Below are 223,695 nucleotides of genomic sequence, written 5' to 3'. Positions count from 1 at the left end.
ATTTCCTTGATCCGCGCACCGCCTTTGCCCAGCACGATCGCGCGCTGGGTCGGGCGCGCGACGAGGATCTGCTGATGGATCTCGACCGACCCGTCGGCGCGCTCGTCGAATTTCTCGGTTTCGACCACCGACGCGTAGGGCAATTCGGCGTGGAGCTGGAGGTAGAGTTGCTCGCGCGTCACTTCGGCGGCCAGCGCCCTCTCGGTCGCGTCGCTGACCTGATCCTCCGGGAAGTGCCACGGGCCCGCGGGCATGGTGCCGGCGAACGCGCGCTTCAGCTCGGGGAGGCCGTCGCCGGTCGCCGCGGAGACGAAGAACGTCTCGTCGAACGCCACCGCCGCGTTGAGCCGCTCGGCATGGACCAGCAGCTTGGCCTTGTCGGCGAGGTCGACCTTGTTGAGCACCAGGAACTTGCGCTCGGGGCGCCCCGCGATACTCTCGGCGATCGGCATCACCTTGGGGCCGAGCCCGCCCTTGGCGTCGACCACCAGCGCGATCACGTCGGCGCCGTCGGTCCCGCCCCACGCCGCCGCCACCATCGCGCGGTCGAGCCGGCGCTGCGCGTCGAAGATGCCGGGCGTGTCGACCAGCAGGATCTGCGTCTCGCCCTCCATCGCCACGCCGAGCAACCGCGTGCGCGTGGTCTGCGCCTTGGGGCTGACGATCGCGACCTTCTGTCCCACGAGCGCGTTGACCAGCGTCGACTTGCCCGCATTGGGCGCGCCGAGGACGGCGACGAGGCCACAATGCTCGCTCACGCCTGCACCTGCGCCAGCAACGCCGCCGCCGCCGCGGTCTCCGCCTCCTGCTTGCTCGTCCCGCTCGCCTCGGCGTCGGCGAACGTCCCCAAGCTGACGCGCACGGTGAAGCGCGGGGCGTGTTGCGGGCCCGAGCGGTCGGTGACTTCGTAGTGCGGCGTCTTGCGGTTGTGCGCGGCGGCCCATTCCTGGAGCGCCGACTTGGGGTGCTGCGGCGCGCGCGCGTCGGCGTGGACGCGGGGCGCCCACGCGGCCCGCACGAACGCTTGCGCCGGGGCATAGCCACCGTCGAGGTAGAGAGCGCCGATCAGCGCCTCCATCACGTCGCCGAGCACGTTGTCGCTGTCGCTCGCGCCGTCGTCGCGCGCTTGCTTGCCGAGCCGCAGGTGCGCCTGCACGCCGATCGCGCGCGCGACATCGGCGCACACCGCGCCCGTCACCAGCGCGTTGAGCCGCTTCGACAGATTGCCTTCGGGCTCGTGCGCGAAGGTCTCGAACAGCCACTCCGCCATCGCCAGTCCGAGCACGCGGTCGCCGAGGAACTCGAGGCGCTCGTAATTGTCCACCGCCTGACTGCCATGCGTCAGCGCGCGCTCGAACAGCGCCAGGTCGCGTGGCCGGTGATCGAACGTCTCGCCAAGCCAATCGGCGAGGATCGCGTCCATCAGAAGGTCTGCCCCATCCGGCTCCAGCGCGCGGCGGTAAACCAGGTCCACGGCAACAACCATTGCGCGCTGCCGTCGGTCGACCAGAAGGTGATGACGGCCTTGCCCTCGACCGTTTCGAGCGGGACGTAGCCCATGCCCTCCGGCACTGGGAAGCGGCTGTCGCCGCTGTCGTCGCGATTGTCGCCCATCACGAAGATGTGACCGGCGGGGACCGAATAGAGGTCGGTATCGTCGGCGCCGGGTTGCTGCCCGCGATCGAGCACGTTGTAGCTCACCGCCGGCCGGCCATCGGCCGCCGGGAGCGTTTCGCGAAACTGCTTGTAGCGACAGATCGTCTGCGCGGGATCGCGGAATTGCTGTGGGCAACCGTCGTCGTTGGGGCGCGGGTCGCGGTAATTGGGCGACAGCGGGATGACGAAATCGGCGACCGGCACCTTGGGGATCGCCTGGCCGTTGAGGATCAGCTGGCCGCCGCGCATCTGGATCGTGTCGCCGGGCAGCCCGATGACGCGCTTGATCACGTCCTCGCCCGATCCGGTCGGGCTCTTGAACACGACGACGTCGCCGCGCGCCGGGGTGCCCGGGAAGATTCGCCCCGGGATCAGCGGCAGGCTCCACGGCAGCGAGTGCCGCGAATAGCCGTAATTCCATTTCGAAATGAACAGATAGTCGCCGATGTAGAGCCGCGGCAGCATCGATTGCGACGGGATCGAGAAGGGCGAGAACAGGAAGCTGCGGAAGATGAACACCACCACCGCGAGCTTCAGCAGGAACTTGAGCGTGTCGCGCCAATCCTCCTTCTTCACCGGCTTGGCCGCGACGGTCGCGGGCGCCGGGTCGGTGGGCGTGGGTTCGGGGGCCGCGATGGGCGCCTCTGGCGTGTCGGTCATGGCGTGCGGGTTTGCGCATGGTGTGTGGCTAGGTCAAGGCGGAGGTGTTTTTGGTCGCTTGCAGCGACGGAGCGGGCCGGTACCGCGCGTTCGGCGCAGCCGAACCAAAAATCGTCGGCCATGCGTTCCTTGAACCCAAGCGGTCGAACGCCCATTGAGGCCGCGTGAGTCGAAAGGAACGTTTGCATGGCCGACTGGAGCGAGATCGAAGCCCTCAAGCGGACGCCGCTGACCGAGCTGTTCGCGGCCGATCCGAACCGCCTCGCCAAGTATAGCGCCGACATCGCGGGCATCCATTTCGACTGGTCGAAGACACACCTGACCGACGACGGCATCAAGGCGTTCGAGCGGCTGGCCAAGGCGTGCGACCTGGCCGGGCGGCGCGAGGCTTTGTTCGCCGGAAAGGTGATCAACACGACCGAGGACCGCGCGGTGACGCACACCGCCGAGCGCGGCGAGGGCACGAAGACCGACGTCGCCACCGCGCAAGGCTTCCATGCCCGGATGCGCGGGCTGATCGACGCGATCGAGGCGGGGGCATTCGGGCCGATCCGCAATATCCTCCACGTCGGGATCGGCGGGTCGGCGCTCGGGCCTGATCTGCTGTGCGACGCGCTCGGCCGTGACGAGAACCGCTACGAGGTCGCGATCATCAGCAACGTCGACGGCGTCGCGCTGGAGGACGTGTTCAAGCGCTTCGACCCGACCGCGACTCTCCTCGCGGTGGCATCGAAGACCTTCACCACCACCGAGACGATGATGAACGCCGAAAGCGTGATCGAGTGGATGCAAGCGGGCGGGGTCGAGGACCCGTACGGCCGCGTCGTCGCGCTGACCGCCGAGCCCGACAAGGCGATCGCCTGGGGCGTCGACGAAACGCGCGTGCTGCCGTTCGCGGACACGGTCGGCGGGCGCTATTCCTTGTGGTCGTCGATCGGATTCCCGGCAGCGATCGCGCTCGGCTGGGACGCGTTCAGCGACCTGCTCGAAGGTGCTGCCGAGATGGATCGCCATTTCCGGCTGACCGCGCTCCACGAGAACGTCCCCGCGCTCGCGGCGTTTTCGGACCTGCTCTACACCCAGGCGTTCGGCTGCGAGACGCGCGGCGTGTTCTGTTACGACGAGCGGCTGCGGCTACTCCCCTCCTACCTCCAGCAGCTCGAGATGGAATCGAACGGCAAGGGCGTGACGCTGGAGGGCAAGCCGGTCGGCCGCCCGACCGCGGCGATCACCTGGGGCGGGGTCGGCACCGACGCGCAGCACGCGGTGTTCCAGCTGCTCCACCAGGGCACGCACCTCGTCCCGCTCGAGTTCATCGGGATGATCGAGCCGGGCGATACGCTGGCCGAGGATCACCACAAGGCGCTGCTCAACAACATGTTCGCGCAGGGCGCCGCGCTGATGAAGGGCAAGCCCAACCCGGACGACCCCGCGCGCGCCTATCCCGGCGACCGGCCGTCGACCACGCTGCTGCTCGACGATCTCGATGCGCGGACGCTGGGCGCGCTGATCGCGTATCACGAACATCGTGTGTTCGTGAACGGCGTGCTGTTGGGCATCAATTCGTTCGACCAGTTCGGGGTCGAGCTCGGCAAAGAAATGGCCAAGGCGGCGCAGAAGGGCGAGGGCGATTTCGACGTGTCGACCACCGACCTGATCAAGCGCGCATTTGGTTGAACCCTTCCGCCGTTCGTGCTGAGCCTGTCGAAGCACGTGGTCTGGACACGCCCTTCGACGAGCTCAGGGCGAACGGAGTTTGAGAATGGCTGACTACGACTACGACCTGTTCGTCATCGGCGCGGGATCGGGGGGCACGCGTGCGTCGCGGGTCGCGGCGGCGCACGGCGCGAAGGTGGCGGTGGCGGAGGAGTATCGCGTCGGCGGTACCTGTGTGATCCGCGGCTGCGTGCCCAAGAAATTGCTCGTCTATGGCGCGCATTTCGCCGAGGATTTGCAGGACGCCAAGCGTTTCGGCTGGAACGTGCCCGCCAAATGCGAATTCGACTGGAAGACGCTGACCGCCAACGTGTTCGAGGAAGTCGACCGGATCAACCAGGCGTACACCAGCACGCTCGAAAGCCACGACGTCGAGATCATCAATGAACGCGCCGAACTGACCGGCCCGAACAATATCCGCCTCGCGTCGGGCCGCGAAGTCACTGCGAAATACATCCTGATCGCGACCGGCGCGCGGCCGCACATCCCGACATGTCCCGGGCACGAATTCGGCATCACCTCGAACGAGGCGTTCCACCTGCCCGATATCCCCAAGCGCATCCTGATCGCCGGCGCGGGGTATATCGCCAACGAGTTCGCCGGGATCTTCCACGAATTCGGCGCGAAGGTGACGCTGATCAATCGCACCGACCAGATCCTGCGCGGCTATGACGAATCCTGCCGCGACCGGTTGCTCCAGATTTCGATGATGAAGGGCATCGATTTTCGCTTCAACGCGAAGTTCCAGGGGATCGAGCAGCAGCCCGACGGCAGCCTCAAGGTCTCCATGTCCAACCACGAGCCGATCCATGTCGATTGCGTGATGTTCGCGACCGGCCGGGTGCCCAACACCGAAAACCTCGGGCTCGAGGCCGCCGGGGTCGAGCTCAACGAAAAGGGCGCGGTCAAGGTCGACGAGGACAATCGCAGCACGGTCCCGAGCATATACGCGGTCGGCGACGTGACCGATCGGGTCCAGCTGACGCCGGTCGCGATCCGCGAGGGGCAGGCGTTTGCCGACAGCGTGTTCGGCGGGAAGCCGACGCGCGTCGATTACCACTGCATCCCGTCGGCGGTGTTCAGCCACCCGCAAATGGCGGGCGTCGGCATGACCGAGAGCCAGGCCAAGATGAAGGTCGGGTCGGTCAAGGTCTATACGAGCGACTTCCGCCCGATGAAGAACGTGCTCGCGGGCCGCAACGAACGCGCGCTGTACAAGATGATCTGCGAAGGCACGACGGGGAAGATCCTCGGTATCCACATGATCGGCCCCGAGGCGGCGGAAATCCTGCAAGCCGCCGCGGTCGCGGTGAAGGCAGGGCTGACCAAGGACGATTTCGACGCGACGGTCGCGCTGCATCCGACAATGGCCGAGGAACTCGTCTTAATGAAGTAACCGTGCTCCGGCGTAGGCCGAGCTTTGGCCTCAATCGGATCGCGAGCCTCCAGCGCTCCGGCCTTCGCCGGAGCACCGAGCGCTAGTTGAGGGGAACGCCCGAAATCGTGATCCGGTGCATCAGCCGCCGGTGCCCGTGATAATCGTTCATCGCGCAATGCCAGGTCGAGCGGTTGTCCCACACGGCGAGGCTGCCCGGCGCCCATTGCAGGCGGCACTGGAATTCGGGGCGCATCGCGACCGAATAGAGGTAGGCGAGCAGCGGCATGCTTTCCTCGCGCGTCCAGCCTTCGAAGTGGAGCGTGAAGGCCGGGTTGACGTAGAGGATCTTGCGCCCCGTCACCGGGTGGCGGATCACCACGGGGTGGACGGCGTTGGCGCTGATGTCGTGGCCCTTCAGGTCGGGGCCCTGGTCGGTCTTCGAATAGATTCCGTCCTCGCCATAGATATGATCGGCCGAATGAACCGCGCGCAGGCCCTCTAGCGTCGCCTTCAGCCCGTCGGACAGCGAATCGTATGCCGCACCCAAGCTCGCAAACAGCGTATCGCCGCCGGTCGGCGGCGTCTCGCGCGCGAGCAGGATCGATCCCATCGCGGGGATCTGGTCGTACGAATGATCGGTGTGCCACCCGCCGCCGATATTGGTGGTCTGTGCCTCGGCTTTGCGGACCTCGGCGATCTCGGGATGGCCGCCGTTCGCGGGGAAATAATTGTTGATGTCGATGTTTCCCCAGCGCCGCGCGAAGGCGATATGGTCCTCCGGCGTCAGGTCCTGGTCTCGCACGAACAGCACGCCGCGCTCGGCGACGGCGGCCTTGAGCGCATCGATCCCCGCGTCGTCGAGCGTCTTGAGATCGATCCCGCTGGCTTCGGCGCCGCAATGATCGGCGATCGGCTGGATGTGCATGTGTCCCTATCCTTTGAAGGCATTCCTAGCGAGTCGCTTGCGGCACGAATGCTACGATCGTAACATTCGAACATGGACGTGATGACCGCCCTGATGCGCGGCCGGTGGTTCGCCGGGCTCGATCCCAAGCTGGCCGAAGCGCTGGTCGCGGCGGGACGGGTGCGCGCGCTCGACGAGGGGCAATGGATCTACAGCGAGGGCGACGAGGAGCCCGGCCTGTGCCTCGTCATCGACGGCGTGCTGCGGCTCGAGGCGAGCGCGGGGTCCGAGCGCGGCGTGCTGATCGGGCTGGTCGGGGCCGGGCAGGCGATCGGCCAGTCGCGGCGGTTCGGCGGCGGGCGGCGGATCGTCACGGCGCGGGCGCAACGCGCGAGCCACGTGCTGCTGGTGCCCGACATCGCATTGCCCGGCATCGCCGATCGCGCGCCGGGCGCCTGGGCGGCGGTGATCGCGTTGCTCTACGACCAGCTCGACGCCGCGGTCCACGCCGCAGCGCTCAACCTGTGCCTGACCCCGCGCCAGCGCGTTGCGGCGCGGCTCGCGCAGCTAGCGGATGCGGAAGGAGTGGTGGCCGCGACGCAAGCCGACGTCGCCGAGATGTGCGGATTGAGTCGCAAGTCGGCGAGCGGCCATATCCTCGCGCTCGCGGCGAACGATTGGGTGGTGCCGCTGTATCGCTCGCTGCTGGTGGTCGACCCCGCTGCGCTCAGGGCATTTGCGGGTATCTAGGGCTCGATCACGATCTTCCCGACCATCCGGCTGTCGCGCATTGCCTCGAACGCCGCGCGCCAGTCGGCGAGCGGGTAGCGCGAATCGAGGCGGGGGCGGAGGCGGCCCTCCGCCGCCATCGCCCAGATCACGTCCTGGTTCTCGCGGCCCTTGTCGGGGAAGCGCCGGCCATATTCGCCCGCGCGAACGCCGATCACCGAGAAGCCCTTGATCAGCGGGATGTTGGTCGCGACGCTCGCGATCCGGCCCGAGGTGAAGCCGACTACCAGCAAGCGCCCACCGAAGCCGATGCAGCGCGTCGATTCGTCGAACACGTCGCCGCCCACCGGATCGTAGATCACGTCCGCGCCGCCTCCGGTCAGCTCCTTCACCGCCTCGCGGAACCCCGGCGCGGGTAATGTCGCATCGGGCGCGTAGTCGGCGGCGACTACCGCCAGTTTCTCCGCCGAGCGCGAAGTCGCGATCACGCGGCATCCGAGCGCCTTGGCGAGATCCACCGCCGCGAGCCCGACACCGCCGGTCGCGCCATGGACGACGACCCACTCGCCGGGCTGGACGTTCGCCAGCCGGACCAGCGCGACATAGGCGGTATTGTACGCCGCGCCGACGCTCGCGGCATGCGCGAAATCGAGGTTGGCGGGCTTGGCGCGGACGCTCCGCGCGTCGACCGCGACCAGCTCGGCGAACCCGCCGAGCCGCGTCCCCGCGACCACCGCGTCACCCGGCACGAAGCCGCTGTCCGCATCCGCCGCGACGGCCTCGCCTGCGACTTCCATGCCTGGCACGAACGGCACGTCCGGCTTCAGCTGATACTTGCCCTCGGCCATCAGCAGGTCGGGGAAGTTGAGCGCCGCCGCGCGGACACGGATCAGGACCTCGCCGGGCGCTCGAACCGGGTCGGGCACGTCCGCCAGCGTACAGCCGGCGAAATCGGAGGCCAGCGCGGAGATGACGAGCGCCTTCATGCGTGCGGCGTGTCAGGGGCGAGCGAAGCGGTCAACAGAAAGGGCGCTCGCGATCCGCTCGCGAACGCCCCTTCCATTTCACGCCGTCGGATGAGCAAGGCAAGCTGGCTCGCTGCCCGCCGTGGGCTTCCCATGAAAGTATTACTTTCATGGGGGCCCGTGACGAGTCCTGGATTTGCTTCGCGCAAATCCAGGCCGTCCGCGTCACCAAATATGCACACGCTTCTCGGGCGCGAGATACAGCGCGTCGCCCGGCTGGATGTTGAATGCCTTGTACCACGGGTCGAAGTTGCGAACGACGCCGTTGACGCGGAACTTCGCCGGCGAATGCGGGTCGGTCAGCACTTGCTGCCGCGTCCGGTCGTCGCGCGACTTGGACTGCCACGCCTGGGCATAGGCGAGGAAGAAGCGCTGGTCGCCGGTCAGCCCGCCGATCACCTTCGCCTTGCCGTGCTTGGCCTGGTACAGCTGATACGCCTCATAGGCGTTCTCGATCCCGCTCAGGTCGCCGATATTCTCGCCAAGCGTCAGCTTGCCGTTGACCTTGACGCCGGGAACCGGCTCGTACGTGTCGTACTGCGCGGCGAGCGCGGCGGTGTGCTCCGAATAGGCTTTCTTCGCCTCGGGGCTCCACCAATTCTCGAACTTGCCGGTCGGGCCGAACTGGCTCCCCTGATCGTCGAAGCCGTGGCCCATTTCGTGACCGATGATCGCGCCGATCGCGCCATAGTTCACCGCCGGGTCGGCGTTCGGGTCGAAATAGGGCGGCTGCAGGATCGCCGCCGGGAAGGTGATCTGGTTGGCGAGCGGGTTGTAATAGGCGTTCACCGTCTGCGGCGTCATGCCCCATAAGGTGCGGTCGACCGGCTTCGCGAAGCGCGACAGTTCGAGCTGATGCTGGAACTCGCCCGAGCGCATCACATTGCCCAACAGGTCATTGCGATCGACCCGCAGCGACGAATAATCGATGTACTTGTCGGGGTGACCGATGCGCGGCTCGAACGCGGCGAGCTTGACCAGCGCCGCCTTGCGCGTCGCGTCGTCCATCCACGCCGCGCTCGAAATGCGCTCGTGGTACGCGGTGCGCAGATTCTCGATCAGCTCGGCCATCTTGGCCTGGCTCGCGGCGGGGTAGTAGCGCTTGACGTAGAGCTGGCCGACCGCCTCGCCGAGCGCGCCGTTCATCAGCTGAACGCCGCGCTTCCAGCGGTCGCGCTGGACCTGCACGCCGCCCAGCGTCTTCGAATAGAAACCGAACTGCGCGTCGTCGAACGCCTTGGGCAGGAAGCCGGCATGGTCGCTGACGAAGTGGAACGCGAGATAGTCCTTCCACGTCTGGAGCGGGGTCGCGACCATGATCTTGCCCATCGCGGTCAGCGCGGTGTTGTTGGCCATCAGCACGGTCGGCACATTGTCGAACCCGGCGGTCTTGAGCATCAGCGCCCAGTCGACGTCGGGCGCCTTGGCCTTGAGCCCCGCCAGCGTTTCGGGATCATTGAGCTTGGCGATATCGCGGCTCTGTTCGGGCGACCATTGCTCCTTGGCCATCGCGGTTTCGAGCGCGAAGATCGCATCCGCCTTGGCACCCGCGTCGGGGATGCCGGCCAGTTCCTGCATCTGCTTGATGTAGGCTTTGTACGCCGTGCGGAAGCCGTCGTACTTTGCGCCTTCGAGCAGGTAATAGTCGCGCGGCATGCCGAGACCACTCTGCCCGACGACGGCCGTGTAATGCGTCGGGTCGGCCAGGTTGGGAATGATCCCGACGTCGATCGGCGAGGCGTAACCGGTGGTCGCGAACAGCGTCTGCAGGCCCGTCAGGTCGTTCACCGCGGCGATCCGCGCGAGATAGGGCTTGAGCGGCGCGGTACCCTTGGCCTCGATCGCGGCCTGGTCCATCCAGCTCGCGTAATAGTCGCCGACTTGCTTGCCGGTCGCGCCATACGCCGCGGGGTTGGCCGCCATATCGGTCAGGATCGTGCGGACGTTGGCCTCGGCCTCGTCCGACAGGATGTTGCCGTAACCGACGCCGCCCTTGTCGGCCGGGATCGCGGTGCGCTTCGCCCACGAACCGTTGGCATAGGTCCAGAAATCGTCGCCCGGCTTGACGCTCTTGTCGGCCGCGGTCAGGTCGATGCCGAACGCGCCGTAGCGCGCCTTGGCCACCGCAACCTTCGCGGGCGCCTTCTTCACGACGCCGGCGATCACCGGAATCGTCGGCACCGCAATCGCCAGTGCGCCGGCGCCGAGCATCAGACGAGTCAAAGCCTTGGTTTTCATCGAAATTCTCTCCACCCACCGTGTATTAGCGCGCTATAGCGCCGCGTTTCGACGCGCGCAATCGACAGAAATCAACATTCGTGCGACGGGGGCGGCGATGTCGGTCGCACGCAAAATCTGGACGTTGGGAACCGCCGGCTGGCGCCGCCAGGCGCTGGTCGCGGAGGCGTGCGCCGCGATGCTCGCCGCGCGAGTCACGCTGGCGCTTCACCCGTTTTCGCACGTCTCGCGCTCGCTCGGCGAGTTCACCCGGCCCGACGATCCGCGCGCCGCCGGCCAGGCCGCGCCGACCACCGACGAGGACGCCGCGACCGCGCGCGCGGTGCGCTGGGCGATCCGCGCGTCTGCCCCGTTCCTCCCGTTCCGCACGGTCTGCCTGCAGCAGGCGATGGCGGCGCGGAGGATGCTGAAGCGGCGCGGGATCGCCTCCGTAATGCATTTCGGCGCGCCGGCGGAAGGCGAGCGCCCGATCGACGCGCACGCCTGGCTCGACGCCGCGGGGATCAAGGTGACGGGCTACCCGCTGCCCGACGGCATGCGCGAGATCGCGTGCTTCGTCGCGCCGCCAGGCTGACGCATCGCCCTTTATTGCCGCAGAATTTCCTGGATGCGGCCCGCCAACAGATCCACCTGAAACGGCTTCGACAATAGGAACATTCCCTTGTCGAGCCGCCCGCCGCCGACAACCGCGTTTTCGGCATAGCCGGTGATGAACAGCACCTTGAGGTCGGGCCGAGTCACGCGCGCCGCGTCGGCGACTTGCCGCCCGTTCATCCCGCCCGGCAATCCCACGTCGGTGATCAGCAGGTCGATCTTCGTGTTGGATTCGAGGATGCGGAGGCCGATCGGCCCGTCGGGCGCCTCGATCACCGCATAGCCTGCTTCGGTCAGGACTTCGGCGACGAGCATCCGGATCGACGGTTCGTCGTCGATCAGCAGCACGACCTCCCCCTCGCCGACCGGCTCGAGCGATGTCGACGAAAACGCGACCTCCTCCGACGGCGCATCCTCGTCGTGGCGCGGCAGATAGATGCACATCGTGGTGCCCTGACCCACTTCCGAATAGATTCGGACATGCCCGCCCGACTGGCGCGCGAAACCGTAGATCATCGACAGGCCGAGCCCAGTCCCCTGGCCCAGCGGCTTGGTCGTGAAGAACGGCTCGAACGCCTTGGCAACGATGTCGGGGGCCATCCCGGTGCCCGTATCGGTCACGCAGATCGAGACATATTGGCCGACAGGCAGATCGTGCTGGCGCGCGGCGCGATCGTCGAGCCATTTGTTCGCGGTCTCGATCGTCAATTTGCCGCCCTCGGGCATCGCATCGCGGGCATTGATGCAAAGGTTGAGGATGGCGTTTTCGAGCTGGTTGGGATCGACCAGCGTCGTCCACAGCCCGCTTGCGCCCACCACCTCGACGTCCACGCCGGGGCCGACGGTCCGCCGCACCAGGTCCTCGAGGTCGTTGAGCAGCCGATTGACGTTGGTCGGCTGCGGATCGAGCGTCTGGCGCCGGGAAAAGGCGAGCAGGCGATGCGTCAGCGACGCCGCGCGCTTGACCGCGCCCTGCGCCGCCAGAAGGTAGCGGTCGATGTCGCCGGTGCGGCCCTGCGCCATCCGCACCTGCATCATCTCGAGACTGCCGCCGATCCCGGTCAGCAGATTGTTGAAGTCGTGCGCGATGCCGCCGGTCAGCTGGCCGACCGCCTCCATCTTCTGCGACTGGCGCAGCTGTTCCTCGATCTCGCGCTTCTCGGTCAGGTCGCGAGTCACCTTGGCGAAGCCGATCAGCTCGCCGCTGTCGTTACGGATCGGGTCGATGACGACGCTCGCCCAGAACCGCGTACCGTCCTTGCGCACGCGCCAGCCTTCGGCCTCGAACCGCCCTTCGCGCCGCGCGGTCTCGAGCGCGATGCGCGGGATCTCCTTGGCGCGATCCTCTTCGGTGTAGAAGCGCGAAAAATGCTGCCCCATGATCTCGTCGGCGGTATAGCCCTTGAAGCGCGCGGCGCCGGCGTTCCAGCTGCTCACATGCCCCTCGGGGTCGAGGACGTAGATCGCATAGTCGGTCACGCTCTGGACGAGCAGGCGGAAGCGTTCCTCGCTCGCGCGAAGTTCCTGTTCGGCCGCGCGCCGCTCGGTCAGGTCGCGCGTGACCTTGGCGTATCCGACGAGCTTGCCCGACGGGTTGCGGACCGGATCGATCACCACGTTCGCCCAGAACCGGCTGCCGTCCTTGCGCACGCGCCAGCCTTCGGCCTCGAAGCGGCCTTCGCGCTCGGCGGTTTTGAGCGCGATTCGCGGGATTTCTTTGGCGCGCTCCTCCTCGGTGTAAAAGCGCGAGAAATGCTCGCCGATGATCTCTTCGGGCTCATACCCCTTGAAGCGGCGCGCACCCGCGTTCCAGCTCGACACGCGGCCCTGCAGGTCGAGCATGTAGATCGCGTAATCGGTGACGCTTTGGACGAGCAATTCGAATTTGTTGACGTCGCTCTGGGGCTCTTCCGATTCCGCCATAGCCCCCTTTTCCACCTTATGTGCTTTCACTGCTAACCAACGGACAGGCTCGCTGTTCCCTCGGGCGAAGGCGCGCGGTCGTCCTGCACGCGTTCGGGTCGCGGGCTATCCGACGCGGTTCTCGACCAGATCGTCGACCACCGCGGAGTCGGCGAGCGTCGAGGTATCGCCGAGCGAGGACACATCGCCTTCTGCGATCTTGCGCAGGATGCGGCGCATGATCTTGCCGCTCCGCGTCTTGGGCAGGCCGGCCGCGAACTGAATCGCGTCGGGCGCGGCGATCGGGCCGATTTCCTTCCTGACCCAGCCGACCAGTTCCTTGCGCAGATCGTCCGACGCCGCCTCGCCCGCGTTGAGCGTCACGTACGCGTAGATGCCCTGTCCCTTGATGTCGTGCGGGAAGCCGACCACCGCGGCCTCCGCCACCTTGGGGTGGAGCACGAGCGCGCTCTCGACCTCTGCCGTCCCCATGCGGTGGCCCGACACATTGATCACGTCATCGACGCGCCCGGTGATCCAGTAATAGCCGTCCGCGTCGCGGCGGCACCCGTCGCCGGTGAAATATTTGCCCTTGTAGGTGGTGAAATAGGTCTGGAAGAAGCGGTCGTGGTCGCCCCACACGGTGCGCATCTGCCCCGGCCAGCTGCGCGCGATGACGAGGTTGCCTTCGCACGCACCGATCTGGACGACGCCCTCGCTGTCGACGATCTGCGGATCGACGCCGGGGAAGGGGAAGGTCGCGCTGCCGGGCTTGAGGTCGGTCGCACCCGGCAAGGGCGTGATCATGTGCCCGCCGGTTTCGGTCTGCCACCAGGTATCGACCACCGGGCAGCGGCCTTCGCCGACGACATCGTGATACCAGCGCCACGCCTCGGGGTTGATCGGCTCGCCGACGGTGCCGAGCAGCTTGAGGCTCGCGCGGCTGGTCGCGGCGACGAAGTGGTCGCCCTCCTTCATCAGCGCGCGCAAAGCGGTCGGCGCGGTGTAGAGGATCTCGACGCCATGCCGGTCGCACACTTGCCAGATGCGGCTGGCGTCGGGCCAGTTGGGGACGCCTTCGAACATCACCGACGTCGTGCCGTTCGCGAGCGGGCCGTAGAGGATGTAGCTGTGCCCGGTGACCCAGCCGATATCGGCGGCGCACCAATAGACCTGCCCCGGGCGGTAATCGAAGGTCAGTTCGTGGCTGAGGCTGACCCAGACGAGATAGCCGCCGGTGGTGTGGAGCACGCCCTTGGGCTTACCCGTCGACCCCGACGTGTAGAGGATGAACAACGGGTCCTCGGCCGACATCGGCTCGGGCCGACAATCGGGCACGGCGGCATCGAGCAGGTCGTGATACCAATGGTCGCCGTCGCCCATCGGCACATCGCCGCCGGTCGCCTTGACGACGATCACCGTGTCTAGCCCCGGCGCGAGCTTGCGAGCAGCGTCGACATTGGCCTTGAGCGGCACCTTCTTGCCCCCGCGTCGCCCTTCGTCCGCGGTGATCACGACGGTCGATCCGCAATCCTCTATCCGTCCCGCCAGCGCCTCGGGCGAGAAGCCGCCGAACACCACCGAATGGATCGCGCCGATCCGTGCGCAGGCGAGCAACGCGACCGCGGCTTCGGGGATCATCGGCAAATAGATCGTGACTCGGTCGCCCTTTTGGACGCCGCGATCCTTGAGCGCGTTGGCGAACTTGCACACTTGCGCGTGGAGCTCGCGATAGGTGATCCGCCGCGGCGCCTCAGCGGGATCGTCGGGCTCCCAGATCAGCGCGACTGCGTCGCCGTTTTTGGCGAGGTGCCGGTCGAGGCAATTGGCCGACGCGTTGAGCACGCCGTCCGAAAACCAGCTGATATGGAAATCGGCCTTGTCGAACGACCAGTCGCCGGCGATCTCCGGCCGCTTGATCCAGTCGAGCCGCCGCGCCTGTTCGAGCCAGAAGCTGCCGGGGTCGGCGAGGCTGCGGCCATAGAGTTTCTCGTACCCGGCGCGGTTGACCTTGGCGCGCTTCGCCCATTCGGCGGGGACCGGATAGAGCGACTGGTCGGACATCATCGTCTCCTGTGTGCGAAGATGATGATGGCGGGTGATGCGGGCGCTTGGCAAGCGGCGTCGCGACGGGCAGCATGGCGGCAAGGGGGATTGGCATGAGCGACGCGGAAACCGATCGGCCGATGCATCACGGCGCACCGGCGCATGCGCTTGAGCGGCTGGTGTTCTTTTCCGACGCGGTGTTCGCGATTTCGATCACGCTGCTCGTCATCGAGCTCAAATTCCCGCATTTGCCGTACCGCACGAGCAACGAAGCGTTCCTGCAGGCACTGGTCGACATGATCCCGCAGTTCATGGGCTTCCTGATCTCGTTCTTCGTGGTCGGCGCGTTCTGGCACGGGCATCACCGCGCGTTCGATTGCGCGCGGCACTGGTCCCCCAAGCTCGTGATGCCCAACCTCTTCCTGCTGCTGGCGGTGGCCGCGATGCCGTTCTTCACCGCGCTGGTCAGCGATTATTACGGCAAGCTGGTGCCGTCGGCGGCCTATTGCGTGTGGTTGCTGTTCGTCGCTTTCTGCAACCTGTGGAACAACAGCATGGCGGTAGCGGCGCCGGTCGCGGCCGACGACCTAGACCCCGAATATGCCGCGCTGATCCGGCGGCGCGGCTGGGCGGTGCTGCTCGGCACGGTGACCGCGCTCGCGCTCTGCTTCGTCAATCCGTGGCTGGGCCAGCCGGGCCTCATGTCGATGCCGCTATGGCGCAAGGTGCTCGACGCGCTCCACCGCAAGGGCGTGATTCAGCGCGTCTAGGCGAAGCGTTCGCGCAGTCCGAGCATCGCCAGCGCTGCCTTGGCCGCGCCACCGCCTTTGTCGGCCTGCTTCGGATCGGCGCGGTAGATCGCCTGCGCTTCGTTCTCGACCGTCAGGATGCCGTTGCCGATCGCGATGCCGTCCATCGTCAGCGCCATGATCCCGCGCGCGCTTTCGTTCGAGACGATCTCGAAATGATAGGTCTCGCCGCGGATCACCACGCCGAGCGCGACGAACGCGTCGTACCGCCCGGTTTCCACCGCGAGCGCGATCGCGCCGGGCGCTTCGAGCGCACCGGGGACGGCCACGGTCTCGTGCTCATGCCCCGCCGCCTCGATCGCCGCGCGCGCGCCCGCCAGCAGCATGTCGTTGAGATGGTCGTAGAACCGCGCTTCGACGATCAATATCCGCGCCATCTAATCCTCCGGTAACCCCTGCGCGGCCAGCGCGCCGCCCTGATAGCGCGGATCGTCGGTGACTTCACGCCCGGCCCAACCGGGCGGCACGAGCGCGTCGAGCGTCGCGCGATCCTCGGCCTCGACCTCGATCAGCTCCAACCCTGCGAACGCGCCCTCGAACAGATCAACGCTCCACCATCGCCCGTCCCAGCGCACGTGATGGCGCCGCTTGGCGAGCGGCCGCGCCGGCAAAACGCACAGCAGGTCGTACTCCTGTTCGGTGAGATACGCGGTCACGATCGGCCGTGCACGGGCCTCTGCGCACTCATATTTCTTGGTCAGCTTCCACTTGGTCTCGCCGAGGTCGGGCCGGTACATCCGCCGCAAGCGCAGCCGCGTGCCGTCGATGTAGCGGTCGTTGATGATCGTGACACAAGCGTCGTTGAGCGGCGGGCGCACGGCCGGATCGATCCGCCAGCGCCGTTCGAGCTCGACCCGCGCATATTTGGGCTCGCCGGTTTCCTCGTCGATGCCGCGATCGACGGTCACACCGGTTCGATCCGCCGCTCGCCGACGATCGACAGGCCATAGCCGTCGAGCGCGACCAGCGTGTGGTGTGTGTTGGTCAGCAGGATCATGTCCTCGACCCCGAGCTCGGTCAGGATCTGTGCGCCGACGCCATAGTCGCGCAATTCGTCGCCACCGCCCGACGCGGCGCCGGCCTTGCGCTCGAGCGCCCGGGTGAACCCGCCCGGCCCGGTCTGCGACAGCAGCACGACCACCCCCGACCCCGCCTCGCCGATCAACTCCATCGAGCGGCCGAGCAGCCCGCCGCGCCCGCCTTCCTCGCCGAACATGTCGGCGAACACGTTCATCGCGTGCATCCGCACCAGCGTCGGCTTGTCGGGATCGATCCGTCCCTTGATCAGCGCGATCTGCTCGGTGCCCGTCGCCTTGTTGTAGAAGGTCGTGGCAAGCCACTCGCCGCCCCAGCGGCTGGTGAAGCGCGCCTCGGCGCGGCGCTCGACCAGATGGTCGTGCTGGCGTCGATACGCGATCAGGTCGCGGATCGTGCCGATCTTGAGCCGGTGCGTGTCGGCGAACGCGACGAGGTCGTCCATCCGCGCCATCGTCCCGTCCTCGTTCATGATCTCGCAGATCACGCCGGAGGGATTGAGCCCGGCGAGCCGCGCGACGTCGACCGCCGCCTCGGTATGTCCGGCGCGGACCAGCACGCCGCCGTCGCGGGCGACCAGCGGGAAGACGTGGCCTGGCGTGACGATGTCCTGGCGGTGCTTCGTCGCGTCGATCGCGACCGAGACGGTACGCGCGCGGTCGTGCGCGGAGATGCCGGTGGTGACGCCCTCGCGCGCCTCGATCGACACGGTGAACGCGGTCTCGTGCCGCGTGCCGTTGTGGCGGCTCATCAGTTCGAGCCCGAGCGCGTCGATCCGCTCGCGCGTCATCGCGAGGCAGACGAGCCCGCGGCCGTACTTCGCCATGAAGTTGATCGCGTCGGGAGTCGCCATCTGCGCGGGGATGACGAGATCGCCCTCGTTCTCGCGGTCCTCGTCGTCGACGAGGATGAACATCCGACCGTTGCGCGCCTCCTCGATGATCTCCTCGATCGGGACGAGCGCGGGGCGCTTCTCGCGCTGGGTGAGATACGTTTCGAGTTTCCTGAGCGTGTCGGCGGTGGGGTTCCACTCCTGCTCGTCGAGGCTGCGCAACGAGTTGGCGTGGAGCCCCGCGGCGCGGGCGAGGCCGGAGCGGGAAATCCCGCCCGACGCGACGAGATCGCGAACGCGATCGATCAGCATCGTGCTCATGACCGGGCGATTATCACACTACAATGTGATCGACCAAGTGCAAAATCACATCGCTTGACGGGAGCGACCGGTGAATGTTCCCAATGTTCGCAGTGACCACGCTGATTTCGCCGCGAACTAGGCACTTGCAGCACCCTGTGATGTGATAAGACTGGCTCGCGCCCTGATCCATCGGACGACGATCTCAAACCAACTCCAACATTGCCAGCATTTTATCCGCCCCCTGGCGGGAAGGACTATCTTTGCCCGGCGAGCGACTGCATCCGCTGAAGATAGCGCGCGAGCACGTCGATCTCGATATTGACCGCCTGCCCCACGGCAAGCGCGCCGAGCGTGGTCACCGCCTGCGTGTGCGGGATCAAATTGACCGCGAAGGTCGTCCCGCCGGCGCCGTCAGCCACCGTGTTGACCGTCAGCGACACGCCGTCGACCGTCACCGACCCCTTGGCCGCGACGAACGGCGCGAGGTCGCCCGGCAACCGGAACGTCACCACGCGCGAATCGCCGACCGCTTCGACTGCGGCCACTTCGGCGACGCCATCGACATGTCCCGTGACGATATGCCCGCCGAGCTCGTCGCCCAGCTTCATCGCGCGTTCGAGGTTGAGCTGTCGCCCCTCGCTCCATTGCCCGTGCGCGGTGCGCGACGCGGTTTCACCTGACACGTCGACGGTGAACCAACCGGGGCCTTTATCGATGACGGTCAGGCACACGCCCGAGCATGCGATCGACGCGCCGAGATCGACGGTCGCGGTATCGTAGGCGGTCGCGACGCGCACGCGCAGGTCGCCGCGCTGCTCGACGCGCTCGATCGTGCCGATATCGGTGATGATGCCGGTGAACATGGTTCAGCGCACTCGCTCGAATTCTTCGAACGTGTCGATGCCCAACATCCGCCGGTCGCGCAACCGCCAGCGGCCATGCGCGCTCGCGAGGTCGGTCAGGCCGATCTCGCCGAGCGCCGACGTGCCGCCGCCGATCAGGATCGGCGCGCGGTAGAGGAGCAGGCGGTCGACCAGGTCGGCGGCGAGGAACGCGGCAGCCGTCTGCGCGCCCCCTTCGACGAGGAGATGGTCGACATTTTCGAGTTGCGCGATGGCTTGGGGCGATGTGATCCATCCCCAGCCACCCTCACCCTTCCCACGACGCTGCGCGTCGTGGGCCCCTTCCCTCTCCCATCGGGAGAGGGAGGAAGGCGCGTCAGCGCCGGAAGGGTGAGGGTGACGGGAGGAGAGGATCAGGCGGCGCGGGCTGCGATTCGCCAGCCCGTCCAGCCGCACGTCGAGCGTCGGTCTGTCCGCCTCATACGTCCCGCGCCCGACCAGGATCGCCTCGTGCCGCGAGCGTTCGACGTGCGCGTGCGCGCGCGCCGGGGCGCCGGTGATCCACTGGCTCTCGCCGCTCGCCAGCGCGATGCAGCCATCGAGCGACGTCGCGAGCTTGAGCGTGACGTGCGGGCGGCCGAGCGCTCGCCGCGTCAGGAACCCCGCCATCGAGCGCCGCGCCTCGGCGGCATTCGCCCCGACCTCCACCGCGATCCCGGCTTCGCGCAGCCGCTCGTGCCCCTTGCCGTCGGTGCGTGGGTCGGGGTCGCCCAGCGCCGCGACCACGCGCGCCACGCCCGCCTCGACCAGCAAGTCGCTGCACGCCGGGCCGCGTGGGCTGGCATGCGCGCACGGCTCGAGCGTCGTGTAAACGGTCGCGCCACGTGCCGCCGCGCCCGCTTCGGCCAGTGCCATCGCCTCGGCGTGCGGTCGCCCGCCCGGTTGCGTCCAACCGCGCCCGACGACTCGCCCGTCGTTGACGATAACGCACCCGACAGTGGGGTTGGGCGCGGTGCGTCCCTTGCCACGCTCCGCGAGCGCCAGCGCGGCGCCCATCCAGCGCGGGTCCGGGGTCAGATGCCCCATTTCTTCAGGGCGTCGCTCGCACGCTTGAACTCGGCGCGCTTCTCGGCCTCGAACTGCGCTTCCTTGGCGTCCTGGATCTTCTTCTTTTCCATGTCGATCTTCTGCTGCGCGACGATCTCCGCATCGGTGCGGTCGGCGCGCCACGACTGGACGTAGATGATGTCGGGCGGCCGGTACGGTTTCTCGACGTTCGATGCGATCGCGAACCCGCCGAGGATCAGCGTGCAAAGGATCAGCGCCGCGAACAGGAAGATGATTTCATGCCGCCCGCGCGAGGCGAGGAAGCGGCGCAAGTCGCCGAACGCGCGCAAGGGATTGAATCGAGTCATGACGGCCATGCGGCCAAGATAGGGGCGGGGCCGGCGCGAGACCAGCCCGAGTCTTTCGATTGGGCGATCAGCCTCCGCCCAATCGCTGCGGTGCCGGCCCACTCCCCCACCCGACCGCCCACAGCGTATCCTGAAATGGGTGGTCGGGTGGGGAGCGGGCCGGCACCGCTCACGCGCCGTGAAGCGCGCAAGGATGACTCCACCTTATTCCTGATCCTGCAATTCGAAGCGCAGGCCCATCACCTTCCATTGCTCGATCGGCATTCCGTCGCTGGTCGCCGGCTTGAAGCGCCACTTGGTCAACGCCTGCTTCTCCGCTGCGGCGAAGAAGGCATCGCTGGCGGCGGACACGCGCTCGACCTGGCGCACGCGCCCGTCGGTGCCGATCAGCACGCGGATCACCACGCGTCCGCTATTGCCGCTGCGGATTTCGGACGCCGGATAGGGCGGCTGGAGCACGTTCGCGAAGCGCGGGTCGTACGCCGCGCCGACGATCACGGGCTTGGCGATCGGGGGTGGCGGCTGCGTGATGACGGTGCCCGTGCCCGGCGGGGTCGGCGGCGGCGGGTCGGGGAAGGTCGGGGTGGTGATGACGTGATTTTCGCTGAGCGGCGGCAGGTCGATCGGGGGCGTATAGACCTTCTGGTCGATCGGCTTGTCGGCCTTGGGGTGCGGCTGCGGGTCGGGCGGCGGATCCTTGGGCAGCGGGATGTTCTTGACCTCGATCGGCGGGTCGAACACCGCGATGATCTTGTCCGCATGGGTCGACACGATCAGCCCCGCGATCGGCAGCACGGTCATCGCCAGCGCCAGCGTCATGCTGCCCGGTTTCAAACCGCGATCGGCAGCGAATTGGTTCGCATACATACGCCGTATCCTCTCTCCTTACCCCGGCGTTGGTCGCCGAGTCTGTGTAATGATACAACGTTACATTAAGTTCCGCAACAAATGATGATCAAGGGGTAGCAAGACGCTCCAAGGCGCGGTCGCGCCCGATCAGCGGGAGCAGCGCGGCCATGTCCGGCCCATGATCGCGCCCGGTCAGCGCGCGGCGCAAGGGCAGGAACAGTGGCTTGCCCTTGCGTCCGGTCTCGTCCTTGAGCGCGGCGGTCAGCGCGTGCCACGGGTCGGCCGCCCAGTCGATTTCGCCAGCGATGCGGTGCGCGGCGGCGAGGAAGCCGCGGTCTTCCGGATCGACCGATGCGGCGACCGGCCCCTCGACCACGTGCCACCAGTCGGCGGCGTCGGCGACGGTCGACAGGTTGGGCCGGATCGCTTCCCACCCCGCCGCGTCCATCCCCGCCGGCAGCCGGTCGGCCACAGCCGCATAATCGAGCTGGTGGACGATCCGCGCGTTGACCTGCGCGAGCTCGGCTTCGTCGAACCGCGCCGGCGCGCGGCCGAAACGCGAGAAATCGAACGCGGCGATCAGGGGGGCGGGGTTGGCGAAGGCTTCGACCGGGTCGCTCGTCCCGATCCGCGCGAGCAGCGATACGATCGCCTGCGGCTCGATCCCTTCCTCGCGGAAATGCTCGGCGCCGAGCGACCCGAGCCGCTTCGACAATTTCCCTTCCGCCCCCGTCAGCAACGCGGCGTGCGCGAAGGCGGGCACGGGCGCGCCCATCGCGGCGAACATCTGGATCTGGAGCGCGGTGTTCGACACGTGATCCTCGCCGCGCACGACATGGCTGATGCCGAGGTCGACATCGTCGATCGCCGACGGGAGCATGTAGAGCCACGACCCGTCGGCGCGGCGGATCACCGGGTCGCTCATCGTCGCGGCGTCGAAACGCTGGTGCCCGCGGATCAAATCGTCCCATTCGATCACGCCGGGCGAGAGCTTGAAGCGCCAGTGCGGGCGGACGCCCCCGGCCTCCAGTTTCACGCGATCGGTGTCGCTCAGCGCGAGCGCGGCGCGGTCGTAGATCGGCGGCAACCCACGCCCCAATTGCACCTTGCGCTTGAGGTCGAGTTCCTGTGCGGTCTCGTACGCCGGATAGACGCGGCCCGCGGCGCGCAGCTCGTCGAAGCGCCGCTGGTAGAGATCGAATCGCTGCGACTGGCGCACCTCGGCGTCCGGGGTCAGCCCGAGCCACGCCAGATCGGCGCGGATCGACTCGACGAACCGCTCTTCGCTGCGCTCGCGATCGGTATCGTCGATCCGCAGCACGAACCGCCCGCCGACGTGCCGCGCGCACATCCAGCTGAGGATCGCGGTGCGGATGTTGCCGACATGGAGGTGGCCGGTCGGGCTGGGGGCGAAACGCGTGGCGGTCATCGCGTTTCCTTAGGGTCCGGGCCGACCACCGGCAACGCTTGCCGCGCACCGTGCGTTGGGCGAAGCTGCGACCCGAGGAGCCGTGCCGCATGAAACCGACGATCACCGCCTTCAGGGATTCGCCCGACCGGGGCCGCGGCCTCGCGCGCGACATGCGCGTGCGCTGGGCGCTCGAGGAGGTCGGCCAGCCCTATGACGTCCGCCTCGTCACCTTCGCCGAGATGAAGGAGCCGTCGCACCTCGCGCGGCATCCGTTCGGGCAGATCCCGACCTGGGAGGAAGGCGGCCTGACGATCTTCGAGACCGGCGCGATCGTCCTCCATATCGCCGAGACGCATCCCGGCCTGCTCCCGGCCGATCCCGACGCCCGCACCCGCGCGGTCACCTGGATGATCGCCGCGCTCAGCACGGTCGAGCCGGTGGTGATCGAGCGCGAAGCCTTTCTGCTGCTCGAACGCGACAAGCCGTGGTTCGCCGACCGCTTGCCGATCCTCGACGTGCGCGTCGGCAACCGCCTGCGCCAATTATCCGAGCGGCTGGGCGATGCCCAATGGCTCGACGGCGATTTCAGCGCGGGCGACCTGATGATGGTCGAGGTGCTGCTCCGCCCCGCCGCGTTCGCGCTGCTCGACGGTTATCCCAACCTCGCCGGCTATGTCGCCCGCGCGCAGGAGCGGCCGGCGTTCGAGCGCGCGTTCGCCGCGCAGTTCGCGGTGTTCGAAGCGAGCCAGGCGGCCGGCCGTTGACCCAACCCGCCTATCTCAACGCCATCGGCACCGCCGTGCCGCCGCACGATGCGCACCATGCGTTCATCGACTGGGCGACGCCGAAGATCGCCGATCCGCGGCTCGCCAAAGTGTTCGGGCGGATGGTCGCGCGGTCGGGGATCGAGCATCGCTGGACCGTGCTTCCGCAAGCGTCCGGCGGCGGATCGCCGGTCGCGCCGGGCGGGTTCTACGAGCATGGCTTCATGCCGGGGACAGGCGCGCGGATGGCGGTCTATGCCGAGGAGGCGCCCAAGCTGAGCATCGCGGCGACCGCGGCGCTGGGCGAGCAGGTCGAGTTGGATGGGATCACGCACCTGGTGGTGGCGAGTTGCACCGGGTTCGTCGCACCCGGGATCGACCAGATCGTCGCGGCGCGACTGGGGATCGCGCCGAGCGTCGAGCGTCTGCTGGTCGGGTTCATGGGGTGCTACGCCGCGGTCGCCGCGCTCCGCAGCGCGCGACACATCGTGCGGTCGGAGCCGGATGCGCGCGTGCTCGTCGTCTGCGTCGAGCTGTGCTCGCTCCATCTGCAGGACACCGCCGAGATCGAGCCATTGCTCGCGATGCTCCAGTTCGGCGATGGCGCCGCGGCGGCGCTGGTGACGAGCGACCCTGTCGGCTTCGCGCTCGACGCGCCGTTCGCGACGACGCTGCCCGATTCGGCGGGGCTGATCCGCTGGGACATCACCGACCGGGGGTTTGCGATGCATCTGTCGGGCGAGGTGCCGGGACGGATCGCGGCGGGGCTCGCCGATCCGGATTTTGCCAAAGCCGCGCTCGGCGGGCGGGCGCCCGAGGAGATCGACGGCTGGGCGGTGCACGCCGGCGGGCGCTCGATCCTCGACGCAGTCGAGGCGGCGTATCATCTCCCGCAAGGCGCGCTATGGGCGTCGCGCGAAACGCTTGCCGACAATGGCAACATGTCGTCGGCGACGCTGATGTTCACGCTGGCGAAGATGTTGGGGAGCCGCCCGGTCGAGCACGGCGTCGCGCTGGCATTCGGGCCGGGGCTGGCGGCGGAAGGCTTCGGGTTCCGGAGCGCCGCGTGACATTGCGCGAGCGCGCCATCGCCGACGAGCTGATGGACGCCGACGATCTGGATGCGGCGACCTATGCGGACGTGGTCGGCGATCTCGCCAAGGTGAATGTCGTGACGATGGCGGCGCGGCCGACGTTGAGCCTCGTGCGGCGCGCATTGGGGGAGCGAAAGCGCTTTAAGCTGCTCGACGTCGGGTTTGGCGACGGCGACATGCTCCGCACCATCGCGCGCTGGGCGGCAAAGCGCGGTGTGGAAGCCGAGTTGGTGGGGGTCGATCTCAACCCGCGCAGCGAGCTGGCGGCGCGCGAGCACACCCCGCCGGGTCTGCCGATTCGCTGGATCACCGGCGATTACGCAGATCTTGCCGGACAAGGCTGGGACATAGTGATTTCCAGCCTGGTCGCGCATCACATGAGCCACGACCAGCTCGTCGCGTTCATACGCTTCATGGAAGTCGAGAGCGCGATGGGGTGGCTGGTCAACGATCTTCACCGCCACGGGTTCGCGCATCGGGGCTTCCCGATCCTCGCGCGCACGTTCGGCTGGCACCGCATCGTGCGGCTCGACGGCACGCTGTCGATCGCGCGGTCGTATCGGCCGGCCGAGTGGCCGCCGATCCTCGCCGAGGCCGGGGTGCCTGACGCGCGCGTGTACCGCGCTTTTCCGTTCCGGCTGTGCGTCGAACGCCTGCGCTGATCGTTGGCGGCGGGCCGGCGGGCGCGGCGGCGGCGTTGCTGCTCGCGCGGGCGCGGGCGCCGCACCTGCTGATCGAGCGCAGCCGGGAGACCGGCGATGCGCTGTGCGGCGGGTTCCTGAGCTGGCGGACGCTGGAGACACTCGAACGGATCGGCATCCGCCGCGGTGCGCTCAACCGCGACGACATCCGGCGGCTGCGGCTGTTCGCGGGGCGGCACAAGGCCGAGGCGTGGCTCCCCCGCCCCGCGCTCGCGGTATCGCGCTGGCGGCTCGACACGCTCTTGCTGGGGCACGCGATCAGTGCCGGCGCGGCGGTCGAGCGCGGGGTCGCGGTGCGCAGCGCCGAGGACAGGATTGTCCGGCTCGCGGACGAGGGGGAGATCGCGGCGGATGCGCTGTTCCTCGCCACCGGCAAGCACGACCTGCGCGGCCTCGCGCGCCCTGTCGCGCTGACCGACGACCCGATGCTGGGGCTGCGCGTCCGGCTCGGGCCATCCGAGGCGCTCGACCGGCTGGTCGGCGGGACGATCGAACTGCACCTCTTCGACCGCGGCTATGCCGGACTCGCGCGGCAGGAGGACGGGACGGTCAATTGCTGCATGGCGGTGCATCGCTCGCGGTTGAGCGAGACGGGATCGCCCGATGCGTTGCTCGATGTGCTCGGGCGGGAATCGCCGCGATTGGGCGAGCGGCTCGCCTGGCGCGCACGCGGCGCGACGATCGATGCCGTCGCCAACGTCCCGTACGGCTGGCGCGCCGCCGACACGTCGCCCGGGCTGTTCCGGCTCGGCGACCAGAGCGCCTGCATCCCGAGCCTCGCCGGCGAGGGCATGGGGATCGCGATCGAAAGCGGGCTACGCGCCGCGACTGCCTATCTGCGCGGCGGGCCGGACGCGTCGATCGCGTACCAGCAGCGCCTCACCGCCGATCTCGTCCGCCCCTTCGCCGTCGCCGGCGCGATCCGCCGCGCCGCCGAGACGCCGGCCTGGGCGAGTGTGCTGGCCTGGGCGGTCCGCCTCGCCCCGTCACTCGCCGGAATCGCCGCGCACCTGACCAGGATCAGGCACATGCCGCTTGACGCGTGATGCTGGCGTCACGATTTCTCGGGTATGGAACACCTCACGCTCTCCGAGTCCGAATGGCGCCAGCGCTTGACCCCCGAACAATATCACGTGCTGCGCGAAGCCGGCACCGAGCGCGCGTTCGGCGGCATCTACAACGACAATAAGGCGGATGGCATTTATCACTGCGCCGCGTGCGGGCTCGACCTGTTCGATAGCGCCGACAAATACGATTCGGGATCGGGCTGGCCGAGCTTCACCCAGCCGATCGCCGAGGATCATGTCACCAACCACAGCGACACCAGCCACGGCATGACGCGAACCGAAACCCGTTGCGCGCGCTGCGACAGCCACTTGGGCCACGTCTTCCCCGACGGCCCGCCGCCGACCGGGCTGCGGTACTGCATGAATTCGGTCAGCCTGGATTTTACACCGAGAGCCGCTGGCTAACGTTCGCTTGTAGCCGCGACTCTAGTCCGTTATCTCCCCGCCCGTGGCGAGTAAGACCATTCGTGCCGTGCCGAAGTGGGGCCGCTGGCTGATGCTGGCGCTCAAGGTGACTGGCATCGCCTTCGTCCTCGCGTTTCTCGCGCTCGTCATCGCGGTCTATGTGACGCGCGGGCAGCTTCCCAGCTTCGACGAGCTGAAATCCTCGCCCAACGGCCAGATGATCCGCGTGCTCGCCGCCGACGGGACGCCGATCGTCAACCTGGGCCCGAGTTATGGCGAGTGGCTGACCTACGACCAGATTCCGCAAGTGATGAAGGACGCGATGGTCGCGGTCGAGGATCGCCGGTTCCGGGAGCATTGGGGGGTCGACCCGATCGGCGTCGCGCGCTCGTTCGAAGTGCGCATCAAGGAAGGCCATTGGGCGCAGGGCGGGTCGACCATCACGCAGCAGCTCGCGCGCAACATCTTCCTGTCGTCGGCCAAGCAGTTCGGCCGCAAGTTCCGCGAGGGCATCCTGGCGCTCGCGCTCGAGCGCAAGTTCACCAAGGACCAGGTGCTCGAGCTATATCTCAACAAGGTCTATTTCGGCGGCGGCGCGTACGGGATCGACGCCGCGGCGCGCAAATTCTTCGGCCACGGCGCCGATCATCTGACGCTCAGCGAAGCCGCAATCATCGCGGGGCTGGTCAAGGCACCGTCGCATTATTCGCCGACCGCCGACGCCGAAGCCGCGGTCGGCCGCGCCGGTGTCGTGATCGGGCTGATGAAGGAAACCGGCAAGATTTCGCCCGCGGAAGCCGCCTCGGCCGATCCGCACGCGGTCAAGCTCGCTGCCGAACCCAATCAGAACAGCGTTCGTTATTTTACCGACTGGGCGCTGCCGCAGCTCGAGAATCTGATCGACGAGCCGAGCCGTCCGCTCGAAGTGTACACGACGATCGACATCAAGATGCAGGCGGCGGGCGATGCGGCGATCCGCGCCAACGCGCCAGGCAATGCGCAGGGCGCCCTCATCAGCCTCGACCGCGACGGCGCGGTGCGCGCGATGGTCGGCGGCAAGGATTACGTGACGTCGAACTACAACCGATCGATCACTGCACTGCGTCAGCCGGGGTCGGCGTTCAAGCTGTTCGTCTATCTGGCCGCGCTCGAGGCGGGCAAGCGCCCGAGCGACCAGGTCGTCGACCAGCCGGTGACGATCCAGGGCTGGAGCCCGCGCAACTCGTCGGGACGCAACGCCGGCGCGATGGATCTGCGTACCGCCTTCGCTTACTCGGTCAACACCGTCGCGGCGCAGCTGGGCGAAGAGGTAGGCTTCTCGACGATCGCCGACATGGCGCGGCGCTTCGGCATCTCGACCCCGATCCAGGTCGTGCCGTCGATGGTGCTCGGGTCGAACGACGTCCGCGTGATCGACATGACTCGCGCCTTCGCCAGCGTCTACAACAAGGGCGTGGCGGTGACGCCGTACGGCATCACCAAGGTCACCTCGATGGGCGAGACGATCTACCAGCACGAGGTCGACCGCAGCCATGTGCTGGTCGCGCCCTATGTCGCGCAGGAAATGACCGACCTCCTGCAAACGGCCGTCAACACCGGCACCGGCCGCGCCGCGCAGATCGGTCGCCCGGTCGCGGGCAAGACCGGCACGACCACGTCGAACAAGGACGGCTGGTTTCTCGGTTTCTCGTCCGGGCTGACCACTGGCGTGTGGATGGGGCGCGACGACGCCAAGACCGTGCCGGGGCTGCAGGGCGGCACCGCGCCCGCGCGCGCGTTCGCCGCGTTCATGAAGGTCGCGACCGCCGGGCGCCCGATCGAGCAGTTCGACACCGCCGTCACGCTTCCCGATCTCGCCCTCGACAACGAGGAAGGGTTCGGCGCGCCCGACAATGGCGTGTTCGTCGATCCCGACGGCAACCCGATCCCACAGGACCAGATCGCGCCCGATTCGCCAATCGGCGGTGGCGATGCGGGGATGCCGCCGAGTTCCGAAGACGACGCGCCGCAGACCGCGCCCGACGGCCCGCCCAAACAGGGCGACCGGCTCGACAAGAAATGGCTCGACCGCGTGACCGGTGGCGATTCGAGCGGCGGCAAGACGCCGTCGCGCCCCGACCGTTCACAACCCGCCGACCGCCCGCGTCCCGTTCAGGAATCCCGCCCGAGCCAGTGAAGGCTCGCGCCGTGGCGCTTGAGCCACGCGCGCGCCGGGGCCGGATCGGCAGCGTACAGCTCGCGTAGCGCCGCGTAGAAGGCCGGCGAATGATCCATGTGCAGCCGGTGCGCGACTTCGTGCGCGACGGTCGCGCGGCGGACGTGCGGCGGGGCGCAGATCAGCCGCCAATTGTAGCGGATCGCGCCCGTAGACGCGCAACTGCCCCAGCGCGCCTTCGCATCGGCGACCGACACGCGCGTAATCGTGACGCCGGCCTTGGCGGCATATTCGGCGGTCTCGTCGGACAGCAGCGCGAGCGCGCGGCGCTTGAGCCACGATTCGATGCGCCGCGACAACCCTTCGATCGGGCCGCCGCAGATCAGCCGCCCGGTCTCGATGCGGATTGCGCGCGACCGCTCGGGCGACCAGTCGATCGCGACCTCCTCGCCCTCGACCGGGATCGTCGCGCCCGGCGCGAACGGCCGCGCCTCGGGCAGGCGCACGCGCTGCGCCTCGATCCAGCCGCGATGCTCGTCGGCCCATGCCATTGCGCGCTTCAATGACGCGCGCGGCGGCAGCGTGAGGCGCACGCGCCCGCTCGCCGCGTCGACCGACAGCCGCATCCGCCGCGAGCGCGCGTTGCGCACGATATCGATATCGAGGTTCACAGCGCGCGGTCGACCAAATGGAATTCGAGGTCGCCGGCATCGTCCTCGCTGACCGTCCAGCCGCGCGTCGATTCGCCCGCACGGTGCACCGCCTCACGGTCGCCGCTCACCAGATAGTGCCATTCGGGGAGCGGCTTGCCGTTTGCGCGCAGCCGGTACGCGCAGGTCGAGGGCAGCCAGTCGGTTGTGAACACGTTCCCCGCGTCGAGCCGCACGCAATCGGGCACGAAGCTGCGCCGGTTCCCGTAATCCTTGCACTGCGCGGTTCGGCGATCGAGCAATTTGCACGCGACGTTGGTCGGGTAGAGCTCACCCGTCGTGTCATCCTCGAGCTTGTGGAGGCAGCATTTGCCGCAGCCGTCGCACAGCGCCTCCCACTGGCCGCGGTCGAGCTCGGCCAGCGTCTTCGTTTCCCAGAATCGATCGGCGGTCATTTGACCCAGCGCTTGATCTCGTCGGCGGTCGCGGCAGGCCCCTGATCGGTCGGGAGCAGCGCGATCGGCTTGTTGTCGGGGTCCATCAGATAGGCGGCGTTCGAATGTTCGACCAGACCGGGGTGTTTGGGGTCGGGCGCCGCGAACACGCCATACGCCTTTTCGGTGGCGGCGATCGCGTCGGCGCTACCGGTCAGCCCGACGAAGCGCGGGTAGAAGGCGCGGACGAATTGCTTGAGCACCACCGGCGTGTCGCGCGCCGGGTCGACCGTCACGAACACCGGCACGACCTTCGCCGACACCGCGGGATCGCTCTTGTCGAGACTCCGCAGCGCCGCGCCGATTGCCTGCGCCGTGGTCGGGCACACGTCGGGACAATAGGTGTAGCCGAAATACATGATGCGGTATTGGCCCGCGAAGCTCCGGTCGGTGACCGCCTTGCCGTCCTGGTCGGTCAGCGCGAACGGCCCGCCGATCTTCGCGCCGGCGAGCGGCGGCGGGGTGGCGGGGGTGGCGGAACAAGCGGCCAGCGCCAGCGCCGAAACGATCGCAAGTCGGGAGAAATTCATCGCGGAGCCAGCCTTGATCGTTTAGGCGCGGCGGCGCAAGTTCGTCCCAGCATAGACAGGTACCGCAACCATGGCCGCTCCCCTGCTCCGCTTCGCGCTCGCCGGCGCGCTCCTCGCCGCGCCGCTGCCCGCCGCCGCCCAGCTCTCGGGGTCGCCGGGCTACACCTTCCTCCAGGCGGTGCGCGACGACAAGGGCGACGATGTCGACAAGATCCTCGCCAAGCCCGGCACGCGGATCATCGACACGCAGGACGTCACCTCGGGCGAAACCGCGCTGCACATCGTCGCAAAGCGCAACGATTCGCGCTACACTGCCTATCTGCTCGCCAAGGGTGCCAACCCGAACCTCAAGGACCGGAACGGCAATACGCCGCTGTTGATCGCGATCGACCGTGGGTTCATCGGGCTGATCCCGATCCTGCTCAAGGGCAAGGCCAATCCCAATTTCGTCGGCGAGGGCGGGCAGACGCCGCTGATCAAGGCGGTGCTGCGGCGCGACCAGGACATGGTCCAGCTGCTGATCGACGCCGGTGCCGATCCCGACCGCAAGGACTACCTCGCCGGCAAGTCGGCGCGCGACTACGCCAACGAGGACACGCGCACCTCCGCGATCGCCAAAATGTTCGCGGCGATGCCGGTCAAGACCCGCCGCGCGGTGTCGGGGCCGACGCTGTAATCACACCGGTCTCTTTCCCCGTTCGTTTCGAGCGAAGTCGAGAAACGGCCGCGAGCGGTCGGCAAACGTGTCTCAACTTCGCTCGACACGAACGGATGGATTAGACCGCCAGCGGCTCCGCACCGGGCAGCTTCTGGAACAGCGTGCGGTCCTCGGGCTTGAACGACCAGCGCCACACGACGAACAGGAACCCCGCGACCAGCGCCGGCTCACCGGCGACCAGCTCGACCCATTCGAAGCGCTTGGGCAACAGCGTGAAGAGCGTGCCGACCGCGACCGACGCGACGATCGCCGCCAGGAACGACCAGCGCCACGCCATCACCGGCGCGCCGAGCATCCGGCGCAGCACGCTCGCCTTGATCAGCGAGGTCAGCGTCAGCGACAACATCAGCGCGATCGCGGGGCCCGCCGCCTGGTAATTGTCGGGAAAGCCGGCCCAGCGGATCGTGTAGATCAGCGCGAAGCTCAGCGCGATCTGGAACGCGAGCATCGCCACCGAAATCGCCAGGTTGCGATGCCGCGCCATATAGACGAGCGCGGCCTCGCTTACCGCGCCCTGCGTCGCCAGCACTTCGCCCCACAACAGGAACCCGAGCGCCGCGGTGCCGTAGACGAATTGCGGTCCGATCAGCCCCATCACCGCCTCGCCCGGGATCGACCCCATCAGCGCGACGATCGCCTGCGCCGACATGATCCAGAACCCGACCTGGCGCACCTGCTGGGCGATCGCGACGCGGTCGTTCTTGGCGAGGCTCTGCGTGATCACGGGGCCGAGGATCGGGTCGAAACTCGACTTCAACTTCTGCGGGATCGAGCTGATCTGCTGCGCCATGTAATAGATGCCGACGAGCTTGGGCTCGAACATTATCCCCAGGATGAAGCGGTCGACGTTGCGCGTGCCCCATTCGATCGTCTCGGCCCCCGCGAGCGGCGCGTTCCTGCGCGCCATCGCCGCGACCCGGCCGAGATGCGGGCGCCAGCCGCGCGGCCGTCCGTAGCTGCGCATCATCGGGATGAGCGAGGCGACCATCGCCGCGGTCAGCGCGGTCATATAGGCGAGCGTCAGCCCGTCGTCGCGCGCGATATAGTAATAGAGCAACACGGCGGCGGAGATCGTCCACGGCTCGACGATCGCGCGCGCGGTCACCGACGCCTTGATGTTGCGGCGATAGGCGAGCGCGGCGAGCGCGACGTCCGACAGCGCGATCGGGATGATGGTCAGCGCGAACCAGCGATCGAAACCGTCGGTAACCCCGTCCGGAAACATGATCTGCGGCACGGCGAACAGCAGCCCGCCGATCGCCAGCGCCGCGACCAATGCGAGCAACAGCGCGTCCCAAACGATGCAGACGTCCTCGCGCCCCTCGGGCGCCTCGGCCAGCGCCAGCGCGAGCCCGCGCTTGAGCCCGAGCGTCGCGATCAGCGCGCCGAGCTCGATCACCACCACCGCCAGCGCATAGCGCCCCACCGCATCGGGTCCGTACAGCCGGCCGGCGACGAACAGGAACGGCATCCGCGCGACCAGCCGTATCGCGAACCCGCCGATGTTGGTCCGCCCACCCTTGGCGAGCGTGCCGATGTCGGAGGGGGCTGAAGGGACGTTAGTCGTCAACCGAGGTTCCCGCTTCCAGATCGACGGCAGTGACGTTGAAATCGGCCGGAGGATCGACCCGCGAAGCGTCGGTATGGATCGTCAGCCCTACTTCCTCGGTTTCATTTCCTTCGCGCGACTTGGCCCAAGTCGCGGAAACGCACCACGCCACATTGTCGGCACAGCGTTCGACGCGTATACCCGCCATCCTGCGGACCGGAATTTCTCTTATTGCTCCTGCCGGGTTCGCACAAACAGGCCACTTGGGATCATAGCTTTTGCACTTTATCGCATCGCGCAACGCAGGAGCTGCAATTTGCGCTTTGGCCAGCGCGCGCATGGCGAAATAGGCATCGACTGCTTTGTCGCTCTGCACGACGAAGAAGAAAACGGGATCGGTGCGATCCGCGACTGGCCCCAGTGCCGCGCATTTTCGCTCCTGCTGCTCATCGCCGCCATCGTCGATACGCGTGTCCGTTGGTTGCAGCATCGCAAAGCGCGTCATCTTCCAGAAGTCCGTCACGCGGTGCGGTGGATCGCCCGGGGTGTCATAACGCGATGTCGAGAATTCGATATGGACGCCCTCAACCTGGCACAGGCCAGCGAATCCCGCCGACTTCGGTCGTTCGTAAAGGTCGATCGAGTTGAGTCCCGGCGCGCCGATCATGATCCCGCCATTGCCGGATATACTCGCCTCGACATATTCCCGACTCGCGCCCGCTTCGCCGAGCAATCTTTGAGCAAGCTGTTGGGGCGATAATTTTCTCGCCTCAGCCAGCGTCATGGAACGAGATACGAAGGCCGCCGGGGCGGCAGCAGCAAGAAACGCGAGCATTAAAACGGCTGGCTTTATCAATGCGCCGCGCCCCAGCTCGGGCCGGTGCCGATCTCGATCGCGAGCGGGACGTCGAGCTTCACCGCGGGCTCGGCGGCGGTGGCCATGACGTGCTCGATCACCGGCTTCGCCGCCGCAACCTCCGCCTCGGGCACTTCGAACACGAGTTCGTCGTGCACCTGGAGCAGCATCCGCGTGCCGGTCAGCCCCGCCGTCTCCAACGCGGGCCCCATCCGAGCCATCGCGCGTTTGATGATGTCGGCGCTCGTCCCCTGAATCGGCGCGTTGATCGCGGCGCGCTCCGCCCCTTGGCGCACGTGCTGGATCGGGGCGCGGATTTGCGGGAACCATGTTTTCCGGCCGAACAGCGTCTGGGTATAGCCGCGCTGGCGGACGCCCTCGAGCGTTTCGTTGATGTACGCCGAGATGCCGGGGAAGCGCTCGAAGTAACGCGCGATCATCGCCTGCGCCTCTTCCGGGTCGATCTCCAGCCGCTGCGCCAGCCCCCAGCGCGAAATGCCGTAGAGGATCGCGAAATTGATCGTCTTGGCGCGGCCGCGCGTGTCGCGATTGACCTCGCCGAACAATTCGTTCGCGGTCGCCGCGTGGATGTCCTCGCCGCGCAGGAACGCGTCGCGCAAGGCGGGAACGTCGGCCATGTGCGCCGCCAGCCGCAGCTCGATCTGCGAATAGTCGGCGGCCAGGATCACATTGCCCGGCTCGGCGACGAACGCGTCGCGGATCTGCCGCCCGGCCTCGGTGCGGATCGGGATGTTCTGCAAATTGGGGTCGGTCGAGGCGAGCCGTCCGGTCTGCGCCCCGGTCAGCGAATAGCTGGTGTGGACGCGGCCGGTGTTGCGGTCGATCTGTTGCTGGAGCGCGTCGGTATAGGTCGATTTGAGTTTCGCCACCTGGCGCCAGTCGAGCACGAGGCCCGCGATCGCGACGCCTTCCGCCTTCATCTTTTCGAGCACGGTGACGTCGGTCGAATAGGCGCCCGACTTGCCTTTCTTGCCGCCCTTCAGCCCCATCTTGTCGAACAGGATCGCGCCCAATTGCTGGGTCGATCCGATCTGGAACGGCTGCCCGGCCTCGGCCTGGATTGCTTCCTCCAGCCGCGCCATTTCCTGCGCGAACTGGCTGGAGAGGCGCGAGAGCTGGTCGCGGTCGACCTTGATCCCCGCGCGCTCCATCGCGGCCACGACCGGGATGATCGGCCGGTCGACCATTTCGTACACGCGCGTCGCGCCTTCGTAGGCGAGCCGCGGCTTGAACCGAGTCCACAACCGCCACGTCACGTCGGCGTCCTCGCCGCCGTACTGCGTCGCCTGGGGAAGCGGCACTTGCGCGAAGCTGATCGCCTTCTTGCCCGTCCCCGTCACGTCCTTGAACGCGATGCAGCTATGTTCGAGCACCGCGTGCGCGACCTCGTCCATGCCGTGCCCGGCGAGGCTCTGCCCGGCGTCGAGGTCGAAGCTCATCACCATCGTGTCGTCGATCGGCGCGACGGGGAGGCCGTGGCGGATCAGCACGTTGAGGTCGTATTTGATGTTGTGCCCGATCTTGAGCACGCCGGGATCGACGAACAGCGGACCGAGCAACCGCACGACCTCGCCGAGCGACAATTGCGGCGGGACCTCGCCGAACATGTCGTCGCTGCTCTTGTGCCCGATCGGGATGTAGCAGGCGCGTCCCGGCTTCGTCGCGAGGCAGATGCCGACCAGGTTCGCCGCGACGCTGTCGAGCGAGTCCGTCTCGGTGTCGATCGCGATCGTGCCGCTGGCATGGCTCTCGGCGACCCATGCCGCGAGCTGATCGACGGTGGTCACGGTCTCGTAGCCGTTGCAGTCGATCGGCGGCAGATCGACGAAATCGGGCGTCTCGTTCCCCGCCAGCGCGACCGCCGCGGCGACCGGATCGGCGGTCTCCCGCCCCGGCGCGTGCGCGGCCATGCGCGAGAGGAGCGTCTTGAAGCCCTGATCCTCGAGGAAATTGCGCAGCGGCTCGGGCGGGATGCCGTCGAGCTTGAGCTCGTCGAGGCTGTGCGGGACCGCGGTGTCGCAATGCAACTCGACCAGCTTGCGCGAGAGCAGCGCCATCTCGCGATGCTCGATCAGATTGTCGCGCATCTTCGATGGCTTCATGTTCGGCGCTGCGTCGAGCACGCGCTGAAGCGTCTCGAACTCGCAGATCAGCTTCGCCGCGGTCTTGGGCCCGATCCCCGGCACACCGGGGACGTTATCGACGGTATCGCCCATCAGCGCGAGCACATCGCCGAGCTGGTCGGGGCGCACGCCGAACTTGTCCTGGACGTACCCCGGCCCGCGCCGCTCGTTCTTCATCGTGTCGAGCATGTCGACGGTCGGCCCACCGTCCTTCGACAGGGCAATAAGCTGCGCCAAATCCTTGTCCGAGCTGACGATCGTCACGTCCCATCCCGCCTCGACCGCGCGGCAGGTGTAAGTCGCGATGATGTCGTCGGCCTCGAACCCTTCCTCCTCGATACACGGCAACGAGAAGGCGCGCGTCGCTTCGCGGATCAGCGGGAATTGCGGGATCAAATCCTCGGGCGGCGGCGGGCGCTGCGCCTTGTACTTGTCGTAGAGGTCGTTGCGGAAGGTGTGGCTGCCCTTGTCGAGCACCACCGCGAGGTGCGTCGGCCCATCCGCCTTGTCGAGCGCGTCGGCGAGCTTCCACAGCATCGCGGTATAGCCATAGACCGCGCCCGCCGGTACCCCATGCCGGTTGGTCAGCGGCGGCAGCTGGTGATAGGCGCGGAAGATGTAGCCGGAGCCGTCGACGAGGTAGAGATGGGGCATCGTGCGAGCGGAGATAGCCCAGCCGACGCCCGTGACAAAGCCCGCGATTGTCGCAAATGGCGGCAGCCAGCCGCCGGCCCGGCTACCAGCGGTAGTTGGTCACCACGCCGAGCACGACCGCCTGCATGAGCGCCTGACGCTCGGCGATCGTCTTGTCGGTGTCGCCGATCATCACCGCGATCGTGAACGCCTTGCCGTTCGGAGCGATCAGGAAGCCGACGTCGTTATATCCCGCGGTCCGCCCGCCGAAATTCTGCCCGGTCCCGGTCTTGTGCCCGAACGTCCAGCCCTCGGGCACCGCGCCGCGCATGCGTTGCTTGCCGGTGCGCGACGATTCCATCGTGCCGATCAGATATTGCGTCGAGGACGGCGACAGCAGTTCGCCGCGCTTCAGCCGGGCGAGCGCGGTCGCGATCGCGCGCGGCGCGGCGCCGTCGACCGGATCGGCGATGTAGCGCTCGAACGCGTCCATCCGGGTCGAGGCCGGAATGCGCGAGCGTGCCAGTTCGAACGCATTGCCGCGCGAATATTCGGGCTTCCAATCGAGTCCCGCGGTCAGGCTTTGCAACGCGCGCTCGCCGGGGCCGAAGCGGATGTCGGCGATCGCCTTCTTCGCCAGGAACGCGCGCACCGCGGTCGGCCCGCCGACAAATTGCAGCAACCGGTCGTTGGCGGTGTTGTCGCTTTGCGTCAGCGCGCGCTGGAGCAGTTCGCCCACCGTCGTGGTATAGCCGGCATCCTTGACCAGCGCCGCGATCGGCTGGTGGAACAGCGTCAGATCTTCGCGTCTGACCGTGATCGGGTCGTCGAGCGTGAGCTTGCCCTGGTCGCGCGCGTCGAGCACGGTCATCGCCACCCAAAGCTTCGACACGCTTTGTTGCGGCAGCTTGAGGTCGCCGTTCGAAGTCGCCATCCAGTCGTCGTCGAGGCTCTTGACCGCGATCCCGACCTTGCCACCGAAATCGCGCGTCAGCGACTGGACCAGCGCGACCAAAGCTTCGGGCGCCGCGACGTTGCGCACCGGCGGCAGCGGCTGGACGATCGGGCGCGGCGCAGCGTAGACGACCGGCGGCGGCGCGACACGCGCGACGCGGCTCGACCGGCTGTCCGATGCGCAACCCGCGATCGCCAATCCGGCCATCGCGCCCGACATGATCGTTCCGATACGCTGCACTGGCATACTCACTGCGCCCCCGACCGCTTGACCGCGCAACACTGTATCGCCCGGCGTGGTTGAGGAATCCCCAATTTACGCGCGCGCGATGAACCGCGCCTGAAAAGCGGCGGAACGAGCAACCCAACCATCTGGAAAGGTTAACCGATTCAGGGAACGAGGATCGTGTCGACCGCGACCGGCAGCGTTTCGGGGTAATCGAGCGTGTAGTGCAGCCCGCGCGACTCGTGACGGTGGAGCGCGGAGCGGACGATCAGATCGGCGGTCTGAAGCAGGTTCCTGAGCTCGATCAGGTCGGGCGTCACGCGGAAATGGCCGTAATAATCGCCGACCTCACCGGTCAGCATCTTGATGCGGTGCGCGGCGCGTTCGAGCCGTTTGGTGGTGCGGACGATCCCGACGTAATTCCACATGAAGCGGCGGATCTCGGTCCAGTTCTGCTGGATCACCACTTCCTCGTCCGAATCGGTCACGCGGCTTTCGTCCCACGGCCGGATCGGCGGCGGCGGTGGCAGGTCGTCCCAATGCGCGTTGATGTGCCGTGCGCAGGCTTCGCCGAAGACGAAGCATTCGAGCAGCGAGTTCGACGCCAGCCGGTTGGCACCATGCAGCCCCGACTGCGTGCACTCGCCGGCCGCGTAGAGCCCCGGCAAATCGGTCCGCCCGTCGAGATCGATCACGATGCCGCCGCAGGTGTAATGCTGCGCCGGCACCACCGGGATCGGCTCCTTGGTCATGTCGATCCCGAGCCCGAGCAATTTCTCGTGGATCGTCGGAAAATGGTGCGCGACGAACTCCGCGCCCATGTGGCTGATGTCGAGATGGACGTAATCGAGCCCGTCACGCTTGATCTCCGCGTCGATCGCGCGCGCGACGATATCGCGCGGGGCGAGCTCGGCCCGCTCATCGTAATCGGGCATGAAGCGGTGCCCGGTCTTGGGGTTGATCAGCCGTCCGCCCTCACCGCGCACGGCTTCCGTGATCAGGAAGTTCTTGACCGTCAGGTTGTAGAGGCAGGTCGGGTGGAACTGCATGAACTCCATGTTGGAGATGCGGCACCCCGCGCGCCACGCCATCGCGATCCCGTCCCCCGTCGCGCCGCGCGGTGCTGTCGAGAACTGGTACGTCCGCCCCGCCCCGCCCGTCGCCAGGATCGTCGCGTTGGCGGTGAACAGCTCCACGCGGCCCGTGGCGCGGTTGACCGCGTACACGCCCCACACGTTGCCCGCACCCGAATAGCGTTGCTCGTGCTTCGACGTGGCGAGGTCGACCACGACATGATCGGGCACCAACGTGATGTTGGCGTGCGCGCGCGCCGCGCCGAGCAGCGCTTCCTGCACCGCCCAGCCGGTCGCGTCGTTGACATGGACGATCCGCCGGTGGCTGTGCCCGCCCTCACGCGTCAGATGCAGGTCGCCCGCCTCCTTGTTGAACGGCACGCCGAGTTCGATCAGCCGCTCGATCGCGCGCGGCGCCCCTTCGACCACGAATTCGACGGTGCGACGGTCGTTCAAGCCCGCCCCGGCGATCATCGTGTCCTCGATATGGCTTTCGAACGTGTCGCCCGGTTCGAGCACCGCCGCGATTCCGCCCTGCGCGTGAGCCGTCGACCCCTCGGCGAGGCCGCCCTTGGCGAGCACCGTCACCTTGAACCGCTCGGCGAGGTTGAGCGCGGCGGTGAGCCCGGCGGCGCCCGAGCCGATGATCAGAATGTCGGAGGTATGAGCCATGCGCCGCTAGTAGCCATAGCTTTCGGGGTTAGTGAGGATCAAATCGACGCAGAATTCGGGATTCTCGGCCTCGGCGGCACGGTAGATCGCAATCATCGCATCGCGGTCACGTGCCCGCGCGGCTCGATCAAAAGCTTCGAGTAGGCCAAGTGCGGAGAAACGCTCGTTAGCCGTCATTCCGGTAAGCTCGGCGGAAGACTGCCTAGCCATTAGACGCCCGCGTCAAATTGAGAAACACGTCCTCCAGGTCGGGTTCCTTGGTCGACACGTCGACGATGCCGTAGCCGTCGCGCTGGACCGCATCGAGCACCTGCCCCGCGTTCGCCTGATCCTTGCGATAGGTGATTTCGAGCACGCGCTCGCCCTTCAGCTCGACCTTCTGGAAACAGCTCGCCGACGGCACCGCAGCCATGTCGCGGTCGACGGTGATCGCGACGACCTTTTCCTGCGCCATCCCGACGAGCTCGCGGGTCGGCTCGTTGGCGATCACGCGGCCGTGGTTGATGATCGCGATGCGGTCGCAGAGTTGCTCGGCTTCTTCGAGATAGTGCGTCGTCAGCACCACCGTCACGCCCTGATCGTTGAGTTGGCGCACATAGGCCCAGAGTTGCTGGCGCAGCTCGATATCGACGCCGGCGGTCGGCTCGTCGAGCACCAGCACGGGCGGCGAATGGACCATCGCCTTCGCCACCATCAGCCGGCGTTTCATGCCCCCCGACAGGGTGCGCGCATAGGCCGTCGCCTTGTCCTCCAAATGCACCGCGCGGAGCAATTCCATCGAGCGGCGCCTAGCCTTGGGCACGCCGTAGAGGCCGGCCTGGATCTCGAGCGTCTCGACCGGCGTGAAGAACGGGTCGAACAGGATTTCCTGATTGACGATGCCGATCGACGCCTTGGCGTTCCTGGGATGGTCGTCGATGTCGAAGCCCCAGATCGAGGCGTGCCCGCTGGTCTTGTTGACCAACCCCGCAAGGATGTTGATCAGCGTCGACTTGCCCGCGCCGTTCGGGCCGAGCAGCCCGAAGATGCTGCCGCGCGGCACCTCGAACGACACGTTATCGAGCGCGACCTTGCCGCCCTGATAGGTCTTGCACAACTGGTCGATCGAGATCGCGGCGTCGGTCATGGCTGCGGACTTAGGCGCGCGCGCGAGCGACGCAAGTCACTTCGCGGGCGGCTCGGCCGGCGTGGATGGCGCGGGATCGGCCGGGGCCGGGGTCGCGGGGTCGGACGCGGCCGGGTAAGGCTTCGCGGCTTTGGCCGGCGCGGTAGCTTTGGCCGGCGCGATTGTCAGCGTCTGTTCAGTGGTGAGCGTTACCCCGGCGACTCGGTCGGTGACGGTCGCGACGACGCGATACTCGCCGAACGGTCCCTCGTCGTCGACGCCGTACCCCAGTGCGCCGTCACCGATATAGGGCTTCTTCGGGTCGCTCGGTGCGGCCTTGTTCCACACCGTCACCCCCTTGTTCTCGTCGTTGATCGTGCCGTCGGGGCGGTGGATCACGAAATCGGCGACGACATCGCAATTACCCTCCGCGTTCGCCTTGCACCCGCGAAAGATCAGGAAGGTGAAGAGCGGCCTGTCGGCGATCGTCCTGGTCGTCGCACTCTTGCCGCCTGCCCCCAGCTTCCAGTCGGCGATGAACCTGGTGGCGTCGGGTACCGCGGTCTGGAGCACGCTGAACCCGTCCTTCTCGGCATGGCTGAGCGGCTGAATGTCGATCGGCGCGGGCTTTGGCTTGGGCTTGGCGGCAGCCGGCTTGGCGGCGGGCGCCGTTTTCGCCGGCGGCTTTTTGGCGGGCGCCTTGGCCGACGTCTGCGCGAGAGCGGGACTGGCGGCGATCAGGGCCGCGGCGGCGATACGAAACGCGATCATGCAGCGCGGTGTGCGATGTCGCTCGGTCGTTGGCAAGCGCCGCGCCGCTTGCTATCGCCCCCGGCCATGCTGCCCCCGCCCGAACTCGTCCGCGTTTCCCAGCCCCGCGTCGCCTGTGACGGGGCCACCGACATTCCCGGCGGCGCGGCGCTCGGCCACCCGCGCGTGTTCCTGCAGATCGACGAAGCGGGCTATGTCGATTGCGGCTATTGCGACCGGCGCTTCGTGCTGATCGGTGGTGCGGCGGATGGGGCGGACCAGAGCCAGTTGCCCGATCATCCGGCTGGCGCGAGCGTCTGAACCGCCTATATCGGCGGGCATGACCAGCCCGACCGATCCCCGCCAGTTCCTCTACCGCGACCAGCTCTCGCCGGACGAGGCGCAGGCGCTGACCGCCGCCGCACTCGGCAAGGCCGATGACGGCGAGCTGTACCTGCAATATGCGCGCTCCGAAGCGTTCGGATTCGACGACGGGCGGCTGAAGACCGCGAGCTACGACACGCATTCGGGGTTCGGGCTGCGCGCGGTGTCGGGCGAGACGACGGCGTTCGCGCATGCCAACGAGATCAGCGCCCACGCGATCAAGCGCGCTGCCGAGACGATGGCGCTGATCGACCCCGCTACGGGTCCCAAGGCGGCGCCCCCCGCGCGCACCAACCGGCACCTCTACACCGATACCGACCCGCTCGACCTGGTGCCGTTCGCCGACAAGGTGAACCTGTGCCAGACGATCGACGCCGCCGCGCGCGCCCGCGATCCACGCGTCGCGCAGGTGTCGGTGAGTCTGTCGGGCAGCTGGAACGTCGTCGAGATCGTCCGCCCCGACGGCTTCGTCGCGACCGACGTGCGGCCGCTGGTGCGGCTCAATGTCTCGATCGTGGTCGAGAGCAATGGACGCCGCGAGACCGGCAATTTCGGGCTCGGCGGGCGCTACCTCTATGGCTCGCTGTTCGAGGAAGCGACGTGGAACCGCGCGATCGACGAGGCGCTGGCGCAAGCCTTGGTCAACCTCGACTCGGTCGCCGCCCCCGCGGGCGAGATGACCGTGCTGCTCGGCAACGGCTGGCCCGGCATCCTGCTGCACGAGGCAATCGGACACGGGCTCGAGGGCGATTTCAACCGCAAGGGCACGTCGGCTTTCTCGGGCCGGATCGGCGAGCGAGTCGCCGCGCCCGGCGTGACGGTGGTGGACGACGGATCGATCGCCGACCGCCGCGGGTCGCTGTCGATCGACGACGAGGGCACGCCGACCGCCGAGACGGTGCTGATCGAGGATGGCATCCTCAAAGGGTATATGCAGGACCGCTTGAACGCGCGGCTGATGGGGGTCGCGCCGACCGGCAACGGCCGACGCGAATCGTTCGCGCACGCGCCGATGCCGCGCATGACCAACACCTTCATGAAGGGCGGCAAGGACGACCCCGCCGAGCTGATGGCGCGCGTGAAGCGCGGCATCTTCGCCAAGTCGTTCGGCGGCGGGCAGGTCGACATCGTCAGCGGCAAGTTCGTGTTCAGCTGCACCGAGGCCTATCTGATCGAGGACGGCCAGCTCGGCGCGCCGATCAAGGGCGCGACGCTGATCGGCGACGGGCCGACCAGCCTCACCAAGGTCACGGGCATCGGCAACGACTTCGCGCTCGACGAAGGCGTCGGCATGTGCGGCAAGGGCGGGCAGAGCGTCCCGGCGGGCGTGGGCCAGCCGACCTTGCTGCTCGAAGGGCTGACCGTCGGCGGCACGGCGGTCTGATTCGCATGGCGACAGTCGAAATCGGCCAGTTCGACCTTATGCTCGCCGACATCATCATCGGCCGGTTACAGGCGGACGGCATCGCCGCGTTTCCGTTGCCGTTTGGCGGCGCCATGGGGGGACGGCGGATGGCCGGTATCCTGGTGGAAGAGGAAGACGCCGACGCCGCCAGAAAGATCATCGCCGCCAGCGACGCGGATTTCCCACACCCGGCCTGACGGTGCCGTAACGAAACGCCCTGAAATCAAGCCATTGGATTCCACCGCGCGTACCGCTATGGGGCGTGCCGGTTTTGGGGTAGAGCGTCACGATGGCACGGCTGGGCAACCGGAAGGATTCGGAAATCCTCGTCGCGCTCGGGCGACTGCGCGGAGGGCTGGGCGGCATCGTCGCGCTCTCGGCGATGGTAAACCTGCTGACGATCGCCGGATCGCTCTATTTGATGATGGTGTACGACCGCGTGCTGCCGTCGCAGAGCCTGTCGACGCTGTTCAGCATCTTCGCGATGATCGCGGTCGCCTATATCTTTTACGGCCTGTTCGACGTGATGCGGTCGAAGATGCTGGCCGATGTCGCCTCGTCGCTCGACCGCTCGCTGTCGGGGCGCGTGCAGATGATCGAGGCGCGAATCGCGCTCGAACGCCCCGAGGCGCGCGAACAGATCAGCCCGACCCGCGACCTCGACCAGTTGCGCTCGTTCCTCGCCAGCCCCGGCCCGCCGGCACTGATCGACCTGCCGTGGATCTTCTTCTTTCTCCTGATCCTGACGCTGGTGCACTATTGGCTCGGCGTGGTGACGCTGGTCGGGATGATCGCGCTCGCCGCGCTGACCTGGGTCGCCGAGCGCGTGAGCGCGAAGCACGTCGCCAAGGTCAATAGCGCCGCCGCGCAGCGCCGCGTGCTCGGCGACCGGCAATGGCGCCATGCCGAGGTGATCACCGCGCTCGGCATGCGCGACCGGCTGATGCTGCAATGGCGCCGCGTCCATCACCAGTATCTCGACCAGCAGGCGACGCTGTCGGACACGATTGCGACCTTGGGCGGGATCAGCAAGGTGTCGCGGATGTTCCTGCAGTCGCTGGTGCTGACCGTCGGCGCGATCCTGGTGATCGACGGCAAGGCCACCGCGGGGATCATCTTCGCGAGCTCGATCCTGTCGGGCCGCGCGATGGCGCCGGTCGATTCGGCGATCGCCAACTGGAAGAATTTCGTCGCGGCGCGGCAGAGCTGGGGCCGGCTCGACAATCTGTTCCGGCAAGTCCCGATGGTCGACCCCGACCGTACCGAACTGCCCGCGCCCGAGCGCGTCCTGTCGGTCGAGCAGCTCTCGCTCGCGCCTCCCGGCGCGCAACGCAACACGATCGCCGGGGTCGCGTTCCAGGTCGAGGCCGGGAAAGTCGTCGGCATCATCGGCGCGAGCGCATCGGGCAAGTCGTCGCTGGTGCGCGGCGTGGTCGGCGTATGGAAGCCGTCGGCAGGCGGGGTCCGGCTCGACGGCGCGTCGATCCAGCAATGGGATCCGGAAACGCTCGGCCGCTATCTCGGCTATCTGCCGCAATCGGTCGAGCTGTTCGCGGGCACGATCGCAGAGAATATCGCGCGGTTCGAAGTCGGCGCGACGTCGGAAGCCGTCATCGCCGCCGCCAAGGCCGCGGGCGCGCACGATATCATCGTCGCGCTGCCCGGAGGGTACGATTACGCCGTCGGCGAGGACGGATCGACGCTGTCGGCCGGGCAACGCCAGCGCATCGCGCTCGCCCGCGCGCTCTACGGCGACCCGTTCCTGGTCGTGCTCGACGAGCCCAATTCGAACCTCGATCCCGAAGGCGAAGCGGCGCTGGCGCGCGCGGTGATGGGGGTGAAGCAGCGCGGCGGGATCGTCCTGCTGGTCGCGCACCGCCGCGAGATCCTGGGCGTCGCCGACCTGTTGCTGGTGATGCGCGGCGGCCAGATGCAGGCGTTCGGCCCGCGCGACGAAGTGCTGGCCAAGCTCGCCCCGCCGGGCGGACAGGGTAACATGACTCCGATCAAGCGAGCCGGCGCATGAACGCGCACACGCCCCTCCACAGCTACTGGCCCGACGCCGAGCCCGATCCCGGTGCCGAGCGGCTGCGCCTCCGCACGCGCCGCGCGTTCATCCTGATCGGGGTGCTGGTGTTCGGCTTCTTCGGATTGGCCGCGTTGTTCCAGATCGGCGGCGCGGTCGTCGGGTCGGGCGAGGTCGCGGTCGAATCGAGCGTCAAGACGATCGCGCACCCGACCGGCGGCACCCTGACGGCGATGCTGGTGCGCGACGGCGACCATGTCGCCAAGGGCCAGGTGCTGATGAAGTTCGACGTCGGCGTGGCGTCGGTCGCCACCGAATCGGCCGCGCTGGGCCTCGAGCAATTGCGCGCGCGGCGGGCCCGGCTCGAGGCCGAGCGCGACGGCGCGCCGTCGATTCTGTTCCCGCCTGAACTGACCCGCAGCACCGACGCCACCGCGCGCGACGCGATGCTGCGCGAACAGCGCCTGTTCGCATTGCGCCAGCACGAGCGCACCGGCACGGTCGCGCTGCTCAACCAGCGCGTGCGGCAATATCAGGACCAGATCGGGTCGTACAACGCGCAGATCGCCGCGCTCGACCAGCAGATGGTGCTGGTCGAGCCCGAGCTCGCGGGCCTACGCAAGCTCCACGACAAGCAGCTCGTCACGATCAACCGGCTCAACGAAATGGAGCGCACCGCGGTGCAGATGCGCGGAAGCAAAGCCGCGCTCCAATCGAACATCGCCGAGGCGCGCGCGCGCATTTCGGAAGCCGAGGAGCAGATCCTCAACGTCGACAAGCAGATGCGCAGCGATGCGGCGACTCAGCTCGCCGAAGTGGTCGGCCTGCTCAACGACCAGCAGGTCCGCGTCGCGACGACCAGCGACACGTTCGACCGCAGCGTGATCCGCGCGCCGCAATCGGGGACCATCGACAAGGTCGCATTCCTGACCGTCGGCAGCGCGGTGCCGCCCAACCAGCCGATCATGCAGATCGTCCCCGACCGCGACAACCTGATCGTCGACGCGCGCGTGCGCCCGCAGGACATCGACCAGGTCCGCAACGGCCAGGCGGCGCGGATCACCTTCTCCGGGCTCAACCGCCAGACCACGCCCGATTTCCCGGGCACGCTGATCTTCGTCTCGCCCGATCTCGCCACCGACCAGAAGAGCGGCGCGAGCTTCTACCGGATCAAGGTGCGGATCGACGCGCAGGCGCTGGCGAAGGCGCCGCAGGTCGTGCTCAAGGCGGGCATGCCGGCCGAAGTGTTCGTCCAGACCAACGACCGCTCGATCCTGTCGTATTTGTTCAAGCCGTTGCTCGACCAGATCCGCTACGCGATGCGCGGCGAGGGTTAGGATCGACACGCCGCGCGCCCGATCCTATCGTCGGGCCATGTCGATCAAAGCGCTGCTGGCGGGGTTTGCCGCGATCGGGCTCGGCTTCGCGGGCACCCCAGCGGAGGGGATGATGGAGGGTTACCAGCGACCGCCGCAAACGCAGGTGCGCTGTCGGGCGACGGGCGCGAAACTGTTCGTGCCGGCGATGACGCCCGAGGCGATCTGCGCGCGTTTCTCCGCCGCCGTCGCCGCGGGCCTCGCTTCGGGCGAGTCGGTGTCGGTCGACCTCAAATTCCTGCCCAACGGCGTCGCCACCGCAGTCGTCACGCGAACGCGCGCCGGCAAGGCGAGCGCGCCGGTCGAAGTCAACCTGGCGGTGTCGGACCGCGGCTTCGGCGTGCGCGATGTCGACAGGCTGGCCGCCAACGTCGCTACGGCGTTGCGCAAGGGCCCGTGAAGCAATTGCCGCACTACCCGATTTGTGGCTAACTCGCCCGGCCGCGCCGCGAGTCCATTGCGTTGCGTTTTGAAGGGGATAGCTGATGCTGGGCACCGGACGCGCTTTCGACCTGCATTCCTTCGAGGATAACGACCCGTCCAACGTCGCGGTGGTCGCGGACGAGAGCCAGGGCTTCGGCAAGGCCATGCAATATCAGCCGATCGAGAAACCGGACGCGAACGTCGCCCCGGTCGACCCGACCCAGGCCGATACCGTGCCCGGCGGCACGTCGACCACCGCGACGATCGCGATGGGATCGAGCGTGGATGTCGTCATCGACACGCTCGGCGATCACGACTGGTACGGCGTCACGCTGACCGCGGGCACGACCTATACGATCCACACCTCGTCGTACAACGCGACCGGCGTCGACACGTATCTCAACTTGCGCGACGCGAGCGGCACGCTGCTCACGTCCGACGACGATTCGGGCGACGGCTCCTTCTCGCTGATCAGCTACACGCCGAGCACCACCGGCACCTTTTACGTTGATGCCGGAACGTACAACGACGAGTCGACCGGGACCTTTCACCTGTCGATCGCGCCGGTTCTGCCGGCCGGTGCCGATTCGGTCGCCGGGTCCACCGCGACCACCGCGACGCTAGCGCTCAACGGCAGCATCGACGGCAATATCAACACCAGCGGCGATCACGACTGGTACCGCATCAACCTGACCGCCGGGCAGACCTATATCTTCCGCACCGGCGGGACGACCGCGGCGACCACGACCGACACGATCCTGACGTTGCGCGACGCGAGCGGGACGCAGATCGTCAGCAACGACGATGCCGGCGAAGCGTCGTTCTCGGCGGTCCGCTACACCGCGACGACTACCGGCACCTATTATCTCGACGTCTCGGCCTACAACACCGGGACCGGCGCGTTCAACCTGACCGCGTTCACCACGCCGACCCCCACCCTCTATACGTACGACCAGATCGCGAACCAGCTGACCAACGGTTACTGGGGCGGGCCGAGCCACCATTTCGCGGTATCGCCCGGCGGCTCGATCACCTTCAACGTCCAGGCGCTGACAGCGGCGGGGCAGACGCTGGCGCGCGCCGCGCTGTCCGAATGGACCGACGTGACTGGGATCAATTTCACCGAAGTCACTACCGGTGGCCAGATCGTGTACGACGATAATCAGGACGGCGCCTTCGCCACCGCCTCCTATTCGAACGGGATCACCACATCCGCGAACGTCAACGTCTCGACCCAATGGCTGACCGATTACGGTACCGGGCTCAACACCTATTCGTTCCAGACCTACATCCACGAGACGGGCCACGCGCTCGGGGCTCGGCCATGCCGGCAACTACAACGGCAATGCGAGCTACGCGTCGGACTCGCTCTACCTCAACGATGCCTGGGCGACGACGGTGATGTCGTATTTCAGCCAGACCGATAACACCTATTTCCAGCAACAGGGCTTCACGCAGGAATTCGTGCTGACCCCGATGGTCGCCGACGGGATCGCAATCGCCAACCTCTATGGCACCGCAACCACCACGCGCACCGGCGACACGACCTATGGGTTCAACAACACCTCCGGCCAGGCGGTCTACGACGCGACGCAGTTCCCCACCGACAGCTATACGGTCTACGACAATGGCGGGAACGACACGCTCGATTATTCGGGGTTCAGCCAGAACCAGGTGATCAACCTCAACCCCGAAACCTTCTCCAACATCGGCAGCCGTGTCGGCAACGTGTCGATCGCGCGCGGAACGGTGATCGAGAATGCGATCGGCGGGAGTGGGGCGGACACGATCGTCGGCAACAGCGCGGACAATCATCTGACCGGCAACGGCGGCGCCGACCTGCTCTACGGCTACGACGGCAACGACATATTGTTCGCGCAGGTCGGCGACGCGGTGCTCGACGGCGGCACGGGCGTGGATATTCTGGCGTTCGGCGCCTCGGGCACGGTCACCTCGACGATGACGGGGTTCGAGGCACTGCAACTCAGCGGCGGCGCAGCGGTCGCCATGTCCGAAACGCAGTTCAACGGCGCCTTCGCCCCGACCAGCACGCTTAGCGGCACCGGCGCGCTCACCATCAACATGGGCGCGAGCGACAGCGAATTGTACCTGCAGCAACTCGTCACGGGCGGCGGGTCGAGCGTGGGGGTGACGGTCAACACCGCCGCCGTCTCGGACATCGTCAAAGGGGTGCTCGGGTCGGTCAACACGATCAACGGCGGCAATGGCTCGGACCAGATTCGCGGCGGGCAGATGGCCGATTTCATCAACGGCGGCGGCGGCGACGACAAGATATCGGGCGGCGCGGGGGCGGACATGCTGACCGGCGGCGCCGGCGCCGACACGTTCCGCTATCAGGCGGTCGCCAACTCCGGGCTGGGCGCAGCCGCCGACCGGATCACCGATTTCGTCAGCGGGACCGACAAGCTCGGGTTCCTCTCGTTCGATACCGATCCCACCACGCCGGGCATCCAGGGCTTCAGCTATATCGACACCCAGGCGTTCCATCACACCGGCGCGGCGGAAATCCGGTACGAAACCGCGGGCGCCGACCTGATGGTGCAGGTCGACGTCAACGGCGACGGCGTGGCCGACATGGCGATCTATCTGCTCGGGCTGGGCGGGACGTCGTTGCAGAGCGGGGATTTCAGCATCTAGCGACGCGACGAGGCAGCTAGTCGACGATCCGCATGTCGCCCTCCGCGGCGAGCCGGGCGAGGAAATCCTTCATCTCCCGCAGCCGTTCGGGCGAATGCCCCTCCCATTCCGCGACTTCGCCGGTGATGCGCAGCGGCGCGCGCGAGCGATAGGCCCGGGTCGGGTTGCCGGGGAATTTCTGGTCGGTGAGGTTGGGGTCGTCCTCGAACGCGCCGGTCGGCTCGATGATATAGATACGCTCGCGCCCCACGCCTTGCGCCAGTTCAGCGCCCCAGATCGCCGCGTCCAGCCCACCCGAAAAGTAGATCCACGACAGCGCCCGCTCCTGATAATTCGACGCGAAGCCGGCCACGAGCAGGTCCCCGACGGCCAGATCGGCGCGCGTGCCGTGATAGAACGGCGGAACCGCGTCGCGGGCATAGGTCATCGTGGTCATGCCTCCGTTGTGCGCAACGGCCAGCGGCCGTGCACGATATGCGTCGCCTTGCCGACCTGGCTTTCGACCAGCAGGATTTCGTCGACCGTCCAGCCGACCGGTGGCGTCTTCGCGCCGCGCAGGCGGTCGCCGGCGTAGTTGATCGTCAGATGCGGCTCTGGCGTGGTGCCGAGCATCATCGGCGCGCGGTGCTCGACGAGGTGGCGGACGAGGCTCGCCTGGAACGCGCGCGCCTCCGCCAGCGGGTCGCGCGTGCGCAGCGTCACCGCCTTGCGGTTCTCGATCCGGTCGAAGCGGAGCGGGAACGCGACGCCCTCGAAGCGGTCGAGCGCGGCGATCACTTGCGGCAGCCAGTCGGGTGGTGCCCGGTACAGGTCGAACAGCTTCATCAGCGTGACGTGGAGCAATTCCGGCCCGCGCCCGGAATCGTTGCGCGGCAACGCAGCGACCCGTGCAGCCACGTCGGGCGGCGGCTTGGCCATGACATAGAGCGGGTTGCGGGCACGCATCGCCGCTTGGTAGCAGAGGCGTGGCAGACACGGGAGACGCGAGCATGGCGGACACATCGGACCCGGCGGACGTCGCGGCGATGGACGACTATGTCGCCGCGATCGGCGGCTGGCGCGGCGAGACGCTGGCGCACATCCGCGCGCTGATCCGCGCAGCGCTCCCCGATGTGGTCGAGACGATGAAGTGGAAGAAGCCGTCGCAGCCCGGCGGCGTGCCGGTGTGGGAGCGCGCGGGCGGCGGCATCCTGTGCACCGGCGGCGCGCTGAAGGACAAGGTTAAGATCACCTTCGGGCGCGGCGCGAAGCTCGACGATCCCGGCCACGTGTTCAACAATGGCTTCGCCGGCAATTCCTTCCGCGCGATCGACCTGAAGGAAGGCGAGAGCGTCGACGCCGCCGCGTTCAAGGCGCTGGTCAGGGCAGCGGCGGCCGACCAGGCGGCACAGCGCGCGGGGAAATAGCGCCGCTAGGCGCCCGCTGCGGCGGAGTGGCCGGGCGCGAATTCGACCAGGTCCCAGAGGTTACCGTACAGGTCCTTCCACACCGCGACCGTGCCGTAGTCGTAGGTCGCGGGCGGACGGACCCATTCGACCCCGGCGGCGGTGAAGGCGGCATGGTCGCGCGCGAAATCCTGGGTCGCGAGGAACAGGAACACGCGGCCGCCGGCCTGATCACCGATGTACTTCGCCTGATGTTCGGTCGAGGCGCGGGCGAGGAGGATGGTAGTGGCGGTGGCAGGCGCACCGGGCGGGCGGATCACGACCCAGCGCTTGTCCTGCGCGGGTTGATAGCTGTCCTCGACCAACTCGAAGCCGAGCTTGCCGACGTAGAAGGCGAGCGCTTCGTCGTAATCGCGGACGACCAGGGCGATGTGGGCGAGGTGGGGCATCAGCGGAGCCGTCCACACAGGACGGCGCAGCGGCGAATGTTCCCAATGTTCGCACTGACCATGAGGATCACTCTATCCGCTTGATCGGGGAAAGGGGAGTTATCCGATGGCCGCCATCGCGGCCCCGACTGGCCCGGTATCGGCGAGCGTCTCGATGAAGCGCCGCTGCTTCTCCTCGGTCCACCCGTCGAACCGCGGACGGCGACGGACGGGCACCCAGCGATAGTCGGCGGGGTCGTATTCGGACGGTGCGAGGTCGGCGTCGTCGGTGACGGCGAGCGCCTGGCTCGGGGCGGGTTGGCCGAGGGGCACGCGTTCGAAGGGAGAGCCCGGGGACAAGGGCTCGGGCTGGCGGGGATCGGATGAGTCGGTCATCCGACAGGGTAAGTCAGATGAAATCCTACATTAAAACAGTTTTCTTGCTTTCAAAAATTCAAAAGGCCTTTGGATTCAACATAACGATTCCCCGTCGGCGACAGGTTCACGACGTCTGTGGTTGAATTAAAATCAATCAGGGCATCATCGGAAAGACCTTTGAGCACGCTGGATCTGAACCTGCTCAAATTAGCGTAGTTAGACCAGCTACAAATTTCTCTTGCAGTTGCACCTTCCGGTGACGCGTAAGCTAGTACTAACGTCTTATCTTTTGTTGATAAGTCAGGGTTGAGAACCTTCTTCCTACCTTCATTATCCCAAACCACAGGAAGAATCTTTTCTGTAACGGTTTCGACAAGCGCTAATGCACTAGCTGTATCAGAAGAAGTGTAAACTCGGATTAATTCAGCGATCATCCATTTACACGAACGCATGAAAAATTCCGCATCCATGTGATTGGGATTTATATCACCGCTAACGTGGCCAATGGCCCTATTATTGCGAAGCTCGTAAGTAGCAATAATTATTCTAGGTATTTGAATGCGTACCGCTCGGCTAAAACTTTGACCCGCGGATTCAAGGGCGGTGCAAGCGGTTACCATATTCTGTGGCTTGGCTGGTGCAGATGGGTAGCTCCCGCTAGTCAGGCCCTTGAGTATGCTATAAATAATCTCGCATAATTTTCCGGCCTTGAGTCCGACCTTTTCCCAATCTCCAGCCCCATATTCACTCAGAAGCTGTCCGAATTCGCTGAGAAGTGGGCTTCGTAAACCAGGTGGGATGTCAGAAAGGGCAGCCGCCATCGCGTCCGACATCAATCGCGATCCCAATAGTAGGAGAAACCGCTACCATCGTTCGTGCGCTGGATTTCGCCACGATTAAACATCGGGGTGAGCGCCGCACCCACTTGATTACTTTTATGGGTCCAACCCTTCTTTGCCAGTCCGGCAACTATATCGCCCGTTGTACGGTGGGATTTGAAGAATCCATCTGACTTTAGCGCCAGGATACGATCTCTCGCACTCGCACCGGCCGGAGGCTTCCGAACTGCTTTCCGAGCTTTCTTCGGCTTGTCCGCGGCGCCCGGATCATCAGCTGGATTGGGAACAATCGGCTCGTCGGTAGTCGCGTCATTAGATTTAGATTTGGGCTGTGATTTGTGAGCGCCGAATCCAGCTGCCTCGACAAGATGGACTACTTTATCAAAAAAAGATGCCACGAAGGTCGCGTCACCTTCGAGTTCAATCAGTCCGGCGCTAACGTCGATCTTTACTTTGCAAGTCATGACCCTACCCCCTTCACCTAGGCTGTCACCTAGACACGGATCGAGTCAAGACCGACGTAGTGCTAGCTAATTGCCCCGCCACCGATGCGGTCAATCATGCTCCCTTCCGCCCGCGCCCATGTAAAGCTCGCGGCCGGTCGCCTCGTATAGCTCGCTCATCGCCGCCATCCCGGCCTCGGCGTCCTCGGCCGCAATAAACGTCTCCGCCCCCGCATTCTGCTTCGCCGCGAAGTCGCGCACCTCCTGCGTGATCTTCATCGAACAAAACTTAGGCCCGCACATCGAGCAGAAATGCGCGGTCTTGGCGCCTTCCGCGGGGAGCGTCTGGTCGTGGTATTGTTCCGCCGTGTCGGGGTCGAGCGACAGGTTGAACTGGTCGCGCCAGCGGAACTCGAACCTTGCGCGGCTGAGCGCGTCGTCGCGCAGCTTCGCCGCCGGGTGGCCCTTCGCCAGGTCGGCGGCGTGGGCGGCCAGTTTGTACGTCACCACGCCGGTCTTCACGTCGTCGCGGTCGGGGAGGCCGAGATGCTCCTTGGGCGTCACGTAACAGAGCATCGCGGTGCCGTACCAGCCGATCATCGCCGCGCCGATGCCGCTGGTGATATGGTCGTAGCCCGGCGCGATGTCGGTGGTGAGCGGGCCTAACGTATAAAAGGGCGCCTCGCCGCACGCCGCGAGCTGCTTGTCCATATTCTCCTTGATCTTGTGCATCGGCACGTGGCCGGGGCCTTCGATCATCACCTGCACGTCCTGGTCCCAGGCGCGCCTGGTCAGCTCGCCCAGCGTGTAGAGCTCGGCGAACTGCGCCTCGTCATTGGCGTCGGCGATGCTGCCGGGGCGCAGACCGTCGCCGAGCGAATAGGCGATGTCGTAGGCCTTCATGATCTCGGTGATCTCGTCGAAGCGTTCGTACAAGAAACTCTCCTTGTGGTGGGAGAGGCACCATTTCGCCATGATCGAGCCGCCGCGGCTGACGATGCCCGTCACGCGCTTGGCGGTGAGTGGGACGTAGGGCAGCCGGACGCCGGCGTGGATGGTGAAGTAATCGACGCCCTGCTCGGCCTGTTCGATCAGCGTGTCGCGGAAGATCTCCCACGTCAGGTCCTCGGCGATGCCGCCGACCTTCTCCAGCGCCTGATAGATCGGGACGGTGCCGATCGGCACGGGCGAGTTGCGGATGATCCATTCGCGGGTGTCGTGGATGTTGCGGCCGGTCGACAGGTCCATGACGGTGTCGGCGCCCCAGCGGATCGCCCAGACCATCTTGTCCACTTCGCTCGCGACGTTGCTGGCGACCGCGGAATTGCCGATATTGGCGTTGATCTTGACCAGGAAGTTGCGGCCGATCGCCATCGGCTCGGATTCGGGGTGGTTGATGTTGTTGGGGATGATCGCGCGACCGCGCGCGACCTCGTCGCGGACGAATTCGGGGGTGACGTAGTCGGGGATGGCGGCGCCGAAGCTCTCGCCGTCGCGGACGTATTCCGCCAGCATCTCGCGGCCGAGATTCTCGCGGGTGGCGACATATTCCATCTCGGGGGTGATGATGCCGCGCCGCGCGTAGTGCATCTGGCTGACGTTCATGCCGGGCTTGGCGCGCAGGGGCCGCTTCACGACGTTGGGGAAGCGCGGTACCCCGCCCGAGCGGTCGGGGCCGAGCTGGCCGTTATCCTCGGGCCGGATTTCGCGGGCGTCGTAGCTTTCGACGTCACCGCGCGCCTCGATCCATTGGCGGCGCAAATTGGGGAGGCCCGCCTGGATATCGATCCGGGCATTGGGGTCGGTGTAGGGGCCGCTGGTGTCGTAGACGTTGAGCGGCGGCTCGCCCGACGACGGCTCGAGGTCGATCGCGCGCATCTTCACGCCCAATGGGCCGACGCTGATCTTGCGACTCCCGCGGATCGGTCCGGTGGTGACGCCGATTTCGGTGCGGGCGGGGATGTCGGCCATTCGTCTCTACTCCATCTGCGGGAGGGACGGTGCTCTGACGAGGCCTGCCCTCCCTACGCCCGCGCTAACGGGATCAGGTTCAGCGGGTCGAGCGGTGCTAACCGCCCCTCTCAGCCAAGCGGCTCCCCGGGGATGGCGCGATGCTAGGCGCTTGGGCGGACAAAGAAAAGGCCGCGCGAAATGTCCCGCGCGGCCCGATCTTGCGTGAATGCCCCGGCGTCAGGGTTGCGCGGTGCTCGTCTTGAGGTTGCCGTTCAGTCCGGCCGGGAAGAAACCGCCCGCCGACACCGCCGCCTTCGTCTGATACGCGATGTTGAGCACCGCGCCCGTCGTGCGGCTGTATGCGATGCTGTTGGCGTCGGCGGGGGTGATGTTCGACGTGGTCGCATCGCCGCTGATGCCCTGATCGTCGTCGCTCGACCCGTCGAGGCTGTCGCGCCAATCGCTGAACTTGCCGGCGTTGGTGCGCAGCGCCGGGTTCGCGAGGCCCTTGGCGTAGAGCACGGTGCGGATCAGCCCGGCGTGGTACGATTCCGCGGCCAGCGCGCCCGCCGCCGCGGTCAGATAGGCGTTGCTGGTGATGAGCGGCGTCGCGCCCTTGTACGCGGTGACCCCGACATCCTCGAAGATGAACGCGGCGAGCAGGAAATTCTCGTCGCTGGCGTAGGGATCGAACGTGCCGCCCGCCGCGACCACGCCCGCCGCCACCGCCGCGGTGGTGAACGCCCCGCCCGCGCCGCCGTCGATGTTGATGCCGGGCATCGCCACCGCCGCCGCGCCGAGCGCGGTGCGCAGGTAATTGACGTGCGCCGCCTTGTCCTGCGCGATCTCGCGGGCATATTGCGCGACCAGCGGGTCGGTAAAGGTCACCGCGCGGCCGCCCGTCACGGTGCCGAGCGTGCCGGTGCCGCTGGTCTGCGATCCCGGAAGACCCGCGCCATAGACCGCGTACAAATAGAATTGCGCTTCGAGATATTCGAGGTTGAGCGCGAAGTTGAGGATGTCGATGTCGGCCTGTGCCGATGTCGACGACGCGGTCGGGGTCGGGGTCGGCGTGGGCGTCGGGGTGGCCGTGCTGTTGCCCGACTTGCCGCACGCGCTGAGCAGGCCGAGCCCGCCGATCGTGGCGGCGCCGCTGGTCGCGAGCGTCAGGAAACGGCGGCGCTCCGCGCGGCGGCGGTCGGTCGCGTCGAGGACGGCGAGCGCGGTGTCGTTATCGGTCATGGGTTTGCTCCTTTCGCTCGCTATCAGTTGGCGGCCGAGGTTTTGATGTTGCCGTTGACCCCGGCCGGGAAGAACCCGCCCATCGAGACCGCGGTATTGGTGAGGTAGACGATATTGAGCACTTGTCCCGTGCTGCGCGCGTAGGCGAGCCCGTCGGCGTCGAGCGGCGCGACGTTGGAGGCGGTGCCGCCGTTGATCGTCACCGGCGAAATGCCCTGGTCGTCGTCGGTGACGGTGCCGTCGAGGCTGTCGCGCGCGTCGGAGATCGCATCGGCCGAGGTGCGCAGGCTGGGGGTCGCCACCCCCTTGGCGTAGAGCGCGGTGCGAACCATCGCGGCGTGGTACGCCTCGACCGCCATGATTCCGGAGGTGGCCTCGACATAGGTCTTGCTGGCAAGCAGCGGGACCAAGCCCTTGTACGCGGTCACCCCGACATCCTCGAAGATGAACGCGCCGAGCAGGAAATTCTCGGGCGACGAATAAGGGTCGAACGTCGCGGGCAGGCCGGCGGCTACCGCCGCCTTGCCGAACGCGCTCGTCGCGCCCGTGCTGATGTCGATCGCCGGCTGCACGATCGCCGAGGTGCCGAGCTGCGCGCGCAGGAAGGTGACGTGCGCTACCTCGTCGGCGGCGATCTCGCGCGCGTAATCGCGCACCAGCGGATCCGAATCGAGGTTGTCGACGCGGCGCGCATTGGTCGCGGTCACCGCCCCCGGACTGGTGCCCAGCAGCGTCGACGAAAGCCCCGCGCCGGTCGCCGCATAGGAATAGAATTGCGCTTCGAGATATTCGAGGTTGAGCGCGAAGTTGAGGAAATCGGCATCGATCAGGGTCTGCGCGAACGCTTCCTGGCTGACCAGCAAGGTGGTCGCCCCGACCGCCGCGGCGCCGATCGCCGCCTTGAAGAATTCGCGCCGTTCCGACCGCCGCTTTACGCGCGAATCGAACGCCTCGATCAACTGGAGGTCGTCGGCCATCGTGTCATTCCTCTCTGCAATCCGGGGGGCAGGTCGCTCTCCGCCGCCGGCGCAAACCGGCATCGGAGGATGTTCCTGCTAGTCGCTCGCCTAGTCGCGGGGCAACCGTATATTTTGTCGCAAAGCGTCGGCGGCGCGAAATGTCAGAAAGTGTAGGCGAGCCCCAAGACCCCCATCCACTGGCTGCGGTCGCCCGCGATGCTGACGAGCGGCGAACGCGCGAAATCGTTGAGCAGCCGCGTGTACGTGCCCCCGCCGACCAGCTTGAAGCCGTGGAGCAGGTCGCCGGTCAGCGCGACCGTGCCGAGCAGGGCGAGCGAATAATCCTTCCACCCTTCGCGCGTCGTGAACACCGGCAGCCCGCTCGCCGCGCTCTGCGCCGCGTCGACGTCGAAATAGGCCTTGCCGTACCCGCGCTCGGCGTAATCGGCCGAGGCCGACAGCCCGACCCCGGCCTTGGTGCTGAGCGGGGTGAAATAGGTGAACGTCGGCGTGATGATCCCCGCGCGGTGCGCGCCGCTGATGCCCTTCCTGTAGCTGACCGAAAGCGAGATCCGGTCGTAGTCGCTGGTGATCACTCCGGTCTTGCCGATCCCGACGAACCCGCCGAGCTCGATCGCGGTCGACCGCTTGCCGAGCGCACGGATGCGCGGGTCGGAGATGTCCTTGAGGACCGAGCGGTTGAAATTGACCAGCGCCACCGGCCCGGCCTGGATGTCCCAGGTCGGCCCCGGCTTGTTGGGGATCAGGTCGACCGACGCGCGGTTGCCGGCGAGGGTGAAGGCGAACCCGCCGATCGATCCGATCGCGCCGGGGGCGGGGCGGAACACATAATGGTCCGATCCCTCGTAATCGGGGAGGTAGACGCCGCCCGCGCCGATCGTGATGCTGTCGCCGTCCGCTGCGGGGGCGGCGGGCGGAGCGGCGGGCGCCTCCTGTGCGAGCGCTGGCGCCGCGGCCAGCGCGATGGTCAAAGCGGTCAGGCAGAGGGCGAGGCGCACCGGCAAAACTCCGTCGGGAGAGGATGTTACGGGCACGCAACGCCCGTCTTGTCGATTAAGGTCCCTTCAGAACATATAACGCATCGTCACCTGTTGCGTTTGGGCAACGGCGCCGACCGCGAATTCGGCGGCCGAAAAGCGCGGCGGGCCGAAGCCGATGCGCGGATTGCGCGAGAACCCGAACCCTTCGCGCGGAATACCGGCAAACGTGTCGAGCTTCGCGTTCGAATTCTCGTCGTGGATCAGCGACGCGGTATAGGTGCCGGGTGCGATCCCGGCGAAGCGGATGTCGCGCTGCGTCGCGGGGACCGAGCGCGTGATCGCGTGCCGGTCGTCGACGCAGCCGGGGAAGTTGGCCGGATCGGTCGTCAGGCAGACGCGGATCATTCCCTTGTCCGAGCGCAAGCCCGTCACCCGAATGTCTAGGTTAGTCGCCTGCGCCGACGCTGCCGGCAGCGTCAGCGCGAGCAACGCCGCGGCCGCGAGCCGCCGCAGGCCCGAACCCGCCGATCCCGCGATCGGTGCCGCAAACCCGGTCCCAGAAACGGAAATAGAGCCCATAATTGCACCTGTACTCGGCATGATGCCGCTGATGATGGCTGGCGGTGATCACCCACTCGCCCACTGCCCCACGCCACAGGAAGCGCGGGAATATTTCCCACCCCATATGGTTGGTGACACCCATAACCGTCATGATTCCAAGGACAAAGCCCAAAGCGGCGACATGGATGGGAAGGACGAACACCAGCGCCGGAATGACTACCGCCCCGGTCAGCGCTTCCAATGGATGGAACGCCATCGCTGCCCAGGCAGTCGGCGGTCGGCTGGCATGATGGACGGCGTGCGCGATCCGGAACGGGCGCGGGCGATGCATCCAGCGGTGCGTCCAGTAGAACCAGGTGTCGTGCGCGAAGAGGTAGAGGAACACCGACAGCGGCAGGTACCACAGCGGATAGGCGTGGAGGTCGGTGTAGATCAAAGTCCAGCCCCGGTTCTGCCACCCCCAGGCGACGACGCCCGCGGGCACGCCGTAGATCGCGGCGGAGGCAAGGCTCCACGCGATCTCGCGGCGGATTTGACGATCGAGGCCGGTGTAGAGGCCAGGACGGACGGCGCGGGTGGCCAAGGCGAAAGCGCCGCTGCTCGCGAGGTAACGCAGCCCGACGATCAGCGTCATCGCGAGTGCTGAGAGCAGGATGGCGAACGTCGCGGTCATTCTGCTGCCCGTCGTGCCAGCTTTTCAAGAACGCCGGGTTGAAAGCTCCAGCGGCCATCGATGCGCTTGCCCGTGATCGTTATCACGTAGCGCCCGCGCTTTTGCCCCAATTCACTCGCCGATAGATGGCTCACTGTCACGCGATGGTCCGCGATGATTTTTCCATCTGGAATTGGGATCGCGACAACCTCCGGACTTAGACGTCGGCCGTTCATCGAGCGTCCGATCCACGCGAACACTCGGCGAATATCGTCCGGCCAGTCGTCGAGTGTATCGGGCATGAGTTCACGCACCCCCAGCCTGCCACACCCGGATCGCGTCGATCGGGTGGACCAGCATCAGCACGTTGAGCGTCAGATTGTCGCGGATCACCGCGAGCGCGAGCAGCTCGAAGAACAGCGCGAGGCCGATCGTCGCCCACACGGGGATGCGCCGCGCGACCGCGAAGCCGATCACCATCATCCCGATGTCGCTCATCGAATTGAGGATCGAATCGCCCGAATAGCCGACCGCCGCGGTCGCCGCGCGGTAACGGTCGATGATGATCGGCGAGTTCTCGAGCAATTCCCAGCTGCCCTCGATCAATACCGCGAGCGGCAGCGCCCACAATCGCGCCCGCCCCGGCAGCACGAGCCATGCCGCGCCGTAGAACAGGAAGCCGTGGATGATGTGGCTCAACGAATACCAGTCGCTGATCTGCTGGCTGTTCTCCGCCGACCATACTGCGCCGGTCCATAATTTGATCGTGCCGCACGGGCAGATGAGCGGGCGGTGCCACGACAGCTCGACCGCGAAATAGACGAGGACGATGAGGATCGCGGCGAGCGTCGCGCGGCGATCGACGGTGAGCGGGGCGCGGGTCACAGGATACCAGTCACGAACCGGTCGATCCACGTGCCACGGCGGTAGACTTGGCGAACGACCAGCGCCGCGATCAGCGCCGTCGCCGCGCCGCCGATCGTGTCGCCGACATAATGGATGCCGATGAACACGCGCGACAGCGCGATGACGCACGCTGCCACGAGGAACGCGCCGCCGCGCCGGGTCGCGCCGTGGAGCAGGAACGCCACGGCGATCGCGACCGCGGCGGTCGCGTGATCGGACGGGAACGACGGGTCGGCGCTCGGCGCGACGGTCAGGTGGGTGACCCCCGCGTCGTACGGCCGCACGCGGTGGACGAGCAGCAGGATCAGCTGGTTGATGCCGAGCCCGAGTAGGAACGACAGCCCGGCGGCGACTAGGATGTGGCGGTCGGCGGCGCGGTCGGCGCTGCGCCGCCACCATTGCACCGCGACGAGCAGCACGAGGAGCGGCACGCCCCACGTTGCCACCGCGATCATCGTTGCGTCGAGCAGCGGCGAGTGCCCGGCCGCCGCGTTGATCCAGTGCGTCAGCGAAGCATCGATCCCCTGCATGCCGCCGGGCTAGCGCCCGTCCCACCGTCGCGCCAGCGGGAAAAGGAGCCAAGGGTTTGCGCTTACGCCACATTGGCGTAGCGGGAGCCCATGCCCTCGATCATCCAGTGCGACGTGGCGATCGTCGGCGGCGGGCTCGCCGGCGGGCTGATCGCGCTCGCGCTCCGGACGAAGCGCCCCGACGTCGACATCCGCCTGATCGAGCCCGGCGCGATCGGCGGCGCGCATGTCTGGTCGTTCTTTTCGAGCGACGTGACCGATGCCGACCGCTGGCTCCCCGCGCCGCTCGTCAGCCACGGCTGGCGCGGGTACGAGGTCGCCTTCCCGGCGTACCGCCGCGCGCTGAAGGCGGGCTATTATTCGATCGAGTCCGAGCGGTTCGCGCGCGTCGTCGGCACGAGCCTCGCCCCCGGCCAGTTGCTCGCCGAACGTGCGATCGGGGTCGGCGCGGGCGCCGTCGTGCTGGCCAGCGGTGACCGGGTCGAGGCGCGCGGGGTGATCGATGCGCGCGGCGTCGCCGACATGTCGATGCTCGATCTCGGCTGGCAGAAATTCGTGGGGCGTGAACTGGTTCTGACCAAGGCCCATGGCGTCGAACGGCCGACGGTGATGGATGCGACGGTCGAGCAGATCGACGGCTATCGCTTCGTCTATTGCTTGCCGTTCGGCGAGAAGCGGATGTTCGTCGAGGACACCTATTACAGCGACACGCCCGATATCGACCGCGCCGCGCTGACCGAGCGGATCGATGCGTACGCCGCCGCCAAGGGATGGCAAGTCGAGAGCATCGCGCGCGAGGAAGCCGGCGCGCTCCCCGTCGCGATCGGCGGCGATTTCGATGCGTTCTGGCGCGGCGGCGGGGCGAAGACGCCCAAGGCGGGCTTGCGCGCCGGGCTGTTCCACCCGACCACCGGCTATTCGCTGCCCGACGCGATCCGGCTCGCGGTGGCGGTGTCGCGCGCGGGCGACCTGTCCACGCCCGCCTTGCTCGACCTGACTCACGGCATGGCCAAGCGTGCCTGGGCCGAGCGGGGCTTCTACCGCATGCTCGACGCGATGCTGTTCCGCGCCGCCGAGCCGGACGAGCGCTATCGCATCCTCGAACGCTTTTATCGGCTCAACCCCGGGCTTATAGGCCGCTTCTATGCCGGGCGATCGACGATGATGGACAAGGCGCGAATCCTGAGCGGGCGCCCGCCGGTCCCCGTCGGCCGCGCATTGGCCGCGATCCGGGGCCGCGCATGAAGTCGGCCATCGTCGTCGGTGCCGGGTTCGGCGGGCTCGCGCTCGGCATCCGGCTGCAATCGGCCGGGGTCGCGACGACCATCGTCGAGGCGCGCGACAAGCCCGGCGGGCGGGCGTATTTTTGGGAGAAGGACGGCTTCACCTTCGACGCCGGGCCGACCGTCATCACCGATCCGAACGCGCTCAACGAATTGTGGAAGCTGACCGGACGCGACATTTCGGAGGACGTCGAGCTGATGCCGGTGATGCCGTTCTACCGGCTCAACTGGCGCGACGGGACCAACTTCGATTACTCGAACGACGAGGCGCAATTGCGCGCCGAGATCGCGCGGCTCAGCACCGACGATGTCGCGGGGTATCAGCGGTTCCTGGAATATTCCGCCGGGGTCTATCACGAGGGGTACGAGAAGCTCGGCACCATCGCGTTCCTCGATTTCGGGCAAATGGTGAAGGCCGCCCCCGCGCTGATGCGATACCAGGCGTGGCGCTCGGTCTATTCGATCGTGTCGAGTTACGTGAAGAACGAGAAACTGCGTCAGGCGCTCTCGTTCCACACGCTCCTCGTCGGCGGCAATCCGTTCACGACAAGCTCGATCTACGCGCTGATCCACAAGCTCGAAAAGGACGGCGGGGTGTGGTTCGCGCGAGGAGGCACCAACCGGCTGGTCGCGGGGATGGTCGCGCTGTTCGAGCGGCTCGGGGGAACGCTCCGGCTCGGCGATCCGGTCGCGAGCATCGAAACGCTCGGCGACCGCGTGACCGGCGTGACGACGCAAAGCGGCTGGCGCGGCGAGGCGGAGGCGGTCGCGTCGAACGGCGACGTGATGCACACGTACCGCGACTTGCTCAAGACCTCGCGCAGCGCGCAGCGCACCGTGCGCGGCCTCGAAAAGAAGAGCTGGTCGCCCTCGCTGTTCCTCGTCCATTTCGGGGTCAAGGGCACGTGGCCGGGGATCCCGCACCACATGATCCTGTTCGGCCCGCGCTATAAGGAATTGCTCGCCGACATCTACGACCACGGCGTGCTGGCGGAGGATTTCTCGCTCTACCTCCATCACCCCACCGTTACCGATCCGTCGATGGCGCCCGAGGGGCATTCGACCTTCTACGCGCTCGCGCCGGTGCCGCACATGGGCAAGTTCCCGGTCGAGTGGGACGAAGTCGCGCCGGTGCTGGAGAAGCGCATCCTCGACGAGATCGGGCACCGCTTGATCCCCGACATCCACGAACGGATCGTCACCAAGTTCAGCTACGCCCCCACCGATTTCGCGCACGACCTGAACGCGCATCTGGGGAGCGCGTTCAGCCTCGAGCCGACGTTGCTGCAATCGGCCTATTTTCGCGTTCACAACCGCGACCCGCACATTCCGAACCTGTATTTCACCGGCGCGGGGACGCATCCGGGGGCCGGGATCCCGGGCGTGGTCGGGAGCGCCAAGGCGACCGCCAGATTGATGTTGGAGGGAAAATGATGGTGCTGCTGAAATCCTCCCCGTTTACGGGGAGGTGGCGCGCGCAGCGCGACGAAGGGGGTTCTCCACAAGCGATTTCGTTCGCGGCCCGCTCCCTCCACCAAGCCGCTGCGCGCCTTGGTCCCCCTCCCCGTCCCGGGGAGGATTTATGAACCGTATCGCCGTCTATTGCGGCTCGGCCAGCCCGAGCGACCCGCGTTATGTCGAGAACGCCCGCCACGTCGGCGCGACGCTCGCGCGGCGCGGGATCGGGGTCGTCTATGGCGGCGGGCGACTCGGGCTGATGGGGGCGATCGCCGACAGCGCGCTGGCCGCTGGGGGCGAGGTGATCGGGATCATCCCCGAAGCTTTGGTCGCCGCCGAGGTCGCGCATCGTGGGCTGACCGAGCTCCACGTCGTCGGCACGATGCATCAGCGCAAGCAGGCGTTCACCGATCTGTCGGACGGCTTCGTCACCTTGCCCGGCGGGACCGGCACGATGGACGAATTGTGGGAAGCGCTGAGCTGGGCGCAGATCGGCTATCACGCCAAGCCGGTCGGGCTCCTAAACCTCGACGGCTATTACGACGGGCTGATCGAATTCTGGGGCAAGATGGCCGAAGTCGGGTTCGTCCGGCCGCAGCATGTCGGGCTGCTGATCGTGGCGGATACGCTGGAGGATCTGCTCGACAGGATGGCCGCGTTCGAGCCGGCCACGACGATCGGGCAGATCGGCGCGAAGGACCTTTGATCGCGTCGGCCAACGCTGTGCTCCTGCGAAAGCAGGAGCCTAGAGCCAAGAGCAGTGTCGCTGATGACCTGGGGCTCCTGCTTCCGCAGGAGCACGCGGGGTGAGTGGTATGGACTTACCCAGCCGCGCCGCGATCGTCGCGACGGCGCGCGAGTCGATCGCGCGCGGGTCGAAGAGCTTTTCCGCCGCCTCGCGCCTGTTCGGTCGCACGACGCGCGAGCGGGCGTGGCTGCTCTACGCCTGGTGCCGGCGGTGCGACGACCTCGCCGACGGCCAGGACCACGGGCACGCGCTGAGCGTCGTTGCCGACCCGGCGGATCGTTTGGCGCGGATCAGGGCGATGACCGACGCGGCGCTCGCTGGCGAGACGGTCGGCGATCCGGCGTTCGACGCGCTCAGGATCGTCGCGGCGGAGACCGCCCTGCCCGCCAAATTCGCGCACGATCTGGTCGAGGGGTTCCGGCTCGACCTGGAGGACTGGCGCCCGCGCTCCGAAGCCGATCTCTACCGTTATTGCTATCATGTCGCGGGCGTCGTCGGGTGCATGATGGCGGTGGTGATGGGAGTCGATCCGCAAGACGACGCCACGCTCGACCGCGCGTGCGACCTCGGCATGGCGTTCCAGCTGGCGAATATCGCGCGCGATATCGAAGAGGACGATCGCGGCGGGCGCTGTTACCTCCCCGACGAATGGCTGGTCGAGATGGACGTGCCGCCCGGCCAGCACATGAAGCCGCCGTTCCGCCACCGCCTCGCGGTGCTCGCGCAGCGCCTCACGACGCAAGCCGCGGCGTTCGAGGACAGCGCGCGGGCCGGCACGCCCAAGCTGCCGTTCCGCGCGAGCTGGGCGGTGCTGGCGGCGGCGGGAATCTACGGCGATATCGGACGCGCGGTGGCGGCGCGCGGCGAGCATGCCTGGGACCACCGTGTCACCACCTCGCGCCGCGCCAAGCTCGGCTGGATCGCGCGGGCGGGCGGACAGGCGTTGCGGCGCAAGAAGCTCTATCCCCCGCTCCCGCGTGATCCCGATCTGTGGACGCGTCCACGCGGTTAACATGGTCTAAGCCATCTTTTGTGAGGAACCCGCAACATCGCGGGCGCATTACGCAGGGCATGACAATGCTTTCCCTCAAATTGTCGCGCGCCGTATCGGGGGGACGCGCCGAACCGTCACCGCCGCCCGACCGCGCGCAATTGCTGGTCACGCTCCTCAGGAAACGCGCCGCCGCGCACAATGTCGGGGCCGACGAGTTGGAGGCGATGCTGCGCGATCAGATCCGCTGGGCCTTGCCGATGGCGAAGGCCGAGGACGCTACATTACCCGACTGAAAAGATCAGCTGCGGCGGTCCTTGACCACGCGGTCGGCCATCGAAGTCCCGATCTGGCGGCACGCGGCGGTGATCGTCGGGAAATCGATATCGGTGTTGCGCATCAGTGCCGCGGGCATCGCCGCCTGGCATTGTGCCGCGCTTTGATACCGCACCGTCTCGATCCGCTGTTGCGAGCATTGCGTCTGACCGTCGCCGCAGCCCATGATCGCGATGACGTAGAATACCGAACCCATTACGCGTCTCCCGTCGCGGCATAAATCCGCGAGGAGCGGCGGTGGTTCCCTGAAGCCGGCCGCGCCCCTACATGAGGGGCCGATGCCGCCCGCCGAAATCCCCACGACCCCCGATCGCCCGCTGATCCCGACGCTGCGGCGGTTCCTGCCGTATCTGTGGCCCAAGGGCGAGCCGGCGCTGAAGGCGCGGATCGTCGGCGCGATGCTGCTCGTCGTCGCGTCGAAGGTGGTGCAGGTTTATGGCGCGGCGTACGCGCTCAAATATGCCGTCGATGCGCTCGCCGGGCATGCGCCGCTGGGCGTGACGAACATCTCGACCTTCGTGATCCTGATGGTGCTGGGCTATGCCGCCGCGCGACTGTCAACCACCGCGTTCGACAATATCAGGAACGTCGTGTTCGAGCGCGTCGGGCAGGAAGCGACGCGGCGGCTGGCGGCGTCGGTGTTCCGGCACCTCCACCAACTGAGTCTCCGCTTCCACCTCGAGCGCCGCACCGGCGCGGTCACCAAGGTGGTCGAGCGCGGGACCAAGAGCATCGACACGATGCTGTACTTCATGCTGTTCAACATCGCGCCGACCTTGCTCGAGCTCGTCCTCGTCATGCAGATCTTCTGGTCGAGCTTCGGCGGGTGGCTGGTTGCAGCGACGCTGGTGATGATCGTCGTGTACATCGCCTTCACGCGGATGGTGACCGACTGGCGCAACGCGCTCAGGACGCGGATGAACGACCTCGACACGGGCGCGGTAAGCCATGCGGTCGACTCGCTGCTCAATTTCGAGACGGTCAAATATTTCGGCGCGGAGGAGCGCGAGGCGCGGCGCTACGAAAAAGCCGTGCGCGCCTATGCCGACGCCGCGGTCAGATCCGAGAACAGCCTGGCGTGGCTCAACATCGGCCAGGCGCTGACCACCAATTTGATGCTCGGCGGGGGGATGGCGTATGTCGCGTGGCTGTGGAGCCAGGGCCAGTCGACCCCGGGTGACGTGGTGTTCGTCTCCACCCTGCTCAGCCAACTCTTCCGCCCGCTCGATTTGCTCGGCATGGTCTATCGCACGATCCGCCAGGGCGTGGTCGACATGGCCGCGATGTTCGACCTGGTCGACACGCCGAGCGAGGTGGTCGACGCGGCGGATGCGCGGCCGCTCAACGTGATCGACGGGCACGTCCGGTTCGAGGACGTCCACTTCGGCTACGACCCCGGCATGCCGATCCTCAAGGGAATCGACCTCGACCTGCGGCCGGGGCAGACGCTCGCCGTCGTGGGTCCGTCGGGCGCGGGCAAGTCGACCTTGGCTCGCCTCATGTACCGTTTCTACGATCTGACCGGCGGGCGGATCGCGATCGACGGACAGGATATCGCGCACGTTACGCAAGCGAGCTTGCGCGCCGCGATCGGCATCGTCCCGCAGGACACGGTGCTGTTCAACGACACGATCGGCTACAACATCGCCTATGGCCGCGAGGGCGCGTTGGACGAGGATATCGTCCGCGCGGCGAAGGGCGCGGCGATCGCCGGGTTCATCGAACGCCAGCCCGACGGGTACGAGACGCGCGTCGGCGAGCGCGGGCTCAAGCTGTCGGGCGGCGAGAAGCAGCGCGTCGCAATCGCGCGGACCTTGCTCAAGGACCCGCCGATCCTGATCCTCGACGAAGCGACCAGCGCACTCGACAGCCGCACCGAGAGCGAGATCATGGAAACATTGGAAGCGATCGAGCGCGGCCGCACCACCATCGTCATCGCGCACCGCCTGTCGACCGTGGTCCACGCCGACCAGATCGTCGTGCTCGACGCGGGCCGCGTGGCAGAGCGCGGTACCCATGCCGAACTGTTGCGCAAGCGCGGGCTCTATGCCGATATGTGGGCGCGCCAGGCGCAGGAACGCGAAGAGGCGCTGGCGGCGGAATAGCTAGGCGAGCAAATCCCGATACTCCGCATGCCGCTCGATATACGCCTTCACGAACGGGCATTGCGGGACGACCTTCAGCCCGCGGTCGCGCGCGGCGTCGAGCGCGGCGCGGATCAGTTTCGAGCCGATCCCGCGCCCTTCGAGCTTCTTCGGCACCAGCGTGTGGGTGAAGACGATCGTGTCGCCCTCGAGCTGATACGCGGCGATCGCGCGGTAGCCGTCGACCTCGAGTTCGAATTCGTGCTCGGCGCGGTTGTCGGTGACCTGTTCCATGCCCGGTCATTTGGCGATAGCGTCGCCGCATGCAAGCCAGCCGCCGGGAAATCGTCGCGGGTCTCGCCGCGCTGCCGTTGATCGGTGCGGCGCCGAGGCCGGGCGTGCGTGTGGTGCTGCTCGGCACCAAGGGCGGGCCAACGCCCTCGCCCTATCGCGCCGCGCCCGCGACGTTGATCCAAGTGGGCGGCAAGGCGTGGGTGGTCGATTGCGGCAACGGCGTCGCCAACCAGCTCGCCAAGGCGGGCGTAGCGCTCGACACCCTGTCGCGCCTCTTCGTCACGCACAACCATAGCGATCACATCGCCGACGTGGGCACGCTGATCGAACTGGCGTGGAGCTCGGGACTGAAGACGCCGGTAACGGTCCACGGCCCGCCGCCGATCAAGGCGATTGTCCGCGATCAGCTCGCGGCGCTGTCGTACGATGTTGCGGCGCGGATCCGCGAGGAAGGGCGCATCCCGCTCGCGCCGCTCGTCGATGTCGAGGAGCGCGCGACCGGCGGCGTGGTGGTGCGCGACGGCGGCACGACCGTCACCTCGTGCCTGGTCGACCACGAAAGCGTGAAACCAGCCTTCGCCTACCGCTTCGACACGCCGGGCCGGTCGATCGTGATCTCCGGCGACACGCATTATTCGGAAAACCTCGTCGCGCTGGCGAAGGGCGCCGACCTCCTCATCCACGAAGCGATCTACGCCCCCGCGATCCCGCAAATGGCGGGCGAGAACGCGTCCACGCTCGTCAACCACCTCCGCCGCAGCCACACCAGCGCCGAGGACGCCGGGCGGGTCGCGGCGCGCGCGGGGGTGAAGAAGCTCGTCCTGTCGCACCTCGTTCCCGGCGGCCCGCAGGTGACCGACGCGATGTGGCTGGCGGCGGTGCGCACGACGTTTGCGGGCGAGGTCGTGATCGGCCGTGATTTGATGGAGGTATGATGCTCGGACTGATCGCCGCGTTGCTGCTCGTCGTCCCGGCGAGCGCCTACGCGCAGACCCAACCGGCTGCCGCGCCCGCCTACACCACCAATGCCGAGATGACCGCGATCTTCACCGCCGACCAGGGCGACCGCGATGCGGGCCCGCGGATCGACTGGGCCGCCGTCCGCCCGCGCGACGCGGCGCGGCGAGCGCGCACCAGGGCGCTGCTCGACAGCGGCGCGTTGCAGAGCGGCGACGATTTCTACCACGCGGCGTTCGTCTTCCAGCATGGTGATGCGGCGGACGACTGCCTGCTCGCCCACACGCTGGCGGTCGTCGCGATCGCGCGCGGGCGGCGGGATGCGACGTGGATCGCGACCGCGACGCTCGACCGCTATCTGCAACGGATCGGGCAGAAACAGGTATTCGGGACGCAATATACGCGCGCGCCCGACCAGCCGTGGACGCAGGAGCCGTATGATCGCGCGCTGATTTCGGACCGGCTGCGCGCGGCGCTGGGCGTGCCCGACCAGGCGGCGCAGGATCGCAAGCGGCAGGCGATGGACGCCGAGTACAAGGCTGCCGGAAAGTGACGGCGGGTCGCAAGGGAGGAAGACGATGATCAGGACGGCGATAGTGATGGCGGCGCTGATGCTGCCGATGAACGCGATGGCGCAGACGGTGACGGTCAATCGCGGCGAAGCAGTGACGTTCACGATCGACGAGGACGGCAAGGCGGCGCCGCGCGTCGTCGATCGCAAGCCCGCGACCGACATGACCGAATTCGAAAAGGCGACGTCGGCGAAGTTCGTGAGCGGCGCGTTCGACAATGCGACGGGCAACAATCCCCAGCCGATGACCGACGCGCAGATGGGAATGGTCTCGCCCAAGGCCGCGCCAAACACGGTCGACCTGCATTTCGTGCGCACGGCGGGCAAGGACGCGTCGCTGCTGGTCGTGATCAACGGTTATGACCGGGGCATGATCTATCGCGCGACGATGCGGCGCGGCGACAAGGCCGAGCCGACCGACGTGTGCCTCGTGATGCCGGGCAAGATCGGCAACGAATATTGGCCGTATCCGCTCGATTCGATCGAACTGTCCGATATCCGGCTGGTGCCGTGGAAGCCGGCGGACGGCGTTCCCTGTGCCTGACCGCGCGGCCGGGAAGCGGTGGCGTTGGTCGCGGACATCGTTATGTCGCGCGGGGTGACCGACCCGCTCGACATCCTCCATTCGACCTTCGGCTTCCCGGCGTTTCGCGGGGTGCAGGAGGCGGTGGTGTCGCGCGTGCTGGCGGGCGAGCGGACGCTGGCAGTGATGCCGACCGGGGCGGGCAAATCGCTGTGCTATCAATTTCCGGCGGTGATGCTGGCGGGAACGTGTGTCGTGGTCAGCCCGCTGATCGCGCTGATGCACGACCAGTTGCGCGCCGCCGAGGCGGTCGGGATTCGCGCCGCCACCCTGACCAGTGTGGACGAGAACCGGGCGGAAACGCGCGGGCGATTTCTCGATGGCGAGCTCGACCTGCTCTACGTCGCGCCCGAGCGCGCGTCGGGGTCGGACTTCAAGGAATTGCTCGAGCGCGGGAGCCTCAGCCTATTCGCGATCGACGAGGCGCATTGCGTCAGCGAATGGGGGCACGATTTCCGCCCCGATTACCGCCTGCTCCGCCCGCTGCTCGACCGTTTCCCGGACGTGCCCCGGCTCGCGCTGACCGCGACCGCCGACGCGCACACGCGCGCCGACATCCTCGACCAGCTCGGCATTCCCCGCGATGGCCTGATCGTCGCCGGGTTCGACCGGCCGAACATCCGCTATGCGATCAGTCCGAAGGACAACACCGCGCGCCAGATCGCAGACCTGATCGCCGAGCAGCCGGGGCCGGGGATCGTCTATGCCCAGACGCGCGTGGCGACCGAGAAGCTCGCCGAGGCGCTCGCCAGGACAGGCCGCCCGACGCGCGCTTATCACGCTGGGCTCGAACCGCCGGTTCGCGCGAAGAATCAGGCCGATTTCGTCGCATCCGAGGACATGGTGATCGTCGCGACGGTCGCGTTCGGGATGGGGATCGACAAGCCCGACGTGCGGTTCGTGGCCCATGCCGGGCTGCCCAAGTCGATCGAGGCCTATTACCAGGAAACCGGCCGCGCGGGGCGCGACGGCGACCCGGCGGTGGCGCATCTGTTCTGGGGCGCGGAGGATTTCGCCAGGGCGCGCCAGCGGATCGGCGAGGTCGAGCCGGGGCGGCAGGCGGGCGAGCGCGCGCGGCTCAACGCATTGGGCGCGCTGGTCGAGACCGCGGGATGCCGCCGCAAGCTCCTCCTCGCGCATTTCGGCGACGAAGCGCCCGACAATTGCGGCAATTGCGACAATTGCCTCGCCCCGCCCTCGGCGACCGACGCGACCGAGGTGGCGCGCAAGTTCCTCTCCGCCGTGTTCCGCACCGGGCAAAGCTTCGGTGTCGGCTATATCGAGAGCGTCCTGACCGGCCAGTCGAGCGAGCGCAGCCTGATGAACGGCCACGAGGCGCTGTCGGTGTTCGGGATCGTCGACGGCGCGGAAGAAGCCGCGCTGATCAAGCCCGTCGCGCGCGCCCTGCTGCTCAAGGATGCTTTGCGCGCCAACGATTTCGGCGGGCTGGAGTTCGGGCCGGCGGCAAAGGCACTGCTCAAGGGCGAGGCCGAATTGTCGCTGATCGTCCCGCCCAAACGCGTACGGCGGCGCAGAGGTACCGGCGGCGCCAACCCGATCGGCGACCCGCTGTTCGAAGCGCTGCGCGAGAAGCGCCGCGAACTCGCCAAGGAAAGCAGCGTGCCGCCGTACGTCATCTTCCACGATTCGGTGCTGCGCGACATGGCGGCGATGAAGCCCGATAGCCTGTCCGCGCTCGGCACGATTTCGGGGGTCGGCGAACGCAAGCTGGAGGCCTATGGTGACGCGTTTTTGCAAGTGATCCGGGAGGCGGCATGATCCGCAAGGTCGACGACAGCATTTCGGTGGCGCCGCAAATCCAGCCCGCCGACATCGCCGTGATAAAGGCGGCGGGATTTGTCGCTGTGGTCAACAATCGCCCCGACGACGAGCAGGAGGGGCAGCCGGCGGGAGACGAGATTCGCGCGGCGGCGCTCGCGGCGGGGCTGACGTACGCGGCGATCCCTGTCGGCGGCGGCGGTTTCAGCCACCGCCAAGTCGCCGCGATGGTCGACGTGCTGGAGAGCGCCGAGGGGCCGGTGCTCGCCTTCTGCCGCTCGGGCACGCGGTCGTGCAATCTGTGGGCGCTGGCGCGCGCGCGGATGGGCGATACGCCCGACGAACTGATCGCCAAGGGCGCGGGCGCGGGATACGACCTCGACGGGTTGCGGCCGTTGCTCGATCAATTGGCGGCGCAGGCATGAGCCACGACCAGATCGTCCAGCTCGTCGGATCGGTGATCGCGATCTTCGCGCTCGCCGGGGTCGCGCGGATGCTCAAGCTCGGGCAGAGCCGCATCGCGAACGAGGACGATGCGCGGCGCTTCGCCGAGGAAGCCTTGGCCGGTTTCGAGGGCGGGCGCGCGCTCGTGTCGGGTGATGGCGGCGCGGCGCTGGTCGCGGGGCGCGGCGCGATCGCGGTGTTGAAGCGCCACGGCGCGCAAGTCGCGGTGCGGCGGCTCGTGCCACCCTTGCGGATCTACGAAGCGGTCGAGGGTGCGACGGTGCAGACCGGCGAAAAGCTGTTCGGGCCAGTCGTCCTGTTCGGGATCACCGCCGATGAAGTGCGCGGGCTGGAAGCGCCACTGACACTGGTGTAAGCAGCGGCCCCATGGACCTGCACTTCCTCGCCGACATGCACCCGGTCGACATCGCCGTGCCGGGCTTTGTGCTGCTCGTGCTGATCGAGATCATCGTCGCGCGAATCCGCGACCGCCGCCGCTACGAGCCCAACGACACGCTCACCAGCCTGGCGCTGGGGCTCGGCAGCACGATCGCCGGCATCCTGACCGGCGGGCTGTTCCTCGCGATCGCATTGTTCTTCTACCAATACCGCCTGTTCGACATCGGCTACACCTGGTGGGCGTTCGTGCTCGCGTTCGTGCTCGACGACCTCGGCTATTACTGGATCCACCGCGCGGGGCACCGCATCCGCTGGGCGTGGGCGGCGCATGTCGTCCACCATTCGAGCCAGCACTATAACCTCTCGACCGCGCTGCGGCAGACCTGGACCGGGTTCTTCGGGCTGACCTTCATCATCAAGCTGCCGCTGTTCCTGGTCGGCTTTCCGCCCGCGATGCTGGCGTTCGTCGGCGGCATCAATTTGATCTATCAGTTCTGGATCCACACCGAGGTGATCGGCCGGATGCCGCGCTGGTTCGAGGCCGTCATGAACACGCCGAGCCACCACCGCGTCCACCACGCGACCAACCCGCGCTACCTCGACATGAATTACGCCGGCGTGTTCATCGTGTGGGACAAGATGTTCGGCACGTTCACGCCCGAGCTCGACGAAGAGAAACCGCGCTACGGCATCGTCAAGAATCTGGGGACGTTCAATGTGGTGTGGTCGGCGTTCCACGAATGGATCGGGATCGCCAAGGACGTGTGGGCGGCGCCGACGCTGAAGGCCAAGTGGAATTACATGGTCAAGCCGCCGGGGTGGAGCCATGACGGCAGCCGCGAGACGAGCGAGAGCATCAAGGCGCTGTGGGAGCAGCGCGAGCGGGAGAAGGATGCGTGGAACAAGCCGACATCGTCGTCGTCGGGGGCGGATCGGGCGGCGCGGCCGCGGCGGGACGGCTCAGCGAGGACGGCCGCCACTCGGTAGCCTTGCTCGAGGCGGGCGGGCGCAACACCGGGCTGATCACCCGCGTCCCCGGCTTCATGGGCAAGCAGACGCCCAAGACCAATTGGGCGTACGAGACCGTGCCGCAAAAGGGGTTGAACGGGCGGCGCGGGTATCAGCCGCGCGGGCGCGGGCTCGGCGGGTCGAGCGCGATCAACGCGATGCTCTACATCCGGGGTGCCGCCTGGGATTACGACAATTGGGCGGCACTGGGATGCGACGGCTGGAGCTATGCCGACGTACTTCCGGTGTTCAAGCGCGCCGAGGCGAATGAGCGCGGGGCGGACGAATTTCACGGCGGCGACGGTCCGCTGACCGTCAGCGACCAGCATTGGGCGCATGCCGGCAGCAAGGAGTTCGTCGAGGCGGCGGCGAGCCTCCAAATCCCGCGCAACGACGACTTCAACGGCGCGCGGCAGGAAGGCGTCGGGCTGTATCAAGTGACGCAGAAGGGTGGCGAACGCTGGACCGCCGGGCGCGCCTATGTCGAGCCCGCTTTGTCGCGGCCCAATTTCTCGATCGTCACCGACGCGACAGCCGAACGTGTGCTGTTAGAGGACGGCAAGGTGTGGGGCGTCGCCTATCTGCGCGGCCGCGAGCAGAAGGTGGTCCGCGCGAAGAAGGTCGTGCTCGCGGGCGGGGTGTTCGGCACCGCGCAATTGCTGATGCTGTCGGGGATCGGCCCCGCGGCGCACCTCGCCGAGCATGGCGTCAAGCCGCTCGTCGATCGCGCGCAAGTCGGCGCGAACCTGCAGGATCACGTCGATTACGTCGCGGCGTTCGAGGTGCCGGGGCGCTATTTCTTGGGGCAGTCGTTCGTCGGCAACCTCACGATGCTGAAGGAATTGGTGCGCTGGCTGCGCAAGCGCGAGGGCGTGATGACGTCGCCCTTCGCCGAGGCGGGCGGGTTCCTGACCTTGCTCCCCGGCAGTCCTGCGCCCGACGTCCAGTTCCATTTCGTGCCCGTGGTGCTCGAGGATCACGGCCGCACCGCGGTGAAGGCGCACGGCTTTTCGTGCCACGTCTGCGTGCTGCGGCCCGAAAGCCACGGCACCGTGCGGCTGGCGTCGGCCGACGTGCGCGACGCGCCGCTGATCGACCCCGCCTTCCTGACCGACGAGCGCGACATGGCGGTGATGAAGGCGGGCGTGCGCGCGATGTACCGCATCCTCGCCAGCCCGCCGCTCGCGCGCCACGGCGCGAAGGACCGGTACCCGATCGATCTCGACGACGACGACGCGCTCGACCGCCTGATCCGCGCGCGGGCGGACACGGTCTATCACCCGGTCGGCACCGCGCGGATGGGGAGCGACGCGGACGCGGTGTGCGACCCGCAACTGCGCGTGCGCGGAGTCGAGGGGCTGTACGTCGCCGACGCCTCGGTCATGCCCAAGCTGGTCAGCGGCAACACCAACGCGCCGTCGATCATGATCGGCGAACGCTGCGCCGATTTCGTGAAGGCCGACCTTTAACCCTCTCCCTTTGGGAGAGGGAGGGAGGAGCCGAAGGCGACGGAAGGGTGAGGGCAGCAACGAAGCGGCTCGACCCTACCCTCACCCCTCGCAGCTTCGCTGCTCGACCCTCTCCCAAAGGGAGAGGGTTGAATAAAAAATGGCCGGTGACTTTCGCCACCAGCCAAGTGTGTCCGCAGGAGGAACCTCTTCAGATCAGTTGTACGCGCGCTCGCCGTGTTCGCCGAGGTCGAGGCCTTCGCGCTCGACATCCGCCGAAACCCGCAGGCCGGTGACCAGTTTGGCGGCATAGATCGCGACGACGGTGCCGAGCGCGGCCCAGACGATCGTCGTCCCGACCGTCTCGAACTGCACGACCAACTGGTGCGCCATGTCGAAATCGGGCTTGCCCGGGCCGCCGAGCGTCGGCGCGTAGACCACACCGGTGCCGAGCGCGCCGATCATCCCGCCGATGCCGTGCACCCCGAACGCGTCGAGCGCGTCGTCATAGCCGAGCCGGGGCTTGAGCACCGACACCGCGTAGAAGCAGACTACCGAGGCGACCGCGCCGAGCACGATCGCGCCGAACGGCCCCGAATTGCCCGCCGCCGGCGTCACCGCGACCAGCCCCGCGACGATCCCCGAACAGAAACCCAGCGCCGATCCCTTATGGCCGTTGACCCGCTCCGCCAGCATCCAGAACAGCCCCGCCGACGCCGTCGCGACGAAGGTGTTGATCATCGCGAGCGCGGCCGAACCGTTCGCCTCCAGCGCGGAGCCCGCGTTGAACCCGAACCAGCCGACCCACAGCAAGCCGGTGCCGATCCCGGTCATCGTCAGCGAGTGCGGGACGATCCGCTCGGTCGGGTAGCCGATCCGCTTGCCGAGGATCAGCGCGGCGACCAGCGCCGAGACACCCGCGTTGATGTGCACCACCGTCCCGCCCGCGAAATCGAGCGCGCCCATCTTGAAGAACTTGCCCCCCGACGCCCACACCATGTGCGCGATCGGGAAATAGACGATCGTCAGCCAGATCGCGCCGAACACCATGACGGCGGAGAACTTCATCCGCTCGACCACCGACCCGAGCACCAGCGCCACGGTGATCGCCGCGAAGGTCATCTGGAAACAGATGAAGACATATTCGGGGATCGCGACCCCGGCAGTGAAGGTCGCCGCGGTCGAATCGGGGGTGATGCCCTTGAGGAACGCCTTGCCGAAGCCGGAGATGAACTCGCCCCCGCCGTCGCCGAACGCCATCGTATAGCCCCACATCACCCAGATCAGCATCGCGAGCGCAGCGACCGCGCCGATCTGAGTCATGGTCGACAACATGTTCTTCGCGCGCGTGAGGCCGCCGTAGAACAGCGCCAAACCGGGTACGATCATCATCAGCACGAGCACGGTCGAGGTCATCATCCACGCGGTGTCGCCCTTGTTCACCGTGGGCGCGGGGGCTGCGCCTTGCGCCCAGGCGGGAAGCGCGGCGAACAATGCCACTGCAGCGAGGCCGAGCGCGGCAGTCTTCTTCCTATTCGTCATCAGCTTCCCCCTCACAGCGCGCTGTCGTCGGTTTCGCCGGTGCGGATGCGCACCGCCTGGCCCACGTCGAGCACGAAAATCTTGCCGTCGCCGATCGCGCCGGTGTTGGCCGACGCCTGGATCGCCTCGACCACGCCGCCGACCAGGTCGGAGCCGCAGACGATCTCGATCTTGATCTTGGGCACCATGTTCGTGCTGTATTCGGCCCCGCGGTAGATTTCGGTCTGGCCCTTCTGCCGGCCGAACCCCTTGACCTCAGTCACGGTCATCCCCGCGACGCCGACGCCCGACAGCGCCTCGCGCACCTCGTCGAGCTTGAACGGTTTGATGATGGCAATGATCAGCTTCACCCGCGCCCCTTCCGGTTTTATCCGGATGTTGCGTCGCAAGGTACGTGCCAGAGTCAAAAAGCCGCGTTTTCAGGCGGAATCGCGTAAGGAAATGTTACGGATGCGTCAAAATTTGTGCACCTGCGAACAGATGCCTATTTGTTAGGCAGCTTCGACCATCACCCGCACAGGGATCAGGAAATAACTCCCGTCGGCGATCGACGCGTTGCCGTCGAAGCTGATCGCGTCGATCCCCTCGCTGTCGAGCCGCCCGATGATGATCATCGCCTCGTTGCGGTTGTAGCGGCCGAGCTCGACTAAACTCATTGCTGTTGCTGCTGCGGCGCCTGGGTTGGGTTGCGCACGGGCAGGCCGTCGATGCTTTGGGTGCGCGCTGCGTATTTGGCGGCACGGACCGCCTCGTCGTGCTGGCGGTGATATTTGCTCAGCGTCTCGCGTTCGCGGTCGAAGCTCATGTGCGGCACGCCCCAGCCGCAGCTGGTCTGGACCTGATCGACGTCGACCACGAAAATCTGGCGCGTCCCCGGCAGCAGGGTGAAATGCGCGGCAAGCTCTCCCCAACCGGCATCCTGCGGCAGCACCGGCGCGCCGCGGCCATAAAGGCGCAGGATCAGCGCGGGATTGTCGAACGCGCAGAACATGATCGTGATGCGCCCGTCGGCGATCAAATGCGCGTTGGTCTCGTTCCCCGATCCGGCGACATCGAGATACGCGACTTGGGATCGCGACAGGACGCGGAAGCAATCCATGCCCTTGGGGCTGAGGTTGATCCGTGTTTCGGCGGCGGCGGTGGCGACGAAGAATACCGGCTGGCGCGCGACGAACGCGACATGCTGGTCGGACAGGGAGTCGAAGAACTCGGCCATGACGCCGCCATAGCCGATTCGGTCACTCGCCGAAACGGATACCGATCCACACGGTGCGAGGGGTGCCGAGATCGATCGACCCCGCCTGGTTGCGCGTCACCACCGCCTCATCGAACAGGTTTTCGGCGCGGGCGATCAACGACAAGCGTCGCCCGATCGGCAGCCGCGCGACGGCATCCACCGTGGTCGCGGCGGGCAGGACGTTGGTCTGCAGATCGTCCTCATACTGAGCGCCGACATAGCGCGCGGTCAGCGACACCAGCGCGCCGGATTTGGGCGACCAAGCGAGCGTCGCGCTGCCGGCATGGCGCGGGCTTTGCGCGGGGACAAGGCGATCGAGCGCGGTGCCGGGGGCAACCACGCGACTGTCGTTGAACGCGTAGGACGCCGACAGCGACACCGCGCCGCGCCGCCACGTCAGGCTCGCCTCGATCCCCTTCGCGGCGATCGCGTCGACATTCTCGCGGCGGCGCAGATTGGGGCCGACCGTGACGTTGGCGATGGCGTCGCCGAGGCGGTTGTAGAAGGCGGTCAGGCTCAGCTTCAGCCCGGGCGCAGGGCGAAGGTCGACCCCGCCCTCGACCCCGCGCAGCCGCTCAGCCGACAGGCCGGCGTTGGCCTGCGTCGTGATCGGGAAGACGACGAACGGGCGGTACAGTTCGTTGAGCGTCGGCAGGCGGAAGCCGGTATAGGCCGCCGCGCGCAGATCGGCCCAGGGCGTGGCGTGGAACAGCAGCCCGCCGCGCCCGGTCGCTTCGGTGCCGGTGCGGTCGGGGAAAACGTTCGCGACGCTGGGCACGCCATTGCCGTCGCGCTCGCGAAAGAAGCCGCCCGCGATGCTCCAGCGATCGACCCGCGCGCCACCGGTCAGCACCAGCCGCCCGATCTTCCAGTCGTCCTCGACGAACAGTCCCGCGACGCTCGTCCGCCCGCCGGCGTTGCGCCGCGCCGTCACGGTGCCCGTCGCGCCATAGGCATCCTCCGCCAGCACGCCCTCGGCCAGCCGCACGTCGCCGCCGATGCGGAGCACCTGGTTCGCCCCGACCGGCGGGCGCAGCTCGATCTTGCCGCCGATCCCGGTCGAGGGCGTGTCGCGCTGGTCGAGCGTCAGCTTGAAGCTGGTTGCGCTGATCACCTTGTTGCTGAAATTGCGCGCCTGGAGATAGGCGAGCGCGTCGACCTGCCAGCGCCCGCGCGCGACCAGCCGGACGCTCGCATCCTCGCCCTCCGAGCTCGAATCCGCGCCCCTGAACCGCAACGTGCGATTGTCGCCGAACACAAGCCCGCGCACCTGCAGCTCGGCCGCGTCGCCGACCGGCATCACTGCGTGCACCCCCGCCGACCAGTCGCGGTAGCGCGCGGGCACGGTGGCGGCGACGCGCTGGTCGGCGGGCGTGGTCTGGAACCCGTCGCCGCGCTCGAATCGGCCTGAGACGCTCATGAATCCGCGCCCGAACGTCGGCGACAGGCTGGCCGACAGATCTTCGGAGTTGCGGCTGCCGTAGAACGCCTCACCCGCGACCGGCGGCAAATTGCTCCGGTCGGCGCTGACCAGTTCGATCGTCCCCGCGACCGCCCCAGACCCGAACGGCCCCGACCCGCCGCCGCGCGTCACGCGAATGCCCGCGAGCCGGTCGGGGGTCAGCGCGTTGAACGGGATATAGCCGAAGAACGGATCGGCGACCGGCACGCCGTCGAGCAGCACCAGTGTCCGGCTCGACGCATTGCCGCCGAGCGCGCGCAAAGTGGCGCCTTGCGCCGAGGGGTTGGCCGATCGGCTGTCCGACCGGCGGAATTGCTGGAACCCCGCGACGTCGCTCAGCACGCCCTCGACCCGCCCTGACGCGTCGTTGGTCAGCCGGTCGCGGTCGATCACCGTCGCGCCATAGGCCGGCGTCCCCGGCGGCAGGTCGAGCCCGCGCCCGAGGATGACGATGTCCGGTTCGGGCGGCGGCGCGGCCGGCGACGTGGATTGCGCCCAGCCGCACGTCGGCCACGTCATCGCCACCAGGAAAAACGCGCGCCGCATCGCCCGCCTCTAGCACCGCTCGACAGCAAGGCCATGGCGTCTATAGCGGCTGGCGATGAAAGCGATCGTCGATCCCGACAACGCGCTGGGCCGCGGCCTCGCCGCGATCCGCACGCAATTCCAGGTGCCCGACTCGTTTCCGCCAGCGGTGCTCGCCGCCGCCGACGAGGCCGCGAAGCGCGCGCCGACCGCGCATGTCGACCGCACCGAGATGCGCTTCGTGACGCTCGACCCGGCGAGCTCGACCGACCTCGATCAGGCGTTCGCGATCGAAGCGGCGGGGAGCGACTTGCTGCTCCATTACGCGATCGCCGACGTCGCGTGGTTCGTCGACGACGGCGGCGCGATCGATACCGAGGCGTGGACGCGTGGCGAAACGCTCTACCTGCCCGACGGCAAGGCGCCGCTCTATCCGCCGGTGCTGAGTCAGGGCGCGGCGAGCCTGCTCCCCGACGGCCCGCGCCCCGCGATTATCTTCACCGTCCGCGTCGCGCCCGACGGCGGCGTGAAGCTCGACGGAGCCGAACGCGCGATCATTCGGAACGCGGACAAGCTGGCGTACGAGACCGTCGCCGACGCCGACCTGCCGCCCGGATTCGTCGATCTCGCGAACCGCATCCAGGCGGCCGAGGACGCGCGCGGCGCGGCGCGGGTCGATCCGCCCGAACAGGAAGTCGATGCGGTCGCGGGCGGCGGGTACGAACTCGTGCTCCAGCCGCAATTGCCGTCCGAACTGCGCAACGCCGCGATGAGCCTCGCGACCAACCTGGCGGTCGCCGACGCGCTCCAGGCGCATCACACCGGGCTGTTCCGCGTGATGGCCGCGCCCGACGACGGCGCGGTGCGCCGGTTGCGCCACACCGCGACCGCGTTCGGGCTGACCTGGCCCGACGCCGAGAGCCTTGACCAGTTCGAGCGCACGCTCGACCCCGCCGACCCCAAGCAAGCCGCGTTCATGCTCGCGGTCCGCCGCGCAGGGCAGGGCGCGTCGTACGTACCGTACCGCGCGGGCGTCGTGCCCTGGCATTCGGCGATGGCGGCGACCTATTCGCACGCTACCGCCCCCTTGCGCCGGCTCGCCGACCGCTATGTCGTGATGGCGGCGCTGGCGATCGCCAATGGCGAACCGGTGCCCGATAGCGTGAACGACGCGTTCGCGAAACTGCCCGCGGTGATGGCCAAGGCCGATTCGCTCGGCGGGCGCATCGACCGCGCGGTGATCGACCTGGCCGAGACGGTATTGCTCAAGGGGCGTGAGGGCGAGCTGTTCGGAGCGGTCGTCACCGACCTCGACGAGCGCGGCGCGCGAATCCAGTTGAGCGACCTGCCCGTGGTCGCGCGGGTCGATGCGAAGAACGTCGAGCCGGGCGACGCGTTACGCGTGCGGCTGGCGTCGATCGACCCGGTGCAGCGCGCGCTGCATTTCGACCGGGTGAATTGACTTTTCCCCTCCCGCAAGCGGGAAGGCAATTAGGCGGTCAGGTCGCGTAGAGTCGCGATCAGCGTGCGGCGGGCGAGGACGATCTTGAAATCGTTGTGGCCATAGCCTCGCGCATCCTTGAGCAGCGCGTGGGCGGCGGCCTCGAATGCGGCAGTGCCAGCGGGCTGACCGACCAGCGCCGCTTCGGCTTCGGCGCTCCGCCACGGCATCGGCGCGAGCCCGCCGAACGCGAGCCGCGCGGTGATCGTGCCGTCCTCGACCGCGACGACGGCCGCGACCGACACGAGTGCGAAGGCATAGGACGCGCGGTCGCGGACCTTGCGGTAGAGCTGGCGCCCGGGCGGCGGCGCGGGGAGGTCGATCGCGGTGATCAGTTCGCCCGGTTCCAGGACGGTCTCGATCTGCGGCGTGTCCCCGGGCAGGCGATAGAGGTCGCCGAGCGCGACCCGCCGCCCCTCGCTGCCCGGCCGCGCCGTCACCACAACCGCGTCGAGCGCGAGCAGCGCCACCGCCATGTCCGACGGATGCGTCGCGATGCAATTGGCCGACCCGCCGAGCACCGCATGGATTCGGTTGAAGCCCCCGATCGCGTCGCACCCGCTGCCGGGTTCGCGCTTGTTGCAGCGTGCGGCGGTCTCGTAGAAATAGTAACAGCGCGTGCGCTGGAGCAGATTGCCGCCGGTCGATGCCTTGTTGCGCAATTGCGCCGACGCGCCGGCGAGCAGCGCGCGCGCCAGGACCGGGTAGCGCGAGCGGATCAGCGGATGCGCGGCGAGGTCGCTGTTCGGCACCAGCGCGCCGATCCGCACGCCGCCGCCTTTCAGCTCTTCGACCGTATCGAGCCCGATCCGCCCGATATCGACCAGCCGCTCGGGCGTCTCGACCTGCAGCTTCATCAGGTCGACCAGGTTGGTCCCGCCCGCGATATAGCGCGCGCCCGCCGCCCCCGCGGCCAGCGCCGCATCGACGCTGTCGGCGCGCAAGAAGTCGAACGGCTTCATGCGTCCGCCACCTCACGGATCGCATCGACGATCGTCGGATAGGCCGAGCAGCGGCAGATGTTGCCGCTCATCCGCTCGCGGATTTCGGCGTCGGTCAGCGTCACGTCGTCGAGATCGCCGCTGACATGGCTCGCCCAGCCCATCGCGACTTCGTCGAGCATCCCCTTCGCCGAACAGATCTGTCCTGGTGTGCAATAACCGCACTGGAACCCATCGTGCCGGACGAACGCGGCCTGCAAGGGGTGGAGATGGTCCGGCGTCCCCAGCCCCTCGATCGTCGTCACCTCATCGCCATCGTGCATCACCGCGAGGCTCAAACACGCATTGATTCGCCGTCCCTCGACCAGCATCGTGCACGCGCCGCACTGCCCGTGGTCGCACCCCTTCTTCGCTCCGGTCAGCCCGAGATGCTCGCGGCACAGGTCGAGCAGCGTCGTGCGGACATCGACCTCGACCTCGTGCGTCGTCCCGTTGACCGTGATCCGCATCGTCCCTCCCCGCACCCGGCCAGAACGGGCACATTTCTGCGACAATTGAGTTATAGGGGATCGTATCCCCGACCAGTAGCGGAAAACAACGTACCAATGCGCCGATCGTTCAGCCTTGCCCTGTTGCTCAGCGGAATCGCGCCCACGGCGCTGCACGCCCAGACCGCACCCGCGCCGACGCCGGCCCCCGCTCCGACGCCGACCCCGTCCGCCGCGCCCCCGCCGCAGGACGATTCGAGCGTCAGCGACGAGCCCGACATCATCATCACCGGCACGGTCAAGCTGCCCGGATCGGTGATCGGCGACATTCCGCCCGAGGTGCAACTCGGCCCCGCCGACATCCGCTCGTACGGCGTCAGCAGCGTCAGCGACCTGCTGACCGAACTCGCGCCGCAGACGCAGAGCGGCGGCGGCGGCCCGCCGGTCATCCTGCTCAACGGCAAGCGCATCTCGAGCTTCGCCGAAATCCGCGACCTGCCCGCCGAAGCGATCGCGCGGGTCGACATCCTGCCCGAGGAAGTCGCGCTCAAATACGGCTATCACGCCGACCAGAAGGTGGTGAATTTCGTGCTGCGCCGGCGCTTCCGCGCGCTGACCGCGGAAGCCGGGATCAAGGCCGCGACCGAGGGCGGGAGCGTGACCCCCGGCGGCGCGCTCGACATCCTCAACATCAATCGCGACAGCCGGTTCACAACTCACATCGGCTATACGCAGACCTCGGCCTTGCTCGAAAGCGAGCGCGACATCGACCCGCCGGCGGCCGGCATGGTCGACCAGCGCCCGTTCCGCACGCTGACGCCGTTCTCGCGCACGTTCAACCTCGGCAGCGTGCTGGCCAAGCCGATCGGCAAGGCTTCGACCACGCTCAACGGCACGTTCGCCTACACCGAATCGGACGGGCTCCAGGGGCTGCCACTGACCAATCCGGGCGCACTCTACGCGCTGGGTCAGCGCAACACCGCGCTGACCTATCATCTCGGCAGCACCACCAACGGCCAGATCGGTACCTGGCAATGGTCGCTGACCGGCAACTACGACCGCGTCGACAGCCAGACCTTCACCGACGCCGGGGCCGTTGGCGTGCCTGCCGCCAATCGCGGCTTCTCGACCTCGAACACCGGCGGGGTCGATGCGCTGTTCAACGGCACGCTGTTCAAGATGCCCGCCGGCGACGTGGTGACCAGCGTCCGGCTGGGCGGGTCGTTGTCGCGGCTCGACAGCCGCTCGTCGCGCTTCGGGGTCAACCAGAGCGGCAGCATCACGCGCAACGTCGGCAATGGCCAGATCAACATCGACGTGCCGATCGCCAAGAAGTCGAAGGACGTGCTCGCGTTCCTCGGCGACCTGTCGATCAACGGCAATTTCGCGCTCGACCAGGTTTCCGATTTCGGCACGCTCAAGACGATCGGCTATGGCGCCAACTGGTCGCCGTTCACCGGCGTGCGGTTGATCGCGTCGGTCACCCACCAGGACGACGCCCCGTCGGCGACCCAGCTCGGCGCGCCGGTCATCGACACGCCCAACGTCCGCATCTTCGACTATACCACCGGCAAGACCGACACCGTGACGAGCCGGCAGGGCGGTAACCCGTTCCTGCTCGCCGACAGCAAGCACACCTTCCGGCTGGGCCTGACGCTCAAGCCGTTCACCAAGACCGACCTGACCTTCACCGCCAATTACAATCAATCGTCGACGCGCAACGCGATCGCGAGCTTCCCGGCGGCGACCGCGCAGATCGAGGCGGCGTTCCCGGGGCGGTTCACGCGCAGCACGATTGCCGATCCCGACGGCACCTTCCCGCTGACCATGATCGACGCGCGACCGGTAAACTTCGCGCGGACCGAGCAATCGCAGCTGCGTTGGGGGATCAATTTCTCGAAGCCGATCAAGTCGAAGCTACAGAAGCAGATCGAAGCGTTCCGCGCGGGCACCGGTCCCGATCCGCGTCCGGCGCTGGCGGGCTTGCGCAGCCTCGCGAACCAGCCGAGCGTTTTCGGCGGGACGCTAGCGCAGGGATTCCGTGGTCAGGGCGGCCAGCGCGGGCAAGGCACTGCGCCGACGTCGCCTGCGGCCGGAACCCCGCCACCGGCGGACGGCGCCCCGCCGCCAGCCAATGCCACTGGCGGCGCACCGGGCGGCCCTGACGGCGGCCGCCCCGGCGGCGGCGGCGGTTTCCGCGGCGGCGGCGGTGGCCGCGGCGGGTTCGGCGGTGGCGGACCGGGCGGGGGCGGCGGCCGACTGCAATTCGCGCTCTATCACACCTGGCACTTCACCGACCGCGTGGAAATCGCGCCGGGCGTGCCGGTCATCGACCTGTTGAACGGCGGCGCGATCGGATCGGGCGGCCAGTCGCGGCACGAGATCGAGGCGCAGGCCGGCTATACCAACAACGGTATCGGCGCGCGGCTGTCGGTCAATTGGCAGAGTGGGACGCGAGTCATCGGCGGCACTGCGCTTGCGCCGACCACGCTCAATTTCTCGAGCCTGGCGACCGCCAACCTGCGGTTGTTCTTCGATCCCACCACGCGGCTCGACCTGATTGCCAAGCACAAGTGGCTGATCGGGACGCGCTTCGTCGTCAGCGTCGACAATCTGTTCGATTCGCGCCAGCGCGTGCGCGACGCGACGGGCATCACGCCGGTGAGCTATCAGCCTGATTATCTCGACCCGCTGGGGCGGACGGTGCGGGTCGGGATCAGGAAGTTGTTCTTCTAAAGCCCGATCTTCTTTTCGAGCCATCGCGCCGCGGCGTCGGGGCTGAGCTTCCCGGTGTCGCGGTCGACCAGGTAATTCGCCTCGCGCATCGCCTCGACCGAGACTCGCCCGATCAGCGGCTTGAGCGCGGCGACCGCGCGCGCGTCGCGCGCGCGCTGCGGCGACAGCGTCAGGATCGCGTCGTAATTGGGAATGGCGTGGCGCGGGTCGGTCAGCACGACGAGCTTGTCGGCGGCGATCCGACCGTCGGAGGTATAGGCGGAGATCACGTCCGCCCGCCCGCTCGCCAGGGCGCGGTACATGAAGGTCGGGCTGTACGCATTGGCCGCGCCGAAGCGCATGCCATAGGCGGCGCGCACCGATTTCCATTCGGGGCGTTCGAGGAATTCGGGGTCGCTGCCGAAGGTCAGGTCGCCCGCGTGCCCCGCCAGATCATCCAGGCTGGCGATGCCCAACGCCTTGGCCCGGTCGCCGCGCATCGCGAAGGCATAGGCATTCTCGAACCCGAGCCGCCCGAGCAGGTCGAGACCCTTTGTCCCTTCCCACTGCGCGATCGCTGCGAGCATTGCGTCGCGCGGCGGATTGTCGGCGCGCTTCATCTCGTTGGTCCAGATCGTGCCGGTGTAATCGACCGCGACGTCGACATCGCCCGACGTCAGCGCGGCGAACATCACGCCCGAGCCGAGCCCGTCCTTGTACCGCACGCGATACCCTGCCGCCTCGAGCCGGCGGCCGATCAGGCGGGCGAGGATATATTGCTCGGAAAATCCTTTGGCGCCGATCGTGACGGTCGGTTCGGCGGCGGGCAGCATGGGGGCCAGCGCGACGACGACCCCCGCCGCGAGCAGCCCACACGCGACCCACACGCGACCGCGCTTGCGCCTGGCGATGCCGTGCTCGATCACGCCGAGCAGCGCATCGACCGCGAGCGCCAGCCCCGCCGCCGCGAAGCACCCGGCGAGCACCAGCGCCCAATTCTGCGTCTGCAGCCCAGCGAAGATCATGTCGCCGAGGCTCGGCTGCCCGACCGTGGTGGAGAGCGTCGCCGCGCCGATCGTCCACACCGCCGCGGTGCGGATCCCCGCCATCAGCACGGGCGCGATGAGCGGCGCTTCGACCAGCCGAAGCTTCTGCCACGCGGTCATCCCGACGCCGTCGGCTGCTTCGATTACGGCGGGGTCGATCCCGGTCAACCCAGTGACGCCGTTCCTGAGGATCGGCAGCAGCGCGTAGAGCGTCAGCGCGAGCAGCGAGGGAAGGAAGCCGAGCGCGGGAATGCCGCCACCGACCAGGGTCGAGAGCGACAGCAGCAGCGGATAGAAGAGCGCGAGCAGCGCGAGGCTGGGGATCGTCTGAACGAGGCTGGCGAACCCCATAGCGATCCTGCCGACCGTCGGCACGCGTGCCGACCACACCGCGAGCGGCAGGCTGAGCACGATCCCGAGCACCAGCGCACTCATCGCCAGCAACAAATGCTGCGCGAGCAGATCGGGCGCACGCGACAGGGCGTCGAGGAAGTCGCTCATAAATCCTCCCCGTTTACGGGGAGGGGGACCGCCGACCGCAGGTCGGTGGTGGAGGGGGTTGGCCGAACACGATTCGATCGTGGCCCGCCCCCTCCGTCAGCCTGCGGCTGCCACCTCCCCGTCCCGGGGAGGATTAGAGCGAAGTCGTTCACACTCCGGCCTCCAGCGCGCCCAGCTGCCGCATTTGCTCGCGCGGCACCGCGACGAGAGCCTGCGCCGCTTCACCGCCCTCGCCCGCCAGCAACGCGCGCGGCGCGGCGTCGGCGACGATCCGGCCCTGGTCCATCACCAGCACGCGGTCGGCGAGGATCAGCGCCTCGGCCATGTCGTGCGTGACCATGATCGTGGTCAGCCCGAGCCGGTCGTGCAATGCGCGGATCGCGCTGCCGAGTGACCCCCGCGTCACCGGGTCGAGCGCGCCGAACGGCTCGTCCATCAGCAGCAGTCTGGGCTCGGTCGCCAGCGCGCGCGCCACCCCGACACGCTGGCGCTGGCCGCCCGACAGCGCGTCGGGCATGCGGCTCGCGAAATCGGCGGGCAGCTCGACCAGCGCGAGCAATTCGGCGACGCGCGCGGCGGGCTTGGCCTGGCCCTCCAGCCGCAAGCCGATCGCGACATTCTCCGCCACGGTCATGTGTGGGAACAGCCCGACATTCTGGAACACGTAGCCGACGCGCCGCCGCAGCCGGAACGGGTCGCCCGCCGTCACGTCCGCGCCGTCGATTGCGACCGACCCGGCGGTCGGCTCGATCAGGCGGTTGATCGTCTTGAGCAATGTCGACTTGCCCGACCCCGAGCTCCCGACCAACGCGACGAAGCTGCCCCCCGCGACTTCGACCGTGACGTTATCGACCGCGATGGTGCCGTCCGCATAGGCCTTGGTCACGCCGTTCAGGGCGACCGAAGGACCGCTGGGTTGCGAAGGCGCTGGCATCCGCGCTCGTGATGCGGGATGAGGGCGCAAACGACAAGGGGAGGCGGCTGTGGCCCAAAAGGCGATCTTCATCACCGGCGGCGGATCGGGCATCGGCCAGGCGGTCGCGCAACGCTTCGCGCGCGAGGGCTGGCGCGTGGGGCTGGCCGACGTCAACGCGAGCGGCCTGCGCGAAACCGCAGGGATGCTGTCCGCGGGGATGGCCGATACCTACACGATGGACGTGCGCGATCGCGGCGCGTGGGTCGTGAGTCTCGACGATTTCACCGCGAAGACCGGCGGGCGGCTCGACGTCCTCTTCAACAATGCCGGGATCGGCACCGGCGGGCCGATCGCCGAAATGAGCTTCGAGGACATGGACCGCGTCGTCGCGATCAACCTGGGCGGCGTGCTCAACGGCGCGAAGATCGGGCATGCCTATTTGAAGAAAACGCCGGGGTCGTGCCTGCTCAACACCGCGAGCGCCTCGGCGATCTACGGGTCGTCGGGGCTCGTCGTCTATTCGGCGACCAAGTTCGGGGTGCGCGCGCTGACCGAAGGGCTCGACGGCGAATGGTTCGGCGACGGGATCAAAGTGCGCGATCTCGTGCCCGCCTTTATCGACACGCCGTTGCTCAAGACGCCGGCCGGCAACAGCAACCGGTCGGTGCGCGATGTCGTGACCGATGCGGGTCTCGAGCTGAGCGCGGTCGAGGATGTCGCCGAGGCGGCATGGCGCGCGGTACACGGCGATGCCGTCCACACCTATGTCGGCAAGACCGCGTTCCGGCTAAAGTTCGCGGCGAAGTGGCTGCCGGGGCGGATCAGGAAACAGATGCGGCGCGGGATCGCCGCTGAATAAATCCTCCCCGTTTACGGGGAGGTGGCGCGCGTAGCGCGACGGAGGGGGCGGGCCGCAGACGCGTCGCTCGCGGCCCGCCCCCTCCACCACCAGCTTCGCCGGCGGTCCCCCTCCCCGTCCCGGGAAGGATTTTTCAGTCAACGAGCGCGTCGATCGCCTCGGCCATCGCCACGTCGCGCGCCGAGAGCCCGCCCGCGTCGTGCGTGGTGAGCGTGATATCGACGCGGTTCCAAACGTTCGACCATTCGGGATGGTGATCGGCCTTCTCCGCGATCAATGCGACGCGAGTCATGAACGCGAACGCCTCCGAAAAATCCTCGAAGGTGAAGCTGCGGCTGATCGCGTCGCGCGATTCGTCGTAGTCCCACTCGTCGAGCTCATCGAGCGCGTCGGCGCGTTCGTCCTCGGTCAATTGGTCGACCATCGCGCGTCTCCCTTGCTTGCCGCGTGCCTGTTGCCCGGCCTATGCCGCTGGCGATGAGCGGGCAAGAGCAGCGCGCGCCGAGCGCGGGGGAGATCGAGGCGATCGCGCGCGCCACGCTCGCGTCGCTGCCGCCCGAATTCGCCGCGCATCTCGGCAATGTCGTGCTGATCGTCGAGGAATATGCCGACGACGAGACGCTCGATTCGCTCGGAATCGAGGATCCGTACGACCTGACCGGCGTTTATCACGGCCGCCCGATCGGCGAAAAATCGTCGATGGAATCGGGGGCGCCGCCCGACCGCATCCACTTGTATCGCCGCGCGATCCTCGACGAATGGGTGGCGGACGGCGAGGATCTGGCGACGCTGGTGCGCCACATCGTGATTCACGAGGTCGGGCACCATTTCGGGCTGTCCGACGACGACATGCACCGGCTGGAGGACGAGGCGTGAGCAGCCTCGCGTTCCACGACCTGACGTGCGTGCGCGGCGGGCGATTGCTGTTCGAGGCGCTGTCGTTCGCGCTGGAGCCGGGTGGCGCGATGCTCGTCACCGGCCCCAACGGCGCCGGCAAATCGAGCCTGATCCGCGTCGCCGCCGGGTTGCTGCGGCCGGCCGCCGGATGGGTCGAAGGCGATGCGGCGTGCGCGCTGCTGACCGAAGCGGCGTCGCTCGACGAGGAACTGCCGCTGGCCAAGGCGCTCGGCTTCTGGGCGCGGCTGGACGATCGCGCGGGCGCGGTTGCCGATGCGCTCGGCCAACTCGCGCTGGCCGATCTGGCCGACGTGCCGGTTCGCTTGCTGTCGACAGGCCAGCGCCGCCGCGCCGCGTTCGCGCGTGTGGCCGCGAGCGGCGCACCGGTGTGGCTGCTCGACGAGCCGGCCAATGGTCTCGACGGTGCCGCGCTTGGCCAGCTGGAGGCAGCCATCGCGCATCACCGCGCAGGCGGCGGCGTAGTATTGGTCGCGAGCCATTCGACCATCGCGCTCCCCGACGCGCAGGTCATCGAGCTCGGTATATGAGCCTCCTCCCGCTCATCGCCCGCGACGTGCGGCGCGCGTGGATCGGCGGCGGCGCATTGCTGCCGGTCGCCTTCTTCCTGCTCGTCGCGATCCTGTTCCCGTTCGCGGTCGGCCCCGATGCGGCGTTGCTCGCGCGGATCGGCGGCGGGGTGTTGTGGGCGGCCGCGTTGCTCGCCGCGCTGATTCCGGTCGAGCGGCTGGTCGCGCCCGATCTGGCGAGCGGCACGATCGACCAGTTGCTCGTGCGTGGCGTGTCGCCGTCCGCCATCGCCTTCGCCAAGCTCGCCGCGCACTGGCTAAGCTTCACCCCGCCGATCCTGCTCGCCGCGCTGCCTGCCGCGGCATTGCTCGACTTGCCGAGCGACACCTTGGTTCGGGTCGAGCTCAGCCTCTTGATCGGCACGCCTGGGCTGGCGGCACTGGCGCTTGCGGTCGGCGCGCTTACCGCCACCTTGCGAGGTGCGGGGGCGATCGCCGGACTGCTGATCCTGCCGCTCGCGGTCCCGCTACTGATCTTCGGCGCGGGCAGCCTCGACGGCGGCACGGGCGCGCTCAAATTACTGGCGGCGGTCAGTCTGTTGCTGGTCGCGGGCGCGCCGCTAGTCGCCGGCGCCGCTATCCGGGCGCCGCTCGACTAACGCGACCACCGCGCCCAGATCGCGGTCGGCAGCAGCAGCCCGCGCGCTTCCTCGCACACCGCTAGCTCTCCTGCCTCGACCCTGCCGGGCAGGTCGGCGAACGCCTGACTCACCAGCTCGCCGATCGCCAGCGCCGACATCCGGACGGCATAGACGGTTAGGAATAGGAACCGCGATTTTTCGTCGAGCAGTTTGCGACAGTCTGCGATCAAGCCGGGCAATCCCTCCTCGAGCCGCCACACTTCGCCCTCCGGCCCGCGGCCGAACTTGGGCGGGTCGAGCAATATGCCGTCGTAGCGCCGCCCGCGCCGCACTTCGCGCGCGGCGAACTTGGTCGCGTCGTCGACCATCCAGCGCACCGGCTTGTCGTCAAGTCCGGCCAACCGCGCGTTCGCCCGCGCGGCCTCGACCGATTTCTTCGAGGCGTCGACATGGACCATCCGCACGCCCTGCGACGCGAGCGCAAGCGTGCCGACGCCGGTATAACCGAACAGATTGAGCGCCTCGGGTTCCGCCACGCCGTCGAGCCGCTCGCGCATCCAGCTCCACACCGGCGCCATGTCGGGGAAGAAGCCGAGGTGGCGGAACGGCGTGGTCTGCGCGGTGAAGGCGACGTCGTCCCATTTCATCGGCCAGCCGTCGCGCGGCACTTGCCCGGTGAATTGCCAGCGGCCGCCGCCTTCCTCGTCGGAGCCGGGGATGAACTCGCCGTCCGCCTGCCAGTCGGCGCTCGCGGGCGCCCACATCGCTTGCGGCTCGGGGCGGATGAAGCGGAAGCGGCCATAGCGTTCGAGCTTTCGCCCGTGCCCGCTGTCGATCAGGCCGTAATCGGCCCAAGGCTCGCCGATCAGCGTGTCGAGCTTCATGACGCGGCGGCCCGACCGATGTAGCCGGCCACCGCATCGAGCGTGCCGGGCAAGGTTTCGTAGCGTTCCTGCCGCTCGAACAAGTCGCCGATCCGCGCCGGCAGAACCGGGCGCACGCCGGTCGCGCGCTCGACCGCGTCGGGGAATTTGGCGGGATGCGCGGTGGCGAGCGCCACCACCGGCACGTCGCCATCGGCCGCACGCGCGGCGCTCAGTCCGATCGCGGTGTGCGGGTCGATCACCTGGCCCGCGCGCTCGCACGCCCAGCGCATCGCCAGCGCCATGTCGTCGAGGTCGACGCGGGCGCTGGAGAACAGCTCGGCCGCGCCCTCGCGCTGCGCATTGCTCAGTCGCATCGCCTTCGACGCTTCGAACCCCGCCATCTGCGCTGCGATCGCCGCGCCGTCGCGGCCGCCGAGGTCGAAGAGCAGCCTCTCGAAGTTCGAACTGACCTGAATGTCCATCGACGGAGTCGGCGTCGCGACCACACCCTTCGCCGAGTAATCACCGCTCGACAGTGCGCGGTGGAGGATATCGTTGACGTTGGTCGCGGCGATAAGCCTGGCGACCGGCAACCCCATCCGCGCCGCGACATAGCCCGCGAACACATCGCCGAAATTGCCCGTCGGGACCGAGAACGCGACCGCGCGTTCCGGCGCGCCCAATCGCACGGCTGCGTAGAAATAATAGACCACTTGCGCCATCAACCGCGCCCAGTTGATCGAATTGACCGCCGACAGCCGGAGGTGCCCGAGCGGCCCCGTCCCCGCGGCGTTGGCGTTGAACATCGCCTTCACCAGCGCCTGCGCGTCGTCGAAACTGCCCTCGATCGCGATATTGTGGACGTTGGGCGCGAGCACTGTGGTCATCTGGAGCCGCTGGACGTCCGACACCCGGCCCTTGGGATGGAGCATGAAGATCTCGACCTGCTCGCGCCCTGCCACCGCGTCGATCGCCGCTGACCCGGTGTCGCCGCTGGTCGCGCCGACCACAGTCAGCGGGCGGTCGCTGCCGGTCAGGAATTTTTCGAACAGCAATCCGAGCAGTTGCAGCGCAACGTCCTTGAACGCGAGCGTCGGGCCGTGGAACAGTTCGAGCAGCCAATACCGGTTGTCGAGCTGGACGAGCGGGGTCACCGCGTCGTGCGCGAAGCGGCCATAGGCTTGCGTGCAGAGCGCGCGCAGCTCGTCCTCGCTCAGCGTATCGCCGACGAACGGCGTCATCACGCGCACCGCGGTCTCGACATACGACAATCCCGCGAGCGCGGCGATCTCGTCGCGCGTCAGGGTCGGCCACGCTTCAGGCAGATACAGCCCGCCGTCATTTGCGAGCCCCGCCAGCGTCACGTCGCGGAAATCGAGCGCGGGTGCCCGCCCCCGCGTGCTGACGTAGCGCATCGCCTAGTCCTTGCGCGCGCGCCGGCGCAGCGCGAGGCCGTAGATCAGCAGCGCCAGCCCCGCGAACACGAACCATTGCACGGCATAGGCGAGGTGGTTGTTGGGGATCGAATCGATGCTCGGCATGGCGTTGGCGGCGAGGCCAGGCGCGGGCTTGTCGGCGATCAGCAACAACGGCCCCGGCACCGTCTTGCCGAACAGCCCGGCGATCAGCGGCGAATGGCTCGGCGCATGGCCGAGCATTCCGCTAACCGGGCCGCCGGTCCAGTTGGGCTTGTAGTCGACGTCGCGCGTCGTGCCGATCTGCACCGCGAACCCCGGGCCTTCGGCACCGGTCTTGCACTGCGCGATGATGCGGTACCCGGCGCTCCCCGCGCCCTCGGTCGCAAAGCTGACGGGCTTGAGGCACAGCGCGCTCGCGTGGCGGAACAGCAGATCGTCGCCGATCGGCGGGATCGGTAGCGCGATCGGCGGTTTGGACCGGTTGGCGGTCAGCGCGTTCAGCAGCGCCAGCTTCTCGGTCCGGCGCTGGAGCTGCCAGATGCCCAGCCCAACCATCGCCGCCGCCGCGAGCACGACCAGGATCGTCGGGACGATCGGCAACCGCTTCATATCGCTTCTCCGGCCCGGTTGCGATATTCGAGCGCGAGGAGCGCGCCCTTCGACACGCGCAACGCGCCGATCACCGCGATCGCCGTCAGCGGGATCCACAAAATGACGTGCACCCACCAGGCGGGGTGCACCGCTAGCTCGAGCCAGATCGCCAGTCCGACGATCACCGCGCCCAGGATCAGCGTCAGGAACGCCGCCGGTCCGTCGCCGACATTGAACCGGCTAAAATCGAGCCCGCACGCGCTGCACCTCGGCGCGAAGCGCGCCCAGCCGGCGAACAAGGTCGGCGCGCCGCAGCGCGGGCACAATCCCTTCAGCGCAACCACCGCGGGCGCCGGGCCCGCATCGGGTCGCGCTTCCGCCATCAGCCGGCGTGGATCGGTGCGCCCCAGCCGCCCCAGACATAGATGCTGACGAACAGGAACAGCCACACCACATCGACGAAGTGCCAGTACCAGGCCGCCGCCTCGAACCCGAAATGCTGCTTCGGGGTGAAGTCACCCTTGTACACGCGGACCAGGTTGATGCTTAGGAAGATCGTCCCGATCAGCACGTGGAAGCCGTGGAAGCCCGTCGCCATGAAGAACGACGCGCCATAGTTCAGGCCCTTGAACGGGAACGGCGCTTCCGAATATTCATACGCCTGGATCGAGCTGAACAGCAGGCCGAGCACGATCGTCAGCCACAGCCCCTTCTTGACGCTGTCGTTCTCGCCGACGCCGATCAGCCCCCACAGCCCCTTCATCGCGCCGCCGCGCTGGTTGTGGATCAGCGCGTGGTGCGCCCAGGTCACGGTGGTGCCGGAGAGGAGCAGGATGATAGTGTTGAGCAGCGGGAACTGAAACGCGTTGATGACCTCGATACCGTGCGGCGGCCACACCGCTGCGGCTTTGGCGGTCGCGTCGGTCACCAGACTCGCGCTCTTCGATGCGGCGTCCCACACGACGGGCACGGGGAATAGCGAGAAGTCGAAGAATGCCCAGAACCATCCGACGAAGAACATCACTTCGGACGCGATGAACAGGATCATGCCGTAGCGCAGGTGAAGCTGGACGACGGGGGTATGATCGCCCTTGTGCGCTTCGCCGATCACGTTGCCCCACCACGAGAACATCGTGAACAGCACGCCGGCGACGCCCGCGAAGAACAGGTAACCGCCGCCGTTGGGATGGCCGACATGCCCGCCGTGCATCCACGCAATGCCGCCCGCCGCCATCGCCAGTGCGGAAAACGCGCCGATCAGTGGCCAGGGATCGGGATTGAGGATGTGGTAATCGTGGTTCTTGGCGCCGGCCATGTGTCGGTTTCCCTGTCAGGTCTCAACTTGCTCTAGCTAGGAGTTTTCGCGGAATCCACCGGGTAAAACGTGTAACTGAGCGTGATCGTCTGGATGTCGCGCGCGTCCGGGTCTTTCAGGATCGCCGGGTCGACGTAGAAGATCACCGGCATGCGCTGCGTCTCGCCGGGCTTGAGCGTCTGCTGCGTGAAGCAGAAGCACTGGATCTTCTTGAAATAGATGCCCGCCTGCGCCGGGGTGACGTTGAAGGTCGCGGTGCCGGTAATGGTGTGATCGGACACGTTGGTCGCGGTGAAGAACGCCATGTCGCGCGCGCCGATATCGATCGTTTCCTGCTCGTTTTCGGGCGCGAATTTCCATTTGAGCGTCGGCGCGACATTGGTGTCGAACGCGATCGTCATCTTGCCGTCGACCGCGCCCGGCGCGCGAACCCCGCGCCCGGTCGTGCCGTTGAGGCCGGTCGCCTGGCAGAACAGGCGGTAAAGCGGCACGCTGGCCCAGGCCAATCCGGTCGAGCAGCACACGCCAATCACGGCGAACATCGCGGTGCGGGTGGTCCGGTTCATGAGTGCAACAGCCCGATCTTGGCGATCGACACCGCGAACATCAGGATCGCGAACCCACCGAGCAGCCACGCCATGACGCGCGCGTTGCGGCGCTGCGCGGCCAGCCGGCGTTCTTCCTCGTCGGGCGTCATGCCAGCCACCAGCGGTCGACCACTACCGCGCCGAACAGCACGAAGAGATAGACGATCGAATAAGCGAAAAGCCGCTTTTCGGGGCGCATCGTGTCGCTCTCTCGTGTTTTGCGTGCCGCGACCCGCAACGCGAGGAAACCGAACCAGCCGGTCGCGATCACCGCGACCGCGCCGTACATCGCACCGGTCAGCCCGAGCGGCCAGGGCGCGATCGCCGCGACCGCCATCGGGATCGTGTACAGCCCGATCTGCGCCCGCGTCGCGCGCTCGCCCGCGACGACGGGCAGCATCGGGATGCCGGCGTTGGCGTAATCGGTCTTCACGAACAGCGCCAATGCCCAGAAATGCGGCGGGGTCCACAGGAAGATCAGCGCGAACAGGAGGACCGGGAGCGGCGCGATCCCGCCGGTCACTGCCGCCCAGCCGATCAGCGGCGGGAACGCGCCGGCCGCGCCGCCGATCACGATATTCTGCGGCGTGCGCGGCTTGAGCCACATCGTATAGACCAGCACGTAGAACAGGATCGATACCGCGAGGATACCCGCCGCGATCACGTTGGTCGCGAGCCCCATCAGCAGCACCGAGAACACGCCCAGCCCGACCCCGAAATGGAGCGCGGACTGCTTGGCCATCCGCCCGGCTGGCAACGGCCGCTTGGCGGTGCGGCGCATCTTGGCGTCGATGTCCGCTTCGTACCATTGATTGAGTGCCCCCGCCGCGCCCGCCGCCAGCGCAATGCACAGGATCGCCGTGAACCCGATCACCGGATGGATCGTACCCGGTGCTGCGAGCATGCCGCACAGCGCCGTGAACACGACGAGCGTCATCACGCGCGGCTTGGTCAACGCCAGGAAATCGCGCCAGTCGGCGGGGAGGGCGATCGTGTCGGTGGTCATGGGATGGCAGCGCTATAAGCGCCTGTGCGCCCGGAGGGAAGCGTACTGGCGCTCCAGATTCGACTCGTCGCCGCGGGGGGCATAGATTTCGCGTTAGGGAAGAGGGGGAGAGAGATCATGCGGATCACGCGCCGCGAAGCAGTGGCCGGGCTCGGCGCACTGGCGATCACGCCCGCGCTTGGCGCGGCGGTGCCGGTCAGCGAAGGCCATGCCGACGTGCCGGGTGGCCGGATCTGGTGGAGGAAGGTCGGGAACGGGCGCGGCACGCCGCTCCTCACGCTGCACGGCGGGCCGGGCGCGGGGCACGATTATTTGCTTCCCTTGCGCGCGCTTGCCGACCAGCGCCCGGTCATTTTCTACGACCAACTCGGTTGCGGCCGCGCCGACAGTCCGGCGGACGAAAGCATCTACACGATCCAGCGCTCGGTCGACGAAGTCGATGCGGTGTGCAAAGCGCTCGGGCTCGATCGAGTGATCCTCTACGGCCACAGCTGGGGGTCGATGCTGGCGATCGAATATCTCTGCTCCGGCCAGCGCCCGGGAGTCGAGAAGCTCATACTCGGCGGCGCGCTTGCCAGCATCCCGCAGGCGATGGCGGGGCAACAGCGGCTGATCGCCGCATTACCCAACGGCGGCGGCGCGAAACTGCATGCGCTCGAGGCGGCGGGGAAGACCGACAGTGCCGAATATCAGGCACTGGTCCAGCAATTCTACGACCTGCACGTCTGCCGCGTCTCGCCCTGGCCGCCCGAAGCGCAAGCGACGGGCAAGAACCTCGCCACATCGATCGCCTATCGCGTGATGAACGGCCCCACCGAATTCACCATCACCGGCGTTATCAAGGACTGGGACCGCCGCGCCGATCTCGGACGTATCAAGCTGCCGACCTACATCACCACCGGCGAGTTCGACGAGGTCACGCTCGATTGCCACCAAACGATCCAGCGTGGGATTGCGGGGTCGCGGCTCGAGGTCTTCCCGGGCTGTTCGCACCTGACGATGAACGAACAGCCGGTAAAGTACGTCGCCGCGCTACGGCGGTTCCTCAACACCTAGCCCAACGAAAAGCGCCCCGGAATTGCTTCCGGGGCGCTCGTTCGCGTCGACCGGGTCGATCAGTGATGATGGGCATCGCCCTCGTCTATAATCGGCAAGGTCTCGAACTGATGGTACGGCGGCGGGCTCGACAGCGTCCATTCGAGCGTCGTCGCGCCTTCGCCCCACGGATTGTCGGGCGCCTTCTTGCCGGCGAACAGCGACCACAGGACGTTGATGAAGAACACCGCCATCCCCGCCGCCATGATCGAATAGCCCCAGGCGGACGCGATGTGGTTCCAGTGCGCGAGCCCGTCCTGGAAGTCGGGCATGCGCCGCGGCTGACCCTGCAGCCCGAGGAAGTGCATCGGGAAGAACAGCACGTTCACGCCGACGAAGAACACCCAGAAGTGCACCTGGCCGAGGAACTCGTTGTACATCCGCCCCGACATCTTCGGGAACCAATAGTAGAACCCGGCGAACAAGCTGAACACGGCGCCGAGCGACAGCACGTAGTGGAAGTGCGCCACGACGTAGTACGTGTCCTGCATATAGTCGTCGACGCCGCCGTTCGCGAGCACGACGCCGGTCACGCCGCCGACGGTGAACATGAAGATGAAGCCGATCGCCCAGACCATCGGGGTCTTGAAGCTGATCGAGCCGCCCCACATCGTCGCGATCCAGCTGAAGATCTTGATGCCGGTCGGCACCGCGATCACCATCGTCGCCGCGGTGAAGTACATCTTGGTGTTCACGCTGAGACCGGTCGTGAACATGTGGTGCGCCCACACGATGAAGCCCACGACGCCGATCGCGACCATGGCGTAGGCCATGCCGAGATAGCCGAACACCGGCTTCTTGGAGAAGGTCGCGATCACCTGGCTGACCATGCCGAAACCCGGCAGGATCATGATGTACACTTCGGGGTGGCCGAAGAACCAGAACAGATGCTGATAGAGGATCGGGTCGCCGCCGCCTTCGGCCTGGAAGAAGGTCGTGCCGAAATTACGGTCGGTCAGCAGCATCGTGATCGCCGCCGCGAGCACCGGCAGCGCGAGCAGCAGCAGGAAGGCGGTGACCAGCACCGACCACACGAACAGCGGCATCTTGTGCAGCGTCATGCCCGGTGCGCGCATGTTGAAGATCGTCGTGATGAAGTTGATCGCGCCGAGGATCGATGAGGCACCCGCCAGGTGGAGCGACAGGATCGCCATGTCGGTCGACGGGCCCGCTTCCTGCGTCGAGAGCGGGGCATAGACCGTCCAGCCGGTCCCCGCACCACCGTCCGCGCCGCCGAAGAAGGGCGAAGCGAGGAGCAGCGAGAAGCTGGGGATCAGCAGCCAGAACGAGATGTTGTTCATCCGCGGGAACGCCATGTCCGGCGCGCCGATCATCAGCGGCACGAACCAGTTGCCGAACCCGCCGATCATCGCCGGCATGACCATGAAGAACACCATGATCAGCCCGTGCGCGGTGACCAGCACGTTCCACAGGTGCTTGGCCTGGTCGACATTGACGTCGCCCCCGCCGCGCAGATGGTTGAGGTAATTCGCCCAGGTACCGAGATACTGAAGGTGCGGCGAGGCGAGCTCGATCCGCATCAAGCCCGAAATCGCGCCGCCGATGATCCCCGCGGTGATCGCGAAGATCAGGTAGAGCGTGCCGATATCCTTGTGGTTGGTCGACATGAACCAGCGCGCGAAGAAGCCGGGCTTGTGATCGGCATCGTGATGCGCGTGGTCATCATGATGCGCTTCGAAGGCGTGCGCGTTCGGATTGAGGGCGATGTCGCTCATCGATTAATTTCCGGGGTTGCCGGCGCCGGCGGGGTTCGCCGTGGCGGCCTGATTGCTGGTCGGGGCGGCGACGGTCGCGTTGACGACCGGGCCGGCGGTGTTGGCGACGGCGGCGGTGTCGGTCTGCGCCGGTGCCGCCTTGGCACCCGCCACGGTGCCGCCCTTGGCGACCACCCAGCGGTTGTAGATGTCGAGCGGCACGGCCTCGACCGCGATCGGCATATAGCCGTGCTTCGGCCCGCACAGTTCGGAGCATTGCCCGAAATAGAGGCCCGGCTTCTCGATCGTGAAGCTGGTCTCGTTGAGGCGCCCGGGCACCGCGTCGAGCTTGATCCAGAACGCCGGCATCGCCCACGAATGGATCACGTCGGCGGAAGTGGTGATCAGCCGGATCGGCACCCCGACCGGGAGTACGACGCGATTGTCGACCGCGAGCAGGCGCGGTCCGTCCTCGTCGGTACGGGCGCGCTCGCCGGCGGCGACCTCGTCCTTTTCCTTGAGGATGTTCGAGGTGATCTCGAACCCGCCATTGTCGGGGTACGAATAGGTCCAATACCATTGGTTGCCCGTCGCCTTCAGCGTTATCGCATCCTTGGGCGGCGGCTTGAACTGCGCCTGGAGCAGCCCGATCGACGGGATCGCGAGCAGCACCAGGATCAGCACCGGGATTAGGGTCCAGGCGACCTCGAGGCCGGTATTGTGCGCGGTCTTCGACGGCACCGGATTGGCGCGCGCGTTGAAACGGAAGATGACGATCAGCAGCAGGATCAGCACGAACACCGAAATGATGCTGATCACCCAGATCAGGATGTGGTTGTGGAAATCGGCGGCGCGCTGGCCGTTCTTGGTGACCTGCGGCTGGATGCCGATGTCGCCGTCGACCGCGTCGCCGATGCCCTTGACCGGAAGCATCCGGGGGGCGCCGTCCATCGCCAGCATTTCGGGATCGGCCGCCGGGGTCGCGGCGGGGGCCGGCGCCGCGGTCGCGGGCGCGGGTGTCACAGCGGGGGCTGGAGTAGCCGCCGCGGGAGCCGCAGCCGGCGCCGCCGCCTGCGGCGCGGCATGGCCGGCGCCGGCGAGCATCAGCCCCGCCGCCAGCATCGCAGTTTTGAGCCCGATCAAGCGCATCGTGTCGCATTACCCCGTTGATACGAGTCGCCGCGGCCGCGACGATCGTCAGATTCCCAAGCCTTACGGGCCATTCTTCGCCCGTCTGGCCCGGGCCTATACGCCGCGTCCCGCGCGATCATCAAGGCTCGCGGCGCACTTTTACTGATGGGGCAACGTTGCGCGGCCCGAAGCGGGTCCGTATCTGTCGCGTGCAATGACCGGATCGCCCGCCAAACTCTTACGCCTGGGCGTCAATATCGACCATGTCGCGACCGTCCGAAACGCGCGCGGATCGGGTTATCCCGACCCGGTGCGCGCGGCGTTGCTGGCGGCGGACGCGGGCGCGGACGGCATCACCGCGCATCTGCGCGAGGACCGGCGGCACATCACCGACGAGGATATCGCGCGGCTGTCGGCCGAGCTGCCGATCCCGCTCAACCTCGAAATGGCGGCGACCGACGAGATGCTCGCGATCGCGCTGCGCCACCGCCCGCACGCCGCGTGCATCGTCCCCGAAAAGCGCGAGGAGCGCACGACCGAGGGCGGGCTCGACGCCGCCGGGCAGCACAATCACCTCGCGCCGATGGTCCGCGAACTGGTGGGCGCGAATGTCCGCGTATCCCTCTTCATCGAGCCCGACCCGCGCCAGATCGAGGCGGCGCTGAGCCTCGGCGCGCCGGTCGTCGAAATTCACACCGGGCGCTATTGCGAGTTGACGGGCGAGGAGCAGGCGGCCGAACTGCGCCGAATCGCCGACGCCGCCGCGCTCGCGGTCAAGAACGGGATCGAGCCGCATGCCGGGCACGGCCTGACCTTCGACAATGTCGTGCCGATCGCCGCGATCCCGCAGATTACCGAGCTCAACATCGGCCATTTCCTGATCGGCGAGGCGATCTTCGATGGGCTCGCGCCCGTGGTGCGGCGGATGCGCGCGCTGATGGATGAGGCGCGGTGACACCAGCAACGCGGGTTCTTTTGGCAGCCGACTACACACTGCTCGCGGTATCGGCGCTGCTGATTATCATCTTCACGCCTTTTCTGTTTATCATTGCGGTGATGGGCAGCGTTGAGGCGTGCCTGGCTTTTGCCGTTCCCGTCGTGATCCTGGTTGGCTTATGGCGATCCAAACTGGCCAAATCTCATGTCTCGCGTGTGATTTGGTTGGCGCTGCCGATCCTTTGGCTGGCGGTCCCGGCTACCTTTTTCCTGCCGATGCTGATCGATTTTCTCGGGCTGGGCGTTGCATGATCATCGGCCTCGGTTCCGACCTGTGTAACATCGAGCGCATCCAGTCGTCGCTCGACCGGTTCGGGGAGCGGTTCGAACGGCGTTGCTTCACCGAAATCGAGCAGGCCAAGGCCAACCGCCGCCCCTTCACCAAAGCCGGAACGCTCGCCAAGCGCTTCGCCGCGAAGGAGGCGTTCTCCAAGGCGGTCGGCACCGGGTTCAAGGCGGGCGTGTTCATGAAGGATATCGGCGTGGTCAACGCACGGTCGGGCGCGCCGGTGCTGGCGCTGACCGGCGGCGCCAAGGCGCGGCTTGACGCGATGGTCCCGCCGGGCCACGTGGCGCACGTGCATTTGACCCTGACCGACGACCATCCCTGGGCACAGGCGTTCGTCGTGATCGAGGCGCGGCCCGCGCCTTCTTCCGGACAAGAATGATGAGCGAAGAGTTGGCGTTGGACGAACAGACGACCGGCGGCGAGGAATCGGACGCGGAATCGGAGGCGGCCAAGCCGCGCCGCTCGCGCTGGCGCCGGATCGACAGCGGGTCGGTGTGGCGCGAGATCCGCGGCATCTTCTGGCTGATCCTCGCGGTGCTCGCCTTCCACAGCCTGATCGCCAAACCCTTCTACATCCCGTCCGAATCGATGCTCCCCGGGCTGCAGGTCGGCGACCAGCTGGTCGTGAGCAAATATCCTTACGGCTGGTCGTTCATCTCCTTCACCATCCCTAACCCGGTCGCGATCTGGAAGGATTTGGTGCTGAAGGAGCCGCAGGAAAGCTGGGGCGTGCAATTGCCGTTCGTGAAGGGGCGGCTGTTCGGGCGCCTGCCCGAGCGCGGCGACGTCGTGATCGTCACCCCGCCGGGGCGTAACCAGGACTATATCAAGCGCGTGATCGGCCTGCCCGGCGACCGGATCGAAGTGCGCGACGGCGTCGTCCTGATCAACAACGTGGCCGTAAAGCGCGGGCCGATGCATTACGTCGACCTTCCCGATTACGGTGGGGTACCGCTCGGAAACCCCAATGACGGCTCGACGTGCGACATTCCCGACGGACTGCACGTGATCAAGGGTCAGAATGTCTGTCGCCTTCCGCTGGTGCGCGAAACCTTGCCCAACGGGCGCAGCTACGAAACCGTCGAGCTGGGCAATTATTTCGAGGCCGATAATTACGGCCCGGTCACGGTGCCCGCCGACCACGTTTTCCTGATGGGCGACAACCGCGACCGGTCGGCGGACAGCCGCGTGCCGATTGCCGGCGGCGGGCTGGGCGGCCCGGTGCCGTGGGAATATGTCGGCGGGCGCGCCGAGTTCATCACATTCAGCAAGAACGGCCACGCGACGTGGAACCCGCTGACCTGGTGGGGCGGATTGCGCGGCGGGCGCGCGGGCACTTCGCTCCATCCGGCGCGAGACCAATAGTATGACCAAGGCGCCCGAGCCGCTCGTCACCGAGCCCAGCCCGCACGAGATGCGCAACCCCGAGACGCGGCGCGAACTGCGCCGTGCCGCGGTGTGGCTCGGGCTGGCGGCGGCGATGGCGCTGGTGGTGGTACTGGTGCAGCCAATCCTGATCATCCTGGCGGGGCTCGTCTTTGCCTCGATGCTCGACGGCGGCGTGCGGTTGCTCGGCCGCGTGCTCAAGATTCCGCGCGGCTGGCGGTTGCTGATCGTCGTGGTGCTGACCGTATTGTTCATCGGCGTCACCGTGTACCAGGCGGGAGCCGGGGTGGTCGTCCAGTTCAAGCAACTCCAGGCGACCTTGCTGATCCAGTTCGACCGGTTGTCGCAATGGGCGGCGGCGCAAGGGATCGTGCCGGGGGCGGACGATCTGAAGGGCCTCGCGCAACAGGCGATGGGGTCGGTCGGCAAGCTGACCAGCTGGATCGGCACCGCGATCGGCGCGATCTCGACGCTGTTCATCATCATGGTGATCGGGCTGTTCGTCGCGATGGAGCCGCGGATCTACGACCGCGGTCTGCAATGGATGGTGCCGACCGACCACCGCGCCGAATTCGCGCTGACGCTCGGGCGGATGGCGACGCAGCTGCGCCGTTTGCTCGCCGGGCGGCTGGCGGGGATGGCGTTCGAGGGCGTGCTGATGTGGATCGCGCTTTCGATCGCGGGCATCCCGATGGCGCTGGTGCTCGGCATCATCACCGGTATGCTCGCCTTCATCCCCAATATCGGCGCGTTCATCAGCGGCGTGCTGATGATCTCGGTCGGATTCTCGGCCGGGGTCGACAAGGGGATGTGGGCGATCCTGATCTATTTCGTCGTCCAGACCTTCGACGGCTGGGTGGTGATCCCACTGGTCGCCAGGAAAACCGTCGACCTGCCACCGGCGCTGACGCTGTCGATGCAGATCCTCGCCTCGGCGCTGTTCGGCATCCTCGGCCTCGCGCTCGCCGATCCCTTGACCGCGATGATCAAGGTCGCGCTGGAGCGCAATTCGGAACGCGCGATGGAGGACGACCCACAGGCCGTCCTGCTGTAATCGTCAGGCCCGCTTGAGCCGGCGTTCGAGCACCAATTCTTCGAACAGCCGCAGGTACCGCTCGACCGAATCGTGCCCGCGTTCGGGCACCGGGTCGGGTCGCGGGCGGTCGGGCGCGAGCCAATGGTCGAGCGCCGCGACGAGCGCGCGCGCGTCGCCGGTCGGCACGACGCTGCCGTGGCTCGGATCGGCGACGATCTCGCGGATCGCGACGCTCGAATCGGTAGCGACCACTGGCGTTCCAACCGACAGCGCTTCCTGAAGCACGCCGGGCACGCCTTCGAAGTCGGACGTCAGCACCAGCGCGCGCGCGCTGACGAGGGCGGGACGCGGATCGGTGGCGTAACCGGGCAAGTGCACGCGATCGTGCAGGCCCAACGTCGCGACTTGGTCTTCGAGTTCGCCCCGTGCCTCGCCCTCGCCGAGGATCATCAGCTTGGTGTCGCGCCGCGCGACATCGGCGAGCGCCGCGATCGCGCGGTCCCAGCGCTTTTGCGGCGCGAGCCGGCCGATCCCGATCAGATAGTCGCTGCCCGCAATCGGCGGGGTCGGCGCGCCGGTGCCTGCCAAGCCCGGCGGATTGGCGATCACGCTGACCCGGGACGCGTCGAGCCCGGTCATCACCATCGTCTCTTCGGCCATCGCCGGGGTCATCGCCACCATATGATCGACGAACGCCCGGTGCGCGCGCAGCCACGCGCGATACCCTTGCGCGATCGGGAAATATTGATCGTCGCGGTCGAGCCGGTTCGACACCTTGGCGACGATCGGCGGGCAGTCCTTGCCCAGCCGCGCGTGCAGCCACGCCGCCGCGCTTGAATAATGATTGCCGGGGCAGAAGACGATGTCGGCCTGCAGCCGCTTCGCCGCGCCGGGCAGCGCGCGCGCCATGCCGAGATACGACCCGTCGGTGTCAATCACCTCGACGCCGTCGGGGATAGCGGGGGCGGGGCCGCGCGACGGCCCGGTGACCAGCATGACCCGATGTCCCGCCGCGATCCAGCCGCGCGCCAGCCTGACCAATGCCCGCTCGACCCCGCCGCGGTCGAGCGATTGCGCGAAGGCAAGAATTCTTACGGGAGCGTAAGGACTGAGCATTCCCGCCGCCTAACGCCGATTTGTGTCAAAAGTTTCGCAGCGTATGCACAACGCTGACATAATCTTGCGACAGCCCCGCTTTATCGTGTTGCGGTGCAACATCGCCTTGCCAAAACCGGGGCGCGACCCCAGATGCCCGTGCGCGTCGAACTTGTCCCGCCTCGTTGTGGGGTAGGAACCTTGCCGTTAAGCGGCCATTATTTCCGGGCAGGGCCGGCAGCGATCGGAAAATCTATCCCGTGGATGGACAGAATGTTGGAGCGTCGATGAACAGCGGCTTTGTCGAGGCATCGACTCCCTCTGCGGGATTGTTGACCCCCAATCTGGCCGGCGCGGCGGAGGATCTCGCCGGGCTGGAACCGGTCAAAACGATCAAGAGCCGCTGGCCGATGGTGATCGCCGGTGCCCTGACGCTCGCGATGGTCGTCGGGCTGATCCATCAATTGCTCAAGTCCGGGCTGACTGGTCTGAGCCATGCGACACCTACCAGCTGGCTCTATTACGTTGCCTTCGTGCTGCTCTATTTCTCGCCGCCGATCGGCGATTACATCATCTTCCGCAAGTTGTGGCGTATCCCGCTCGAGGGGCTGGGCGCGCTGATGAAGAAGCGAATCGCGAACGAGGTCGTGCTGGGTTATTCGGGCGAGGCCTATTTCTACGCTTGGGCGCGACAGCGCGCGCAGATGGTCGCGGCGCCGTTCGGCGCGGTCAAGGACGTGATGATCCTGTCGGCGATCGCGGGCAATATCATGACGCTGGCGATGACCGCGCTCGCCATGTCGTCGCTACCGCCCGAATATATGCGCCCGATGCTGGTTGGGATGGGCGTCGTGGTGGCGATGTGCCTGCCCTTCCTGTTCTTCTCGCGACGCGTGTTCTCGCTCGACCGCAAGACGTTGTGGTGGGTGTTCGCGGTCCATATCGGCCGGCTCGCGGTGGGCAGCCTGGCGATCGCCTTCGCGTGGCATTTCGCGATGCCGGCCGTGTCGATCGGCGTGTGGCTGACCTTGTCGGCGACGCGGATGATGGTGTCGCGCCTGCCGTTCCTGCCGAGCAAGGACACGGTGTTCGCGACGGTTGCGATCGGCCTGCTCGGCGCGCATAACGACGCGCTCAAGAGCTTGATGGCGTTCACCGCCGCGGCAATCCTGCTGACGCACGTCGTGCTGGCGGCGGGCTTCGCGCTGCAAAGCCTGATCAAGCGGCAGATCTGAGGCGCCGATGCGCATTGTCGACGTCAACGAATTCTATTCGCCGACCGGCGGCGGGGTGCGCACCTATATCGACCGCAAGATGGCGATCATGGCCGACCTGGGCCACGAACTGATCTGCATCGCGTGCGGCAAGGAAGACCGCGTCGAGGAGCGCGTCGGCGGCGGCAAGATCATCTACGTCAAGTCGCCGGGCCTGCCGTTCGACAAGAATTACGGGCTGTTTTCGAAGGCCGAGCCGATCTGGCGCTGGCTCGACGAGCTCGACCCCGACGTCGTCGAGACGTCGTCGGTGTGGCGCCCGGCGTGGATCGTCGGGCGATGGCAAGGCCGCGCGCTCAAATCCTTCTTCATGCACAACGATAATATCGCAGCGTATCCGATGCGCTGGCTCGAAGGCCTCGCGTCGCCCGAGCGGATCGAGGCCGGGTGCTTCATCTACGCGCGCTACACCAACCGCCTGCTGCGCTTCTACGATACCGTCGTCACCAACGGCCCGGCGCTCGAAAAGCGGCTGAAGAAACGTGGCGTGCGGATCGACACGGCGATGACGCTGGGGATCGAACGCAGCCATTTCTCCCCCGATTTGCGCGACGAGCGGCTGCGCGCGGCGATGCTGCGCCAACTCGACTTGCCCGCGAACGGTCACCTGTTGCTGGGGATGGGGCGGCACCATGGCGAGAAGCGCTGGCCGATGGTGGTCGACGCGGTCGAGCGCGCGGGCGAGCGGCTCCCGATCGGGCTGATGCTGCTCGGCACGGGGCCGGAGAGCAAGCGGATCGAGGCGCGGATCGCGGGCAGCCCGCACATCAAGATGTTCCGCCCGGTCTACAACCGCCCCGAACTTGCGCGGATCATCGCTAGCTGCGACGCGCTGATCCACGGGTCCGAGGCCGAGCCGTTCGGTCTCGTGCCGTCCGAGGCGATGGCGTCGGGGCTGCCGCTGATCGTGCCCGACACCGGCGGGTGTGCAGAGATCGCCGACCCGCTGACGAGCGAGACGTTCCGCCCGCGCGATGCGGCCGATGCGGCACGCGCAATCGAGCGGCTGTTCGCGCGCGAGCCGGCGATCCTGCGCAAAGCGGCGGTGGTCGCGGCCGGGCGCGTGCGCACCGACCGCGAGCATGCCGTCGATTTGATGGACTATTACGCCGACCGCATTGCCGAAAAGGCCGGTCGCGCGCCGCGCCTAGTGGCCTGAGTCGCGCTTGAACACCGACATGCTGTCGCCTCCCAGCGGGACTTGCGCAGCCAGCCGGTATTCCTTCGCCATCCGCATGATGACCAGCGCGCGCAATTCGCTGCGCTCGCCGAAATAGGGCGTGCGCAGGACGACGACCGCGGGCTTGAGCGCGAGAATCCGCTCGATCTCGGCCTGCTGATCGACCCCGATCGCGCCGCGCTCGCGCTTGCGGCCGAGGTGGCTCGGGAAGACGTAGCGGCTGAGCCGGCACCGCCCGCTCATCGGATAGAGCATCGGGTCGCCCGAATAGACGTACAGGCACCCCGGCCCGTGCCCGATCGCGTCGATCACCCGCGCGAACTGCGCCGGCCCGCCGCGATTGAGCCGCTTGACGACGACCGTCGCCTCGCCGACGAGAAACGCGATCAGCAGCACGACCGTGGCGATCTTCGGCGAGCGGCGCGGATCGTCGGCGAACCCGGCGACGCAAATGCACAAGGGCACCAGCACCGGCAGCGCGTAATGATCGAACCACGATCCGAACACGAGCAGCCCGAGCACCGCCGCGAGCAGCCACGCGAACAGCCAGCCGCGTATTCCGCCCCGGTCTGTCCCGCGCAACCACGCCAGGATCGCGGCGGCGGCCAAGGGCGAGGTGATCAGCACAATCTTGAACAGATTGCCGAGCTGCTCGCCGATCGGATCGGGCTGGCGCGCGGCGATCGACTGGAAATTGGCGTAGAGGAATTCGGGGCCGTGCCCGATCGACGCATAATAGCCCCACGCCAGCGCGGTCGGCACCAGCGCGACCAGCGCCAGCAGCGCTCCCTCGACCAGCATCGGGACCGCGTGGCGCCGGCGGCGATGCTCGCGCCACAGCCACCACAGCCCGAAGAACAGCCCTTCGAACACCACCGAATATTTGATCTGGAGCGCGATGCCGACCAGCGCCATCGCCCCCAGCCCGCGCCGGAAGCGGCTTCCCGGATCGTGATCGCGGTCACTCGAGGCGATCAGCGTGGCGGCGCCGGCCATCAACAAATTGTAGAACACGGGCGCCTGCCCGCCCTGCCCCTCCAGCAGGTCGAGCCACACGATGTACGCGATCGCCCCGGCCAATGCGCCATGCCGCCACCCCGCGCGCTCCGCCAGCCGCGCGATCAGCGATGCGGTCATGACCACCGACGCCAGCGCCATCGCCTGATAGACCCAGATGCCGAGCGGCAACCCGAACGCGGCGGCGGGCGTGTAGAGCAGGAACAGCCCGATCGGCTTCCTGTCCCAGATGTCGACATAGGGCAACGCGCCGTCGAGCATCGACCGCGCGGTGACGAAATAGAAGCTTTCGTCGACATGGACGATCGGGTTGCCGAATGTCGCCACGCGCGCGATGATCGCGACGAGCAGCAGCTGGCTCCAGCGCGGCAGGCGCGCGATCGGTTGCAGGATGGCGGGAAGCGTCACGGGGCGCGACCTAACAGGCGCCCGGATGCCTGTCATCAATGCGCCACGAAGTCGGCGCAGGCAGGGCGGACAAAAGGGGAGATTGAGATGCTTCGGATCGATCGCCGCTCGTTGCTGATGACCGCGACGCTCGGGCTGGGCGCGTACGCCGTCCCCGGTTTCGCGCAGACCGGCACTGTCGCCGCGCTGACCGGTTTCACCCATGGCGTCGCGAGCGGCGAGCCGGCGACCGATTCGATGCTGCTCTGGACGCGCTACGTCCCGGCCGACGGCAAGCCCGTCCACCTGATCGCCGAGGTTTCCACCACGCCCGATTTCGCTGCTATCGTAACGAAGGGCATGGCGATCACCGGCTCTTGGCGCGACTGGACCACCAAGATCACCGTATGGGGCCTGCGGCCGGGGTCGCGCTATTTCTACCGCTTCATCGGCCCCGACGGCAGCACCTCGCCGGTCGGGCGGACCAAGACGCTACCCGAGGGGCCGCAGGCCAAATCGTTCAAGGCCGCAATCTTCTCGTGCTCGAACATGCCGTTCGGCTGGTTCAATGCCTATGCGCATGCCGCGAAGCGCGGCGACCTCGACCTCGCGATCCACCTCGGCGACTATTTCTACGAGTACAAACTGGGCGGCTATCCGCCGCTCAAGGACCAGGTGCGGCCGACCGAACCGGCCAACGAACTGATCCACCTCGCCGATTACCGCATCCGCTACGCGAGCTACCGCGCCGATCCCGACCTTCAAGCGCTCCACGCCCGGCTGCCGTGGATCGTGCAATGGGACGATCACGAGACCTCCAACGATTCGTGGGAGGGCGGCGCCGAGAACCACCAGCCCGACGAAGGCGACTGGACGCTCCGCAAGATCGCCGCTTTGCAGGCTTATCGCGAGTGGATGCCGGTCAGCGACGAGCCGTGGAAGACGTATGAGATCGGCAATCTCGCCACGCTGTTCCGGACCGAGACGCGCGATCTCGCGCGCACCAAGCAGCCCGAGGTGGCAGCGTTGTTCAAGGAGGCCGACCCCACCGCCGCGCTCAAGGCGTTCCGCGACGGCGCGTGGATGGACCCGGCGGCGACGATGATGGGGACGCAGCAGGAGGATTGGCTGTTCCATGCGCTGCGGCGGTCGGTGGTGGCGGGGCAGAAGTGGCAGATCGTCGGGTTCGGCACGATCATGGGCCAGACGGTGATGCCCGAGGCGGCGCTGGGCTGGGTCGATCCGACCGCGAGCCAGGGTGTGCGCAACTACGTCCTAAGCGGAATCCGCGCGGGCAAGCTCGGCCTGCCGTTCAATTACGACAATTGGGGTGGCTATCCGGCGGAACGCGCGCGGTTTCTGAAGGCGGCGCAGGGCGCGGGCGCGAACATGGTGGTGATCTCGGGCGACAGCCATAACGGCTGGGCCTACGACCTGGGGCAGGACCGCAAGCCCGCCGGGGTCGAGTTCGCCGGGCACAGCGTCACCTCGAACGGCTACGAAAGCGCGACCAGGACCGATCCCAAGGTCGTTGCGGCGGGGCTGGTCGCGGCCAATCCGGAGCTCAAATGGTGCGACACCAGCCGACGTGGCTACATGGCGCTGACGATCACCCCGACCAAGGTATCGAACGACTGGTTGTTCGTCGATTCGGTCAAGACGCGGTCGGCCAACGCCGTCGTCGGGCATACCGCGACGGTGACGCGGGGCCGCAACGTGATGGCCTGATCAGGCCCGGACCGCGGTCACGAAGTAATCGAGGTTCGTGTCGGTGCCGACAGTGAACCCCTTGCCGGGCGAGAAGCTCAACCCCGCAACATCGATCACCCGCAGCCCGGCGCCCTCGACCAGTGCGGTCAGTTCGTCGGGCGTCAGGAACTTGTTCCAGTCATGCGTGCCCTTCGGGATGATCCCCGCGCCTTCGCCGATCGCGATCATCGCCAGCCGCGACAGCGGCGTGCGGTTGGGGGTCGAGAGGATCAGCAGCCCGTCGGGCGCCAGCGCGCGCGCCAGCCCGGCGACGAATGCCGCCGGGTCGGTGACGTGCTCGATCACTTCCATGCTCGTCACGAGGTCGAACGTCTCGCCCGCCAGCGTCTCGATCCCGCCCGCACGGTAATCGATCGCGAGGCAGGACTGTGCGGCATGCGCCCGCGCCACGCCGATATTCTCCGCCGCCGCGTCGATCCCGGTCACCTGGGCACCCAGCCGCGCGAGCGGCTCGCACAGCAACCCGGCGCCGCACCCGACATCGAGCGCGCGCTTGCCCGCGAGCGGGGTGAACCCGACCCCGTCGCCGAGCCAATGCCGGTCGACTTGATCGCGAATGAACCCGAGCCGCGGCGGGTTGAGCCGATGGAGCATTGCCGACGAGCCCTTGGGGTCCCACCAATCCTTCGCGAGCTTGCCGAAATGCGCGGCTTCCGCCGGATCGATTGTGGTGCCAACCTTCGCTGCCGCCTGGTTGGATGTAGTTGCAGACGTTACGGTTGCGCTGTCCATGCGGCCTTCCTATCAGCGCGCCTTCCGCATTCCAAAGGACTTCCCGCTACCCGTGGCGCGCATCGTGATGAAATTCGGCGGCACGTCGATGGCCGGGATCGAGCGCATCCGTGCCGTCGCGCGCCGCGTGAAGCGCGAGGTCGATGCGGGGAATCAGGTCGCGGTGGTCGTCTCGGCGATGGCGGGCGACACCGACCGGCTGGTCAATTTCTGCCGCGAAGCCTCGTCGCTCTACGATCCGCGCGAATATGACGTGGTGGTGTCGTCGGGCGAGCAAGTGACGAGTGGGTTGCTCGCGATCGCGCTGCAGGCAGCGGGGGTGAAGGCGCGCAGCTGGATGGGCTGGCAATTGCCGATCCAGACCAGCGATGCGCATGCCTCCGCGCGGATCGAGGAGATCGACGTGGCGGCGCTCAACGCATCGCTTGCTGCCGGCGAGGTCGCGGTGATTCCCGGCTTTCAGGGGCTGGCCGATGGCGGGCGCGTCACCACGCTCGGCCGCGGCGGGTCGGACACGTCGGCGGTCGCGGCGGCGGCGGCGATGAAGGCCGACCGCTGCGACATCTACACCGACGTCGATGGCGTTTACACGACCGACCCGCGCATCGTGCCGCGCGCGCGCAAGCTCAAACAGGTGACCTACGAGGAAATGCTCGAGCTCGCGAGCGTGGGGGCCAAGGTGCTCCAGACGCGCTCCGTGGGCTTGGCGATGAAAGAGAATGTCCGTGTCCAGGTGCTGTCCTCGTTCACCGGTGACGATGCGCCGATGGCCGACACGCTGCCCGGGACGATGATCGTGGGCGAAGAGGAGATCGATGCAATGGAACGCCAGCTGATCACCGGGATCGCGCACGACAAGAACGAGGCGAAGATCACGCTGACCAACGTCAGCGACACGCCCGGATCGGTCGCCGCGATCTTCGCGCCGCTTGCCGCCGCCAGCATCAACGTCGACATGATCATCCAGAACATCGCGCACCAGACCGCCGACCACAAGGCGGCGACCGACGTGACGTTCACGGTGCCCGCGGTCGACCTCGCGCGCTCCATCCAGGCGCTCAACGAGGCGAAGGACGCCATCGGCTTCGACGAACTGGTCCACGACACCCGCGTCGCCAAGATCTCGGTGATCGGCGTCGGGATGAAGAGCCATGCGGGTGTGGCGAGCACGATGTTCACGACGCTCGGCGCGCGCGGGATCAACATCCAGGCGATCTCGACCAGCGAGATCAAGGTCAGCGTGCTGATCCACGAGGACGAGACCGAGCTCGCGGTGCGTGTGCTGCATACCGCCTACGGGCTCGACGCCGACGAAGCAGCTTAGTTCGCCGGCTGCGCCAGCGGCCCGCTGAACAACGCACCGACCTCGTTACGCTCCTGCGCGCTCAGCTCGGGGCGCCACACGTCGAAGATCAGCACGACGCGGTCACGGTCACTGTCGTTCCACGCTTCGTGCTCGATCGAATCGTCGAAGATCAGCAACCGGCCCTCCTGCCATTCGCGCACCTCGTTGCCGACGCGAAAGCCGCATTTGGGCGGGACGATCAGCGGCAAGTGGCACACCAGCCGCGTGTTGAACATGCCGCAATGCGCCCCGATCCGCGCGCCCGGCGCCAACAACGAAAACATCACCGTCGGCGAATTGGCGATGCGCGGCATCGGCGCCGCCTGCACCGCCGCCCAGGTCTGCGGACAGCGCGCGACGAACGCGTCGTTCGCGACGCCATTCTCGCACAGGAACAGCGCGCTCCAATCGGCGCTGTCGACCAGCGCCTTGTTGCTCGGGCGCGGCCGGTCGGGGTTGTGGTGGAGGTAGGGCCTGAACCCGTCGGCACCATCGGCCAGCACCGCCTGCAGTTCGGCGCGGATCGCATCGGTCGCGGCCTCGACCGCCGGCACCCAGTCGAACGCGGCGGTGTCGAAAAACTGGATCTGCGGCAGCCCCGGAAAATAATAAGATGTCGGTTCCTGCAGGAAGATTTTCTTCCGGCCCGCCGAAATGTCGAGCGATTGCTGGAAGCGCGGGCTGCGCGCGCCGGGGCCAAATCCTCGTGCGGTCAGCGCCGCCTCGCGCCCGGCGTCGAGCCGCGCATACGATTCCGCCAGTGTCGTTTCCGCACGGCGAAGCTCGGGAAGCAGATCGTCGGCGACCTGCTGTCCTTCGGCGACGCGGATCGCGCTTTCGTAGAATTTGAGCGCGCCCTGTTCGTCGCCGGCGCGGCTGCGGCAATCGGCCTTCATGATGTGCGCGCGGATCAGTGCCGGCTCGATCAGCAGGAGCTGGTTGATCGCCTCTTCCTCGGCCGCCGCATCACCGTCCGCCCGGCACGCGGTCGCGTGGAGCAGCCAGATCTGGACGTTCGCGCGCCCCGTCTGCGTCACGCGTTCGAAACAGCGCCGCGCTTCGGCCGCGCGTCCCTGCTGGAGCGCCTCCACCCCGCGCCGGACCAGCGCCACCGCCTCTTCGTTGCTCAACTGCATCGCGCAATTCTTACGGACTATGGCGGCAATCGCCAGCCCCCCGAGTCCGGAGCGGATCACTCCGCGCTTGCCCCTTGACCGCGCCGAAGGCTAACCCGCCGCCATGACTGCATCCTCGATCGGCGCCGAGCGCCTGGCCCGCCGCATGGCCCGCGGCGTCGATTTCCTCGGGTCGGAGGTCGCGATCCTGTGCGGGGCGATGTCGTGGGTCAGTGAGCGCAACCTGGTCGCGGCGATCTCCAACGCGGGCGGGTTCGGGCTGATCGCGTGCGGCGCGATGACGCCCGAACTACTCGATGCCGAGATTGCGGGGACCAAGAAGCTGACGTCGAAACCGTTCGGCGTGAACCTGATCACGATGCATCCGATGCTATTCGACCTGATCGCGGTGTGCGCGAAGCATGACGTGACGCACGTCGTGCTCGCAGGGGGACTGCCGCCCAAGGGGTCGCTCGAGGCGATCAAGGACACGGGCGCCAAGGTGATCTGCTTCGCCCCCGCGCTCAGCCTCGCCAAGAAGCTGATCCGCTCGGGCGTCGACGCGCTGGTGGTCGAGGGGATGGAGGCCGGCGGGCATATCGGGCCGGTCTCGACCAGCGTGCTCGCGCAGGAAATCCTGCCCGACGTGGCCGAACAGGTGCCGGTGTTCGTCGCCGGCGGGATCGGGCGCGGCGAGGCGATCAGCGCGTATCTCGACATGGGCGCTGCGGGGGTCCAGCTCGGCACACGCTTCGCCTGCGCGACCGAATCGATCGCGCACGAGAATTTCAAGAAAGCGTTCTTCCGCGCCTCCGCGCGCGACGCGGTGTCGAGCGTCCAGATCGACCCGCGCCTCCCCGTCATCCCGGTCCGCGCGCTCAAGAATGCCGGGGGCGAGCTCTTCACCGCCAAGCAGCGCGAGGTCGCGCAGATGCTCGACGAGGGCAAGGTCGAGATGCTCGAGGCGCAGCTCCAGATCGAGCATTACTGGGCGGGGGCTTTGCGTCGCGCGGTGATCGACGGCGATGTCGAGCATGGCAGCCTGATGGCTGGGCAATCGGTGGGCATGGTTACGAAGGAAGAGCCGGTCGCCGAGATCATCGCGCAACTGATGGCCGAGGCCGCCCACGCGCTGGAGAAGCGCGCGGGCTGACCCTTCAGCGCCGCGCCATCGCGACTATCCAAATCTCCTTGGCGCACTGGAATAGCCAGATCACGCCGATGACGATGATCGCATAGTGGATGCCGAGATTGGTGCTGCGCTCGATCTCGGCGACCTTGATCGCGGGCAGCGTCGCCGAACTTGCGGTGACCCAATGACCGGCGCGGTAGATCAGCGCCAGCGTCACGATCGCGCCCGCCGTGGTCGCGACGTTCAGCCCAATCCGCACGGCTTTCCAGCGCGGGCGCAGCCATTGCACGAGGTTGAACGCGAGCCGCGCGAGCATCAGCGCGAGGATCGGCCCCCACATCGCCGTCCAGATGGGATCGGGGATCAGCGTCAATCCCTGCACGTTGCTCCACGCGATCGGCAGCGGGACCAGCCCGACCCACCACAGGATGAAGCCGATCCCGAACGCGATCTCGAATACCGCCTCCCACGCGCTCTTGGGCTTGGTCTTGACCGTGAAATCGCTCAGGTCGGGAAGTTGATCCGGCGACCAGCGGTTGAGGTGATCGGTCAGCCAGCCCGTCCGTTCGATCACTGCGAAGATCAACGTGACCAACCCTGCGTTGCCGAGCAGCGACCACCACGCGCCGCCGAACGCCTGCGCGAAGGCGCGCACCGGATGCCCGCCGAACAAGACGTCGCCCGCCCCCGACACGATCAGCAACACGACGCTGAGCGCCAGCACGACCTTCAGCGAGAACCAATAGAATGGGAACAGGTCCGGCCCGATCAGCGATTGTTGCGTGCCGTAGCGCGCGGCAACGACCAAAGGATGGCCGAAATCGCGGAGCAGCGCGCTGATCTCCTTATCGTCGAGCGGGCGGCCGAGCGATTCCTCGTGGTCCTCGACCCGGCTGGCGATCAGGTCGCGCAATTCGGCGATCACGTCGTCGGCATTGGCCGCGCGCGGCAAGTTCCAGCGGATCGCGGTCAGGTAGCGGTCGATGAGGTCCATCACTTGTCCTTTTCGGTGAGGCGCAGGATCGATTCGGAAATCGCGTTCCATTCGCCGAGCAATTGCGCGAGCGTCTCCACGCCAACGGAAGAGAGGCGGTAGAAGCGCTTGGTGCGCTTGGCGTCCTCGCGCCATTCGCTGGTCAACAGGCCCTGCGCTTCGAGCCGGCGCAGCAGCGGGTAGAGCGCGCCTTCGTCGATCGGCAGCCCCGCTTCCTCCAGGCTCTGGCGTAGCGTGTAGCCGTAGCGTTCCTCGCGCAGCGCCCCGAGTACCGCGAGCACCAGCGACCCGCGCCGGAGCTCGACGCGCATTTTTTCGAACAGGTCATCGTCGACGGCCAAGACTGTGCCTCACATGGTGTATGACATACACTGTATGATGCACAGTGTTTGCGGAGTCAAGCGGGGTGATGCAGGTTTGCGCGCGTGGAAACCAAAGCCGGCCTGCCGATCCTCGATTTCGCCGACCTCGCCGCGTGGGAGGCGTGGCTGGCCGAGCAACCGCGTGACGCCGCCGGCCTGTGGCTCAAGCTGGCCAAGGCAGGGAACGCCGTATCATCGCTGACCAAGGCGCAGGCGATCGACGGCGCGCTGTGCCATGGCTGGATCGACGGGCAGATCGACAAGTACGACCATGCCTGGTTCCTGACGCGCTTCACTCCGCGCAAACGGGCGAGCAAATGGTCGAAGAAGAACCGCGCGCGAGCGGATGAACTGCTGGCGGCGGGCCGTGTGTCGGCGGCGGGGCGCGCCGAGATCGACGCGGCGAAGGCGGATGGACGCTGGGACGCGGCCTATGCCCCCGCCTCGACCGCGACCGAGCCCGCCGACCTCAAGGCCGCGCTCGATGCAGACCCCAAGGCGCGCGTGTTTTTCGACACACTGACCGGCGCGAACCGCTACGCAATCCTTTACCGCGTCCAGACCGCGAAGAAGCCCGAAACGCGTGAGCGCCGAATCGCAAAGTTCGTCGCGATGTGCACGGCGGGCGAAACGCTGCACTGAAAAAGGTTCCCCGACAATCGTCGTAAGCGGGCGGTTAACGCCGCTTTTGAAGGACTTGTTGCCCGAGTCGAGGTGACCCTCGCCTTCGCGCTGCAACGGGGCGGCGCGTGAGGGGGTTGTATCATGCGTATCGTTCATACCTTACTGTCGGCCGGGCTGGCCGCCGGCGCCTTGGTCGCGGGGGCGCCCGCCGCCGCAGAGACGTTCAAGCCGGCGGTCGTCTCCGCCAATCTCTCGCCGCTCGAAAGCCTGTGGCACCTGCGTGCCGCGCTCAACGTCGCCGCCCTCGGCTGCCGCGACGCCGACGAGGTCACGACGATCGCCGAATATAACGCGCTGATCCACGGCCAGACCGCCGCGCTCGCCGCCGCCGGCGCCGCGGTCGACGCGCATTACAAGGCGCAATATGGTGCGTCGTGGCAAAGCGCGCTCGATCGCGACATGACCAGGCTCTACAATTATTATGCGCAACCGGCGGCGCAGGCGGAATTCTGCGCCACCGCCAAGACCGTGCTCGCGCAGGTCGCGAGCGTCGATCCGGCAAACCTCGCCGATTTCGCGGTGGCCGAAATGCCCGCGCTCGACGCACCGTTCTGGAGCCCACCACAGGACCAGCTCGCGGCGGCCGATCCGGCACCGGCTGCGGTGCTGGCGATCTCCGCGGCGGTGCCGGTCGGGCCGTCGGGCCTGAATCGGTAATCGCCTATCGCGGCGGGGACAGCGATCTGTTAGCGGGTCGGCATGGCCGTCACCGCCGCTGCCTCCGCCCGCGAGATCCTCGTCAACCTCCATGAGGTGATGGCGGCGCGGTCGAGCCCGCAAGCGAAGCTCGATGCGGTCGTCCGGATCATCGGCGAAGCGCTCGATAGCGAGGTCTGCTCGATCTACCTGTTGCGCGAGGGGCTGCTCGAGCTCTACGCCACGCGCGGCCTCGACCAAGCCGCGGTGCACGTCACCAAGCTCGCGCCCGGCGAGGGTCTCGTCGGCACGATCGCGCAGAATGTCGAGACGCTGAACCTCGACGAAGCGGCGGCGCACCCCGATTTCGCCTATCGTCCCGAAACCGGCGAAGACGAATTCCACAGCTTCGCCGGGGTGCCGATCATCCGCCGTGAGCGCGCGATCGGCGTGCTCGCGGTCCAGCACGTCGACCCGCGCAAGTATGAAGACGTCGAGATCGAGGCGCTGCAAACCGTCGCGATGGTGCTGAGCGAACTGATCGCCAGCGCCGGCCTCGTCGACCAGCGCAGCGACGCCGCGTCGCGCCCACCATCGACCGCCTCGATCCGGCTCGATGGGCTCAAGCTGGTCGAGGGGATGGGGATCGGCCACGCGGTCTATCACCAGCCGCGCATCACGATCGAGCACACCGTCGCCGAGGACACCGAGGCCGAGCGCCACCGCGTCTACGCCGCGTTCGACAAGATGCGCGAGCAGATCGACAAGATGGCGGCCCAAGCCGAGTTCGGTGTCGGCGGCGAGCACGACGAGGTGCTCGCGATGTACAAGATGTTCGCGTACGACGAGGGCTGGAGCCGGCGGATCAACGAGGCGATCGACAGCGGCCTGACCGCCGAAGCCGCGATCGAGCGCGTCCAGCAGCGCACACGGATGCGGATGCGCCAGATCGGCGATCCGCTGCTCCAGGACCGGATGCACGACCTCGAAGACCTGTCCAACCGGTTGCTTCGCATCGTGTCGGGACAGATGGGGACGGCGGCGCAACTGGGCCTCAGGCAGGACACGATCCTGGTCGCGCGCAACCTCGGCCCCGCCGAGCTGCTCGAATACGACCGGCGGCGGCTGAAGGGCGTGATCCTCGAGGAAGGGTCGCTGACCGCGCACGTCATCATCGTCGCGCGCGCCATGGGCGTGCCCGTGCTCGGCCGCGTGCGCAGCGTGCGCCAGCACGTCGGCGACGGCGACCTGCTGCTGCTCGACGTGACCGACAGCGGCTCGGCGCTGGTCCGCCCCTCGGCGGCGATGGAGGAGGCATTCGACGCCAAATTGATCCTCCGCCAGAAACGCCGCGCCGCGTTCGCCGCGCTCAAGGCCGAGGCACCTGTCACGAAGGACGGCACGCGGCTGACGGTGATGTGCAACGCGGGGCTGCGCGACGACGTGGCGGCGCTCGACGTGACCGGCGCCGACGGGATCGGGCTGTTCCGCACCGAGTTCCAGTTCCTCGTCTCGGCGACGCTCCCCCAGCGCGAGCGCCAGTTGCGGCTGTACAAGGACGTGCTTGACGCGGCGGGCGACAAGCCGGTGGTGTTCCGCACGGTCGATATCGGCGGCGACAAGGCGCTCCCGTACCTCAACACGCACGACGAGATCGAGGAGAACCCCGCGATGGGATGGCGCGCGCTCAGGCTCGCGCTCGAACGCGGCGGGCTGATGAAGGCGCAGGCGCGCGCGCTGATCGAGGCCGCCGGGGGCCGCACACTCAACGTCATGTTCCCGATGGTCAGCGAGCCGTGGGAATTCGACGAGGCCAAGGCGCTGTTCGAGGCGCAGCGCGAATGGCTCGGCGCGCGCGGCAAGCGGCTCCCCGCCGAGATTCGCTACGGCGCGATGCTCGAAGTGCCGGGGCTGGCCGAGCAACTCGACCTGCTGCTCCCCAACCTGCAATTCCTCTCGGTCGGCACCAACGACCTGACGCAATTCCTGTTCGCCGCCGACCGGGCCAACCCCAAGCTCGCCGAGCGCTACGATTGGCTGAGCCCGTCGATCCTGCGCTTCCTCAAGCGAGTCGTCGCGCCGTGCCGCGATGCCGGGGTGACGCTGGCGGTGTGCGGCGAAATGGGCGGGCGACCCTTGGAGGCGATGGCGCTGATCGGACTCGGGATCGAGCGGCTGTCGATCACCCCGGCCGCGGTCGGCCCGATAAAAGCGATGGTGCGCAGCCTCGACCGCGGTGCGATCGTGGCCGAGCTCGACCGCCTGCTCGCCGCCCCGCCGCGCGACCTGCGCGGGCACCTGACGCGCTGGGCGAACGAAAACGGCGTCGAGCTCGCCTGAATCGGCGACGGACCGCATCGACGGGACGTTGACAGGCGGCAAGGCTTTGGCCGACAGCCTGCTCCGGCAGCGGGCCATTCGAGGGTCGCACCTCCCGGTGCCGGAGAGCGATATGGACGACGATCAGACCGCGCAGCAGGAATCGCTGTTTCCCAAGAGCACCGGCGACAAGTTGCGCGAGGCGCGCGAGGGACTTGGCCTGACGCTGTCCGACATCGCCGGCCGGACGCGCGTGCCGATGCGCCACCTCGAAGCGATCGAGGCGGGTGATTATAGCGGCCTGCCCTCGCCCACCTATGCGATCGGTTTCGCCAAGGCCTACGCGCGTGCCGTCGGGCTCGACGAAAAGGCGATCGCGAACGAGGTGCGCAACAACCCGCATCTGCCGGTCGCGCCGACCACCGACTATGAAGCGTATCAGCCGCGCGACACCAAGCATCTGCCGTCGCGCAGCGTCGCGATGGCCGCGGGCGCGATCGCGGTGCTGTTATTGGTCGGGGTGGCGATCTGGTACGGCACCGGCCTGTTCCGCGGATCGGAAGAACCCTTGGCAATCCCGCCCGAGAACACCATCGCCGCCGCTCCCGAAGCAACCCCGACCCCGGTCGGCGGCGGACAAGTGACGCTGACCGCGACCTCCGCCGTATGGGTCAAAATCTATGACGCGACCGGCAAGACCTTGCTCGAAAAGACCATGGCGCAGGGCGAGCGCTTCGACGTGCCCGCCGACGCCAACAACCCGATGATCACCACCGGGCGACCCGACCAGATCCAGGTGACGGTCAACGGCTCGTCGGTGCCGCCGCTCGGCACCGGCCGGGTCGCGATCAAGGACGTGCCGATCAGCGCCGCCGCGCTCCAGGCGCGCGGGACGAGCGCGCCGACGGCCGCTCCCGCCGCCACGCCGCCGCCCGTCGTCGCGCCGAGCCCGGCCGCCTCGTCGGCCGTGCCGCCAGCGTTCCGGCCCACGCCGCGCCCGACCGAGCGCCCGACGCCACGGCCGACCCCGAAAGCGGCGCCGACTCCGGAAAACTTGCTGCCGCCCAGTATCGCGCCGACGCCCGCGCCATGATCGCAGTGGCGCGGCGCGACGATCCGCGATAGGCTGAGCGCCGCGGGTCATTTCGGGGATGGGTATGCGTAAATTTGTGATGCTGGGGGCGATCGCAGGCGGGCTGGTGCTCGCCGCGCCGGTCGACGCGCAGAATTCGGGGCAAGGGCAGGCGATGTCGCTCGACGCGCGCGTGTCGCAGGTCGAAAAGCGGCTCAACACGGTCGAGCGCGTGATCGGCCGCACCACCGGCGGCACGCCGATGGTCCAGCCCGATATCGGCCCGCCCGACGGCGCGGTGTCGCCCGCTGGCACCCCGGCGACCGCGCCGCTCGCCGACCTGCAGGCGCGGGTCGCTGGCGTCGAGGGAGAGGTCAACGGCCTCACCAACCGGGTCGAGACCGCCGAGCACCGGCTGCAACTGCTCGAAGCCGATTTCGCGGCGTACAAGAAGGCGACCGACGCCCGGCTGCGCGCGCTGGAGGATGGCCGCGCGAGCGCCGAGCCGCCCGCAGCGGTGTCCGACGGCCCCGCCCCCGTACGCCCGACGCGGCCCGCGGCGACGACGCCCAAGCCCGCGCCCGCCGTCGATTCCGGCCGCGCCGATCGCGTCGCCGCCGTGCCCAAGCCGACTGGCGCCGACGCCGCGGACAAGGGTACTTATGCCTATAATTACGGCTATCGCCTGTGGAAGGCGGGACTGTACCCCGAGGCCGAGACGCAGCTCGACAAATACGCCACGCGCTTTCCCAAGCACCGGCTGGTCAGCCGCGCGCAGAACGTACTCGGGCTGATCTACCTCGACGACGGCAAGCCCAAGGAAGCGGCGGAAATCTTCTACGCCAATTATTCGAAGCTGCCCGACGGCGAGCGCGCGCCCGACAGCCTGCTCAACCTGGCGCGTGCGCTGACCGCGCTCAAGCGGCCGGCGACCGACATTTGCCAGGTCTACAAGGAGCTCGGCGACGTCTATGGCGACAAGCTGACGCCCGCGCAGCGCGCCGATGCCGACAAGGGCCGTGCCACCTACAAGTGCAAGTGAATTGAGCGCGGATGAGGTCGCGCGGTTCGTGCGCGACCTCGCCGCGCTGGCCGACCCGGACGCGCGCGTGCTCGTCGCGGTGTCGGGCGGCCCGGACAGCCTCGCGCTTCTGCTGCTAGCGCATGCCGCGCTGGGGACCCGCTGCCACGCCGCGACGGTCGATCATGGCCTGCGTCCCGAAGCGACCGACGAAGCGAAGTGGGTCGCCCATCTGTGCGCGGCGCGCGGGATCGACCACGCGATCCTGACCGCGCCACTGCCCGACCGCGCCGGCCGCACCGCCAACGTGTCGGCACGCGCCCGCGCGCTACGCTACCGCCTGCTCGAATATCATGCCGATGCGATCGGCGCGGGTGTAATCGCGACCGCGCATCACGCCGATGATCAGCTCGAGACATTGATCATGCGGCTCAACCGCGGCGCCGGGGTGGCGGGGCTTGCCGGGGTGCGCGCGCGAGTCGGCCGCATTATCCGGCCCTTGCTCGGGTGGCGCCATGCCGAATTGGTCGCCCTGGTCGCGGAGCACGGCATCGCCGCGATCGACGACCCCAGCAACGTTAGCGACCGCTTCGACCGCGCGCGGCTGCGCAAGGCGCTGGGACGGATCGACTGGCTCGACATCGACCGCGTTGGGGCGAGCGCGCGCGCGCTGGGCGACGCCGAGGATGCGATCGCATGGATGGTGCGTCGGCTTGAGGTGGAGGTGTGCCGGCACGACGCGGACGGGTCGACGATCGCTGCCGGCGACCTGCCGTTCGAAGTGCGCCGGCGCTTGCTCGAACGCTGTGTCGCGCGGCTCGACCCGGGCGCGGAGTTGCGCGGCGGTGCCGTGGCCGACGCGGTTCACCTGCTCGATACGGGACAGGCGACGATGCTCGGCGACGTCCTGTGCACCCCGCGACACCCGGAAACCGGCCTGGAATACTGCTTTTCGGCGGCTCCGCCGCGCCGGACGGGCTGATCGGCCCAAAGCGGGTCTTGTTCCATTGCCATTAAGGGTTCGCGGCTTATCTTGTGCGCCACGAAAGGTATTCCGCGACCATGAACGAGAACGACAAGCAGCCCGGCCCCGACGGCGGCAGTAACAACTGGATGAAGAACCTGGTCGTCTGGGTCGGCATCCTGGTCGCGCTCGCGCTGCTGGTGACCGTGCTCGGCGACCGCTCGGGGACCGCGCCGGGCAAGACCTTGTCCTATTCGGCGTTCCTCAACCAAGTGAAGGAAGGCAAGGTCGCCAAGGTTGAGATCGCGGGTACGGTGGTCAACGGCACGCTCAACGATGCCTCGACCTTCCGCACCAACTTGCCGGCCGTGGCGGATCCGCAACTCTATCCGACGTTGACCGCGAGCAGTGTCGACGTCGTGAACAAGCCCGAGGAGCCCGCCTCGATCTGGACCTATCTGCTGGTCCAGTCGCTACCGTTCATCCTGATGCTCGGGATCGCCTTCTTCGTGCTGCGCCAGATGCAGAAATCGAGCGGGTCGGGCGCGATGGGGTTCGGCAAGAGCCGCGCCAAGATGCTCACCGAAAAGCACGGCAAGGTGACCTTCGACGACGTCGCGGGCATCGACGAGGCGCGCGAGGAATTGCAGGAGATCGTCGAGTTCCTGAAGGACCCCACGAAATTCGCCCGGCTCGGCGGCAAGATCCCCAAGGGGGCGCTGCTCGTCGGCTCGCCCGGCACCGGCAAGACGTTGCTGGCGCGCGCGATCGCGGGCGAGGCGGGCGTGCCGTTCTTCACCATCTCCGGCTCGGATTTCGTCGAGATGTTCGTCGGCGTCGGTGCCAGCCGCGTGCGCGACATGTTCGAACAGGCCAAGAAATCGGCGCCGTGCATCGTCTTCATCGACGAAATCGACGCGGTCGGGCGCCATCGCGGCGCCGGCCTCGGCAACGGCAACGACGAGCGCGAGCAGACGCTCAACCAGCTGCTGGTCGAAATGGACGGGTTCGAGGCGAACGAGGGCATCATCATCATCGCCGCGACCAACCGCCCCGACGTGCTCGACCCCGCGCTGTTGCGCCCGGGCCGGTTCGACCGTCGCGTGACCGTCCCGCTGCCCGATATCGAGGGCCGCGTGCAGATCCTCCAGGTCCATATGAAGAAGGTGCCGCTCGCCCCCGACGTCGATGCGCGCACGCTCGCGCGCGGCACGCCGGGCATGTCGGGCGCCGACCTGGCCAATCTGGTCAACGAAGCCGCGCTGATGGCGGCACGGCTCGGCAAGCGGCTGGTGGCGATGGCGCAGTTCGAGCTCGCCAAGGACCGCGTGATCATGGGCACCGAGTGGAAATCGCTCGTCATGACACCCGAGGAAAAGCGCATGACCGCCTATCACGAGGCCGGGCACGCGCTGGTCCGCGTCCACGAGCCCGCGTCGGACCCGATCCACAAGGCGACGATCATCCCGCGCGGCGGTGCGCTCGGCATGGTCGTGTCGATGCCCGAGCGCGACAATTATTCGTACCACCGCGACAAGATGTACGCCGACCTCGCCACCGTGATGGGCGGGCGCGCGGCGGAGGAGATCATCTTCGGCTACGAGAAGGTCTCGTCGGGCGCGAGCGGCGACATCCAGCAGGCGACCAAGCTCGCCCGCGCGATGGTGATGCGCTGGGGCATGTCCGACAAGCTCGGGCCACTCGAGTATGAGGAGCAGCAGGGCGAGACGTTCCTCGGCTATTCGCAGTCGCAGCGGCACAATATGTCGAACGAGACCGCGCTGTTGATCGACAACGAGATCAAGCGACTGATCGAAGATGGGCACAAGCGCGCGACGCAGGTGTTGACCGATCACACCGACCAGCTCCACGCGATCGCTGGCGCGCTGCTCGAATATGAGACGCTGACCGGCGACGAGATCAAGCGGCTCGCGGCGGGCGAGGACATCGGCCGGCCCGATCCGGGCGCGGCGCCCCCGCCGCTCCCCGCCGGCGGCACGTCGATTCCCAAGACCAAGCGCCCCAACGGCCCATTCGGCAATCCCGCGCCCGCGGGGGCGTAAGTCAGGCGATTAGCGAGCGCCCGCCCCCGCCGGGGCGGGCGTTTTGCCGTCAGAAGATACCGAGGAACTTTTTCTTCTGCTTTTTCCGGTCGGCGGGCGATTCCTTCCCGCTTTCGGACTTGGCGGTGGTGCCGTTGCCGACGTCGTCGCGCGGCCTGCCCTTGGTGGTGCGCATCGCCTGAGCATGCGCGCCGGCGAGGATCGGGCCGCACGCCGCGCTCTTCGCATCGCCGATATCGACGAACGCCAGGATCGCGGTGAGCGGACTGGCGACAACGCCCAGCCCCAGCCCGGCACCCGCGCGTCCGAGCAGTTCGGGGCTGAGCACGTTGATCGCCGGTTTGGCGAAATAGCCCTGAATGCCGACCGGCGACTGGCCCGAGAAGAGCGAGAACTGCTTGCCGTCGGCGCGGAAGGCAAGGTCGAGGCTTTCGTTCTTGAAGCTCAGCCCGCCGCGCCCGAGCATCACGTTCTTCTTGGTGTCGATGATGATCGGGTCGGCCGCCGCGATCCCGTCGCGCACGCTGAACGCGATCAGCCCGCAATTGATCTGCACCGGCTTCTTCAACTGATGCTCGAACATCTTCTGGACGAAGGTGCCGATATCGAGCTCCGACAGCTGGACGTTGCGCGTCCAGAAGGTGCCCGCCGGAATGATGAACGCGACTCGCCCGCCCGCGCTCGCCAGCGAATCGTGAATCGTATCGCCGCGCCCCTTCAGCTGAATGCGCCCCTTGATCGTCCCGGTCGTGCCCGATTCGTCGACACCGTAGCCGGCGAGCAGCGTCCCCATCGGCGTCGGCGACAGGCGGATGTCGTAACTGTCCGCCGCGGGTCGGCTGCGCGTGTCGAAGATCAGGTCCGACGCGACGTTGCCCCGCGCCATCGCGAAAGTGAGTGGCGACAGCGCGAGGCGGCCATGGTCGAGTGCCAGCGTCAGGTCGACGTCGGAGATCGGCACGTTGCGCGATTTGATGTCGCCGATCGTCCATTTGAGATCCGCGTCGAAGCGTTGCAGTTCGGCGACCGGCAGCGCGGCGTCAGGCAGCACGCGCGCCGGCCCCGCGCCGGTCGCGGCGGCAGCGGCGACCGCGCCCTTCGCCGCGACGATATCGGGGTTGTAGCCGATGAACGGCGCCGCATCGACGATGTCGAGGCTCCGCGTCGCCAGCACCGAATCGAGCTTCAGCCGCTCGCCGTTGGTGACCGTCAGCCGCCCGGCCAGGTCGCTGTCGCCGAACCGCCCCGCCATATGCGTGAAGCGGTAGTCGGTGCCATCCTTCACCATCTGCGCGTGGAGCGAATAGTCGCGCGTGTTGGGCAAAACGACACCTATGATGCCGAGCAGTTCGGCGAGGTTACGCCCCCGCGCGCGCGTCTGTAGCGGCACGTCCTCGATATCGGTCGCCGAGGGCAGGGTGCCCGCCACGTCGATCACGTTGTTCGCCGCCCAAGCCCGCGCCACCAGCTTGTTCTCGCCGCGCCCGAGCGTCGCGTCGGGCGACAGCAATTGCGCGGCGACGCGGAACAGCGTCTCACGGATCTGCCCCGTGCCCTGGAGCCCGACCGCCTTGCCGATCTTCTTGTCGAGTGCGGTCACGGTATCGATGCCGAGGTCGGTGAGCAGCCGCATCCGGGGATCGATATAGCGTAGCGTCGTCCCCGCGACCGTCGCGCGGTCGATCCGCGGCACCTCGAACGGTTTTCCGCCGGTATCGGCGAAGGTCCAGGTGTTGGTGGTGTGCGCGACGTTCCATTCGAGGTCGACCGCGCCGCCGGTCAGATCGAGCCAGTACAGGCGTCGCTTGCCGAAGATCAGGCTCAGGGGCGCGATCCGCGTGTCGATCCGTTGTGCCTGGAACAGGTTGGGCCGCGTCGCCCAGCCGGGATTCGCGACACTCAACCCTTCCGCGTAGAACTTGATCTGGAACGGGTCGAAATAGAGCTGGAAGTCGCCGCGCACCTTGACCTCGCGACCCGCCATCTTGCCCGCGATACTCTCGAACGGGTGTTTCAGGAAACGTCCTTTGGTGACGTACAGCACCGCCCAGATGATGAAGAGCGTCGCGACCACGCCCACTACGACATTGCGCGCGATCCGCCACGGCCGGCTCAGCGGGAAGAACCCGGCGCGAGCGGCGGGTGGCGGCGGCGCAGTCGTATCCATGGCGCAATGAATCGCGCCAGGGCGTCCAAAGGTTGCATTCCGCCGGGTGTCCCGCTATGCGCGCCCTCTTCCGAGCGATGCGGATATCAGACGGCCCGGCCATCAAGGGCTGCCGCGGCCGTTTGTGCATCGCCAAACCGAAAGGATCAAAATGCCCAAGCTCAAGACCAAGAGCGGCGTGAAGAAGCGCTTCAAGCTCACCGCGAGCGGGATGCTCAAGCACGGCGTCGCCGGCAAGCGTCACCGCCTCATCAGCCACAACAGCAAGTACATCCGCCAGAATCGTGGGACCAAGGTCCTGTCGAAGGCCGACACCGCGACGGTGAAGGCTTGGGCGCCGTACGGGCTTAGTTAAGTAGTTTGGGCTGAGGAGCTAGAGAACCATGGCACGCGTCAAACGGGGTGTGACCACCCGCGCCAAGCACAAGAACATCCTCGACCAGGCCAAGGGCTATCGCGGTCGTCGCAAGAACACGATCCGCATCGCCCGCCAGGCCGTCGAGAAGGCCGGGCAATACGCCTATCGCGACCGCAAGGTGAAGAAGCGGACCTTCCGCGGCCTGTGGATTCAGCGCATCAACGCCGGTGTGCGGGCCGAGGGCCTGACCTATTCGCAGTTCATGCACGGGCTGAAGCTCGCCGGCGTCGAGCTCGACCGCAAGGTGCTCGCGGACATCGCGATGCACGAGGGCGAAGCGTTTACCGCCATCATCGCACAGGCGAAGGCGGCTCTGCCCCAGGCCGCCTGAAGCGACCTGTAGCGGATGAACACGGGGCGTCGGTGGCAACACCGGCGCCCCTTTCGTTTAGGAAGCCCGATATGCACCTGCTCCCCATGACCGACGCGCATTTCGCCTGGCTGCTCGGCGGGCCCGCGCCCGCCGATGCGCCGCGCCTGGCCGAGGGCGGGATCGCCGAGCCCGAAATCGTCGAGCTGCTGCGCGGTGTCGCGCAAGAAGTCGGCGGCGAAGCGGCGTGGCTGATGGTGGTCGATGGTGAAGGCGTCGGGATGATCAGCATCAAGGAACGCGATGCGAAGGGCCGCTGGGACGTCGGCTATGGCGTCGCGCCGAGCCGCGAGGGGCGCGGGCACGCCACCGCTGCGGTCGCTGCGTTGAAGGATGTGGCGCAGGCGGCGGGCGCGACCGGCTTGACCGCCGAGACCTTGCCCGGCACCGGTGCCTCGCCGACGGTGCTCACGCGCAACGGCTTTGCGTGCATCGGACAGTTCGACCATCCGGAGGATGGCATGGTGGATCAATGGGTGGTGGAATGGTGACCGATCTCGACCAATTGCAATCCGATCTGCTCGGCCAGATCGACGCGGCGGCGACCCCCGAGGCGATCGAGGCGGTGCGTGTCGCCGCGCTCGGCAAGTCGGGCAGCGTCACCGGGCTGCTCAAGACGCTCGGGGCGATGTCGCCCGAGGAGCGCCAGACGACCGGCCCGCGCATCCACGGCCTGCGCGAGGCGGTCACCGCGGCGCTGACCGCTCGCAAGGCAGCGCTCGAACGCGCCGCGCTTGACGCGCGCCTCGCCAGCGAGACGCTCGACATGACGCTTCCCGCCGACGTCCCGCCGACCGGCACGATCCATCCGGTCAGCCAGGTGATGGACGAGCTCGCCGAAATTTTCGCCGACCTCGGCTTCGCGGTCGCGACCGGACCGGAGATCGAGGATGATTGGTACAATTTTACCGCGCTCAACATTCCCGAGACGCATCCGGCGCGCGCGATGCACGACACCTTCTACCTCGAGGAACCGAGAGCGGCTGGCGGCAGGCAAAGCCCACCGTCCGACGGCGACGGCTTTGCCGACGCCGCGGTCCGCGCGGAGCGGATGGTGCTGCGCACGCACACCAGCCCGGTGCAGATCCGCGCGATGCAGGCGGCGGGCGGGCAGCAGCCGGTGCGAATCATCGCGCCGGGGCGGACCTATCGCTCGGACTCGGACGCCACGCACACCCCGATGTTCCATCAGGTCGAAGGGCTCGTCATCGACAAGGGGATCACGCTCGGCCACCTCAAATGGACGCTCGAGACGTTCCTGAAGGCGTTCTTCGAGCGCGACGACATCGTGCTCCGCCTCCGGCCTAGCTATTTCCCCTTCACCGAGCCATCGGCGGAGGTCGATATCGGCTACTCGATCGTGGGCGGCAAGCGCGTGATCGGCGGGTCGGGCGGCGGCAATGGCGGCGGCTGGATGGAGGTGCTGGGCAGCGGCATGGTCCATCGCAAGGTGATCGCGGCGGGCGGTTACGACCCCGACGAGTGGCAGGGCTTCGCGTTCGGCTGCGGGATCGATCGGCTCGCGATGCTCAAATACGGCATGGACGATCTGCGCGCGTTCTTCGACGGCGATATCCGCTGGCTCAAGCATTACGGTTTCTCGGCGCTCGACGTGCCCACGCTGAGCGGGGGAGTCGGGGCATGAAGTTCACGTTGAGCTGGCTCAAGGAGCATCTAGACACCGATGCCGATCTCGACGCGGTGACCGGTACGCTGACGCGGATCGGGCTGGAGGTCGAGGGTATCGACAATCCGGGCGACAAGCTGGCCGGGTTCACCGTCGCGCGTGTGTTGACCGCCGAGCGGCATCCGCAGGCAGACAAGTTGCAGGTGCTGACGGTGGATGCCGGCGACGGGAAGCCGCTACAGGTCGTCTGCGGCGCGCCCAACGCGCGTGCGGGGATGATCGGCGTGCTCGGCACGCCCGGCGCGGTGGTCCCGGCGAACGGCATGGAGCTCAAGGTCTCGGCGATCCGCGGGGTCGAATCGAACGGCATGATGTGCTCGACCCGCGAGCTCGAGCTGGGCGAGGACCATGACGGTATCGTCGAGCTGCCTGCCGACGCGCCGGTCGGCACGCCGTTCGCCGACTATGCCGTGCTCAACGATCCGGTGATCGACATCGCGATTACCCCCAACCGGCAGGATTGCATGGGCGTGCGCGGCATCGCGCGCGATCTCGCGGCGGCGGGACTAGGGACGCTCAGACCGTTGCACGAAGTGTATCGCATGGCGTCAGGTACGCCGCGCCCGGACGGTCGACAGCGCGCCGAGGTTGCGCAGGTGCTGGGCGACGGCCCCGGGCCGGACGTGCGGACCGACGACCCCGAGGGCTGCCCGGCCTTTTTCGCGCAAGAAGTTCGGGGAGTGACCAATGGCGCGGCGCCTGGCTGGATGACAGCCAAGCTCAATGCGATCGGGCAGAAGCCGATTTCAGTGTTGGTCGACATCACCAATTTCGTCTCGGTCGATCTCGGCCGACCGTTGCACGTCTACGACAAGGCCAAGCTCCAGGGTGGCCTCGTCGCGAGGCTGGCTAAGGATGGCGAGCAGGTACTCGCACTCAACGGCAAGACCTACACGCTCGATAGCTCGATGACGGTGATCGCCGACGACGCGGCGGTGCACGATATCGGCGGGATCATGGGCGGCGAGCATTCGGGCGTGTCGGATACGACCACCGACGTGGTTATCGAATGCGCCTATTTCGATCCCGACCATATCGCGCGTACCGGACAGAAATTGCTGCTGACCAGCGATGCGCGCCAGCGGTTCGAGCGCGGGGTCGATCCGGCCTTCCTCGACGACGGGCTCGCGATTGCGACCAAGCTGATAGTCGATCATTGCGGGGGCACCCCGAGCGGTGTGACGCGCGCCGGGCAGCCCCCGATAACCATGCCTTCCATCGCGTATCGCCCTGAACTCGCCGAGACGCTGGGCGGGCTGGCGGTCGATCCCGAACGCCAACGGGAAATTCTCGGACGGCTTGGTTTCGAAGTTTATGCCGACTGGGCGGTCATTCCGCCGAGCTGGCGACGCGACGTCGACGGCCCGGCCGATCTGGTCGAGGAAGTCATCCGCATCGAAGGGATCGACAACGTCCCCTCGACCCCGCTGCCGCGCCTGCCCGGCGTCGCGCGCCCGACCGCGACGCCCGAGCAGAAGCTCGAACGCAAGGTCCGCCGTGCCGCCGCCGCGCGCGGGCTCGACGAGGCGGTGACCTGGTCGTTCGTCAGCCAGGCTGAGGCCGATACATTCGGCGGCGGCGCGTGGAGCCTCGCCAATCCGATCAGCGAAGACCTGAAAGTCATGCGCCCGTCGCTGCTGCCCGGGCTGCTCGCCGCCGCCGCGCGCAACGCCAATCGCGGCGCGAGCGGAGCGCGGCTGTTCGAGCTCGGCCGCCGCTACCTCGCCGATACCGAACGCCCGACGCTGGGCGTGGTGCTCGCGGGCGACAAGCGCGCGCGGAGCTGGCAGGCGGGCAAGGCCGCGCCGTACGACCCGTTCGACGCCAAGGCCGAGGCGCTCGCGCTGCTTGCCGCGGCGGGCGCGCCGGTCGACAATTTGCAGGTGATGGGCGAGGCAGGTGACACGTGGCACCCGGGCCAGTCGGGCACGCTGCGGCTCGGGCCGAAGACCGTGCTCGCCGCATTCGGCATGGTCCACCCCGCGACCGCCAAGGCGTTCGACCTCGACGGCCACGTCGCGGCGGTCGAACTCTATCTCGATGCGATCCCGGGCAAGCGCGGCAAAAAGGAATCAGCTGGCTTTATGCGCCCGGCCTATGCCCCGCCCGCGCTCCAGGCGGTCAAGCGCGACTTCGCCTTCACCGTTCCCGCTGACTTGACGGCGGACGCACTGACCGGCGCGGTGCGCGGCGCCGACAAGGCCGTGATCACTGCCGCCCGCGTGTTCGACCTGTTCGAGCGCGACGGCATCCGGTCGATGGCGGTCGAAGTAACGCTGCAGCCCGCGGACAAGAGCTTCACCGAGGCCGAGTTGAAGACGGTGGCCGACCAAGTCGTCGCGGCGGCGGCGAAGCTGGGCGCGACCCTGCGTGGCTGAGCTGGTGCGGATCGCCGGCGGGTCGCTATCCGCCGCGATCAACCCGCTCGGCGCCGAGCTGACCTCGCTCACCGACGCCGAGGCCCGCGAGCTGATGACCGATGCCGACCCGGCGTTCTGGACGGGGCATGCGCCGATCCTGTTTCCGATCGTCGGACGGCTCAACGGCGACGTGCTGCGGCTCGACGGGGTCGAGTATCCGATGAAGCAGCACGGCTTCGCGCGGCATCAGGCGTTCGATGTGGTCGCGCAGGACGCCGCCGGCGCGACATTCCGGCTGACCGCGAATGACGAAACGCGCGCGAGCTATCCGTTCGACTTCGCGCTCGATGTCCGGTTCGCGATCGCCGGCGCGAAGCTCGAGATCGCGGTGACGATCGCCAACCGCGGCACCGTAGCGATGCCGGCGAGCTTCGGTTTCCATCCGGCCTTCGCCTGGCCATTGCCCTATGGCGAGCCGCGCGAGGATCACCGCATTGTGTTCGCCGCCGACGAGCCCGGCCCGATCAAGCGGCTCGCCGATGGGCTGGTCGCCGGCGACCGAGCCTCGCCGCTCGACGGACGCGCGCTACACTTGGCCGATACGCTGTTCGCCGACGACGTGCTGATCTGGGACCCGGTGCGCTCGCAGAGCGTCGCTTACGGGGCGCCCTCCGGCCCGAGCCTGCGCATCGACTTTCCCGATACACCGTACCTCGGCGTCTGGACCAAGCCCGGCGCGGCGTTCGTGTGCATCGAGCCGTGGCACGGGCATGCCGACCCGGTCGGCTTCACCGGCGATTTCCGCGACAAGCCCGGCGTGTTCACCGTCGCGCCCGGCGCCGCGTGGCGTTGTGCGATGGCGATCACGCTCCAGCCCTGAACTCTTGCAGCGCGCGGACCGCGCGCCATATTGCCGGGCAAGGGGATATCGCGATGATGCTGGGCGCGTTGCTGGGATTGTTGCTCGCGCTGCGGGTGGCCGAGGGCACACCAATCGGGCGGACGTTGCAACTCTGGCTGCTCGAACGTCCTGCCTCGCGCCTGTCGCGCATCTCGCGCGGTCATCTGCTTCTGTTCCTGACAATTGCGGGCGTCGCGGTCGGGCTGATCTGGCTGCTCGAGAATGACGGGCGGATGCTGGTCGCGATGGGCCTGCCCGATGTGGTGGGTCTGGCGATGACGATCGACGCGGCGTCGTTGATCGATCTCGCACTGGTCGCGGTGATCGCTGCGTCGGCGATCCGCGTCCGCGCTGTCGTCGGTTGGGTGCACCAGCGCGCCGCACTGCGCCGTCCGCGCACACGCACTGTCCGCACGCGCCGCGCCAAGCCCCCCGCCAACGATGACGAGGACCGACCGGCGCTCGCCGCCTGAGGGTGTGACTTTTGCCGCCTTAGGCCGTAGGGCCGCGCGCTATGTCCGTTTCCGACCGCCGCACTTTCGCGATCATTTCCCACCCCGACGCTGGCAAGACCACGCTGACCGAGAAGCTCCTCTATTTCGGGGGCGCGATCCATCTCGCCGGTGAGGTCAAGGCACGCGGGCAGAACCGCCGCGCGCGATCGGACTGGATGAAGATCGAGCAGCAGCGCGGGATTTCGGTGACCTCGTCGGTGATGACGTTCGAGCACGACGGCATCACCTTCAACCTGCTCGACACGCCGGGGCACGAAGACTTTTCGGAGGACACCTACCGCACGCTGACCGCGGTCGATTCGGCGGTAATGGTGATCGACGCTGCGCGCGGGATCGAGGCACAGACGCGCAAATTGTTCGAAGTGTGCCGGCTGCGCTCGGTGCCGATCATCACCTTCGTCAACAAGGTCGACCGCGAGGGGCGCGACCCGTTCGAACTGCTCGACGAGATCGCCGACATGCTCGCGCTCGACGTCTGCCCGATGAGCTGGCCGGTCGGAATGGGCGGGCAGTTCGAGGGCGTGCTCGACCTGACTACCAACCAGATTGCCCGACCGGAGGGAGACAGCCGGACGTTCCAGGGCAAGGTCGAGGCCGATCCCGAATTGCCCGGCGAGGTCGCCGACGAGATCGAGTTGGCGCAGGGCGGCTATGCGGCGTTCGACCCGCAAGCGTATCGCAACGGCGATTTGACGCCGGTCTATTTCGGGTCGGCGCTCAAGGATTTCGGGGTCGCCGAACTGATCGGCGCGCTCGCCGATTACGCTCCGAGCCCACGCCCGCAACCCGCCGAGCCGGCGCCGGTCGCGCCCGATAACCCGCAAGTTACCGGCTTCATCTTCAAGGTCCAGGCCAACATGGACCCCAACCACCGCGACCGGATCGCGTTCATGCGATTGTGCTCGGGCACCTTCAAGCGCGGCATGAAGCTGACACCGTCGGGGTCGGGCAAGCCGCTCGCGGTGCATTCGCCGATCCTGTTCTTCGCGCAGAACCGCGAAGTGGCGGACGAAGCGTTTCCGGGCGACATCATCGGCATCCCCAACCACGGCACGCTACGGGTCGGCGACACACTGAGCGAGCGTGCCGACGTGCGCTTCACCGGGCTGCCCAATTTCGCCCCCGAAATCCTGCGGCGCGTCGCGCTGAAGGACCCGACCAAGACCAAGCAGCTGCGCAAGGCGCTCGACGACCTGGCCGAGGAAGGCGTGACTCAGGTCTTCTACCCGGAGATCGGGTCGAACTGGATCATCGGCGTCGTCGGGCAGTTGCAACTCGAAGTGCTGATCAGCCGGCTCGAGGCCGAGTACAAGGTCGCTGCGGGGCTGGAGATGGCGCCGTTCGAGACCGCGCGCTGGATCTCGGCCGACGATCCGGCCGACCTCAAGGCGTTCGCCGACCTCAACCGCTCGGCGATGGCGAAGGACCGCGACGGCAACCCGGTCTATATGGCCAAGACCGCCTGGGACATCGGGTACGTCGCCGACCGCTATCCCAAGGTCAGGTTCGCCGCGACGCGCGAGCGTTAAGCCATGGCCTTGGCGGGCCGGATCAGCAGCACCAGCCCGGCGATCGTCAGCAGCGCGGCGAGGGCCGTGATCGCCAGCTTGGGGAAGAGTACCAGATTGACGATCCACACCACCAGCGACGCCATCAGCAGGATCGCGCCGGTGACCTGCGACTGCGACGGGGCCGGCACGTCGGCGCCTTCCTCCACCCAGCCGCGCTTGAGCGGCCGAACCGCGAGCAACGCGAGCACCGCCGCGACGAGATAGAGGCACACCCCGATCATTGCCGCGATGCCGAGCGATTGGTCGCCGTATTTGGCCTTCAGCGATACCGAGATGGCGCCCATCAGCCACGGCCCGAGGCCCAGGCCGAGCAGATTGTTGATCAGCAGGAATGTGCCCGACGTGCCCGCGCGCATCCGCGACGGCGCGAGGTGCTGCGACGCGGTGATGATTGGTCCGAGCCAGAGCGTGTTGAGCGCGTTGGGGACCAGCAGGATGCACCAGGCGAGGATCGGCGTGGGCGTGTTGAAGCCGAGGATGAACATCGGCGCGGTGATCAGCCAGGCGATCGCCGGCACGCGGCAATACCAGGCGCGGTCGAGCTTCCCCAGCCGGTCCGACACCACGCCGCCCATGAAGATGCCGAACGACCCGCCGATCAGCAGCAGCGCGCCCATGAACTGGCCGACCTTGACTAGCTGGTCGGGAGCGGTCCAGCCGAACTGGACCGCGATGATCTTGGGCGCCCACAGCGCGAGCCCGTACCCCGCCATCGAACTGCACCCCGCGCCGACCGACAACAGCCAATAGGCGGGCTTGCGCATCAGGATCGGCATCACCGTCAACGGCGACGGCGCGCCCTTCACGGCGACGGTCGGCGGAAAGCGATCGCGGACCAGCGCCAGAAAGATCGGCGCGACAAGGATCCCGGCCACACCCATGACGATGAACGCGGCCTGCCAGTTGACGTGCTGCGCGATATATGCGCCGAGCAGCACGCCCCCGCCGAGCCCGATCGGGATCCCCATCGAATAGATGGCAAGCGCGCGCGCGCGGCGTTCGACCGGGAAATAATCGGCGATCAGGGCATAGGACGGCGCCGCGCCGCCGGCTTCGCCGACCCCGACGCCGAGGCGATAGAGGAACAGTTGCCAGAACCCCGCGGCGGTGCCGCAGAGCGCGGTGAACCCGCTCCACACCACCAGCGATCCGGCGACGACGCGTGTCTTGCCCCAGCGGTCGGCGGCGAGCGCGAGCGGCACGCCGAGCACCGAATAGAGGATCGCGAACGCCGTCCCGCCGATCGCGCCGAACTGCTTGTCGTCGAGGTTCAGACTCGCCTGAATCGGCTTGGCGAGGATGCCGAGGATCTGGCGGTCGAGGAAGTTGAAGGTGTAGACGACCAACAGCATCGTCAGCACCAGCGCGGGATAGCCCGGCCGCTCGGTCCGCGTCGTCATGTCACCCTCTCCCCGGCGCATAAAAAAGGAGCCGGACGATTGGTCGCGCCCAGCCCCTTTCCCCCTTGTATCAGGCGATCCGCGCCCGTCGATCAGAACTTGAGCGAGAAGGTCCCGAACACCTGCCGCGGGTTGCCGTAGAACACGGTGGCGATGCCCTCCTTGCCCAGCGTCGGGGTGACCCCGCCGGCCGTGGTGTAGACGATCGCCCCCGTCGCCGCGTTCGCCGCGAGATACTGATACCCCGCCGTCTTGTAGCGCACGTCGGTGATGTTCTTGGCGTGCAGGCCGATCGAATACTGCCCCTTCGACCCGAACGTATAGTTCAGGTTCGCGTCCCACAGCGTGTAGCCTGGCTGATCGAGGAACGGGCTCGCCACCTCGAACTGGTGCGTCAGGCTGCGATACGAGACGGTAGTCGACGCGTTGATGCTGCCCGGCCCTACCGGCAGGTTCGCGGCGAGCGTGCCCGCCAGCGTCCATTTGGGGGTGTTCTGGAACTGGCGATATTGCGACACCTCGGCGCCGGTCGGCCCGATATAGCTCTCATACTTGGGGTCGATATACCCGATAGCGGTCGACAGCGTGACGTTCGAGCCGGCGCCTGCAAAGCCGCGCGCGAGCACCGCATTGCCTTCGAACTCGACGCCGTTGATCCGCGCCTTCGCCGCGTTGGTAGTGATGCCGCAGAAGCTCTGCACCCCGCCGATGATGCACGCGACCGAGCCCGGGATCTGGACGTTCTGATAATTGGCGTGGAAGCCGGCGAGCGACCAGGTCAGCCGCCGGTCCAGCGCCGAGCCCTTCCAGCCGAGCTCGAAGCTCTTCACCACCTCTGGCTTGAACGCGAGGTAATTGTAGATTTCCTGGTAGCTACGCACGCCGTCCTGATTGACGTCGGGCGCCGAGGTGCCCGATCCGCGCGGATCGAACCCGCCACCCTTGAACCCTTCCGAATAGGATGCGTAGAACATGTGATTGCCGTTCGGCTTGAAACTCAACGATACGCGCGGCGTGAATCGCTTGAAGTTCGCCTCGCCGCGGAAATTGGTCGATGCGCCAAGATTGAGCGTCGGATTGCCGCCGAACTCAGAGGTCGCGCCGAACAGCGGGCCGCCCAGGAAGTTCGCCTTGTAGATGAACGACTTGCGCTGATCCCACGTATAGCGTCCGCCGACCGACAGGCTCAATTGCGGCGTGAAATCGTAGGTGAAATCGGCGAACACCGACGACGTCTCGGTGCGTACATCGCCTGCCGTATAGGCGTCGAGATTGGCGAGCGTGGTGTTGAGCAGCACGTCGAACCCGGTCGCCGCCTTCGCGCCCAGATAATAAAAGCCGACCAAACCGTTCAGCTTGTCGCTCGCATAGAGCAGCTGGAATTCCTGGCTGGTCTGTTCGTTGCGATAGACCGCGGGCACGTCGACATCGACCGACGGGGTCGCGTCGAAATCGATCGGAGTGAAGCTGCGGTCCTTGCGCCACGCGCTGATGCTGCGCAGCGTGAACCCGCCGCCGAGCTTGGCGGTCACCGCCATCGACAGTCCGCCGGCCCAGACGTCTTCCTTCGGGAAGTTGAGCCCGGCGTTGGTGTCGTAGACGTTCGCCAGCACCGGCGACCCGGTGAGCATCCCGGCGAACAGGCGGTGGCCGTTGCGCGGTGCCGACTTGTCGTGGGTGTAGTCACCGGTGATGCGGACGAACAGGCCGCTGTCGGGGGTCTCGAACTCGACCGTGCCGCGCCCCGCCCAGATATCCTTGTTGTAGTTCGGGATGCCGAGCGTGAGGTTGCGTCCGAATCCGTCGCGCGTCAGCCGCGCGCCCGACACGCCGACGCGCAGCATCGACCCGATCGGCGCCGAGAGGCTGATGATGCCATCGGCTTGATTGTACGAGCCGTACGCGCCGCGCAGCGAAGCGGAGAAAGTGTCAGGCAAGCGCTTGGTGACATATTTGACCGCGCCGCCGATCGTGTTGCGGCCGTAGAGCGTCCCCTGCGGGCCGCGCAGCACTTCGATCCGGTCGACGTCGTAGATGTCGAGCACGGCGGCCTGCGGACGGTTGAGGTACACATCGTCGAGATAGATGCCGATGCCCGCCTCGAACCCCGGCACCGGATCCTGCTGGCCGACGCCACGGATGAACGCGGCGAGCGTCGAGTTGGTACCGCGCGCATCCTTCAGCGTGGTGTTGGGGGAAACGGTCTGAATGTCGGTTAGGTCGACCGCGCCGATCTTTTCTAGCTGCGCGCCCGTGACCGCTGTCACCGCGACCGGAACCTTGAGCAGGCTTTCCTCGCGGCGCCGCGCGGTGATGATGATGTCGGGGCCAGCACTATCGTCCTGGGCCGCGGCTGGCGCCGATGCTGGAGCCGGCGCATCCTGCGCCTGGGCTGGTGCGGCGAGCAGCCCCGCCAGCGCCGCGCCGGTGTAGAGCGCCGCGTGAAGCTTGCGCGTACGAGTGCCGATCATTGTCATCTTCCCTCCCGAATCCGTCTATCGTCATACGGGCCACGACCCGGTTGAACGCTTGTCGAAGCTGCGTATACTGAAACCTGAACCGGGTTTCAACTTCGGTCTGTCAGGGGAGGCGTAAAAGATGGTCCAGCGTGGCGCAAAGGCAACGCCTGCCCCTGCTAGCGATGCGGCCGGAACGCGCGGCGTCGACGGCACCGCAAGCGCGGGCAAGGCGCCGCGCACCGATCGCGGCCGGCGCACGCTTCGCGCGATCCTCGACGCCGCCGCGGTCGAGTTCGGCGAAAAGGGATTTCACGAAGGATCGATCAGCGGGATCACGCGCCGCGCCGGGGTCGCGCTCGGCACGTTCTACACCTATTTCGACTCCAAGGACGCGATCTTCCGCGCGCTGGTCCGCGACATGTCGGAGCAAGTCCGCGACCATGTCGCGCCCGCTTTGCGCGCCGCGCCGGACCAGATCGCCGCCGAGCGCGCGGGGTTGCTGAGCTTTCTCGAGTTCGTGCGCGGGCACCAGGAAATCTACCGCATCATCGACGAGGCCGAGTTCGTCGACCCGGCGAGCTTTCGCGCCCACTACACAACCACCGCCGAGCGTATCGAGCAGCGCCTGAAGACGGCCGCCGGGCGTGGCGAGGTGCGCGCCGACGTGTCCGACGTCCACGCCTGGGCGATCATGGGGATGAACGTGTTCCTGGGGCTGCGGTATGGCGTGTGGGACGAGGATCGAAATCCCGGCGCGGTGGCCGATACGGTGGCGGACTTGCTGCGCGATGGTCTCGCCCCGCGTTAGGCCCGGGCGAGCGCGGTCGCCAGCAAGTCGCGGATCGACTTCAGGCTGGCGGGGTCGATCGGCGCGCCGCTCACGGGAACCGGGGCGGCAGGCACCGGCGCGGCGCGCGTTTCGCTCATCAAAAGCTTTTGCACGCCGCGGACGGTATATCCCTCGTGGTTGAGCAGCGCGTTGATGCGCCGCACCAGCGCGACATCCTCGGGCCGATAATAGCGTCGTTTGCCCGCGCGCTGCAGCGGGCGCAGCTGCGGAAACCGCGTTTCCCAATAGCGCAGGATGTGCTGCGGCAGCCCGGTATCGTGCGATACCTCGCCGATCGTGCGGAACGCGCTGGCGGCCTTTTCAGCCACCGCTGCGATCAGCCCGCGCTGACGATGCGGTCACGCATCATCTGGCTGGCGCGGAAGGTCAGCACGCGGCGCGGCGCGATCGGCACTTCGACCCCGGTCTTGGGATTGCGCCCGATGCGCTGGCCCTTGTCACGCAGGACGAACGTCCCGAACCCGGAAATCTTGACGTTTTCGCCGCGCGACAGCGCTTCGCACATGTAAAACAGGATTTCTTCGACCAGCTTGGCCGAATCGGCGCGCGACAGCCCGACTTCGCGTTGCAGCGCGTCTGCCAGATCGGCCCGAGTCAGCGTCCCAACATTCGACATCGATGCCCCTCCCCAGGTGACAGAAAGAAACCGTAACACAATGACGGCAATCAGGAAAAGCGATAGTTACGTGAACGTTACTGTCTTGTTTCAATCGCAATCAGGTACGTAGCACTGCGGCGCCCCAGGTGAACCCTCCGCCCATCGCCTCGAGCACGACGATCTGTCCCGGCTTGATCCGCCCGTCGCGAGTCGCGACGTCGAGCGCGAGCGGCACCGACGCGGCCGAGGTATTGGCGTGCTGGTCGACCGTGACGACGACTTTTTCCGCCGGCAGTCCGAGCTTGCGCGCGGTCGCGTCGAGGATGCGGGCATTCGCCTGGTGCGGCACCACCCAGTCGACGTCGGCCGCATTCATGCCGACCGCCCCGAGCGATTCGTCGAGCACACTGGCAAGGTTGGTGACGGCGTGGCGGAATACCTCGCGCCCCTTCATCCGCACCTTGCCGACCGTGCCGGTGGTCGACGGGCCGCCATCGACATAGAGCAATTCGTTGTGGCGCCCGTCGGCGTGGAGTTTGGTCGACAGGATGCCGGGGCCATCCTCGGCGACATCGCGCCCTTCGAGCACCACCGCGCCGGCACCGTCGCCGAACAGCACGCACGTCGCGCGGTCCTCCCAGTCGAGGATGCGGCTGAACGTCTCCGACCCGATCACCAAGGCGCGATTCGCGGCGCCGGTGCGGATCAAACTGTCGGCGACTTGCACCGCGTAGAGGAACCCCGAGCACACCGCGCCGACATCGAACGCCACGCAATCGTCGATCCCCAGCATCGCCTGGATCTTGGTCGCGGTCGCCGGAAAGGTCTGGTCGGGTGTCGCCGTCGCGAGCACGATCAGGTCGACGTCCTCGGCGCGTACGCCCGCCGCGCCCAGCGCCGCGCGCGCCGCGTCGGCACCCAGCGTTCCCGTCGTCTCGTCGGGGCTGGCGATGTGACGAAAACGGATCCCCGTGCGCTCGACGATCCAGTCGTCGGAGGTATCGACAGTCTCCGCCAAATCGGCGTTCGACACGCGCCGCGCGGGGAGCGCCGACCCGGTGCCGGTCAGGACCGCGCGTCTCATGCCGCCGCCCCTTCGAGCGGCGTTTGCGCGAAATGCTGGAGGTCCTCGGCGATCCTGGTCGCGAGGTCGTCGCGCACGCTCTTCGCCGCGACCGCGATCGCGGTCGCGACCCCCATTTCGTTGGCGCCGCCATGGCTCTTCACGACGAGGCCGTTGAGCCCGAGAAACACCGCGCCGTTATGATGGTTGGGGTCGAGCCGGTTGCGCAGCAACTCGGTCGCTGGGCGCGAGATCAGGAACCCGATCTTCGAGCGCGTCGAACTGGAGAAGGCGATCCGTAGCAGGTCCGCGACGAACCGCGCGGTGCCTTCCGCGGTCTTAAGCGCGACATTCCCCGAAAAGCCGTCGCACACGATCACGTCGACTTCGCCGCGCGACAATTTGTCGCCTTCGATGAACCCGGTAAAGGTCAGTGGCAGATGCGTCGCGTCGCGCAGCGCCTGCGCCGCCTCGCGGATGATCCCGGTGCCCTTCATGTCCTCGGTGCCGATGTTGAGCAGCGCGACCTTGGGCGATTCGAGGTCGAGCATCGTGCGCGCATAGGCCGCGCCCATGATCGCGAATTCCTCGAGGTTGCGCGCGTCGCATTCGGTATTCGCGCCGAGGTCGAGCACCACCGTGTCGTGATCGCCCAGACTAGGCATCAGCCCGGCGAGCGCGGGGCGGTCGATACCCTTCATCGTGCGGAGCGATAGCTTGGCCATCGCCATCAGCGCACCGGTATTGCCCGACGAGACGGCGGCGGCGGCGCGGCCCTGTTTGACCAGATCGATCGCGACGCCCATCGAGGTGGTCTTGGCGCGGCGCAAAGCGGCCGACGGCTTTTCGTCGCCCCTGATCACGTCGGGGGCGTGGACGATTTCGGAATTGGCGTTGAGGTTGGGGTGCTTCTTGAGCCCCGCGGCGATCGCGGTCTCGTCGCCGACGAGAAAGAAATGCGTGCCGTCGTAGCGGCGCCGCGCTTCCGCGACTCCCGCCAGCATCACCGCCAGCCCCTCGTCACCGCCCATTGCGTCGACGGCGATCCAGGAGCCGGTGGTCACGCTCTACTTCCCCTAAAGGCTGGTCAGCCTTCGACCGAAACGATCTCGCGGCCGTTGTAATGGCCGCATGAACTGCACAGGTTGTGCGGGCGCTTCAACTCGCCGCAGTTCGGGCACTCCTGGAACGCCTCCACCGACAGCGAATCGTGCGAGCGGCGCATCCCGCGGCGGGAGGGCGTGGTCTTGCGTTTCGGAACGGCCATTGCGGCGACAACCTTCTAAAGAACTAAATCGATTGATCGGAACGATTAGGCCCGGAAAGGCACCAGCGCAACCGAACGGTCGGCACGCGGCGCAAATCGGCGGGATTGATCGCGAACGCGCGCCTATAGCGAATTGGCGCGGCGTTGCAACCCGGAGCGCCCGGTGCCACGGTCGCGGCGCAACAGGGGGAACGACATGATCTTGCCGATAACGCTCGTGATGGCGGCCGCCGCCGGCCTCATCAACATCTGGCTCGCGATCCGCGTGACGCAGGTGCGGTCGAAGGCCGGCGTCTGGCTCGGGGACGGCGGGAGCGAGCCGCTCGTCGCGCGGACGCGCGCGCACCTCAATTTCGTCGAATATGCGCCGTTCGTGCTGATCCTGATCGCGCTGATCGAATCGGCGCGGGGGACGAGCCTGTGGCTGTGGCTGGTCGGGGTGGCGTTCATCCTCGCGCGGCTGTGCCACGGCTTGGGCATGGACCCGACGGCCCCGCGCATCCTCCGCCGGATCGGCGCGATGACGACGCTCGCGGTCCTGCTCGGGCTGTCGGTGTGGGCGTTGGTGATCGGCTATCAAGCCGCCGCCGCCAAACCCGCGACTGGTCCGGTCATCATCGGCATGCCGCCGCCGTCAGCCTAGGCCAGCGCCCGGTCCCCGACGAACGGGTTGGTCGCGCGTTCCTGACCGAAGGTGCTCGGCTGGCCGTGACCGGGCAGGAACACGGTGTCGTCGCCCATCGGCCACAGCCGGGTGACGATCGAGTTGAGCAATTGCTGATGGTCGCCGCGCGGGAAATCGGTGCGGCCGATCGACCCCTGGAACAGCACGTCGCCGACGATCGCGAGTTTCGATTCGGCGTTGTGGAACACGACGTGCCCCGGCGTGTGCCCCGGCGTGTGATGCACCGCGAAGCCGACCTCGCCGACGGTCACGTGGTCGCCCTGATCGAGCCAGCGCGCGGGGACAAAGGCGCGGCCGGGGATGCCGTATTTGAGCCCGTCCTCGCCGAGCTTCTCGATCAGCCAATTGTCCTCGGGGTGCGGCCCTTCGATCGGCACGCCGAGGTCGTCAGCCAGCTGCGCGGCGCCGGCAGCATGGTCGAAATGGCCATGCGTGATCAGGATCTTTTCGATCGTGACGCCGTGCTTCTCCATCGCCGACTTAAGCAGCGGCAGGTCGCCGCCGGGATCGACGAACGCGCCGCGCATCGTCTTCGTGCACCACAGCAACGTGCAATTCTGCTGGAGCGGGGTGACGGGGATGATCGCCGCGCGGAGCGGCTGATGGGTCTCGGCCATGGCACCGACCTAGGCATCGCCGGGAGCCGGAGCAAGCTTGGGCTTGCCCTGAGCGCGCTGTCGGTTGCATCTCAGGTGCCGTGATCCGCCGCGACCGCCCCTTCGTGTTGCTCGACGACGCCCGCGAGACCGGCGCGGCGCCCGCGCGGCTGTACCAGGCGCCGGCCGGCACGGTCGAAGCGCGCGCGGTGATCGAGGTGAAGCCCGCGCTCGACCGGCTCCGCGCGGCGCGGCACCGCGGGCTCCATGCGGCGGGGTTCATCGCCTATGAAGCGGCGGCGGCGTTCGAACCGGCGCTCAGTAGCCTGCCGGCGAGCGACACGCCGCTGCTGTGGTTCGGGCTGTTCGAAAGCTATGAGGAAATCGCACCGGATGATGTGCCCGGCCTGCTCCCCAATCCCGCCTCGGCCTGGGCTGGCACGCCCAAGCCCGATGTCGACCGCGCCGGGTACGCCGAACGCTTCGAACAGGTTAATGCGCTGATCGAGGCGGGCGACATCTATCAGGCCAATCTCAGCTACCGAGCGCGCGTTCCCGTCGCGGGCGATCCGCTCGCGCTCTACGCGCGGCTCCGGGCGAACGCGCGCGCCGGCTATGGCGCGGTCGTCTCGACCGGGATCGACTGGCTGCTGTCGCTGTCGCCCGAATTGTTCTTCGCGCTCGACCGGGTGAAGCTCACCGCCAGGCCGATGAAAGGCACCGCGCGGCGTGGGAGCACGCCGGCCGAGGACCGCGCGCTCGCCGCCGAATTGGGCAGCGATACGAAACAGCGCGCCGAGAATCTGATGATCGTCGACCTGCTAAGGAACGATTTGTCGCGCGTCGCCGTGCCCGCCAGCGTCGCGGTGCCCGAGCTGTTCGCGGTCGAGACCTATCCGACGATCCACACCATGACCTCGACCGTCACCGCGACGCTCAACCCCGGCGACGACGCGATCGACGTGCTCGCGGCGCTGTTCCCATGCGGGTCGATCACCGGTGCGCCCAAGATTCGCGCGATCGAAGCGCTGGCCGGGGTCGAAGCGTCGAGCGCGCCGCGTGGCGCTTACACTGGCGCGATCGGACGGCTCGATGCGAATGGCGGGGCGATGTTCAACGTCGCGATCCGCACGCTGGCGATTTCCGGAGACGATGACCACGCGACGCTCGGCGCGGGCGGGGGAATCGTCGCCGATTCGCGTGAGGCGGAGGAATGGGACGAAGCGCTCGCCAAGATGGACTTCGTGGCCGCCGGGTCGCCCACGATCGACCTGATCGAGACGATGGCGTTCGATCCCGTAGAGGGAATCGCGCTGCTCGAACGCCACCTCGCGCGGATGAAGACCAGCGCCGCGCTGCTCGGCTTCGCGTTCGATCGCCATGCCGCGCGCAACGAGCTCCAGGCCGCGACCTTCCGCCTGCGCGAGGCGAAATGCATCCGCCTCCTGCTCGCGAAATCGGGCGCGGTGGCGATCGAGGTCGCGCCGCCGCCTGCGCCCCCCGACGGCCCGATCGCGGTCGAGATCGTGCCCATGCCCGTCGCGCGCGCCGATTTCCGCCTGCGCCACAAGACCACCGACCGTGCGTTCTACGACGACGCGCGCGACGGCGTGTTCGAGGTGCTGTTCGAGCGCGACGGGCAACTCACCGAGGGCAGTTTCATGAGTCTGTTCGTCGAGCGCGACGGCATGCTCCTTACCCCGCCGCTCGGGCTCGGGCTGCTTCCCGGCGTGCTGCGCAGCGAATTGCTCGACACCGGCCGCGCGGTCGAGGCCGTACTCACCCGCGCCGACCTCGCGCACGGTTTCTACATCGGCAATGCGCTGCGCGGCCTCCTGCCTGCCGTTGTTGCAGTTGCGAACGCGGACGCGCCGTCGCTATAGCCCTGCGCGACACAGGGGACTCGTCGATGCAGCCTTCCGCCGCGCTCAACCGGATCAAGCCGTCGCCGACGCTCGCGATCACCAGCCGCGTGGCGGAGCTGAAGCGCGAGGGCGTCAACGTGATCGGGCTGGGCGCGGGCGAGCCCGATTTCGACACGCCCGAGTTCATCAAGGAAGCGGGGATCAAGGCGATCCGCGACGGCCAGACGAAGTATACCAACGTCGACGGCACCCCCGAGTTGAAGGCGGCGGTGCAGATGAAGTTTAAGCGCGACAACGCGCTCGATTACGCCATCGACCAGATTTCGGTGAACTCGGGCGGCAAGCATACCTTGTTCAACGCGATGGTCGCGACGCTCGATCCGGGCGACGAAGTGGTGATCCCCGCGCCTTATTGGGTGAGCTATCCCGACGTCATCCTGTTCGCCGGGGGCACGCCGGTGTTCGCGCCCGCGGGGGCAGACCAGAATTACAAGCTCAAGCCCGGGCAGCTCGACGCGGCGATCACGCCGCGCACCAAATGGCTGATCCTCAATTCGCCCTCCAATCCGACCGGCGCCGCGTATAGCGAGGCTGAGCTGAAGGCGCTCGGCGAAGTGCTCGAACGCCACCCGCAAGTGTGGATCTACGCCGACGACATGTACGAGCACATCGTGTTCGACGATTTCCAGTTCCGCACGCTCGCGCAGGTCTGCCCCTCGCTCTACGATCGCACGCTGACCGCGAACGGCTGTTCCAAGGCGTACGCGATGACCGGCTGGCGGATCGGGTTCGCGGGCGGGCCGGCATGGCTGATCAAGGCGATGTCGAAGCTCCAGTCGCAATCGACCAGCAACCCCTGCTCGATCGCGCAGGCGGCGTCGGTCGCCGCGCTGACCGGCGATCAGGGCTTCCTCAAGGACAATGCCGCGATCTTCCAGTCGCGCCGCGATCTGGTCGTGTCGATGCTCAACCAGGCGAGCGGGATCACCTGCCCGTGGCCCGAGGGGGCGTTCTACGTCTATCCCGAATTCTCCGCCTTGATCGGCAAGACCACGCCCAATGGCCGGGTGATCGCGACCGACGGGGATTTCGTCGGCTATCTGCTCGACGATGCGCGCGTCGCGGCGGTGCAGGGCGAGGCGTTCGGGCTCTCGCCGGCGATGCGGATCAGCTACGCAACCTCCGACGACCTGTTGCGCGAAGCGTGCGAGCGCATCCAGACGGCGTGCGCCGCGCTGCGTTAAGCTTCCCTGCCCGCCGATGAACGCGCGGATCAGGTAAAGTTCAGTCCGGGAAACTTATTGTTCACCGATCGATGGTTGAAGCGGAGCAGCCTCGCGCCGACTTCCTGGCCGCACACAAGGGAACAAGAGTCATGAAGACCCTTTTCAAATCGGCGATGCTGTGGCGCTTCCTCGGCGGGTTCGCGCTCGGCGGAATCGGCGTGCTGGCGCTCCACCCGGCGACCGCCGAGACCGTTCCGCACGCTCCCGCGACGATCGCGCAGACCGCGAACTAAGGTGCCTCCTTGGCCGCCCCGGCGCCGTTCCTATATGAAGGAACGACAGAGACCGATCATGATCAAGCCACTTCTCCCTATCGCGCTCGCGGGCGGCCTCGTGTTCGCCGTGGCGCGTCCCAGCCTAGCGGGTGCCGAGCGCGCCGTCGTCATCCCCGCGCCTGCGCGCGATGTCGTGCCGACCGCGAGTCCACGCGTCGCGGTGTTCGCGGGCGGCTGCTTCTGGGGCGTGTCTGCGGTGTTCGAGCGCGTGAAGGGCGTCACCGGGGTGACGTCAGGCTATGCCGGCGGCACGGCGGGATCCGCGACCTACGATCAGGTATCGACCGAGCGCACCGGCCATGCCGAAGCGGTGCGGATCACCTACGACCCGCGCGTGGTCAGCTACGGCACGCTGCTGCGCGTCTATTTCTCGATCGCGACCGACCCGACCTCGCTCAACCAACAAGGGCCGGATTCGGGGCCGAGCTATCGCACCGCGATCTTCCCGCAGAACGAGGCGCAGCGCGGCGTCGCGGCGGCCTATATCGCGCAGCTGACTCGCGCCAAGGCGTTCCCGCGGCCCATCGTGACCAAGCTGGAAACCGGTCGCTTCTTTGCTGCCGAAGAGTATCACCAGCACTTCTACGACAAGAACCCCAATCACCCGTACATCGTCGCCTGGGACAAGCCCAAGGTCGCGGCGTTCAGGGCAGCCTTTCCGCAACTCGCTAAATAGTCACGCCGCCAATGGAAACCTGAGCAGCCGGTCGGCGATCGGCACCAGCGCCTCGCCGTGGCGCCCGACCGCGCGGATGATCTCCGGGTGCCCGACATCGAGCCCCCCGGTCAGCGCGCCGAACGCGGGCAGGATCAGCTTGCTCTCGGTCGCGATGAAGCAGCGCCGCGACACCAACCGTCCCCGCACGCGCACGCGCAGCTTGGGGTGGAAATGCCCCGACAGTTCGGGGCGCGGGTCGCGGCGGTCGGCTTCGTGGCGCAGCACCAGCCCGTCGACCATCGCTTCGTCGATCACCACCCCGCCGCACGGATCCCCGATCGCCGAATCGTGGTTGCCGACGATCCATGTCCAGCGATGCGCCGCGGTCAGCGCGCGCAACCGCGCCTGCTCGGTTGCGGGCAAGCGTTCGCACCCGCGCACGTCGTGGAAACTGTCGCCCAGGCACCAGATCTCGAGCGGGTCGGTCGCGGCGACCAACGCCTCGATCGCCGCCAGCGTCGCCGCGCTGTCGTACGGCGGCAGCATCTGGCCGCCTTGCGCGAACCAGCTTGCTTTCTCGAAATGCAGGTCCGCCAAGATCAGCGCGCGTCGCGCCGGCCAGTACAGCGCGCCCTCGGGCAGCGCGGCGAGGCTGTGGCCGGCGAACGAAAAGGGAACCATTTCTCGCCCATGCCGCAATCGAGTCGCGCGATCAATGGCTTGGATCACGCCCGCAAATCCCGCTTGCATGACGCGAAAACAGGCGTAAAGCGCGCCGTCCTCATCGGCAGGCCAGTGATTCCATGACATCCGGCGCCAAAGCGTCCAAGGGGGCGATGCCCCGCAAGATATTGCTCGGCCTGACGATCGGCGCGATCGGCGTGGTGTTCGGCGATATCGGTACCAGCCCGCTCTACGCGTTTCGCGAAGCGCTCGGCCAGGCCGCCGCCGACGGACTGCAAGCCGACGAGATCCTCGGCGTGCTCAGCTTGGCGCTCTGGACCCTGTTCCTCGTAGTGTCGGTCAAATACGTGACCTTCCTGATGCGCGCGAACAACCGCGGCGAGGGCGGCGTGCTCGCGCTCGCGGCGCTGGCGCGGCGCGCGCTCGGCTGGCGCTCGCGCACCGCCTTGGTGTTGGGCGCGGCGGGGGCGGCCTTGTTCTACGGCGACGCGATGATCACGCCGGCGCTCACGACATTGGGCGCGGTCGAGGGGCTGCGCACGCTCCCCGGCGAGGCGCAAGCGTTCACCGAAACGCAGATCATGCTGATCACGATCGTCCTGATGGTCGGGTTGTTCGCGATCCAGAGGCGCGGCACCGCGCGCGTTTCGGTGCTGTTCGGGCCGGTCTGTATCCTGTGGTTCGTCGTGATCGGCGGGCTCGGGCTGTGGCACATCATGGACGAGCCCGGCATCCTGTGGTCGCTCAACCCTTATTATGCGGTCGAATTCCTGTTGAGCCACGGCATGCTCGGCCTGTTCGTGCTCGGCGCGGTATTCCTGACGGTGACCGGCGCCGAAGCGCTGACCGCCGACATGGGGCATTTCGGCCTCCCGCCGATCCGGCTCGCCTGGTTCGGGCTGGTTTGGCCGGCGCTGGTGCTCAACTATCTCGGGCAAGGCGCCTATACGCTCCACAAGCTCGAGGCGGGCACCGCCGCCGGGCAGAAATTCGCCAATGCCGACTGGTTCTTCCTGATGGCGCCCGACGCTGCACGGCCGTGGCTGATCGTGCTCGCGACGCTCGCCTCGATCATCGCCAGCCAGGCGGTGATCACCGGCGCCTATTCGCTGACCCAGCAGGCCGTGCAGCTCGGGCTGTTGCCGCGGCTGCGCGTGCGCAACACCTCCGCCGATTATGCCGGGCAGATCTACCTGCCGTCGGTCAACTGGCTGCTGCTAATCGGCATCCTGGTGCTGATCGTCCAGTTCCGCACTTCGTCGGCGATGGCCGCGGCGTACGGCATCGCGGTGACCGGCACGATGGTCGTCACCACGTGTCTCGCCTATATCGTCGTGCGGCACCGCTGGCGCTGGCCGCGGCCCTGGGCGATCGCGCTGATCCTGCCGTTCCTGACGCTCGACCTGATCTTCTTCGGCGCGAACATCCTGCGCGTGATCGAGGGCGGGTGGGTGCCGCTGCTGATCGCCGCCTGTATCGGTTTCCTCATCTTCACCTGGGTGCGCGGCAAATCGATCGTGCGCACCTTCGAACAACGCCAGAGCGTGCCGCTCGCCGATCTCGCCGCCGCGCTGACGCGCCGCCCGCCCGAGCGCGTCGAGGGCACCGCGATCTTCCTGACCGGCACGCCCAAGGCGGCGCCCGGCGCGCTGCTCCACAATCTCAAGCACAACAAGGTGCTCCACGCGCAGAACCTGATCGCCTCGGTAAAGACCAGCGACATGCCCCAGGTCGATCCGGCGGAGCGCTGCGAGATCCAGCGGCTCGACGACAATTTCAGCGTCGTCGTGCTGCGCTACGGCTTCATGGAAAGCCCCGACGTGCCGCACGATCTCGCCGCCGCCGCCAAGGCCGGGCTGCTCGACCTCGATCCGATGAAGGCGAGCTATTTCATCGGCCGCAACACGCTGAAGGCCGACGCCGATGTCGGCATGCCGTTATGGCAGGACCGCATCTTCATGTTCCTCCAGCGCAACGCCAGCGACCCGACCGACTTCCTGCGCATCCCGCCGGGGAAGGTGCTGGAGCTGGGCGAACAGGTTACGGTCTAGGCTCGCTGCAGCGGAATAGCCCGCTATTCCGCGTCTCGGCGGCGAGCTCGGCCGGCGACGCAACGCGTCGGCCGACGGCGCGAATTCACTTCGCGCCGCTGCCTCGCCTCAGCCTACCCGGCATAGGCCTTGACCAGATCGAACAGATAGTCGCGCCCCGTGTAGAGCGACTCCACGCGGATCCGCTCGTTGAGCCCGTGCACCCCGCTGAAATCGGAATCGATGAAGACGCCCGGCGCCCCGTAGACCGGGATGCCGATCGCTTCGAGGAAGATGCCGTCGGTCGCGCCGGTCGACATCGACGGCAGCATCGGCACGCCGGGGAAATATTTGTCGGCGAGCGTCTTCATCGGAGCCGTAATCTTCGGGTCGAGCTTGGGCGGAATGCCGATCGGGCGAATCGGCATGTTGGCGGTCACCGTTACCTTCGGCCCGGCGAGTTCCTTCAGCTTGGCGAGCGTCTCGTCGACGCTTTCGCCCGGGAAGATGCGGCAATTGATGTTGGCGGTCGCGCTTTGCGGCAGCGCGTTTTCGGCATGCCCCGCCTTGAGCAAGGTCGCGACGCAAGTCGTGCGCAGCGTCGAGTGCATCGCCTTGTCCAGGCTGACGATCCTGTCGGCCGCCGCATCATTGGGGTTGGCGAGCAAGCTGGTGATCGCGTCCGCCATCGGCCGCGGCGTGGTCGGCGCCTTCGCCACCATCCCGAAGAAGGCGCGCGTCGTGTCGGTGAACTTGATCGGGAATTCATAACCCTGGACGCGCTTGAGCGCATCGGCGAGCTCGTAGATCGCATTGTCGGGCACCGGCTGCGAGCTGTGCCCGCCCGGATTGGTGGTGGTGAAGGTGAAGTTCTGCGCGGCCTTCTCGCCGACCTGGATCGCGAGCAGCTCGCGCTTGCCGTCCTTGCCGTAGCGCCCCCCGCCGCCTTCGTTGAGCGCGAACTCCGCCGCGATCAGGTCGGGCTGGTTCTTGGCCAGCCATTCGGCGCCGTTGAACGCGTAGGTGGTCTCTTCGCCGCACGTCAGCGCGAGCTTGATCGTGCGCTTGGGCTTGTAGCCGCTCTGCTTGAAACGGATCATCGCGTCGGCCCAAATTGCCGCCATCGCCTTGTCGTCGACGCTGCCGCGACCGTAATAATAGCCGCCTTCCTCGATCAGCTTGAACGGGTCGCGCACCCAATCCTCGCGCTTCGCCGCCACCACGTCGATATGTGCGAGCAGCAGCATCGGCTTGGCCTTGGGATCGCTCCCTTTCAGCACCGCGACCAGCCCGCCGTCCCTGGAATGATCGGGCACCGAGAAGGGCGTGAGATCCTGGTCGGTATAGCCCGCCGCCTTCATCCGCGCGGCGACCTGGTCGCGCGCCTGCGTGCAGCTCCCGACGTCGACCACGGTGTTGGTCTCGACCAGTTCCTTGTAGAGCGCGAAGAACGCTTGCTGGTCAGGCCGGGTTTGCGCCGCCGCGGGCAGGGATTGCCCGACCAGCGCCGCTGCGACGATCCATCCTATGCCACGCATGCCCACCCCCTGACGCTATCGACGATCCAGGGAGTAGAGCGTTAAATCACGGGCGTGGCAACCGGTGTGACCGCGTCAATATCCGAAGCGCACCGCTGGATCGACCCGCACGTCCTTGGGCAGCGTCAGGCGGATTTCGCGGTTGGCGAAATCGATCTGGACTCGGCGGAACAGCTTGAGCGTGTCCATGCCCAGCATCAGTGCCGGGGTGTTGGTCAGCCCGAACCGCTTGAACGGCAAGGCATCGGCGAATCCCATCGGGACGCTGTTGAACTCGATTCCGGCGATGTTGAGCGAATCGATGATGCGGTAATCGGCCTGGAGCCATTGCCCGGTCACCGACAACAGCCCGACATTTCCCAACGACCTTTCGGTGCGCACGCGCTTGAGCATCGCGAGATTGCCGATCGTGATCGGCGAACCCGTGTCGATCACCACCGAGATACGCCGCCCGCGATAACTCGCATCGGTCACGATCAACTGGCCGTACAGGTTCTTCGCACGGATCACGATATCGTCGGGGCCGACCGCCGCACCGCGCTTTTTCGCCGGGCGTACCTCCATCAGATTATGGTCGAAATCGATCGAGACGGCATGCCCCTTGAGCGCGTCGATCCCGAGCATGCCCGGCGCGCCGAGATTGGCCTCCGACACCGCGGGCGCTTCGATCGTGTCGGGTTTGACCATGCTGACCTGGAGCGCGGGCAACAGAAAGGTGGCGAGCTCGCCCTGCCCCGTCATCGTCGTCACTCGCACGCGGCGCCCGGCGGCGAGGTTGAGCGTCCCCGCTAGTTCGCGCGACACGACGGTGCGTTCGGAGCCCGTGTCGATGACGAAGCGATAGGGGCCGCTCGCGCCGATCGACACCGGCACCGTCATGCGCATGTCCTCGACGCCGAGTCCGATGGTGTCGGGACTCGCGGCGGCGGGATCGACCGGCGCATTGGGGGGCAGCTTGGCGTTCTGCGCGGACAGGGGCGCCGCGATCGCCGCGGCGGCGGCCAGGCCGAGGCGAACCGCCCGGCGCATCACAAGGTCTTGCAATTGGCGACGCCGCGGCACGTATCGTGGAAATTGATCGGCCCGCGCGGCAGCGTGAAGGCGATTTCGCGGTTGACGAAGTCCATCTCGAGCCGGCGAAACATCTTCAGCGAGCTCATGCCGAGGATCAGCGCCGGCTTGTCGGCCAGCCCAAGCCGCGCGAACGGCGGCGCGTCGGCGAACGACAGCCCGAAATTGTCGAACTTGATGTCGCCGATCCGCACATCGTTGATCATGACGTAATCGGCATCGAACGAACGGCCGGTGACCGAATAGGTCGTGATCGGCCCCAGGCTGCGGGGTTTGCGCTTGGCCAGCGCCAGCATCGCCTTGTTGCCGACGCTGATCCACGACCCGGTATCGATGACGACATCGATCGGGTGCCCTTCGAACCATGCCTTGGTGACGATCAGCTGGCCGAGGCGAGCTTCGGCACGCATGACGATCTCCCCCTTGGCGTGCCGTTTCGCCGGGGCGAGCGTCATCCGGTTATGGTCGAAATCGACGATCACGCGATGGCCCTGGAGCGCATCGATGCCGAGCATGCCCGAGGCACCGAGATTGGCCGCCGACAGCGCCGGCGCCTCGATCGCCGAAGTGCTCAGCGAACCCGCGGTGAGCGAGACGACCTTGACGGTGTTGACCGTGCTCGACCCCGCGAAGTCGAACAGCCGCGCGCGCGCGCCGGCATCGAGCCCGAGCGTGTCGGCGAGCTCGCGCGACACTACCGATCGCTCGGCGCCGGTATCGACGATGAAGGCGTAGGGGCCCTTGCCGTCAACCGACACGGGCACGGTCATCCGGCTGGCGCGGTCGGCGAAGCCGAGCGTCTCGGCCGGCGCGGTCGCGGGTTGCACTGCGGACGGCGGCAAGCCGGCATCCTTTTGCGGCTGACCGCCCGAGGCGAGGAGCGGCATCGCCATTGCGCCTGCCGCTATCGCTACACAGAAACCCCAACTGCGCATCGTGCGTCGAGTGTACGCCCGTTGCGGCCGCGTACCAAGCGGATAATACAGCTAATCTATCCGCATCGCTTCGCGCGCCAGCACTTCCGCTTCGGCGAGCAAGTCGTCGTCGGCGGTCCCCGTCGCGACTCGCTCGCGTCCGATCAGCGTCAGCACGGGAACGGCGAGCGGCGAGACTCGGTCGAGGTCGACGTGCACCATCGTGTCGGCGGCACGGTCGAGCAGATGCGCGAGCCGCCCGACGTCGGTCATCTTGGCGCGCGCATCGTCCCACGCGGCCTGGAGCAGCAGATGCGTCGGCTCGTATTTCTGCAGCACGTCGTAGATCAGGTCGGTCGAGAAAGTGACTTGCTTGCCCGTCTTGCGCTTGCCCGGATGCTGGCGCTCGACGAGGCCACCGATCACCGCGACTTCGCGAAACGCGCGCTTGAGCAGATGGCTCTGCTGCACCCAGTCGACGAATTCGTGCTCGAGGATGTCGGGCGAGAACAGCGCGGCGGGGTCGGTCACCGGTTCGAGGCTATAGGTGCCGATCGCGTAATCGCTCGCGACGAAGCCCAGCGGCTTCAACCCTTGCGTCTCCATCCGCCGCGTGAGCAGCATGCCGAGTGACTGGTGCGCGTTCCACCCTTCGAAGCTGTACGCAACCATGTAGTGGCGCTTGTCGCGCGGGAAGGTCTCGACCAGCAATTGGTCGGCGCGCGGCAGCACCGAGCGATACGCCTGGACCTCCAGCCATTCGCGCACGTCGTCGGGGAAGCGGCCCCACTCCTCCGGCGTCGCGAGGAAGGCGCGGACGCGGTCGGCGAGGTTGGTCGAGATCGGCATCCGCGCGCCGCCATAGGTCGGGATCCGCGCGGGCTTGGCGGAGGCGCGGACGAGCAGGTCCTCGGTGTCGATCCTGAGCACTTCGCAGCTGATTCCGGCGAAGAAGAAGGTGTCGCCGACCGACAGCGTCGCGCCGAAGCTTTCCTCGACCTTGCCCAGCGTCCGCCCGTTCTTGAAGCGCACGGTGAGCATCGTCGCCTCGACGATGATCCCGGCGTTGAGCCGGTGCTGCCTCACGAACCGCGGGTGGCTCACGCGCCACAGGCCATCCGCCTCCTGCGTCAGCCGCTTAAACCGGTCGTATGCCTTGAGTGCATAGCCGCCGTCACGGATGAAGCCGAGCACACGGTCGAACAATTCGTCCGACAGCGCCGAATAGGGCAGCGCCGAGCGTATCTCGTCGAGCAATTCGGCCTGATCGAAAGGCGCCGCGCACGCGCACGCCATGACGTGCTGCGCGAGGACGTCGAGCGCACCCAGTCGGAACACGTCCTCGTCGAGCGCGCCCGATTCGACCGCGTCGATCGCGGCGCGCGCTTCGAGATATTCGAAGCGGTTGCCCGGCACGATGATCGCTTCGGACACTTCGTCGAGCCGGTGGTTGGCGCGCCCGATCCGCTGCGTCAGCCGCGACGCGCCCTTGGGCGCGCCCATCTGGATCACGCAATCGACGTCGCCCCAGTCGACGCCCAGATCGAGGCTGGCGGTTGCGACCAACGCGCGCAGCCGCCCATCTGCCATCGCGCCTTCGACCTTGCGCCGCGCCTCGCGGGCGAGGCTGCCGTGATGCACACCGATCGGCAGCGACATCGCGTTGACCTTCCACAGATCTTGGAAGATCAGCTCGGCGAGGCTGCGCGTGTTGCAGAAGACCAATGTCGTCTTGTGCGTCTCGATCTCCGCCATCACTTGCTCGGCGGCGTAGCGTCCCGAATGCCCCGCCCAGGGCACGCGGTCCTGCGGGAGCAGGATCGAGACGTTGGGCGCCGCGCCGGGCTCGCCGATCACGAGGTCGACCGCACCGATATCGCCGTCGGGCGCGAGCCAGGCGCGGTAACCGTCGGGATCGGCCACCGTCGCCGACAGCGCGACGCGGCGCAGCGCGGGCGCGATCCGCTGCAGCCGCGCCATGCACAGCGCGAGCAGATCGCCGCGCTTGCCGGTCGCGAAAGCGTGGACTTCGTCGACGACGATCGTCCGCAGGCCAGCGAACATCGTGAAACTGTCGGGGTAGCTCAGCAGCAGCGACAAGGATTCGGGCGTGGTCAGCAGGATGTTGGGCGGGCGCACGCGCTGCCGCGCCTTGCGGTCGCTCGGCGTGTCGCCGGTGCGCGTTTCGACACGGATGTCGAGGCCCATCTCCTCGATCGGAGTCAGCAAATTGCGCTGCACGTCGACCGCCAGCGCCTTGAGCGGCGAGACATAGAGCGTGTGCAAGCCCTCCTGCGGCGCCTCGATCAGCTCGGCGAGCGTCGGCAGGAATCCGGCAAGCGTCTTCCCCGCCCCGGTTGCCGCGACGAGCAACGCGTGATGTCCCGCGCGCGCGGCGTCGAGCATTTCGAGCTGATGCCGCCGCGGCCGCCACCCGCGCGACGCGAACCAGTCGGTCAAGGGTTGGGGAAGGTTCGTCACTGGGAACTCAAGCGCATCCCGACCATATAGGATGCATGGCGAAGCTCGGCGACTGGATCGATCCCAAGCCCCACGGCATCTATGTGAAGCCCGCCGACGCGTGGATCGACCCGTCGGTGCCGAGCCCGCGCGCGCTGGTGACGCACGGTCATGCCGATCACGCGCGCGGCGGACATGCAGCGGTGTGGGCGACCCTCGAAACGCTCGCGATCATGGAAACGCGCTACGGCCCGCAGGCGGGCCATGCGGTCGAGTATGGGCAGAAGCTCGACATGAACGGGGTCGAGGTCGAGTTCGTCCCCGCGGGGCACGTGCTCGGCTCGGCGCAGGTCGTGCTGAAGCATCGCGGCGAGACGATCGTCGTGTCGGGCGACTACAAGCGCCGCCCCGACCCGACCTGCGCGCGCTTCGTCCCCGTCAAATGCGACGTCTTCGTCACCGAAGCGACGTTCGGGCTGCCCGTCTTCCGCCATCCCGACACGCACGACGAGATGGACAAGCTGCTCGCGACGCTCCGCGCCAACCCGGAGCGTTGCGTCCTGGTCGGTGCGTACGCGCTGGGCAAGGCGCAGCGCGTAATCCGCGAGCTGCGCGACATGGGGTTCGACGACCCGATTTATATCCACGGCGCGCTCCAGCGGCTGTGCGACCTCTATGTCGAGCTCGGCGTCGACCTGGGCGAGCTGCGCCCCGCGACCGGCGTGCCCAAGGCGGAATTGCAGGGCCGCATCGTGATGTGCCCGCCCTCGGCGCTCAACGACCGCTGGTCGCGCCGCCTGCCCGACCCGATCACCGCGATGGCAAGCGGCTGGATGCGAGTGCGCCAGCGCGCGCGGCAGAAATTGGTCGAGCTGCCGCTTATCCTCTCCGACCACGCCGATTGGGACGAACTGACCGACACGCTGACCGAAATCGCGCCGAAGGAAGTGTGGGTGACGCACGGCCGCGAGGAAGCGCTGATCCACTGGTGCATGACGCGCCAGATCAAGGCGCGCGCGCTAGCCTTGGTCGGTTACGAGGACGAAGACGACTGAGGAGCGCGGCATGGCCGACGACCTGATTCCGGCAAGCGAACTCGCCGCCAAGGCGCACCGCCCCTATCCGGGCGAAAGCGCCGCCTACACCAAGGCGCGGACCTCGCTGATCGCCGAGGAAATCGAGCTGCGCCGCCACCTCGAACGCGTCGCCGCACAGCGCCGCGCGCTCCCTGAGGCGCCGGTCGTGACCAAGGATTATGTGTTCGAAGGGAAGGACGGCCCGGTCCACCTCGCCGATCTATTCGAGGGGCACGATACGCTCGTCACCTATTGCTATATGTTCGGGCCGGAGCGCGAACGGCCGTGCCCGATGTGCACGCAATTCGTCGGCGCGCTCGCCGCGAACGCGCTCGATTTGCGGCAGAAAATCGGGCTGGCGGTGATCGCGCGCTCGCCGGTGTCGCGGCTGTACGATTTCGCCGAGGAGCGCGGCTGGCGCGGGCTGCCGCTGTTCAGCGACCCGACCGAGGCATTCGGGCGCGACCATCATGCGTGGCACGACGACGGCGACTGGCCGTCCTACGACGTGTTCACCAGGGACACGGACGGCACCATTCGCCATTTCTGGGGCAGCGAGCTGGGCGGGACGCAGGACCCGGGACAGGACCCTCGCGGCGCGCCGGAGATGTCGCCGCTGTGGAACGTGCTCGACACCATCCCCGCGGGTCGCGGAGTCGACTGGTACCCAAAAGTCGATTACGACTAGACGAGCGGCGGCAGCTTGGTCGCCTCGTACGCGGTGATCTTCTCGCTCGCGGACGAATGCTCGCGGAACGCGGCAAGCAATTCTTGCACCCCGGGCGTCGCGAAATGCGCCTGTAGCGCCGCGACGTCGCGCCATTCCTCGAAGAAGACGAGCTTCATCGGCTCCTCGCTGTCGATCCGCACCGCATGGCTGATGCACCCGTCCTCGGTGCGTGAGCGGTGGACGTGCGCTTGGGCGGCGTCGAGCAAGGCCTCGAAGCTGCCGGGCTTGGCGGTGACGCTGCCGGTGACGATGATCATGCCGCTCTCCCTCGCCCGACTGGCTAGGCCGATCGCGGCCGCGCGGTCAAATCAGGCGGCGATAGTGTCGGCATCGGGCGCGAGCAGCCAGGCCTCGGCCTCGCGGGCATCCTCGAAGCACCGCGCGACGCGTCGGTCGAGCGCGCGCATCAACTGGCTGCGCGCCAACGTCCGGCTCACCACGAACGCCAGCCGGCGCGAACGATAGGCCGGATCGGCGAGCAACGACTGAAACGCCGCGACCACATCCTGCGCCTGCACCTTCATGTCGCGCAGGTCGTTGAGCGTCAGGTGCTGGTTGCGCCCGCAGGTCAGCTTGGCGTGCTCGGCCGCGCGCGCCGCATAGAAAGCGTCGATGTCGGCGGGCGTGAAGAACCCGGACATCTTGATCCGGACGAGATCGCGGGCCGGGTCGGCGGCGACGGTGAAGTGCGCGGTCATAGCCCCGCGATAGCCGATAAGTTTTGCCGAATTACTAAGGCTTAGCCGACGCCTTCGAGCGCTTTCTGCCGCCGCCGCTGGACCGACGAACCGATCCCCATCGCCTCGCGGTATTTCGCCACCGTGCGCCGCGCGATGCCGAAGCCCTTGGCGTTGAGCATGTCGACCAAGGTGTCGTCCGACAGGATCGCCTTCGGATCTTCCGCGGTGATCAGCGCGCGGATCGCGGACTTGACGGCTTCCGCCGACACCGCGTCGCCGCCGTCGGCCGACTGGATCGCCGACGTGAAGAAATACTTCAGCTCGAACAGTCCGCGCGCGCAGCTGAGATATTTGTTCGAGGTGACGCGGCTGACGGTCGATTCGTGCATCTCGATCGCGTCGGCGACTTGTTTGAGCGTCATTGGCTTGAGATGCGCGACGCCGTGCAAGAAAAACGCTTCCTGCTGCTTCACGATCTCGCTCGCGACCTTGATGATCGTCCGCTGGCGCTGGTCGAGCGCTTTCACCAGCCAGTTGGCGCTGGCGAGCATGTCCGACAGCCACGCCTTCGACGCCTTGTCCTGCGGGCCCGACGACAGCTCGACATAATAGCTGCGGTTGACCAGCAGGCGCGGGAGCGTCGCGGCGTTGATCTCGATCGCCCAGCCGTCCTTACGCCGCGCGATGAACAGGTCCGGGGTCACCGCCTGCATCGCCTCGCCGCCGAATTTGCAGCCGGGCTTGGGGTCGTAATTGCGCAATTCGCGGATCATATCGGCAAGGTCTTCGTCGTCGACGTCGCACATCCGCTTCAATCGCGCGAGGTCGCCGCGCGCGACGAGGTCGAGGTTGTCGATCAGCCGCGCCATGCACGGATCGTAGCGGTCGGCCTCCTTTGCCTGGAGCGCGAGGCATTCGGCGAGGTCGCGCGCACCGACGCCGGTCGGGTCGAAGGTCTGGATGACCTTCAGCACGCGCTCGACCTCGTCGCGCGGCGCGTTCAGCCGGGTCGCGACATCGAGCAGCGGCGTGGTGAGGTACCCTGCCTCGTCGATCAGGTCGATCAGGTGCTGCGCCACGAACAGGTCGTGCCCGCTCAAAACTTCTCCGGCCTGCTGGAGCAAATGATCCGCGAGGCTGAGCGAGGTGTCGGCGAACGCGTCGAGGTCCGGCCCGTCCTCGGGCATCCCGCCCGACCCGCCGTTCATCCCGAGCGAGCCGTCCATCCCGGCCTGATCGGCGGCGCTGTCGTGGTGGAAGCTTTCCGCCGCGAAATCGACGTCGAGCGCCGCCTCGCCGCCACTGTCGCCGTTGAGCAAGGCGTCGGCGCTCGCCGGCTCGTCGCTCGCGGCGGCCTCGGGCTCGCGCTCCTGCGTCGGACCGTCATCTTCCTGCCCGACGCTGTCGAGCAGCGGGTTGCGCTCGATCTCCTCGGCGATGAACGTCTCGACCTCGAGATTGCTGAGCGCGAGCAGGCGGATCGCCTGCTGCAGCTGCGGCGTCATCACCAGCGATTGCGACTGCCGAAGATCGAGGCGAGGCGCGAGAGACATGGCTACAGCGTGAAACTCTCGCCGAGATACAGGCGGCGGACATTCTCGTCGGCGACGAGTTCCTGCGGGGTGCCGGCGAACAGCACGCGGCCATCGTAGATGATGTAGCCGCGGTCGACGATGTCGAGTGTCTCGCGCACGTTATGGTCGGTGATCAGCACGCCGATCCCGCGCTTCTTCAGTTCGACGATCAGGTCGCGAATGTCGCTGATCGACAGCGGGTCGATCCCGGCGAACGGCTCGTCGAGGAGCATGATCGACGGGTTCGCCGCGAGCGCGCGCGCGATCTCCGCCCGCCGCCGCTCGCCGCCCGACAGTGCCATCGCGGGTGCATCGCGCAGCCGCGTCAGCCCGAATTCGTCGAGCAATTGATCGAGCCGCGCCGCGCGCGCCGCCTTGTCGGGCTCGGCGAGCTCGAGCACCGCGAGGATGTTCTTTTCGACCGACAGACCACGGAAGATCGAGGTTTCCTGCGGCAAATAGCCGAGCCCGAGGATCGCGCGCCGGTACATCGGCAGCCCGGTGATATCGTCGCCGTCGAGCATGATGCGGCCCGAATCGGGTTTCACCAGCCCCATCACCGAATAGAAGCAGGTCGTCTTGCCCGCGCCGTTGGGGCCGAGCAGCCCGATCACCTCGCCCTTGCCGACCGACACCGACACGTCGGAGAGTACGACGCGCTTGTCGTACGACTTGGCGATCGACACCACCGACAGCCCGTCCATCCGGGGAGCTTCGGCGATCGGATCGATCGCGTCGAGGGTGGTCGTCTGGTCCATACCGGCTCCCGATTTGCCCGCGTCTTGGTTAGCGAATGGTTACCGCCTGGCCAATTGGCAAGCTTCGTGCATGGCGCACGCCGAATTCATGCCCGCAGCGCGGCGCAAAGGGAAGCGCCACGCGACGATTTCGCCGAAATTTGTGCTTACTGGTTGCGTTTGGGAGCGGAGAACGTCCCGGTGACCCGCCCGCCCGACGAGCCGCCCGACCCGTCGATCACCGCGCGCCCGGTGTCGAGATTGATCGTCAGGCGGTTGCCGTTCACGGTGTTGGCGCCCTGCGTCAGCCGGACGCCGCCGAGCATGATGATCGTCCGCCGGCCGAGATCGTACACGCCGTACGACCCGCTCGCGCGCTGATCGGGCCGAGTCACGACGACCCCGCCCGATGCGTCGATCCGCGATGCCTGCGGCGACCCGCCGCTTAGCGCCTTGCCCGAATAGGTGACGGTCACGCGCGACGCGGTCAGCGTCATCTCGGCCTGCTTGATGATGACCCCGCCCGACAGGATCGCGCGCCCCTGCTGATCCTGGAGCTCGGCGTGCGGCGCGTCGAAACTGATCGGCGCGTTGGTGTCGTGCCGCTGCTGCGCGGGCGCCGCGACGCTGGCGGTCAGGGCGGCGAGGGCGATGAGGCGAAGGGCGATGCGCATGGCGGGCTATTTCGCGCGTCGCGGCATGATGCGCAAGCGCGCATGGCCGTTGAGGCTGACCGAGCGATTGTCGAGGTCGGCGGTCATCGAATCGGCGGTGAAGGTACCCTGCGGCACCGTGCCCGACACGCCGTTGCTGCCCATCATCGTCTTCTTCTTCATGTCGACCGTCGCGGCGTTGCCCTGCAGGCTGTACCCGTTGGGCCCGGCGAAGGTGATCGGCCCGGCGACCTCGACTTGCTGGTTGATCGGGTTGAACTTGCCGCTCGGCGCCTGCAGCGTCGCAAGGCCGTTGGGCAATTGCATCTTCGCCTCCAGCTGCTGCATGTCGACGATCGGTTCGGCAGCGCTTTTTTGCAGCGCGCTTTGCGCGGTCAGCACGAACGGCCGGCCCTTGTCGTCCTGCCCGCGATAGTTCGCGGCCTCGACCTTGAGGCGCTCCTTGGAGACTTCGACCTTGTTCTTGTCGAGCACGAAGCTGACGTCGCCACCCGAGGTCAGCGGCAGGAACACCATCAACGCCGCGACCACGCCGACCGCCGACGGCAGGACGACGCGGAGCACCGCGACGAGGTGATCGTGCGCGCTCCCGGGTGCGGCCCAATGCTGGCGCTCGGACCGCTTCCTGGCGGCCAGTTTAGACATGCGCGAAGATATCGACCTCGGGCCAGCCGGCGAGGTCGAGCTCGGCGCGCCACGGCAGGAAATCGAAGCACGCCTGGGCCAGCTCGGTGCGGCCTTCGCGCGCCAGGCGGCGATCGAGCTCGTCGCGCATCCTGTGGAGATAGCGCACGTCGGAGGCGGCATAATCCTTCTGCGCGTCGCTCAAATCGGCCCCGCCCCAGTCGGACGATTGCTGCTGCTTCGAGATATCCTGACCGAGCAGTTCGCGGACGAGCTCCTTCAACCCGTGCCGGTCGGTATAGGTGCGCACCAGCCGCGACGCGGTCTTGGTGCAATAGACCGGGGCGGCGGTGACGCCGAGATAGTGCTTGATCGCGGCGAGATCGAACCGCGCGAAATGATAGAGCTTGTCGCGTCCGGGGTCCGCAAGCAGCGCCTTCAGATTGGGCGCGGCATAGTCGCTGCCGGCCGCAAAGCGCACCAGATGCTCATCGGGTCCGCCGTCCGACAGCTGGACCAGGCACAGCCGGTCGCGTGGGGTGATCAGCCCCATAGTCTCGGTATCGACCGCGATCGCCGCGCCGGGCGCGAACAGGTCGGCCGGAATGTCTTCCTCGTGCAGATGAACCGTCATCGCGCGGCCTTAACGCCTTGGCGATGAACGCTCAATGGCTGGTACCGTTACCGCCATGGCGTTCCGCCGCGCGCCGGCGCCAGATATTGAGCGTCTCGACCGCCGCCGAGAACGCCATAGCGGTGTAGACATAGCCCTTGGGCACATGGACGCCGAACCCGTCGGCGATCAGCACCAGCCCGATCATCAGCAGGAAGCCGAGCGCGAGCATCACTACGCTCGGGTTGCGGTTGATGAAATTGGCGAGTGGGTCGGCGGCGAGCAGCATCACGCCGACCGCCACCACCACCGCCGCGATCATGATCGGCAATTCGTCGGTCATCCCCACCGCGGTCAGGATCGAATCGATCGAGAAGACGAGGTCGAGGAGCACGATCTGCGCGATCGCGGCGCCGAAGCTCAGCGTCTTGCGGCTGCCGGTCTTGTCGAACGCCGAATCGGACTCGGCCGGGTCGACGCTGTGGTGGATCTCGGTCGTCGCCTTGTAGAGCAGGAACACGCCACCCGCGATCAGGATCAGGTCGCGCACCGAAAACCTTGTCTCGAAACTCGGATTGCCGTGCGAATCGGGCGCGCCGGCCAGCCCCAGGTCGAATACCGGCTTCACCATCCCGACGATCCAGAAGATCGAGAACAGCAGCGCGATTCGCATGACTAGCGCGAGCCCAAGCCCGATTCGCCGCGTCCGCGCGCGCTGCGCCTCGGGCAATTTGTTCGACAGGATCGCGACGAACACGAGGTTGTCGATACCGAGCACGACCTCCATCACGATCAGCGTCAGCAACGCCGCCCAGGCGGCGGGATCGAACAGGAGGTGAAGGATCGACATGCCCCGGGCTGTGCCGTCTCGGCAACGCCTGCGCAAGTTTCGCGATGACAAGCGCGGGAACGGAGACGAATTTGTTCGCGGCATCCGGTATTTTGGGCTAAGGAACGCTAGCGGCGCTGTTGTTTGCGTCCGAAGGACTGCGTCCGTCGTCCGGCGTGTTGGTCCTTGAATGGGATTTTGGGCGGACCGGAAAGACGAACAGGGCATGAGTTTCGATAAAGGTGGCCGCGGTAACCGTGGTGGGCGCGGCCGCGACAAGCGCGACAATTTCGGCGGTGACGATTTTGGCGGCGGCGGCGGTGATTTCGGTGGCGGCGGCTTCGGCGGCGGTGACCGGTTCGGCGGCGGTGGCGGCTATGGCGGCGGTGGCGGTGGCTATCGCGGCGGTGGTGGCGGCGGCTTCGGCGGCGGCGGCGGTGGATTCCGCGGTGGCGGTGGCGGCGGCTTCCGTGGCGGCGGCGGTGGCGGCATGCCCCCGCAGGTCGTCGGCGAAGGCACCGGCGTGGTCAAATTCTTCAACGCGCAAAAGGGCTTCGGCTTCGTCGTTCGCGATGACGGCGGCGAGGACGTCTTCGTCCACATCAGCGCGGTCGAGCAGGCCGGGCTGACCGGCCTGGCCGAAGGTCAGCCGCTCGGCTTCACCCTGGTCGATCGCGGCGGGCGCATCTCGGCGACCGACCTCAAGATCGAGGGCGAGCCGCTCCCGGTGACCGACCGCGGCCCGCCGCGCGATCGCGACGAGGGCCCGCGCGGTGGCGGTGGCGGTGGCCGCGAGCTGACCGGCGAGAAGGCGACCGGCACGGTCAAGTTCTTCAACGCGATGAAGGGCTTCGGCTTCATCCAGCGCGACGACGGCCAACCCGATGCGTTCGTCCACATCTCCGCGGTGGAACGCGCCGGCATGACCAACCTCAATGAAGGCGACCGGCTCGAGTTCGAGCTCGAGGTCGACAATCGCCGCGGCAAATATGCGGCGGTGAACCTGACCGCGATCTGATCTTTCCCCGAGCGGGGATGAGAAGCCCGGCGCGAGCGATCGCGCCGGGCTTTTTCATATCCTCTCGCGGAAGGGGAAGGATCGCCAAACAACGTTATCCTGTATCATTCGCTTGCCGTTCAGGTTCGCGGCCCTAGGCTCGTCACTCGAGGCTGTAAGGGGAGTCCGAGATGATCGCTCGAATCGTCCGGTCGGCAATCGCCGTCACGTTGCTGATCGCCGCCGGCACCGCCGAATCGGCGCGGACCGATCCCAACGCGAAACTGTTCGACGGCCGGGCCGGGCCGGTGCTCCAGCGCTTCACGTCCGAAGCCGCGTTCCGCCGCTACCTCAAAAGCCTCGTCCCCGATCGCCGCGTATATGAAACGGTGCCGCCGCCCCCCGCGCCGGTCGTGGCACCCGCCGCACCGCCGCCACCTTCGGCTCCCGCGCCGATGGCGGACAAGTCGGCCGGCGCGATCGTCGTCACCGGCAGCCGTGTCGCCAACCCCAACATCACCAACAACCAGAATGTCGGGGTCGACGAAGGCGGGATCGTCAAGCAGATCGGCAATTATCTGGTCGTGCTGCAGGACGGGCGCGTGTTCAGCGTCGATCTCGGCCCGGGCGAGGGCGCGCCGCTGCGCCTCGCCGACCGCATCGACGTCTATCGCAGCGAGGAAAAGGCGGCGAGCTGGTACGACGAGATGCTCGTGCTCGGCGACCGCATCCTCGTCACCGCGTACAACTACAATGAAGAAGCGAGCGAGATCACCGTGCTCCGGATGGCGCCCGACGGGCGGCTGCGCCGCGAGGGGCGCTATCTGATCAGCTCGAACGATTATTATTCGACCGACAATTACGCGACTCGGCTGATCGGCGACACGCTCGTCATCTACACGCCGGTCGATCTGTCCGACGGCGACCAGGGTTTCAAATACCCGCGCGTCCGCCGCGCCGACGGCGATGGCGAGGCCGACCGCGGCAAGGCGCTGCTGAGCGCGACCGACATCTACGCGCCGCCCGGCAAGATCGACGATCCGGTGCTCCACGCCGTCTCGTTCTGCCCGCTCAAGGCCGGGCTGCAATGCCGCACCACGGCGTTCGTCGGGCCGGAAATGCGCGAATTCTACCTCTCGCCGACCGACGCCTTCCTGTGGATCGGCGCGCCGAGCGGCAACCCGTGGGGGATCGATTACGGCAACATGCGCCGCAAGGCCTGCCGCGCGGGCGAGGAATGGCGCGACCGCGGCGCCGATGCGGCGTTGCTCTACAAGATTCCGGTCAGCGGTGCGCCGATCGGCGCGGTCGCGGTCGAGGGCGTGCCGTCGGACCAGTTCGCGTTCGACGCGGCGGGCGGGCATCTGCGCGCCTTGCTCGGGCGCGTGTCGGGCGATTGCGCGCCGTACGACGCGGCCAAGCCGCTGGCGCTGCTCGACGTGCCGCTATCGGCGTTTTCGGCGCGCATCCGCCACATCGCGCCGGCGGTCTATGCCCCGCTGCCGCCGATCGAGGGCGGGCAGCTCGAGAATCGCTTCGTCGGCGACTGGCTGGTCTATGGCGGGCGCACCGGGTGGGATTCGAGCGCGCCCGACGACTCGAAGCCGCCGGTCACAACGAGCCTCTACGCCGTGCCCGTCGCGCGGCCCTGGGCGACCACCAGGCTCACCATCCCGCACAATGCGATCCGGATCGAGCGCACCGGCAACGACGCGATGGTCAGCGGCTATCGCGACGCCAAGGGGCTGTCGATCAGCTACGTCAGCCTGGCCGGTCGTCCGCGCATCGCCTCGACCGTCTTGCTCGCCAGCCGGTTCGAGAGCGAGGGCCGCAGCCACGCGTTCAACGCCTGGGTGAGGCCCGACGACAGCGGGCTGCTCGGCCTCCCCACCACGGTACGCGAATGGCGCAGCGGGCGCGGCTGGTCTGACAGCAATGCCTCGGCGCTGTCGTTCATCGGGTTCGATCGCGCCAAGCAGCTCGACCCTGCGGGCGAGCTGGTGCCCGGCGACGGCAAGCCAGCGAACGGCTATGCTTGCGCGGTGTCGTGCATCGACTGGTACGGCAATTCGCGGCCGATCTTCACCGGCGGACGGATCCTCGCGCTGATGGGCACCGACCTGGTCGAAGGACAGATGGACAAGGGCCGCATCCGCGAGATCGGGCGAGTCGATCTGACCGGGAAACCGCGCCGCTAGCTGAGGATCAACGCTGCCCCGGCCAGAATGCCGAGCACCGCGAATATGCGGCTGGCGGTCGCGCGCTCCTTCAGGAAAACGACGGCGATGATCAGCGCGGTGACCATCCCCGTTTCGCGCAACGCGGCGAGCGGCGCGGTCGGGCCGAGCGACAGCGCGTAGAGCGCTAGGCCATAGGTCACGATCGACAGCGCCCCCGCGATGACACATGGCCGCCACGCCGCGCGCATATCGGCGAACACGCGGCCCCTCGTCGCGACCGCGAAGATCGCCACGCTCTCGATCCCGATCAGTACGAAATCCCACACGATATAGGCGAAGGGCGAGGGCGCGGCGCGGACGCCATGTGCATCGGCGACGGTATAGAGCGCGGTCGTGCTCCCCGTCGTCACCGCCCAGCCGAGCGCCTGGCGGCCGAGATGGCGGTGGAACACGAGCGCGAATAGCGCCGCGCCGATCAGCGCAATTCCCGCCGCCACCGGCAGCGCGAGATGCTCGCCGAACACCGCCACGCTGATCGCCGCGGTGAGGAGCGGCGCGGTCCCGCGCATCGCCGGATAGGCGGCGGAGAAATCCGCCGCCTCGTAGGTGCGGATCATCGCGTAGAGATAGAGCAGGTGAACGACCGCGCTCGCCGCGAGCCAGCCCCACGCGCCGGTCGGCCACGGCACCAGCAACGCCGCCGGCAACAAGATCACCGCGCTCGACCCGTCGGTCGCGGCGCGCGACGCCATCTTGCTCCTGCCGCCCTTGATGATCGCGTTGACCACCGCGTGGATCGAGCCCGAGGCAATCATCAGCAATGGAGCGAGGGTGGCGGGGGTCACGTCAAACGCCGCTAGGGTGTCGCGTTCACGCTGTCACGTCACCATGCGCTTGAGCGTCTCGAGCCGGTCGGCCTCCGCCGCCGGCTTGTCGGTGCGGATGCGGTGGATTCGGGGAAAGCGCATCGCGACCCCCGATTTGTGGCGCTTCGATTCGTGGATCGAATCGAACGCGACTTCGAGCACCAGCGTTTTCTCGACCTCGCGCACTGGCCCGAAGCGATTGAGCGTATGGTTGCGCACGAAGCCGTCGAGCATCTTCAATTCGTCGTCGGTGATTCCCGAATAGGCCTTGCCCACCGGGAGCAGCTCGCCGTCGTCGGTCCAGCAGCCGAAGGTGTAATCGCTGTAATAGGACGAGCGCCGTCCGTTGCCGCGCTGCGCGTACATCATCACGCAATCGGCGGTGAGCGGGTCGCGCTTCCATTTGTACCATAGACCGGTGCGCCTGCCGGCGACGTAATCCGAATCGCGGCGCTTGAGCATGACGCCCTCGATCGCCGCATCGCGCGCGCCGGCGCGGATTTCCTCCAGCGTGTCGAAATCCGCGGCGTCGATCAATGCGCTGACGTCGAACCGGTCGGGGTCGAGTTGCTGAGCGAACGCTTCCAGCCGAGCGCGCCGCTCGGTCCAGGGCAGCGGGCGCAGATCCTCCGCGCCGTCGAACAATATGTCGTAGAGCCGGACGAACGCCGGATAGTCGTCGAGCATCTTGCCCGACACGACCTTGCGCCCGAGCCGCTGTTGCAAGGCATTGAAGCTTGCCGCCTCACCACCCTGAAACTCACCCTTCACCATCAGCTCGCCGTCGAGCACGCCGGGTGTCGCGAACGCGCTCGCCACGTCGGGGAAGCTGCCGGTGATGTCGTCGCCCGCGCGGCTGTAGAGCCGGGTCTCGCCGGCCACGTGCACCAATTGCACGCGGATGCCGTCCCACTTCCACTCGGCGGCATAGTCCTTGAGGTCGACGCGCAATTCCTCGAGCGGGTGCGCGAGCATGAACGGGCGGAACACCGGCACGTCGGCGGCGGTCGGCTGCTCCCCGCGGCCCTCGACCCAGTCGAACAGCTCGGCGTAGGGCGGGCGGATCGCGTGCCACACCTCCTCGACGCCATCGACCTCGACCCCGAACGCATTGGCGAGCGCGGTCTTGGCGAGCCGCGCCGACACGCCGATGCGCAAAGCCCCCGTCGCCATCTTGAGCAAGGCGAATCGTTCCTCGGCATCCATCCGGTCGAGCATGCCGGCAAGCGCGGCGGGCGCGTCCGACCGCGACAGGCTGTTGAGCGTATCGACCACGGTCGCCACCGATAGGGGCTCGCCCGCGCCATCGTCGGCGCCCGGCCATAGCAAGGCGATCGTCTCCGCGGTATCGCCGACATAATCGCGGCTCATGCGGAACAGCACAGGATCGACCCGCGCCTCGATCAGCCCGCGGATCACGGCCGGCTTCACCGCGGGCAGATCGAGATCGCCGGTCAGCGCCGCCATCGCCCAGCCGCGGTCGGGATCGGGCGTGCTTTTGAGATAATCGCCGATCAGCTTGAGCTTGGCGTTGCGCGATCGCGTGTAGATCAGCGAATCGAGGAGCTGCGCGAAGGCGTGCATGGCCTTCTCAACTTGGGCGCTCCGGGGGAGTTCCGCCAGCCATCGCGGCACGCTACCGTCGGGCGATGCGCAAACTGCTGATCGCCGTGTTCGCCCTTGCCCTGCTCGGCGTCGGCGTCCTCCTGTACGCGCTGGCGGAAGCGCGGCGCGATCCGGTGGTGCGCACCGCGACGCTTTCGCTGCCCGGCTGGCCGGCGGGCGCGAAGCCGGTGCGCGCGGTGCTGATCAGCGACATCCACATCGGCAGCCACGCGATGGACGCCGAGCGGCTGACGCGGATCGTCGCGCAGATCGATGCGCTCCGGCCCGATATCGTGTTCATCGCGGGCGACATGATCAACGGCAACGCGCCTAACAGCGCGGCGGCGATCGGTTCGGCGCTGGTCGCGCCGCTGTCCGGGTTGAAGGCGCCGCTCGGCGTGGTGGCGATGCTCGGCAACCACGACAATTGGACGGGGCCGGCGGCGGTGCGCGCCGAGTTCCGCCGCGCGGGGATCACGGTGCTCCAGAACCAGGCGATCGTGCGCGGGCCGCTGGCGATCGGGGTGGTCGGCGATCGTTTCTCGCGGCATGCGAACTTGCCCGCGACGATCGCCGCAATGGCTCCGCTGATCGGCGGCCGCGTGTTCCTGACACACTCGCCGAGCATCGTGCCGCGCCTTCCCAACGGCAGCGTGCTGCTCGCCGGGCACACGCATTGCGGGCAAGTGCGCATCCTCGGCTGGTCGCCGGGGCGGCAGCCGTACGAAAGGCGCTATCGCTGCGGGATCATCCGTGAGGGCACGCGCACCGTCGTCGTGACCGCCGGGCTCGGCACCAGCGGGCCGCCGGTGCGGCTGGGTGTGCCGCCAGACCTGTGGCTGTTGACGCTCGGGCCTTAGGATCGGCCGCGTGAGCGGATCAAACTCAAATCAACCGCAGCGCCGACACGGTCAACCATGCGCCGGCGATCAGCAATACGCCGCCGATCGTCCAGTCGATCGCGCGGCGCGGGCGATCGCGCCATAGCATCTCGCCCGCGACCGCCGCTGCCGTCAGCACGACGAAGCTGCCGATGAACCCGCCCACTCCGGCCAGCGCCGGCACGCCCCCCGCCGCCACCGCGAAGGTCGCGAACATCGTGCGGTCGCCGAGGCCGGTGGCGATCAGCTTGCTCGTGATCGCGACGAACGGGTTGCCCGGGTTATCGACCTTGACCGGTTTGCGTGGCCACACTGCCCCGCCGCCCGCCATCAGCAGCGAGAAAGCGAAGAGCAGCCGTGCCGCGTTGATCGTCAGGTGCGGCGCGACGAGGAAACCGGAGATCGCCGCGACGCTCTGCGTGACGATCAACGCCAGCAACGCGCCGAGCATGACCGTGCCGGTGCGCTTGGAGCGTTCGGCGACGATCGCCGTGATGTCGGTGGAATTGTCGGTCGCCCGGATCAGCAGCGCCGCGACCAGCGCCGCCATCAACGAATCCATCAGCCGGCGAGCCGCACCGCGCCCGCCGCGAGATACACGCTCGTGCAATCGGCGTCGCTGCGCCCGCAGCCGACCGCTTCGCCGAGCATCGCGATCCAGCCGTTGATGACCACCCCGCGTTCGCCGCGCGCCAGCGCCGCTTCGATCGCGCGCGCTACGGCGACGACGGGCAAGCGCCCCTCGGCCTGCGCGATGCCGCGGATCGCGTCGACCGCGCCCGCCAGGTCGGCCGGCCGGGCACGCTCCGCCATCACATTGAGCTTCGCGCACGCCGCCGCGAGATCGTGTTCCTGAACCCCCATCGCCCGAACTCCTGTTGGGAATGGTGGAGCCTGCGCCCCGAACGGTAAACGAAGCGTTAAGGGCATTTCGCGTCGGGACGATGACGCCGCGGCAGGTGGCTTGTCTGGTCGCCTCTCGGCGACGGGCGGTGCGGGCCCACGCCCCCACCCGGCCGCCCACAAGGTATCCTGGAATGGGCGGCCGGGTGGGGGCGTGGGCCGGCACCGCCGTCAAGCGCCTCGCGCTTGACAAATATGGCTCGCTCCGCCATTGGCCCGCCCCTGACAAGCGGCGGCGCGTTTCCGCCGCTTTTGCATTTCAATTTACAGGAATTGGGTCATGGCAAAGCCGACCACCGTCAAGATCAAGCTCGTCAGCTCGGCCGACACCGGCTTCTTCTACGTCACGAAGAAGAACCCGCGCACGCAGACCGAGAAGCTGTCGTTCCGCAAGTACGATCCCGTCGCGCGCAAGCACGTCGAGTTCAAGGAAGCCAAAATTAAGTAACGTAGCGGGCGGCCGTCAGGCTGCCGTCACGTCATCTCGGCGAAAGCGTGATTTCGGGCCGCAGGGGCAACCCTCGCGGCCTTTTCCTTTTCCCCTCTCCCGCCGGGAGAGGGGCAAGTCGCGAAGCGACGCGGGATGAGGGCAGGGTCGAAAGCGTTTCGACCGGCCCTCATCCTTCCGCCGCGCTTCGCGCGTCTCCTTCCCTCTCCCGACGGGAGAGGGAATTAGAGCAGCGCGCTGACCTCCCCTACGAATCGCGCGACCGAAATCGGTTTCGACACATAGGCATCGGCCCCCGCCGCGCGAATGCGGTCCTCGTCCTCACGCCCCGCATAGGCGGTCACCGCCATGATCGGCGTCGCCTGCAATTCGGCGTCCCGCTTGATCTGCTCGATCAGCTCGAGCCCGCTAACGTGCGGCAACTGGATGTCCATCACGATCAGGTCCGGCGCGAACGCTCGCGCCTTCTCCACCGCCTCGCGCCCGTCGCGGACCGGCTCGGTCGCGAAGTCGTGGGCGCGCAACAGGTCGCAAAACAGCTTCAGGTTGAGCTCGTTGTCCTCGACAACCAGCACGCGCTTTGCCACGGGGAGTTCGTTCTCCATGTCCCCACGATAGCGATGCCCGCGCCAGACACCAGCCACGATCCCGCCCTCCTCGCGCTCCAGGCCCTCGCCTGGACGCTGGCCGAGCCCGCGCGCGCGGCGCGGTTGCTCGACGTGACCGGGCTGACCCCGGCCGAGCTCAAGGTGTCGGCAAGCGACCCCGCGACCCTGTCGGCGGTGTTCGGCTTTCTGGAGAACCACGAGCCCGACCTCGTCGCCTGCGCCGCAGGGCTGGGCGTTAGGCCGGAGGCGCTGGTCGCAGCACACCGGAGTCTCGACGCATGACTCGCCCGCTCCTGATCTGCGATTGCGACGAGGTGCTGCTCCACATGGTGCGGCACTTCGGCGTGTGGCTGCGCGAGCGGCACGACGTGAGCTTCGCGCCGGACGGCGGCGATTTCGCCAATTCGATGACTCGCGCCGACGGCTCGCCGGTCGAGCGCGAGGCGATGTGGGGGATGCTCAACGAGTTCTTCCCCGCCGAAATGGAGCGGCAGACTCTCGTGCCCGGCGCGGCCGAGGCGCTCGCCGCGTTGAGCGAAACCGCCGACATCGTCATCCTCACCAACCTCGGCGATCATTGCCGTGACCATCGCATCGCACAGCTCGCCAAGCATGGTATCAACCACCGCGTCGAAACCAATCAGGGGGGCAAGGGCGGCCCCGTCGCGGCGCTCGTCGCCGAATATGGCGACCCGGTCACGGTGTTCGTCGACGATCTGGCGCATCACCACGAATCGGTGGCGCGCCATGCGCCCGAGGTGCATCGCCTCCAGCTGATCGCCGAGCCGGCGATGGCGCCAACTGTCCCGCCGGCGCCGTTCGCACATGCGCGGATCGACGATTGGGCGGATGCGCGCGACTGGATCATCCAGCGGTTTTCCGCCAAGGGACCCGCCGAAAACGTACAGGGAGTATCCGCATGACCGACCGTATCGACCGCAAGCTCGAGGAAATGGGCTTGAGCCTGCCCACCGCCGCCGCGCCCGTGGCATCGTACGTCCCCACGGTCGACGCCGGCGGGCTGCTCCACGTTTCCGGACAATTGCCGTTCCGCGACGGCAAGGTCGTGACCGGGCGGCTGGGCGACGACGTCGACAAGGTCGCGGGGCAGGAAGCCGCCGAACTGTGCGGGCTGATGCTGGTCGCGCAGATCAAGGCGGCGCTGGGCGGCGACCTCAGCCGGGTCGAGCGAATCGTGAAGCTCGGCGTGTTCGTCAATTCGGCTCCCGATTTCACCGACCAGCCCGAAGTCGCCAACGGCGCGTCGAACCTGATGGAAGCGTTGTTCGGCGATGCGGGGAAGCACGCCCGCAGTGCGGTCGGCGTCGCCGCGCTGCCGCGTGGCGCGGCGGTCGAGGTCGATGCGGTGGTGAAGCTTTCCGCCTGACCCTATCTAGGGTCCAGTGACTTCCGGCCCGATCACCGCCCGCATCGCCGACGGCGTCGCCGGACTTGCAGCCGCCGATTGGGATGCGTGCGCGGGTCGCGACAATCCGTTCGTCGGCCACGCCTTCCTGTCGATCCTCGAGGAATCGGGGAGCGTCGGGCGCGGCACGGGGTGGCAGCCGCTGCCGGTGATCGTCGACGGCGCCGACGGCCGCCCCGGCGCGGTTGCCCCGGCCTATGCCAAGAGCCACAGCCAGGGCGAATATGTCTTCGACCACGCCTGGGCCGATGCGTGGGAGCGCGCCGGGGGCAATTATTATCCCAAGTTGCAGGTGGCAGCGCCGTTCACTCCCGCGCCCGGGCCTCGCTTGCTGTTACGCGACCTCGAACTCGCCCCCGCGCTGATCGGCGCGCTGGAGGCGGTGGCCGACCAGAACGGCCTGTCGTCGGCGCACGCGACCTTCATCGCGCCCGACCAGGTGCCGCTATTCGAGGCAGCGGGCTGGCTGATCCGCACGGGCACGCAATTCCACTGGCACAATGACGATTATGCGTCCTTCGACGATTTCCTCAGCCGCCTGTCCAGCCGCAAGCGCAAGGCGATTCGGCACGAGCGCGCGAAGGCGGTCGAAGGCCTGACGATCCGCCACCTGACCGGCGCCGATCTGACCGAGGCGGCGTGGGACGCGTTCTGGATATTCTACCAGGACACCGGCAGCCGGAAGTGGGGCCATCCGTACCTGACGCGCGCGTTCTTCTCGCTGCTCGGCGAGCGGATGGCGGACCAGACGCTCCTGATCCTCGCGGAACGTGACGGCCGTCCGATCGCGGGCGCGCTCAACCTGATCGGCGCCGACACGCTCTATGGCCGCTACTGGGGCTGCACCGAGGACGTCCCGTTCCTCCATTTTGAGCTGTGCTATTACCAGGCGATCGACGCCGCGATCATGCGCGGGCTGGCGACGGTCGAGGCGGGCGCGCAGGGCGAGCACAAGCTCGCGCGCGGTTACGTGCCCGTCCCGACCTGGTCGGCGCATTACATCCCCGACCGCAATTTCCGCCGCGCGATCGCCGACTTCCTCGCGCGCGAGGCGCTGGGGGTGGAAAACGACCAGCACTATCTGAGCGCGCTGACGCCGTTCAAACGCGGCGGCTAGCATTTTGGTCCGCTCAAGCGGACGCACGGCGCCGGCCGCGGGAAGTCGGTGCGCTTGGCCGGCGGAGCGACGTCGACATGCTCGACCTTGTACAGAACGCTGGTGCCGTTGCGCCAGATCGGGGTCAGGTCGCTCGTATATTTGAGGTGATAGGGCGGCGGGTTGATCAGCCAGACATAATCGAACGCGGCGCGCGGGAAGAACGCCAGACTGCGGTCGATCGGCCGCCACAGCTCTCCCGGGCATTGCGAGCTGGTGACGATCTGCGACGGGTCGTGCGCGAAGCCGAGCGCAGGCTGGTATCTGGTCGTCAGCAACTGCGCGCCGGCCATCGACCATTGGTCGTTGGTGTACGCCCAGCGCCGTTCGAGCGCGAGCGCGGGCATGTGCTCCATCCGGTTCATCGTCCAGTTGCGGTTGCAATTGTCGACGCCGACGAAGGTCACCAGCCGCGCGCCCACGGGCACATGGTCGAGCGCCGTCAGTTCACGGTCGTAGCGGTGGTCGAACATCACATAGCTGATCGTCGTCCCCGCGGTGCGCACCAGCACGAACGCAAGCCCGAGTGCCGCGAACCGCGCCATCGTCCGCCGCCGCCGCGTCGCAAGCAGATGCTGGAGACGGTCCTCGCTCAACTCGGGATGGCGCAGCGCGAGGTCCCTCGTATCGCCGGGCAAGGGGCGCGGGCGGACCGAGATCAGCGCGATCGCCACCATGAACGGCGCCAGCCGCATGTCGGCATAAGCCGACCCGAACACGATCCGCGGCAGGAACACGAACACCGCGACCAGGAACAGCGTCGACAGCCCCAGGTTGCGCGAATATTCGATGTTCCGGTCGCGGAACGTCTTGTACAGAATGAGCGCGATCAGCGCGGTCGATCCAATGTCGAACGCCATCCAGCGGTCGCGCAGGATCATCGTCATCCAGGCGAACTTGGCGCGCCAGTTGAAGAAATCGGTGGTCTGGCCCGTCACGTGCTGCCCGCTGCGCCACGCGATCATCATCACCATCGGCAGCGCGAGCGGCAGGCAGTGGATGCCGGCGCGGACCCAGGCCACCGCCCAGCGCTTGATACCTGCGCTGGTCACCGGGTTGAAACGGTGCTCGTTCGTCTGCTTGGCGCGGTCGTGCTCGCGCACCATTTCCGCCGAGAACGCCAGCACGCCGAGCACGCCCCAGCCGAACGTGTGGCAGACCCACAACGCGCACGACAGGGGGACGAACAGGATGGCGCGCTGGCGGAACTTGCCGAGCCGCCCCATCCGCAGCCACAAGGCGAACAGCGGCAACGCCAGCGCCATCGACAGCATGAAATTGACGAACCCGAACTGCAGCGGGAAGCAATAGGCGAGCGGCAGCGCGAACAGCGCGGTGGCCGGAATCCGTCCGTGCACTTCGCGCGCGATCCACAGCAAGCCGATCACGATCAGCGCTGGAATCGCCATGACGATCAGCTTGACCGTCAGTTCCAGCCCTAGCACCGGCGCGAAAATCTCGACGAGAATGTCGATCCCGAGGTTACCGATCAGCTGCCAGTGGAAATCGTACCAGTCGGTCAGCCAGCGATAGGTGTGGAGGTCGAGCTGGACGCGGTAACGCCCCATATGACCGGGCAAGTCGACCAGCGGCGGAATATTGGGCCACAGCAGCGGCACCATCGCGAGCAACGCCATCGCCACGACGAACCGGCGGGTCTGCCACCATTCGAGGTCGGTCGCGCGGGGGGTCGCCATGGGCAATGTCCTTAGCGGCTGGGGCGCAGTGGCGACAAGGCCACGCGATACAGCGCCGATCGTCCGTTCGACCAGATGGGAGTCAGGTCGGCGGCCTTCGCGCGGCCCGGCGGGAAGCCGATCGTCCAGACATAGCCGAACGTATCGCGGTCGAACCGCGCGATCGCGGTGTCGAAATCGGTCTGCGCATAGGGCTCACCTGCCGGGTAGACCATTTGCGACGGATCGCGGTCGAGGGGTGTGGCGGACGCGTGGCGCGGGGCGATCAATTGCTGCCCCGAAATCGCCCATTGCTCGTTGGTGAAGGCGCGGGCGCGCGCCAGCGCGATCCCGGCGAGATGCCCCAGCCGCGGATTGTCCCAGTCGGCGGTCGACGGCTCATCGACCAGCGACAGCACCGCCGCGCCTTGCGGAATATGCGCCACCGCCGCCAACTCGCTCGCTTGCCCTTGCGCGAACAGGACAAAGGCGAGGGTGGAGCTTGCTATCCGCATCCCGAAAAACCCCGCGCCCAGCACCGCGAGCCGTCGCGCGACCTCGCCATCCGCACGGATCGCGAGCAGCCCCAAGGCAACCGCATAAGGCAATATCCGCATATCGACATAGGCGCCGCCTGCGAACAGGCGCGGGGTCAGCACGAACGCCGCCAACCCGAGCAACGCCGGCACCCCGAGCAACGGCTCGAACCGCATCCGGGGCGAACGGATCGCGGTCCACAGCACCAGCGCCAGCGCGATCACGCCCGCGACGTCGTACACTTTCCATCGCTCGCGCAGCAGCGACGCGACCCATTGCGCCTTGGCGGCCAAGTCGAACCAGTCGCCGGTATCGCCCGCCATCGCCACGCCGCCGGTCATCGCCAGCAATTGCGGCCAAGCCATCGGTGCGCACGCGAGGCCCGCGAATATGATGCGCCGCCAACCCGTCTCGCCACGCCGTCCGCGGATCACCCACTCGGCGCCGAGCACGAGCAGCCCGAGCATCGCCCAGCCGAAGCTGTGGCACACCCACACCAGCCCCGCGATCGGCACGAACGCGACGATCCGCACCCAATCAGGCCGCGTCCGCGCTAGGCGGATCCACAGTGCCAGCCCGCCCATCGCGAGTGCTGCGGCAAGCGCGAAATTGACGAAGCCGAGCTGGAACGGCAGCGCATAGGCGAGCGGCAGGGCGAACCCGGCGCTCGCCGGCACGCGACCCTGCGCCTCGCGCCCCAGCCACAGCATCGCCGCGACCGCCAGCGCCGGGATAAGCGCGACGATCAGGTGCGTCGCCGGCTCGACGTCGAGCAACGGGTGCAGCGCGAGCACCAGTCCCTCGACCCCGAGGTTGCCGATCAGCGCCCAGTGCACCGCATAATGCTGCGCGAGCGGTCCCGTCCCGGCTTCGGCGAGGAGGCGATAGGCGCCGATATGTCCCGGCACATCGGTCAGCGGCGGGATCGCGGGGTAGAGCAAAGGTACGACGGCCAGCGCGATCGCCGCGAGGACGATCCGCCGCCGCTGCCACCATTCGACCGGTTCGCCCCCTTGCATTGGCGGTGGCTAGGGCTTCGGCGGAGTCCCCGCAACCATCGCGAAAATCTGCGCGCCCGACGGAACGCGTGCGATCGGTCGCAACCAGGACGGCGCTTGCCCCGCGTCTAGCTGCCGAGCGAACGGCACGGCGATGCCGGGGAAGCCGTCGCACGCCACGACATAGGTCACGCGCCACGCTTGCGCGATGTCACGCGCCGCGTCGGGCGTGCCGCGATAGAAAGCGTACATCGCCAGATCGCCCGCGCCGTCGCGGTGATACGCGCCGGCGATGAGTTGTTGCCGCGTCGAGGCGATCGCCACGCCGCCGGTGTCGATCGGCGCCATCGCGCGGCCCGCCGGCAAGGTGCCAAGCGCGGCGATCAGATCAGGCGCGGTGCAGCTGGCGCCAGGCGCTTCGCGCTTGGTCGGGATCATCGCCGCCGCCGCGAGCGGATAGAGCATCCCGGCCGACGCCAGCCACGCCCCGGCCAGCGGCAAGGCGCCCGCCTTGCGCGCCGCGACGATCAATGCCGCCAGCGCTGGCGCCGCGAAGATCGCCCCGGCATAGGCGCCACGCACCTGCATCACCGTCACCGCCAGCGCGCCCAGCTGCAACGCGAGCAACACGATCCAGTCGCGTGATCGCGTCCGCCACGCCTGCCAGGCGCCCGCCACGATCCCCGCCAGCGTCAGCCCGGCATAGCCGATCGCCACCGCCAGCGGCGCCGCGAACAGCGGCTGCGCCTCACCCACGCGAGTTAGCCACAGCGAACGGAGCAGGGGATCGACTCCGCCATAAGGCGACAGACATTGCGGCGTGCTGATCGCGAGCGTCGCGCCGAGCGCCAGCGTGCTCGCTACGCCCAGCGCCAGCCGCACCCGCGCCGACGAATCCCACCCGGCGAGCGCAAGCCCGATCGGCGCGAACGACGCGACCATCACGGCGCGCGCGGAAATCGCGGTGAAGCCGTCGCACGCGGCATAATTCCAGGCGGTGGTGCGGAACACGATGCTCGCCGCCAGCGTCACGGCGCACAGCGCGATGCCGAACCCCATCAGCCGGTCGCGCGCGGGACGTCCGCCGGTCACCCAGTCGATCGCGACGACCAGCCCGATAATCCCGAGCAGCGGCACGGTTTCCATGCCGACGACGATGCTGAGACTCGTCGCGACCCCGGCGATCAGCCCCGCCATCATCGACCCCGGCCGCACCAGCATCAGCGTCGCGACGAGCGCGAGCACGATCTGGAGATTGTGGTGGTCGATCCGCCCGGGCACGAACAGGGTGCTGGCAGGGTAGGCGACCGCGGCGACGATCATCGCCGGCCGGGCGATCTCCGCGCCGCCGACCGCGCGCGCGATCCGCCCGGTCAGCGCGGTCGCCGCGGCAAGCAGCATCGCGGGCCAGGTAATCACCGCGACGATCTCCGCAGCATGCCGTCCGATCATGCCCTCGAGCGACCAGATGATCGCGCCCGGGACCAGATCGGCGAGCCGCGACCAGTGCATCGCGACGCCCTCGGCGCCGAGGCGATATTGCGTGAGATCGGAAAATGCCTGCCCGCCGAGCCAGTCGCGGATCTGCTGTAACCGCATCATGTCGTCGGCGTCGGGGAGCCGCAGTGCGGCGAGGTTGCCCCAGTCACGCGCCGCCCACGCCGCCGTCAGCGTGACCGCCAACAGCGTCGCCACCAGCGCGTCGATCCACGCCGAGCGGTCGCTCCGTTCCATCGCCCCCGCGTAGCGCGGCGATGGTTAAGGGCGGGTAAGACCAACCCGTCATCCCAGCGAAAGCTGGGATCTCAGGCGATGGCGCGATCCTGCATGAGACCCCAGCCTTCGCTGGGGTGACGGCTATTGACGGTCGCGCCGTCCCAACAAACGGAGCCGGAGCGCGTTGAGTTTGATGAACCCCGCCGCGTCGCGCTGGTCGTACGCGCCCTGATCGTCCTCGAACGTCACGACCTTCTCGCTGTAGAGCGAGAACGGCGACTTGCGCCCGACTACGTACACGCCGCCCTTGTAGAGCTTGAGCCGGACGGTGCCCGTCACCTTTTCCTGGCTGTGGTCGATCGCCGCCTGGAGCATCTCGCGCTCGGGCGAGAACCAGAAGCCGTTATAGACCAGCTCGGCGTAGCGCGGCGCGAGCTCGTCCTTGAGGTGCGCGGCGCCGCGGTCGAGCGTCAATTGCTCGATCCCACGATGCGCCAAGTGATAGATCGTGCCGCCTGGTGTCTCGTACATGCCGCGCGACTTCATGCCCACGAAGCGGTTCTCGACGAGGTCGAGCCGGCCGATCCCATGCGTCTTGCCGAGGTCGTTGAGCCGCGCGAGCAGCGTCGCGGGCGACATCCCCTCGCCGTTCAGCGCAACGCCATCGCCGCGCTCGAAATCGATCGTGATGATCTCGGGCGTATCGGGCGCGTCCTCGGGATTGTTGGTGCGCGAATAGACGTAGTCGGGGACTTCCTCCCACGGATCCTCGAGCACTTTGCCCTCGCTCGAGGTGTGCAGCAGGTTCGCGTCGGTCGAGAACGGCGCTTCGCCGCGCTTGTCCTTGGCGACCGGGATCTGGTGGGCTTCGGCAAACTCGATCAGCTTCGTGCGGCTGGTCAAATCCCATTCGCGCCACGGCGCGATCACCTTGATGTCGGGGGCAAGCGCGTAATAGCCGAGCTCGAAACGGACCTGGTCGTTGCCCTTGCCGGTCGCGCCGTGGCTCACCGCATCGGCATCGACCAGCTTGGCGATCTCGATCTGGCGCTTGGCGATCAGCGGCCGCGCGATCGAGGTGCCGAGCAGGTACAGTCCCTCGTACAGCGCATTGGCGCGCATCATCGGGAAGACGTAATCCTTGACGAATTCCTCGCGCAGATCGTCGATGAAGATGTGCTCGGGCTTGACGCCGGCATCTTCCGCCTTCTTGCGCGCGGGCTCGAGCTCCTCGCCCTGGCCGAGATCGGCGGTGAAGGTCACGACCTCGCAATTGTAGGTCTGCTGAAGCCACTTCAGGATCACGGAGGTGTCCAGCCCGCCCGAATAGGCGAGCACGACTCTGTTGATGTTTTCGCTCATGGCGCGGCGCATTAAGATGACGGGGGGCACTTCGCAACCGAGTCGGTCCGGGAGAGGGAATATGGCCGAGAACAAGACCAAGGCGACCGCGCTCAGCGTCGACGACTATCTTGCCGACGTCGACGAGAACCGCCGCGCCGATGCCCAGGCGTTGTGCGCCGCCATGGCGCGGATCACCGGCGAGCCCGCGACGATGTGGGGCCCGTCGATCGTCGGGTTCGGGGTCAACCGCTACAAAATACGAGAGCGGACGCGAGGGCGAGATCTGCAAGATCGGGTTCAGCCCGCGCAAGGCCGCGCTCACGCTGTACGGCATGGGGATCGAGCGCAACGCGGCGATCGTCGCTCGGCTCGGCAAGCACAGCACCGGCAAGGGCTGTCTCTATATCAAGAAGCTGGCCGATGTGGACGTGGGCGTGCTCGACGAGCTGATCGCCGCCGCCTGGGCGGGCTAGGGCTTCGCCCGCAACCGGCGCTCCTCCTCCGCCATGTAATCGCGCGTGATCGGCAACGCGGTGCGGTCGCGCGCGAACTGGATCTGATAATTGACCAGGATGCCGTTGAGGAAACTGACGTAGAAGGACGCGAGGTACCACGTCCACATGCGATAGAATCGCTCGTCGTACATCGCGACGATCGCGTCGCGATTGGCGACCACGCGGTCGTACCAATGCTTGAGCGTATAGGCGTAATGCAGCCGCAATTGCTCGATGTCGGTCGTGAACCAGCGCAACGTCTCGCTCGCGGTCAGGATTTCGGACAACGCCGGCGTGTAGCCGCCGGGGAAGATATATTTGTCGGTGAACTTGTCGGTGATGCCCGGCGCACCGGCGCGGCCGATCGTGTGGAGAAGCAGCACGCCGTCCTGCGGCAGCAGGTCGAAGCACTTTTTGAGAAACGTCCGGTAATTCTCGCGGCCGACATGTTCGAACATGCCGACCGACACGATGCGGTCGAAGGTGCCGGTCACCTCGCGATAGTCGATCAACTCGAACTTCACCTTGTCCGCGACGCCGGCCGCCGCGGCGCGGTCGCGCGCGACCTTGATCTGCTCTTCCGACAGCGTGACGCCGAGCACGTCCGCCCCGGTCTTCTGGTGAAGGTAGAGCGCCATCCCGCCCCAGCCGCAGCCGATATCGAGCACGCGCATGCCCGGCCGAATCGCGAGCTTGGCCGCGATATGCGCCTTCTTGTCGTCCTGCGCCTGCTCGAGGCTCTCGTTGGCGGGGTCGAGGAAATAGGCGCAGCTATATTGCCGGTCGGCATCGAGGAAGAGGTCGTAGAGCGCGTTGCCGATGTCGTAATGGTGCGCGACATTGTGCTTGGACCGGCGGATCGAATTGTACCGCCCCAGCTTGAACCGCGCGACCGCGAGCATCCGCCCGAACCAGTTCGAATCGAGCCCGGTCGATCCTTCTTCCCAGCGATTGTTGTCGGTGAAGAGCACGAGCAGATCGATCAGCGTGCCGCGTTCGACCAGCATCCGTCCGGCCATGAACATCTCGGCCGCGCCGACGCCGGGATCGCGCACCAGCGCCCGGATCGCGCCTTTGTCGGTAAAACGCAGCCCGACATGGCCGAGCCTCGCGTCGGGCGTCCCGAACGTCCGCTGGGTGCCGTCGGGATAGGTGATCGTCACTTCGCCACGCTTGATCGCGCGCGAGAGGAAAAGGTCGAACAGAGCCATGGCCCCCGGCTGCTACCGTGCGAATAAGGCGATGAAAAGGTTGATCCTGCGGCCGGTCAGATGCCCGCGTACCAATCGTAGCCGACCGCATCCTCCCAATAACCGCCCTGACCCGCCCCGACGCCGGCGAGGCTGGCGAGCGCATCGACTCGCATCACATATTTGGCGTGCTTGTACCCCAATTGGCGCTCGACCCTGAGCCGCACCGGCGCGCCGTGGCCGACCGACAGACGCTGGTCGTTCATCGCCCAGGCGAGGATCGTCTGCGGGTGGAAGGCATCCACCATGTCGATCGATTCGTAATACGGCGCGCCATGGTAGAGGTCGGCGCAGGTGAACACGATGAAGCGGGCGGTGGAGCGCACCCCCGCCGCCTTGAGCACGGCGCCGAGCATCGGCCCCTGCCACTTGCCGATCGCGCTCCACCCCTCGACGCAATCGTGCCGCGTGATCTGCGCGCGCTGCGGCATCGCGCCGAGATCGGCGACGCTCAGGCTCAGCGGGCGCGTCACCAGCCCGCCGACCTGCACCCGCCAGTCGGCGAAGCGCGCCGCGACATGCGCGGCATAGTCGGGCGTTCCGGGATCGTGCGTGCCGTTGACGCGGAACACCGGCGACATCTGGTCGTGGCGGAATTCGGGGGCGAGCGCGCCGCGCTCGCTGAGCGCGCGTTGCAAGCCCTGGTTGATCTTGTCGCCCGAGAACAGGATCTTGCGGAATTGCGGCTGGGTGCCGAGCCGGTCGCAACCCGACAGCAGCAGCCCGGCGCCCGCCGCGCTGCCCATCACCAACCCGCGTCTGGTGATCAGCGTCATTCGGCCGGCTCCGCTTCGACGACCGGGGCTTCGGGCAATTTCCACCGCCCGGTGATCATCGACATCACTTCGCCGACCGGCCCGGCCAGGATCACCAGCGTGAGGTGGATGACGATGAAACCGACCAGCCCCGCCGCGGCGATGAAATGTACCGACCGCGCCGACTGCCGTCCGCCGAAGATATCGAGCAGCCATGGCCACGCCGCGTCCATCGCCGGCGACATCGCGAGCCCGGTCAGGATCATCAGCGGGATCAGCACGAAGATCGTGATGACATAGGACAGCTTTTGCAGCGTGTTGTACGCCGCCGGGTCGTCGTGGTTGTGGAAGTCGAACTTCGCGTGCGCGACCGCGTCGGCGATCAGGTGCTTCGGCGCGACTTCCTTGGCGCGCACGCGCAGGTCGCGCTGGAAATGGCGGTTGAGCAAACTGGCGATCATGAAGAACAGCAGCCCGAACCCCAGCACGAGCGCGAAGGTCAAATGCCAACGCCGCGCCAGCGCGAGGTTGTAGTTCGACGGGATCGTCAGCCACGCGGGCCAGTGCGGCGTGTCGAGCCACGGCCGGTCGAAATTGGCGCCGTATTTGCCCCAATAGAGGTGTGGGTGCGCGTTGAGAATCGTCAGCCCGCTACCGATCATCACGAAGATCGTCACCGCGTTGACCCAGTGCCAGAGGCGAGTCGCGAGGGTGTGACGATAGACCGTCGTCGGCGCGGTCAGCAGCGGATCGGGCAGCGGCTCGGACTCGTCCATCGCGTGATCCTATCGCATTCTATCCGTAAGCCCGCGCGAAAAAGACGATCGTGGTCGCGCCCGTCACCAGTAACGTCCAGATGCGCACCGCGGATGCGGGCAGCTTCTTGCCCACATGCGCCCCCGCCCAGCCGCCGATCACTGCACCGCCAAGCATCGGCAGACAGGCCCACCAGCGCACCATCCCGGCGATCACGAACACGATCGCCGCCGCTAGATTGGCGACCGCGAGCATCAACGTGCGCGGCGCGAACAATTCGCGTGGGCTGTGCCCGGCGAGCAGGCCGTAGGTCGCGGTGGTCATCAGCCCGACTCCGCCGCCGAAATAGCCGCCATAGATGCCGAGCAGCATCTGCGCGGTCAGCAACGTCTGGCGGCCGATCGTAACGCGCTCGTGCAGCCACGCCGCCGCGCGTTTGCCGAACGCCAGCACGACGAATGCGTAGAGCACCAGCCACGGAATGATGAAATCGAACGCGCGGCTCGGCGTGAGCACCAGCAGCACGCTCCCCGCCAAGCCGCCGATGAAGGTGATCGCCGCCAGCGTCCGGATCGACACCCCGCTGAGCGGCGCCAACTCGTCGCGAAACGCCCAGGCGCTCGTCCCCGCGCCAGGGAGCAACGCCACGTTCGAGGTGGCATTGGCGGTATTGGCCGGTAGCCCGAGCGCGAGCAGCGACGGCAAGGTCGCGAACGTCCCACCCCCCGCCAGCGCATTCATCGCGCCGCCGACGAAGCCAGCGGCGACGGCGAGCAAACCAGTCGTCAGCGATATCACGCGCACCCCATCGCGCGGGGCGCGGCAAGTGTCGAGTTATTGCGTGCGCCGTCGTACGATCTTAGGCTCATTCACCAGCCAGTGAGCAGCAACGGGAGGAGCCGGATGGCGCGGATCAAGAGCAAGGGCCCGTCGCGGCGCGAGGTCGTGGCAGGCGCGACGGCAGCGAGCATGGCAAGCGCGCTTGCCGGTCCCGCACTCGGCGCATCGCGCGCAAGCTATCCGGCCGGCTTCCTGTGGGGCACCGCGATTTCCGCGCATCAGAGCGAGGGCAACAACACCAACAGCGACGCCTGGCTGATGGAGAACCTCAAGCCGAGCATCTTCAAGGACCGGTCGGGCGACGCGTGCGACAGCTATCACCGGTACGCCGAGGACATCCAACTGGCGGCGAGCCTTGGGTTCAATTGCTATCGCCTCGGCATCGAATGGGCGCGGATCGAGCCCAACGAGGGGCATTTTTCCAACGCCGAGCTCGATCATTACGCCAAGGTACTCGAAACGTGTAGGACGCACGGATTGCGGCCGATGGTGACGTTCAACCATTTCACCACGCCGCTCTGGTTCGCGATGCGCGGCGGGTTCGAGATGGCGGATTCGCCGGGATTGTTCGCACGCTATTGCGGCACGGCGGCCGAGCATCTGGGCGGGCTAATGGACCGCGCGACCACGTTCAACGAAGCCAATATCGGGCTGCTCGTGAACGTCATGCCGCAACTGGCCAAGGGCATGGCGGTCGCCAAGGCCTCGCTCGCGGTCGCGGCGAAGGCGACCAATTCGCCCCGTTTCTCGCGGCTCGCCTATGCCGATCCGGCGATCGCGACGCCGTTGCTGCAGGAGGCGCATCGCCAGGGTTATGCCGCGATCAAGGCGGCACGACCCGCGCTGCCGGTCGGGGTGACGCTGACGACGCAGGACGTTCAGTCGGTCGGCCCGGCGTCGCTCGCTGACGAGTACCGCCATCGGCTCTACGGCGATTGGGTCGATGTCGCGCGGAGCCATGCAGATTTCATCGGCATCCAGACCTATACGCGGATCCTGGTCGGCCCGAACGGACCGGTCGCGCCGCCGGCGGGGGCGGAAATGACCGCGGCGGGCTACGAATTCTATCCGCCTGCGCTCGCCAATACGATTCGCTGGGCGCACGCCGCGATCGGCAAGCCGATCTACGTCACCGAAAGCGGCATCGCGACCGACGACGATACGCGCCGCATCGCGTTCATCGATCAGGCGCTGCAGGGACTGCGCGCGTGTATCGACGAAGGTATCCCGGTCCACAGCTACCTCTATTGGTCGCTGCTCGACAATTTTGAATGGGGTGCCGGGTATGGCGTCCATTTCGGGCTAACGGCGGTGGATTTGAAGACCTTCAAACGCACGCCGAAACCCAGCGCTTTTCATTTGGGCGCGATCGCCCGGGCCAACCGCTGACGCCTAGCCGAGAGCGGCGAGCTTCTCTTCGGCCTGCCGGTCGAGCTCCGCGCGGCTCTTCTTCTCGCTCGCGGTCTTCAACTGGCCGCACGCCGCATCGATGTCGCGCCCGCGCGGGGTACGGACCGGCGCGGAAATGCCGGCCTCGAACACGATGTTCGAGAAGGCGCGGACGCGCTCGGGCGTCGACGTGTCGTACGGTGCGCCGGGCCAGGGGTTGAACGGGATCAGATTGACCTTGGCGGGCAGCTTGTACTTCTTGATCAGCCGGACGAGCTCGCGCGCATCCTCGTCGCTGTCGTTCTTGTCCTTGAGCATCACATATTCGAACGTGATGCGCCGTGCGTTGTTGGCGCCGGGATAATCGGCGCACGCCTGGAGCAGTTCCTCGATCCCGTATTTGCGGTTCAAGGGCACGATCTCGTCGCGGATGTCCTTCGTCACCGCGTGGAGCGACACCGCGAGGTTGACCCCGATCTCCTCGCCCGCGCGCGCCATCATCGGGACGACGCCGCTGGTCGACAGCGTGATCCGCCGCTTCGACAGCGCGAGGCCGTCGCCGTCCATCACCAGTTTAAGCGCATCGCGGACATTGTCGAAATTATACAGCGGCTCGCCCATCCCCATCATCACGATGTTGGTCAGCATCCGCCCCTCGGGCTGGCTCGGCCATTCGCCCAAGCTGTCGCGCGCGAGCATCACTTGCCCGACGATCTCCGCCGGGGTCAGGTTGCGCACCAGCCGCATCGTGCCCGTATGGCAGAAGCGGCAATTGAGCGTGCACCCGACCTGGCTCGACACGCACAAGGTCCCGCGATCGGCGTCCGGGATGAACACCATCTCGTAATCCTGCGCGTCGGGCGAGCGGAGCAGCCATTTGCGCGTGCCGTCGGTCGAGACCTGCTGCTCGATCACCTCCGGCCGGCTGATCACGAAGCGATTGGCGAGCCACGGCTGCATCGTCTTCGATATGTCGGTCATCAGCGAAAAGTCGGTGACGCCGCGATTGTAGATCCAGTGGAACAGCTGTTTCGCGCGCAGCTTGGCCTGTTTGGGCTCGAGCTGCGACGTTTCGAGCGCGAGCCGCAGATCGTCCTTCGACAGCCCGAGCAAGTCGATCCGCCCGTCGGCGCGCGGCACCGCGGCGCGCGGGACGGGCACGGGATCGATGTGCCCGGGGATGGGCATAGGTTCGATTTGTCCCTGACGGGACGGGGGGGCCGCCGACGCTGTCTGCATGGCGGCGCACATAGGCGAAAAGCGCGGACTTTTCTAGGTGGCGGCGTGCTTCCGGTAGGTGAACTCGTATCCCGGCTTCCACGTCTTGCCCTCGTCGGTCGAGAATTCGCCGCGTTGCGTAACGCTGCCGTCGGGATTGGGCTTCACCGTCATGCGGTTGGTGACCGGGCCGTTCCTGGACAGCAGCACCATCGCGCCGCCGGTGATGCCGCCGGTCAGCATCGCCGCCGCGCCGCCGTTGTCGGTGTAGAACTGTCGCCAGCCTTTATCCGCGGGAACGTAGCTGCTGATCGAGCGGCCGTGATAGTCGACGGGCTTGCCGCCGGGGCCGACATCCTGGTCGAACGTCTCGCTGATCGCGCAGCCGACGATCTTTTCGATCCGGCTGTGCGCGACCTTGGTCGTCCCGGCATAGACGTCCCAGTAGCCGACCCAGAAATCGAACGCGCGGTGATCGGCGTCGGTGCAATCGACCTTGGGCGGGGCGGACGGCGGCGCAGCGGCAGTGGTTTGCGCGGCAAGCAACAGCAAGGCGAGCAGGGACATCGCGGCCTCCCAAGGCAGTGTGTCAGGATGCTGACACACGCCGCGCCGCGCCGCAAGCCTAGCGCCGGCAGGCGAGCGCCGCGGCGTCGATCGCGGTGGCGGCGCCCGACAGCGCATAGGTGTCTGCGAAGGGCGAGCCGCCCCGATCCAGGCCCTCGACGCTCATCGACCGGCCTGAGCGCATTGCCGCGACGATCGCGGTATCGGTGCGCGCGTCAGGCGCCCAAGCATCCTGGTCGCCCGCGATAAGGTCGAACCGCCGCTCGCCGATCGACAGCGTCACGCGCGCGTTGCCGGCGCGGGGGCGGCTCAGGCGGACGTGAAGCTGGCTGCGGATGTTCTGGCCGGGCCAGTTGGAAATGCTGGCATAGCCGGCGCGCTGCGCGGGATCGACCGGCTGGGCGATCGCGAAGCAGCGGCGCGGGCTGGCGTCGCTGAACGCGCCCCAGCCGCCGAACACGCCCACCGTGTCGCGCGGCGCGGCAAGCAAGGCGAGCATCAACAGGCTCACACCACCTCCCCGCCGCCGCCGAGATGGACGATCGTCTCCACCCCGGCCTCGATCATCACCAGCGACCCTTGCGGCAAATGCCCCGCCGCGGGCGCGCCGAAGCGCTCGACCACCGGCGCGCCGGTCATCACCCCGCGCAGCACGCGGCTGGAGATGCCATGCATGATGACCAGCCGGTCGCCCGGATCGTCATTCGTATCGGCGAGCCAGCCCGACACACGCTCGGCGATCTGGTGATACAGCTCGCCGTCCGGGGCCGACAGCAACAAGCCGCTCGGCCGGTCGACCACGTCGCCGACCTCGGCGATCACGTCGGCGTAATAGCGCCCGCCCCAACTCCCCATGCCGATTTCGACCAGCCGCGGATCGGTCTTCGCCTGGTGCCAGTCGAGCCCGACATGCTCCGCCATCACCGCGAGCGTCTGGAGCGCGCGGCCCGTAGGGGAGGCCCACAACGTCAGCGCCGGCTTGTCGCCCAGCGCGTGACGCAGCGCTTCGCCCATCTCGTCCGCCTGCGCGAACCCCGCGCGAGTCAGCGGCGTGTGCGCGGCCTCGCCCTGCAAACGGCCCGCCGCGTTGAACACCGTTTCGCCATGACGGGCGATGAAATCGCGGCCTCGCCGCCTGGTTCGCATGATCGCTCGTTTCAACCCCCTGTGGCGCGAAAGCAACGGATTTCCGCGTTTATCTGGGGTTCATGCAACCTCCGCCGACCCCTGTGCGCTTGGCGGCTCCCACTCGACGATCCCGGGTGGGCGATCATGGAGTTGATTATGCGTACTATCGTTCTCGCCGCCGCCAGTCTCACCACGCTGGCCCTCGCCACCCCAGCCTTCGCGCAGGACGCGCCCGACAAAACGTTCGACGGGCCGCGCGCCGGCGTCATCCTCGGCTATGACCGGATGCAGCCCGGCCAGGTGCCCAATTCGAACATCGACGACAGCAACTCCGCGAGCGGCCTGACCTATGGCGGCGATCTGGGCTATGACGTCCAGAGCGGGCGCTGGGTGTTCGGCGCCGAGGGCGAAGTGACCGGGTCGACCGCCAAGGTGACCAACAACCCGTCCGCCGCCGGCGCGCTCGGTTACGGCCGGATGAAGGCGGGCCGCGACCTCTACGCCGGCGTCCGCGTCGGCTATGCGGTGGCGCCGCGCACCCTGCTCTACGCCAAGGGCGGCTACAGCAACCAGCGCCTCGACCTGGTCGCGTCGAACGGCACGACCGAGACCGGCCAGCACTTCAACCTTGACGGCTGGCGCGCCGGCGCGGGACTCGAACAGTCGCTCGGCGGCAAGGCCTATGCGAAGCTCGAATACCGCTATTCGAACTACGACAAGGCGCGGCTCGAATATCCCAACGGCGCCAACACCAACAACTTTTCGGTCGACACCGACCGGCACCAGATCGTCGCCGGGCTGGGTATTCGTTTCTAACCCGCTACATCGCGGCGAAAGCTGTGGGAAACCGGGGTCGGAGCGCTTGCTCCGGCCCCTTTTCTCGTTAAGGAAAGGAGACGGCTAATCGCCCCCGGATTCTCTCATGTCTGGCGGGACGTAAATGGGCGCCGGCCCTGGGGGTTAGGACATGAAGGCGACGATCGAACGTGCAACGCTCCTCAAGGGGCTGAGCCATGTCCAGTCGGTGGTCGAGCGCCGCAACACGATCCCGATCCTGTCGAACGTGCTGATCGACGCGACCGCCGACGGCCAGCTCAAGCTGATGGCGACCGATCTCGACCTGCAGATCAACGAAAGCGTCGCCGCCACGGTCGAGACGCCGGGCGCGACCACCGTGTCGGCGCACACTTTGTTCGACATCGCCCGCAAGCTGCCCGAGGGCAGCCAGGTGTCGCTGTCGGCGGCCGAGGGCAAGATGACGATCGTCGCGGGCCGCGCGCGATTCCAGCTCGGCACGCTGCCGCGCGACGATTTCCCGGTGATCGCCGAGGGCGAATTGCCGACGCAGTTCGAGCTCCCCGCCGAGACGCTCAAGCAGATCATCGACAAGACTCGCTTCGCGATCTCGACCGAGGAAACGCGCTATTACCTCAACGGCATCTTCTGGCACGTCGCCGACGACGGCCAGCCGGTGCTCAAGGCCGCGGCGACCGACGGCCACCGCCTCGCCCGCGTCACTTTGCCGCGCCCCGACGGCGCCGAGGGGATGCCCGACATCATTATCCCGCGCAAATGCGTCGCCGAACTGCGCAAGCTGCTCGACGAAATCGACGGGTCGGTCGGCGTGTCGCTGTCGGCGTCCAAGATCCGCTTCGATATGGGACAGGCGCTGCTCACCTCGAAGCTGATCGACGGGACCTTCCCCGACTACAGCCGCGTCATTCCGACCGGCAACGACAAGATCCTCAAGATCGACCCGCGCAGCTTCGAGGAAGGCGTCGACCGAGTCTCGACGATCGCCACCGAAAAGACCCGCGCGGTGAAGATGGCGCTCGACCGCGACAAGATCACGTTGTCGGTGACCAGCCCGGAAAACGGCACCGCGGCGGAAGAAGTCCCCGGCGACTATGCCGCGACCGGGTTCGAGATCGGCTTCAACAGCCGCTACCTGCTCGACATTCTCGGCCAGATCGAGGGCGATTCGGTCGAGGTGCATCTGGCCGACGCCAGCGCCCCGACGCTGATCCGCGAAAACGACAAGTCGCCCGCGCTCTACGTGCTGATGCCGATGCGAGTCTGAGCGAGGCGAACAAGCGCGCTTGGTCGCCGGTGCGCAACGCGCACGCGAAAGACCGGCCGGCGCGGCACTAGCCGCGGCCGACGACGCGGAATTTACTTCCGCGTCACCTCTCATCGCTAAACGCCTATCTACCCTCGATTTTCGACAGCTTGACACGCGCGCCCAAATCTCTTACTAACATCATTGTCAGTAAGGAATCAGACCGATGGCCGCAAAGCTTCCCCCGTTCCCTGGCATGACCGGGCGCCGCGACTGGAAAACCGCGTTCGACGCGATTCGCAAGCTGCTCGCGAACGGCGACGACACGACGCAGGTGTTTCGCATCATGCGGGCCTTGAACGTGGGCAACGCGCCGATGAACTACGCCAGGTTCATCGCGACCGCCGAGGGCGGCCGGATGGCGTACGAGCGCCACGAGCTCGCCGAGATTTTCTCGCAGCCGGGCTATGCCAAGCAATTCGCGCCCGGCACGGTCGGCGCGGCTTACAACCACTTCCTCGAATCGACCGGCTATTCGGCAGACGGCCTCGCCGAGGTGTCGAATATCAACCAGGAAGAGATGATGCTCCATCCCTATGCCTGGTTCGGGCGGCGGGTACGCGACACGCACGACATCTGGCACGTGCTGACCGGGTACAAGGCCGACGAGAGCCTGGGCGAAGCGGCGCTGGTCGCGTTCAGCTACGCGCAGGTTGGCGGGCTCGGCTGGGCGTTCATCGCTGCCGCAGCCGCGCTCAAGAGCCGCAAGGTCACGGGCGGCAACCTGTTCATCAAGGCGGTGTGGGAAGGGTACAAGCGCGGGCGCAAGGCCAAGTGGATTTCGGGCGAGCATTACGAGCAGCTGCTGCACGAACCGCTCGACCAGGCGCGCCAGCGGCTCAACCTGGGCGAGCCAGTCGCGTACCTCAAGGCGCAGCGCGAGCTGGGCGGTCTGGCGTCGTACATGAGCGCGCCGAAGCCCGCCGTGACCGCCGAGCCCGAGAAGCTCGCGGCGTAGGATCAACTCCGCTAGGGACAGGCGCGATGCTGTCGCGCCTCGTCCTCACGAACTTTCGCAACTATGACGAAGCCGTGCTCCATCCGGGGCGCGGCTTTGTCGTGCTGACCGGCGACAACGGCGCGGGGAAGACCAATGTGCTGGAAGCCGTGTCGCTGCTCGCGCCGGGGCGGGGGCTGCGGCGCGCGGCCTTGTCCGACATGTCGCGGCAGGGCGGCCCCGGCGGGTTCGGGGTCGCGGCGACGCTCGACGGCGACAGCGAAATCGGTACAGGCACGCAACCGGCCGCGCCCGATCGCCGCATCGTCCGGGTCAACGGCGCGCCCGCCGCCGCGACCGCGCTCGCCGAATGGCTGACCGTGCTGTGGCTGACCCCGGCGATGGATAGGCTGTTCGTCGAGCCCGCGGGCGAGCGGCGGCGCTTCCTCGACCGGCTGACGCTGGCGCTCCGCCCCGATCATGCCGGGCATGCCAACCGCTACGAGGCCGCGATGCGCGCGCGCAACCGATTGCTGGCGGATGAGGGGACACCCGACGCCACGTGGCTGACCGCGCTCGAGACGCAAATGGCTGAGCATGGCGCCGCGATCGACGCCGGCCGGCGCGAGACCGTCGCGATGCTGGCGGAGCGGCTGGCCGATCAGCCCGCGGGGCCGTTCGCGCGAGCTGGACTGGCGCTGGAAGGGTGGGATGGGGCGGCGACGCTTGCGACCGATCTGGCGCAAGGCCGCCGCCGCGACGCCGCCGCTGGGCGGACACTGGCTGGCCCGCACCGCACCGATTTGGCCGTCACGCACCTCGACAAGGATCAGCCCGCTGCGCTCTGCTCGACCGGCGAGCAAAAGGCGTTGCTGCTGGGGCTCGTCCTCGCGCATGCCGAATTGGTCGCCGAGCGCACCGGACGTGCGCCGGTGCTGCTACTCGACGAGGTCGCCGCGCATCTCGATCCGGTGCGCCGTTCGGCGCTATTCGACCGTCTCGCCGCGACGGGTGGGCAGGTGTGGATGACGGGCACCGAACGCGCGCCGTTCGACGGAATCGCGGACGCGACGTGGCTAGCGGTCAGCGAAGGGAAGATCACCGGATGACGCGCCCATTTCGCTTCCGTTTCGTGCCCCCCATGCCTATATGCTGGGCATGGCAGAAGACGCGAATACCAACGATTACGGCGCTGACTCGATCAAGGTCCTGAAAGGGCTCGACGCCGTCCGCAAACGCCCCGGCATGTATATCGGCGACACCGACGACGGGTCGGGCCTCCACCACATGGTGTTCGAGGTGTCGGACAATGCGATCGACGAGGCGCTGGCCGGGCATTGCGACCGGATCGACATCCAGCTCAACCCCGACGGGTCGGTCAGCGTCACTGACAACGGGCGCGGGATTCCGACCGGGATCCACGCCGAGGAAGGCGTGTCGGCGGCCGAGGTCATCATGACTCAGCTCCACGCCGGGGGAAAGTTCGAGAACACCAGCGACGACAATGCGTACAAGGTGTCGGGCGGGCTGCACGGCGTCGGCGTATCGGTGGTCAACGCGCTCAGCGAATGGCTCGACCTGACGATCTGGCGCGACGGCGAGGAGCATTACATGCGCTTCGCCCATGGCGATGCGGTCGCCCCGCTCAAGGTCGTCGGCAAGGCGGAAGGGAAAAAGGGGACGCGCGTCACCTTCCTGCCCAGCCCCGCGACGTTCAAGATCACCGAGTTCGATTTCGAGAAGCTCGAGCACCGCTACCGCGAACTCGCCTTCCTCAATTCGGGCGTGCGGCTATACCTGACCGACGCGCGCCACGAAGAGCCGCGCACGGTCGAGCTCTATTATGAGGGCGGGATCGCGGCGTTCGTGAAGTGGCTCGACCGCACCAAGACGCCGCTGTTCCCGGAGCCGATCGCGATTAACGGCCAGCGCGACGATATCGGCATCGACGTCGCGCTCGAATGGAACGATTCGTACTACGAAAACGTGCTCTGCTTCACCAACAACATCCCGCAGCGCGACGGCGGCACGCACCTCGCCGCGTTCCGGTCGGCGCTGACGCGCACGGTCAATAATTACGCCGAGAAATCGGGGCTGCTGAAGAAGGAAAAGGTCGGGCTGACCGGCGACGACATGCGCGAAGGGCTGACGGCGATCGTCTCGGTCAAGCTGCCCGATCCCAAGTTCAGCTCGCAGACCAAGGACAAGCTCGTCAGTTCCGAAGTCCGCCAGCCGCTCGAAAGCCTGCTCGCCGACAAGATGAGCGACTGGCTGGAAGAGAACCCGCAAAACGCGCGGCAGATCGTCCAGAAGATCATCGACGCCGCCGCGGCGCGTGAGGCGGCGCGCAAGGCACGCGAGGCGAGCCGCAAGTCGGTGCTCGGCATCTCCAGTCTCCCCGGCAAGCTCGCCGACTGCCAGGAAAAGGACCCGGCCAAGTCCGAACTGTTCCTAGTCGAGGGCGATTCGGCGGGCGGATCGGCCAAGCAGGGCCGCGACCGGCATTACCAGGCGATCCTGCCGTTGCGCGGCAAGATCCTGAACGTCGAGCGCGCGCGGTTCGACCGCATGCTGGGGTCGCGCGAGATCGGGACGCTCATTCAGGCGATGGGGACGGGGATCGGCCGCGACGACTTCAACCTCGAAAAACTGCGCTACCACAAGATCGTCATCATGACCGACGCCGATGTCGACGGCGCGCATATCCGCACGCTGCTGCTGACCTTCTTCTACCGCCAGATGCCCGAAATCATCGAGGCGGGGCACCTCTTCATCGCGCAGCCGCCGCTGTACAAGGCGACGCGCGGGCGGAGCGAAGTGTACCTCAAGGACGATGCCGCACTCGACGATTATCTGGTCGAGAACGGCGTCGCCGCGACGATGCTCGAAAGCCCCGCCGGCGCGCGGTCGGGCACCGACCTGCGCGATCTGGTCGAGCATGCGCGGCGGATGCGCACGCTGATGCGCTACGTCCCGCGGCGCTACGACCCGGTGATCATCGAGGCGCTGGCGATGACCGGCGCGCTCGACCCCAAGGCGCCCGCCGCCGAGCGCCAGGCGCATCTGGCGGCGGCGACCGAGCGGCTCGACCAGGGCGACCCCGAGGCGCGCTGGACCGCGCGGTTGACCGAGGATGGCGGGATCCATTTCGAGCGCTGGTGGCGCGGGGTGACCGACCATCACATCATCGAAGCGGCGTTCCTGTTGTCGGCGGAGGGGCGCAAGCTCCACGCGCTCGCGGTCGAACAGGCGGCGAGCTACGCCAATGCGGCGAAGCTGGTCCCGTCCAAATCGGCGCCGGCGGTCGAAGAGGCCGAGGGTCCGGCCGAGGATGACGATGATCTGCCCGTCGTGGTCGGCAAGGGCGAATCGCTGATCGCGCGGCCGTCGCAATTGCTCGACGCGGTGCTCGCGGCGGGGCGCAAGGGGTTGTCGATCCAGCGCTACAAGGGGCTGGGCGAGATGAACGCCGAGCAATTGTGGGAAACCACGCTCGACCCGACCAACCGCTCGATGCTGCGCGTGCACGTCGAACAGGCCGATATGGCCGACGACATCTTCACGCGGCTAATGGGCGACGTGGTCGAGCCGCGGCGCGATTTCATCCAGGAGAATGCGCTGAGCGTCGCCAATCTGGACGTCTAGCTCGCCGGAGCGGATTAGCGCCCGCTAATCCGCGCCCCGCCGGCGAGCGCGGCCTGCGTGGCGCAGCCACGTCCGACGGAGCGGCTTCGCCGCTCCGCGCCACCGCGACGGAAATTCCTACCAATGTAGGAATTCCTCTGATCTACGTTGATCGATGAGCAGCAACCCCAGCGAGCCCTGTCGCTTCGCGATGGCGGCGGGGTAGCTCGACGGGCTCATCCCTGCCGCGCGGATGGCGCAAGATCGTCGCGCCGGTGTCGCGTCCCCCGGCGCATCCGGGAGGCAAACCCGGCGCAACTCCCCCAAACCGCCGTCCGAGTGTCAACTTTGTGAACTTAGCGCGCATCGCTGTGCTTTGCCGCTCCGCGCTTTTGTTTCATAAGGGCAACGAAGGAGAGCGGCGATGCGGTTGACCATGATATTGGCGGCGAGTGCCGCGTTGGCGGTTCCGGCCGCGATCACTGCCAAGCAGGCGGTGTCGCCCGCGATCACCAAGGCGCTGGCCGATCCCGCGCGCGCCGACCAGACCAGCGACGACGCGCGTCGCCACGCGGCGGAGGTGATGGCCTTCGCCGGGGTGAAACCCGGCCAGACCGTCGTCGATTTCCTGCCCGGCAAGGGATATTGGACGCGCATCTTCACCGGTGTCGTCGGACCGTCGGGGCACGTCTATGCGCTGTGGCCGAACGTCGCGATCAAGTCGTACCAAGGCGATATCGACGCGCTCACCGCGCGCCATCTCGCCAATGTCACCGCTGAAGGTCAGGCCACCAACCTACCGACGGTCGCCAAGCCGGTCGATCTGTTCTGGACCGTCCAGAACTATCACGACCTCAACAATTTCGCGGGCGAAGCTGGCTATGTCGCGTTTAACAAGGCGGTGTTCGACGCGCTGAAGCCGGGCGGCATCTATTTGATCGTCGATCACGTGGCCCCCGCCGGCAGTGGCCTTGCCGATACCAAGACGCTGCACCGGATCGATCCCGCGATCGTCAAGAAGCAGGTGCTGGCGGCGGGGTTCCAATGGGTCGGCGAATCGACCGTGCTGGCCAACCCCAAAGACGACCACAGCCTCAAGGTGTTCGATCCCGCGATCCGCGGCACGACCGACCAGTTCGTCTACAAATTCCGGAAACCGCTCAAATGAAGCTGATCCTCGCTGCGGCGTTACTCGCCGCGACCGCTACCAGCGGGACATGGCTCGCCGCGGCGACCCGCCTGCCGGCCAACATTGCAAAGGCCGCCGCCGATCCTGCACGCGCCGACCAGGCGGTCGACGATGCGCGGCGCCACGGGCCGGAGATTCTCGCTTTTGCCGGGGTCAAGCCGGGCGACAAGGTCGTCGACCTACAGCCCAACAGCGCTTATTGGACTCGCTTGTTTGCCGGTGCGGTGGGACCCCGCGGCAAGGTTTATGGCGTTTGGGTGGCGCCGTTGCTCCAATTTACCAAGGACGACGAGACCAAATACCTCGCCGCCGCGGGCAAGACCTGGCCCAATGTCGTGTCGCTCGAGCAGCCAGCCGACGGTTTCGCGACGCCCGAACCGGCGGACATCATCTTTACGTCGCAGAACTATCACGATTATCTCGACAAGTTCATGGGCCCGGTCGATCCGGCGGTGCTCGATAAGCGTTTCTTCGACGCGCTCAAACCCGGTGGCTATTTCATCGTCATCGACCATGTCGCGCTGCCCGGTACCGGCACCGATGCGACCGAGAAGCTGCACCGGATCGACCCCGCGCTGGTGAAGAAGCAAGTGACAGCCGCCGGCTTCCGCTTCGTCGGTGAATCGACCTTGCTCGCCAATCCGAAGGACGACCACATGCTGAATGTGTTCAAACCCGAAATCCGCGGGCATACCGACCAGTTCGTCTACAAATTCCGGAAGCCGCTCTAGTGAAGCGCATCGCCGCGCTGGCGTTGATCGCCGCGACCGCCGCCTGCTCGGGGAGCAAGGCGCCCACCGCCGCGCCCGACACGACGCTGGCGCGCGACACCGCCACCGATGCGCGCCGCCACGGCCCGGAGATCGCCGCGTTCGCCGGGCTGAAGGCGGGGGACAAGGTGATCGACCTGATCCCGGGCGGCGGATACTGGACGCGGACCTTCGCGCGGATCGTCGGACCGACCGGCCATGTCTACGGCATCTGGGCCAAGCAATATGCGCAGGAAGCGGCGACCGACGTCAGGAACTACGCCGCGCTGACCAAGAACCCCAATTTCGCGAACGTCAGCGCGAGCATCCAGCCGGCGACCGAATTGAAGGCGGACGAGCTGGTCGACCTGGTCTTCACCTCGCAGAATTACCACGATTATCCCGACAAGTTCATGGGCTCGCTCGACCCGGCGGTGTTCGACAAATTGGCCTTCGCGGCGCTGAAGCCGGGCGGTGTATTGTTGATCATCGACCATGCGGCGGCCCCCGGATCGGGGATGCGCGACACCGACACGCTCCACCGCATCGATCCCGCGATCGTCAGGAAACAGGTCGAGGCGGCGGGGTTCACCTTCCTCGGCGAATCGAAATTACTCGCCAATCCGGGCGACGATCACACGAAGGCGGTCTTCGACAAATCGATCCGGGGTCGGACCGATCAGTTCATCTACAAGTTCCGCAAGCCCGGCTAACCGCGCTCCTCGCGCAACGGCCGGGCGAGCAACGCGCCGATCACGTCGGCCACCGGCGCGCCGCCGAGCAGCGTGCACACCGCGTCGCACACCGGCATGGCGACGCCCGCTTCGGCCGCGGCTTCGCGCAGCACCGGCGCGGTGAACGCGCCCTCGGCGACGGTGCGGCGGTCCGCGAGCAAGTCACGCGCCGAACGGCCTTCGCCCAGTCCGAGCCCGAGCGAGAAATTGCGGCTGCTGGTCGACGAACAGGTGAGGACGAGGTCGCCGAGCCCCGACAGCCCCGCCATCGTCTCTGCCCGTGCGCCGCGCGCCAGCCCAAACCGAGTCATCTCCGCGAACCCACGCGCGATTAGCGCCGCGCGTGCGTTCTGCCCCAACCGTGCGCCCTCGACCACGCCGCTACCGATCGCGAGCACATTCTTCACCGCGCCGCCGATCTCCGCGCCGATCACGTCGTCCGAGGCATAGGTTCGGAACGTCGGCGCCGCGATCCGCTCGGCGAGTCTAGCGCCCAGCGTGGCATCCTCGCACGCCAGCGTCACCGCGGTCGGCAGTCCCGCCGCGACCTCGTGCGCGAATGTCGGCCCCGACAGCACCGCGATCGGCGAGCCGGGCTGCACCTCGCGCGCGATCTCGCCGACCAGCAACCGAGTCCCCGCCTCGATCCCCTTGGCGCACAGCACCAGCGGCGTGCCGCCGAAATCGACGTTCGCCAGCACCGACCGGACATGCTGCGCCGGTGCCACCACCAGCACCGCGTCGGCGTCGCGGAGCACATCGATATCGTCGGTTGCGACGATGGTCGGCGACAGCGGGACGCTCGACAGGAACAAATCGTTGATGTGGCGCTCGTTGATCGAGGCGACCACTTCCGCCTCGCGCGCCCAAAGCGTGACCGGCGCGCCGTCCTGCGCTGCGACTTGCGCCAGCGCGGTGCCCCAGGCGCCGCCACCGATCACACCGATCCTCATGCCTTCACCCCCGCGCCGCGCACCTTTTCGGCATCCGGGTCGAGCGGCCAGCGCGGGCGCGCGGCGACGTCGAGCGGGTCGGTCAGCCCCGCGGCGAAGCGCTCGGCGCCTGCCCAGGCGATCATCGCGGCGTTATCGGTGCACAACCATTGCGGCGGGACGCTGAACGGGAGGTGGTAGTCGCCCGCCAGCGCCTCCAGCGCCGACCGCACCGCCGTGTTGGCGGCAACTCCGCCGGCAACGACGAGCGCGGTCGCCTCGACCTCACCCAATTGCCGCCGCGTGCGGTCGACCAGGCAGTCGACCGCCGCTTGCTGGAAGCTGGCGGCAATATCCTCTTTCGACCATGTCCCGGCTTCGTGCGCTCGGAGCACCGCGCTTTTCAGGCCCGCGAACGAGAAATGCGGTTCGGGCGATCCGAGCAGCGGGCGCGGGAGCGGGACGATCGGCTGGCCCGCTGCCGCTGCACGCTCCACTGCCGGGCCGCCAGGGAAACCGAAGCCCAGTATCTTGGCCGTCTTGTCGAAAGCCTCGCCCGCCGCGTCGTCGATCGTCGTCGCGAGGCGGCGATAGCGGTCGACGCCCTCGACCAGCAGCAACTGGCAATGCCCGCCCGACACCAGCAGCAGCAGATAGGGAAAGTGCAGGTCGGGATCGGCCAGCCGCGGGCTGAGCGCATGGCCTTCGAGATGATTGACCGCGACCAGCGGCTTGCCCGCCGCATGCGCCAGCGCCTTGCCGGTGACCAGCCCGACCATCACCCCGCCGATCAGCCCCGGCCCGGCGGTCGCGGCGATGGCGTCGACGTCGGCCAACGTCACCCCCGCTTCCTCCAATGACGCGGCGACCAGCGGCTCGAGCACCTCGACGTGCGCGCGCGCGGCAATCTCCGGCACCACCCCGCCATAGGGCGCGTGCGCCGCTTCCTGCCCCGCCAGCTTGTGCGCCAGGATACGCCGGTCGCCGGTGACCAGCGCCGCCGCGGTCTCGTCGCACGAGGATTCGAGGCCCAATATCAACACGCTCTTTCCTCTACGCGCCTTGCCCGGTAGCACAAGCCATGCGGGCGATGACGTCATGACGCGAGCCGTCGCGGTGTTGCGGCCCGAGCCGGGGAACGCGGCAACCGCCGCGCGGGTCGAGGCGGCGGGGCTGGCCGCGATCCGTTTACCGCTGTTCGAAACGCACGCACTGGACTGGACGGCGCCCGACCCACGCGCGTTCGACGCGCTCGTGCTGACCAGCGCGAACGCGCCGCGGCTCGCCGGGCCGGGGCTGGAGGCGCTCAAGGGGCTCCCCGTGTTCGCGGTCGGCCCCGCAACCGCTGCCGCCGCCGAAGCGCGCGGGCTGTCGGTCGACGGAACCGGCGACGGCGATGGCGCGGACCTGGCCGCGACCCTGGCGGCGCGCGGTTTCTCGCGCGCGCTGTTGCTCGCCGGCCGCGAGCGGCGCTTGCAGGTTGGCGGCGTGATCGCCGCCGCGGTCGCGGTCTATGCCAGCGATCCGCTGCCGATCGATACCGCCGTGATCGAAGAGCTCGCAGGCGCGGTCGCGCTGCTCCATTCGGCGCGTGCGGCGGAGCGGCTGGGCGAGCTGGCCGCGCATCGCCGCGCCACGATCCGCCTCGCCACGATCAGCCGAGCGGTCGCCGAGGCCGCCGGGCCGGGCTGGGCACGGGTCGCCGCGGCCTCCGCTCCCGACGACGACGCGCTCGTCGCGCTCGCGCGCCGCCTCGCCGATTGACCCTGCCGAGCCCCGCGCGGATAAGGGCCGGATGAGCGACGCCGTCCCGCCCCTCGTCCTGCCGGCCGCCGAGCCCGCGACACGCCGCCTGACGCTCGCGACCGCCGCGGGAATCGCGCTGATCACGTTCCTGGTCGGACTGGTGCTCGCGGTCTGGGCGATCGATCATTTCCGGGCGGAACCACAACCAGCACCCCAGCCGCAAACCGTCGTCGCCCCGGCGCCCAAGGTCATCGTCGCCCCCCCGGTCGCGACCGATCCGGCGTCGCTGTCGGCACGGCAGGAAATGCTGTCGGCGCAACTCGCCGCGCTCGAACAGCGCAGCGCCGCGATCACCAGCGCCGCTGCCAACGCCTATGGCAACGCGTCGCGCGCGGAAGCGCTGCTCGTCGTGCTGGTGTCGCGCCGGGCGATCGATCGCGGGCTCGAACTCGGCTATCTCGAACAGCAATTGCGCGACCGGTTCGGTGCGACCCAGCCGAACGAAGTGGCGACGATCATCGACGCGTCGCACCATCCGGTGACGACCGAGGACCTGCGGCTCGGGCTCGACCAGATCGGCCCGCAGCTCGCGCTCGGGCCGGCGGGCGAAGGCGGCTGGGGCGGTGCGGTGTGGCGGTTGCTGGGCAGCCTGATCGTGGTCCACCCGCGCAACACCCCGTCGCCGGTGCCGAGCGAGCGGCTCGCGCGAGTCCGTCGCATGCTCGCGCAGGGCCAGGTCGAGGCCGCGGTCGAGGAAGTGAACAAGCTGCCCGGCGCGGCGCAGGCGACCGGCTGGATGACCGGCGCGCGGCAATATGTCGCGGCGCGCAAGGCGCTGATCGTGCTGGAGACCGCCGCGATCCAGGGCCGCGCCGCGACCCCGCCTGCGCCCGGCGCATCGCCGACTCGCTAGACGCGCGCGATCAGCGCCTGCGCCGCGGCCGGCGCGCGCACCTTGGCGCCGCTGATGAAGAACACGAACGTGTCGCGCGGCGTCTTCGCCGGCGAATCGCCGAAATAGGGGAGTCCCGCCGGCGCTTCGCCTGCCGCCCAGCTCTTCGCGACCGCCGCCCAGCGATCGAGCGCTGCGGGGGAATAGCCGGCCGGTTCCTCCTCCACCGTATTTTCCAGCCGGGCATAGACGAAGTCGGCGGTGACGTCGGCGATCGCCGGGTAATCGGGCGAATCGGCATAGACGATCGCGACGTTCGCGGCGCGGCACATCGCGACGAACTCGGGCACGTGGAAACTGTCATGCCGCACCTGCACCGCATGGCGCAGCGCGACGCCCTCATGCTTTACCGGCAACAAATTGAGAAACGCGCCGAAATCCTGGGCGTCGAACTTCTTGGTCGCCATGAACTGCCACAGCATCGGTCCGAGCTTCGGCCCGAGCTCGACGATCCCTTGACGGACGAATCGCTGGATCGATTCGCCCGCTTCGGCCAGCACCTTGCGGTTGGTGCAGAAGCGCGAGGCCTTGAGCGTGAACACGAAGTCGTCTGGCACGACTTCGGCCCACCCCGCGAAGGTCGCCGGCTTGAAGCCCGAATAATAGGTGCCGTTGACCTCGATCGCGGTCAGTTGACGGCTGGCAAATTCCAGCTCGCGCTTGTGCGGCCATTTGTCGGGAAAGAAGGTCCCGCGCCATGGTTCGTAGGTCCAGCCGCCGATCCCGATTCGTATCTCTGCCATGCTGCCACGATGCCTTAGCCGCGCTCGAAACGATAGCGGTCGCGGATGCGGCGGTTGAAGAACCCGCCCTTCGACGTCGCGCGGCGCATCGCCTCGACCTCGCGTTCGGGCACGTCGAGGTAGAAATAGCGTCGCCCGCTGACGAACTCGACGTCGAGCCGGCGCTGGGCGGCGTCGTAATCGAACGATCGGATCACGCTGGAGGGCATGGACGGGCAACGCGCGGGCGAAACACGCGTTTCATCGCGAGATTGGCCGCGCCCGACTCTGCTTGAAACCCCGCCCGCCCTAGTGCACACCGGCGACTCGGGCGTTGGGGGCGCCGGATACCGCAATGCGCGATTTCCGCGAACCGCTCCCGATCGACAGGTTAGGCGGGGTTAGAGCGTTGCGTTTCATCAAGTCCAAGGGCCCGGCGCTGATCGCCGCCATCGTGACCATGTTCCAGGCGAGTGTCGCGCACGCGCAGGATACGCTGAGCGATCCCGCCGGGTCGGGCGTGCTCGTGTCGGCGGTGCGCTGGCTGCAGGGCACGCTGCTCGGCACGGTCGCCACCGTCGTCGCGGTGATCGCGGTCGCCTCGGTCGGGTTCCTGATGCTCACCGGCCGAATCAACTGGCGCTACGGCGCGACCGTCATTATCGGCTGCTTCATCCTGTTCGGCGCCGCCAGCATCGTCGCGGGCATCCAGTCCACCGCCGGCCTCGGCAACTAAGCCGTGGCGGGTGGCGTAGACCGCGATCCTTTGTTCGTCGCGTTGACGCGGCCGCAGATGTTCGCGGGCGTCACCTACAGCTATTTCGTCGTCAACGGCGTGATCGCGACCGAGCTGTTCCTGGTCTTCCATTCGATCTGGGTGCTGGCGGTGGCGGTGGTCGTCCATCTGATCGGCATGGTGCTGTGCGTGCGCGAGCCGCGCTTCTTCGACCTGTGGCTGACTCGCGCCAGCCGCTGCCCGCGCGTGCGCAACTATCGCGTCTGGCGATGCAACTCCTACCGCCCCTGACCGAGGACAAGCGCGCGGTCGAGCGTGAGAAAGCGGCGGGATTCCACCTCCCGTACGCCCGGCACGTCGACGACCACACCGTCGAGACGCGCGACGGCTTGCTGATGCAGGTGATCCAGCTGCGCGGTCTGCTGTTCGAGACCGCCGACACCGACGAGATCAATTATCGAAAAACGCTGCGCGACGCGATGCTCCAGGCGATCGGATCGTCGCGCTTCGCGGTCTATCACCACGTCATCCGGCGCGAGGCCGATGTCGAGCTGGCGGACAAGTTTCCCGATGATTTCTCGACCAAGCTCGACGCGGCGTGGCGCGCGCGGCTGTCGGCGCGCAAGCTCTACGTCAACGACATCTTCCTGACATTGGTGCGCCGCCCGATGCAGGGGCGCGTCGGGATCGCCGACCGCGTGCGCGGCTGGTTCGGGAGCGCGGGCGAGGATCGCGACGTGCAGGTCGCGCACGATATCCACCAGCTCGATACCGCGCGCGACGCGGTGATCGCGCAGCTCGGCAGCTACGCGCCGCGGCTGCTCGGCGTGTACGAAACCAAGGCGGGCGTGTGCTCCGAACCGCTCGAATTCCTCTCCGCGCTCTATAACGCCGAGATGCGCCCGGTGCTGATGCCGATGCAGGATGCCGGCGCCTATCTGCCATACCGCCGCGTCAGCTTCGGCGAGGAGACGGTCGAACTAGGCGTCGCCGGCCATACCGCGCGCAGCTTCGTCGGGATGGTGTCGATCAAGGATTACCCCGCGCAGACCGCGCCGGGGATGCTCGACGAGCTGCTCCGCCTGCCGTTCGAGCTGACCGTGTCGCAAAGCTTCGGCTTCGTCGATCGCCAGGCCGCGCTCGGCAAGATGAACCTGGCGCTGCGCCGCATGCGCTCCGCCGAGGACGAGGCCGTGTCGCTGCGCGGCGAATTGTCGAGCGCCAAGGACGAGGTAGCCGCCGGCCGCGCCGGATTCGGCGAGCACCACATGACGGTCGCGGTCCACGCCGATACGCTGGCCGAGGTCGATGCCGGGGTGGCCGAGGTGCAGGCGACGCTCGCCGACCTCGGGATCATCGCGGTGCGTGAGGATATCGCGCTCGAACCGGCGTTCTGGGCGCAGTTCCCCGGCAACTTCAAATATATCGCGCGGCGCGGGCTGATCTCGACCGGCAATTTCGCGGGGTTCGCCAGCAGCCACAATTTCGCGCTCGGCAAGCCCGAGGCGAACCATTGGGGCCAGGCGGTGAGTCTCCTCGAAACCACCGCCGCCGGCCCGTATTATTTCAACTTCCACCAGGGCGACCTGGGCAATTTCACCGTCATCGGCCCGTCGGGATCGGGCAAGACGGTGGTGCTCAACTTCCTGCTCGCGCAGGCGCGCAAGTTCCACCCGCGGATCATCTTCTTCGACAAGGATCGCGGCGCCGAGCTGTTCATCCGTGCGATCGGCGGGCGGTACGACGTGCTGCGTCCCGACACCGCGGCGGGGCTCAACCCGCTCCAGCTCGAGGATAATCCCGCCAACCGTCAGTTCCTGATCGACTGGGTCGCGCAGCTCGCGGGCGGCGCCGACATCGACGAGGCGGCGAAGATCAAGGATGCGATCGACGCCAATTTCGACCAGCCGCCCGAGCATCGCCGGCTGCGCCACCTCGCCGAACTGTTCCGCGGCGGGTCGCGGCCGACGGCGGCCGACCTTTATTCGCGGCTGCGCCCGTGGTGGGGGGATGGCGAGCGCGCGTGGCTGTTCGACAATGAGCGCGACCTGACCGACCTCACCGCCGACGCGGTCGGGTTCGACATGACGCAGATCCTCGATGATCCCGCGGTGCGCACGCCGGCGATGATGTACCTGTTCCACCGCGTCGAGGAACGGCTCGACGGGTCGGCGGCGATCATCGTCGTCGACGAGGGGTGGAAAGCGCTCGACGACGAAGTGTTCGTCCGCCGCATCAAGGACTGGGAAAAGACGATCCGCAAAAGGAACGGTATCGTCGGCTTCGCCACGCAGTCGGCGCAGGACGCGCTCGAATCGAAGATCGCCAGCGCGATCATCGAACAGGCCGCGACGCAAATCTTCATGACCAACCCGAAGGCGCGCGCGGTCGATTATGTTGACGGGTTCGGGCTGACCCCGCACGAATATGAGATCGTCCGCACGCTCCCCGACGACGCGCATTGCTTCCTGATCAAGCACGGCAACGAAAGCGTCGTGGTGCGGCTCAACCTGACCGGCGAGCGCGACATGCTGACGATCCTGTCGGGGCGCGAGCGCACCGTGCGGTTGCTCGACGAAATCCGGGCGGAAGGCGGCGACGACCCCGCCGACTGGATCCCGCGCCTGCTGGAGCGTGCCTGATGCAGGTGGCCTGCCCCGCGATTTCGGACGATTCATTCCTCTCGAGCGTGCTCGCGCACCTCGATTGCCAGGCGCAGAATTTGGGCGCGGGCGGGTATCAGGCACTGGCCAACCCCGGCGGCCCGGCGGCGCTGCTGCTGACCGGGGCGCTGACGCTGTTCATCGCGCTGATCGGCTACCGCCTGCTGCTCGGCGAGACGCCGTCGGTACGCGACGGGGTGGTCGCGGCGATCAAGGTCGGCGTAGTGCTCGCGCTCGCGACGAGCTGGCCCGCGTTCCGCACGCTTGCCTATGACATCACGCTGCGTGCGCCCGCCGAAGTGGCGAGCAACATCGGGTCACCGGCGGGCTTGCCCGGCGCGCCGGGCGGGCTCGTCGCGCGGTTGCAGCTGGTCGATTACCAGCTCGCCGAATTGAACGTGGTCGGCACCGGACGTCCGCTGAACGCCAATGTCGCGGTCGGACCGACCGCCAATTTGACGCCCGCGCAACAGGCGGCGGAGCTGCGCCGCGTGCAGGATCTCGGCAATCGGGCGCGGTGGGACCCGCAGCGCGATTTCTCGCTGTTGGGAAGCGCGCGCGCCCTGTTCCTGTCGGGCGCGATCGCGAGCTTCGCGAGCGTGCGGCTGGTCGCGGGGCTGCTCCTCGCGCTCGGGCCGCTGTTCGTTATCTTCCTGCTGTTCGACGGAACGCGCGGATTGTTCGAGGGCTGGGTGCGCGGGTTGACCGGCGCGGCGCTCGGCGCGCTCGCCACCGCGATCGTGCTCGGCGTCGAACTGGCGCTGCTCGAACCGTGGCTCGCGGCGGTGCTCGATCTGCGGCACCAGAATATCGCGACGCCGTCGGTGCCGGTCGAATTGCTGGTGCTGACCTTGGTCTTCGCGGTGACGCTGATCGCCGTGCTGGTCGCGGTCGGCAAGGTCGCCGCGGGCTTCCGCCTGCCGCCTGCTTGGCGCGTGCTGCGCGACCGAGTCGCCGCAGGCATTGCCGGCAGCGTGACGCTGCGCGATGTCCAGCGCGCCGGCCAGGCCGCGCCGCAGGACGAACGCGGCCGCGCGCTGGTGATCGCCGATGCGGTATCGGCGACGCAGCGGCGCGAATCGCTCGCGGCGCAGCCGGTGGCGGCATCGTTCGGCGGCCGGCCCGGCATCACGCCCACCGCGTCGAACGACGTAGCGGTTGCGGGCGCGGTGCCGCTCGGCCAGAGTTTCAGGCGGCGGACGCGCGGGCGCGTGTCGGCCGGCGCATCACGGCGGGACAGCAATCGATGAAACAGGCCGCGCGCGAATCGCTCGACGCTTATTATCGCGAGGCGGGCAGCTGGGCGGAGGACCGCGAGGACGCCTTGCGCGCGTCGCGCCGGCTCGCGTGGATCGTCGCCACGGTTGCGCTGGTGGTGGCGCTGTGCGAGGCGCTGGCGCTGATCTTCCTCGCCCCGCTCAAGACGGTCGTCCCGTACACGCTGCTCGTCGACAAGCAGACCGGCTATGTCCAGGAGCTCAAGCCCCTCGACGCGCAGAAGATCGCGCCCGACACCGCGCTGACGCAATCGTTCCTGGTCCAGTACGTCATCGCGCGCGAAAGCTACGATCGCGCACAGCTGCAGGCGAGCTATGCCAAGGTCCAGGCCTGGTCGGTCGATACTGCCAGGTCGGACTATGTCGGCAGCGTCGTCGCCTCCAACCCGGCGAGCCCGATCAACCGCTTGCCCGCCTCGACCATCGTCGAAACGCACGTGAAGAGCGTGTCGTCGCTGGGCGGCAACAGCGCGCTGGTGCGGTTCGAGACGATCCGCCGCGACGCCGGCGGCGCGCCGCAGCCCGCCGCGGCGTGGGTGGCGGTGATCCGTTACCAGTTCACCACCGCACCGATGCGTGCGGAGGATCGCTTCATCAACCCGCTCGGTTTCCAGGTGACGCGCTATCGCCGCGACCAGGAAGCCGTGACGCCGCCCGAGCCGGTCGCGACGACGCCCGCGATTCAGCCGCAAGTCTCCGCGCCCGAATTGAAGGTGAAACCGGCGCCGGTCGCGCGTCCGGTCGCCCCCGAAGTCCAGTTGTGAAGCCAGGCTCGTTCCTGGCCGCGCTTGTCGCGCTGACGGCGGTCGCGCCAGCGGCGGCGCAGGTGCGCCCCGTCCCCGGCCCCGGCGACCCGCGTATCCAGACGGTGATGTACGACGCCGATCAGGTCGTGCAGCTGCAAGTCGCGCCCGGCTATCAGCTCGCGGTCGAGTTCGCACCGGACGAACGGATCGAAACCGTCGCGGTGGGCGACAGCGGCGCGTGGCAAGTCACCCCCAACAAGCGCGGCGACCGGCTGTTCATCCGCCCGGCGCAGGGCGGCGTCACAACCAACATGACCGTCGTCACCGATGCGCGCGCGTATAATTTCGAGCTGTCGACGGGCTATGGCGGCGCGCAAGCGTTCACGGTGCGGTTCACCTATCCGCCGCCGCCCGCCGAAGCGACCGCGAGCGACCAGCCCGCGGTCGGCGCGGGCCGCTACAAATTGAGCGGCACGCGGACGATCCAGCCCGACGCGATCTCCGACGATGGGTCGAAGACGTTCATCATCTGGCGCGCCGACCAGACCTTGCCCGCGGTGTTCAAGATCGGGCGCGACGGCAAGGAAACGCTCGCCGACGGCGCGATGCGCGACGGGCGCTACGTTCTCGACAGCATCGCCAACAAGCTGATCTTCCGCCTCGACCGGGAAATGGCAGTGGCGGTGCGCGTGCCGCAGGTGCGCAACTGATGGCGGTCGCGGGACAAGATCCGCGCGGGCCGATCGAGCACAGCGCGCGGCCCGTCGTCGCGCGCCAGCGGAGCGGCATCGCCAACTGGATGATCGTGGCTGGCGTCGTCGCGCTTGGGCTGGTGCTGTTCCTGATCCTCGATGCGCGCCGCCGCGTCCTGTCCGCGCCGTCGACCAGCCCGCGCTTCAGCGGCACCGGCGTGCCCGCCCCCGCCGCGCCGCTCTATATCCCGCCCGCACCCGAACCGACTCCGGAGCCCGCGCCGGTGGTCGTAACGCCCCCTCCGCCACCAGCTCCGCCGCCGCCGCCGCGCATCGTCTACGTCCAGCCGCCGCAACCCCCGCAAGTCGTCGCCCCGCCCCCTCCGACGCCGCGCATCGCGAGCGGCCCGATGCTGGTCGTCGACACCACCGCAGCGGAAGTCACCGGGGCCGGCGGCGCGACCGTGTCGACCGATGCCGAAGGCAATCCGGCGACCGCCGCGCCCGGTGCGGGCGCAGCCACCGGTGGTAGTGCCGGGTCGCTGTCGGCAACGCGCGCCCGCGCGTCGGTGCTGCGCAACCGCGCGACGACGGTACCGCAAGGCGCGCTGATTCCCGCCGTGCTCGAAACCGCGCTCGATTCGACCAGGCCCGGCCCGGCGCGCGCGCTGGTGACGCGCGACGTGCGCGGGTTCGACGGAAGCAAGGTACTGATCCCGCGCGGCAGCCGGCTGATCGGCGAGTATAAGGCCGACCTCCAGCCCGGACAGAACCGCGCGCTGGTGATCTGGCAGCGGCTGGTCCGGCCCGACGGCGCCACCATCGCGCTCGGCTCGCCCGCCGCCGACCCGCTCGGCCGCGTCGGGATCAAGGGCAAAGTGAATAGCCACTTCCTCGAACGTTTCGCCTCGGCGTTCCTGCAGACCGCGCTCAGCATCGGCACCGGCTATGCGACCGGGCTCGCCGGCAACAACAACAGCGTGGCGATCCTGAGCGTTCCGGGCAGCGCGGTCGCGGGCGCGTCGCCGCTGACCGGGTCCGAGCAGTTCCAGCGCAGCTTGCGCGTCAAGCAGGGCGTGTCGATCAGCGTGTTCGTTGCGCGCGACCTCGACTTCACATCCGTGGAGGCACGGAAATAGCCGCGAGCGATCCCGTCTATCTCAAAAGCTATCTCGCGCCGCTCGGCGCGGTGCTGGCGCGCGACGACGTCACCGACATCTACGTCAATCGCCCAGGCGAGATCTGGGTCGAGACGATCGGCGGTGCGACCGAGCGGCATGATGCGCCCGCGCTCGACCCCGCGACGCTCGACCGCCTCGCGCGCCAGATCGCGGCGCTGTCGCACCAGGGGATCAGCCGCGAACATCCGTTGCTGTCGGCGACCTTGCCCGACGGCGCGCGCGTCCAGATCGCCGCACCCCCGGCGACGCGCGGCCCGCTCGCGCTGGCGATCCGCAAGCATATTTCGCCCGATCTCACCCTCGCCGACTATGTCGCGACCGGCGCATTCGCCGAGACGAAGCGCGGCGATGTCGGCGAGCGCTCGGCCGCCGATATCGAGCTCGCGCGGCTGCTCGACGCGGGCGATATCGCGGCGTTGCTCGCGCTCGCGGTGCGGTCGCGCAAAAACATCCTGGTGTCGGGCGGCACCTCGACCGGCAAGACCACGTTCCTCAACGCGCTGATCCGCGAAATCCCCGCCGAGGAGCGCCTGATCCTGATCGAGGACACGCCCGAGCTTCACCTAGGCCACGCCAATGCGGTCGGCCTGCTTGCGGCGCGCAGCGCGCTCGGCGAGGCGCAGGTCAGCGCCGATTCGCTGCTTGCCGCGTCCTTGCGCATGCGTCCCGACCGGATCATCGTCGGCGAGTTGCGCGGGCCCGAGGCCTATACCTTCTTGCGCGCGGTCAACACCGGCCATCCCGGATCGATGACGACGGTCCATGCCGACAGCGCCGAGCGCGCGATCGAGCAGATCGCGCTGCTGGTGCTTCAGACCGGAACACGGCTGGGGCGCGACGACGTGCATCATTACGTCCGCTCGACCGTCGACGTGTTCGTTCAGCTCGCGCGCACTGGCGGACGGCGCCACGTCGCGGAGATCGTGCTCGCGCGGTAAATCTTGTGTCCGAATCGCGATCGGACTAGGCTGTTGCGAAGCGCTGCGAAAAGGGGATGCAGATGAGCGTCGTTATCAAGAATTCGATCAGCCGTCGCAAGGCGATCGGCGGGATGGCGGCGGCCACTGCGGCGACCGTCGCGCTGCCCGGCGTGGCGCGCGCGATGGGCGGCACGGGCGACCTGCGCGTGTTCCGCGGCAAATACGTGTTCCACGGCGATCGTATGGTCGACGGCTATATGGTCGCGCCGCGCGGCACCCAGCCGGTCGATACGGTGGTCCTGCTCCATGGGGCAGGCGGGCTCGATGCCGCCGCGCTGGCGAGCGCCCGCCGCTTTGCGGAAGCCGGCAAGCTTGTGGTCGTCCCCGATCTGGCGGCAACCTATCGCGGCGCGAAGGCACTGGCGGGGCGCGACGCGCACATCGCCGACATCAAGCGGTCGGCGAAGAGCTTCGGCCGGCACATGCGCGGCACGGGCAAGGTCGAGGTGATCGCGGCGTAAGGTTTGCGCCAATTGGATTGAAGGAGCCGTCGGACGCGAGTCCGGCGGCTTTTTTCTTTGGCGCGGAAAAGTCGCTAGCCTGCAACTCGCCGCTAGTTTGGTTTGCTCGGGATTCGAACCACGCGCGTAGCCATTTAGGGCGTAGCGCCACAAAAAGACTCGAGGGTTCCAACGTGGCAAAGCCACGTCGTCGGCCATCGCCACGGGCGATGCCGTCCGAACTGCCGCTGAGCACGATTTAGCGCAGCTAAATCGCTGCGGCAGTTGGAGCGGGCGAAGGGATTCGAACCCTCGACCCCAACCTTGGCAAGGTTGTGCTCTACCCCTGAGCTACGCCCGCTCTGGCGCCGGCCCGTGAAGCCACGGGCGCGTTGGGAGCGGGGCCACTAGCATCGCCCTTTCGCCGCCGCAAGCCCCGTGTCGTCGCCGAAAAAACCTTGGCTTGCACGGGCGTGCGCCCACATAAGGGCGGCAACGAACCGGAGATGAGACTTGGCCACGCTTGGAATGACCCCGCAGGAAAAGGGAGCCGTGGAAGCGTTCCGTCGCGACGTGGTCGAGCCGTCGATGACCAAGCTCGTGATGATCGATTTCTGGGCGGAATGGTGCGGGCCGTGTAAGGCGCTGTCGCCGGTGATCGAGAAGGTCGCGGCCGATTATGCCGACAAGGGTGTGGTGCTGGCAAAGATCGACACCGACAAGAACCAGTTCATCGCCGCGCAATTCCAGATCAAGTCGATCCCGACCGTCTATGCGATGTTCCAGGGCCAGCTGGTCGCCGACCTGACCAGCGCGCGCACCGAATCACAGCTGAAGGCGATGCTCGACCAGATCCTCAAGCAGTTGCCGGTCGACAGCGCGGAGGCGCAGACCGAGGCCGAGATCGAGCCGTTGCTCGCGATGGGCGAGCAAATCCTGGCGGAGGGCGATGCGGAGCGCGCGCTGTCGGTGTTCGATCAGATCGCCGAGATCGCGCCCGATCACCCAGACGTCGTGTCGGGCCGCGTGCGCGCGCTGGTCGCGGCGGGGCGGCTCGACGACGCCGAGGCCGCGCTCGCCGCTTTGCCCGAGGAGGCCGCCAAGGCGCCCGAAATCGACCGCGCGCGCGCGGCGCTCGACCTCGCGCGCTCGGCCCCGCCGGCCGCCGATCTCGCGCCGCTGATCGCCGCCGCCGAGGCCGATCCCGACAATCTCCAGGCGCGCTTCGACCTCGCCAACGCGCAAATGGCGGCGGGCGAGCGCGACGCGGCGGCCGATTCGCTGCTCGCGATCGTCGCCCAGGACCGCGACTGGAACGGGGGCGCGGCGCGCGCGCAATTCCTCAAACTGCTCGAAGTGGTCGGGCTGGAGGACCCGTGGGTATCGGGGCAGCGCCGGCGATTGTCGGCGATATTGTTCACGTGACGGCCACCCGCCTCTCGATCTTTCCTTTGGCGGGCGCCTTGCTGTTCCCGCGCATGCATTTGCCGCTGCACATCTTCGAGCCGCGCTATCGCGCGATGGTCAGCGACGCGATGGCGCGCGACCGGCGGATCGGCATGATCCAGCCGCGCGTCGTCGGCGAGCGCGCGAAGGATGCGCAACGCCCGCCGCTGTTCGACCTCGGGTGCGTCGGGCGGATCGCCGAGGTCGAGGCGCTCGACGACGGGCGCTACGACATCGTGCTGGAGGGCGTATCGCTGTTCCGCGTCGTGCGTGAGCTCGACGTGACGACACCCTTCCGCCAGGTCGAGGCCGATCTGTTGCCGACAAGCGATGACGCCGAGGCGCTGTCGATCGCGCACCGCGCGAGCCTGGAGAGCGAATCGCGGCGTTTCGCCGACGCGCAGGGTTATGCGGTCGATTGGGACTCGGTCGCGCGGCTCGACGACGAGGCGCTGGTCAACGGCATCGCCCAGATCGCGCCGTTCGATTCGGCCGCCAAACAGGCGCTGCTCGAGGCGCCGGACCTGACCAGCCGCGCCGAGCTGATCGTGCAGTTGATGCAATTCTTTGGCCGCCACGACGGCGAGGACCGGGTGACGTTGCAGTAGATCTCAGGCCGGTATCTGCTGGCTGATGCAGTGGAAGCTGCCGCCGCCGGTCAGGATATGGTCGGCGCGCAAGCCGACCGCCTGTCGCCCGGGAAACAGCGCGCCGATCGCCGCGACCGCGGCCTGATCGTTCTCGCAGCCGTAGAGCGGCACCACGACGCTGGCATTGCCGATGTAGAAGTTCATGTAGCTCGCCGGCACGATCTCCTCGTCGCGCAGCACGCGCCCGGGCGAGGGCACGTGGGCGACGGTCACGCCCTCGTGCGCGGCGGCGCGCTGTGCGGCGCGTTGATAGACTTGCCAGTTGGGATCGTTGTCGCTCGCCTCGGGCACCGCGAGAGTACGAGGCGCGACGAACCGCGCGAGGTTGTCGACATGCCCGTCGGTGTGATCGTGGAGCAGCCCGTCGCCGAGCCACAGCACCTCGTCATAGCCAAGGTCGCGGAACAGAAGGTCCTCGATCTCGTCGCGCATCATCGCGCCGTTGCGGTTGCGGTTGAGCAGACATTGCTCGGTCGTGACCACCAGCCCGGTCCCGTCGCCGTCGATCGCGCCGCCTTCGAGGATCCAGTTGAAGCTCTCGACCCGTTTGCCGCGCGCCTCGGCCAGCCGCGCGCCGATATCGTCGTCGCCGGGCAGATCGTATTTGCCGCCCCAGCCGTTGAACTGAAAATCGGCCGCGACGCCGTCGCCGCGGATGATCGCACCCGTGTCGCGCAGCCAGATGTCGCCGAACGGCTGCACCACCACCTTGGCGATATCGCCCGCGCGCCGTCGCGCCGCCGACGCCGCTTCCTCGTCGGCGGCGACGAGAAGCACCTGCTCACCCTTGCCGCCGGCATGCACGGCTTCCGCGAACGCAATCACCTCGTCGCGCGCGGGCTCGAGATCGAGCGCCCACAATTCTGGGTGGCTCGGAAACCCGATCCACACCGCCTTGTGCGGCGCCCATTCGGGCTTGGGGGGCGGCACGCGAGTCACTGAGCGGCGCGGGACCGGTCGCGAACGCTGCGGAATTCGGCGGTCTTGTACCAGTTGGGCCAAGCATTGCCGTCGGCGAGCCGGCGCCCGAGCTGGAAATACAGCGTCAGGTCCTGCACCGCGCCGCTCCAATCCCAGTTCGGATCATATTCGTCCTGCGGCTTGTGATAGCGGTTGGCGATGTAATCGAGCGTCGCGGCGTGCCCCTTCGCGGTTCCGCCGACCACCAGATCCTCGCCCGATCCGCCGTCGAACATCGGCACGCCCAGTTTGGCGAAGCTGAAATGGTCCGACCGGAAATAGCCGCCGCGCTCCGGGTTTGGCTCGGGCTTCATCACGCGACCCTGCGCTTCGATCAGCGGTTTGATCATGTCCTCGAGCTCGGACTTGCCGAACCCGGTCACGACGACGTCGCGCGACCGCCCGATCACGTTCAATCCGTCCATGTTGACCCCGCCGACCGTCTTAGCGAGTGAATAGACCGGATGCTCGGCGTAATATCTGGAGCCGAGCAGCCCCGATTCCTCGGCGGTGACCGACATGAAGACGATGCTGCGCTTGGCCGGCCCCGCCTTCACTTGCGCCTCGGCGAGCGCGATCAGCCCGGCTACCCCGCTCGCGTTATCGAGCGCGCCGTTGCAGATGTCGTCGCCCTTGACCGGCGTGCAGCGGCCGAGGTGATCCCAGTGCGCGGTGTACATCACCGTCTCGTCGGGCCGTTCGGTCCCGGGCAGGATGCCGATGACATTCTTAGATGCCTGGCGCTTGATGCTGTTGGTGAAGCTGACCGACGCCTTGACGCCAAGCGGCACCGCGTGAAACCCTTTGATCTTGGCCGCCGCCGACAGCTTGGCAAAATCCTTGCCCGCGCTCGCGAACAGCGCCTTCGCCTTGGCGAGCTGCATCCAGCCGATCGCCTTCGACTGGTCCATGTGATCGCCCTTGGCGTCCAATTCGAGCTGCGGCCCGGTCCAGCTCGACTGGACGACACCCCAGCCATAGGCCGCGGGCTCGGTATCGTGGACGATCATCACCGCGGCCGCGCCCTGCCGCGCGGCTTCTTCGAACTTGTAGGTCCAGCGGCCGTAATAGGTCATCGCCTTGCCCTCGAAGAGCCCGGTGCGCTGCGATTTCTGCCAGTCGGGGTCGTTGACCAGGACGACGACGGTCTTCCCGCGCACGTCGACCCCGGCGTAATCGTTCCAGCCCTTTTCGGGCGCGTTGATGCCGTAGCCGACGAACACGACGTCGGAGTTCCGGATGTCGATCCTGGGCGTCACGCGGTACGTCGCGAGCACCATGTCGGTACGGTACGTCAGGCTGACCGGGGTCTTGCCCCCGGTGAAGGTCATCCGCGTCACGTTCTGCGCGTCGATCTGGACCAGCGGCACGTCCTGGAACCACGATCCGTGATTGCCTGGCTGCAACCCCGCCGCCTTCATCCGCTCGACGATATACGATGTGGTCTTTTCCTCGGCGAGCGTGGTCGGCGCGCGTCCCTCGAACGCGTCCGACGACAGTGTCTTGTCGACTTGCTTCAGCGTGTCGATCGAGATCGCCGGAGCGCTCGATTGTGCGAGCGCGGGCGCGGTCAACGTGAAAGCGGCAAGAACGAGGCGGCGCATGGTCGACCTTTCGCGAAATGTCCGCGATGTCTGGCAGGGCCGTTCCCGCCACGCAAGTCGCCCCTCGAGCCGGGTCGGCGCTTGCAATCTGTCGTTGCGCACCGCCCCACACGCGATAAGTATCGGAAATTGCCGAGGTAAGGCACGATCACAAGGGGGCGGAATGCTATATAGTGGGAGAGCGCTGGCTGGGCTGGCGATGATGGCGATCGCCGGTGGCGCCGCGGCGGTGCGAGCGGCCGATACGCCGACGCCCAAGTCGGCCAGCGACATCGCCGCGGCGTTCGGCGCACGCGAGAATATCCAGCAGATCAGCCTGTCGCCGAGCGGCGACAAGGTGGCCATGCTGATGCCGTTGGCGGGACGCGGCATGGCGCTGTTCGTCACCAACCTGGCGGGCGACGCGATTCCGAAACCGATCATGAAATCGAGCGGCGACGCCGATCAATTGCGCGATTGCCGCTGGTCGACCGATACGCGGCTGATCTGCAGCATCTCGCTAACATCCTCGGACGGCTCGGTACGGCTCGGCTACTCGCGGACGATCGCGGTCAACGACGACGGATCGAACGGCAAGGTCCTGTCGGCACGAACCAGTTCCAACGCGCTCGACATCACGCAGAACGGCGGATCGCTGATCGATTGGGGCGCGGGCGGCACCGGCTCGGTGCTCATGACGCACTATTACGTTCCCGAATATTCGACCGGCACGCACGCCGCGGAAACCCGTACCGGCTTGGGCGTCGACCTGGTCGATACCACGACGATGTCGCGCAAGGTCATCGAGCAGCCGAGCCAAGGCGCGTTCGATTACATCAGCGATGGCCAAGGCGTCGTGCGCGTGATGGGCCTGCAGTCGACCGACGGCAACGGGTACGACGGCAACCGTATCACCTATCTTTATCGCCGGCCCGACAGCCGCGACTGGAAGCCGTTGAGCACCGTCCGCACCAACGGCAACGGCAACAGCGGTTTCCTGCCGGTTGCGGTCGATCGTGACCTCGACGTCGCCTACGGCTTCGAGTCGACCGATGGCCGGACCGCGCTTTATACCGTCTCGCTCGACGGCAGCCTGACCAAGAAGCTCATCGCGTCGCGGCCCGACGTCGATGTGGATTCGCTGATCTCGGTCGGCCGCCGCGGGCGCGTCGTGGGGACGAGCTATATCACCGACCGCCGCCAGGTGCAGTTCTTCGATCCCGAACTCGCCGCGCTCCAGGCCAAGCTGGCGAAGGCGCTCCCCGGTCACCTGGTAACGTTCGTCGATGCCAGCGCCGACGAGAGCAAGCTGTTGCTGTTCGCCGGCAGCGACAACGATCCGGGCCGCTATTATCTCTACGACAAGAAGACGCATTCGATGGGCGAGATCCTGCCCGCCCGCGCCGAGCTCGCCGGTGTGCCGCTCAGCACGGTCAAGGCGATCACGTACCAGGCGGCCGACGGAACCACGATCCCGGCCTACCTGACGCTCCCCGCCGGTAGCGACGGCAAGAACCTGCCCGCGATCGTCATGCCGCATGGCGGACCCGCGGCGCGCGACGAATGGGGCTTCGACTGGCTGTCGCAATATTTCGCCGCGCGCGGCTTCGCGGTGATCCAGCCCGAGTTCCGTGGGTCGGCCGGCTATGGCGACCAATGGTACAACAAGAACGGATATCAGGGTTGGCGAACCGCGATGAGCGACATCAACGACGCCGGTCACTGGATGGTCAAATCGGGTGTCGCCGACCCCAAGAAGTTGGCGATCGTCGGTTGGTCCTATGGCGGTTACGCCGCGTTGCAGACCTCGGTCGTGGAGCCCGATCTGTTCAAGGCGATCGTTGCGGTGGCGCCAGTCACCGATCTCGAATCGTTGCGCGCCGAGGCTCGCAACTTCACCTATTTCCCGCAACGCGATGCCCAAATCGGGCACGGCCCGTGGGTCGTCGAAGGCTCGCCGGCGCGCAACGCCAATCGCATCAAGGCGCCCGTCCTGCTGTTCCACGGCGACCGCGACACCAACGTCTGGATCAACGAGTCGCGGTTGATGGCCGGCAAGCTGAAAGCCGCCGGCGCCAAGGTCGACCTGGTCGAATACAAAGGTCTCGACCACCAGCTCGACGACAATACCGCACGCGCCGACATGCTGGCGAAGGCCGACGCGTTCCTCCGCGCCTCGATGGGGATGACGCCTTAGGCCATAACGAAAAAGGGCGGCCCCGCGGGACCGCCCCTTCAACCGATGAGCCGGATCAGCGCGAGTAGAACTCGACCACCAGATTCGGCTCCATCTTCACCGGATAGGGCACTTCATCGAGCGTCGGGATGCGGGTGAAGGTCACCTTCGCATTGCCGTCGGGCGCGACGTAATCGGGGATCTCGCGCTCGGCCAGGCTCTGCGCTTCCATCACCAGCGCCATGTCCTTGGCCTTGGCACCGAGCGTGATCTCGTCGCCGACGAAGCAGCGGCGCGATGCAATGTTGCACTTCACGCCGTTGACGCGGATGTGGCCGTGGCTGACCAGCTGGCGCGCGGCGAAGATCGTCGGCGCGAACTTGGCGCGATACACGATCATGTCGAGCCGCTGCTCGAGCAGGCCGATCAGGTTCTGGCCCGTGTCACCCTTCATCCGCGCAGCCTCGGCATAACAGCCGCGGAACTGCTTTTCGGTGACGTCGCCGTAATAGCCCTTGAGCTTCTGCTTGGCGCGCAGCTGGATCCCGAAGTCGGAGACCTTGCCCTTGCGGCGCTGGCCGTGCTGGCCGGGGCCATATTCGCGCTTGTTCACCGGGGACTTGGGACGGCCCCAGATATTCTCGCCCATGCGGCGGTCGAGCTTGTGCTTGGCGCTGGTGCGCTTCGACATGATACTTCCTTCAATCGCTAAAACGTTGGTTCCGGTATCGCCTGCTGGTCCCAGGGATATGGGAGGCACGGCCACCGCTTCACCGGAGTGCGGGGCCAATTGCGAAGGCGCGGCGCCTAGAGGCGCACGCGATTCGAGTCAAGTATGATGGCGCAACCGCGGCCGATCACTGGCGCGGCAGGTTGTCGCCGCCCATCGACGTAACACCCGCCCGGGCGCCATTGCTCGTGTCGCGGTCCCATTCGGCCTGGGTGCGGCAAATGCTCGGCGTCATGTGCGAATAGGAATTCGGCTCGGCCTTGCGGCAGATCTTCTTTTCCTTCTTCGGCTTCGGCGCGGGCGCCGTCGAATCAGCCGTCTGCGCGACCGCGGGCGCGGCAAGCAACGCGGCAGCGGCCGCTACGATCACGAAGCGCATGTAATTACCCCGGTTATTTGCGTGGATTAGGGGCGCTGAGTGCCACTGGGCCGATTGTTGGCCATGCTGTCCACGGCCCGCGCATTCTCCGCATCGATCGACGCCCATTCCGACTTGGTGTGGCACGTCGTCTTGAACGGCACGATCGAGCCGGTCACAGTCTCACGGCGGCAGATCTTCTTTTCCTTCGCCGGCTTGGCGGAATCGGGGGAATCGCCCGCAACGGCGGGGGCGGCAACGGCGAACGACACGGCCGCAAGCACAACGTACGACAATTTCACGGATTCATCTCCCAGGGGAATTCCCGCTAATATTAGCGTTATCATCGATATAACGAAAGTGAAAAACGTCAGCCTCGCTGCCGCGGTTTGGCAATCGCCGACAGGACACCGCGCACCGTGCGGACTTCCTGGCTCGACCAGCCGGGCTTGGTCAGCAGCGTGCGCAGCGTGCGCCGCGTGACGGGGGTGCGATCGGGCGGGAAGTAGAATCCCGATTCGACGAGCATCGCATCGAGCTGCTCGATCATGCCGTCGAGCTCGGCTTGCGGCGCCGGCAGCGGCAGGTCGGTTTCGGGCGGCTGGGCGAGCGCCACGTGCTTCGACCATTCGTACGCGACCAGGATCACCGCTTGCGCGAGGTTGAGGCTGCCGAAATCGGGGTTGATCGGCACCGTGACGATCTCGCGCGCCACCGCGACGTCGTCGGTTTCGAGCCCCGATCGCTCGGGACCGAACAGGATCGCCGACCGGCCTGGCGCGGCATGGATATCCTGCGCCGCAACCTCCGGCGTAATCACCGGCTTGGTCACGCCGCGCTTGCGCACCGTTGTCGCATAGACATGCGGACAATCCGCGACGGCGTCCGCGACGCTGTCGAATACGCGTGCCTGCTCCAGCACGACGTCGGCGCCCGACGCCGCCGGGCCCGCCGCCGGGTTGGGCCAGCCGTCGCGCGGGGTCACAAGCCGCATCTCGGTCAGTCCGAAATTGAGCATGGCGCGCGCCGCCTTGCCGATATTTTCGCCCAATTGCGGACGCACCAGAACGATGACGGGTTGCTCGGTCACGCCGGCGCGGTTGCGCGCTCGCGGCCCCGGCTGTCAACGCTCCCGATTACTTTGGCGTCATGGCGCCGCCGTTCGGCCAGTCGCTGTCGCCGACCCGCGTCAGGTGCATTTCGAAGAACTTCACTGGCGCCTGGCCGGGCGCGATCCGCTCGCCGATTTCGGTCCACACCTTGTCCTTGAGCGTCGCGGTATAGCGGATCGTCATCGGCCCCGCCGGGATTTCCCAGACATAGCCATCCGCCGTCGGGCGAATCATGAAGTCACCCATGCGGCCTTGGGCGTAGGACCGGAAATCATACGCCTGCTTGGCCGCGTCGTACGAAATCACCGCGAAGGCGTTGAAGCCGATGCTGCCGTCGGCGTTGAACCCGCGCCCCTCGACCACGCGCACCGTCCCGCCGAGCATCGGGCCGATCCGCTCGGTCTGCGTCACGCGATGCTCGCCGCTCGGGAATTTGGTGACGGCGGGGCCGCGCCATGTCCCGTCCATCCACGCGAACTTGTCGAGCGCGGCCTTTTGCGCGGCGAGCGCCGCGGTATCGTTCCCGACCTGCGCGGCACCCGGCACCGCGGCGATCATCGCCAAGCCAATCCCGGCGATCAACAATTTGCGCATCTGGCACTCCCCGTTCGATCGTGGCAGCCTCGCCACCGATGGCGACGCTTTCCTCCGATCAGCCGCGCCGCGGCAATCGCGGCTTCGCCAAGTCCGCGCGAAAATTCGCGAACCGCGTCGTCGCTCTGCCCGGGATCGTGATGCTGTCGGCGGGCGGCGGCGCGGCGATCGTGCTCGCGACGATCATGGGGGCGTTCGGCACGATCGCGATGCCGTTCGGAATGCGGCTCGGTTTCTGGAGCGTGCTGATCGGGTGGAACGTCGTCAAATGGACCGCATGGTTCGCGTGGACCGTGCGCGATCCCGGGGACTGGCCCCGTGCGAGTGCGATAGGCGCCGTGGTGGTCAACCTGCCGCTGCCGCTTGAGATACCGACGACACTGTGGTTGTTCGGCATCGCGGGCCGGATCGACGCGACGCGCACCTGGATCGAGGCGGCGGCGATCAGCGTGACGTTGTTCGCTCTGCTGCGGCTGGCGCGACCCAAGCCCGTGCCACGCGAGATCGTCGAGGACGGCATCCTGTTTCGTGTCGGCGTGCGCGATCTGGCCGATGTCCGGGCGGTGACTGCCGAGGATCATTATTGCCGGCTGCATCTGCTAAGCGGCGCGAAGCCGCTGGTGCTCGCACGCTTCGCCGATCTGCTCGACGAGCTTGCCGGGGTCGACGGCGAGCAAGTCCACCGTGGCGCGTGGGTGGCGACATCGGCGGTTGACGGCGCGGTGCGCGAAGGCCGCGCGTGGCGGCTGGTGCTCGCCGACGGCACGCGTTTGCCCGTCAGCGCGAGCCATGTCGCGGCGGTGCGCGCGCGCGGTTGGTTGCGGATGAAGCCCAAACTGGGGGTGGCGTAACCGCGGCGCCCGGCGTAAGGGGCAGCGCACAGCATTAGTTCGAAGGATCGCCGCCCCGTCCATGCGCATCGCCATCGCGTCCGATCACGCCGCCGTCGCCCTGAAAGCGATGATCGTCGCGTGGTTGCGTGAGGCAGGGCACGACGTCGCCGATCTCGGCCCGCACGACACGGCATCGGTCGATTATCCCGATTACGGCTACAAGCTCGCAGCGGCGATCGCCTCTGGCGCGGCCGAGCGCGGGGTCGCCTTGTGCGGCTCCGGCATCGGCATTTCTATCGCGGTCAATCGCGAGCCCGCCTGCCGCTGCGCGCTCGTCGGCGAGCCGCTGTCCGCTGCCTTGGCGCGCGAACATAACGACGCCAACGTCATCGCGATGGGCGCGCGCCTGACCGGCGAGGGCATGGCGATCGCGTGCCTGCAAGCCTTTCTCGACACCCCCTTCGCCGGGGGCCGCCACCAGCACCGCGTCGACAAATTGTCGGCCAAGGAGTCCGTATGAGCACCAGCCCGACCACTTTGTCCGACGTCCAGCCGGACGGATTTTTCACGCGAGGTTTGGCCGAGGCCGATCCGGCGGTGTTCGCCGGGGTCGAGCACGAACTGGCGCGCGAGCAGAACCAGATCGAGCTGATCGCGTCGGAGA

The 223,695-nt window shown here is 67.5% G+C and carries 229 protein-coding genes, 1 tRNA gene, 1 pseudogene and 1 riboswitch (2 of these 232 running past the window's edge); of the genes and pseudogenes, 111 read left to right on the top strand and 120 right to left on the bottom strand.

Going from position 1 to position 223,695, the window contains the following annotated elements; all coding sequences use genetic code 11:
* The 3 genes in view from era to lepB (E7773_RS09865) are tightly spaced (each overlapping or abutting the next) and all read right to left on the bottom strand, a layout consistent with a single transcriptional unit that may run on beyond the window.
* Positions 1–758, bottom strand: the 5' portion of a protein-coding gene (gene era / locus E7773_RS09875) for a GTPase Era (RefSeq protein WP_293990628.1). Its footprint begins 136 nt before the window's first position; 758 of the gene's 894 nt are visible here — the first part of the coding sequence; the start codon lies at positions 756–758; its stop codon lies off the left edge, out of view.
* Complete coding sequence (gene rnc, locus E7773_RS09870) at positions 755–1,423, bottom strand: ribonuclease III (RefSeq protein WP_293990626.1); 669 nt, start codon at positions 1,421–1,423, stop codon at positions 755–757. Before rnc ends, era begins: the two co-directional genes overlap by 4 nt.
* Complete coding sequence (gene lepB, locus E7773_RS09865) at positions 1,423–2,316, bottom strand: signal peptidase I (protein WP_293990624.1); 894 nt, start codon at positions 2,314–2,316, stop codon at positions 1,423–1,425. Before lepB (E7773_RS09865) ends, rnc begins: the two co-directional genes overlap by 1 nt.
* 186 nt (positions 2,317–2,502) lie before the next feature.
* Between lepB (E7773_RS09865) and pgi the strand changes: the two genes are divergently transcribed.
* Complete coding sequence (gene pgi / locus E7773_RS09860; RefSeq protein ID WP_293990622.1) at positions 2,503–3,993, top strand: glucose-6-phosphate isomerase; 1,491 nt, start codon at positions 2,503–2,505, stop codon at positions 3,991–3,993.
* 85 nt (positions 3,994–4,078) lie between these two features.
* Positions 4,079–5,428, top strand: a complete 1,350-nt coding sequence (gene gor / locus E7773_RS09855; RefSeq protein WP_293990619.1) for a glutathione-disulfide reductase — start codon at positions 4,079–4,081, stop codon at positions 5,426–5,428.
* Positions 5,429–5,510: 82 nt separating this feature from the next.
* On the opposite strand, the gene E7773_RS09850 is transcribed toward gor, so the two are convergent.
* Positions 5,511–6,335 (bottom strand): TauD/TfdA family dioxygenase, encoded by an 825-nt coding sequence (locus E7773_RS09850; protein ID WP_293990617.1) that lies wholly within the window; start codon positions 6,333–6,335, stop codon positions 5,511–5,513.
* 81 nt (positions 6,336–6,416) lie between these two features.
* Between E7773_RS09850 and E7773_RS09845 the strand changes: the two genes are divergently transcribed.
* The gene (locus tag E7773_RS09845; protein ID WP_293990615.1) at positions 6,417–7,064 is read left to right on the top strand and encodes a Crp/Fnr family transcriptional regulator; all 648 of its coding nucleotides are present in this window, start codon (positions 6,417–6,419) and stop codon (positions 7,062–7,064) included.
* Here E7773_RS09845 and E7773_RS09840 read toward each other — a convergent pair.
* Positions 7,061–8,029, bottom strand: coding sequence for an NADPH:quinone oxidoreductase family protein (locus E7773_RS09840; RefSeq protein WP_293990613.1), 969 nt, complete (start codon positions 8,027–8,029; stop codon positions 7,061–7,063). The two genes, E7773_RS09845 and E7773_RS09840, sit on opposite strands and share 4 nt — an antisense overlap.
* Before the next feature lie 204 nt (positions 8,030–8,233).
* Positions 8,234–10,306: a M13 family metallopeptidase gene (locus tag E7773_RS09835; RefSeq protein WP_293990611.1), complete on the bottom strand. Its 2,073-nt coding sequence runs from the start codon at positions 10,304–10,306 to the stop codon at positions 8,234–8,236.
* 97 nt (positions 10,307–10,403) lie between these two features.
* Between E7773_RS09835 and E7773_RS09830 the strand changes: the two genes are divergently transcribed.
* Positions 10,404–10,880, top strand: a complete 477-nt coding sequence (locus E7773_RS09830) for a lasso peptide biosynthesis B2 protein (RefSeq protein ID WP_293990609.1) — start codon at positions 10,404–10,406, stop codon at positions 10,878–10,880.
* A gap of 11 nt (positions 10,881–10,891) precedes the next feature.
* Here the strand turns inward: E7773_RS09830 and E7773_RS09825 are convergent, their stop codons facing one another.
* Together E7773_RS09825 and acs are read right to left on the bottom strand one after the other, a co-directional pair.
* Positions 10,892–12,823: a PAS domain-containing sensor histidine kinase gene (locus E7773_RS09825; protein WP_293990607.1), complete on the bottom strand. Its 1,932-nt coding sequence runs from the start codon at positions 12,821–12,823 to the stop codon at positions 10,892–10,894.
* Positions 12,824–12,928: 105 nt separating this feature from the next.
* Complete coding sequence (acs, locus tag E7773_RS09820; RefSeq protein ID WP_293990605.1) at positions 12,929–14,866, bottom strand: acetate--CoA ligase; 1,938 nt, start codon at positions 14,864–14,866, stop codon at positions 12,929–12,931.
* A gap of 95 nt (positions 14,867–14,961) precedes the next feature.
* Between acs and E7773_RS09815 the strand changes: the two genes are divergently transcribed.
* Positions 14,962–15,618 (top strand): TMEM175 family protein, encoded by a 657-nt coding sequence (locus E7773_RS09815; protein WP_293990603.1) that lies wholly within the window; start codon positions 14,962–14,964, stop codon positions 15,616–15,618.
* Here E7773_RS09815 and ribH read toward each other — a convergent pair.
* From ribH to gltX, 8 genes are all read right to left on the bottom strand, one after another.
* Positions 15,615–16,034, bottom strand: coding sequence for a 6,7-dimethyl-8-ribityllumazine synthase (gene ribH / locus E7773_RS09810; RefSeq protein WP_293990601.1), 420 nt, complete (start codon positions 16,032–16,034; stop codon positions 15,615–15,617). The two genes, E7773_RS09815 and ribH, sit on opposite strands and share 4 nt — an antisense overlap.
* The gene (locus E7773_RS09805; RefSeq protein WP_293990599.1) at positions 16,035–16,565 is read right to left on the bottom strand and encodes a hypothetical protein; all 531 of its coding nucleotides are present in this window, start codon (positions 16,563–16,565) and stop codon (positions 16,035–16,037) included.
* The gene (gene ribB / locus E7773_RS09800; protein ID WP_293990597.1) at positions 16,562–17,845 is read right to left on the bottom strand and encodes a 3,4-dihydroxy-2-butanone-4-phosphate synthase; all 1,284 of its coding nucleotides are present in this window, start codon (positions 17,843–17,845) and stop codon (positions 16,562–16,564) included. The genes E7773_RS09805 and ribB overlap by 4 nt, the downstream gene beginning before the upstream one ends.
* A 236-nt stretch (positions 17,846–18,081) precedes the next feature.
* A complete protein-coding gene (locus E7773_RS09795; protein WP_293990594.1) occupies positions 18,082–18,690 on the bottom strand; it encodes a riboflavin synthase in 609 nt (202 codons plus the stop codon).
* Positions 18,691–18,693: 3 nt separating this feature from the next.
* Positions 18,694–19,755 carry a bifunctional diaminohydroxyphosphoribosylaminopyrimidine deaminase/5-amino-6-(5-phosphoribosylamino)uracil reductase RibD gene (ribD, locus tag E7773_RS09790; RefSeq protein ID WP_293990592.1) on the bottom strand — a complete coding sequence of 354 codons (1,062 nt, stop codon included), beginning with the start codon at positions 19,753–19,755 and terminating at the stop codon, positions 18,694–18,696.
* Entirely contained in the window at positions 19,743–20,093 is a 351-nt protein-coding gene (locus E7773_RS09785) for a hypothetical protein (RefSeq protein ID WP_293990590.1), read from the bottom strand. Before E7773_RS09785 ends, ribD begins: the two co-directional genes overlap by 13 nt.
* A gap of 195 nt (positions 20,094–20,288) precedes the next feature.
* Entirely contained in the window at positions 20,289–20,951 is a 663-nt protein-coding gene (locus E7773_RS09780) for a TonB family protein (protein ID WP_293990588.1), read from the bottom strand.
* An 88-nt stretch (positions 20,952–21,039) separates the two neighbouring features.
* On the bottom strand, positions 21,040–22,362 hold the full coding sequence (gltX, locus tag E7773_RS09775) for a glutamate--tRNA ligase (protein ID WP_293990586.1): 1,323 nt from the start codon (positions 22,360–22,362) through the stop codon (positions 21,040–21,042).
* Positions 22,363–22,451: 89 nt separating this feature from the next.
* Between gltX and E7773_RS09770 the strand changes: the two genes are divergently transcribed.
* The 6 genes from E7773_RS09770 (at position 22,452) to E7773_RS09745 (ending at position 28,551) form a co-directional block, all read left to right on the top strand.
* The gene (locus tag E7773_RS09770; protein WP_293990584.1) at positions 22,452–23,108 is read left to right on the top strand and encodes a glutathione S-transferase family protein; all 657 of its coding nucleotides are present in this window, start codon (positions 22,452–22,454) and stop codon (positions 23,106–23,108) included.
* Positions 23,105–24,178 (top strand): type III polyketide synthase, encoded by a 1,074-nt coding sequence (locus E7773_RS09765; RefSeq protein WP_293990582.1) that lies wholly within the window; start codon positions 23,105–23,107, stop codon positions 24,176–24,178. The genes E7773_RS09770 and E7773_RS09765 overlap by 4 nt, the downstream gene beginning before the upstream one ends.
* Complete coding sequence (locus tag E7773_RS09760; protein ID WP_293990580.1) at positions 24,175–24,864, top strand: methyltransferase domain-containing protein; 690 nt, start codon at positions 24,175–24,177, stop codon at positions 24,862–24,864. The genes E7773_RS09765 and E7773_RS09760 overlap by 4 nt, the downstream gene beginning before the upstream one ends.
* A complete protein-coding gene (locus E7773_RS09755) occupies positions 24,843–25,949 on the top strand; it encodes an FAD-dependent monooxygenase (RefSeq protein ID WP_293990578.1) in 1,107 nt (368 codons plus the stop codon). Before E7773_RS09760 ends, E7773_RS09755 begins: the two co-directional genes overlap by 22 nt.
* Positions 25,950–25,973: 24 nt before the next feature.
* On the top strand, positions 25,974–26,375 hold the full coding sequence (gene msrB, locus E7773_RS09750) for a peptide-methionine (R)-S-oxide reductase MsrB (RefSeq protein WP_293990576.1): 402 nt from the start codon (positions 25,974–25,976) through the stop codon (positions 26,373–26,375).
* Between the two features lie 91 nt (positions 26,376–26,466).
* Positions 26,467–28,551: a PBP1A family penicillin-binding protein gene (locus E7773_RS09745; protein WP_293990794.1), complete on the top strand. Its 2,085-nt coding sequence runs from the start codon at positions 26,467–26,469 to the stop codon at positions 28,549–28,551.
* Here the strand turns inward: E7773_RS09745 and E7773_RS09740 are convergent.
* Genes E7773_RS09740 through E7773_RS09730 form a run of 3 tightly spaced genes read right to left on the bottom strand, consistent with a single transcriptional unit; the run spans position 28,527 to position 30,204 of the window.
* Entirely contained in the window at positions 28,527–29,201 is a 675-nt protein-coding gene (locus E7773_RS09740; protein ID WP_293990574.1) for a SprT family zinc-dependent metalloprotease, read from the bottom strand. The two genes, E7773_RS09745 and E7773_RS09740, sit on opposite strands and share 25 nt — an antisense overlap.
* A complete protein-coding gene (locus E7773_RS09735) occupies positions 29,198–29,635 on the bottom strand; it encodes a YcgN family cysteine cluster protein (protein WP_293990572.1) in 438 nt (145 codons plus the stop codon). The genes E7773_RS09740 and E7773_RS09735 overlap by 4 nt, the downstream gene beginning before the upstream one ends.
* The gene (locus E7773_RS09730) at positions 29,632–30,204 is read right to left on the bottom strand and encodes an SCO family protein (protein ID WP_293990570.1); all 573 of its coding nucleotides are present in this window, start codon (positions 30,202–30,204) and stop codon (positions 29,632–29,634) included. The genes E7773_RS09735 and E7773_RS09730 overlap by 4 nt, the downstream gene beginning before the upstream one ends.
* Before the next feature lie 70 nt (positions 30,205–30,274).
* Here E7773_RS09730 and E7773_RS09725 point away from each other — a divergent pair, with 70 nt between their 5' ends.
* Positions 30,275–30,880, top strand: a complete 606-nt coding sequence (locus tag E7773_RS09725; RefSeq protein WP_293990568.1) for an ankyrin repeat domain-containing protein — start codon at positions 30,275–30,277, stop codon at positions 30,878–30,880.
* A 100-nt stretch (positions 30,881–30,980) separates the two neighbouring features.
* On the opposite strand, the gene E7773_RS09720 is transcribed toward E7773_RS09725, so the two are convergent.
* From E7773_RS09720 to E7773_RS09690, 7 genes are all read right to left on the bottom strand, one after another.
* On the bottom strand, positions 30,981–32,393 hold the full coding sequence (locus E7773_RS09720) for a lipopolysaccharide biosynthesis protein (RefSeq protein WP_293990792.1): 1,413 nt from the start codon (positions 32,391–32,393) through the stop codon (positions 30,981–30,983).
* Positions 32,394–32,481: 88 nt separating this feature from the next.
* The gene (locus E7773_RS09715) at positions 32,482–33,306 is read right to left on the bottom strand and encodes a hypothetical protein (RefSeq protein WP_293990566.1); all 825 of its coding nucleotides are present in this window, start codon (positions 33,304–33,306) and stop codon (positions 32,482–32,484) included.
* Positions 33,307–33,323: 17 nt separating this feature from the next.
* Complete coding sequence (gene polA, locus E7773_RS09710) at positions 33,324–36,125, bottom strand: DNA polymerase I (RefSeq protein WP_293990564.1); 2,802 nt, start codon at positions 36,123–36,125, stop codon at positions 33,324–33,326.
* 82 nt (positions 36,126–36,207) lie between these two features.
* On the bottom strand, positions 36,208–37,305 hold the full coding sequence (bla, locus tag E7773_RS09705; RefSeq protein WP_293990562.1) for a class A beta-lactamase: 1,098 nt from the start codon (positions 37,303–37,305) through the stop codon (positions 36,208–36,210).
* Positions 37,306–37,448: 143 nt separating this feature from the next.
* Entirely contained in the window at positions 37,449–39,029 is a 1,581-nt protein-coding gene (nadB, locus tag E7773_RS09700) for an L-aspartate oxidase (RefSeq protein WP_293990560.1), read from the bottom strand.
* A gap of 202 nt (positions 39,030–39,231) precedes the next feature.
* Positions 39,232–40,155 (bottom strand): ABC transporter ATP-binding protein, encoded by a 924-nt coding sequence (locus tag E7773_RS09695; RefSeq protein ID WP_293990558.1) that lies wholly within the window; start codon positions 40,153–40,155, stop codon positions 39,232–39,234.
* A 36-nt stretch (positions 40,156–40,191) separates the two neighbouring features.
* Positions 40,192–40,905 (bottom strand): hypothetical protein, encoded by a 714-nt coding sequence (locus E7773_RS09690; RefSeq protein WP_293990556.1) that lies wholly within the window; start codon positions 40,903–40,905, stop codon positions 40,192–40,194.
* 66 nt (positions 40,906–40,971) lie between these two features.
* On the opposite strand from E7773_RS09690, the gene E7773_RS09685 reads away from it, so the two are divergent.
* From E7773_RS09685 to E7773_RS09650, 8 genes are all read left to right on the top strand, one after another.
* On the top strand, positions 40,972–41,205 hold the full coding sequence (locus E7773_RS09685) for a zinc-finger domain-containing protein (protein WP_293990554.1): 234 nt from the start codon (positions 40,972–40,974) through the stop codon (positions 41,203–41,205).
* Positions 41,206–41,224: 19 nt separating this feature from the next.
* Positions 41,225–42,652, top strand: coding sequence for a metalloprotease TldD (tldD, locus tag E7773_RS09680; RefSeq protein WP_293990552.1), 1,428 nt, complete (start codon positions 41,225–41,227; stop codon positions 42,650–42,652).
* 5 nt (positions 42,653–42,657) lie between these two features.
* A complete protein-coding gene (locus tag E7773_RS09675; protein WP_293990549.1) occupies positions 42,658–42,870 on the top strand; it encodes a hypothetical protein in 213 nt (70 codons plus the stop codon).
* A gap of 92 nt (positions 42,871–42,962) precedes the next feature.
* A complete protein-coding gene (locus E7773_RS09670; RefSeq protein WP_293990547.1) occupies positions 42,963–44,699 on the top strand; it encodes a type I secretion system permease/ATPase in 1,737 nt (578 codons plus the stop codon).
* Positions 44,696–46,036, top strand: a complete 1,341-nt coding sequence (locus E7773_RS09665; protein WP_293990545.1) for an HlyD family type I secretion periplasmic adaptor subunit — start codon at positions 44,696–44,698, stop codon at positions 46,034–46,036. The genes E7773_RS09670 and E7773_RS09665 overlap by 4 nt, the downstream gene beginning before the upstream one ends.
* A gap of 37 nt (positions 46,037–46,073) precedes the next feature.
* On the top strand, positions 46,074–46,475 hold the full coding sequence (locus E7773_RS09660; protein ID WP_293990543.1) for a hypothetical protein: 402 nt from the start codon (positions 46,074–46,076) through the stop codon (positions 46,473–46,475).
* An 85-nt stretch (positions 46,476–46,560) separates the two neighbouring features.
* A complete protein-coding gene (locus E7773_RS09655; protein WP_293990540.1) occupies positions 46,561–47,925 on the top strand; it encodes a pre-peptidase C-terminal domain-containing protein in 1,365 nt (454 codons plus the stop codon).
* On the top strand, positions 47,900–49,156 hold the full coding sequence (locus E7773_RS09650; RefSeq protein WP_293990790.1) for a calcium-binding protein: 1,257 nt from the start codon (positions 47,900–47,902) through the stop codon (positions 49,154–49,156). The genes E7773_RS09655 and E7773_RS09650 overlap by 26 nt, the downstream gene beginning before the upstream one ends.
* A 16-nt stretch (positions 49,157–49,172) precedes the next feature.
* On the opposite strand, the gene arr is transcribed toward E7773_RS09650, so the two are convergent.
* Positions 49,173–49,592 carry an NAD(+)--rifampin ADP-ribosyltransferase gene (arr, locus tag E7773_RS09645; RefSeq protein ID WP_293990538.1) on the bottom strand — a complete coding sequence of 140 codons (420 nt, stop codon included), beginning with the start codon at positions 49,590–49,592 and terminating at the stop codon, positions 49,173–49,175.
* Entirely contained in the window at positions 49,589–50,101 is a 513-nt protein-coding gene (locus E7773_RS09640) for a 2'-5' RNA ligase family protein (RefSeq protein ID WP_293990536.1), read from the bottom strand. The genes arr and E7773_RS09640 overlap by 4 nt, the downstream gene beginning before the upstream one ends.
* A gap of 44 nt (positions 50,102–50,145) precedes the next feature.
* Between E7773_RS09640 and E7773_RS09635 the strand changes: the two genes are divergently transcribed.
* Positions 50,146–50,562 (top strand): DUF1801 domain-containing protein, encoded by a 417-nt coding sequence (locus E7773_RS09635; RefSeq protein ID WP_293990534.1) that lies wholly within the window; start codon positions 50,146–50,148, stop codon positions 50,560–50,562.
* 5 nt (positions 50,563–50,567) lie between these two features.
* On the opposite strand, the gene E7773_RS09630 is transcribed toward E7773_RS09635, so the two are convergent.
* The 13 genes from E7773_RS09630 to E7773_RS09570 form a co-directional block, all read right to left on the bottom strand.
* On the bottom strand, positions 50,568–50,993 hold the full coding sequence (locus tag E7773_RS09630) for a VOC family protein (protein ID WP_363130235.1): 426 nt from the start codon (positions 50,991–50,993) through the stop codon (positions 50,568–50,570).
* Positions 50,994–51,089: 96 nt separating this feature from the next.
* Positions 51,090–51,365 carry a hypothetical protein gene (locus tag E7773_RS09625; RefSeq protein WP_293990530.1) on the bottom strand — a complete coding sequence of 92 codons (276 nt, stop codon included), beginning with the start codon at positions 51,363–51,365 and terminating at the stop codon, positions 51,090–51,092.
* Between the two features lie 50 nt (positions 51,366–51,415).
* Positions 51,416–52,180, bottom strand: coding sequence for a hypothetical protein (locus E7773_RS09620; protein ID WP_293990528.1), 765 nt, complete (start codon positions 52,178–52,180; stop codon positions 51,416–51,418).
* Positions 52,180–52,650: a hypothetical protein gene (locus E7773_RS09615; RefSeq protein WP_293990526.1), complete on the bottom strand. Its 471-nt coding sequence runs from the start codon at positions 52,648–52,650 to the stop codon at positions 52,180–52,182. The genes E7773_RS09620 and E7773_RS09615 overlap by 1 nt, the downstream gene beginning before the upstream one ends.
* Positions 52,651–52,740: 90 nt before the next feature.
* Positions 52,741–54,600 (bottom strand): phosphomethylpyrimidine synthase ThiC, encoded by a 1,860-nt coding sequence (thiC, locus tag E7773_RS09610; RefSeq protein WP_293990524.1) that lies wholly within the window; start codon positions 54,598–54,600, stop codon positions 52,741–52,743.
* A gap of 33 nt (positions 54,601–54,633) precedes the next feature.
* Positions 54,634–54,739, bottom strand: a riboswitch (TPP riboswitch).
* 80 nt (positions 54,740–54,819) lie between these two features.
* Complete coding sequence (locus E7773_RS09605) at positions 54,820–55,824, bottom strand: ferritin-like domain-containing protein (RefSeq protein WP_293990522.1); 1,005 nt, start codon at positions 55,822–55,824, stop codon at positions 54,820–54,822.
* 23 nt (positions 55,825–55,847) lie between these two features.
* Complete coding sequence (locus E7773_RS09600) at positions 55,848–56,801, bottom strand: ferritin-like domain-containing protein (RefSeq protein WP_293990520.1); 954 nt, start codon at positions 56,799–56,801, stop codon at positions 55,848–55,850.
* A gap of 143 nt (positions 56,802–56,944) precedes the next feature.
* Positions 56,945–57,802 carry a MipA/OmpV family protein gene (locus tag E7773_RS09595; protein ID WP_293990518.1) on the bottom strand — a complete coding sequence of 286 codons (858 nt, stop codon included), beginning with the start codon at positions 57,800–57,802 and terminating at the stop codon, positions 56,945–56,947.
* A 66-nt stretch (positions 57,803–57,868) separates the two neighbouring features.
* Positions 57,869–58,216: a DUF2141 domain-containing protein gene (locus E7773_RS09590; protein WP_293990516.1), complete on the bottom strand. Its 348-nt coding sequence runs from the start codon at positions 58,214–58,216 to the stop codon at positions 57,869–57,871.
* A 13-nt stretch (positions 58,217–58,229) separates the two neighbouring features.
* Complete coding sequence (locus E7773_RS09585) at positions 58,230–59,018, bottom strand: sterol desaturase family protein (RefSeq protein WP_293990514.1); 789 nt, start codon at positions 59,016–59,018, stop codon at positions 58,230–58,232.
* A complete protein-coding gene (locus E7773_RS09580; protein ID WP_293990513.1) occupies positions 59,015–59,299 on the bottom strand; it encodes a hypothetical protein in 285 nt (94 codons plus the stop codon). Before E7773_RS09580 ends, E7773_RS09585 begins: the two co-directional genes overlap by 4 nt.
* 4 nt (positions 59,300–59,303) lie before the next feature.
* A complete protein-coding gene (locus tag E7773_RS09575; protein WP_293990511.1) occupies positions 59,304–59,882 on the bottom strand; it encodes a DUF2585 family protein in 579 nt (192 codons plus the stop codon).
* Complete coding sequence (locus E7773_RS09570) at positions 59,879–60,433, bottom strand: phosphatase PAP2 family protein (RefSeq protein ID WP_293990509.1); 555 nt, start codon at positions 60,431–60,433, stop codon at positions 59,879–59,881. Before E7773_RS09570 ends, E7773_RS09575 begins: the two co-directional genes overlap by 4 nt.
* Positions 60,434–60,523: 90 nt before the next feature.
* Between E7773_RS09570 and crtY the strand changes: the two genes are divergently transcribed.
* The 5 genes from crtY to E7773_RS09545 all read left to right on the top strand — a co-directional run bounded on the left by crtY (position 60,524) and on the right by E7773_RS09545 (position 65,209).
* Positions 60,524–61,678: a lycopene beta-cyclase CrtY gene (gene crtY, locus E7773_RS09565; protein ID WP_293990507.1), complete on the top strand. Its 1,155-nt coding sequence runs from the start codon at positions 60,524–60,526 to the stop codon at positions 61,676–61,678.
* The gene (locus E7773_RS09560; protein WP_293990505.1) at positions 61,675–63,150 is read left to right on the top strand and encodes a phytoene desaturase; all 1,476 of its coding nucleotides are present in this window, start codon (positions 61,675–61,677) and stop codon (positions 63,148–63,150) included. Before crtY ends, E7773_RS09560 begins: the two co-directional genes overlap by 4 nt.
* A 148-nt stretch (positions 63,151–63,298) precedes the next feature.
* On the top strand, positions 63,299–63,880 hold the full coding sequence (locus E7773_RS09555) for a TIGR00730 family Rossman fold protein (protein WP_293990503.1): 582 nt from the start codon (positions 63,299–63,301) through the stop codon (positions 63,878–63,880).
* 109 nt (positions 63,881–63,989) lie between these two features.
* Positions 63,990–64,934 (top strand): phytoene/squalene synthase family protein, encoded by a 945-nt coding sequence (locus E7773_RS09550; protein WP_293990501.1) that lies wholly within the window; start codon positions 63,990–63,992, stop codon positions 64,932–64,934.
* Positions 64,935–64,993: 59 nt separating this feature from the next.
* The gene (locus E7773_RS09545) at positions 64,994–65,209 is read left to right on the top strand and encodes a hypothetical protein (protein ID WP_293990499.1); all 216 of its coding nucleotides are present in this window, start codon (positions 64,994–64,996) and stop codon (positions 65,207–65,209) included.
* Positions 65,210–65,214: 5 nt separating this feature from the next.
* Here E7773_RS09545 and E7773_RS09540 read toward each other — a convergent pair whose 3' ends face one another.
* Positions 65,215–65,445, bottom strand: a complete 231-nt coding sequence (locus E7773_RS09540; RefSeq protein WP_293990497.1) for a hypothetical protein — start codon at positions 65,443–65,445, stop codon at positions 65,215–65,217.
* Positions 65,446–65,527: 82 nt separating this feature from the next.
* Between E7773_RS09540 and E7773_RS09535 the strand changes: the two genes are divergently transcribed.
* Positions 65,528–67,354, top strand: coding sequence for an ABC transporter ATP-binding protein/permease (locus E7773_RS09535; RefSeq protein WP_293990495.1), 1,827 nt, complete (start codon positions 65,528–65,530; stop codon positions 67,352–67,354).
* On the opposite strand, the gene E7773_RS09530 is transcribed toward E7773_RS09535, so the two are convergent.
* Positions 67,355–67,627, bottom strand: coding sequence for a GNAT family N-acetyltransferase (locus E7773_RS09530; protein WP_293990493.1), 273 nt, complete (start codon positions 67,625–67,627; stop codon positions 67,355–67,357). It lies immediately after the preceding gene.
* Positions 67,628–67,656: 29 nt separating this feature from the next.
* Between E7773_RS09530 and E7773_RS09525 the strand changes: the two genes are divergently transcribed.
* From E7773_RS09525 to E7773_RS09490, 8 genes are read left to right on the top strand one after another with little or no spacing between them, the layout of a single operon-like run.
* Positions 67,657–68,562: an MBL fold metallo-hydrolase gene (locus E7773_RS09525; RefSeq protein WP_293990491.1), complete on the top strand. Its 906-nt coding sequence runs from the start codon at positions 67,657–67,659 to the stop codon at positions 68,560–68,562.
* Positions 68,559–69,137, top strand: coding sequence for a hypothetical protein (locus E7773_RS09520; RefSeq protein WP_293990489.1), 579 nt, complete (start codon positions 68,559–68,561; stop codon positions 69,135–69,137). The genes E7773_RS09525 and E7773_RS09520 overlap by 4 nt, the downstream gene beginning before the upstream one ends.
* Before the next feature lie 25 nt (positions 69,138–69,162).
* Entirely contained in the window at positions 69,163–69,699 is a 537-nt protein-coding gene (locus E7773_RS09515; protein ID WP_293990487.1) for a hypothetical protein, read from the top strand.
* A gap of 54 nt (positions 69,700–69,753) precedes the next feature.
* Positions 69,754–71,517: a DNA helicase RecQ gene (gene recQ / locus E7773_RS09510; protein WP_293990485.1), complete on the top strand. Its 1,764-nt coding sequence runs from the start codon at positions 69,754–69,756 to the stop codon at positions 71,515–71,517.
* Complete coding sequence (locus E7773_RS09505) at positions 71,514–71,942, top strand: TIGR01244 family sulfur transferase (protein WP_293990484.1); 429 nt, start codon at positions 71,514–71,516, stop codon at positions 71,940–71,942. The genes recQ and E7773_RS09505 overlap by 4 nt, the downstream gene beginning before the upstream one ends.
* On the top strand, positions 71,939–72,337 hold the full coding sequence (locus E7773_RS09500; protein ID WP_293990482.1) for a hypothetical protein: 399 nt from the start codon (positions 71,939–71,941) through the stop codon (positions 72,335–72,337). Before E7773_RS09505 ends, E7773_RS09500 begins: the two co-directional genes overlap by 4 nt.
* A gap of 11 nt (positions 72,338–72,348) precedes the next feature.
* Positions 72,349–73,347: a sterol desaturase family protein gene (locus tag E7773_RS09495; protein WP_293990480.1), complete on the top strand. Its 999-nt coding sequence runs from the start codon at positions 72,349–72,351 to the stop codon at positions 73,345–73,347.
* A complete protein-coding gene (locus E7773_RS09490) occupies positions 73,257–74,837 on the top strand; it encodes a GMC family oxidoreductase N-terminal domain-containing protein (RefSeq protein WP_293990478.1) in 1,581 nt (526 codons plus the stop codon). The genes E7773_RS09495 and E7773_RS09490 overlap by 91 nt, the downstream gene beginning before the upstream one ends.
* Before the next feature lie 195 nt (positions 74,838–75,032).
* Here the strand turns inward: E7773_RS09490 and E7773_RS09485 are convergent, their stop codons facing one another.
* From E7773_RS09485 to E7773_RS09465, 5 genes are all read right to left on the bottom strand, one after another.
* The gene (locus E7773_RS09485) at positions 75,033–76,358 is read right to left on the bottom strand and encodes an ammonium transporter (RefSeq protein ID WP_293990476.1); all 1,326 of its coding nucleotides are present in this window, start codon (positions 76,356–76,358) and stop codon (positions 75,033–75,035) included.
* Between the two features lie 11 nt (positions 76,359–76,369).
* Positions 76,370–76,708 carry a P-II family nitrogen regulator gene (locus E7773_RS09480; RefSeq protein WP_293990475.1) on the bottom strand — a complete coding sequence of 113 codons (339 nt, stop codon included), beginning with the start codon at positions 76,706–76,708 and terminating at the stop codon, positions 76,370–76,372.
* A 141-nt stretch (positions 76,709–76,849) separates the two neighbouring features.
* Positions 76,850–77,014 (bottom strand): DUF2007 domain-containing protein, encoded by a 165-nt coding sequence (locus E7773_RS09475; protein WP_293990474.1) that lies wholly within the window; start codon positions 77,012–77,014, stop codon positions 76,850–76,852.
* Positions 77,011–77,574: a pyridoxamine 5'-phosphate oxidase family protein gene (locus E7773_RS09470; protein ID WP_293990473.1), complete on the bottom strand. Its 564-nt coding sequence runs from the start codon at positions 77,572–77,574 to the stop codon at positions 77,011–77,013. Before E7773_RS09470 ends, E7773_RS09475 begins: the two co-directional genes overlap by 4 nt.
* Positions 77,575–77,596: 22 nt before the next feature.
* Complete coding sequence (locus E7773_RS09465) at positions 77,597–79,576, bottom strand: TonB-dependent receptor (protein WP_293990788.1); 1,980 nt, start codon at positions 79,574–79,576, stop codon at positions 77,597–77,599.
* Between the two features lie 82 nt (positions 79,577–79,658).
* On the opposite strand from E7773_RS09465, the gene E7773_RS09460 reads away from it, so the two are divergent.
* Entirely contained in the window at positions 79,659–81,044 is a 1,386-nt protein-coding gene (locus E7773_RS09460; protein ID WP_293990471.1) for an RNB domain-containing ribonuclease, read from the top strand.
* Positions 81,045–81,073: 29 nt separating this feature from the next.
* On the opposite strand, the gene E7773_RS09455 is transcribed toward E7773_RS09460, so the two are convergent.
* Together E7773_RS09455 and E7773_RS09450 are read right to left on the bottom strand one after the other, a co-directional pair.
* Positions 81,074–82,045, bottom strand: coding sequence for a xanthine dehydrogenase family protein subunit M (locus E7773_RS09455; RefSeq protein ID WP_293990468.1), 972 nt, complete (start codon positions 82,043–82,045; stop codon positions 81,074–81,076).
* Positions 82,042–82,533 carry a 2Fe-2S iron-sulfur cluster-binding protein gene (locus E7773_RS09450; RefSeq protein WP_293990466.1) on the bottom strand — a complete coding sequence of 164 codons (492 nt, stop codon included), beginning with the start codon at positions 82,531–82,533 and terminating at the stop codon, positions 82,042–82,044. The genes E7773_RS09455 and E7773_RS09450 overlap by 4 nt, the downstream gene beginning before the upstream one ends.
* A 96-nt stretch (positions 82,534–82,629) precedes the next feature.
* On the opposite strand from E7773_RS09450, the gene E7773_RS09445 reads away from it, so the two are divergent.
* Positions 82,630–85,248, top strand: coding sequence for a TonB-dependent receptor (locus tag E7773_RS09445; RefSeq protein WP_293990464.1), 2,619 nt, complete (start codon positions 82,630–82,632; stop codon positions 85,246–85,248).
* Here the strand turns inward: E7773_RS09445 and E7773_RS09440 are convergent.
* Together E7773_RS09440 and E7773_RS09435 are read right to left on the bottom strand one after the other, a co-directional pair.
* Positions 85,245–86,774 (bottom strand): ABC transporter permease/substrate-binding protein, encoded by a 1,530-nt coding sequence (locus E7773_RS09440; protein ID WP_293990462.1) that lies wholly within the window; start codon positions 86,772–86,774, stop codon positions 85,245–85,247. The genes E7773_RS09445 and E7773_RS09440 overlap by 4 nt on opposite strands.
* A gap of 148 nt (positions 86,775–86,922) precedes the next feature.
* Entirely contained in the window at positions 86,923–87,708 is a 786-nt protein-coding gene (locus tag E7773_RS09435) for an ATP-binding cassette domain-containing protein (protein WP_293990460.1), read from the bottom strand.
* A 49-nt stretch (positions 87,709–87,757) separates the two neighbouring features.
* On the opposite strand from E7773_RS09435, the gene E7773_RS09430 reads away from it, so the two are divergent.
* Positions 87,758–88,549 carry an SDR family oxidoreductase gene (locus tag E7773_RS09430; protein WP_293990458.1) on the top strand — a complete coding sequence of 264 codons (792 nt, stop codon included), beginning with the start codon at positions 87,758–87,760 and terminating at the stop codon, positions 88,547–88,549.
* 133 nt (positions 88,550–88,682) lie between these two features.
* Here the strand turns inward: E7773_RS09430 and E7773_RS09425 are convergent.
* Positions 88,683–88,979 (bottom strand): annotated as a pseudogene (locus tag E7773_RS09425) (4a-hydroxytetrahydrobiopterin dehydratase); the annotation flags it as partial.
* A gap of 47 nt (positions 88,980–89,026) precedes the next feature.
* Here E7773_RS09425 and E7773_RS09420 point away from each other — a divergent pair.
* From E7773_RS09420 to E7773_RS09410, 3 genes are read left to right on the top strand one after another with little or no spacing between them, the layout of a single operon-like run.
* Positions 89,027–89,425: a metallopeptidase family protein gene (locus E7773_RS09420; protein WP_293990456.1), complete on the top strand. Its 399-nt coding sequence runs from the start codon at positions 89,027–89,029 to the stop codon at positions 89,423–89,425.
* Positions 89,422–89,994 (top strand): heme ABC exporter ATP-binding protein CcmA, encoded by a 573-nt coding sequence (gene ccmA / locus E7773_RS09415; RefSeq protein ID WP_293990454.1) that lies wholly within the window; start codon positions 89,422–89,424, stop codon positions 89,992–89,994. The genes E7773_RS09420 and ccmA overlap by 4 nt, the downstream gene beginning before the upstream one ends.
* Positions 89,991–90,632, top strand: a complete 642-nt coding sequence (locus E7773_RS09410; protein ID WP_293990452.1) for a heme exporter protein CcmB — start codon at positions 89,991–89,993, stop codon at positions 90,630–90,632. Before ccmA ends, E7773_RS09410 begins: the two co-directional genes overlap by 4 nt.
* Here E7773_RS09410 and E7773_RS09405 read toward each other — a convergent pair.
* From E7773_RS09405 to E7773_RS09370, 8 genes are read right to left on the bottom strand one after another with little or no spacing between them, the layout of a single operon-like run.
* Positions 90,629–91,498: a class I SAM-dependent methyltransferase gene (locus E7773_RS09405; RefSeq protein WP_293990450.1), complete on the bottom strand. Its 870-nt coding sequence runs from the start codon at positions 91,496–91,498 to the stop codon at positions 90,629–90,631. The two genes, E7773_RS09410 and E7773_RS09405, sit on opposite strands and share 4 nt — an antisense overlap.
* Positions 91,495–92,895 carry a threonine synthase gene (thrC, locus tag E7773_RS09400; protein ID WP_293990448.1) on the bottom strand — a complete coding sequence of 467 codons (1,401 nt, stop codon included), beginning with the start codon at positions 92,893–92,895 and terminating at the stop codon, positions 91,495–91,497. The genes E7773_RS09405 and thrC overlap by 4 nt, the downstream gene beginning before the upstream one ends.
* Positions 92,896–92,898: 3 nt before the next feature.
* Positions 92,899–93,507 carry an SURF1 family protein gene (locus E7773_RS09395; RefSeq protein ID WP_293990447.1) on the bottom strand — a complete coding sequence of 203 codons (609 nt, stop codon included), beginning with the start codon at positions 93,505–93,507 and terminating at the stop codon, positions 92,899–92,901.
* Positions 93,504–93,872: a DUF983 domain-containing protein gene (locus E7773_RS09390; protein WP_293990445.1), complete on the bottom strand. Its 369-nt coding sequence runs from the start codon at positions 93,870–93,872 to the stop codon at positions 93,504–93,506. The genes E7773_RS09395 and E7773_RS09390 overlap by 4 nt, the downstream gene beginning before the upstream one ends.
* Positions 93,872–94,804, bottom strand: a complete 933-nt coding sequence (locus tag E7773_RS09385) for a cytochrome c oxidase subunit 3 (RefSeq protein ID WP_293990443.1) — start codon at positions 94,802–94,804, stop codon at positions 93,872–93,874. Before E7773_RS09385 ends, E7773_RS09390 begins: the two co-directional genes overlap by 1 nt.
* Before the next feature lie 32 nt (positions 94,805–94,836).
* On the bottom strand, positions 94,837–95,370 hold the full coding sequence (locus tag E7773_RS09380; RefSeq protein ID WP_293990441.1) for a cytochrome c oxidase assembly protein: 534 nt from the start codon (positions 95,368–95,370) through the stop codon (positions 94,837–94,839).
* Complete coding sequence (locus tag E7773_RS09375) at positions 95,367–95,510, bottom strand: hypothetical protein (RefSeq protein ID WP_293990798.1); 144 nt, start codon at positions 95,508–95,510, stop codon at positions 95,367–95,369. The genes E7773_RS09380 and E7773_RS09375 overlap by 4 nt, the downstream gene beginning before the upstream one ends.
* Positions 95,498–96,397 carry a heme o synthase gene (locus tag E7773_RS09370; RefSeq protein ID WP_293990439.1) on the bottom strand — a complete coding sequence of 300 codons (900 nt, stop codon included), beginning with the start codon at positions 96,395–96,397 and terminating at the stop codon, positions 95,498–95,500. Before E7773_RS09370 ends, E7773_RS09375 begins: the two co-directional genes overlap by 13 nt.
* Positions 96,398–96,514: 117 nt before the next feature.
* On the opposite strand from E7773_RS09370, the gene E7773_RS09365 reads away from it, so the two are divergent.
* Complete coding sequence (locus E7773_RS09365) at positions 96,515–97,453, top strand: proline iminopeptidase-family hydrolase (protein ID WP_293990437.1); 939 nt, start codon at positions 96,515–96,517, stop codon at positions 97,451–97,453.
* A 59-nt stretch (positions 97,454–97,512) separates the two neighbouring features.
* Here E7773_RS09365 and ctaD read toward each other — a convergent pair whose 3' ends face one another.
* Both ctaD and coxB read right to left on the bottom strand, forming a co-directional pair.
* Positions 97,513–99,228, bottom strand: a complete 1,716-nt coding sequence (ctaD, locus tag E7773_RS09360) for a cytochrome c oxidase subunit I (RefSeq protein WP_293990435.1) — start codon at positions 99,226–99,228, stop codon at positions 97,513–97,515.
* A 3-nt stretch (positions 99,229–99,231) separates the two neighbouring features.
* The gene (gene coxB, locus E7773_RS09355) at positions 99,232–100,356 is read right to left on the bottom strand and encodes a cytochrome c oxidase subunit II (protein ID WP_293990433.1); all 1,125 of its coding nucleotides are present in this window, start codon (positions 100,354–100,356) and stop codon (positions 99,232–99,234) included.
* 196 nt (positions 100,357–100,552) lie between these two features.
* Here coxB and E7773_RS09350 point away from each other — a divergent pair, with 196 nt between their 5' ends.
* Genes E7773_RS09350 through E7773_RS09330 form a run of 5 tightly spaced genes read left to right on the top strand, consistent with a single transcriptional unit; the run spans position 100,553 to position 104,063 of the window.
* Positions 100,553–101,293, top strand: coding sequence for a pyridoxine 5'-phosphate synthase (locus E7773_RS09350; RefSeq protein WP_293990431.1), 741 nt, complete (start codon positions 100,553–100,555; stop codon positions 101,291–101,293).
* Positions 101,294–101,313: 20 nt separating this feature from the next.
* Positions 101,314–101,586, top strand: coding sequence for a hypothetical protein (locus tag E7773_RS09345; protein WP_293990429.1), 273 nt, complete (start codon positions 101,314–101,316; stop codon positions 101,584–101,586).
* Positions 101,583–102,002 carry a holo-ACP synthase gene (gene acpS, locus E7773_RS09340; RefSeq protein ID WP_293990427.1) on the top strand — a complete coding sequence of 140 codons (420 nt, stop codon included), beginning with the start codon at positions 101,583–101,585 and terminating at the stop codon, positions 102,000–102,002. The genes E7773_RS09345 and acpS overlap by 4 nt, the downstream gene beginning before the upstream one ends.
* Positions 101,999–102,988 (top strand): signal peptidase I, encoded by a 990-nt coding sequence (gene lepB / locus E7773_RS09335; protein ID WP_293990425.1) that lies wholly within the window; start codon positions 101,999–102,001, stop codon positions 102,986–102,988. The genes acpS and lepB (E7773_RS09335) overlap by 4 nt, the downstream gene beginning before the upstream one ends.
* A 1-nt stretch (position 102,989) precedes the next feature.
* Positions 102,990–104,063, top strand: coding sequence for an AI-2E family transporter (locus E7773_RS09330; RefSeq protein ID WP_293990423.1), 1,074 nt, complete (start codon positions 102,990–102,992; stop codon positions 104,061–104,063).
* Positions 104,064–104,066: 3 nt separating this feature from the next.
* Here E7773_RS09330 and E7773_RS09325 read toward each other — a convergent pair whose 3' ends face one another.
* The gene (locus E7773_RS09325; RefSeq protein ID WP_293990421.1) at positions 104,067–105,161 is read right to left on the bottom strand and encodes a glycosyltransferase; all 1,095 of its coding nucleotides are present in this window, start codon (positions 105,159–105,161) and stop codon (positions 104,067–104,069) included.
* 266 nt (positions 105,162–105,427) lie between these two features.
* Here E7773_RS09325 and E7773_RS09320 point away from each other — a divergent pair, with 266 nt between their 5' ends.
* A complete protein-coding gene (locus E7773_RS09320) occupies positions 105,428–106,375 on the top strand; it encodes a hypothetical protein (protein WP_293990419.1) in 948 nt (315 codons plus the stop codon).
* Between the two features lie 7 nt (positions 106,376–106,382).
* Positions 106,383–107,573: a glycosyltransferase gene (locus E7773_RS09315; protein WP_293990417.1), complete on the top strand. Its 1,191-nt coding sequence runs from the start codon at positions 106,383–106,385 to the stop codon at positions 107,571–107,573.
* Here the strand turns inward: E7773_RS09315 and E7773_RS09310 are convergent.
* Positions 107,562–109,019 (bottom strand): hypothetical protein, encoded by a 1,458-nt coding sequence (locus tag E7773_RS09310; RefSeq protein WP_293990415.1) that lies wholly within the window; start codon positions 109,017–109,019, stop codon positions 107,562–107,564. The two genes, E7773_RS09315 and E7773_RS09310, sit on opposite strands and share 12 nt — an antisense overlap.
* 87 nt (positions 109,020–109,106) lie before the next feature.
* Between E7773_RS09310 and E7773_RS09305 the strand changes: the two genes are divergently transcribed.
* A complete protein-coding gene (locus tag E7773_RS09305; RefSeq protein WP_293990413.1) occupies positions 109,107–110,726 on the top strand; it encodes an alkaline phosphatase D family protein in 1,620 nt (539 codons plus the stop codon).
* Here E7773_RS09305 and ubiG read toward each other — a convergent pair whose 3' ends face one another.
* Positions 110,727–111,500: a bifunctional 2-polyprenyl-6-hydroxyphenol methylase/3-demethylubiquinol 3-O-methyltransferase UbiG gene (gene ubiG, locus E7773_RS09300; protein WP_293990411.1), complete on the bottom strand. Its 774-nt coding sequence runs from the start codon at positions 111,498–111,500 to the stop codon at positions 110,727–110,729.
* Between the two features lie 52 nt (positions 111,501–111,552).
* Here ubiG and E7773_RS09295 point away from each other — a divergent pair, with 52 nt between their 5' ends.
* Positions 111,553–112,824, top strand: coding sequence for an aspartate kinase (locus E7773_RS09295; RefSeq protein ID WP_293990786.1), 1,272 nt, complete (start codon positions 111,553–111,555; stop codon positions 112,822–112,824).
* Here E7773_RS09295 and E7773_RS09290 read toward each other — a convergent pair.
* On the bottom strand, positions 112,821–113,981 hold the full coding sequence (locus tag E7773_RS09290; RefSeq protein WP_293990410.1) for an aspartyl/asparaginyl beta-hydroxylase domain-containing protein: 1,161 nt from the start codon (positions 113,979–113,981) through the stop codon (positions 112,821–112,823). The genes E7773_RS09295 and E7773_RS09290 overlap by 4 nt on opposite strands.
* A gap of 103 nt (positions 113,982–114,084) precedes the next feature.
* On the opposite strand from E7773_RS09290, the gene E7773_RS09285 reads away from it, so the two are divergent.
* Entirely contained in the window at positions 114,085–115,113 is a 1,029-nt protein-coding gene (locus tag E7773_RS09285) for a nitronate monooxygenase (RefSeq protein WP_293990407.1), read from the top strand.
* A 4-nt stretch (positions 115,114–115,117) separates the two neighbouring features.
* On the opposite strand, the gene E7773_RS09280 is transcribed toward E7773_RS09285, so the two are convergent.
* Together E7773_RS09280 and E7773_RS09275 are read right to left on the bottom strand one after the other, a co-directional pair.
* Positions 115,118–116,086 carry a hypothetical protein gene (locus tag E7773_RS09280; protein WP_293990405.1) on the bottom strand — a complete coding sequence of 323 codons (969 nt, stop codon included), beginning with the start codon at positions 116,084–116,086 and terminating at the stop codon, positions 115,118–115,120.
* Complete coding sequence (locus E7773_RS09275; protein ID WP_293990403.1) at positions 116,086–116,427, bottom strand: PadR family transcriptional regulator; 342 nt, start codon at positions 116,425–116,427, stop codon at positions 116,086–116,088. Before E7773_RS09275 ends, E7773_RS09280 begins: the two co-directional genes overlap by 1 nt.
* Positions 116,428–116,511: 84 nt before the next feature.
* Here E7773_RS09275 and E7773_RS09270 point away from each other — a divergent pair, with 84 nt between their 5' ends.
* From E7773_RS09270 to ftsH, 7 genes are all read left to right on the top strand, one after another.
* Positions 116,512–117,090: a YdeI/OmpD-associated family protein gene (locus E7773_RS09270; RefSeq protein WP_293990401.1), complete on the top strand. Its 579-nt coding sequence runs from the start codon at positions 116,512–116,514 to the stop codon at positions 117,088–117,090.
* 123 nt (positions 117,091–117,213) lie between these two features.
* Positions 117,214–117,789, top strand: a complete 576-nt coding sequence (locus tag E7773_RS09265) for a hypothetical protein (protein ID WP_293990399.1) — start codon at positions 117,214–117,216, stop codon at positions 117,787–117,789.
* A gap of 42 nt (positions 117,790–117,831) precedes the next feature.
* On the top strand, positions 117,832–120,108 hold the full coding sequence (gene ptsP / locus E7773_RS09260) for a phosphoenolpyruvate--protein phosphotransferase (protein WP_293990397.1): 2,277 nt from the start codon (positions 117,832–117,834) through the stop codon (positions 120,106–120,108).
* A gap of 112 nt (positions 120,109–120,220) precedes the next feature.
* A complete protein-coding gene (locus E7773_RS09255; protein WP_293990395.1) occupies positions 120,221–121,180 on the top strand; it encodes a helix-turn-helix domain-containing protein in 960 nt (319 codons plus the stop codon).
* A 64-nt stretch (positions 121,181–121,244) separates the two neighbouring features.
* Complete coding sequence (locus tag E7773_RS09250) at positions 121,245–122,201, top strand: tetratricopeptide repeat protein (RefSeq protein WP_293990393.1); 957 nt, start codon at positions 121,245–121,247, stop codon at positions 122,199–122,201.
* A gap of 1 nt (position 122,202) precedes the next feature.
* Positions 122,203–123,162 (top strand): tRNA lysidine(34) synthetase TilS, encoded by a 960-nt coding sequence (gene tilS / locus E7773_RS09245; RefSeq protein ID WP_293990392.1) that lies wholly within the window; start codon positions 122,203–122,205, stop codon positions 123,160–123,162.
* Positions 123,163–123,242: 80 nt separating this feature from the next.
* Complete coding sequence (ftsH, locus tag E7773_RS09240; protein WP_293990391.1) at positions 123,243–125,207, top strand: ATP-dependent zinc metalloprotease FtsH; 1,965 nt, start codon at positions 123,243–123,245, stop codon at positions 125,205–125,207.
* Positions 125,208–125,256: 49 nt separating this feature from the next.
* On the opposite strand, the gene E7773_RS09235 is transcribed toward ftsH, so the two are convergent.
* On the bottom strand, positions 125,257–127,374 hold the full coding sequence (locus tag E7773_RS09235; RefSeq protein WP_293990390.1) for an AsmA family protein: 2,118 nt from the start codon (positions 127,372–127,374) through the stop codon (positions 125,257–125,259).
* Between the two features lie 151 nt (positions 127,375–127,525).
* On the opposite strand from E7773_RS09235, the gene rpmI reads away from it, so the two are divergent.
* The 8 genes from rpmI to E7773_RS09195 all read left to right on the top strand — a co-directional run bounded on the left by rpmI (position 127,526) and on the right by E7773_RS09195 (position 135,154).
* The gene (rpmI, locus tag E7773_RS09230) at positions 127,526–127,729 is read left to right on the top strand and encodes a 50S ribosomal protein L35 (protein ID WP_293990388.1); all 204 of its coding nucleotides are present in this window, start codon (positions 127,526–127,528) and stop codon (positions 127,727–127,729) included.
* A 28-nt stretch (positions 127,730–127,757) separates the two neighbouring features.
* Positions 127,758–128,123 (top strand): 50S ribosomal protein L20, encoded by a 366-nt coding sequence (rplT, locus tag E7773_RS09225; protein WP_293990386.1) that lies wholly within the window; start codon positions 127,758–127,760, stop codon positions 128,121–128,123.
* A 71-nt stretch (positions 128,124–128,194) separates the two neighbouring features.
* Entirely contained in the window at positions 128,195–128,653 is a 459-nt protein-coding gene (locus tag E7773_RS09220; protein WP_293990384.1) for a GNAT family N-acetyltransferase, read from the top strand.
* Positions 128,650–129,807 carry a phenylalanine--tRNA ligase subunit alpha gene (pheS, locus tag E7773_RS09215; RefSeq protein WP_293990784.1) on the top strand — a complete coding sequence of 386 codons (1,158 nt, stop codon included), beginning with the start codon at positions 128,650–128,652 and terminating at the stop codon, positions 129,805–129,807. The genes E7773_RS09220 and pheS overlap by 4 nt, the downstream gene beginning before the upstream one ends.
* Positions 129,804–132,227 carry a phenylalanine--tRNA ligase subunit beta gene (pheT, locus tag E7773_RS09210; protein WP_293990382.1) on the top strand — a complete coding sequence of 808 codons (2,424 nt, stop codon included), beginning with the start codon at positions 129,804–129,806 and terminating at the stop codon, positions 132,225–132,227. The genes pheS and pheT overlap by 4 nt, the downstream gene beginning before the upstream one ends.
* The gene (locus tag E7773_RS09205) at positions 132,220–133,089 is read left to right on the top strand and encodes an aldose 1-epimerase family protein (protein WP_293990380.1); all 870 of its coding nucleotides are present in this window, start codon (positions 132,220–132,222) and stop codon (positions 133,087–133,089) included. Before pheT ends, E7773_RS09205 begins: the two co-directional genes overlap by 8 nt.
* Before the next feature lie 53 nt (positions 133,090–133,142).
* Complete coding sequence (locus E7773_RS09200; protein WP_293990378.1) at positions 133,143–133,583, top strand: hypothetical protein; 441 nt, start codon at positions 133,143–133,145, stop codon at positions 133,581–133,583.
* A 41-nt stretch (positions 133,584–133,624) separates the two neighbouring features.
* The gene (locus tag E7773_RS09195; RefSeq protein ID WP_293990376.1) at positions 133,625–135,154 is read left to right on the top strand and encodes a peptide chain release factor 3; all 1,530 of its coding nucleotides are present in this window, start codon (positions 133,625–133,627) and stop codon (positions 135,152–135,154) included.
* Here E7773_RS09195 and E7773_RS09190 read toward each other — a convergent pair.
* On the bottom strand, positions 135,151–136,596 hold the full coding sequence (locus E7773_RS09190) for an MFS transporter (RefSeq protein WP_293990374.1): 1,446 nt from the start codon (positions 136,594–136,596) through the stop codon (positions 135,151–135,153). The two genes, E7773_RS09195 and E7773_RS09190, sit on opposite strands and share 4 nt — an antisense overlap.
* A gap of 92 nt (positions 136,597–136,688) precedes the next feature.
* A complete protein-coding gene (locus tag E7773_RS09185) occupies positions 136,689–139,067 on the bottom strand; it encodes a TonB-dependent receptor (protein WP_293990372.1) in 2,379 nt (792 codons plus the stop codon).
* 127 nt (positions 139,068–139,194) lie between these two features.
* Here E7773_RS09185 and E7773_RS09180 point away from each other — a divergent pair, with 127 nt between their 5' ends.
* Positions 139,195–139,863 (top strand): TetR/AcrR family transcriptional regulator, encoded by a 669-nt coding sequence (locus E7773_RS09180; protein ID WP_293990370.1) that lies wholly within the window; start codon positions 139,195–139,197, stop codon positions 139,861–139,863.
* Here E7773_RS09180 and E7773_RS09175 read toward each other — a convergent pair.
* The 5 genes from E7773_RS09175 to rpmF form a co-directional block, all read right to left on the bottom strand.
* Positions 139,860–140,222 (bottom strand): MerR family transcriptional regulator, encoded by a 363-nt coding sequence (locus E7773_RS09175; protein ID WP_293990782.1) that lies wholly within the window; start codon positions 140,220–140,222, stop codon positions 139,860–139,862. The two genes, E7773_RS09180 and E7773_RS09175, sit on opposite strands and share 4 nt — an antisense overlap.
* The gene (locus E7773_RS09170; protein WP_293990368.1) at positions 140,222–140,521 is read right to left on the bottom strand and encodes an integration host factor subunit alpha; all 300 of its coding nucleotides are present in this window, start codon (positions 140,519–140,521) and stop codon (positions 140,222–140,224) included. The genes E7773_RS09175 and E7773_RS09170 overlap by 1 nt, the downstream gene beginning before the upstream one ends.
* A 100-nt stretch (positions 140,522–140,621) precedes the next feature.
* On the bottom strand, positions 140,622–141,587 hold the full coding sequence (locus E7773_RS09165; protein ID WP_293990366.1) for a beta-ketoacyl-ACP synthase III: 966 nt from the start codon (positions 141,585–141,587) through the stop codon (positions 140,622–140,624).
* Complete coding sequence (gene plsX / locus E7773_RS09160; RefSeq protein WP_293990364.1) at positions 141,584–142,630, bottom strand: phosphate acyltransferase PlsX; 1,047 nt, start codon at positions 142,628–142,630, stop codon at positions 141,584–141,586. Before plsX ends, E7773_RS09165 begins: the two co-directional genes overlap by 4 nt.
* A 23-nt stretch (positions 142,631–142,653) precedes the next feature.
* Complete coding sequence (rpmF, locus tag E7773_RS09155) at positions 142,654–142,833, bottom strand: 50S ribosomal protein L32 (RefSeq protein WP_293990362.1); 180 nt, start codon at positions 142,831–142,833, stop codon at positions 142,654–142,656.
* 196 nt (positions 142,834–143,029) lie between these two features.
* Here rpmF and E7773_RS09150 point away from each other — a divergent pair, with 196 nt between their 5' ends.
* Complete coding sequence (locus tag E7773_RS09150; RefSeq protein WP_293990360.1) at positions 143,030–143,476, top strand: MAPEG family protein; 447 nt, start codon at positions 143,030–143,032, stop codon at positions 143,474–143,476.
* Here E7773_RS09150 and E7773_RS09145 read toward each other — a convergent pair.
* The gene (locus E7773_RS09145) at positions 143,473–144,135 is read right to left on the bottom strand and encodes an MBL fold metallo-hydrolase (RefSeq protein ID WP_293990358.1); all 663 of its coding nucleotides are present in this window, start codon (positions 144,133–144,135) and stop codon (positions 143,473–143,475) included. The genes E7773_RS09150 and E7773_RS09145 overlap by 4 nt on opposite strands.
* 80 nt (positions 144,136–144,215) lie before the next feature.
* Between E7773_RS09145 and pabB the strand changes: the two genes are divergently transcribed.
* The 4 genes from pabB to msrA all read left to right on the top strand — a co-directional run bounded on the left by pabB (position 144,216) and on the right by msrA (position 148,216).
* On the top strand, positions 144,216–145,997 hold the full coding sequence (gene pabB / locus E7773_RS09140) for an aminodeoxychorismate synthase component I (RefSeq protein WP_293990356.1): 1,782 nt from the start codon (positions 144,216–144,218) through the stop codon (positions 145,995–145,997).
* Positions 145,998–146,023: 26 nt separating this feature from the next.
* Positions 146,024–147,223, top strand: a complete 1,200-nt coding sequence (locus E7773_RS09135) for a pyridoxal phosphate-dependent aminotransferase (RefSeq protein WP_293990354.1) — start codon at positions 146,024–146,026, stop codon at positions 147,221–147,223.
* Between the two features lie 131 nt (positions 147,224–147,354).
* Entirely contained in the window at positions 147,355–147,498 is a 144-nt protein-coding gene (locus E7773_RS09130; RefSeq protein ID WP_293990352.1) for a hypothetical protein, read from the top strand.
* A gap of 58 nt (positions 147,499–147,556) precedes the next feature.
* Complete coding sequence (gene msrA / locus E7773_RS09125; protein ID WP_293990350.1) at positions 147,557–148,216, top strand: peptide-methionine (S)-S-oxide reductase MsrA; 660 nt, start codon at positions 147,557–147,559, stop codon at positions 148,214–148,216.
* Here the strand turns inward: msrA and pdeM are convergent, their stop codons facing one another.
* Positions 148,217–148,879, bottom strand: a complete 663-nt coding sequence (gene pdeM / locus E7773_RS09120; protein ID WP_293990348.1) for a ligase-associated DNA damage response endonuclease PdeM — start codon at positions 148,877–148,879, stop codon at positions 148,217–148,219.
* A gap of 155 nt (positions 148,880–149,034) precedes the next feature.
* Between pdeM and E7773_RS09115 the strand changes: the two genes are divergently transcribed.
* Positions 149,035–150,933 carry a potassium transporter Kup gene (locus tag E7773_RS09115; protein WP_293990346.1) on the top strand — a complete coding sequence of 633 codons (1,899 nt, stop codon included), beginning with the start codon at positions 149,035–149,037 and terminating at the stop codon, positions 150,931–150,933.
* A 113-nt stretch (positions 150,934–151,046) separates the two neighbouring features.
* Here E7773_RS09115 and E7773_RS09110 read toward each other — a convergent pair whose 3' ends face one another.
* The 4 genes from E7773_RS09110 to E7773_RS09095 all read right to left on the bottom strand — a co-directional run bounded on the left by E7773_RS09110 (position 151,047) and on the right by E7773_RS09095 (position 156,916).
* Positions 151,047–152,450: a M20/M25/M40 family metallo-hydrolase gene (locus E7773_RS09110; RefSeq protein ID WP_293990344.1), complete on the bottom strand. Its 1,404-nt coding sequence runs from the start codon at positions 152,448–152,450 to the stop codon at positions 151,047–151,049.
* Positions 152,451–152,525: 75 nt separating this feature from the next.
* Complete coding sequence (locus E7773_RS09105; protein WP_293990342.1) at positions 152,526–153,479, bottom strand: retropepsin-like aspartic protease; 954 nt, start codon at positions 153,477–153,479, stop codon at positions 152,526–152,528.
* Positions 153,479–154,414 carry a retroviral-like aspartic protease family protein gene (locus E7773_RS09100; RefSeq protein ID WP_293990341.1) on the bottom strand — a complete coding sequence of 312 codons (936 nt, stop codon included), beginning with the start codon at positions 154,412–154,414 and terminating at the stop codon, positions 153,479–153,481. Before E7773_RS09100 ends, E7773_RS09105 begins: the two co-directional genes overlap by 1 nt.
* Before the next feature lie 93 nt (positions 154,415–154,507).
* Entirely contained in the window at positions 154,508–156,916 is a 2,409-nt protein-coding gene (locus E7773_RS09095) for a ligase-associated DNA damage response DEXH box helicase (RefSeq protein ID WP_293990340.1), read from the bottom strand.
* A 35-nt stretch (positions 156,917–156,951) separates the two neighbouring features.
* Between E7773_RS09095 and E7773_RS09090 the strand changes: the two genes are divergently transcribed.
* Together E7773_RS09090 and E7773_RS09085 are read left to right on the top strand one after the other, a co-directional pair.
* Complete coding sequence (locus E7773_RS09090) at positions 156,952–157,950, top strand: ligase-associated DNA damage response exonuclease (RefSeq protein ID WP_293990339.1); 999 nt, start codon at positions 156,952–156,954, stop codon at positions 157,948–157,950.
* Positions 157,951–157,960: 10 nt separating this feature from the next.
* Complete coding sequence (locus E7773_RS09085) at positions 157,961–158,659, top strand: DUF899 family protein (protein WP_293990338.1); 699 nt, start codon at positions 157,961–157,963, stop codon at positions 158,657–158,659.
* Here the strand turns inward: E7773_RS09085 and E7773_RS09080 are convergent.
* The 8 genes from E7773_RS09080 to E7773_RS09045 form a co-directional block, all read right to left on the bottom strand.
* A complete protein-coding gene (locus tag E7773_RS09080) occupies positions 158,656–158,958 on the bottom strand; it encodes a putative quinol monooxygenase (protein WP_293990337.1) in 303 nt (100 codons plus the stop codon). The genes E7773_RS09085 and E7773_RS09080 overlap by 4 nt on opposite strands.
* A gap of 51 nt (positions 158,959–159,009) precedes the next feature.
* Entirely contained in the window at positions 159,010–159,399 is a 390-nt protein-coding gene (locus tag E7773_RS09075; protein WP_293990336.1) for a hypothetical protein, read from the bottom strand.
* A 41-nt stretch (positions 159,400–159,440) separates the two neighbouring features.
* Positions 159,441–160,934, bottom strand: coding sequence for an RNA polymerase factor sigma-54 (gene rpoN, locus E7773_RS09070; protein ID WP_293990335.1), 1,494 nt, complete (start codon positions 160,932–160,934; stop codon positions 159,441–159,443).
* A gap of 2 nt (positions 160,935–160,936) precedes the next feature.
* Positions 160,937–161,713: an LPS export ABC transporter ATP-binding protein gene (lptB, locus tag E7773_RS09065; protein ID WP_293990334.1), complete on the bottom strand. Its 777-nt coding sequence runs from the start codon at positions 161,711–161,713 to the stop codon at positions 160,937–160,939.
* A 146-nt stretch (positions 161,714–161,859) separates the two neighbouring features.
* Positions 161,860–162,366 carry an LptA/OstA family protein gene (locus E7773_RS09060; RefSeq protein WP_293990333.1) on the bottom strand — a complete coding sequence of 169 codons (507 nt, stop codon included), beginning with the start codon at positions 162,364–162,366 and terminating at the stop codon, positions 161,860–161,862.
* Between the two features lie 6 nt (positions 162,367–162,372).
* Positions 162,373–163,011: an LPS export ABC transporter periplasmic protein LptC gene (gene lptC, locus E7773_RS09055; protein WP_293990332.1), complete on the bottom strand. Its 639-nt coding sequence runs from the start codon at positions 163,009–163,011 to the stop codon at positions 162,373–162,375.
* Positions 163,004–163,624 carry a ribonuclease D gene (locus tag E7773_RS09050; RefSeq protein WP_293990331.1) on the bottom strand — a complete coding sequence of 207 codons (621 nt, stop codon included), beginning with the start codon at positions 163,622–163,624 and terminating at the stop codon, positions 163,004–163,006. The genes lptC and E7773_RS09050 overlap by 8 nt, the downstream gene beginning before the upstream one ends.
* A gap of 31 nt (positions 163,625–163,655) precedes the next feature.
* Positions 163,656–164,453 carry a TerC family protein gene (locus tag E7773_RS09045; protein ID WP_293990330.1) on the bottom strand — a complete coding sequence of 266 codons (798 nt, stop codon included), beginning with the start codon at positions 164,451–164,453 and terminating at the stop codon, positions 163,656–163,658.
* Positions 164,454–164,658: 205 nt separating this feature from the next.
* On the opposite strand from E7773_RS09045, the gene E7773_RS09040 reads away from it, so the two are divergent.
* Both E7773_RS09040 and E7773_RS09035 read left to right on the top strand, forming a co-directional pair.
* A complete protein-coding gene (locus E7773_RS09040; protein WP_293990329.1) occupies positions 164,659–165,450 on the top strand; it encodes a cold-shock protein in 792 nt (263 codons plus the stop codon).
* 170 nt (positions 165,451–165,620) lie between these two features.
* A complete protein-coding gene (locus E7773_RS09035) occupies positions 165,621–167,627 on the top strand; it encodes a beta-propeller domain-containing protein (RefSeq protein WP_293990328.1) in 2,007 nt (668 codons plus the stop codon).
* Here the strand turns inward: E7773_RS09035 and E7773_RS09030 are convergent.
* Positions 167,624–168,454, bottom strand: a complete 831-nt coding sequence (locus E7773_RS09030; protein ID WP_293990327.1) for a DMT family transporter — start codon at positions 168,452–168,454, stop codon at positions 167,624–167,626. The genes E7773_RS09035 and E7773_RS09030 overlap by 4 nt on opposite strands.
* Positions 168,455–168,487: 33 nt before the next feature.
* Positions 168,488–170,059 carry a cisplatin damage response ATP-dependent DNA ligase gene (locus E7773_RS09025; RefSeq protein WP_293990326.1) on the bottom strand — a complete coding sequence of 524 codons (1,572 nt, stop codon included), beginning with the start codon at positions 170,057–170,059 and terminating at the stop codon, positions 168,488–168,490.
* A gap of 65 nt (positions 170,060–170,124) precedes the next feature.
* Here E7773_RS09025 and E7773_RS09020 point away from each other — a divergent pair, with 65 nt between their 5' ends.
* On the top strand, positions 170,125–170,940 hold the full coding sequence (locus tag E7773_RS09020; protein ID WP_293990325.1) for a metallophosphoesterase: 816 nt from the start codon (positions 170,125–170,127) through the stop codon (positions 170,938–170,940).
* 25 nt (positions 170,941–170,965) lie between these two features.
* Here the strand turns inward: E7773_RS09020 and E7773_RS09015 are convergent, their stop codons facing one another.
* Both E7773_RS09015 and E7773_RS09010 read right to left on the bottom strand, forming a co-directional pair.
* Positions 170,966–171,511: a TMEM165/GDT1 family protein gene (locus E7773_RS09015; protein WP_293990324.1), complete on the bottom strand. Its 546-nt coding sequence runs from the start codon at positions 171,509–171,511 to the stop codon at positions 170,966–170,968.
* 11 nt (positions 171,512–171,522) lie between these two features.
* A complete protein-coding gene (locus E7773_RS09010) occupies positions 171,523–171,825 on the bottom strand; it encodes a hypothetical protein (protein WP_293990323.1) in 303 nt (100 codons plus the stop codon).
* Positions 171,826–172,144: 319 nt separating this feature from the next.
* Between E7773_RS09010 and rpmG the strand changes: the two genes are divergently transcribed.
* Positions 172,145–172,312 (top strand): 50S ribosomal protein L33, encoded by a 168-nt coding sequence (rpmG, locus tag E7773_RS09005; RefSeq protein WP_046348982.1) that lies wholly within the window; start codon positions 172,145–172,147, stop codon positions 172,310–172,312.
* A gap of 224 nt (positions 172,313–172,536) precedes the next feature.
* Here rpmG and E7773_RS09000 read toward each other — a convergent pair whose 3' ends face one another.
* On the bottom strand, positions 172,537–172,899 hold the full coding sequence (locus E7773_RS09000) for a response regulator (RefSeq protein WP_293990780.1): 363 nt from the start codon (positions 172,897–172,899) through the stop codon (positions 172,537–172,539).
* 33 nt (positions 172,900–172,932) lie between these two features.
* On the opposite strand from E7773_RS09000, the gene E7773_RS08995 reads away from it, so the two are divergent.
* Genes E7773_RS08995 through E7773_RS08980 form a run of 4 tightly spaced genes read left to right on the top strand, consistent with a single transcriptional unit; the run spans position 172,933 to position 175,463 of the window.
* Positions 172,933–173,202 (top strand): DUF3572 family protein, encoded by a 270-nt coding sequence (locus tag E7773_RS08995; protein WP_293990322.1) that lies wholly within the window; start codon positions 172,933–172,935, stop codon positions 173,200–173,202.
* Positions 173,199–173,843 carry an HAD family hydrolase gene (locus tag E7773_RS08990; RefSeq protein WP_293990321.1) on the top strand — a complete coding sequence of 215 codons (645 nt, stop codon included), beginning with the start codon at positions 173,199–173,201 and terminating at the stop codon, positions 173,841–173,843. The genes E7773_RS08995 and E7773_RS08990 overlap by 4 nt, the downstream gene beginning before the upstream one ends.
* A complete protein-coding gene (locus E7773_RS08985) occupies positions 173,840–174,307 on the top strand; it encodes a RidA family protein (RefSeq protein WP_293990320.1) in 468 nt (155 codons plus the stop codon). The genes E7773_RS08990 and E7773_RS08985 overlap by 4 nt, the downstream gene beginning before the upstream one ends.
* A 16-nt stretch (positions 174,308–174,323) precedes the next feature.
* Complete coding sequence (locus E7773_RS08980) at positions 174,324–175,463, top strand: GNAT family N-acetyltransferase (RefSeq protein WP_293990319.1); 1,140 nt, start codon at positions 174,324–174,326, stop codon at positions 175,461–175,463.
* On the opposite strand, the gene E7773_RS08975 is transcribed toward E7773_RS08980, so the two are convergent.
* The 4 genes from E7773_RS08975 to E7773_RS08960 all read right to left on the bottom strand — a co-directional run bounded on the left by E7773_RS08975 (position 175,460) and on the right by E7773_RS08960 (position 181,791).
* Positions 175,460–177,199, bottom strand: a complete 1,740-nt coding sequence (locus tag E7773_RS08975) for a hypothetical protein (protein WP_293990318.1) — start codon at positions 177,197–177,199, stop codon at positions 175,460–175,462. The genes E7773_RS08980 and E7773_RS08975 overlap by 4 nt on opposite strands.
* Before the next feature lie 11 nt (positions 177,200–177,210).
* Positions 177,211–178,734, bottom strand: a complete 1,524-nt coding sequence (locus E7773_RS08970) for a hypothetical protein (RefSeq protein WP_293990317.1) — start codon at positions 178,732–178,734, stop codon at positions 177,211–177,213.
* Between the two features lie 9 nt (positions 178,735–178,743).
* Entirely contained in the window at positions 178,744–180,447 is a 1,704-nt protein-coding gene (locus E7773_RS08965; RefSeq protein WP_293990316.1) for a hypothetical protein, read from the bottom strand.
* 123 nt (positions 180,448–180,570) lie between these two features.
* Positions 180,571–181,791 carry an argininosuccinate synthase gene (locus E7773_RS08960; RefSeq protein ID WP_293990315.1) on the bottom strand — a complete coding sequence of 407 codons (1,221 nt, stop codon included), beginning with the start codon at positions 181,789–181,791 and terminating at the stop codon, positions 180,571–180,573.
* 140 nt (positions 181,792–181,931) lie between these two features.
* On the opposite strand from E7773_RS08960, the gene E7773_RS08955 reads away from it, so the two are divergent.
* Entirely contained in the window at positions 181,932–182,246 is a 315-nt protein-coding gene (locus E7773_RS08955) for a DUF1801 domain-containing protein (RefSeq protein ID WP_363130147.1), read from the top strand.
* Here the strand turns inward: E7773_RS08955 and E7773_RS08950 are convergent.
* The 4 genes from E7773_RS08950 to E7773_RS08935 are packed head-to-tail and all read right to left on the bottom strand — an operon-like array spanning position 182,243 to position 185,826.
* Positions 182,243–183,478: a cyclopropane-fatty-acyl-phospholipid synthase family protein gene (locus tag E7773_RS08950; protein WP_293990314.1), complete on the bottom strand. Its 1,236-nt coding sequence runs from the start codon at positions 183,476–183,478 to the stop codon at positions 182,243–182,245. The two genes, E7773_RS08955 and E7773_RS08950, sit on opposite strands and share 4 nt — an antisense overlap.
* Before the next feature lie 56 nt (positions 183,479–183,534).
* Entirely contained in the window at positions 183,535–184,293 is a 759-nt protein-coding gene (locus tag E7773_RS08945) for a molybdopterin-dependent oxidoreductase (RefSeq protein ID WP_293990313.1), read from the bottom strand.
* Positions 184,290–185,048, bottom strand: a complete 759-nt coding sequence (locus E7773_RS08940) for a cytochrome b/b6 domain-containing protein (RefSeq protein ID WP_293990312.1) — start codon at positions 185,046–185,048, stop codon at positions 184,290–184,292. The genes E7773_RS08945 and E7773_RS08940 overlap by 4 nt, the downstream gene beginning before the upstream one ends.
* 19 nt (positions 185,049–185,067) lie before the next feature.
* Positions 185,068–185,826: a sulfite exporter TauE/SafE family protein gene (locus E7773_RS08935; RefSeq protein WP_293990311.1), complete on the bottom strand. Its 759-nt coding sequence runs from the start codon at positions 185,824–185,826 to the stop codon at positions 185,068–185,070.
* Positions 185,827–185,931: 105 nt separating this feature from the next.
* Here E7773_RS08935 and E7773_RS08930 point away from each other — a divergent pair, with 105 nt between their 5' ends.
* Positions 185,932–187,257 carry a family 1 glycosylhydrolase gene (locus E7773_RS08930; protein WP_293990310.1) on the top strand — a complete coding sequence of 442 codons (1,326 nt, stop codon included), beginning with the start codon at positions 185,932–185,934 and terminating at the stop codon, positions 187,255–187,257.
* A 3-nt stretch (positions 187,258–187,260) separates the two neighbouring features.
* Here E7773_RS08930 and rlmN read toward each other — a convergent pair whose 3' ends face one another.
* The 4 genes from rlmN to E7773_RS08910 form a co-directional block, all read right to left on the bottom strand.
* Complete coding sequence (gene rlmN / locus E7773_RS08925; RefSeq protein WP_293990309.1) at positions 187,261–188,445, bottom strand: 23S rRNA (adenine(2503)-C(2))-methyltransferase RlmN; 1,185 nt, start codon at positions 188,443–188,445, stop codon at positions 187,261–187,263.
* 84 nt (positions 188,446–188,529) lie between these two features.
* Positions 188,530–189,042, bottom strand: a complete 513-nt coding sequence (locus E7773_RS08920; protein WP_293990308.1) for a hypothetical protein — start codon at positions 189,040–189,042, stop codon at positions 188,530–188,532.
* 58 nt (positions 189,043–189,100) lie between these two features.
* Positions 189,101–189,541, bottom strand: coding sequence for a hypothetical protein (locus E7773_RS08915; protein WP_293990779.1), 441 nt, complete (start codon positions 189,539–189,541; stop codon positions 189,101–189,103).
* Positions 189,542–189,549: 8 nt separating this feature from the next.
* Positions 189,550–190,188: a histidine phosphatase family protein gene (locus E7773_RS08910; protein ID WP_293990307.1), complete on the bottom strand. Its 639-nt coding sequence runs from the start codon at positions 190,186–190,188 to the stop codon at positions 189,550–189,552.
* A gap of 138 nt (positions 190,189–190,326) precedes the next feature.
* On the opposite strand from E7773_RS08910, the gene E7773_RS08905 reads away from it, so the two are divergent.
* From E7773_RS08905 to E7773_RS08870, 8 genes are all read left to right on the top strand, one after another.
* Positions 190,327–190,986 carry an outer membrane beta-barrel protein gene (locus E7773_RS08905; RefSeq protein WP_293990306.1) on the top strand — a complete coding sequence of 220 codons (660 nt, stop codon included), beginning with the start codon at positions 190,327–190,329 and terminating at the stop codon, positions 190,984–190,986.
* A 151-nt stretch (positions 190,987–191,137) separates the two neighbouring features.
* Positions 191,138–192,250, top strand: coding sequence for a DNA polymerase III subunit beta (dnaN, locus tag E7773_RS08900; RefSeq protein ID WP_293990305.1), 1,113 nt, complete (start codon positions 191,138–191,140; stop codon positions 192,248–192,250).
* Between the two features lie 205 nt (positions 192,251–192,455).
* Entirely contained in the window at positions 192,456–193,247 is a 792-nt protein-coding gene (locus E7773_RS08895) for a Coq4 family protein (RefSeq protein ID WP_293990304.1), read from the top strand.
* A 26-nt stretch (positions 193,248–193,273) separates the two neighbouring features.
* Positions 193,274–194,335 (top strand): DNA replication/repair protein RecF, encoded by a 1,062-nt coding sequence (recF, locus tag E7773_RS08890; protein ID WP_293990303.1) that lies wholly within the window; start codon positions 193,274–193,276, stop codon positions 194,333–194,335.
* Between the two features lie 49 nt (positions 194,336–194,384).
* A complete protein-coding gene (gene gyrB / locus E7773_RS08885) occupies positions 194,385–196,871 on the top strand; it encodes a DNA topoisomerase (ATP-hydrolyzing) subunit B (RefSeq protein WP_293990302.1) in 2,487 nt (828 codons plus the stop codon).
* Between the two features lie 403 nt (positions 196,872–197,274).
* Positions 197,275–198,018 (top strand): methyltransferase, encoded by a 744-nt coding sequence (locus E7773_RS08880; RefSeq protein WP_293990301.1) that lies wholly within the window; start codon positions 197,275–197,277, stop codon positions 198,016–198,018.
* Positions 198,015–198,770 (top strand): methyltransferase, encoded by a 756-nt coding sequence (locus E7773_RS08875; RefSeq protein ID WP_293990300.1) that lies wholly within the window; start codon positions 198,015–198,017, stop codon positions 198,768–198,770. Before E7773_RS08880 ends, E7773_RS08875 begins: the two co-directional genes overlap by 4 nt.
* Positions 198,770–199,501, top strand: coding sequence for a methyltransferase domain-containing protein (locus E7773_RS08870; RefSeq protein WP_293990299.1), 732 nt, complete (start codon positions 198,770–198,772; stop codon positions 199,499–199,501). The genes E7773_RS08875 and E7773_RS08870 overlap by 1 nt, the downstream gene beginning before the upstream one ends.
* Here E7773_RS08870 and E7773_RS08865 read toward each other — a convergent pair.
* Together E7773_RS08865 and tsaD are read right to left on the bottom strand one after the other, a co-directional pair.
* Complete coding sequence (locus E7773_RS08865; protein ID WP_293990298.1) at positions 199,498–200,475, bottom strand: NAD(P)H-dependent glycerol-3-phosphate dehydrogenase; 978 nt, start codon at positions 200,473–200,475, stop codon at positions 199,498–199,500. The two genes, E7773_RS08870 and E7773_RS08865, sit on opposite strands and share 4 nt — an antisense overlap.
* Positions 200,472–201,554, bottom strand: coding sequence for a tRNA (adenosine(37)-N6)-threonylcarbamoyltransferase complex transferase subunit TsaD (gene tsaD, locus E7773_RS08860; protein ID WP_293990297.1), 1,083 nt, complete (start codon positions 201,552–201,554; stop codon positions 200,472–200,474). The genes E7773_RS08865 and tsaD overlap by 4 nt, the downstream gene beginning before the upstream one ends.
* On the opposite strand from tsaD, the gene E7773_RS08855 reads away from it, so the two are divergent.
* Positions 201,553–202,218 (top strand): uroporphyrinogen-III synthase, encoded by a 666-nt coding sequence (locus E7773_RS08855; protein WP_293990296.1) that lies wholly within the window; start codon positions 201,553–201,555, stop codon positions 202,216–202,218. The genes tsaD and E7773_RS08855 overlap by 2 nt on opposite strands.
* Before the next feature lie 31 nt (positions 202,219–202,249).
* Entirely contained in the window at positions 202,250–203,113 is an 864-nt protein-coding gene (locus E7773_RS08850; RefSeq protein WP_293990295.1) for a hypothetical protein, read from the top strand.
* On the opposite strand, the gene E7773_RS08845 is transcribed toward E7773_RS08850, so the two are convergent.
* A complete protein-coding gene (locus E7773_RS08845) occupies positions 203,110–203,895 on the bottom strand; it encodes a DUF72 domain-containing protein (protein ID WP_293990294.1) in 786 nt (261 codons plus the stop codon). The two genes, E7773_RS08850 and E7773_RS08845, sit on opposite strands and share 4 nt — an antisense overlap.
* A 14-nt stretch (positions 203,896–203,909) precedes the next feature.
* Positions 203,910–204,092: a KTSC domain-containing protein gene (locus E7773_RS08840; RefSeq protein WP_293990293.1), complete on the bottom strand. Its 183-nt coding sequence runs from the start codon at positions 204,090–204,092 to the stop codon at positions 203,910–203,912.
* Positions 204,093–204,229: 137 nt separating this feature from the next.
* Between E7773_RS08840 and E7773_RS08835 the strand changes: the two genes are divergently transcribed.
* The 9 genes from E7773_RS08835 (at position 204,230) to E7773_RS08795 (ending at position 212,610) form a co-directional block, all read left to right on the top strand.
* On the top strand, positions 204,230–204,610 hold the full coding sequence (locus E7773_RS08835) for a TrbC/VirB2 family protein (RefSeq protein ID WP_363130139.1): 381 nt from the start codon (positions 204,230–204,232) through the stop codon (positions 204,608–204,610).
* A 57-nt stretch (positions 204,611–204,667) separates the two neighbouring features.
* A complete protein-coding gene (locus tag E7773_RS08830) occupies positions 204,668–204,901 on the top strand; it encodes a VirB3 family type IV secretion system protein (RefSeq protein ID WP_293990776.1) in 234 nt (77 codons plus the stop codon).
* Positions 204,880–207,252: a VirB4 family type IV secretion/conjugal transfer ATPase gene (locus tag E7773_RS08825; protein WP_293990292.1), complete on the top strand. Its 2,373-nt coding sequence runs from the start codon at positions 204,880–204,882 to the stop codon at positions 207,250–207,252. The genes E7773_RS08830 and E7773_RS08825 overlap by 22 nt, the downstream gene beginning before the upstream one ends.
* Positions 207,252–208,523 carry a type IV secretion system protein gene (locus E7773_RS08820; protein ID WP_293990290.1) on the top strand — a complete coding sequence of 424 codons (1,272 nt, stop codon included), beginning with the start codon at positions 207,252–207,254 and terminating at the stop codon, positions 208,521–208,523. The genes E7773_RS08825 and E7773_RS08820 overlap by 1 nt, the downstream gene beginning before the upstream one ends.
* Positions 208,520–209,314: a VirB8/TrbF family protein gene (locus tag E7773_RS08815; RefSeq protein ID WP_293990288.1), complete on the top strand. Its 795-nt coding sequence runs from the start codon at positions 208,520–208,522 to the stop codon at positions 209,312–209,314. The genes E7773_RS08820 and E7773_RS08815 overlap by 4 nt, the downstream gene beginning before the upstream one ends.
* The gene (locus E7773_RS08810) at positions 209,311–210,006 is read left to right on the top strand and encodes a TrbG/VirB9 family P-type conjugative transfer protein (protein WP_293990286.1); all 696 of its coding nucleotides are present in this window, start codon (positions 209,311–209,313) and stop codon (positions 210,004–210,006) included. The genes E7773_RS08815 and E7773_RS08810 overlap by 4 nt, the downstream gene beginning before the upstream one ends.
* Positions 210,006–211,127 (top strand): TrbI/VirB10 family protein, encoded by a 1,122-nt coding sequence (locus E7773_RS08805; RefSeq protein WP_293990284.1) that lies wholly within the window; start codon positions 210,006–210,008, stop codon positions 211,125–211,127. The genes E7773_RS08810 and E7773_RS08805 overlap by 1 nt, the downstream gene beginning before the upstream one ends.
* Positions 211,128–211,177: 50 nt before the next feature.
* Positions 211,178–212,107, top strand: a complete 930-nt coding sequence (gene virB11 / locus E7773_RS08800; protein WP_293990283.1) for a P-type DNA transfer ATPase VirB11 — start codon at positions 211,178–211,180, stop codon at positions 212,105–212,107.
* Between the two features lie 62 nt (positions 212,108–212,169).
* The gene (locus E7773_RS08795; RefSeq protein ID WP_293990282.1) at positions 212,170–212,610 is read left to right on the top strand and encodes a hypothetical protein; all 441 of its coding nucleotides are present in this window, start codon (positions 212,170–212,172) and stop codon (positions 212,608–212,610) included.
* Positions 212,611–212,875: 265 nt separating this feature from the next.
* Here E7773_RS08795 and E7773_RS08790 read toward each other — a convergent pair.
* A tRNA-Gly gene (locus E7773_RS08790) sits at positions 212,876–212,950 on the bottom strand.
* A 167-nt stretch (positions 212,951–213,117) separates the two neighbouring features.
* On the opposite strand from E7773_RS08790, the gene E7773_RS08785 reads away from it, so the two are divergent.
* Positions 213,118–214,014, top strand: a complete 897-nt coding sequence (locus E7773_RS08785; RefSeq protein WP_293990774.1) for a tetratricopeptide repeat protein — start codon at positions 213,118–213,120, stop codon at positions 214,012–214,014.
* Entirely contained in the window at positions 214,011–214,643 is a 633-nt protein-coding gene (locus E7773_RS08780) for an LON peptidase substrate-binding domain-containing protein (protein ID WP_293990280.1), read from the top strand. The genes E7773_RS08785 and E7773_RS08780 overlap by 4 nt, the downstream gene beginning before the upstream one ends.
* A gap of 3 nt (positions 214,644–214,646) precedes the next feature.
* Here the strand turns inward: E7773_RS08780 and E7773_RS08775 are convergent, their stop codons facing one another.
* Positions 214,647–215,624 (bottom strand): agmatine deiminase family protein, encoded by a 978-nt coding sequence (locus E7773_RS08775; RefSeq protein WP_293990278.1) that lies wholly within the window; start codon positions 215,622–215,624, stop codon positions 214,647–214,649.
* On the bottom strand, positions 215,621–217,249 hold the full coding sequence (locus tag E7773_RS08770) for a M28 family metallopeptidase (protein ID WP_293990276.1): 1,629 nt from the start codon (positions 217,247–217,249) through the stop codon (positions 215,621–215,623). Before E7773_RS08770 ends, E7773_RS08775 begins: the two co-directional genes overlap by 4 nt.
* A gap of 163 nt (positions 217,250–217,412) precedes the next feature.
* Here E7773_RS08770 and E7773_RS08765 point away from each other — a divergent pair, with 163 nt between their 5' ends.
* Positions 217,413–219,425: a S9 family peptidase gene (locus E7773_RS08765; RefSeq protein WP_293990274.1), complete on the top strand. Its 2,013-nt coding sequence runs from the start codon at positions 217,413–217,415 to the stop codon at positions 219,423–219,425.
* Between the two features lie 55 nt (positions 219,426–219,480).
* On the opposite strand, the gene rpsD is transcribed toward E7773_RS08765, so the two are convergent.
* From rpsD to E7773_RS08740, 5 genes are all read right to left on the bottom strand, one after another.
* Positions 219,481–220,095: a 30S ribosomal protein S4 gene (gene rpsD, locus E7773_RS08760; protein WP_293990272.1), complete on the bottom strand. Its 615-nt coding sequence runs from the start codon at positions 220,093–220,095 to the stop codon at positions 219,481–219,483.
* Between the two features lie 166 nt (positions 220,096–220,261).
* Positions 220,262–220,513, bottom strand: a complete 252-nt coding sequence (locus E7773_RS08755) for a hypothetical protein (RefSeq protein ID WP_293990270.1) — start codon at positions 220,511–220,513, stop codon at positions 220,262–220,264.
* A gap of 26 nt (positions 220,514–220,539) precedes the next feature.
* A complete protein-coding gene (locus tag E7773_RS08750) occupies positions 220,540–220,794 on the bottom strand; it encodes a hypothetical protein (RefSeq protein WP_293990268.1) in 255 nt (84 codons plus the stop codon).
* A gap of 68 nt (positions 220,795–220,862) precedes the next feature.
* Entirely contained in the window at positions 220,863–221,582 is a 720-nt protein-coding gene (locus tag E7773_RS08745) for an RNA methyltransferase (RefSeq protein WP_293990266.1), read from the bottom strand.
* Between the two features lie 46 nt (positions 221,583–221,628).
* On the bottom strand, positions 221,629–222,198 hold the full coding sequence (locus tag E7773_RS08740) for a DUF1579 domain-containing protein (RefSeq protein WP_293990264.1): 570 nt from the start codon (positions 222,196–222,198) through the stop codon (positions 221,629–221,631).
* 38 nt (positions 222,199–222,236) lie between these two features.
* Here E7773_RS08740 and E7773_RS08735 point away from each other — a divergent pair, with 38 nt between their 5' ends.
* From E7773_RS08735 to glyA, 3 genes are all read left to right on the top strand, one after another.
* Positions 222,237–223,049 carry a LytTR family DNA-binding domain-containing protein gene (locus tag E7773_RS08735; protein WP_293990263.1) on the top strand — a complete coding sequence of 271 codons (813 nt, stop codon included), beginning with the start codon at positions 222,237–222,239 and terminating at the stop codon, positions 223,047–223,049.
* 61 nt (positions 223,050–223,110) lie between these two features.
* Positions 223,111–223,551 carry a ribose 5-phosphate isomerase B gene (gene rpiB, locus E7773_RS08730; protein ID WP_293990261.1) on the top strand — a complete coding sequence of 147 codons (441 nt, stop codon included), beginning with the start codon at positions 223,111–223,113 and terminating at the stop codon, positions 223,549–223,551.
* On the top strand, positions 223,548–223,695 hold the start of the coding sequence (gene glyA / locus E7773_RS08725; RefSeq protein WP_293990259.1) for a serine hydroxymethyltransferase. 1,166 nt of this gene lie beyond the right edge of the window; 148 of the gene's 1,314 nt are visible here — the first part of the coding sequence; it begins with the start codon at positions 223,548–223,550; the stop codon falls past the right edge of the window. Before rpiB ends, glyA begins: the two co-directional genes overlap by 4 nt.

It is taken from the genome of Sphingomonas sp., assembly GCF_004799495.1.
Classification (GTDB): domain Bacteria; phylum Pseudomonadota; class Alphaproteobacteria; order Sphingomonadales; family Sphingomonadaceae; genus Sphingomonas.
Note: the sequence above shows the minus strand (reverse complement) of the source record. Positions and strands in the feature narration are given on the sequence as shown.

Excerpts from the sequence above, each read along its gene's own strand:
- recF (WP_293990303.1), top strand. The coding sequence starts at position 193,274 with ATGCTGTCGCGCCTCGTCCTCACGAACTTTCGCAACTATGACGAAGCC.
- E7773_RS09615 (WP_293990526.1), bottom strand. The coding sequence starts at position 52,650 with ATGACTTGCAAAGTAAAGATCGACGTTAGCGCCGGACTGATTGAACTC.
- E7773_RS09045 (WP_293990330.1), bottom strand. The coding sequence starts at position 164,453 with ATGTCGATCCTTCACCTCCTGTTCGATCCCGCCGCCTGGGCGGCGTTG.
- E7773_RS09265 (WP_293990399.1), top strand. The coding sequence starts at position 117,214 with ATGCGTATCGTTCATACCTTACTGTCGGCCGGGCTGGCCGCCGGCGCC.
- pdeM (WP_293990348.1), bottom strand. The coding sequence starts at position 148,879 with ATGGTTCCCTTTTCGTTCGCCGGCCACAGCCTCGCCGCGCTGCCCGAG.
- E7773_RS09290 (WP_293990410.1), bottom strand. The coding sequence starts at position 113,981 with ATGCAGTTGAGCAACGAAGAGGCGGTGGCGCTGGTCCGGCGCGGGGTG.
- E7773_RS08765 (WP_293990274.1), top strand. The coding sequence starts at position 217,413 with ATGCTATATAGTGGGAGAGCGCTGGCTGGGCTGGCGATGATGGCGATC.
- rpoN (WP_293990335.1), bottom strand. The coding sequence starts at position 160,934 with ATGTCTCTCGCGCCTCGCCTCGATCTTCGGCAGTCGCAATCGCTGGTG.
- E7773_RS09320 (WP_293990419.1), top strand. The coding sequence starts at position 105,428 with ATGAACAGCGGCTTTGTCGAGGCATCGACTCCCTCTGCGGGATTGTTG.
- E7773_RS09485 (WP_293990476.1), bottom strand. The coding sequence starts at position 76,358 with ATGACGAATAGGAAGAAGACTGCCGCGCTCGGCCTCGCTGCAGTGGCA.
- acpS (WP_293990427.1), top strand. The coding sequence starts at position 101,583 with ATGATCATCGGCCTCGGTTCCGACCTGTGTAACATCGAGCGCATCCAG.
- E7773_RS09420 (WP_293990456.1), top strand. The coding sequence starts at position 89,027 with ATGAGCGGGCAAGAGCAGCGCGCGCCGAGCGCGGGGGAGATCGAGGCG.
- arr (WP_293990538.1), bottom strand. The coding sequence starts at position 49,592 with ATGACCACGATGACCTATGCCCGCGACGCGGTTCCGCCGTTCTATCAC.
- lptC (WP_293990332.1), bottom strand. The coding sequence starts at position 163,011 with ATGTCTAAACTGGCCGCCAGGAAGCGGTCCGAGCGCCAGCATTGGGCC.
- E7773_RS09200 (WP_293990378.1), top strand. The coding sequence starts at position 133,143 with ATGATGCTGGGCGCGTTGCTGGGATTGTTGCTCGCGCTGCGGGTGGCC.
- E7773_RS09665 (WP_293990545.1), top strand. The coding sequence starts at position 44,696 with ATGAACGCGCACACGCCCCTCCACAGCTACTGGCCCGACGCCGAGCCC.
- E7773_RS09395 (WP_293990447.1), bottom strand. The coding sequence starts at position 93,507 with ATGAAGCGGTTGCCGATCGTCCCGACGATCCTGGTCGTGCTCGCGGCG.
- E7773_RS08975 (WP_293990318.1), bottom strand. The coding sequence starts at position 177,199 with ATGGCGACCCCCCGCGCGACCGACCTCGAATGGTGGCAGACCCGCCGG.
- ftsH (WP_293990391.1), top strand. The coding sequence starts at position 123,243 with ATGAACGAGAACGACAAGCAGCCCGGCCCCGACGGCGGCAGTAACAAC.
- E7773_RS09440 (WP_293990462.1), bottom strand. The coding sequence starts at position 86,774 with ATGAGCGACTTCCTCGACGCCCTGTCGCGTGCGCCCGATCTGCTCGCG.
- crtY (WP_293990507.1), top strand. The coding sequence starts at position 60,524 with ATGCCCTCGATCATCCAGTGCGACGTGGCGATCGTCGGCGGCGGGCTC.
- E7773_RS08770 (WP_293990276.1), bottom strand. The coding sequence starts at position 217,249 with ATGCGCCGCCTCGTTCTTGCCGCTTTCACGTTGACCGCGCCCGCGCTC.
- E7773_RS08915 (WP_293990779.1), bottom strand. The coding sequence starts at position 189,541 with ATGCTCGCCTTGCTTGCCGCGCCGCGCGACACGGTGGGCGTGTTCGGC.
- E7773_RS09255 (WP_293990395.1), top strand. The coding sequence starts at position 120,221 with ATGGACGACGATCAGACCGCGCAGCAGGAATCGCTGTTTCCCAAGAGC.
- E7773_RS08855 (WP_293990296.1), top strand. The coding sequence starts at position 201,553 with ATGACGCGAGCCGTCGCGGTGTTGCGGCCCGAGCCGGGGAACGCGGCA.
- E7773_RS09025 (WP_293990326.1), bottom strand. The coding sequence starts at position 170,059 with ATGCACGCCTTCGCGCAGCTCCTCGATTCGCTGATCTACACGCGATCG.
- E7773_RS09015 (WP_293990324.1), bottom strand. The coding sequence starts at position 171,511 with ATGGCGGCGCTGGTCGCGGCGCTGCTGATCCGGGCGACCGACAATTCC.
- gltX (WP_293990586.1), bottom strand. The coding sequence starts at position 22,362 with ATGACCGCCACGCGTTTCGCCCCCAGCCCGACCGGCCACCTCCATGTC.
- gor (WP_293990619.1), top strand. The coding sequence starts at position 4,079 with ATGGCTGACTACGACTACGACCTGTTCGTCATCGGCGCGGGATCGGGG.
- E7773_RS09525 (WP_293990491.1), top strand. The coding sequence starts at position 67,657 with ATGCAAGCCAGCCGCCGGGAAATCGTCGCGGGTCTCGCCGCGCTGCCG.
- E7773_RS08755 (WP_293990270.1), bottom strand. The coding sequence starts at position 220,513 with ATGCGCTTCGTGATCGTAGCGGCCGCTGCCGCGTTGCTTGCCGCGCCC.
- rnc (WP_293990626.1), bottom strand. The coding sequence starts at position 1,423 with ATGGACGCGATCCTCGCCGATTGGCTTGGCGAGACGTTCGATCACCGG.
- E7773_RS09655 (WP_293990540.1), top strand. The coding sequence starts at position 46,561 with ATGCTGGGCACCGGACGCGCTTTCGACCTGCATTCCTTCGAGGATAAC.
- E7773_RS09695 (WP_293990558.1), bottom strand. The coding sequence starts at position 40,155 with ATGACCGACGCCGCGATCTCGATCGACCAGTTGTGCAAGACCTATCAG.
- E7773_RS09370 (WP_293990439.1), bottom strand. The coding sequence starts at position 96,397 with ATGACCACCGACACGATCGCCCTCCCCGCCGACTGGCGCGATTTCCTG.
- E7773_RS09660 (WP_293990543.1), top strand. The coding sequence starts at position 46,074 with ATGTCGATCAAAGCGCTGCTGGCGGGGTTTGCCGCGATCGGGCTCGGC.
- E7773_RS09745 (WP_293990794.1), top strand. The coding sequence starts at position 26,467 with ATGCTGGCGCTCAAGGTGACTGGCATCGCCTTCGTCCTCGCGTTTCTC.
- E7773_RS09825 (WP_293990607.1), bottom strand. The coding sequence starts at position 12,823 with ATGGCGGAATCGGAAGAGCCCCAGAGCGACGTCAACAAATTCGAATTG.
- E7773_RS08895 (WP_293990304.1), top strand. The coding sequence starts at position 192,456 with ATGGCCGCAAAGCTTCCCCCGTTCCCTGGCATGACCGGGCGCCGCGAC.
- E7773_RS09405 (WP_293990450.1), bottom strand. The coding sequence starts at position 91,498 with ATGAAGCTCGACACGCTGATCGGCGAGCCTTGGGCCGATTACGGCCTG.
- thiC (WP_293990524.1), bottom strand. The coding sequence starts at position 54,600 with ATGGCCGACATCCCCGCCCGCACCGAAATCGGCGTCACCACCGGACCG.
- E7773_RS09195 (WP_293990376.1), top strand. The coding sequence starts at position 133,625 with ATGTCCGTTTCCGACCGCCGCACTTTCGCGATCATTTCCCACCCCGAC.
- tsaD (WP_293990297.1), bottom strand. The coding sequence starts at position 201,554 with ATGACGTCATCGCCCGCATGGCTTGTGCTACCGGGCAAGGCGCGTAGA.
- dnaN (WP_293990305.1), top strand. The coding sequence starts at position 191,138 with ATGAAGGCGACGATCGAACGTGCAACGCTCCTCAAGGGGCTGAGCCAT.
- E7773_RS08905 (WP_293990306.1), top strand. The coding sequence starts at position 190,327 with ATGCGTACTATCGTTCTCGCCGCCGCCAGTCTCACCACGCTGGCCCTC.
- E7773_RS09040 (WP_293990329.1), top strand. The coding sequence starts at position 164,659 with ATGAGTTTCGATAAAGGTGGCCGCGGTAACCGTGGTGGGCGCGGCCGC.
- E7773_RS09385 (WP_293990443.1), bottom strand. The coding sequence starts at position 94,804 with ATGGCCGGCGCCAAGAACCACGATTACCACATCCTCAATCCCGATCCC.
- E7773_RS08930 (WP_293990310.1), top strand. The coding sequence starts at position 185,932 with ATGGCGCGGATCAAGAGCAAGGGCCCGTCGCGGCGCGAGGTCGTGGCA.
- rplT (WP_293990386.1), top strand. The coding sequence starts at position 127,758 with ATGGCACGCGTCAAACGGGGTGTGACCACCCGCGCCAAGCACAAGAAC.
- E7773_RS09330 (WP_293990423.1), top strand. The coding sequence starts at position 102,990 with ATGACCAAGGCGCCCGAGCCGCTCGTCACCGAGCCCAGCCCGCACGAG.
- E7773_RS09100 (WP_293990341.1), bottom strand. The coding sequence starts at position 154,414 with ATGGCGATGCCGCTCCTCGCCTCGGGCGGTCAGCCGCAAAAGGATGCC.
- E7773_RS08825 (WP_293990292.1), top strand. The coding sequence starts at position 204,880 with ATGCAACTCCTACCGCCCCTGACCGAGGACAAGCGCGCGGTCGAGCGT.
- rpsD (WP_293990272.1), bottom strand. The coding sequence starts at position 220,095 with ATGTCGAAGCGCACCAGCGCCAAGCACAAGCTCGACCGCCGCATGGGC.
- E7773_RS09325 (WP_293990421.1), bottom strand. The coding sequence starts at position 105,161 with ATGCTCAGTCCTTACGCTCCCGTAAGAATTCTTGCCTTCGCGCAATCG.
- E7773_RS09670 (WP_293990547.1), top strand. The coding sequence starts at position 42,963 with ATGGCACGGCTGGGCAACCGGAAGGATTCGGAAATCCTCGTCGCGCTC.
- E7773_RS08985 (WP_293990320.1), top strand. The coding sequence starts at position 173,840 with ATGACCGACCGTATCGACCGCAAGCTCGAGGAAATGGGCTTGAGCCTG.
- ribH (WP_293990601.1), bottom strand. The coding sequence starts at position 16,034 with ATGGCGCGGATATTGATCGTCGAAGCGCGGTTCTACGACCATCTCAAC.
- ribD (WP_293990592.1), bottom strand. The coding sequence starts at position 19,755 with ATGGGGCATCTGACCCCGGACCCGCGCTGGATGGGCGCCGCGCTGGCG.
- E7773_RS09050 (WP_293990331.1), bottom strand. The coding sequence starts at position 163,624 with ATGACGGTTCATCTGCACGAGGAAGACATTCCGGCCGACCTGTTCGCG.
- E7773_RS09010 (WP_293990323.1), bottom strand. The coding sequence starts at position 171,825 with ATGGGGGTTCAGGAACACGATCTCGCGGCGGCGTGCGCGAAGCTCAAT.
- E7773_RS09165 (WP_293990366.1), bottom strand. The coding sequence starts at position 141,587 with ATGAGACGCGCGGTCCTGACCGGCACCGGGTCGGCGCTCCCCGCGCGG.
- E7773_RS09130 (WP_293990352.1), top strand. The coding sequence starts at position 147,355 with ATGAAGACCCTTTTCAAATCGGCGATGCTGTGGCGCTTCCTCGGCGGG.
- E7773_RS09145 (WP_293990358.1), bottom strand. The coding sequence starts at position 144,135 with ATGGCCGAGACCCATCAGCCGCTCCGCGCGGCGATCATCCCCGTCACC.
- E7773_RS08815 (WP_293990288.1), top strand. The coding sequence starts at position 208,520 with ATGAAACAGGCCGCGCGCGAATCGCTCGACGCTTATTATCGCGAGGCG.
- E7773_RS09675 (WP_293990549.1), top strand. The coding sequence starts at position 42,658 with ATGGCGACAGTCGAAATCGGCCAGTTCGACCTTATGCTCGCCGACATC.
- E7773_RS09555 (WP_293990503.1), top strand. The coding sequence starts at position 63,299 with ATGAACCGTATCGCCGTCTATTGCGGCTCGGCCAGCCCGAGCGACCCG.
- nadB (WP_293990560.1), bottom strand. The coding sequence starts at position 39,029 with ATGGCTCATACCTCCGACATTCTGATCATCGGCTCGGGCGCCGCCGGG.
- E7773_RS09640 (WP_293990536.1), bottom strand. The coding sequence starts at position 50,101 with ATGCGTGCCCGCAACCCGCTCTATGTCATGGCCAAGCCGCCGCCCGAC.
- E7773_RS08940 (WP_293990312.1), bottom strand. The coding sequence starts at position 185,048 with ATGGACGAGTCCGAGCCGCTGCCCGATCCGCTGCTGACCGCGCCGACG.
- E7773_RS08970 (WP_293990317.1), bottom strand. The coding sequence starts at position 178,734 with ATGCAAGGGGGCGAACCGGTCGAATGGTGGCAGCGGCGGCGGATCGTC.
- E7773_RS09770 (WP_293990584.1), top strand. The coding sequence starts at position 22,452 with ATGAAACCGACGATCACCGCCTTCAGGGATTCGCCCGACCGGGGCCGC.
- E7773_RS09785 (WP_293990590.1), bottom strand. The coding sequence starts at position 20,093 with ATGGCCGTCATGACTCGATTCAATCCCTTGCGCGCGTTCGGCGACTTG.
- E7773_RS09150 (WP_293990360.1), top strand. The coding sequence starts at position 143,030 with ATGATCTTGCCGATAACGCTCGTGATGGCGGCCGCCGCCGGCCTCATC.
- E7773_RS09470 (WP_293990473.1), bottom strand. The coding sequence starts at position 77,574 with ATGGCCGAGTTCTTCGACTCCCTGTCCGACCAGCATGTCGCGTTCGTC.
- lepB (WP_293990425.1), top strand. The coding sequence starts at position 101,999 with ATGATGAGCGAAGAGTTGGCGTTGGACGAACAGACGACCGGCGGCGAG.
- E7773_RS09690 (WP_293990556.1), bottom strand. The coding sequence starts at position 40,905 with ATGATCGCGTTTCGTATCGCCGCCGCGGCCCTGATCGCCGCCAGTCCC.
- E7773_RS09845 (WP_293990615.1), top strand. The coding sequence starts at position 6,417 with ATGACCGCCCTGATGCGCGGCCGGTGGTTCGCCGGGCTCGATCCCAAG.
- E7773_RS09190 (WP_293990374.1), bottom strand. The coding sequence starts at position 136,596 with ATGACGACGCGGACCGAGCGGCCGGGCTATCCCGCGCTGGTGCTGACG.
- E7773_RS08955 (WP_363130147.1), top strand. The coding sequence starts at position 181,932 with ATGCCCAGGCGTTGTGCGCCGCCATGGCGCGGATCACCGGCGAGCCCG.
- E7773_RS09520 (WP_293990489.1), top strand. The coding sequence starts at position 68,559 with ATGATGCTCGGACTGATCGCCGCGTTGCTGCTCGTCGTCCCGGCGAGC.
- E7773_RS08880 (WP_293990301.1), top strand. The coding sequence starts at position 197,275 with ATGCGGTTGACCATGATATTGGCGGCGAGTGCCGCGTTGGCGGTTCCG.
- E7773_RS09735 (WP_293990572.1), bottom strand. The coding sequence starts at position 29,635 with ATGACCGCCGATCGATTCTGGGAAACGAAGACGCTGGCCGAGCTCGAC.
- polA (WP_293990564.1), bottom strand. The coding sequence starts at position 36,125 with ATGCCCCATCTCTACCTCGTCGACGGCTCCGGCTACATCTTCCGCGCC.
- E7773_RS09650 (WP_293990790.1), top strand. The coding sequence starts at position 47,900 with ATGTCGTATTTCAGCCAGACCGATAACACCTATTTCCAGCAACAGGGC.
- E7773_RS09635 (WP_293990534.1), top strand. The coding sequence starts at position 50,146 with ATGGCGGACACATCGGACCCGGCGGACGTCGCGGCGATGGACGACTAT.
- E7773_RS08920 (WP_293990308.1), bottom strand. The coding sequence starts at position 189,042 with ATGTCCCTGCTCGCCTTGCTGTTGCTTGCCGCGCAAACCACTGCCGCT.
- rlmN (WP_293990309.1), bottom strand. The coding sequence starts at position 188,445 with ATGCCCATCCCCGGGCACATCGATCCCGTGCCCGTCCCGCGCGCCGCG.
- msrA (WP_293990350.1), top strand. The coding sequence starts at position 147,557 with ATGATCAAGCCACTTCTCCCTATCGCGCTCGCGGGCGGCCTCGTGTTC.
- E7773_RS09465 (WP_293990788.1), bottom strand. The coding sequence starts at position 79,576 with ATGACGTGGCCGACGTGCGGCTGGGCGCAATCCACGTCGCCGGCCGCG.
- tldD (WP_293990552.1), top strand. The coding sequence starts at position 41,225 with ATGACCAGCCCGACCGATCCCCGCCAGTTCCTCTACCGCGACCAGCTC.
- E7773_RS09410 (WP_293990452.1), top strand. The coding sequence starts at position 89,991 with ATGAGCCTCCTCCCGCTCATCGCCCGCGACGTGCGGCGCGCGTGGATC.
- E7773_RS09605 (WP_293990522.1), bottom strand. The coding sequence starts at position 55,824 with ATGACCGATAACGACACCGCGCTCGCCGTCCTCGACGCGACCGACCGC.
- E7773_RS09170 (WP_293990368.1), bottom strand. The coding sequence starts at position 140,521 with ATGTCGAATGTTGGGACGCTGACTCGGGCCGATCTGGCAGACGCGCTG.
- rpmG (WP_046348982.1), top strand. The coding sequence starts at position 172,145 with ATGGCAAAGCCGACCACCGTCAAGATCAAGCTCGTCAGCTCGGCCGAC.
- E7773_RS09570 (WP_293990509.1), bottom strand. The coding sequence starts at position 60,433 with ATGCAGGGGATCGATGCTTCGCTGACGCACTGGATCAACGCGGCGGCC.
- E7773_RS09285 (WP_293990407.1), top strand. The coding sequence starts at position 114,085 with ATGACTGCATCCTCGATCGGCGCCGAGCGCCTGGCCCGCCGCATGGCC.
- bla (WP_293990562.1), bottom strand. The coding sequence starts at position 37,305 with ATGCCAGTGCAGCGTATCGGAACGATCATGTCGGGCGCGATGGCCGGA.
- lptB (WP_293990334.1), bottom strand. The coding sequence starts at position 161,713 with ATGGACCAGACGACCACCCTCGACGCGATCGATCCGATCGCCGAAGCT.
- E7773_RS09560 (WP_293990505.1), top strand. The coding sequence starts at position 61,675 with ATGAAGTCGGCCATCGTCGTCGGTGCCGGGTTCGGCGGGCTCGCGCTC.
- E7773_RS09060 (WP_293990333.1), bottom strand. The coding sequence starts at position 162,366 with ATGCGCATCGCCCTTCGCCTCATCGCCCTCGCCGCCCTGACCGCCAGC.
- E7773_RS09185 (WP_293990372.1), bottom strand. The coding sequence starts at position 139,067 with ATGATCGGCACTCGTACGCGCAAGCTTCACGCGGCGCTCTACACCGGC.
- E7773_RS08820 (WP_293990290.1), top strand. The coding sequence starts at position 207,252 with ATGCAGGTGGCCTGCCCCGCGATTTCGGACGATTCATTCCTCTCGAGC.
- msrB (WP_293990576.1), top strand. The coding sequence starts at position 25,974 with ATGGAACACCTCACGCTCTCCGAGTCCGAATGGCGCCAGCGCTTGACC.
- rpmF (WP_293990362.1), bottom strand. The coding sequence starts at position 142,833 with ATGGCCGTTCCGAAACGCAAGACCACGCCCTCCCGCCGCGGGATGCGC.
- E7773_RS09625 (WP_293990530.1), bottom strand. The coding sequence starts at position 51,365 with ATGACCGACTCATCCGATCCCCGCCAGCCCGAGCCCTTGTCCCCGGGC.
- E7773_RS08910 (WP_293990307.1), bottom strand. The coding sequence starts at position 190,188 with ATGCGAACCAGGCGGCGAGGCCGCGATTTCATCGCCCGTCATGGCGAA.
- pheT (WP_293990382.1), top strand. The coding sequence starts at position 129,804 with ATGAAGTTCACGTTGAGCTGGCTCAAGGAGCATCTAGACACCGATGCC.
- E7773_RS09720 (WP_293990792.1), bottom strand. The coding sequence starts at position 32,393 with ATGCCGTTCCTGTTCGTCGCCGGCCGGCTGTACGGACCCGATGCGGTG.
- E7773_RS08805 (WP_293990284.1), top strand. The coding sequence starts at position 210,006 with ATGGCGGTCGCGGGACAAGATCCGCGCGGGCCGATCGAGCACAGCGCG.
- thrC (WP_293990448.1), bottom strand. The coding sequence starts at position 92,895 with ATGCGCTACGTCAGCACGCGGGGGCGGGCACCCGCGCTCGATTTCCGC.
- E7773_RS09830 (WP_293990609.1), top strand. The coding sequence starts at position 10,404 with ATGTCGGTCGCACGCAAAATCTGGACGTTGGGAACCGCCGGCTGGCGC.
- E7773_RS09815 (WP_293990603.1), top strand. The coding sequence starts at position 14,962 with ATGAGCGACGCGGAAACCGATCGGCCGATGCATCACGGCGCACCGGCG.
- E7773_RS08995 (WP_293990322.1), top strand. The coding sequence starts at position 172,933 with ATGCCCGCGCCAGACACCAGCCACGATCCCGCCCTCCTCGCGCTCCAG.
- E7773_RS09105 (WP_293990342.1), bottom strand. The coding sequence starts at position 153,479 with ATGCGCCGGGCGGTTCGCCTCGGCCTGGCCGCCGCCGCGGCGATCGCG.
- E7773_RS08875 (WP_293990300.1), top strand. The coding sequence starts at position 198,015 with ATGAAGCTGATCCTCGCTGCGGCGTTACTCGCCGCGACCGCTACCAGC.
- E7773_RS09110 (WP_293990344.1), bottom strand. The coding sequence starts at position 152,450 with ATGCGTGGCATAGGATGGATCGTCGCAGCGGCGCTGGTCGGGCAATCC.
- E7773_RS09530 (WP_293990493.1), bottom strand. The coding sequence starts at position 67,627 with ATGGAACAGGTCACCGACAACCGCGCCGAGCACGAATTCGAACTCGAG.
- E7773_RS09080 (WP_293990337.1), bottom strand. The coding sequence starts at position 158,958 with ATGATCATCGTCACCGGCAGCGTCACCGCCAAGCCCGGCAGCTTCGAG.
- E7773_RS09380 (WP_293990441.1), bottom strand. The coding sequence starts at position 95,370 with ATGAACCGGACCACCCGCACCGCGATGTTCGCCGTGATTGGCGTGTGC.
- E7773_RS08795 (WP_293990282.1), top strand. The coding sequence starts at position 212,170 with ATGAGCGTCGTTATCAAGAATTCGATCAGCCGTCGCAAGGCGATCGGC.
- E7773_RS09540 (WP_293990497.1), bottom strand. The coding sequence starts at position 65,445 with ATGGGTTCGGTATTCTACGTCATCGCGATCATGGGCTGCGGCGACGGT.
- E7773_RS09450 (WP_293990466.1), bottom strand. The coding sequence starts at position 82,533 with ATGCGGATCACGGTCAACGGGACGACGCACGAGGTCGAGGTCGATGTC.
- E7773_RS09250 (WP_293990393.1), top strand. The coding sequence starts at position 121,245 with ATGCGTAAATTTGTGATGCTGGGGGCGATCGCAGGCGGGCTGGTGCTC.
- E7773_RS09550 (WP_293990501.1), top strand. The coding sequence starts at position 63,990 with ATGGACTTACCCAGCCGCGCCGCGATCGTCGCGACGGCGCGCGAGTCG.
- E7773_RS08735 (WP_293990263.1), top strand. The coding sequence starts at position 222,237 with ATGGCGACGCTTTCCTCCGATCAGCCGCGCCGCGGCAATCGCGGCTTC.
- E7773_RS08945 (WP_293990313.1), bottom strand. The coding sequence starts at position 184,293 with ATGACGCTGATCACCAGACGCGGGTTGGTGATGGGCAGCGCGGCGGGC.
- E7773_RS09495 (WP_293990480.1), top strand. The coding sequence starts at position 72,349 with ATGGACCTGCACTTCCTCGCCGACATGCACCCGGTCGACATCGCCGTG.
- E7773_RS09090 (WP_293990339.1), top strand. The coding sequence starts at position 156,952 with ATGGCGAAGCTCGGCGACTGGATCGATCCCAAGCCCCACGGCATCTAT.
- E7773_RS09835 (WP_293990611.1), bottom strand. The coding sequence starts at position 10,306 with ATGAAAACCAAGGCTTTGACTCGTCTGATGCTCGGCGCCGGCGCACTG.
- ubiG (WP_293990411.1), bottom strand. The coding sequence starts at position 111,500 with ATGGACAGCGCAACCGTAACGTCTGCAACTACATCCAACCAGGCGGCA.
- E7773_RS09505 (WP_293990484.1), top strand. The coding sequence starts at position 71,514 with ATGATCCGCAAGGTCGACGACAGCATTTCGGTGGCGCCGCAAATCCAG.
- E7773_RS09460 (WP_293990471.1), top strand. The coding sequence starts at position 79,659 with ATGAAAGCGATCGTCGATCCCGACAACGCGCTGGGCCGCGGCCTCGCC.
- E7773_RS09315 (WP_293990417.1), top strand. The coding sequence starts at position 106,383 with ATGCGCATTGTCGACGTCAACGAATTCTATTCGCCGACCGGCGGCGGG.
- E7773_RS09715 (WP_293990566.1), bottom strand. The coding sequence starts at position 33,306 with ATGCTCGCGTTTCTTGCTGCTGCCGCCCCGGCGGCCTTCGTATCTCGT.
- E7773_RS09180 (WP_293990370.1), top strand. The coding sequence starts at position 139,195 with ATGGTCCAGCGTGGCGCAAAGGCAACGCCTGCCCCTGCTAGCGATGCG.
- E7773_RS09545 (WP_293990499.1), top strand. The coding sequence starts at position 64,994 with ATGACAATGCTTTCCCTCAAATTGTCGCGCGCCGTATCGGGGGGACGC.
- E7773_RS09455 (WP_293990468.1), bottom strand. The coding sequence starts at position 82,045 with ATGAAGCCGTTCGACTTCTTGCGCGCCGACAGCGTCGATGCGGCGCTG.
- E7773_RS09600 (WP_293990520.1), bottom strand. The coding sequence starts at position 56,801 with ATGGCCGACGACCTCCAGTTGATCGAGGCGTTCGATTCGCGCGTAAAG.
- E7773_RS09850 (WP_293990617.1), bottom strand. The coding sequence starts at position 6,335 with ATGCACATCCAGCCGATCGCCGATCATTGCGGCGCCGAAGCCAGCGGG.
- E7773_RS09085 (WP_293990338.1), top strand. The coding sequence starts at position 157,961 with ATGGCCGACGACCTGATTCCGGCAAGCGAACTCGCCGCCAAGGCGCAC.
- E7773_RS09500 (WP_293990482.1), top strand. The coding sequence starts at position 71,939 with ATGAGCCACGACCAGATCGTCCAGCTCGTCGGATCGGTGATCGCGATC.
- E7773_RS08785 (WP_293990774.1), top strand. The coding sequence starts at position 213,118 with ATGACCCCGCAGGAAAAGGGAGCCGTGGAAGCGTTCCGTCGCGACGTG.
- E7773_RS09840 (WP_293990613.1), bottom strand. The coding sequence starts at position 8,029 with ATGAAGGCGCTCGTCATCTCCGCGCTGGCCTCCGATTTCGCCGGCTGT.
- E7773_RS09365 (WP_293990437.1), top strand. The coding sequence starts at position 96,515 with ATGCGGATCACGCGCCGCGAAGCAGTGGCCGGGCTCGGCGCACTGGCG.
- E7773_RS09115 (WP_293990346.1), top strand. The coding sequence starts at position 149,035 with ATGCCCCGCAAGATATTGCTCGGCCTGACGATCGGCGCGATCGGCGTG.
- E7773_RS08965 (WP_293990316.1), bottom strand. The coding sequence starts at position 180,447 with ATGGAACGGAGCGACCGCTCGGCGTGGATCGACGCGCTGGTGGCGACG.
- E7773_RS09730 (WP_293990570.1), bottom strand. The coding sequence starts at position 30,204 with ATGAATTTCTCCCGACTTGCGATCGTTTCGGCGCTGGCGCTGGCCGCT.
- E7773_RS08850 (WP_293990295.1), top strand. The coding sequence starts at position 202,250 with ATGAGCGACGCCGTCCCGCCCCTCGTCCTGCCGGCCGCCGAGCCCGCG.
- pgi (WP_293990622.1), top strand. The coding sequence starts at position 2,503 with ATGGCCGACTGGAGCGAGATCGAAGCCCTCAAGCGGACGCCGCTGACC.
- E7773_RS08845 (WP_293990294.1), bottom strand. The coding sequence starts at position 203,895 with ATGGCAGAGATACGAATCGGGATCGGCGGCTGGACCTACGAACCATGG.
- rpmI (WP_293990388.1), top strand. The coding sequence starts at position 127,526 with ATGCCCAAGCTCAAGACCAAGAGCGGCGTGAAGAAGCGCTTCAAGCTC.
- ptsP (WP_293990397.1), top strand. The coding sequence starts at position 117,832 with ATGGCCGTCACCGCCGCTGCCTCCGCCCGCGAGATCCTCGTCAACCTC.
- E7773_RS08990 (WP_293990321.1), top strand. The coding sequence starts at position 173,199 with ATGACTCGCCCGCTCCTGATCTGCGATTGCGACGAGGTGCTGCTCCAC.
- E7773_RS08740 (WP_293990264.1), bottom strand. The coding sequence starts at position 222,198 with ATGCGCAAATTGTTGATCGCCGGGATTGGCTTGGCGATGATCGCCGCG.
- gyrB (WP_293990302.1), top strand. The coding sequence starts at position 194,385 with ATGGCAGAAGACGCGAATACCAACGATTACGGCGCTGACTCGATCAAG.
- E7773_RS09685 (WP_293990554.1), top strand. The coding sequence starts at position 40,972 with ATGCTGCCCCCGCCCGAACTCGTCCGCGTTTCCCAGCCCCGCGTCGCC.
- E7773_RS08950 (WP_293990314.1), bottom strand. The coding sequence starts at position 183,478 with ATGGCTCTGTTCGACCTTTTCCTCTCGCGCGCGATCAAGCGTGGCGAA.
- E7773_RS09620 (WP_293990528.1), bottom strand. The coding sequence starts at position 52,180 with ATGTCGGACGCGATGGCGGCTGCCCTTTCTGACATCCCACCTGGTTTA.
- E7773_RS09220 (WP_293990384.1), top strand. The coding sequence starts at position 128,195 with ATGCACCTGCTCCCCATGACCGACGCGCATTTCGCCTGGCTGCTCGGC.
- E7773_RS09075 (WP_293990336.1), bottom strand. The coding sequence starts at position 159,399 with ATGACCGCGCACTTCACCGTCGCCGCCGACCCGGCCCGCGATCTCGTC.
- E7773_RS08830 (WP_293990776.1), top strand. The coding sequence starts at position 204,668 with ATGTTCGCGGGCGTCACCTACAGCTATTTCGTCGTCAACGGCGTGATC.
- E7773_RS09135 (WP_293990354.1), top strand. The coding sequence starts at position 146,024 with ATGCAGCCTTCCGCCGCGCTCAACCGGATCAAGCCGTCGCCGACGCTC.
- E7773_RS09580 (WP_293990513.1), bottom strand. The coding sequence starts at position 59,299 with ATGCCCGATACACTCGACGACTGGCCGGACGATATTCGCCGAGTGTTC.
- E7773_RS08835 (WP_363130139.1), top strand. The coding sequence starts at position 204,230 with ATGCGCGATTTCCGCGAACCGCTCCCGATCGACAGGTTAGGCGGGGTT.
- E7773_RS09535 (WP_293990495.1), top strand. The coding sequence starts at position 65,528 with ATGCCGCCCGCCGAAATCCCCACGACCCCCGATCGCCCGCTGATCCCG.
- E7773_RS09475 (WP_293990474.1), bottom strand. The coding sequence starts at position 77,014 with ATGAGTTTAGTCGAGCTCGGCCGCTACAACCGCAACGAGGCGATGATC.
- E7773_RS09020 (WP_293990325.1), top strand. The coding sequence starts at position 170,125 with ATGCGCAAACTGCTGATCGCCGTGTTCGCCCTTGCCCTGCTCGGCGTC.
- lepB (WP_293990624.1), bottom strand. The coding sequence starts at position 2,316 with ATGACCGACACGCCAGAGGCGCCCATCGCGGCCCCCGAACCCACGCCC.
- E7773_RS09305 (WP_293990413.1), top strand. The coding sequence starts at position 109,107 with ATGCTTCGGATCGATCGCCGCTCGTTGCTGATGACCGCGACGCTCGGG.
- E7773_RS09435 (WP_293990460.1), bottom strand. The coding sequence starts at position 87,708 with ATGCCAGCGCCTTCGCAACCCAGCGGTCCTTCGGTCGCCCTGAACGGC.
- E7773_RS09280 (WP_293990405.1), bottom strand. The coding sequence starts at position 116,086 with ATGGACCTCATCGACCGCTACCTGACCGCGATCCGCTGGAACTTGCCG.
- E7773_RS09780 (WP_293990588.1), bottom strand. The coding sequence starts at position 20,951 with ATGTATGCGAACCAATTCGCTGCCGATCGCGGTTTGAAACCGGGCAGC.
- E7773_RS09585 (WP_293990514.1), bottom strand. The coding sequence starts at position 59,018 with ATGACCGCGACGTTCGCCATCCTGCTCTCAGCACTCGCGATGACGCTG.
- E7773_RS09235 (WP_293990390.1), bottom strand. The coding sequence starts at position 127,374 with ATGGATACGACTGCGCCGCCGCCACCCGCCGCTCGCGCCGGGTTCTTC.
- E7773_RS09795 (WP_293990594.1), bottom strand. The coding sequence starts at position 18,690 with ATGTTCACCGGCATCATCACCGATATCGGCACGATCGAGCGCGTCGAG.
- E7773_RS09350 (WP_293990431.1), top strand. The coding sequence starts at position 100,553 with ATGACCGGATCGCCCGCCAAACTCTTACGCCTGGGCGTCAATATCGAC.
- E7773_RS08865 (WP_293990298.1), bottom strand. The coding sequence starts at position 200,475 with ATGAGGATCGGTGTGATCGGTGGCGGCGCCTGGGGCACCGCGCTGGCG.
- E7773_RS09390 (WP_293990445.1), bottom strand. The coding sequence starts at position 93,872 with ATGGCGGAAGCGCGACCCGATGCGGGCCCGGCGCCCGCGGTGGTTGCG.
- rpiB (WP_293990261.1), top strand. The coding sequence starts at position 223,111 with ATGCGCATCGCCATCGCGTCCGATCACGCCGCCGTCGCCCTGAAAGCG.
- E7773_RS09515 (WP_293990487.1), top strand. The coding sequence starts at position 69,163 with ATGATCAGGACGGCGATAGTGATGGCGGCGCTGATGCTGCCGATGAAC.
- coxB (WP_293990433.1), bottom strand. The coding sequence starts at position 100,356 with ATGCGCTTGATCGGGCTCAAAACTGCGATGCTGGCGGCGGGGCTGATG.
- E7773_RS09445 (WP_293990464.1), top strand. The coding sequence starts at position 82,630 with ATGCGCCGATCGTTCAGCCTTGCCCTGTTGCTCAGCGGAATCGCGCCC.
- acs (WP_293990605.1), bottom strand. The coding sequence starts at position 14,866 with ATGTCCGACCAGTCGCTCTATCCGGTCCCCGCCGAATGGGCGAAGCGC.
- E7773_RS08960 (WP_293990315.1), bottom strand. The coding sequence starts at position 181,791 with ATGAGCGAAAACATCAACAGAGTCGTGCTCGCCTATTCGGGCGGGCTG.
- ctaD (WP_293990435.1), bottom strand. The coding sequence starts at position 99,228 with ATGAGCGACATCGCCCTCAATCCGAACGCGCACGCCTTCGAAGCGCAT.
- E7773_RS09725 (WP_293990568.1), top strand. The coding sequence starts at position 30,275 with ATGGCCGCTCCCCTGCTCCGCTTCGCGCTCGCCGGCGCGCTCCTCGCC.
- ribB (WP_293990597.1), bottom strand. The coding sequence starts at position 17,845 with ATGAGCACGATGCTGATCGATCGCGTTCGCGATCTCGTCGCGTCGGGC.
- E7773_RS09035 (WP_293990328.1), top strand. The coding sequence starts at position 165,621 with ATGATCGCTCGAATCGTCCGGTCGGCAATCGCCGTCACGTTGCTGATC.